Source organism: Wohlfahrtiimonas sp. XWW7 (assembly GCF_056716055.1).
The window spans coordinates 843,357-1,027,500 of record NZ_CP168032.1 but is presented as its reverse complement, the minus strand read 5'-3'; the positions used below and the strand labels follow the sequence as shown (position 1 = coordinate 1,027,500).

185 protein-coding genes, 4 tRNA genes and 1 riboswitch (2 of these 190 only partly in view) are annotated in these 184,144 nt (G+C 37.9%); of the genes, 67 read left to right on the top strand and 122 right to left on the bottom strand.

The window, feature by feature from the left end; genetic code table 11:
- A protein-coding gene (locus ACA100_RS05025) for a hypothetical protein (RefSeq protein WP_077926753.1) crosses the window boundary here: on the bottom strand, positions 1-81 show its start. The gene continues 141 nt to the left of window position 1, outside the view; the window shows 81 of its 222 coding nt (coding positions 1-81); the start codon lies at positions 79-81; the stop codon falls past the left edge of the window.
- A 164-nt stretch (positions 82-245) separates the two neighbouring features.
- Here ACA100_RS05025 and ACA100_RS05020 point away from each other — a divergent pair, with 164 nt between their 5' ends.
- Together ACA100_RS05020 and recD are read left to right on the top strand one after the other, a co-directional pair.
- Positions 246-3,482, top strand: a complete 3,237-nt coding sequence (locus ACA100_RS05020; protein WP_481078886.1) for a UvrD-helicase domain-containing protein — start codon at positions 246-248, stop codon at positions 3,480-3,482.
- Entirely contained in the window at positions 3,475-5,280 is a 1,806-nt protein-coding gene (gene recD / locus ACA100_RS05015; RefSeq protein ID WP_481078885.1) for an exodeoxyribonuclease V subunit alpha, read from the top strand. The genes ACA100_RS05020 and recD overlap by 8 nt, the downstream gene beginning before the upstream one ends.
- Before the next feature lie 64 nt (positions 5,281-5,344).
- Here recD and lpdA read toward each other — a convergent pair whose 3' ends face one another.
- From lpdA to ACA100_RS05000, 3 genes are all read right to left on the bottom strand, one after another.
- Positions 5,345-6,772 carry a dihydrolipoyl dehydrogenase gene (lpdA, locus tag ACA100_RS05010; protein WP_481078883.1) on the bottom strand — a complete coding sequence of 476 codons (1,428 nt, stop codon included), beginning with the start codon at positions 6,770-6,772 and terminating at the stop codon, positions 5,345-5,347.
- Positions 6,773-6,870: 98 nt separating this feature from the next.
- A complete protein-coding gene (odhB, locus tag ACA100_RS05005; RefSeq protein WP_481078882.1) occupies positions 6,871-8,091 on the bottom strand; it encodes a 2-oxoglutarate dehydrogenase complex dihydrolipoyllysine-residue succinyltransferase in 1,221 nt (406 codons plus the stop codon).
- A gap of 30 nt (positions 8,092-8,121) precedes the next feature.
- A complete protein-coding gene (locus ACA100_RS05000) occupies positions 8,122-10,956 on the bottom strand; it encodes a 2-oxoglutarate dehydrogenase E1 component (protein ID WP_481078881.1) in 2,835 nt (944 codons plus the stop codon).
- A gap of 361 nt (positions 10,957-11,317) precedes the next feature.
- Here ACA100_RS05000 and ACA100_RS04995 point away from each other — a divergent pair, with 361 nt between their 5' ends.
- The 3 genes from ACA100_RS04995 to ACA100_RS04985 are packed head-to-tail and all read left to right on the top strand — an operon-like array spanning position 11,318 to position 13,421.
- On the top strand, positions 11,318-12,190 hold the full coding sequence (locus ACA100_RS04995; RefSeq protein WP_481078880.1) for a LysR substrate-binding domain-containing protein: 873 nt from the start codon (positions 11,318-11,320) through the stop codon (positions 12,188-12,190).
- A 17-nt stretch (positions 12,191-12,207) separates the two neighbouring features.
- Complete coding sequence (moaA, locus tag ACA100_RS04990) at positions 12,208-13,185, top strand: GTP 3',8-cyclase MoaA (RefSeq protein WP_481078879.1); 978 nt, start codon at positions 12,208-12,210, stop codon at positions 13,183-13,185.
- Between the two features lie 29 nt (positions 13,186-13,214).
- Positions 13,215-13,421: a hypothetical protein gene (locus ACA100_RS04985; protein ID WP_481078878.1), complete on the top strand. Its 207-nt coding sequence runs from the start codon at positions 13,215-13,217 to the stop codon at positions 13,419-13,421.
- Between the two features lie 38 nt (positions 13,422-13,459).
- On the opposite strand, the gene prmC is transcribed toward ACA100_RS04985, so the two are convergent.
- On the bottom strand, positions 13,460-14,290 hold the full coding sequence (gene prmC / locus ACA100_RS04980; protein WP_481078877.1) for a peptide chain release factor N(5)-glutamine methyltransferase: 831 nt from the start codon (positions 14,288-14,290) through the stop codon (positions 13,460-13,462).
- Positions 14,291-14,423: 133 nt separating this feature from the next.
- On the opposite strand from prmC, the gene ACA100_RS04975 reads away from it, so the two are divergent.
- From ACA100_RS04975 to ACA100_RS04955, 5 genes are all read left to right on the top strand, one after another.
- Positions 14,424-15,233 (top strand): sulfite exporter TauE/SafE family protein, encoded by an 810-nt coding sequence (locus tag ACA100_RS04975; protein ID WP_481078876.1) that lies wholly within the window; start codon positions 14,424-14,426, stop codon positions 15,231-15,233.
- 225 nt (positions 15,234-15,458) lie between these two features.
- A complete protein-coding gene (sdhC, locus tag ACA100_RS04970) occupies positions 15,459-15,848 on the top strand; it encodes a succinate dehydrogenase, cytochrome b556 subunit (protein WP_481078875.1) in 390 nt (129 codons plus the stop codon).
- A gap of 9 nt (positions 15,849-15,857) precedes the next feature.
- Positions 15,858-16,274, top strand: a complete 417-nt coding sequence (sdhD, locus tag ACA100_RS04965) for a succinate dehydrogenase, hydrophobic membrane anchor protein (protein WP_481078874.1) — start codon at positions 15,858-15,860, stop codon at positions 16,272-16,274.
- 32 nt (positions 16,275-16,306) lie between these two features.
- A complete protein-coding gene (gene sdhA, locus ACA100_RS04960; RefSeq protein WP_481078873.1) occupies positions 16,307-18,106 on the top strand; it encodes a succinate dehydrogenase flavoprotein subunit in 1,800 nt (599 codons plus the stop codon).
- 12 nt (positions 18,107-18,118) lie between these two features.
- Positions 18,119-18,898: a succinate dehydrogenase iron-sulfur subunit gene (locus tag ACA100_RS04955; RefSeq protein WP_481078872.1), complete on the top strand. Its 780-nt coding sequence runs from the start codon at positions 18,119-18,121 to the stop codon at positions 18,896-18,898.
- Between the two features lie 170 nt (positions 18,899-19,068).
- Here the strand turns inward: ACA100_RS04955 and ACA100_RS04950 are convergent, their stop codons facing one another.
- Entirely contained in the window at positions 19,069-19,452 is a 384-nt protein-coding gene (locus tag ACA100_RS04950; RefSeq protein WP_481078871.1) for a DUF805 domain-containing protein, read from the bottom strand.
- Between the two features lie 220 nt (positions 19,453-19,672).
- Between ACA100_RS04950 and ACA100_RS04945 the strand changes: the two genes are divergently transcribed.
- A complete protein-coding gene (locus ACA100_RS04945) occupies positions 19,673-20,242 on the top strand; it encodes a DUF1287 domain-containing protein (RefSeq protein WP_481078870.1) in 570 nt (189 codons plus the stop codon).
- Between the two features lie 55 nt (positions 20,243-20,297).
- Here ACA100_RS04945 and ACA100_RS04940 read toward each other — a convergent pair whose 3' ends face one another.
- On the bottom strand, positions 20,298-21,059 hold the full coding sequence (locus ACA100_RS04940) for a hypothetical protein (protein WP_481078869.1): 762 nt from the start codon (positions 21,057-21,059) through the stop codon (positions 20,298-20,300).
- Positions 21,060-21,222: 163 nt separating this feature from the next.
- On the opposite strand from ACA100_RS04940, the gene ACA100_RS04935 reads away from it, so the two are divergent.
- On the top strand, positions 21,223-22,074 hold the full coding sequence (locus tag ACA100_RS04935; protein WP_481078868.1) for a PhzF family phenazine biosynthesis protein: 852 nt from the start codon (positions 21,223-21,225) through the stop codon (positions 22,072-22,074).
- Positions 22,075-22,096: 22 nt separating this feature from the next.
- On the opposite strand, the gene ACA100_RS04930 is transcribed toward ACA100_RS04935, so the two are convergent.
- The 8 genes from ACA100_RS04930 to recG are packed head-to-tail and all read right to left on the bottom strand — an operon-like array spanning position 22,097 to position 30,971.
- Positions 22,097-22,516 (bottom strand): MORN repeat-containing protein, encoded by a 420-nt coding sequence (locus ACA100_RS04930; RefSeq protein WP_481078867.1) that lies wholly within the window; start codon positions 22,514-22,516, stop codon positions 22,097-22,099.
- A 22-nt stretch (positions 22,517-22,538) separates the two neighbouring features.
- Positions 22,539-23,690, bottom strand: a complete 1,152-nt coding sequence (locus ACA100_RS04925; protein WP_481078866.1) for a hypothetical protein — start codon at positions 23,688-23,690, stop codon at positions 22,539-22,541.
- Positions 23,687-24,829, bottom strand: coding sequence for an ATP-grasp domain-containing protein (locus ACA100_RS04920; protein WP_481078865.1), 1,143 nt, complete (start codon positions 24,827-24,829; stop codon positions 23,687-23,689). Before ACA100_RS04920 ends, ACA100_RS04925 begins: the two co-directional genes overlap by 4 nt.
- A gap of 1 nt (position 24,830) precedes the next feature.
- Positions 24,831-26,108, bottom strand: a complete 1,278-nt coding sequence (locus tag ACA100_RS04915) for a F390 synthetase-related protein (RefSeq protein WP_481078864.1) — start codon at positions 26,106-26,108, stop codon at positions 24,831-24,833.
- Position 26,109: 1 nt separating this feature from the next.
- Positions 26,110-26,907 (bottom strand): MBL fold metallo-hydrolase, encoded by a 798-nt coding sequence (locus tag ACA100_RS04910; RefSeq protein WP_481078863.1) that lies wholly within the window; start codon positions 26,905-26,907, stop codon positions 26,110-26,112.
- Position 26,908: 1 nt separating this feature from the next.
- On the bottom strand, positions 26,909-27,937 hold the full coding sequence (locus ACA100_RS04905; protein WP_481078862.1) for an NAD-dependent epimerase/dehydratase family protein: 1,029 nt from the start codon (positions 27,935-27,937) through the stop codon (positions 26,909-26,911).
- Positions 27,907-28,887 carry a 3-oxoacyl-[acyl-carrier-protein] synthase III C-terminal domain-containing protein gene (locus ACA100_RS04900; RefSeq protein WP_481078861.1) on the bottom strand — a complete coding sequence of 327 codons (981 nt, stop codon included), beginning with the start codon at positions 28,885-28,887 and terminating at the stop codon, positions 27,907-27,909. Before ACA100_RS04900 ends, ACA100_RS04905 begins: the two co-directional genes overlap by 31 nt.
- A 47-nt stretch (positions 28,888-28,934) precedes the next feature.
- The gene (gene recG, locus ACA100_RS04895) at positions 28,935-30,971 is read right to left on the bottom strand and encodes an ATP-dependent DNA helicase RecG (protein ID WP_481078860.1); all 2,037 of its coding nucleotides are present in this window, start codon (positions 30,969-30,971) and stop codon (positions 28,935-28,937) included.
- Positions 30,972-31,059: 88 nt separating this feature from the next.
- Here recG and ispB point away from each other — a divergent pair, with 88 nt between their 5' ends.
- The 5 genes from ispB (at position 31,060) to ACA100_RS04870 (ending at position 37,631) form a co-directional block, all read left to right on the top strand.
- Complete coding sequence (gene ispB / locus ACA100_RS04890; RefSeq protein ID WP_481078859.1) at positions 31,060-32,040, top strand: octaprenyl diphosphate synthase; 981 nt, start codon at positions 31,060-31,062, stop codon at positions 32,038-32,040.
- 9 nt (positions 32,041-32,049) lie between these two features.
- Positions 32,050-32,829: a hypothetical protein gene (locus ACA100_RS04885; protein ID WP_481078858.1), complete on the top strand. Its 780-nt coding sequence runs from the start codon at positions 32,050-32,052 to the stop codon at positions 32,827-32,829.
- Positions 32,830-32,847: 18 nt separating this feature from the next.
- Positions 32,848-33,849, top strand: a complete 1,002-nt coding sequence (locus tag ACA100_RS04880; RefSeq protein WP_481078857.1) for an LbetaH domain-containing protein — start codon at positions 32,848-32,850, stop codon at positions 33,847-33,849.
- A gap of 125 nt (positions 33,850-33,974) precedes the next feature.
- Complete coding sequence (glnE, locus tag ACA100_RS04875; protein ID WP_481078856.1) at positions 33,975-36,761, top strand: bifunctional [glutamate--ammonia ligase]-adenylyl-L-tyrosine phosphorylase/[glutamate--ammonia-ligase] adenylyltransferase; 2,787 nt, start codon at positions 33,975-33,977, stop codon at positions 36,759-36,761.
- A gap of 81 nt (positions 36,762-36,842) precedes the next feature.
- The gene (locus ACA100_RS04870; RefSeq protein ID WP_481078855.1) at positions 36,843-37,631 is read left to right on the top strand and encodes a DUF922 domain-containing protein; all 789 of its coding nucleotides are present in this window, start codon (positions 36,843-36,845) and stop codon (positions 37,629-37,631) included.
- A gap of 486 nt (positions 37,632-38,117) precedes the next feature.
- Here the strand turns inward: ACA100_RS04870 and ACA100_RS04865 are convergent, their stop codons facing one another.
- The 3 genes from ACA100_RS04865 to glmM form a co-directional block, all read right to left on the bottom strand.
- On the bottom strand, positions 38,118-39,575 hold the full coding sequence (locus ACA100_RS04865) for a potassium transporter TrkG (RefSeq protein WP_481078854.1): 1,458 nt from the start codon (positions 39,573-39,575) through the stop codon (positions 38,118-38,120).
- Positions 39,576-39,658: 83 nt separating this feature from the next.
- Positions 39,659-39,732 (bottom strand) — tRNA-Arg (locus ACA100_RS04860).
- 10 nt (positions 39,733-39,742) lie between these two features.
- A complete protein-coding gene (glmM, locus tag ACA100_RS04855) occupies positions 39,743-41,050 on the bottom strand; it encodes a phosphoglucosamine mutase (protein ID WP_481078853.1) in 1,308 nt (435 codons plus the stop codon).
- Positions 41,051-41,229: 179 nt separating this feature from the next.
- Between glmM and ACA100_RS04850 the strand changes: the two genes are divergently transcribed.
- The 4 genes from ACA100_RS04850 to asd all read left to right on the top strand — a co-directional run bounded on the left by ACA100_RS04850 (position 41,230) and on the right by asd (position 44,957).
- Entirely contained in the window at positions 41,230-42,183 is a 954-nt protein-coding gene (locus tag ACA100_RS04850) for an NAD-dependent epimerase/dehydratase family protein (protein WP_481078852.1), read from the top strand.
- Positions 42,184-42,193: 10 nt separating this feature from the next.
- Positions 42,194-42,649 carry a dUTP diphosphatase gene (gene dut / locus ACA100_RS04845; RefSeq protein WP_481078851.1) on the top strand — a complete coding sequence of 152 codons (456 nt, stop codon included), beginning with the start codon at positions 42,194-42,196 and terminating at the stop codon, positions 42,647-42,649.
- A 16-nt stretch (positions 42,650-42,665) separates the two neighbouring features.
- The gene (gene leuB, locus ACA100_RS04840) at positions 42,666-43,736 is read left to right on the top strand and encodes a 3-isopropylmalate dehydrogenase (RefSeq protein WP_481078850.1); all 1,071 of its coding nucleotides are present in this window, start codon (positions 42,666-42,668) and stop codon (positions 43,734-43,736) included.
- Between the two features lie 114 nt (positions 43,737-43,850).
- Entirely contained in the window at positions 43,851-44,957 is a 1,107-nt protein-coding gene (gene asd / locus ACA100_RS04835; RefSeq protein ID WP_481078849.1) for an aspartate-semialdehyde dehydrogenase, read from the top strand.
- 79 nt (positions 44,958-45,036) lie between these two features.
- On the opposite strand, the gene ACA100_RS04830 is transcribed toward asd, so the two are convergent.
- Positions 45,037-48,360 carry a PilC/PilY family type IV pilus protein gene (locus ACA100_RS04830; protein WP_481078848.1) on the bottom strand — a complete coding sequence of 1,108 codons (3,324 nt, stop codon included), beginning with the start codon at positions 48,358-48,360 and terminating at the stop codon, positions 45,037-45,039.
- Positions 48,361-48,509: 149 nt separating this feature from the next.
- Here ACA100_RS04830 and ACA100_RS04825 point away from each other — a divergent pair, with 149 nt between their 5' ends.
- From ACA100_RS04825 to ACA100_RS04805, 5 genes are all read left to right on the top strand, one after another.
- Complete coding sequence (locus ACA100_RS04825; protein ID WP_481078847.1) at positions 48,510-50,066, top strand: UvrD-helicase domain-containing protein; 1,557 nt, start codon at positions 48,510-48,512, stop codon at positions 50,064-50,066.
- A 3-nt stretch (positions 50,067-50,069) separates the two neighbouring features.
- Positions 50,070-50,426 (top strand): ArsC/Spx/MgsR family protein, encoded by a 357-nt coding sequence (locus ACA100_RS04820; RefSeq protein WP_481078846.1) that lies wholly within the window; start codon positions 50,070-50,072, stop codon positions 50,424-50,426.
- A 4-nt stretch (positions 50,427-50,430) separates the two neighbouring features.
- Positions 50,431-50,829, top strand: coding sequence for a DUF423 domain-containing protein (locus ACA100_RS04815; RefSeq protein WP_481078845.1), 399 nt, complete (start codon positions 50,431-50,433; stop codon positions 50,827-50,829).
- A 2-nt stretch (positions 50,830-50,831) separates the two neighbouring features.
- Positions 50,832-52,199 (top strand): adenylosuccinate lyase, encoded by a 1,368-nt coding sequence (gene purB / locus ACA100_RS04810; RefSeq protein WP_481078844.1) that lies wholly within the window; start codon positions 50,832-50,834, stop codon positions 52,197-52,199.
- A gap of 103 nt (positions 52,200-52,302) precedes the next feature.
- The gene (locus tag ACA100_RS04805; RefSeq protein WP_481078843.1) at positions 52,303-53,313 is read left to right on the top strand and encodes a glycosyltransferase family 2 protein; all 1,011 of its coding nucleotides are present in this window, start codon (positions 52,303-52,305) and stop codon (positions 53,311-53,313) included.
- Between the two features lie 69 nt (positions 53,314-53,382).
- Here the strand turns inward: ACA100_RS04805 and ispH are convergent, their stop codons facing one another.
- The 40 genes from ispH to ACA100_RS04605 form a co-directional block, all read right to left on the bottom strand.
- Positions 53,383-54,324 carry a 4-hydroxy-3-methylbut-2-enyl diphosphate reductase gene (gene ispH, locus ACA100_RS04800; protein WP_481078842.1) on the bottom strand — a complete coding sequence of 314 codons (942 nt, stop codon included), beginning with the start codon at positions 54,322-54,324 and terminating at the stop codon, positions 53,383-53,385.
- Positions 54,317-54,820, bottom strand: coding sequence for a signal peptidase II (lspA, locus tag ACA100_RS04795; RefSeq protein WP_481078841.1), 504 nt, complete (start codon positions 54,818-54,820; stop codon positions 54,317-54,319). The genes ispH and lspA overlap by 8 nt, the downstream gene beginning before the upstream one ends.
- Positions 54,813-57,659, bottom strand: coding sequence for an isoleucine--tRNA ligase (ileS, locus tag ACA100_RS04790; protein WP_481078840.1), 2,847 nt, complete (start codon positions 57,657-57,659; stop codon positions 54,813-54,815). The genes lspA and ileS overlap by 8 nt, the downstream gene beginning before the upstream one ends.
- A 9-nt stretch (positions 57,660-57,668) precedes the next feature.
- Positions 57,669-58,604, bottom strand: a complete 936-nt coding sequence (ribF, locus tag ACA100_RS04785) for a riboflavin biosynthesis protein RibF (protein WP_481078839.1) — start codon at positions 58,602-58,604, stop codon at positions 57,669-57,671.
- Between the two features lie 59 nt (positions 58,605-58,663).
- Positions 58,664-59,047: a 50S ribosomal protein L17 gene (rplQ, locus tag ACA100_RS04780; RefSeq protein ID WP_481078838.1), complete on the bottom strand. Its 384-nt coding sequence runs from the start codon at positions 59,045-59,047 to the stop codon at positions 58,664-58,666.
- 32 nt (positions 59,048-59,079) lie between these two features.
- On the bottom strand, positions 59,080-60,078 hold the full coding sequence (locus ACA100_RS04775; protein ID WP_481078837.1) for a DNA-directed RNA polymerase subunit alpha: 999 nt from the start codon (positions 60,076-60,078) through the stop codon (positions 59,080-59,082).
- Between the two features lie 39 nt (positions 60,079-60,117).
- Positions 60,118-60,741 carry a 30S ribosomal protein S4 gene (rpsD, locus tag ACA100_RS04770; RefSeq protein ID WP_481078836.1) on the bottom strand — a complete coding sequence of 208 codons (624 nt, stop codon included), beginning with the start codon at positions 60,739-60,741 and terminating at the stop codon, positions 60,118-60,120.
- Positions 60,742-60,754: 13 nt separating this feature from the next.
- Positions 60,755-61,144: a 30S ribosomal protein S11 gene (rpsK, locus tag ACA100_RS04765; RefSeq protein ID WP_077926808.1), complete on the bottom strand. Its 390-nt coding sequence runs from the start codon at positions 61,142-61,144 to the stop codon at positions 60,755-60,757.
- 19 nt (positions 61,145-61,163) lie between these two features.
- Complete coding sequence (gene rpsM / locus ACA100_RS04760) at positions 61,164-61,520, bottom strand: 30S ribosomal protein S13 (RefSeq protein ID WP_481078835.1); 357 nt, start codon at positions 61,518-61,520, stop codon at positions 61,164-61,166.
- A gap of 81 nt (positions 61,521-61,601) precedes the next feature.
- Positions 61,602-61,715, bottom strand: coding sequence for a 50S ribosomal protein L36 (gene rpmJ, locus ACA100_RS04755; RefSeq protein ID WP_081600423.1), 114 nt, complete (start codon positions 61,713-61,715; stop codon positions 61,602-61,604).
- Positions 61,716-61,738: 23 nt separating this feature from the next.
- A complete protein-coding gene (gene secY, locus ACA100_RS04750) occupies positions 61,739-63,160 on the bottom strand; it encodes a preprotein translocase subunit SecY (protein WP_481078834.1) in 1,422 nt (473 codons plus the stop codon).
- A 9-nt stretch (positions 63,161-63,169) separates the two neighbouring features.
- Positions 63,170-63,604 (bottom strand): 50S ribosomal protein L15, encoded by a 435-nt coding sequence (rplO, locus tag ACA100_RS04745; RefSeq protein WP_481078833.1) that lies wholly within the window; start codon positions 63,602-63,604, stop codon positions 63,170-63,172.
- Between the two features lie 8 nt (positions 63,605-63,612).
- Positions 63,613-63,792 (bottom strand): 50S ribosomal protein L30, encoded by a 180-nt coding sequence (gene rpmD, locus ACA100_RS04740; RefSeq protein ID WP_077926813.1) that lies wholly within the window; start codon positions 63,790-63,792, stop codon positions 63,613-63,615.
- 3 nt (positions 63,793-63,795) lie between these two features.
- Entirely contained in the window at positions 63,796-64,314 is a 519-nt protein-coding gene (rpsE, locus tag ACA100_RS04735) for a 30S ribosomal protein S5 (protein ID WP_481078832.1), read from the bottom strand.
- Positions 64,315-64,326: 12 nt separating this feature from the next.
- Positions 64,327-64,683: a 50S ribosomal protein L18 gene (gene rplR, locus ACA100_RS04730; protein WP_481078831.1), complete on the bottom strand. Its 357-nt coding sequence runs from the start codon at positions 64,681-64,683 to the stop codon at positions 64,327-64,329.
- A gap of 7 nt (positions 64,684-64,690) precedes the next feature.
- Positions 64,691-65,227 carry a 50S ribosomal protein L6 gene (rplF, locus tag ACA100_RS04725; protein WP_481078830.1) on the bottom strand — a complete coding sequence of 179 codons (537 nt, stop codon included), beginning with the start codon at positions 65,225-65,227 and terminating at the stop codon, positions 64,691-64,693.
- Positions 65,228-65,237: 10 nt separating this feature from the next.
- A complete protein-coding gene (gene rpsH, locus ACA100_RS04720) occupies positions 65,238-65,633 on the bottom strand; it encodes a 30S ribosomal protein S8 (protein WP_481078829.1) in 396 nt (131 codons plus the stop codon).
- Positions 65,634-65,648: 15 nt separating this feature from the next.
- Positions 65,649-65,954, bottom strand: a complete 306-nt coding sequence (gene rpsN, locus ACA100_RS04715; RefSeq protein WP_077926818.1) for a 30S ribosomal protein S14 — start codon at positions 65,952-65,954, stop codon at positions 65,649-65,651.
- 11 nt (positions 65,955-65,965) lie between these two features.
- A complete protein-coding gene (gene rplE, locus ACA100_RS04710) occupies positions 65,966-66,505 on the bottom strand; it encodes a 50S ribosomal protein L5 (RefSeq protein WP_077926819.1) in 540 nt (179 codons plus the stop codon).
- A gap of 126 nt (positions 66,506-66,631) precedes the next feature.
- Positions 66,632-66,973, bottom strand: coding sequence for a 50S ribosomal protein L24 (rplX, locus tag ACA100_RS04705; protein WP_077926820.1), 342 nt, complete (start codon positions 66,971-66,973; stop codon positions 66,632-66,634).
- A gap of 9 nt (positions 66,974-66,982) precedes the next feature.
- The gene (gene rplN, locus ACA100_RS04700; protein ID WP_077926821.1) at positions 66,983-67,351 is read right to left on the bottom strand and encodes a 50S ribosomal protein L14; all 369 of its coding nucleotides are present in this window, start codon (positions 67,349-67,351) and stop codon (positions 66,983-66,985) included.
- 4 nt (positions 67,352-67,355) lie between these two features.
- Complete coding sequence (gene rpsQ, locus ACA100_RS04695; protein ID WP_481078828.1) at positions 67,356-67,622, bottom strand: 30S ribosomal protein S17; 267 nt, start codon at positions 67,620-67,622, stop codon at positions 67,356-67,358.
- On the bottom strand, positions 67,622-67,807 hold the full coding sequence (rpmC, locus tag ACA100_RS04690) for a 50S ribosomal protein L29 (RefSeq protein WP_171973733.1): 186 nt from the start codon (positions 67,805-67,807) through the stop codon (positions 67,622-67,624). The genes rpsQ and rpmC overlap by 1 nt, the downstream gene beginning before the upstream one ends.
- A gap of 25 nt (positions 67,808-67,832) precedes the next feature.
- Positions 67,833-68,246, bottom strand: coding sequence for a 50S ribosomal protein L16 (gene rplP, locus ACA100_RS04685; protein WP_077926824.1), 414 nt, complete (start codon positions 68,244-68,246; stop codon positions 67,833-67,835).
- Between the two features lie 2 nt (positions 68,247-68,248).
- Positions 68,249-68,935 (bottom strand): 30S ribosomal protein S3, encoded by a 687-nt coding sequence (rpsC, locus tag ACA100_RS04680; protein WP_481078827.1) that lies wholly within the window; start codon positions 68,933-68,935, stop codon positions 68,249-68,251.
- Between the two features lie 11 nt (positions 68,936-68,946).
- Complete coding sequence (rplV, locus tag ACA100_RS04675) at positions 68,947-69,273, bottom strand: 50S ribosomal protein L22 (protein ID WP_077926826.1); 327 nt, start codon at positions 69,271-69,273, stop codon at positions 68,947-68,949.
- Positions 69,274-69,282: 9 nt separating this feature from the next.
- Positions 69,283-69,555, bottom strand: coding sequence for a 30S ribosomal protein S19 (gene rpsS, locus ACA100_RS04670; RefSeq protein ID WP_077926827.1), 273 nt, complete (start codon positions 69,553-69,555; stop codon positions 69,283-69,285).
- A gap of 15 nt (positions 69,556-69,570) precedes the next feature.
- Positions 69,571-70,395, bottom strand: a complete 825-nt coding sequence (gene rplB / locus ACA100_RS04665; RefSeq protein WP_481078826.1) for a 50S ribosomal protein L2 — start codon at positions 70,393-70,395, stop codon at positions 69,571-69,573.
- Positions 70,395-70,697 carry a 50S ribosomal protein L23 gene (rplW, locus tag ACA100_RS04660; protein ID WP_077926829.1) on the bottom strand — a complete coding sequence of 101 codons (303 nt, stop codon included), beginning with the start codon at positions 70,695-70,697 and terminating at the stop codon, positions 70,395-70,397. The genes rplB and rplW overlap by 1 nt, the downstream gene beginning before the upstream one ends.
- Positions 70,694-71,299 (bottom strand): 50S ribosomal protein L4, encoded by a 606-nt coding sequence (gene rplD, locus ACA100_RS04655; protein WP_481078825.1) that lies wholly within the window; start codon positions 71,297-71,299, stop codon positions 70,694-70,696. The genes rplW and rplD overlap by 4 nt, the downstream gene beginning before the upstream one ends.
- 3 nt (positions 71,300-71,302) lie before the next feature.
- Complete coding sequence (rplC, locus tag ACA100_RS04650; RefSeq protein WP_481078824.1) at positions 71,303-71,941, bottom strand: 50S ribosomal protein L3; 639 nt, start codon at positions 71,939-71,941, stop codon at positions 71,303-71,305.
- Positions 71,942-72,014: 73 nt separating this feature from the next.
- Positions 72,015-72,326 (bottom strand): 30S ribosomal protein S10, encoded by a 312-nt coding sequence (gene rpsJ / locus ACA100_RS04645; RefSeq protein WP_077926832.1) that lies wholly within the window; start codon positions 72,324-72,326, stop codon positions 72,015-72,017.
- A 56-nt stretch (positions 72,327-72,382) separates the two neighbouring features.
- Positions 72,383-73,573 (bottom strand): elongation factor Tu, encoded by a 1,191-nt coding sequence (gene tuf, locus ACA100_RS04640; RefSeq protein WP_481078823.1) that lies wholly within the window; start codon positions 73,571-73,573, stop codon positions 72,383-72,385.
- 89 nt (positions 73,574-73,662) lie between these two features.
- The gene (gene fusA, locus ACA100_RS04635) at positions 73,663-75,756 is read right to left on the bottom strand and encodes an elongation factor G (protein ID WP_481078822.1); all 2,094 of its coding nucleotides are present in this window, start codon (positions 75,754-75,756) and stop codon (positions 73,663-73,665) included.
- Positions 75,757-75,855: 99 nt separating this feature from the next.
- A complete protein-coding gene (gene rpsG, locus ACA100_RS04630) occupies positions 75,856-76,326 on the bottom strand; it encodes a 30S ribosomal protein S7 (RefSeq protein WP_481078821.1) in 471 nt (156 codons plus the stop codon).
- Positions 76,327-76,384: 58 nt separating this feature from the next.
- The gene (gene rpsL / locus ACA100_RS04625) at positions 76,385-76,759 is read right to left on the bottom strand and encodes a 30S ribosomal protein S12 (protein WP_077927954.1); all 375 of its coding nucleotides are present in this window, start codon (positions 76,757-76,759) and stop codon (positions 76,385-76,387) included.
- 96 nt (positions 76,760-76,855) lie between these two features.
- The gene (gene fdhD / locus ACA100_RS04620; protein WP_481078820.1) at positions 76,856-77,632 is read right to left on the bottom strand and encodes a formate dehydrogenase accessory sulfurtransferase FdhD; all 777 of its coding nucleotides are present in this window, start codon (positions 77,630-77,632) and stop codon (positions 76,856-76,858) included.
- Between the two features lie 37 nt (positions 77,633-77,669).
- Positions 77,670-78,716 carry a hypothetical protein gene (locus ACA100_RS04615; RefSeq protein ID WP_481078819.1) on the bottom strand — a complete coding sequence of 349 codons (1,047 nt, stop codon included), beginning with the start codon at positions 78,714-78,716 and terminating at the stop codon, positions 77,670-77,672.
- Positions 78,713-79,579, bottom strand: a complete 867-nt coding sequence (locus ACA100_RS04610) for a PilW family protein (RefSeq protein ID WP_481079103.1) — start codon at positions 79,577-79,579, stop codon at positions 78,713-78,715. Before ACA100_RS04610 ends, ACA100_RS04615 begins: the two co-directional genes overlap by 4 nt.
- An 11-nt stretch (positions 79,580-79,590) precedes the next feature.
- Positions 79,591-79,776 carry a prepilin-type N-terminal cleavage/methylation domain-containing protein gene (locus tag ACA100_RS04605; RefSeq protein ID WP_481078818.1) on the bottom strand — a complete coding sequence of 62 codons (186 nt, stop codon included), beginning with the start codon at positions 79,774-79,776 and terminating at the stop codon, positions 79,591-79,593.
- A 54-nt stretch (positions 79,777-79,830) separates the two neighbouring features.
- On the opposite strand from ACA100_RS04605, the gene dinB reads away from it, so the two are divergent.
- On the top strand, positions 79,831-80,886 hold the full coding sequence (gene dinB / locus ACA100_RS04600) for a DNA polymerase IV (RefSeq protein ID WP_481078817.1): 1,056 nt from the start codon (positions 79,831-79,833) through the stop codon (positions 80,884-80,886).
- Here dinB and ACA100_RS04595 read toward each other — a convergent pair whose 3' ends face one another.
- The 3 genes from ACA100_RS04595 to ACA100_RS04585 form a co-directional block, all read right to left on the bottom strand.
- Positions 80,887-81,345 carry a hypothetical protein gene (locus ACA100_RS04595; protein ID WP_481078816.1) on the bottom strand — a complete coding sequence of 153 codons (459 nt, stop codon included), beginning with the start codon at positions 81,343-81,345 and terminating at the stop codon, positions 80,887-80,889. It abuts the gene before it with no gap.
- Between the two features lie 219 nt (positions 81,346-81,564).
- Entirely contained in the window at positions 81,565-82,260 is a 696-nt protein-coding gene (locus ACA100_RS04590) for a tetratricopeptide repeat protein (RefSeq protein WP_481078815.1), read from the bottom strand.
- 51 nt (positions 82,261-82,311) lie between these two features.
- A complete protein-coding gene (locus tag ACA100_RS04585) occupies positions 82,312-82,719 on the bottom strand; it encodes a hypothetical protein (protein ID WP_481078814.1) in 408 nt (135 codons plus the stop codon).
- An 88-nt stretch (positions 82,720-82,807) separates the two neighbouring features.
- Here ACA100_RS04585 and ACA100_RS04580 point away from each other — a divergent pair, with 88 nt between their 5' ends.
- Together ACA100_RS04580 and ACA100_RS04575 are read left to right on the top strand one after the other, a co-directional pair.
- Entirely contained in the window at positions 82,808-83,122 is a 315-nt protein-coding gene (locus ACA100_RS04580; RefSeq protein ID WP_481078813.1) for an Imm51 family immunity protein, read from the top strand.
- An 86-nt stretch (positions 83,123-83,208) separates the two neighbouring features.
- Positions 83,209-84,570, top strand: a complete 1,362-nt coding sequence (locus ACA100_RS04575; protein WP_481078812.1) for a hypothetical protein — start codon at positions 83,209-83,211, stop codon at positions 84,568-84,570.
- Between the two features lie 57 nt (positions 84,571-84,627).
- Here ACA100_RS04575 and ade read toward each other — a convergent pair whose 3' ends face one another.
- The 4 genes from ade to ACA100_RS04555 form a co-directional block, all read right to left on the bottom strand.
- Positions 84,628-86,364: an adenine deaminase gene (gene ade / locus ACA100_RS04570; protein ID WP_481078811.1), complete on the bottom strand. Its 1,737-nt coding sequence runs from the start codon at positions 86,362-86,364 to the stop codon at positions 84,628-84,630.
- Positions 86,365-86,438: 74 nt separating this feature from the next.
- A complete protein-coding gene (locus ACA100_RS04565; protein WP_481078810.1) occupies positions 86,439-88,244 on the bottom strand; it encodes an adenine deaminase C-terminal domain-containing protein in 1,806 nt (601 codons plus the stop codon).
- Positions 88,245-88,307: 63 nt separating this feature from the next.
- A complete protein-coding gene (locus ACA100_RS04560) occupies positions 88,308-89,609 on the bottom strand; it encodes an NCS2 family permease (protein ID WP_481078809.1) in 1,302 nt (433 codons plus the stop codon).
- A 324-nt stretch (positions 89,610-89,933) separates the two neighbouring features.
- Positions 89,934-90,551 carry a LysE family translocator gene (locus ACA100_RS04555; protein ID WP_481078808.1) on the bottom strand — a complete coding sequence of 206 codons (618 nt, stop codon included), beginning with the start codon at positions 90,549-90,551 and terminating at the stop codon, positions 89,934-89,936.
- A gap of 128 nt (positions 90,552-90,679) precedes the next feature.
- Between ACA100_RS04555 and ACA100_RS04550 the strand changes: the two genes are divergently transcribed.
- A complete protein-coding gene (locus ACA100_RS04550) occupies positions 90,680-91,144 on the top strand; it encodes an Lrp/AsnC family transcriptional regulator (protein ID WP_481078807.1) in 465 nt (154 codons plus the stop codon).
- 81 nt (positions 91,145-91,225) lie between these two features.
- On the opposite strand, the gene ACA100_RS04545 is transcribed toward ACA100_RS04550, so the two are convergent.
- The 6 genes from ACA100_RS04545 to ACA100_RS04520 form a co-directional block, all read right to left on the bottom strand.
- Positions 91,226-92,586 (bottom strand): IS3 family transposase gene (locus ACA100_RS04545; RefSeq protein WP_481076906.1). Its coding sequence is split into 2 segments (ribosomal slippage): positions 91,226-92,106 and positions 92,106-92,586, totalling 1,362 coding nucleotides; the frame shifts between segments, so codons are not numbered across the junction.
- Positions 92,587-92,670: 84 nt separating this feature from the next.
- Entirely contained in the window at positions 92,671-93,738 is a 1,068-nt protein-coding gene (gene cgtA / locus ACA100_RS04540; protein WP_481078806.1) for an Obg family GTPase CgtA, read from the bottom strand.
- Positions 93,739-93,811: 73 nt separating this feature from the next.
- A complete protein-coding gene (rpmA, locus tag ACA100_RS04535; RefSeq protein ID WP_077927974.1) occupies positions 93,812-94,072 on the bottom strand; it encodes a 50S ribosomal protein L27 in 261 nt (86 codons plus the stop codon).
- A 35-nt stretch (positions 94,073-94,107) separates the two neighbouring features.
- Positions 94,108-94,422, bottom strand: a complete 315-nt coding sequence (gene rplU / locus ACA100_RS04530) for a 50S ribosomal protein L21 (RefSeq protein WP_077925621.1) — start codon at positions 94,420-94,422, stop codon at positions 94,108-94,110.
- A gap of 220 nt (positions 94,423-94,642) precedes the next feature.
- A complete protein-coding gene (locus ACA100_RS04525) occupies positions 94,643-95,428 on the bottom strand; it encodes a hypothetical protein (RefSeq protein ID WP_481078805.1) in 786 nt (261 codons plus the stop codon).
- Between the two features lie 104 nt (positions 95,429-95,532).
- On the bottom strand, positions 95,533-96,471 hold the full coding sequence (locus ACA100_RS04520) for a bile acid:sodium symporter family protein (protein ID WP_481078804.1): 939 nt from the start codon (positions 96,469-96,471) through the stop codon (positions 95,533-95,535).
- A gap of 218 nt (positions 96,472-96,689) precedes the next feature.
- On the opposite strand from ACA100_RS04520, the gene ACA100_RS04515 reads away from it, so the two are divergent.
- Positions 96,690-97,427: a DUF975 family protein gene (locus ACA100_RS04515; protein WP_481078803.1), complete on the top strand. Its 738-nt coding sequence runs from the start codon at positions 96,690-96,692 to the stop codon at positions 97,425-97,427.
- A 92-nt stretch (positions 97,428-97,519) separates the two neighbouring features.
- On the opposite strand, the gene glyQ is transcribed toward ACA100_RS04515, so the two are convergent.
- Together glyQ and ACA100_RS04505 are read right to left on the bottom strand one after the other, a co-directional pair.
- Positions 97,520-98,416 (bottom strand): glycine--tRNA ligase subunit alpha, encoded by an 897-nt coding sequence (gene glyQ / locus ACA100_RS04510; protein ID WP_481078802.1) that lies wholly within the window; start codon positions 98,414-98,416, stop codon positions 97,520-97,522.
- 52 nt (positions 98,417-98,468) lie between these two features.
- Positions 98,469-100,757 (bottom strand): mechanosensitive ion channel domain-containing protein, encoded by a 2,289-nt coding sequence (locus ACA100_RS04505; RefSeq protein ID WP_481078801.1) that lies wholly within the window; start codon positions 100,755-100,757, stop codon positions 98,469-98,471.
- A gap of 159 nt (positions 100,758-100,916) precedes the next feature.
- Between ACA100_RS04505 and xseB the strand changes: the two genes are divergently transcribed.
- Genes xseB through dxs form a run of 3 tightly spaced genes read left to right on the top strand, consistent with a single transcriptional unit; the run spans position 100,917 to position 103,900 of the window.
- Positions 100,917-101,159 carry an exodeoxyribonuclease VII small subunit gene (xseB, locus tag ACA100_RS04500; RefSeq protein WP_481078800.1) on the top strand — a complete coding sequence of 81 codons (243 nt, stop codon included), beginning with the start codon at positions 100,917-100,919 and terminating at the stop codon, positions 101,157-101,159.
- 21 nt (positions 101,160-101,180) lie between these two features.
- Complete coding sequence (locus tag ACA100_RS04495; protein WP_481078799.1) at positions 101,181-102,044, top strand: polyprenyl synthetase family protein; 864 nt, start codon at positions 101,181-101,183, stop codon at positions 102,042-102,044.
- Between the two features lie 2 nt (positions 102,045-102,046).
- Positions 102,047-103,900 (top strand): 1-deoxy-D-xylulose-5-phosphate synthase, encoded by a 1,854-nt coding sequence (gene dxs / locus ACA100_RS04490; RefSeq protein WP_481078798.1) that lies wholly within the window; start codon positions 102,047-102,049, stop codon positions 103,898-103,900.
- 11 nt (positions 103,901-103,911) lie between these two features.
- Here dxs and ACA100_RS04485 read toward each other — a convergent pair whose 3' ends face one another.
- From ACA100_RS04485 to ACA100_RS04465, 5 genes are all read right to left on the bottom strand, one after another.
- Positions 103,912-105,111, bottom strand: coding sequence for a BaiN/RdsA family NAD(P)/FAD-dependent oxidoreductase (locus ACA100_RS04485; RefSeq protein WP_481078797.1), 1,200 nt, complete (start codon positions 105,109-105,111; stop codon positions 103,912-103,914).
- 92 nt (positions 105,112-105,203) lie between these two features.
- On the bottom strand, positions 105,204-106,580 hold the full coding sequence (locus ACA100_RS04480) for an NAD(P)-binding domain-containing protein (RefSeq protein ID WP_481078796.1): 1,377 nt from the start codon (positions 106,578-106,580) through the stop codon (positions 105,204-105,206).
- A 255-nt stretch (positions 106,581-106,835) separates the two neighbouring features.
- A complete protein-coding gene (locus ACA100_RS04475; protein WP_481078795.1) occupies positions 106,836-108,281 on the bottom strand; it encodes an alanine/glycine:cation symporter family protein in 1,446 nt (481 codons plus the stop codon).
- 10 nt (positions 108,282-108,291) lie between these two features.
- The gene (locus tag ACA100_RS04470; protein WP_481078794.1) at positions 108,292-109,182 is read right to left on the bottom strand and encodes a VOC family protein; all 891 of its coding nucleotides are present in this window, start codon (positions 109,180-109,182) and stop codon (positions 108,292-108,294) included.
- Positions 109,183-109,388: 206 nt separating this feature from the next.
- Positions 109,389-109,745, bottom strand: a complete 357-nt coding sequence (locus ACA100_RS04465; RefSeq protein WP_481078793.1) for a hypothetical protein — start codon at positions 109,743-109,745, stop codon at positions 109,389-109,391.
- A gap of 298 nt (positions 109,746-110,043) precedes the next feature.
- Between ACA100_RS04465 and ACA100_RS04460 the strand changes: the two genes are divergently transcribed.
- From ACA100_RS04460 to ACA100_RS04450, 3 genes are all read left to right on the top strand, one after another.
- The gene (locus ACA100_RS04460) at positions 110,044-110,589 is read left to right on the top strand and encodes a hypothetical protein (protein ID WP_481078792.1); all 546 of its coding nucleotides are present in this window, start codon (positions 110,044-110,046) and stop codon (positions 110,587-110,589) included.
- A 1,244-nt stretch (positions 110,590-111,833) separates the two neighbouring features.
- A complete protein-coding gene (locus ACA100_RS04455) occupies positions 111,834-112,406 on the top strand; it encodes a Panacea domain-containing protein (protein ID WP_481078791.1) in 573 nt (190 codons plus the stop codon).
- Positions 112,406-112,867 carry a terminase gene (locus tag ACA100_RS04450; protein ID WP_481078790.1) on the top strand — a complete coding sequence of 154 codons (462 nt, stop codon included), beginning with the start codon at positions 112,406-112,408 and terminating at the stop codon, positions 112,865-112,867. Before ACA100_RS04455 ends, ACA100_RS04450 begins: the two co-directional genes overlap by 1 nt.
- Positions 112,868-112,920: 53 nt before the next feature.
- Here the strand turns inward: ACA100_RS04450 and ACA100_RS04445 are convergent, their stop codons facing one another.
- The 6 genes from ACA100_RS04445 to ACA100_RS04420 form a co-directional block, all read right to left on the bottom strand.
- A complete protein-coding gene (locus ACA100_RS04445; protein ID WP_481078789.1) occupies positions 112,921-113,436 on the bottom strand; it encodes a hypothetical protein in 516 nt (171 codons plus the stop codon).
- 135 nt (positions 113,437-113,571) lie between these two features.
- Positions 113,572-113,808: a hypothetical protein gene (locus ACA100_RS04440; protein WP_481078788.1), complete on the bottom strand. Its 237-nt coding sequence runs from the start codon at positions 113,806-113,808 to the stop codon at positions 113,572-113,574.
- A gap of 3 nt (positions 113,809-113,811) precedes the next feature.
- A complete protein-coding gene (locus tag ACA100_RS04435) occupies positions 113,812-114,270 on the bottom strand; it encodes a hypothetical protein (protein WP_481078787.1) in 459 nt (152 codons plus the stop codon).
- A 20-nt stretch (positions 114,271-114,290) separates the two neighbouring features.
- Entirely contained in the window at positions 114,291-114,515 is a 225-nt protein-coding gene (locus ACA100_RS04430; protein WP_481078786.1) for a hypothetical protein, read from the bottom strand.
- Positions 114,516-114,548: 33 nt separating this feature from the next.
- Positions 114,549-115,199 (bottom strand): BRO-N domain-containing protein, encoded by a 651-nt coding sequence (locus tag ACA100_RS04425; protein WP_481078785.1) that lies wholly within the window; start codon positions 115,197-115,199, stop codon positions 114,549-114,551.
- A gap of 11 nt (positions 115,200-115,210) precedes the next feature.
- Positions 115,211-115,429 carry a helix-turn-helix transcriptional regulator gene (locus tag ACA100_RS04420; RefSeq protein WP_481078784.1) on the bottom strand — a complete coding sequence of 73 codons (219 nt, stop codon included), beginning with the start codon at positions 115,427-115,429 and terminating at the stop codon, positions 115,211-115,213.
- A 158-nt stretch (positions 115,430-115,587) separates the two neighbouring features.
- Between ACA100_RS04420 and ACA100_RS04415 the strand changes: the two genes are divergently transcribed.
- Together ACA100_RS04415 and ACA100_RS04410 are read left to right on the top strand one after the other, a co-directional pair.
- A complete protein-coding gene (locus ACA100_RS04415) occupies positions 115,588-116,307 on the top strand; it encodes a hypothetical protein (protein WP_481078783.1) in 720 nt (239 codons plus the stop codon).
- Between the two features lie 636 nt (positions 116,308-116,943).
- Positions 116,944-117,846 carry a DUF3800 domain-containing protein gene (locus ACA100_RS04410; RefSeq protein ID WP_481078782.1) on the top strand — a complete coding sequence of 301 codons (903 nt, stop codon included), beginning with the start codon at positions 116,944-116,946 and terminating at the stop codon, positions 117,844-117,846.
- A 497-nt stretch (positions 117,847-118,343) separates the two neighbouring features.
- Here the strand turns inward: ACA100_RS04410 and ACA100_RS04405 are convergent, their stop codons facing one another.
- Complete coding sequence (locus ACA100_RS04405; RefSeq protein WP_481078781.1) at positions 118,344-119,522, bottom strand: tyrosine-type recombinase/integrase; 1,179 nt, start codon at positions 119,520-119,522, stop codon at positions 118,344-118,346.
- Between the two features lie 179 nt (positions 119,523-119,701).
- Positions 119,702-119,791: transfer RNA gene (locus ACA100_RS04400), tRNA-Sec, on the bottom strand.
- Positions 119,792-119,915: 124 nt separating this feature from the next.
- Between ACA100_RS04400 and selA the strand changes: the two genes are divergently transcribed.
- The 3 genes from selA to ACA100_RS04385 are packed head-to-tail and all read left to right on the top strand — an operon-like array spanning position 119,916 to position 123,404.
- On the top strand, positions 119,916-121,259 hold the full coding sequence (gene selA, locus ACA100_RS04395) for an L-seryl-tRNA(Sec) selenium transferase (RefSeq protein WP_481078780.1): 1,344 nt from the start codon (positions 119,916-119,918) through the stop codon (positions 121,257-121,259).
- Positions 121,256-123,043, top strand: coding sequence for a selenocysteine-specific translation elongation factor (gene selB / locus ACA100_RS04390; protein WP_481078779.1), 1,788 nt, complete (start codon positions 121,256-121,258; stop codon positions 123,041-123,043). Before selA ends, selB begins: the two co-directional genes overlap by 4 nt.
- Before the next feature lie 10 nt (positions 123,044-123,053).
- The gene (locus ACA100_RS04385) at positions 123,054-123,404 is read left to right on the top strand and encodes a Spx/MgsR family RNA polymerase-binding regulatory protein (protein WP_481078778.1); all 351 of its coding nucleotides are present in this window, start codon (positions 123,054-123,056) and stop codon (positions 123,402-123,404) included.
- 75 nt (positions 123,405-123,479) lie between these two features.
- Here the strand turns inward: ACA100_RS04385 and ACA100_RS04380 are convergent, their stop codons facing one another.
- From ACA100_RS04380 to ACA100_RS04340, 9 genes are all read right to left on the bottom strand, one after another.
- On the bottom strand, positions 123,480-124,832 hold the full coding sequence (locus ACA100_RS04380) for a uracil-xanthine permease family protein (RefSeq protein WP_481078777.1): 1,353 nt from the start codon (positions 124,830-124,832) through the stop codon (positions 123,480-123,482).
- 123 nt (positions 124,833-124,955) lie between these two features.
- Positions 124,956-125,031, bottom strand: a tRNA-Val gene (locus tag ACA100_RS04375).
- Positions 125,032-125,154: 123 nt separating this feature from the next.
- Positions 125,155-125,230 (bottom strand) — tRNA-Val (locus ACA100_RS04370).
- 68 nt (positions 125,231-125,298) lie between these two features.
- Positions 125,299-127,218 carry a peptidase U32 family protein gene (locus tag ACA100_RS04365; RefSeq protein ID WP_481078776.1) on the bottom strand — a complete coding sequence of 640 codons (1,920 nt, stop codon included), beginning with the start codon at positions 127,216-127,218 and terminating at the stop codon, positions 125,299-125,301.
- Between the two features lie 22 nt (positions 127,219-127,240).
- Positions 127,241-128,641, bottom strand: a complete 1,401-nt coding sequence (locus ACA100_RS04360; protein WP_481078775.1) for an amino acid permease — start codon at positions 128,639-128,641, stop codon at positions 127,241-127,243.
- 124 nt (positions 128,642-128,765) lie between these two features.
- Positions 128,766-130,643, bottom strand: coding sequence for an ATP-dependent zinc metalloprotease FtsH (gene ftsH / locus ACA100_RS04355; protein WP_481078774.1), 1,878 nt, complete (start codon positions 130,641-130,643; stop codon positions 128,766-128,768).
- 142 nt (positions 130,644-130,785) lie between these two features.
- Positions 130,786-131,421 (bottom strand): 23S rRNA (uridine(2552)-2'-O)-methyltransferase RlmE, encoded by a 636-nt coding sequence (gene rlmE, locus ACA100_RS04350; protein ID WP_481078773.1) that lies wholly within the window; start codon positions 131,419-131,421, stop codon positions 130,786-130,788.
- A 14-nt stretch (positions 131,422-131,435) separates the two neighbouring features.
- Positions 131,436-132,149, bottom strand: a complete 714-nt coding sequence (locus ACA100_RS04345) for a 16S rRNA pseudouridine(516) synthase (protein ID WP_481078772.1) — start codon at positions 132,147-132,149, stop codon at positions 131,436-131,438.
- Positions 132,149-132,412 carry a hypothetical protein gene (locus tag ACA100_RS04340; protein ID WP_481078771.1) on the bottom strand — a complete coding sequence of 88 codons (264 nt, stop codon included), beginning with the start codon at positions 132,410-132,412 and terminating at the stop codon, positions 132,149-132,151. Before ACA100_RS04340 ends, ACA100_RS04345 begins: the two co-directional genes overlap by 1 nt.
- 7 nt (positions 132,413-132,419) lie before the next feature.
- Between ACA100_RS04340 and yhbY the strand changes: the two genes are divergently transcribed.
- Positions 132,420-132,719 carry a ribosome assembly RNA-binding protein YhbY gene (gene yhbY / locus ACA100_RS04335; protein WP_481079102.1) on the top strand — a complete coding sequence of 100 codons (300 nt, stop codon included), beginning with the start codon at positions 132,420-132,422 and terminating at the stop codon, positions 132,717-132,719.
- 44 nt (positions 132,720-132,763) lie between these two features.
- Here yhbY and ACA100_RS04330 read toward each other — a convergent pair whose 3' ends face one another.
- The 6 genes from ACA100_RS04330 to aas all read right to left on the bottom strand — a co-directional run bounded on the left by ACA100_RS04330 (position 132,764) and on the right by aas (position 140,139).
- The gene (locus ACA100_RS04330; RefSeq protein ID WP_481078770.1) at positions 132,764-133,318 is read right to left on the bottom strand and encodes a pilus assembly PilX family protein; all 555 of its coding nucleotides are present in this window, start codon (positions 133,316-133,318) and stop codon (positions 132,764-132,766) included.
- A 17-nt stretch (positions 133,319-133,335) separates the two neighbouring features.
- Positions 133,336-133,728 carry a type IV pilus modification PilV family protein gene (locus ACA100_RS04325; RefSeq protein ID WP_481078769.1) on the bottom strand — a complete coding sequence of 131 codons (393 nt, stop codon included), beginning with the start codon at positions 133,726-133,728 and terminating at the stop codon, positions 133,336-133,338.
- 91 nt (positions 133,729-133,819) lie between these two features.
- Entirely contained in the window at positions 133,820-134,401 is a 582-nt protein-coding gene (locus ACA100_RS04320) for a DUF922 domain-containing protein (protein ID WP_481078768.1), read from the bottom strand.
- Between the two features lie 20 nt (positions 134,402-134,421).
- The gene (locus ACA100_RS04315; protein WP_481078767.1) at positions 134,422-136,758 is read right to left on the bottom strand and encodes an AsmA family protein; all 2,337 of its coding nucleotides are present in this window, start codon (positions 136,756-136,758) and stop codon (positions 134,422-134,424) included.
- Positions 136,759-136,806: 48 nt separating this feature from the next.
- A complete protein-coding gene (lplT, locus tag ACA100_RS04310) occupies positions 136,807-138,012 on the bottom strand; it encodes a lysophospholipid transporter LplT (protein WP_481078766.1) in 1,206 nt (401 codons plus the stop codon).
- A 3-nt stretch (positions 138,013-138,015) separates the two neighbouring features.
- Positions 138,016-140,139, bottom strand: a complete 2,124-nt coding sequence (gene aas / locus ACA100_RS04305) for a bifunctional acyl-ACP--phospholipid O-acyltransferase/long-chain-fatty-acid--ACP ligase (protein ID WP_481078765.1) — start codon at positions 140,137-140,139, stop codon at positions 138,016-138,018.
- A gap of 226 nt (positions 140,140-140,365) precedes the next feature.
- Between aas and ACA100_RS04300 the strand changes: the two genes are divergently transcribed.
- The 13 genes from ACA100_RS04300 to ACA100_RS04240 all read left to right on the top strand — a co-directional run bounded on the left by ACA100_RS04300 (position 140,366) and on the right by ACA100_RS04240 (position 152,336).
- The gene (locus tag ACA100_RS04300) at positions 140,366-140,884 is read left to right on the top strand and encodes a dihydrofolate reductase (protein ID WP_481078764.1); all 519 of its coding nucleotides are present in this window, start codon (positions 140,366-140,368) and stop codon (positions 140,882-140,884) included.
- Between the two features lie 98 nt (positions 140,885-140,982).
- Positions 140,983-141,723 carry a heme ABC transporter permease CcmC gene (gene ccmC, locus ACA100_RS04295; protein WP_481078763.1) on the top strand — a complete coding sequence of 247 codons (741 nt, stop codon included), beginning with the start codon at positions 140,983-140,985 and terminating at the stop codon, positions 141,721-141,723.
- Between the two features lie 21 nt (positions 141,724-141,744).
- Positions 141,745-141,915, top strand: a complete 171-nt coding sequence (ccmD, locus tag ACA100_RS04290; RefSeq protein WP_481078762.1) for a heme exporter protein CcmD — start codon at positions 141,745-141,747, stop codon at positions 141,913-141,915.
- Complete coding sequence (gene ccmE / locus ACA100_RS04285; protein WP_481078761.1) at positions 141,915-142,382, top strand: cytochrome c maturation protein CcmE; 468 nt, start codon at positions 141,915-141,917, stop codon at positions 142,380-142,382. Before ccmD ends, ccmE begins: the two co-directional genes overlap by 1 nt.
- A gap of 9 nt (positions 142,383-142,391) precedes the next feature.
- Positions 142,392-144,371, top strand: a complete 1,980-nt coding sequence (locus tag ACA100_RS04280) for a heme lyase CcmF/NrfE family subunit (RefSeq protein ID WP_481078759.1) — start codon at positions 142,392-142,394, stop codon at positions 144,369-144,371.
- 9 nt (positions 144,372-144,380) lie between these two features.
- Positions 144,381-144,932, top strand: coding sequence for a DsbE family thiol:disulfide interchange protein (locus tag ACA100_RS04275; RefSeq protein ID WP_481078758.1), 552 nt, complete (start codon positions 144,381-144,383; stop codon positions 144,930-144,932).
- Complete coding sequence (locus tag ACA100_RS04270; RefSeq protein WP_481078757.1) at positions 144,932-145,390, top strand: cytochrome c-type biogenesis protein; 459 nt, start codon at positions 144,932-144,934, stop codon at positions 145,388-145,390. The genes ACA100_RS04275 and ACA100_RS04270 overlap by 1 nt, the downstream gene beginning before the upstream one ends.
- A complete protein-coding gene (gene ccmI / locus ACA100_RS04265; RefSeq protein WP_481078756.1) occupies positions 145,387-147,126 on the top strand; it encodes a c-type cytochrome biogenesis protein CcmI in 1,740 nt (579 codons plus the stop codon). Before ACA100_RS04270 ends, ccmI begins: the two co-directional genes overlap by 4 nt.
- Entirely contained in the window at positions 147,126-147,767 is a 642-nt protein-coding gene (ccmA, locus tag ACA100_RS04260; protein ID WP_481078755.1) for a cytochrome c biogenesis heme-transporting ATPase CcmA, read from the top strand. Before ccmI ends, ccmA begins: the two co-directional genes overlap by 1 nt.
- Positions 147,764-148,432, top strand: coding sequence for a heme exporter protein CcmB (gene ccmB / locus ACA100_RS04255; RefSeq protein ID WP_481078754.1), 669 nt, complete (start codon positions 147,764-147,766; stop codon positions 148,430-148,432). Before ccmA ends, ccmB begins: the two co-directional genes overlap by 4 nt.
- Before the next feature lie 17 nt (positions 148,433-148,449).
- Complete coding sequence (locus ACA100_RS04250; protein WP_481078753.1) at positions 148,450-150,546, top strand: AAA family ATPase; 2,097 nt, start codon at positions 148,450-148,452, stop codon at positions 150,544-150,546.
- A 138-nt stretch (positions 150,547-150,684) separates the two neighbouring features.
- Entirely contained in the window at positions 150,685-151,176 is a 492-nt protein-coding gene (locus ACA100_RS04245; protein ID WP_481078752.1) for a hypothetical protein, read from the top strand.
- 197 nt (positions 151,177-151,373) lie between these two features.
- Positions 151,374-152,336: a DUF2806 domain-containing protein gene (locus tag ACA100_RS04240; protein ID WP_481078751.1), complete on the top strand. Its 963-nt coding sequence runs from the start codon at positions 151,374-151,376 to the stop codon at positions 152,334-152,336.
- Positions 152,337-152,374: 38 nt separating this feature from the next.
- Here ACA100_RS04240 and ACA100_RS04235 read toward each other — a convergent pair whose 3' ends face one another.
- Both ACA100_RS04235 and ACA100_RS04230 read right to left on the bottom strand, forming a co-directional pair.
- Positions 152,375-153,049: a PIN domain-containing protein gene (locus ACA100_RS04235; RefSeq protein ID WP_481078750.1), complete on the bottom strand. Its 675-nt coding sequence runs from the start codon at positions 153,047-153,049 to the stop codon at positions 152,375-152,377.
- 145 nt (positions 153,050-153,194) lie between these two features.
- Positions 153,195-154,313, bottom strand: a complete 1,119-nt coding sequence (locus ACA100_RS04230) for a YkvI family membrane protein (protein ID WP_481078749.1) — start codon at positions 154,311-154,313, stop codon at positions 153,195-153,197.
- Between the two features lie 352 nt (positions 154,314-154,665).
- On the opposite strand from ACA100_RS04230, the gene amaB reads away from it, so the two are divergent.
- From amaB to amaA, 3 genes are all read left to right on the top strand, one after another.
- Positions 154,666-156,165 (top strand): L-piperidine-6-carboxylate dehydrogenase, encoded by a 1,500-nt coding sequence (gene amaB, locus ACA100_RS04225; protein WP_481078748.1) that lies wholly within the window; start codon positions 154,666-154,668, stop codon positions 156,163-156,165.
- Positions 156,166-156,322: 157 nt separating this feature from the next.
- Positions 156,323-157,333, top strand: coding sequence for an Ldh family oxidoreductase (locus ACA100_RS04220; RefSeq protein ID WP_481078747.1), 1,011 nt, complete (start codon positions 156,323-156,325; stop codon positions 157,331-157,333).
- Between the two features lie 2 nt (positions 157,334-157,335).
- Positions 157,336-158,646 carry an L-pipecolate oxidase gene (amaA, locus tag ACA100_RS04215; RefSeq protein ID WP_481078746.1) on the top strand — a complete coding sequence of 437 codons (1,311 nt, stop codon included), beginning with the start codon at positions 157,336-157,338 and terminating at the stop codon, positions 158,644-158,646.
- Between the two features lie 92 nt (positions 158,647-158,738).
- Here amaA and ACA100_RS04210 read toward each other — a convergent pair whose 3' ends face one another.
- From ACA100_RS04210 to ACA100_RS04195, 4 genes are all read right to left on the bottom strand, one after another.
- Positions 158,739-159,659, bottom strand: coding sequence for a LysR family transcriptional regulator (locus ACA100_RS04210; protein WP_481078745.1), 921 nt, complete (start codon positions 159,657-159,659; stop codon positions 158,739-158,741).
- Between the two features lie 159 nt (positions 159,660-159,818).
- On the bottom strand, positions 159,819-160,775 hold the full coding sequence (locus tag ACA100_RS04205) for a carbamate kinase (RefSeq protein ID WP_481078744.1): 957 nt from the start codon (positions 160,773-160,775) through the stop codon (positions 159,819-159,821).
- Between the two features lie 138 nt (positions 160,776-160,913).
- The gene (locus tag ACA100_RS04200; protein WP_481079101.1) at positions 160,914-162,227 is read right to left on the bottom strand and encodes an MFS transporter; all 1,314 of its coding nucleotides are present in this window, start codon (positions 162,225-162,227) and stop codon (positions 160,914-160,916) included.
- A 188-nt stretch (positions 162,228-162,415) separates the two neighbouring features.
- Positions 162,416-163,318: a DMT family transporter gene (locus ACA100_RS04195; protein ID WP_481078743.1), complete on the bottom strand. Its 903-nt coding sequence runs from the start codon at positions 163,316-163,318 to the stop codon at positions 162,416-162,418.
- A gap of 141 nt (positions 163,319-163,459) precedes the next feature.
- Here ACA100_RS04195 and ACA100_RS04190 point away from each other — a divergent pair, with 141 nt between their 5' ends.
- From ACA100_RS04190 to ACA100_RS04175, 4 genes are all read left to right on the top strand, one after another.
- A complete protein-coding gene (locus tag ACA100_RS04190) occupies positions 163,460-164,254 on the top strand; it encodes a helix-turn-helix domain-containing protein (RefSeq protein ID WP_481078742.1) in 795 nt (264 codons plus the stop codon).
- Positions 164,255-164,460: 206 nt separating this feature from the next.
- Entirely contained in the window at positions 164,461-165,567 is a 1,107-nt protein-coding gene (locus ACA100_RS04185) for a YkvI family membrane protein (RefSeq protein WP_481078741.1), read from the top strand.
- Between the two features lie 187 nt (positions 165,568-165,754).
- Positions 165,755-165,982, top strand: coding sequence for a helix-turn-helix domain-containing protein (locus tag ACA100_RS04180; RefSeq protein ID WP_481078740.1), 228 nt, complete (start codon positions 165,755-165,757; stop codon positions 165,980-165,982).
- Entirely contained in the window at positions 165,975-166,646 is a 672-nt protein-coding gene (locus ACA100_RS04175) for a hypothetical protein (RefSeq protein ID WP_481078739.1), read from the top strand. Before ACA100_RS04180 ends, ACA100_RS04175 begins: the two co-directional genes overlap by 8 nt.
- Here ACA100_RS04175 and ACA100_RS04170 read toward each other — a convergent pair.
- The 8 genes from ACA100_RS04170 to ugpB (ACA100_RS04135) form a co-directional block, all read right to left on the bottom strand.
- A complete protein-coding gene (locus ACA100_RS04170; protein ID WP_481078738.1) occupies positions 166,633-167,331 on the bottom strand; it encodes a DNA adenine methylase in 699 nt (232 codons plus the stop codon). The two genes, ACA100_RS04175 and ACA100_RS04170, sit on opposite strands and share 14 nt — an antisense overlap.
- Positions 167,332-167,564: 233 nt before the next feature.
- The gene (locus ACA100_RS04165) at positions 167,565-168,128 is read right to left on the bottom strand and encodes a hypothetical protein (RefSeq protein WP_481078737.1); all 564 of its coding nucleotides are present in this window, start codon (positions 168,126-168,128) and stop codon (positions 167,565-167,567) included.
- A 145-nt stretch (positions 168,129-168,273) separates the two neighbouring features.
- Entirely contained in the window at positions 168,274-169,029 is a 756-nt protein-coding gene (locus tag ACA100_RS04160) for a glycerophosphodiester phosphodiesterase family protein (protein WP_481078736.1), read from the bottom strand.
- A gap of 26 nt (positions 169,030-169,055) precedes the next feature.
- Positions 169,056-170,153, bottom strand: a complete 1,098-nt coding sequence (locus ACA100_RS04155) for an ABC transporter ATP-binding protein (protein ID WP_481078735.1) — start codon at positions 170,151-170,153, stop codon at positions 169,056-169,058.
- Between the two features lie 19 nt (positions 170,154-170,172).
- Positions 170,173-171,015 (bottom strand): sn-glycerol-3-phosphate ABC transporter permease UgpE, encoded by an 843-nt coding sequence (gene ugpE / locus ACA100_RS04150; RefSeq protein WP_481078734.1) that lies wholly within the window; start codon positions 171,013-171,015, stop codon positions 170,173-170,175.
- Complete coding sequence (gene ugpA, locus ACA100_RS04145; protein ID WP_481078733.1) at positions 171,015-171,893, bottom strand: sn-glycerol-3-phosphate ABC transporter permease UgpA; 879 nt, start codon at positions 171,891-171,893, stop codon at positions 171,015-171,017. Before ugpA ends, ugpE begins: the two co-directional genes overlap by 1 nt.
- A 72-nt stretch (positions 171,894-171,965) precedes the next feature.
- Entirely contained in the window at positions 171,966-173,279 is a 1,314-nt protein-coding gene (ugpB, locus tag ACA100_RS04140; protein WP_481078732.1) for a sn-glycerol-3-phosphate ABC transporter substrate-binding protein UgpB, read from the bottom strand.
- Between the two features lie 358 nt (positions 173,280-173,637).
- Entirely contained in the window at positions 173,638-174,954 is a 1,317-nt protein-coding gene (gene ugpB, locus ACA100_RS04135) for a sn-glycerol-3-phosphate ABC transporter substrate-binding protein UgpB (protein WP_481078731.1), read from the bottom strand.
- 241 nt (positions 174,955-175,195) lie between these two features.
- Here ugpB (ACA100_RS04135) and ACA100_RS04130 point away from each other — a divergent pair, with 241 nt between their 5' ends.
- Complete coding sequence (locus tag ACA100_RS04130; RefSeq protein ID WP_481078730.1) at positions 175,196-175,894, top strand: HAD family hydrolase; 699 nt, start codon at positions 175,196-175,198, stop codon at positions 175,892-175,894.
- On the opposite strand, the gene ACA100_RS04125 is transcribed toward ACA100_RS04130, so the two are convergent.
- The 3 genes from ACA100_RS04125 to ACA100_RS04115 all read right to left on the bottom strand — a co-directional run bounded on the left by ACA100_RS04125 (position 175,860) and on the right by ACA100_RS04115 (position 178,620).
- Positions 175,860-176,627 (bottom strand): lytic transglycosylase domain-containing protein, encoded by a 768-nt coding sequence (locus ACA100_RS04125; RefSeq protein ID WP_481078729.1) that lies wholly within the window; start codon positions 176,625-176,627, stop codon positions 175,860-175,862. The two genes, ACA100_RS04130 and ACA100_RS04125, sit on opposite strands and share 35 nt — an antisense overlap.
- Before the next feature lie 74 nt (positions 176,628-176,701).
- Positions 176,702-177,472: a hypothetical protein gene (locus ACA100_RS04120; protein WP_481078728.1), complete on the bottom strand. Its 771-nt coding sequence runs from the start codon at positions 177,470-177,472 to the stop codon at positions 176,702-176,704.
- Between the two features lie 65 nt (positions 177,473-177,537).
- Complete coding sequence (locus ACA100_RS04115) at positions 177,538-178,620, bottom strand: linear amide C-N hydrolase (protein WP_481078727.1); 1,083 nt, start codon at positions 178,618-178,620, stop codon at positions 177,538-177,540.
- A 148-nt stretch (positions 178,621-178,768) separates the two neighbouring features.
- Between ACA100_RS04115 and rbsK the strand changes: the two genes are divergently transcribed.
- Positions 178,769-179,695 carry a ribokinase gene (rbsK, locus tag ACA100_RS04110; protein ID WP_481078726.1) on the top strand — a complete coding sequence of 309 codons (927 nt, stop codon included), beginning with the start codon at positions 178,769-178,771 and terminating at the stop codon, positions 179,693-179,695.
- A gap of 74 nt (positions 179,696-179,769) precedes the next feature.
- Here rbsK and ACA100_RS04105 read toward each other — a convergent pair whose 3' ends face one another.
- Positions 179,770-180,363 (bottom strand): hypothetical protein, encoded by a 594-nt coding sequence (locus ACA100_RS04105; protein WP_481078725.1) that lies wholly within the window; start codon positions 180,361-180,363, stop codon positions 179,770-179,772.
- Positions 180,364-180,579: 216 nt separating this feature from the next.
- Between ACA100_RS04105 and ACA100_RS04100 the strand changes: the two genes are divergently transcribed.
- Together ACA100_RS04100 and ACA100_RS04095 are read left to right on the top strand one after the other, a co-directional pair.
- On the top strand, positions 180,580-180,948 hold the full coding sequence (locus tag ACA100_RS04100) for a hypothetical protein (protein WP_481078724.1): 369 nt from the start codon (positions 180,580-180,582) through the stop codon (positions 180,946-180,948).
- A gap of 65 nt (positions 180,949-181,013) precedes the next feature.
- Positions 181,014-181,268 carry a hypothetical protein gene (locus tag ACA100_RS04095; protein WP_481078723.1) on the top strand — a complete coding sequence of 85 codons (255 nt, stop codon included), beginning with the start codon at positions 181,014-181,016 and terminating at the stop codon, positions 181,266-181,268.
- Between the two features lie 64 nt (positions 181,269-181,332).
- Here ACA100_RS04095 and thiC read toward each other — a convergent pair whose 3' ends face one another.
- Entirely contained in the window at positions 181,333-183,108 is a 1,776-nt protein-coding gene (thiC, locus tag ACA100_RS04090) for a phosphomethylpyrimidine synthase ThiC (protein WP_481078722.1), read from the bottom strand.
- Between the two features lie 134 nt (positions 183,109-183,242).
- Positions 183,243-183,354, bottom strand: a riboswitch (TPP riboswitch).
- A 52-nt stretch (positions 183,355-183,406) separates the two neighbouring features.
- A protein-coding gene (locus ACA100_RS04085) for a hypothetical protein (protein WP_481078721.1) crosses the window boundary here: on the bottom strand, positions 183,407-184,144 show its 3' portion. Its footprint extends 303 nt past the window's final position; the window shows 738 of its 1,041 coding nt (coding positions 304-1,041); its start codon lies off the right edge, out of view; it ends in the stop codon at positions 183,407-183,409.

Here is a 184,144-nt window from a genome sequence, read left to right as displayed (position 1 = left end):
ACGATGCGCCGCACCGACAATAATCTCACGGCCCGTATCGCGATCTACCGTCCCCAAAATATTTACTGTAACGAATTTCATGTTTTATCCTGACCTTTTTGATTTTTCGTTATTACAATTTATTAGATAATGTAATACACTTACTGTTCAATTCTATGATTATAAACTATTATCTGCCAAATGTGCTACTGAAATAACTCTCACTCGTTAATCTTCTCAACAAAAACATTTGCATTCAATCTACTATGAATATTATCTCTCCTATCAGCTCTACTTTAACTGGCAAAACGCTGATCGAAGCATCTGCTGGCACTGGCAAAACCTATACAATTACATCCCTTGTGATTCGTTATCTTTTAGGCATTAATATACCTGAACCACTTAAATTGAGCGATATATTAATCGTAACATTTACCAAAGCTGCAACAGCAGAATTAAGAGTCAGGATTTATGCTCGCATATTAGAAGTACAGCAAGCGCTTAAAGCAGAATACAGTGACGACGAATTTATCCAAAATGTTCTCTCATTAATTCCACCACAAGAATATATCAAAGCCCGCGCCATTCTCAATGAGGCGGAACGATTAATGAGTGACGCCAACATATTCACAATTCACAGCTTTTGCCAAAGATTTTTGAGTCAAAACCCTTTAGATTCTCAATTACCTTTTGATGCTAAACTAGAAACATCTGATTATGAATTACAAACAGAAACCGCTAAACAGTTTTGGCGTGAGATTTGCTATTACTTCTCTGATCGTTTAGCGCCTGTTGCCTATGATGTATATAAAAACCCTTCGCATGTTCAAACAAAAATCGCCCCATTTTTATCAGTGGCTGATACATTGAATACACCACAATCTATAGAAGATTTAGAAACTGCGATATTCAATTGCCAAGGTGAAGATGGTGAATTAGATCAGAATCAAATCCAATCAATCTTCTGGGCATTTGCCACGCAGCAATCCCACAAAATATTCATTACGTTGAAACAGAAAAACAATGTTCTATTTTTTGATGACTTAATCAAAGAAACAGAAAAACTCATCACTCAAGCAACACCTGAACAATTAGATAATATTCGTGATCGCTATAAAGTCGCAATGATCGATGAATTCCAAGATACAGATAACATTCAGTACAACATATTCTCCCGATTATTTGGCCACTCAGATGATCGCACGCTCCTAATGATTGGTGATCCAAAACAATCTATTTATAAATTCCGTGGCGCTGATATCAATACATATCTTTCCGCTAAACATTCGGCACAAAATCAATATTCCTTAGGCACTAATTATCGTTCTAGCGAAGCTGTTGTTAAGGGCGTGAATGAATTATTCAAACAAAACAGCAATCCATTCTTAGCCGAAGACATTCCTTTTCAACCAGTAGAAACGCCCGAATCAGCGACCCACAACTATTTAACCGTTAACAATATTCAACAAAAAGGCATCGGCATTGCATATTTAGAAGGCGATAATAATAAAGGTAGTTTTCAAAAAGCTTCAGCAGAATACATCACGCAGCGTATTCAACAATTATTGGCACAAGGAAAAATCTACCAAAATAACGAAGCTAGAGCCATTGAACATCAAGATATCACCATATTAGTTCGTGGCAAAGGCGATGCAGATGCGCTGCTTCGAGCTTTACGTGATGCAGAGCTGCCTGCCGTTTATCTCTCGGACAAAAGCAAAGTATTTAAAAGTAAAGCCGCTGGATTGTTACATCTATTCCTGACAAGTTTATTAGATTCCCGCAACCAAGAGCTAATGAAGCAAACGTTCGCTTCCCTACTCTATCAACTCTCTTTAAATGAATTACATCATCTATTGGAAGACCATCAGCAATACGAAGATTTCCTCATTGAGCGAGAACAATGCTTACAAGATTGGGATAAACTCGGAATCATTCCCATGATGGATCAATTTTTACATCGCCATCATCGCATTCATCGCTTTAGAAATCATGATGAATTTGATCGTATCATGACGGATCTACGTCATATCTGTGAATTACTGCAAGCACAAAGTTTATTAGCACCCACGAAAGAAGCATTATTAGAATGGTTCACTCAACAAATTCATTCACCCGATGACAATCCTGATGAATTAGGTGGCGGCAGCAATAGTCTACGATTAGAAAGTGAAATGAATGTGATTACAATTATGACGATTCATGGCTCAAAAGGCTTAGAATTCCCAATCACATTCATTCCATCTAACTTTGAATCCAAAGTGGACAAACCGCCTTTCATTGTGAACCAAGAAAACGGTCAGAAAACTTTAGATTACAGTAAGAATGAAGAGCAGGAATTGCTTTCACTTAGCAATGAACAAGCAGAAAATGCGCGCTTACTCTATGTTGCTTTAACTCGAGCTAAATATTATTGTGAATTTGCGCTCTCTGAAAATTTTCTGGATCGCACAACTAATGTGAATGATAAAGTAATTTTCTCCACATTATTCAACACAGAAAAGAATGAAGCATTCTCTTTAGAGCGTTTGCAAAAATTACAGCATATACAAATTCTACCGATGAATGCACAAATAGAAGTTGAATACAGTGCAAAACCTGAATACAACGAAGATCTAACCGCAGCAACATTCACAGGCAAAATTAATCGCGCCTGGAATATCTCGAGCTTTACGCAGTTAACCAAAGATGCGCCACATTCTTACTTTGTGCAAGAAAATCAAGATGAAACCAATATTGATGAAGTCATTGTGGAATCAACTACCGAGCCAATTCCTTCGATCTTCACCTTCCCAAAAGGCGCGCATACAGGAACATTTATACATGAGCTATTCGAGAAACATAAACCTGAAGATCTTTTGAATCGAGACTATCTCACCAATCTGTTAAGTAGAACTTTCTTCTCTGAAGAGGTTAGCAATCACTTAGAAATTTGGGTGGATGTTGTATTGAATTGGCTGTCAGATATTTTCAAAAATGAGTTATTGCCTAATTTAACATTTGCAGACTGCCTTCAAACGAATGCTTTGCATGAGCTTGAATTTTTGTTTCCCGTGAAACAGCCTTTCACAGCACAAAAATTCAATCAATATTTACAGAATTATCGTGATTCAGAAACTTTGCCACAACTGAATTTCTTCACTCTGCAAGGCATGATGAAAGGTTTCATTGATCTTATATTTATGCACAATGGTAAATTCTACATCGCCGACTATAAAACTAACTATTTAGGTGATCAACTCGAAGATTATGATGAGGCCAATGTTCATCAAGCTATGCTGGATGCTTATTATGATGTTCAATATCTTCTATATTCTGTTGCGCTTGTCCGATATCTTAAATTTAGACTACCAAACTTCAATTACGATGAGCATTTTGGTGGAATATTCTATCTATTTGTTCGCGGAATGAGCCATTCAAGCAATCATGGCATTTACTTTAGAAAGCCCAAAGCAGAAGATATTGTCGCATTGGATCAATTAATGGGAGCTGATCATGAGTAAATTATTGGATTACGCAAAGCAATCAGGTTTTTTCAATAGCATTGATTACCATTTTGCCAAAGTTGTTGCTCCCGAAAATCCTCAACATCAATTGATCGCACTCTTAACAAGCCATGCTTATGGCATGAAACACACGATGATCCCGCGTAGCTTTTTATACCAATCCAATGATTGGATTTCTGATATTAATTATGAAAAAGCCATTGAATGTAGCAATACATTAAAAGCTTTGGCGAATATTGATGGCCAAACAGATTGGGACAAAGCTTTAAATGAGATTCAGCACAAGGAAAATTTTCCCATCAGCGTGACTGAAGCAGGCATTTATCTCGCAAAGAATTTGAATTATGAAAAAATCATTGTAAATTTCCTCAAAACCAATCAACAGAGCACTATTGATCAGCCTTCAGAAAAAACTCTCGCCCTGCTACATGAACTTTTTCCCAAAGAAGAAACTGTGAATAAACAAAAATTAGCTGCTGCCAATGCGCTATTATCACCTGTTTCTATTATCTCTGGTGGACCTGGCACAGGCAAAACCACAACAGTGATTAAAGTTTTATTATTACTATTGAATGAGCATCCTGATTTACATATCTCGCTATCAGCGCCAACTGGGAAAGCCGCGGCTCGCCTGAGTGAATCCATTGAAAAGCAAAAGAGCCAATTCAAAACATCACATCCTGAATTAACAACATTATTGGATAAAATCCCTAATAGCAGTACAACTTTGCATCGCTTATTGAGCTTCAATCCTAGCCAGATCAAGCCAAGATTCCATTCATATCATCCATTGCCCACAGATTTAATCATCATTGATGAAGCATCCATGATTGATTTGTATATCTTCAATCTATTGATTCAAGCTTTACCACAGAATATTCGCGTGATTATTTTAGGCGATAAAGATCAATTGGCATCGGTAGAAGCTGGTGCAATCATGGGAGAAATTTGTCAAGACATTGGTTATGATGAATCTCGTTTGAAGCAATTAGAATCCATCATTGGGCAATCATTAACAGAAGAATTCCCACCCCAAAATGTACTATTGAACAATGTGACATTATTGACAGAAAGTCATCGCTTCTCTGCTGATTCGGGCATTGGGCAATTATCCAAAGCCGTGAATGACCAGAAATACCGTGCATTTTTACCAACCATTGAAAAGCATCCTGAAGAATTAACCTTCATTAATTCACGTGATGAAGATTGGTTACAGCCCATCAATGATTTATTAAAACCTTATATTGATCTATGCAAAATAGAAGCTTTACCTGAAGAGCTATTCAAAGCATTGCATCAAGTGAGAATTCTGTGCGCCACAAACATTTCAGACTTTGGCACGAAGTTCATCAATGAATACATCAGCACTCAACTCTTTAAACCAGAAGATGATCGCCAGCTTTATCATGGCCAAGCCATTATGATTCTACAAAACGATTATGTGAATCATATATTCAATGGTGATGTTGGTATCATTGTACGAGAAGATGATCGTTTAATTGCTTACTTTGAAAGTGATAATGGTGAATTACGCTATATTCCTGTGCAGCTCTTGCCACAATATGAAACAGCCTTTGCCATGACGATTCACAAATCACAAGGCAGTGAATTTGATCATGTGATTATTGTATTGCCCGATTTCTCTAGCCAAATCCTGACTAAAGAGCTGTTGTATACGGGGATTACGCGTGCTAAAAAAAATCTCACAATCATTGGTACGCCTTATAATATTCGCCAAACCATTGAACGAAAAACCGAGAGATTCAGTGGGATTAGTCATCAACTAAAAAAATAACAAAAAAGCCTGCTAATCATTACATTAGCAGGCTTTTCATTGATTGTAATTTAATCAGATTAAATTACTTTTTATTCATCATATGAATTGCTTCTTTATGCACAGACAAAGCAGCTTCTTTCACTGATTCAGCCAATGTTGGGTGAGCATGCATGATGCGAGCTATATCTTCAGATGAAGAACCAAAACTCATTGCTACAACTACTTCATGAATCAATTCAGAAGCATTTGCACCTAAGATATGAACACCTAAAACGCGATCATATTTAGCATCAGCGATGATTTTCACTTGACCTTCAGTTGCATCCATCGCGCGCGCGCGACCTGATGCTGCAAATGGGAATGTACCTACTTTGATATCCAAACCTTCTTGCTTACAAGCTTGCTCAGTTTTACCAACCCAAGCAATTTCAGGGCTTGTATAGATTACGAATGGTACTAAATCGTAGTCAACAAATGCATATTTACCCGCGATACGATCAGCAACTGCAACACCTTCTTCAGAGCCTTTATGCGCAAGCATTGGGCCACGAACCAAGTCACCAATCGCCCAAACACCAGGAACGTTCGTTGCACAGTTACCATCAACATGAACGCGGCTGCCATCCATAACTAGATCAACACTTGGATCGACCAAGTTAGCTGTATATGGTGCACGACCAACAGCAACCAACAAGTAATCAAATGTTTCGTTGTGCTCACCTTCAGTATTTGAATATGTCACTTTCACATCTTTCTTAGATGTTGTTGTCGACAATACGCGCGCACCTAAACGCACATCCAAACCTTGTTTTGTGAAACTGCGCAATGCATCACGAGCGATCGCAGCATCAGCGCCAGCCAAGAATGAATCCATTGCTTCAAAAATAACAACTTCAGCACCTAAACGCGACCAAACACTTGCCATTTCTAAACCAATAACGCCACCACCAATTACACCTAAACGTTTAGGTACTTCAGTCAATGCTAGTGCGCCTGCTGAATCGATGATACGTTTACCATCTAATGGTGCAGCACCGATATCAATTGGTGTAGAACCTGATGCTAAAATTACGTTATCAGCTTGGTATTCAACAACTTTACCATCATGATCTTTAACTTTAACAACACGCTCTGGAAACAAAGTACCTTCGCCTTGCAACCAATCAATCTTGTTTGCCTTGAACAATTGCGCGATACCGCCAGTTAATTGCTTAACAATATCATCTTTACGATTGATCATTTGTGCAACGTCGATACCAACACCACCAACTTTAATACCATGCTGACTAAAGCCTTCTTTCGCATACGCAAAATGATGTGAAGATTCCAACAAAGCTTTTGAAGGAATACAACCAACATTTAAGCATGTACCACCTAATGCTGGTGCGCCTTCTGGAGAAATCCATTTTTCAACACATGCTGTTTTTAAACCCAATTGTGCTGCGCGAATTGCAGCAACATAACCCGCAGGACCACCGCCAATTACGATGACGTCATATTTTTTTGCCATGATGATTTCCTTGTAGATCGATTATGAGCCTCGCCATCAGCGAGGCTTGAATCACTGATAATCAACAGAGTGATTATCATTTAAGAAGATTGTTTCAATTAGATGTCTAACAATAAACGAGTTGGATCTTCAATTGCATCTTTGATTGCAACTAAGAAACCAACGGCTTCTTTACCATCGATGATTCTGTGGTCATAAGAATGCGCTAAGTACATCATTGGTGCGATCACAACTTGGCCATTTTCAGCGATTGGACGATCATAAGTTTTATGCATACCCAAGATACCGCTTTGTGGTGGATTGATGATTGGCGTAGACATCATAGAACCGAATACACCACCGTTAGTTACAGTGAATGTCCCACCTGTCATATCTTCTAAACCTAACTTACCTTCTTTCGCACGGATTGCGAAATCCATGATTGTTTTTTCGATTTCAGCCAATGATTTTTGGTCTGCATCACGGATTACAGGAACCACCAAACCACGAGGCGATGAAACCGCAACACCAATATCAAAATAACCATGATAAATCATATCGTTACCATCGATTGATGCATTAACTGCTGGGTATTTTTTCAATGCTTCAACAGCTGCTTTTACAAAGAAAGACATAAAGCCTAACTTAATGCCATGACGTTTTTCAAATTCATCTTTGTACTTCTTGCGCAATTCAATCACATTTTTCATGTTCACTTCGTTGAACGTAGTCAACATAGCTGTGCTGTTTTTTGCTTCTAACAAACGATCCGCGATAGTTGCACGCAAACGAGTCATAGGAACGCGTTGCTCTGTACGGTTGCCCATTGGAATGTTCAATGGCGCAGCTGCTGGTGCTGCTTTTGGTGCTGCTGGTGCTGCTGGTGCTGCTGCTTTAGGCGCAGTTTTACCGCTTTCCAAGAATTTCAAAATATCTTCTTTAGTGTGACGACCATCTTTCCCTGTTGCAGGAATCACAGATACATCTAATTTATTCTCTTCAACCAATACTTTTACAGCTGGAGATAATTTATGGGCTTCTTCAGATGCAGCCGCAACTGGCGCTTCTTCTTTAGCTGCTGGTTCAGGTGCTGCCGCTTCTTCACCTTCAACTAAAATAGCTAGAATTTCGCCTGCTGTTACGTTTGTACCTTCAGAAATTTTGATAGATTGAATCGTTCCACTTACAGTTGCTGGAACTTCTAACATTACTTTGTCAGTTTCTAAATCAACAAGGTTATCACCTTCATTAACGAAATCGCCTTCTTTAACGTGCCATACAGCCAATAATGCGTCCGCAACTGATTCAGGTAATACCGGAACTTTAATTTCAATACTCATGAGATTCTCCTTAAAAATCTTGGTGGTTCTTTATAAATCAATATTAAATACTTGCTGTAACAATTGGTTTTGCTGATCAACGTGAACACTGTTGTAACCAACTGCTGGAGATGCACTTGCTTCTCTCGCTACATAACGAACTGATACCTTTTTCGATTTATAGATATCAAGATAGTCACGAACAAAGAAAGCGTAACCTTGATTGATTGGCTCATCCTGTACAAATACAATGTCTTTAACATTAGGATAAGTCGCCACAATTTCAGCTAATTTAGCTGCTGGGAATGGATAGATCTCCTCTAAACGCACCAAAGCAAAGTTATTCAAGCCTTTTTCTTCACGCATTTCGTATAAGTCGTAGTAAATTTTACCCACGGATACAACTAATGTTTCAACCTTCTTATTCTCAAGCTCTTTCACTTCAGGAATCATTGGTTGGAATTCACCATGTGTTAAATCTTCCAAAGTATTCACAGCCAATTTATGGCGCAATAAACTCTTCGGAGAGAAACATACTAATGGTTTACGATATTCTTGTAATACTTGACGACGGAACAAATGGAATGTTTGTGCTGGTGTGGTTGGTACAACCACTGACATATTGTTTTCTGCACACATTTGCAAGAAACGTTCAGGACGAGCAGATGAATGTTCAGGACCTTGACCTTCATAACCGTGAGGTAATAACAACACCACGCCGCATAAACGCATCCATTTAGTTTCGCCAGCAGAGATAAACTGATCAATCACAACCTGCGCACCATTTGCGAAGTCACCGAACTGACCTTCCCAAATTACTAATGAATCTGGTTCAGTTGCCGCATAACCATACTCAAAGCCCATAACAGCAGCTTCAGATAAGATTGAGTCGATAACAGTAAAACGAGCACCTTTATTGATGTGCTGTAAAGGAATATAACTTGAGCCATCCACTTGGTTGTGGAACACCGCATGACGATGGAAGAAAGTACCACGACCAGAATCCTGACCAGAAATACGAACACCATGGCCTTCATCTACTAAGGTTGCATATGCCATATTTTCAGCAAAGCCCCAATCGATTGGCAATGCACCTGAAGCCATTTTAATACGATCTTCATAAATTTTTTGAACACGTGCATGCAATGCAAAGCCTTGCGGCAATACGCTCATTTGCTCTGCTAAAGATTTAATTTCATTTGCAGAAACCGCAGTTTTTGGATTCTTCTGAGATTCTGTCCCAAACTTCGGAGAATTTTTTAAGTATTTCGCCCAAGTTTTTGTATAAGTGTCATTGATTGCTGGAATGACAGGATAACCCACTGGTTTACCTTCTTCTAAACGCTCTTTATAAGCTTTTGTCATAGCTTTATATTCAGCATCAGTGATCACGCCTTCAGCCACTAAGCGCGCTGCATAAACAGCTGCTGGCGTTTTGTGCGCTTTGATTTTCTTATACATCATTGGCTGTGTTGCGCTTGGCTCATCTGCTTCGTTGTGGCCTAAACGACGATAAGAAACTAAGTCAATCACAACATCTTTATTAAATTTCTGACGATAGTTGATTGCTAATTCAGCAATGAATTTAACCGCTTCAGGATCATCACCATTCACATGGAAGATTGGTGCTTGGATCAATTTAGCAACATCAGAGCTGTAAGCAGATGAACGAACATCCAAAGGATTTGAAGTCGTAAAACCAATTTGGTTATTCACGATGATATGAACTGTACCACCACAACGATAACCACGAACTTCTGACAATTGTAATGTTTCCATCACAACACCTTGACCCGCAAATGCAGCATCACCATGAATTAATACAGGTAATACTGTATTAAATGGTAATGGGGATAAGTTTTCAGCACGACGCTCTAAACGTGCGCGCACAGAACCTTCCGTCACTGGATTAACAATTTCTAAATGCGATGGGTTAAACATTAAAGCTAAGTGAAGATCACCATGCTTAGTTTGAATACTTGAAGAGAAGCCCATGTGGTATTTAACGTCACCTGCACCGCGTTCTACTGTACGTTTACCTTCGAATTCATCAAATAAATCTTTCGGTGCTTTACCTAAGATGTTAACCAACATATTCAAACGACCACGGTGAGCCATACCGATGATGATTTCTTCAGCACCTTCTTCACTCGATTGATCGATCAATTCATGCATCATTGGAATCAACGCATCACTACCTTCTAAAGAGAAGCGTTTTTGACCAACATAACGCGTGTGCAAATAACGCTCCAAACCTTCAGCAGAAATCAACTCTTTTAAAGTTTCAACTTTACGCTCTTTAGAGAATTTAATGTTTGCTTTAACACTTTCTAATTGATTCTGAATCCATGTGCGCTCTTCTGTTTTTGTTATATGCATGTATTCAGCGCCAATAGATTGTGTATATGTTCTATTGAGAATTTCAATGATCTCTTTCAATTTCATCTGTGCAACATTTGTTAATGTACCAGAGTTGAATTCTGTTTCTAAATCATGCGCGCTCAAACCATGATATTCAGGAGATAATTCAGGAATAATTTGACGTTCTCTAATTTGCACAGGGCATAATTGAGCCGCTTGATGACCACGAATGCGGTAAGCTTCAATCAAACGAAGAACAGCAGCTTGTTTTTCAGATGCAACAGGATCAATAGTATATTGTGCTGCTGAGTTATTTTTAATGCGCGCTAATTCTTCAAATGATCTTTTAACTGCAGAATGAGAAACATTAATTGTTTCATCATTTTTAAAGTCTTTAAAAAAAGACACCCACTCTTCTGATACAGAATGTGGGTCAGCTAAATAAGATTCGTACATTTCCTCAACATAGATCGCATTGGCACCATATAATGCTGACCACTGTTTAAATCTATCAATCTGTTTCATTATTTTCCTCATTTGGTTTGAGCTAAAAAAGCCAGCATAAATTTTATCGTTTTTTACACAATAGTCCAATCGTTTTTATTAAAAAAGATACCCCCCTATCAATTTTTCTGAAAAACTACAAAAAACTACAAAATAAAACTACGTTTTTCAGCACCCTATAGAGGTTCTCGTTTTTATATACTTAAACTACATTTTTATATATAATTGAGAGAAGTGTAAATAACTCAATAAAACAAATATAAAATTAAAGATCTCTGTTGGAATATCATAAACCTGATTTGTCTCAGTAAAAATGATATTATTAAATCGATAAATTTATTTAACCAACAGCTTTTGGTTTATCCTTACAGGAGCATCACACATGAAATTGAATGAACTTAGGTACTTTTTAGCTGTAGCAGAAGAGAAACATTTTGGCCGTGCAGCACAAAAATGCTTTATTTCTCAACCTGCTTTGTCTATTGGTATAAAAAACTTAGAGTACTCTTTAGGTGTAACTTTGTTTGAACGTTCTGCCAGTGAAGTGTTTTTGACACCAGAAGGATTAGAAGCATTACCAAAAGTCAAACAAATATTTTCTATTGTTCAACAGTTAAAAGAACTGAGAGTTTCCATCAACTCTGCTCAAGGTGAATTAAAACTTGGCATTATTTTTACAATCGCACCTTATTTATTACCACGCGTCATTCCTGTTTTAAAATCAACTGCACCTGAGTTAACTTTAAACATCTATGAAAATACCACTGACAATATTATCCCAATGTTAAAAAGTGGTGAAATCGATGCGGCCATTGTTGCTTTACCAATTTATGAGCCATCCTTAGCTGTAGATGAATTATACGATGAAGAGTTCTTTGTCATTACGCCCAAAAATCATCCGTTGGCGACAGAATCTTCAATCGATGCATCAACAATCCATGAATATGATCCTTTATTATTAAATATCGGTCACTGTTTCCGCGATCAAGTTGTCGAGCAATGTCCTGAAATCAGTTCTAATAATGCACACCATTATTCATTAGAAACAATTCGTAATATTGTCGCCTCTGGCCAAGGTATTTCGGTATTGCCAAAATATGCATTAATCCAAGATCATCTTCAAGAACTCATTTCTTGTATTCCATTTAAAGGCCCTGTACCAAAAAGAAAAATTGGTTTGATCTATCGAAAAGAGTATACTCAGTTGAAGAAATTGGAGCTCTTATCAGAGTGTGTTAAATCGCTCCATCTGTAGTTGTTATCGAGGTTTTTATGTTAGTTGATCAGTTTGGAAGAACCATAGATTATGTCCGAATCTCTGTGACGGATAAGTGTGACTTACGTTGTACTTACTGTATCCCAGAAGGATTCCGTGATTTCGAGGTACCAAAAAACTGGTTAACATTTGATGAATTAACCCGAATCGTTCGTAACTTTACAGAATTAGGTGTCAAACGCTTTCGCTTAACTGGCGGCGAACCATTATTAAGAAAAGATTTATATAAGCTAGTAGAATCCATCAAAAGTATTCCTGGCGTCGAAGATCTTTCGATGACAACAAATGCCACTCAATTGAGCAAATACGCATATGCTCTACGCAATGCTGGTTTGGATCGATTGAATATCAGTTTAGATGGTTTAAATACATCCATCATCAAAGAGATTACAGGATTAAACTGCTTTAATCAGGTTTATAATGGCATCATGGCAGCGAAAGATGCAGGCTTTGAGCAAATCAAAATCAATATGGTACCGATGTTGAATCTTAATGATAATCAGATTGAGCCCATGATTGCATTTTGTATCGAAAACGGATTCATTCTTCGCATGATCGAAGTCATGCCAATGGGACATACTGGACAAAGCACAAAAGGCAAAAACCTTTCAGATTTTTTAAAACAAATTTATAAAAAATATGATCTAGTGGAATCATCTGAAGTACGTGGTGGCGGCCCTGCTCGTTATTGGAAATCTCAAGATGGCAAATTCACATTAGGCTTAATTACGCCGATTTCTCAGCATTTTTGTGAAACGTGTAATCGCGTGCGCTTATCTGTGGATGGCACTTTATATATGTGCCTTGGACAAAATGAGAGTTATCATTTACGTGATTTAGTACGTTCACCAGATTGCACTGATGATGCAATTAAATCTGCCATTCATGAAGCAATTGATTTAAAACCACAGAAACATGACTTTGTAGAAGATGATACAAAAATCGCTCGTTTCATGTCTATGACAGGTGGTTAATTATATTATTAGTAACCTTAGGAGTTTTTATGAGTCAAAAATTTGGTGTCAAAATGACGCTTCAAGAGAATAGCCCATTAAGCGCAGAACATCTTTTAGGTGATGAGTTTTCAGCAGAAAGATGGTTCGATACTAAAGAAGAGCGCGCTGAATTTTTAAAATCATATCAAACACCTTTTATCTATTATCGTAGAAGCGACACAGCAACATTAAACTACGAACTATTAGAAAAGTAATATGTCTGAATATCTTAAGCCCATTTTTAATATGGGCTTTATTTTTGCCCGATCGTAATACGGTCGTTATCGCCTAAATCTTTTAAAGTTGCCACATTCCTATAACCTTGCTTTGTAAATTCAACTCGTAACTTTTCGCCTTGTTCAAAGCCATGCTCCATCATCAACCAGCCGCCTTCTTTTAATAGTGGCAAAGATGATTGGATTAAATGAAACAAGTCAGAATACCCATCATCAGCAGCAACTAATGCCGTGATTGGTTCATACTTAACACCATCGCCACCTAAATGTGCATCATGCGCTTCTATGTAAGGTGGATTGGATACGATTAAATCAAAACCTTTTCCTTCAACATTATTAAACCAGTCACTCTGAATAAATTCGACAGCTAAATTGAGAGATTGACCATTTTCTTTAGCCACAATCAAAGCATTGAGCGATTGATCGACTGCCATTACTTCTGCATTCGGTCGATGCTTTTTAATTGTCAAAGCGATCGCTCCACTACCTGTGCCCATATCAATCACTTTATAATGATCTGTATTATTCATTTTAGATAGCGCTGTTTCCACTAACAATTCGGTATCTGCACGAGGAATTAAAGTCGCAGGCGTCACTTTTAACGTTAAGTCATAAAACTCTTTTTCTCCTGTTAAATAGGCAAACGGCACACCAGATTGTCGTTGTTTGACCAAATCCATGTATTGAACATATTGGTCATGTTCTATTTTTCTCTCTGGAAATGCGATAATTCTACTGCGATTACACTGCAAAACAAATGCCAATAACGATTCTGCCTCAAATTTTGGATGATCCAAATGAGAAAATAAAACCACAGATTCATCGATAATATCTTGATAAGTTTTCACAATAAATTAAGCCATCTAGAAAAACTGACACATTACCATTTTTATGCCAAATTTGCAGACAAGATCTCAGCAAGTTTGTTATGCTCAGAAATCAACTATTATTATATTATGCAGTGCCACATTGGAGTTTTTCATGTTAATTTTTTTGTTTGCATTCATCATTGTCGGTGCCTTAATTGGCTTTTTAGCAGGATTACTAGGTATCGGAGGTGGAACCGTTATTGTTCCTGTCATGCATTATATGGCGGAGCAAATGAATGTACCAACTCATCTCATCATGAAAATGGCATTGGGTACATCATTTGCCATCATTATTATGTCGACAGCATCTTCTGCTTGGTCACACAATAAACGAGGCACCATTCTATGGCAATATATTCCTCGCTTAGGTATTGGCAGTGCAGTTGGTGTTGTCAGCGGTAGCATGATTGTTAACTTATTATCCAATACTGTCCTGCAAGTTGTATTTTGTATATTCTTAACTTACACCATTTATTCAATGGTTAAACCAAAAAGAAAATTAGCAATAGAAAATCACAACGAACCCAATCTTCCCAACTATCTCTTTGTGATAGTAGGATTTGTCATCGGATTTCTTGCAAGCTTTATCGGTATAGCTGGAGGTGCAATTGCCGTACCATTGTTAGTTTATTTGGGCTATGAAATGCATAAAGCCATTGCAACATCAGCCATGATCGGTGTTATTTTGTCGACATTTGGCGCAGCCAGTGCCATTGTTAATGGTTGGGGCATTGAAGGCTTACCAGATTATTCTTTGGGCTATGTTTACCTACCTGCATTCATCAGTATCGCATTACTGAGTATTTTAACAGCACCTTTAGGTGTTAAATTGAGTTATAAACTTCCTGTTGCTCGTATTCGTCAAATTTTTGCGATCTTTTTAGCAGCAGTATTAATTCGCATGATGATCAATTTCTTTTGATAGCGCCCATAATTACAGACCTCCCCCCTATTAAAATCTCAAAAAATTGTAATAAAAATGTAATCAATATTTTCAATATTTGACATGGTTGGTCAAGATTCCTTGAAGCAATCAATATTGAAGTTGAGTAAACGTCCGAAGTTATTTAGAATAATGTGTGTTTTTGTTCTCTAACGGAACAATTGTTTAATAATTTTTACCACCAAAGTCTTACCAAGGAGTCGTATGGAAAAGCATCAACGGCCACTATCACCTTTCATGCTAGGTTCAGGCTACAAATTTCAACAAACATCTATCATGAGTTTTCTGCACCGTTTATCTGGTGTGGCTTCACTTTTTGTAATGCTCGCTATTGGCTTATGGATCATTGCGATTCCGTTTAGCAAGCCGCTATCACAAAGCATTCAAGCATTGTTTACACATTATGCTTTCTTCCCTATTTTAGCGCTTGGCGTTACGTCAACTGTTTACCATTTCTGTAATGGTATCCGCCATTTATTTTGGGATGCTGGTATTGGTATTAGTAACGAAGAAGCGGCGAAATCTGGCGTTTGGGTAATCATTGCAACAGCAGTAATTACAGTTGCTTTACTTGGCGTTGGCATTTGTGCATAGGAGAAAACAATGAATTATCGTACACCTTTGGGTAAAGTTAAAGGATTAGGCTCAGCACACGCTGGTTCAAAAGAATGGTTATTGATGAAAGTTTCATCGGTTATCTTAGCTGTACTTTTCCTCTGGTTTGCCTTCTCATTCGCATTCTTAGTTAAAGCTGATTATGCTCGCGTTCTATTATGGATCGATGCACCTTTAAACACAGCATTATTGATTCTATTCATCACTGTAGGCTTACACCATGCTGCAATGGGTATTCAAACGATCATCGAAGATTACGTTCACCAAACAACGAAACGTATTTTCTATATCTACTTGATTAAAACATTTTTAGCAATTATGTGGTTATTAATGATCATCGCTATCGTTCATGTTGCAACTAACCTTGAACTCATGCTTTCAAGCATGGATACGCTTTTTTCATAAAGCTCGATGAACATTATTGAGGACTTAAATTAATGAACTTACAAAAATATAAAGACTACAACATTGTCGAACACGTTTATGACGTTGTAGTAGTGGGCGCTGGCGGTGCAGGTTTGCGAGCAACTTTAGGTATGGCTGAAAAAGGATTCAAAACAGCTTGTGTGACTAAAGTATTCCCAACTCGTTCACATACTGTTGCGGCTCAAGGTGGTGTTTCTGCTGCTTTAGGTAACATGGGTGAAGATGATTGGCGCTGGCACATGTACGATACAGTGAAAGGTTCTGACTGGTTAGGTGACCAAGATGCAATCGAATACATGTGTCGTGAAGCGATTCCTTCAATCTTAGAATTAGAGCATTATGGTTTGCCATTCTCTCGTACGAAAGAAGGGAAAATCTACCAACGTCCTTTCGGTGGTATGACAACGCATTACGGTGAAGCCCAAGCTCAACGTACATGTGCTGCTGCTGACCGTACAGGTCACGCAATGTTACACACTTTGTACCAGCAATCATTGAAGCATCATGCTGAATTCTACATTGAATACTTCGCATTAGACTTAATCATGGAAAATGATGAATGTCGCGGTGTTGTTGCTTGGAACTTGGCAGATGGTACTATTCACGTATTCCGCGCACAAACAGTTGTATTAGCAACAGGCGGTTATGGCCGTGCTTATTTCTCTGCAACATCAGCGCATACATGTACTGGTGATGGCGGTGGTATGGCTGCACGCGCAGGTGTTCCATTACAAGATATGGAATTTGTACAATTCCACCCTACTGGTATTTATGGCGCAGGTTGTTTAATCACTGAAGGTGTTCGTGGTGAAGGTGGTTACTTAACTAACTCCAATGGCGAACGTTTCATGGAGCGTTATGCACCTAATGCAAAAGACTTAGCATCTCGTGACGTTGTATCACGTTCTATCCTATTAGAAATCCGTGAAGGTCGCGGCGTTGGTCCTAAGAAAGATCACATCTACTTGCATCTTGAGCATTTAGGTCCAGAAGTGATCAATGAGCGTCTACCAAGCATCGCAGAAAGTGCAAAAATCTTCGCTAACGTAGATGTAACAAAAGAACCAATCCCAATTATCCCAACTGTTCACTACAACATGGGTGGTATTCCAACGAACTATCATGCTGAAGTTGTAACATTGAAAGATGGCAACCCTGATCATGTTGTACCAGGTTTGATGGCAATTGGTGAAGCTGCTTGTGTATCTGTTCATGGTGCAAACCGTTTAGGTTCTAACTCATTATTAGACTTAGTTGTATTTGGTCGTGCTGCTGCAAATCGTGCTGCAGAAACATTAACACCAGGCGCAACACAGAAAGATTTACCTGAAGATCAAATCTTAGCAATCTTAGATCGTTTCGATAAGATTCGTCATGCAGATGGCTCAATTTCTACAGCTCAATTGCGCAGTAAAATGCAAGATGCAATGCAAGCTGATGTTTCTGTTTTCCGTATGGAAGAAACTTTGAAATCAGGCGTTGATGCAATCACTGAAGCATATCAAGACTTCAAAAATGTTAAAGTTCATGATCGTAGCTTGATTTGGAACTCTGACTTAGTTGAAACATTGGAATTGTCTAACTTATTAGCAAATGCAATGACAACTGTAGCTTCTGCATACAACCGTACGGAATCTCGTGGTGCACATGCTCGCGAAGATTTCCCAAGCCGTGATGATGAAGAGTGGATGAAGCATACTTTAGCGTGGGTTGATGAATCTGGTGATGTAACAATTGATTACCGCCCTGTTCACACTTACACATTGACTGACGATGTGGAATACATTCCACCTAAAGAAAGAACATACTAAAGGATATCGGTTATGGCTGAATTTAAATTGCCTGCAAATTCTATTGTCAAAGAAAATGGACAATATTTCAAAGCAGAAGGCGCTAATAAGCGTGTATTTAAAATCTATCGTTGGAATCCTGATACAGGTGAAAATCCACGTTTTGATCGTTACGAAGTAAACATGGACGAATGTGGTCCAATGGTATTGGATGCATTGTTAAAGATCAAAAATGAAATTGATCCAACTTTAACATTACGCCGCTCGTGCCGTGAAGGTGTTTGTGGCTCATGTGCAATGAACATTGATGGAACAAATACATTGGCTTGTACTAAGTCAATCGAATCCATTGATGGTAATGAAGTACGCATCGCACCATTACCGCACATGCCTGTAATTAAGGACTTAGTACCTGATTTAACGCACTTCTATGCACAGCATGCTTCTGTTCAACCTTGGTTACAATCAGACACGCCAAATCCGCCACGTGAACGCTTACAATCTATTGAAGAGCGCCGCAAGTTGGATGGTTCATATGAATGTATTTTGTGTGCAAGCTGCTCAACATCTTGCCCAAGCTACTGGTGGAACTCTGATAAATACTTAGGTCCTGCGGTTTTATTACAAGCATATCGTTTTATCATGGATTCACGTGATGAATACCAAGGCGAGCGTTTGGCTGAATTGGAAGATCCATTCAAGCTATATCGTTGTCATACGATCATGAACTGTACTAAAACTTGCCCTAAAGGTTTGAACCCAGCTAAAGCAATTGCAGAAATCAAAAAATTGATGGTCGCAAGACATAACTAAGATTAGTCTCTTAGATCAGAACCAAAAGGAAGCTTAGCGCTTCCTTTTTTATTACCTGAATACCATTAAAACGGTAATAATCGACGAAATCCATGTAATAAAATATTATATTTTTCTCATTAAAAAAGGAAGCCTTAGCTTCCTTTCATTCTAACTCAAATCACTCGCAATTAGTAAGCTGGCTCGCCCCATTGGTTGCTTTCTCTTTTTGTATCCAAGCAGAAGAATACGATCAAGATAATTGCACCCACTAAAGGAATCAAACCTAATAATAAGAACCAACCAGATTTACCAATATCATGTAAACGACGTGCACCTACAGCCAAACTAGGTACCAAAAACACCAATGAAAGAATAATATTAATAATACTCATTAAGCTTTCTGGCAAAATAAAACCAAGTACTAAACCAATAACAAATGTGATCAAGAACTGAACTAAAATAAAGAACCAGTATTCTTTACGACGCGCACGACCATTAAAATTCGCATAATTTTGCATACACTTCACGAACCAGTCAATCATATTGTATTCATTTTCTGTTTTCACTGACATAATATCTACCTTAATTACTTATATTTAATATTCAGCCATTATCTGATTTACCGCCCTTGATAATCACCATGTAATAAAATAATACATCGATTATTTTAATAGGCCATAATTATATAGATCCACAAGCAAAAAGAAAGTCTTAGTGACCATTAAAGTATATTTTTTAATCAAAAATCTTTATCATAGTATTTTTAATACTAATATTCTTTAATTCAAATATATGATTAAACAAATTATTACAATTGCAATCTTATCTTCATCTCTATCTTTCGCAAACAATGTTTCTGATGCCGCCAAGTCTATTGTTAATCGCTTAGTGATCTACGATGGTCGCTATGAGAAAATTGATTATCCTAATGGTGATGTTTCACCTAATCGTGGTGTTTGCACTGATGTTATAATTCGTGCTTACCGTCAATTGGATATAGATCTCCAAAAGCTTGTGCATGAAGATATGAAACGAAATTTCAGCCAATATCCAAGCCAAAGGATGTGGGGATTAAAATCAACCGATCGTAATATTGATCATCGCCGTGTGCCTAATTTAGAGAAATTCTTTGAGCGCAATGGTAAATCTCTCACATTATCTAAAAATGCAGAAGATTATAAAGCTGGTGATATTGTTTCGTGGCGCTTAGATAATGGCTTGCCGCATATTGGCATTGTGATTGATCAAAAATCTAAAGATGGCAAACGCCCTTTAGTGGTTCACAATATTGGCTTTGGGCAAGTCCCTGAAGATGTTCTATTTAACTGGAAAATGATTGGGCATTATCGTTATCAACCATAATGTATCAAAATCTTAGAAAAGCCTTTTTAATTCAAAAGGCTCAAAAACAATTACTCTAGAATTTAAAAGTTAAGCCAATCATTGGGCCTTTTTGGACTATGTCGTACACATAGCCATTTTTACGATAATCCACGCCAATCGCACGATAACCTGCCGTTACAGTTAAATCTTTATTAATCGCCCAATTGCCTAATAAGGCTAAATCCCAATCAGATTTAGCTTGTCCGCCGCCTGCTAAGCCCCAATAAGTGACAGATAAATCATCATTGAAGCGATATAAACCACGAAGCCCTGCTGTGACATCCACCCAATTCTTTTTCGTTGTGGCTGAAATGCCATTCAATGGCCCACCTTGTAAGCCTAAATCAACATCAGCATGCCAACCACGCAAGCCAACAACAGTATCTAATCGTGCCGCATCTGATGAATAAACCGTATATCCTGCGCCCACAAAACCTGTAACGACTTTACCTTTTGCCTTTAACTTCGATGCTGGGAATCCCGCTGGCAAACGCTGAGTTACACTGCTATTCACGTACATTACATCCATCAATACGCTATAAGAACCTTTTCGCGCCGATCCCATGATCATCGCAGCGAGGTCAACATCTTTGATGATGTCCGAAAACTCAGATTCCACAAAATGCGTGCCAACTCTAGGATGCCCAACATCACCACGAACACTCGCAGCCCAAATATATGGCGCAACGCTGAACTTCCATTCATCATTAAAGCCTAAATCATCAGAATAAGCGACAGATGTTAAGCCTAAACTCAACAAAGTCACTAAGGATATTTTTGAATGATATTTCAACATATTATTGGTTCCAATCTCTTATCGTTATAGCGTTTCAGCATATCAAAAAATCTATTTTATAGGCACAAGATCTTTGTATTTTTAATTATCATTCGGATATTAAATATTTGCGTAAATTATCCTACAATTAAATTAGTTAAGACTAAAACTTATTGGAATCGTTATGCAATCTTTAACTTACTATTGGATCAATGTTTTCACCACAGAACAAGACAAAGGTAATCCTTTACCTGTTTTTGTATTAAAGAAACCATTATCAAAAGCTGCCATGCAACAGATTGCAACTATGATGAATCAGTCAGAAACTGTATTCATCGAAAATCTCAATGGTGATCTACCCAAATTTCACATTTATACACCAATGCAAGAATTACCATTTGCAGGTCATCCGATTATTGGTGGATTACAAATCATTAAAATGTTGAAAAATTCTGGCTGTATCAAACAGATTGAAACATTGGCAGGCATTGTGGATATACATATCAATCCTAATCAATCAATTTATTGGATTAAAGCACCCATTGAACCTACAAAACGTACAAGCACATTGAATATTCCATTAACAAGCCAAATGCTGAACATTCCTGAAGAGCAAGTTTTAAGTGAGCCAAAATGGTTAAATACAGGCAGCGAACAACTTTTAGTTGAGTTAAGTCATTCATCTGTCGTGGATTCTGTTAAAATCAACCTAGAATTATTTGAACAGCATGCAACCCTTCATGCAGGTAGAACGATGATCTACCTTTGGGCGAGAGATGATAATGATATTTATGTCCGTTACCTATATTTAAAAAATGGTGCATTGAGTGAAGATAGCGGTACAGGATCTGCTTGCTCTAATTTAGGCGGCTTGCAAGTTTTAGAAGGTAACAATGATTTTGAATGGATCATTCACCAAGGCTGTTTATTAGGCCGTGAAAATGTCTTATTCTTAAAAGTCACAGCCAACCAAGAGATCTGGATTGGCGGACAAAACCGTTTCATGGGCAAAGGAGAGTTGCTCTGGGCTGATTGATTCAGCCACAAAGCTTCATCCATTAGATAATTGGCATCGTGCGACCATCGGTAAAATGCATTGTGCCTTTATGAACTTTATTGTGTCGCATTTGTCCGATAAAAAATGAACCATCGCTAAGGGTTAATTTACCACGACCATGAAACTCACCATTCACATGTTCACCATCATAAATTGCACCATCGCTCGTCACAGTTTGACCAAATCCGTGCGGTTTGCCATTTTTAACCGCGCCTGTATAAACAGCATCTTTCGATTTCACAGTGCCAAATCCATTCGCTTGTGAATCTTTAATCTCACCCGAATATATAGATCCATCTGCCAACGTCATTGAACCGTAACCATTGTCAGGTGCAATGTGTGTCACTGGTTTTGCATCACCATAAGTTGAACAACCTGTCACAATGCTTAAAACAACTGCTAATAATACAATCTTCTTCATGATCTTTTCACATCCATGCCATTCATAATTTAAAAACACGCATCACTTTCACACCTAAACCGTTCGCAATTTTAGCTAAACTTTTTATCTGCCATCTTTCTTGCTTGGGCAAATGTTCCACATAACAAAAACTATATTCAATATGTGCATTGGCACCACGATTCAACTTAAAATCAGAAACGCCCGAGCTTGCATGATAAATCAATGATTGATCAATGCTATCCGCAATACATTCTGCAACCAATTGCCGATAATATGCCAACTTTGGTGAACTGTCACAATCATAACCAAAAATCGGAATGGACATCACATTATCCACTTGAAAAATTCCATTTAATCCCACAATACAATCATTTTTATCGTACATCGTGTGAAAACGAATCATATTGATTTTGGCTGACATCGCTAACCATTGTGTGGAATATTGAGGGTTCAAAGGGCAATATTTCTCAATATACAGCTGTTCATACATTTTTTTATACTGCTGAATATTGATGTCATTTGGCTCATGATCCAATTTAAAATAAGATTGAAATTTCTTCTTTAATTTTAAATCTCTCTGCGTATCTCGATGCTTTAAAAGTTGATCTGCTTGCCCATTTCGCCCATCAAATATATAAACTTGGCGGCTTGCTAAAGGAAAAAATTCAGCATCCTGCAATGTTTTCATGAAGGGCTGTTGCAACGCTTCAGTCAATGATCGAAAACAAATTGTATGTTTAGGAAACTGCTGCGTAATAATGTCAACCAACTGTTTGATATCTTCTTTTGTGGGTGCAAAATCTTTTGGGTATACATTCGTGGAAACTAACCAGTTATTCACATAAACCACTCGATCCATCTTCTGCCGATTAAATAAAGCACCAACACCACGAATCATATTTCGCAACAATGACGTTAACCATTTTGGCAAACGAATAATTTCCAACTCTTCCACAGAATATAGAATGTATGTATTAAAAAGCGATGCAACATAACTTTGAGATTGAAGATAATCATTCACTACAACAACAGGAAAAACTCGATCACACCAATGCAAATAATAATAATTTGCCTCAACATTACTGATTAAAGATTGTTTTGCAGAATCTAAATGCGCAACATAAGCTGCCACTTTACATTGATCTATCATAGATTGATCCAATGCTTTCCCAGCGATTAATTGAATACTCATTTGATTGTTTCCCCATTCCATTCAATGTCATGAGTTGTCGCTGACCAAATGGATAAACGATGCTTAACGGCAATGTAGAGCATCTCCAAAGTGGGCAAAGATTGCAACAATGCTGGTTTTAAATCTTGGTCATGATAAACAATATCATCCGAATGACGATAATCTTGCCACCATTTCCCGAGTTCTAATTGCCCCAACTGCTTTGGCAATCCCATTGCACACAATGCAAACTTAAATGCCAAAGCTTTATCTGGCGCAGCAACTAAAACGGAATGATCCAATTGTTTCATACAGTTGAGCAAATCAGATCGTAAATATTCAAATAGATGTAATCCGCTTGTTCCCCTTGGATTACATTCTAAGACCCAAAATTTTCCGCATTCCTCTTGAATAAAATCAAAACCCACTTGTCCTGTGTAACAATATTTTTCACCAAATTCACGGACAAATCGCTCAATGGCTTCATTTTGAAAAGGAATACAGTAATAGCCAGCACCTTTGCCCGCTCGATAAGTTGGCTGATACGCTGTATGTGCTATCAATCGCCCTTCATCAAAAATACTGTAACTACAATATTCAGTACCTTTCACATAAGTTTGCATCACCCATTTTACTGTAGCATCCATAGATGATCGTTGAACCTCATTTGGCGCGATGATTGTGGCATTGGCAAAGCGCGAAAATACAGGTTTAAACACCAATTCAGAAGATGATAACGGTAAAACACGACAATCTTTATCAAATAACCATGTTTGTGGCGCAGTGATGGATAATTGCTGAACCATTTCAGTAAAATCATATTTATGATGCAACGAACGCATTAAAGAGAAATCTGCTGTCCAGACTTTACAATATCGACTCAATTCCTCTTTGATAAAAGAAACATAAAAAGCTTCTTCAGCATTTGGCATCAACCAATCAACACAATGCATTCGTACATATTCCAACAATTGCAATCGCCATTCGGCAAATGCAAAACGTGGCGATGGCAATGATAAATAATGATCCTTAAATTGCGTCCATCGACTAATGGGCCAACGCACAGAATCTGCCACTGTAATTGTGCAATCCATACTTTTTAAGATTCGGCACCATTCCAATGCAACGGGCGATCGCGCACCTAAAATTAAGCAATGCATATCAATGTTCCTCTGTGAATAGACGCTGAATCTTACGGCGTTTGTCACTCAAAACCTGCTCAATGGGTTCAGCAATCAATTGCCATTCTAATTGTGTAAGATCCACATTTTGCATGCGAAACATCTCTTCCAAAGCAGATTGTGCAACCAATAGTTGCGCTTGAGATAATGGCGCGGTCAATGCTAAACTCGTCAAGCTCGATTGGCATAAACGAAAATCACAATCAAAAGGCAAACTGCGTGCCAATGCGCGTAAACAACTATCTGCAAAGATCGTCACTTTTTCACCCTGATGATCCTGTAGCCACAAAGTGTCATTCAATCGCCCTTCGATTGCCTGAATGCGCTGAAATGGACTGCCACAAGGGCAAGGTTCGGGATGTTTAACCAATACGTCATCTAAACGATAGCGAATAATCGGCTGCGTTCTGCGGTTTAAATCCGTCACAATCGGGATGAATCTCATATCATCTATCATCTCTTGTTCGATGATCATCAAATCTTCGTTTAAGTGCAAATGCCCATGAGAACATGTTGATGCAATAAAACCCTCTGTTGCCTGATAAACTTCATGAACTTTTCCCAATGCACGCTCGATTTTCTTGCGTGTCGCATCATCCAAAACTTCAGCTACAGAGATCACTTTAATGGGATGAATATCCAACTGATGTTCCGCAATCAGCTCCAAAACTTGTGCGGGTGCAATCAATATGGTTGGCTGATATTCCTGCAATGCAGATAATTGCGTTGTCATCGATTGAAAAAGATCAAAAAATTTAAAAGAGATAAAACGACTTTGCACGGTTTCATAAAGATTGCTGTTAGCCCTCAAGAAAAATGCAATGCGTTCCCCTTTAAATAATGAACCTGGCAACATTTTTGCCAAAATTGTCCCTGCCCACTGTTTCTCCTCTGATGGACTTAACAAAAATACACCGCGTGTGCCAGATGTGCCTGAGGATAATCCAATCGTATAACCTTCAATGGTTGGTTTAAAATCTCGGCTTGTTTCAGCGCTCATCGCTTCATCATAAGCCTGTGCTAATGTAATACCTGCACCATTCATCCAATGAAAATTCGCCAACATAATCTCTTTATTCATATATGGCCAATCTTTAAAATCACCTTGGCAACGGCTTTTAAAATAAGGATTGTGTGATAGATGTTTTTCCCATAATTTTTCTAAAGCCTTGGCCTGAAATGCTTTTAATTCAGCGCTTGTTTTGATCTTCCGCTGTTTAACGCAGAGATAATGCCATAATATTTGCAATAGTTTCATATCACTCCTCATGGCTTAATAAAATAGGAATCTGCTTAGCATCTAAAGCTTTAAGTACTTCTAGCGTTTGATAAAATGCAGGCACATTATCCATAATTAAATGCGCTGGTTTCATGGGCAATCGATCTTCTCGATAGTTTTTATAAGACCACGCAGCATCACTTGCCAACAGTTGCCAGCCATCATCTGTCAAAATCAAAGCACCATAATGTCCAATTGCATGGCCAGGCAATGGCACAAGTAAAATTTCACCATCGCTATTAGGCAACTCATAAGCATATGTCAAAGGTAATAAACTCGAATCCAATAGAACTTGCTTAAAAGATTCAATGCTCATTAATCTCTGGTCAAAATCATCTGGCATCAAAGCAGGCACAAAGCCTTTCATCAATGCTCGGAAACCTTGTTGCAATCTCACCCCTTCCCAACCTTCATAAGAAGCAATCATTGGAACATTGGGAAAATCTTTTAACCCTGCAATGTGATCCCCATGAAAGTGAGAAATGATTAATCCTGAAAGATCTTTTGGCAAAATGCCTTGTGCTTTCAATTGCTGATAAATGGCTTCTTCTGGCTCAAAATAAACAGGTGTCACTTTTCGATATAATTTAAATACGCCAGATGCTGTTGCATCCATAAAATGATTCGCATAACCTGTATCCCACAACCAAAGCCGCCCTTGGCTTTCTAGTAAAAACACTTGTGCAGGAAATTGGCAGGTTTGCCATCCTGCGCCACGTACAGCAACACATGCAGGATGAGTACAATAACCAGCTTTGAATTTATGAATTTTTGCCATATCAGCAATCCTTTAAAGCTTCTTTAATGCCTGAATCAATTGTATAGATTGGGGCATAACCTAGATCTTGTTTCGCTGCGGTTAAATCTAAACTCACATCGTAATTCAAAACTCCGATACCATAACGTGTAAACTTTGGCGTTTGTTTCAATTGACGGGCTTTCCATTCACTCAATGTTGCAACAAAATTTAATAACCAATAAGGCAATGGTTTAATAGTGCAAGGCAAACCTAAAGTTTCCACGAACACTTTGTTCACTAAGTCCACAACTTTAATGGGCGAGCCATTGCTAATATTGTAAGCTTTCCCATTGATCTGATCTGCATTGCTCAACAGTTTTTCTGTGGCTAAACACATTGCATGACAGACATTTTTCACATATGTGATATCAATGGATGCTTGTCCGCCATTTGGCAAAGGTAATCGACCATTGCGCTCTTTAAATAATTGCTGCATTTTCGGCAATAAAACTTGATCATACTTGCCATAAATTGCTCTCGGTCTTAAAGCAACATATTTAAATTGAGGATGTTGTTCACGAATCTTTGCCAATGCTTGTTCTGCAAGATATTTAGTTTTCGCATAAGCATTCACAAATTGCTGTGGCAAATAAGACTCCTTCACCAAAGATAAAGATTGATAAGCAAAATAGATGGATGGCGTAGAAATATGAACAAAAACTTCAATCCCGCGATCTAAAGCATATTGTGCTAATGTCTCCGTTGCGATGACATTATCTTGATAAAACAGCTCATAATCACCCCAATCCGATGAGCGTGCAGCACAATGCCAAATGACATCAATATTTTCCAATAAATGATCAGCAGATGTTTCATCTAATAGTGATAAGTCTTGTGGAATAAATGTAATGCCTGATTGTGTTAATTGCTGCCCTATTATTTCATTTCTACCAGTTGCCACGACATTAATATCATGTTCATGCAGATATTCCACAGCACTTCGCCCCAAACCTCCTGTTGCGCCCGTCACTAAAACTGTTAAACCTTTAAGATCATTGCGCCCCAACATATCCCTGCTCCTGTGCCAATCAATAAAATGTTCTGCCCTTTTTGAATTTTTTGCTCATCGTAAGCTTTATGCAAAGCTGTTGGTAATGAAGCTGAAACCTGATTACCATAATGCTGATAAATATTAATGATTTTTGATTTCTGAATATTCAGTTTTTTTGCAATATGTTTCAAAGATAGATGGCTCGCCTGATGACAAACCACCCAATCAATATCTGCCATATCCAAAGATAATGGTTCAAATAATTCTGCGATAAACTCATCCACAGTTTCTGATGCCAATTTAAATAGCGGCTTGCCTTGCATCACAAAATAATAATCACTGTGATCAATGCCTGTGACAACATTGCGTGAACTGCCACCTGCTTTAATTTGGCAATAATCATAACCTTCAGGATAAGTTTTCATTAAATATCGTAACATTTGGTGCGAATCATCGCCTTTCTCGACAATGACAGCAGCACAACCATCACCAAAAATTGCAGAGCTTTCTAAATTAGCCCAATCTATACCGCGCGATGCAAATTCTGTACTCACAATGGCAATTCGTTGATAAACATTATTAGCTAGGAAATTGGCTGCTATATGCAGTGCTGTTAAAAACCCCAAACAGCTTGTATTGACATCAAATCCTGGCGTACCTGATTTTAAATTCAATTTCGCTAAAATATTGGCCGCAGAAAATGGCAAGGCTTGCTCTGGCACTGCACTTGCAGAAATGATGAGATCAATGCTATCAGATGAAATATTTTGAGATGTCATTGCCTTTTCAATGGCATTGGCCGCGATTTGGGACAAAGAATCTTTTTCATCAAAAAAATAACGCGCCTGTATGCCAGAATATTTTTCAATGGTCCCAATGGGCAGATCATTTTCTATATCGATCGTTTCTGATTGAACATGATGGGCTGGCTCTATCATGCTTGTTGCTATAATTTTTATAGGCAACATATCTATCCCCTTTAATAATAAACACTGTTTAAATTAGAATAAATATATCACACATGAATGAATTGTGTACGATGATTTAACCATCGTTTAATTAATCCTTGGACAATTTCATCATTATTCAATAATTTTGGCACCATTTTTTGTGCTTTTTCAATGATGTCTTTGTGTTGGAAAATATTTGCCACTTTAAATGTCACTTCACCCGTTTGTTTTGTACCGATGATTTCGCCTGTACCACGTAATTCGAGATCTTTTTCTGCAATCACAAAGCCATCTTCCGTTTGTTGTAATATTTTCAAACGCTCTTGTGCCACTTGCGACAATGGCGTTTCGTACATCAATAAGCAGAATGACGCTTTACTACCGCGCCCAACTCGCCCACGTAATTGATGCAACTGGAATAAACCTAAGCGTTCTGCATTTTCAATGATCATGATGGATGCATTTGGCACATCCACGCCAACCTCGATCACTGTTGTTGCAACTAACACATCCAACTCATGATTTTTAAAGGATTGCATAATAGATTCTTTATCTTTCGGCTTCATCTTGCCATGCAACAAACCAATGCGTAAATCAGGCAGTGATTCTTCCAATAAACGATGACTTTCCTCGGCCGCTTGCGCTGTTAATGTTTCATTCGATTCTATCAACGTACAAACCCAATAAGCTTGCACGCCTTCAGCACATTGCAACGCTAAACGTGCGATTAATTGATCACGCTTTTGATGATTAACTAATGTCGTTGTAATAGGAATTCTGTTCGCAGGCTTTTCGTCAATGATGGAATGTTTCAAATCTGCATAAGCAATCATTGCCAATGTTCGTGGAATCGGCGTTGCTGTCATCATTAAGAAATGAGGTTGTTGGAGTTGATTCTTCTCTTGCAATGCCAAGCGTTGCTCAACACCAAAGCGATGCTGTTCATCCACAATTACCAATGCTAAAGATGAATATTCCACACTTTCTTGGAAAGTTGCGTGCGTGCCAACAATAATTTGAGCTTCACCACTTTTAATCGCTTCACCACGAATGCGCTTCTCTTTCGCTGTTAATCCACCCGATAAAAATGTGACTGAAATACCGAGCGGCGTTAATAATTTACTGATCGTAATGTAATGTTGCTCTGCCAATAATTCTGTTGGCGCAATCATGATCGCTTGCTGATTCATCATCGCAACATGCAATAACGCAACTGTTGCCACAATCGTTTTACCTGAACCAACATCGCCTTGCACCAATCGCATCATAGGTTTATCCAGCATTAAATCTTCTTTGATCTCCGCAATCACACGATTTTGTGCATTTGTTAATTGATACGGCAATGAAGATAGCAGTGATTTTTCTGCATCAAATGAAAGCTCTATCGGAATGCTCACTTTATGTGATTCTTGTTCTCTCGCACGATTCAATGCCAATTGATATGCCAAAATTTCTTCTAATGCTAAAGCCTTTTGCCAAGGATGCAATCCTTCCGATAATAAAAACAGATCAGCATCTGGTGGCGGATTATGTAGATAATGGAGCGCTTCTGATAGTGAATATTTTTGGCTCACAAAGCTCGGGAAAGAATCTGGCGTGATTAACTTCATGGCAGAAGCCACGATTGTGCGAATTTGCTTTTGCGTTAATCCCGCTGTTAATGGATAAATCGGCGTTAAGCGCTCTTCCACAGGAATATTTTCATGCAAAGCCTTAAATTCAGGATGCACCATTTCCAAATACGGATAACCTTTTTTCACTTCACCAAAAGCACGGATCAAACCATCCTCATCAAAAGATTTCAACATCCCGTGATTGAAATTAAAAAATTTCAGCATCATTAAGCCTGTGCCATCTTTAATCCATACAGTTAAATATTTGCGTTTACCTTGTGATAACTCTTTTTTAACAACGCGCGCTTCTACAATGGCAGTATCGCCGATGCGAAGAGCTTCAATCGGCATTAAACGCGTACGATCCTGATAACGATAAGGCAAATGAAAGATCAAATCTTGGATCGTATGAATGTGTAATTTTTCCAAAGTCTTAGCCATTTTTGGCCCAACACCAGGAAGTTGTGTGATGGATTGCTCAAGAATCACAAATTATCTCTTCTATTAGGAATACTTTTTGGTGAACAACCCTTATAATACATGAATTCATTGTAAAAAGAGAAACCGAGGCGACTGGATGTCAATCAAAAATGTTCAAGCGTTAATTGCTGAAGATTTCAATAAAGTTAACGAATCAATCATGGCTGCACTATCTTCGGATGTTGCATTAATTAACGAATTGGGTGCTTATATCATTATGTCGGGCGGCAAACGTTTACGTCCAATGATGACAGTATTATGTGCAAAAGCCGCGCAATATACTGGTGACAAACATATTTCGGCAGCAGCTTTAATCGAATTCATTCACACAGCAACATTGTTGCATGATGATGTTGTGGATCACTCAGATATGCGCCGCGGCAAAGAAACTGCCAATGCCATTTGGGGCAACGAAGCAAGCGTTTTAGTGGGTGACTTCTTATATACACGCGCGTTCCAAATGATGGTGGATTTAGATTCTATGCAAGTGATGCGCGTATTAGCACAAGCAACAAACCGCATTGCAGAAGGCGAGGTTCTACAGTTATTAAATATCAAAGAACCTGATATTACAGAAGCTAACTACTTCAACGTGATCTATTCTAAAACTGCTAAATTATTTGAAGCAGCCGCAGAAGTTGCAGGCATCATGGCTTATGAAGATTCTAACCAACCTGAATATCAAATCGCAGCTTTCCGTGAATACGGAAAATTTGTGGGTACTGCATTCCAATTGATTGATGATATTTTGGATTACACAGCAAGCGCTGAAGAAATGGGCAAAAACACAGGTGATGATTTAGCTGAAGGTAAACCAACATTGCCATTGATTCGCGCAATTCAAGTGGGCACACCTGAAGAAGCTGAATTGGTTCGTACAGCATTATTGAATGCGGATGTGAGCCAATTGGATGAAATCCTAAAAATCATTGAACGTACAGAATCACTTACTTACACATATCAAAAAGCATGCGAGCAAGTGGAAATGGCAATCAAAGCGATTGAACCAATTGCTGATTCACCATATAAAGAAGCATTGGTGGAACTCGCAAAATACTCGATTGCACGTAAGTTTTAAAAATTTGATATGAGTAAAAAATTCGAACTCATAGAAAATTCAGAAATCCATATTTTTGGTCGTACCTTACGACAAATAAGAGCTATCAAAGACTTTGGAACTATTAAGGTTGGAGACTTAGGTGGTTTTCTTGAGTTCGAAAAAAATCTAAGCCATGATAATAATGCTTGGGTTGCCGAAAGAGCAATGATTTTAGGTAATGCAAAGATATATGATAATGCATACATTTCAGAACGTGCCTTGATCACAGATCACGCAGAAATATATGGCAATGCTACAGTTAAAGGCAGTGCTGTTGTTTCTGATCATGCAAGAATATATGATAATGCGGAAATTTTTGGAGAGGCAACTATATCGGGCAATGCAAATATCTATGCAAATGCTGTAATTGCGACTCGAGTTTATGGTAATGCTCACATTTACGGTGATGTTTCTTTGTCAATTTTTCCATTTCAACAAATCTGTGGTGATGCTAATGTTAGCCAACGTACTGACGTTGTTTGTTTTGTTGATGTTGGTGCTCACAAAGGCACATTAACTGTATGTAAAGCTACATCTGGTTTATTTATTTCACAAGGATGTTTTGTGGGCACAGAGCAAGAATTTCTCAGAGCCATTGAGCATACTCACGAGAATAATGCTTTCGCTCAAGAATATAGAAGACTTTTACATTATGCTAAAGCCATCATTAATCATGATGACTTCGTTGATCTCAATGATATTAGCTATAACTACATATCCCCTCTTTTTCCATTAGTATTCCCAAAACAACTTTGGCACTCTAATTAAATTTCAATACATAATAATATGACCAAAAAGTATGAACTAATTAAATCAACTGCCATTCATTTTCAAGGCAAAAATCTTTATAGAATTAAAGCATTAAAAAACTTTGGAAAAATTACAACTGGGCAAATTGGTGGTTATATTGAATCTGAAGATAACTTAAGCCATGAAGGGAATGCTTGGGTTGGTGGACATGCTCATGTTTTAGGACATGCAAAAATCCATGAAAATGCACAAGTACTTCACTATGCAATCATTACAGATGATGCTGAAGTCTTTGGAAATGCAGAAGTAACAGGTCGCGCACTGATTGGCGGACACGCCAAAATTTTTGATCATGCCATAATTCGTGGTAGTGCATTTATTTATGACCAAGTTCAAATATTTGGCAATGCAGAAATTTCTGAAGATACAACATTTAATCAGCATGCTAAAATTTATGGCAATGCAAAAATTTTAGGCAATACTGTGATTTCAGATCAAGCTGAAATTTATGGTCAATCATATATATCAGGAGATATTCACCTATTCGGTACAGCCAAAGTATTTGGTAATGCTTGTTTGAGCAACAAACTCTCTATTCAAGGTAATGTAGAACTGCATGGAAATATTTTCCTAGGCAATGAAGAGCATAAAATTGTATTAAACACTCCCAAAGATTTCATGTTAATCACTTCGATACATCAACAAAATGATGCGTTGTTGATTTACCAAATCAATTCCCAACTACAATTTATATGCAAAAATTTCTCTTATGAGGAAATTTATGATGATGGCGGTAGAGAAGCTGGTAATCTATGTCTTTTTAATGGTTCAGAAAATGCATTTTTAACATTACTAAATAGAGCGTATAGAAATAATGATCATTTATGGCAAAGAGATGAATCCGACATACAAAAATATCTCGTGATCATAGAATTGGCTAAATACTACATCCAAAATACACCCTTAAGTCTAGAAACTATCAATGCATTGCAACATTATCCTGAATTAGCACATTTTTGGCACAGTCAAATATCTTAATCTTTTGCTCTTAAAATATTAAGTTGCAGTACCCACATTCTTATTTAGTATTCAATACAAATAATTTATGTCATCTCATGATATTCTACAATCCATCAGCAAATGAAAAATTATAGGAAATGATCATGTTGAATTATTGGTTACAATTTGAAGAGCGCCATCCTGAACTGTATCAAACACTCAAAGCACATCATCATTTCCTTGCACTCAATCAATTCATCGAAGCTTCACCTTGGGCTGGTCGTTTAATTCTCAATCGCCCTGCTTTGTATCTGAATCATTTTTTGGATGGCATTTGGGATTCGCCATTGGATCTATCCATTTATCCCATCAATACTGAAAATGAAGATAAAGCTTCCATTTGCCTTCGCCAAGTGCGCAATCAATTATTACTCAAAATGGGCTATCGCGACATTAATCATCGTGATGACATTATGATCATCAACCGTGATTTAACATTGATTGCTGATTTTTTCTGTGAGCAAGCACTCAATATCGCTTATGAAATCACAAGCCGAAATAATGAAATTCCTGTGGATGAATCAGGCAAAGCCATTCAGCCTTATATCATTGGAATGGGGAAAATGGGTGGTTATGAGCTCAATTTTTCATCCGACATTGATCTGATTTTTGGCTACGCAGGCGATGATGCGCACTTTTTCCATAAAGTCGCCCGCAGATTCATCCATCTATTGCACAACAGCACAGAAGATGGCTTTGTTTATCGTGTGGATTTACGCTTACGTCCATTTGGTAGCAGCGGCCCGATTGCCCTTTCAACGCATGCAATGGTGAATTATTACTTCCAATATGGCAGAGACTGGGAGCGTTATGCACTCATTAAAGCCCGAGTTGTCGCAGGTAACTTTGAAGAAGGCAATGCATTTTTAACAGAAATCGAGCCATTCATCTATCGTAAATCCATAGATTATGAATTAGTGGATGCACTCAAAAATATCAAAGAGATGATTCAAAAAGAAGTCATCCTTAAAGAAAACTATTACAACATCAAATTAGGCGATGGTGGGATTCGTGAAATTGAATTCATTGCGCAAATCTTCCAATTGATTCATGGTGGCAAACAAACTGATCTACAAACAACTGAGATCATGAAGGCACTAGATATTATCGCCATTCGCTATTTGCCACCTGAAACAGTCGCCGCATTGAAAAATGCTTATCTCTTTTATCGTGTGATCGAAAACCGATTACAAATGGTGCATGATGAACAAACGCACACATTGCCAACAACTCATCACGATCAGCAACGATTGATCAAAATGTTGGACATTGCCACTTGGGAGCATTTTGAGAAATTGCTGATGTTGCATCAAGGCATTGTGCATGAGCAATTTGAAAATATCTTTGGTGCAGTCACTGTTCAGGAAAATGAAAACCACTTCTCTTCCCTCTTAAAACTACTGCGTGAACCGCAAGAAGCTATTGATTTCAAAAAATGGTGCGATCAACAAAATATTCCTGAGAGCGAACAGAAATCCTATTTATTGTGGGCATTTCAAAAAGAGACTTTCTTAAAACTAGATGAAAATGACCAAAAAGAGATCACATTTGTGATGTTACATGCGTTTCATTATTTAGAAACTAAACAACAGCAAAGTTCGCATACATTAAATTTATTTTTGGATATTTTATCCAGCATTGCTTATGAAAAGCGCTTCATTCATTGGTTATATGAATACAATAATGCGCTCATGCGTATTTTGGATCTATGTTGCAACACAACATGGCTCAGCCGTTATTTAGCACGCTATCCTATTTTATTTGAAGATTTAATGGAAAGCTTAGAAGCCACAAAACCCATTAATCATAAAACTCTCAACAAATCACTTAATACATTATTGGAGCAACCGAAAACCACAGAAGAACAACGATTAAATCTACTTCGTGATTTCTTGCATAAAAACATCCTTAAAATTGCAATGGCTGATTTTTCAGGCAAGGTACCACTGATGATCGTCAGTGACTATTTATCAGAATTAGCGGATGCATTACTCAATAAAATTTTGCGTTTAGCTTGGCATGAATTGAGCTTAAAACATGGTCAGCCAACATCTGATCACCATAAAAATGGTCGTCCTGACTTTATCATAGTCGCTTACGGCAAATTAGGTGGATTGGAATTAGGTTATCAATCAGATTTAGATATTATTTTCCTACACGATGCTGTGGAAGAGCAAATGACAGATGGTGCTCATCCAATTTTAAATAGCGATTTCTTCATTAAATTGGCACAAAAAATCATTCATTATTTAACAGCTCAAACAGCTGCTGGCCGATTATATGAGGTTGATATGCGCCTACGTCCAAGTGGCGATTCTGGTTTGTTGGTTTCTAGTTTTGAGCGTTTCAAAAACTATCAAGCCAATGATGCTTGGATTTGGGAGCATCAAGCATTAATCCGAGCTCGCCCTGTCACAGGCAGCCAAACATTAACCAATGCATTCAATCAATTCCGCAAAGAAATTCTAACGCGCCAGCGCAGTATTCCTCATTTAAGACAAGAAATTATCAAAATGCGTCAAAAATTGGACAAGCAGTTTTTGGCTAAACAATCTGATCTTTCTCGCAAATTAAAATATGGCGATGGCGGCATGGTGGATATTGAATTTTTAGTACAATATCTTGTATTGTCGCATGCGCATCATGAGCCTTTACTTGTGCGTTTTACAGATAATATTCGTCAACTCGCTGCACTTGAAGCTTTAGGTCGATTAAATTCTTGGGAAGCAATGATTCTGCGCGATACTTATCGTTCAATCCGAAAAATTCAGCATTATGCAAAATTATCTGATCAAGAAACCTTAGAAAAACCACCAGAGTTAGTGGAATCAATGCAATTGGCCAAAGAGATTCATGACAAAATATTTGGGTACATCACAAATAAAAAATAAAATAATGTTGATCAAAGATTAATTAATCATTTCGATTATAATGTTGAGTTATAAATAAAATGATTAATTGGTTATTGGATAATGAAAACATTACTTTTAATATTGACTGCTGTTATCACAATGTTTGTACCTGCAGTCGCTTTAACATTGAAAACGGCTGAGCATTATTATCTAGTCTCACCTAAAGATGAAAATGACGTACAAAAAGCTATTTATAATGCATCACCTATGTTGATGAACCAACATGATCGCAATAGTCATAAATATGTTGGAATGCATGAGGCTAGATATACAACACCTGGTTATAACTTAAAATATTCACCCGGCAAAATTTGTTTCATTGACTCAGTTAATATTCAATTTCATTCTAAAATTTATCTGCCTAAACTCAATATGGAAAAACATCGTTACACAGATACAACCATGATGAAGTTTGATGCTGAGCTATATGAGATCAGAACGCATGAATTTAAACACAGAAAGATTTATATCAAACGCTTACAAAATTTATTATATGATTTGCGCTCAATCAATCAGAACAACTCACAATTTAAAGATTGTTCTGCACTCAAAAAACATATCGATCAATCTTTTGCGCGCACAAATGCTGCCATTGAACAAGAAAATTTAGACTTAGATTGCTATGAATATGGTAATAAATTGGATTTGGCCATCTGCAATCAAGCCACAACACAACAAGAAAAAGCAGCACAAGGATCCTTCTCTTCATTGGTGCAAGACAGTAATGCAAAAACAAATGTTGTGAGCTACAAAGATGAATCTCAACATGATGAATGCCAAGGAAAATTGATCGAACCTTTTAAAGGTAAATTTTATTGCGTGCCAGAAGAGAGTTACTCAGAGTTATAATCTCAATCAACTGGGCGAGAAATTTAATCAAATACTTTGTAAAACTACGATACAAATGAAGTCAGTCAGGCGCATACTCAAGAAATAGAGGAAAATTATAAACTCGCTCAACATAATCTAGAAAAAATTGTGGAACAATATAATGAAGAGTTAATCGAAACTAAACGTGAGCTCAATAAAATGCATCAAAATGTCGCCATTTACAAAAACAACAAAAAAACTCAGGTGCTGCCATCTCTTCAAAAATATTATTTTGATTCACTTGTCGATTACTCCACATAGCCTGTGGATAATTTTGTGAATAATCTTTGTAAACTTAACCAAATCACCGATATGTTCGGGCTGTCAATGCAGAGATTAAAGATTAATCATTCTATACGGTGCTGATAAGATCAGTTGTTTTCAATACTTATTTATAACTTATGAGTTGTAAAGATGTTATCCACAGTTCATCATGATAGCTCTGTGGATAACTTTGTGAATATCTTAACTTCTCCAAAAACTTGGAGTTAATAATACAAAAATCGTAAAGATTTCCAATCGCCCTAAAAGCATTGTAAAACTTAAAACGGATAAGCCTGTATCCGAGATAGAAGAATAGTTATTCGCAATAGATCCCAATGCTGGCCCTGTAATATTCAAACACCCTGCCACCGCAGAGAACGCATCTAAAGGCGTTAAACCACAGCCAATCATTACTAGTGTTAATACGGCGGTTGATAAACCGTAGAGAACAATGAATGCCCAAACACTCGCTAAAATGGATAATGGAATCACTTTGCCATCCACACGAACAGGCAATTCTGCGCGAGGATGGATCAAATGTTTCACCTCACTATATGCGTGCTTACACACTAAAATAATACGAATCATCTTCATACCACCTGTTGTAGAGCCTGCACAAGCCCCCATAAATGATAAGAAAATCAATAAAAGTGGTAGAAAAATTGGCCAATCACTGAATGGATTGATTAAGAACCCTGTTGTCGTGATCATTGCCATCACAGTAAAAAAACCGTTCACGATAGAATCATACCAACCATTAAAAATAGAAAAATAGTGCAAGGTGATTGCAACAATAATCGACGCACCTACAGAGACAAAGAAAAATGTTCTTAGCTCAAAATTCTGAAAATAACGTTTAACACTTTTTTCCCTAAATACCAAAAAGTGCAAGGTAAAGTTGATACCGCCCATGAACATAAAAAAGATGGCAATCCAATTAATCAACTCGCTTTGAAAGTAACCAATACTGTCATCATAGTTAGCAAAGCCTGCGGTTGCTACAGTCGAAAAACCATGTGTAATAGCGTCAAATAGATCCATACCTGCAATGTAATAACTCACAATACAAGCTAACATTAAGGATATATATACAAACCATAAATTACGTGCTGTTTGTGCAATTCTTGGTGTTAATTTTTCTTCTTTCATTGGCCCAGGCACTTCAGCTTTAAAAAGCGCCATGCCGCCCATACCTAAAATTGGCATGATAGCAACAGCCAAAATGATGATCCCCATACCGCCAAAAAAGTGCAGTTGCGTGCGATACCATAAAATTGATTTAGGCAGTGTTTCCAAATGATTCAGAACAGTTGCACCAGTTGTCGTAAAGCCAGACGTTGCTTCAAAGAAAGCATGCACAAAGGATATATCAAGTTCCTTAGATAAATATAAAGGCACTGCACCTATCAAACTGAGCACACTCCAAAAGAGTGCCACAATGATGAATCCATGCCGTGTTTTTAACTCATATGTTACGTTCCTAAATGGCAACCATAACAATACACCTAAAACTATTGTGCTAATGAATGCACTGATAAAGTAATGTGCTTGGCCATCTGAATAAAGAAATGAAATTCCAACTGGAATTAAAAAAGTAAAGCTAAACCCCACCATCAACATTCCCATTATCTTAAAAATAATGGCAAGCTGTTTATCCATGGAAAATATCCTAAAAGAAAAAGAGATTCATTTTACTCTCTTATTAAATAATTGTGTAGTTTATAAGACTCTATACAATAATGTGCCCCGAACACGAGTCGAACGTGTGACCTTTCCCTTAGGAGGGGAATGCTCTATCCAGCTGAGCTACCGAGGCATTGTTCTTATTATTTCTGATTTTCAATTAATTTAGCAAGTGATTCTGCATGTTGGCGTGATGCTTTTACATCAAAACTTTCCACCATCACACGCACAACTGGCTCAGTACCAGATGGACGAATCAATACGCGACCTTTATCACCAAGCTGTTGCTCAACGATTGCAATGGCATTGGTCACAGCATCAGTTTCCCATCCATCTCGATCTGCAATTTTTACATTGATCAATGTTTGTGTTGATTTAGGAATGTGTTGCAAGGCTTCCTGAATCGTCATATTTTTAGCAAGAATTGCTTGTAAAGCTTGCAAGGCGGCAATAATTCCATCACCTGTCGTATGTTTATCCATACAAATGATATGGCCTGAGTTTTCTCCACCCAATGTTAAACCATGATGTTTTAACTGCTCCAATACATAACGATCGCCAACTTTTGCACGGATTAATTCGATACCTTCTTGTTTCAATGCATGCTCAAAACCAAGATTACTCATAATGGTTGCGACAATCGCTTTTTCTTTACGGTGCGTTGCAATTAAATACAAAATTGCGTCGCCATCATAAACAACACCTTTAGAATCTACGATCACTAAACGATCACCATCGCCATCAAAGCCAATGCCACAATCTGCTTTTTCTTCCAATACTTTCTTTTGAAGTGCTGCTGGTTGCGTTGATCCCACTTGATCATTGATATTAAAACCATTAGGTTGATTACCAATCACAATAACTTTTGCACCTAGCTCAGTAAATACATGAGGCGCAATGTGATAAGTTGCGCCATTCGCACAATCTAATACAATTTTCATACCACGCAGATTAAGATCACGCGCAGAACTTTTACAAAACTCAATGTAACGACCTGCTGCGTCTGTAATGCGACGAACCCGACCAAATTTATCTGGGTCAACAGAGATTAATGGCTCTTCTAATTGACGCTCAATTTCAAACTCAATGCTGTCATCTAATTTCTGACCATCTTCGCCAAAAAATTTTACACCATTATCATAATAAGGATTATGTGAAGCTGAAACCATACAGCCCACAGATGTATCCAATGTTTTAGTTAAATAAGCAATGGCTGGCGTTGGCATCGGTCCTGTTAAAGCAACATCCACGCCTGCGTATGTTAAACCTGCTTCCAAAGCGGATTCAAACATATAACCCGAAATTCGTGTATCTTTACCAATTAGAACACGAGCACCTTCACGTGCCAAAGTTTTACCTGCCGCATAACCCAGTTTTAAAATAAAATCTGGTGTCATTGGAGCCTGACCTGTTAAACCACGAACTCCATCTGTACCAAAATAACGACGCATGTAAACTCCTTATATTTTGTTAATTTTCTTAGTGGCGCTGATTTTATACTGTTTTGCTAAAAATTGATATTCTGATCACTTGTCAAAATATATAGAGATATGTGGATATGCAGTTTACGACACTTCTCCCTTTGGTTAGAATGGATCGGTTATTCTTCCTATTTCAAGAGGATTTGTGTATGTCTAAAATCATCATTCTCGGTGGCAGCGGATATGTCGGCTCTCATATTATCAGTCGCTTAGCGAGAGATAAAAACAATTCAATCATCGCATTCTCACGCAACAAGAACCCTCAAGTTGACACAAGGCAGCATCAATTTGTGAAGTTCAAAAATTATCCACAAACTGATGCAGAAATGCTCTATCACATCCATGATGCTGACATTATTATTAACTTAATTGGCACGATGGACGGCAATCGTAAACGTGCAACTAAAGCACATGTTGAATTAGTCAAACATTATGCTGAATTGGTGAAACAAACGAATATAAAGCACTTTGTACACATGAGCGCTTTAGGTGTTTCTGAAAAAGGTGGCTCTGTTTATTTTGATACAAAATGGCAAGGTGAAGTTGCACTGAAAGAAACATTAAAAGAGAGCAATATCAAAATTTCCATCATTCGCCCTTCATTTATATTTGGTCATCGAGCACCTAGCCTTGATAATTTAGCGCGTTTAATCAATAAATGCCCAATGTTTATGTTGCCAGGTGCATTCACAAAATTCCAGCCTATTTATATTGATGATGTAACACAGGCTGTTGCAAACATCCTAGAAACACAAAAAAATCATGAACAAACTTATGATTTGGTTGGTCCAGAAGTGATGACATTCATTGAAATGATGCGTGATGTTATGCGTTATTCTCACTTGTGCCCTAAAAAAGTTATGGCAATGCCTAATGTCTTTGCATACATGTTGGCATTAACAACTGGCTGGTTCCCAAAAGCACCTTTTACAATGAATCAGTATAACAGCTTGAAAGTCGACAGCATTTCAGATACAAATAATCTACCGCAACTCAATATTGCGCCTCAATCATTCCAATCCGTCATGAGCTTTGAGTACAAATATGGTCTACAAGATCGCTATGAAAATGACAGAATGACCGCGGGCAGAAATATTATTTAAAGGATTTACAGTGTTATTAGTTGATTACAAAATTTTAGACAAACGTTTAGGTGATGAGTTTCCGCTACCAAGTTATGCAACAGCAGGCTCCGCAGGCTTGGATTTACGTGCGATGCTCGATGCACCTTTAACGTTGCAACCAGGCGAAAGTGCTTTTGTGAAAACAGGTTTGGCGATCTACATTAAAGATCCAGCTTATGCAGCTATGGTATTACCGCGCTCTGGTTTAGGCACAAAACACGGGATTGTACTTGGCAATCTTGTGGGCTTAATTGATGCAGATTATCAAGGTGAATTAATGGTTTCAGCTTGGAATCGTAGTGATAAAGCTTTCACAATCGAAGTTGGTGAGCGTTTGGCACAGATGATCATCGTGCCCGTGATCCAAGCGAATTTCCAAGAGGTAGAAGAATTTGAAGCATCGGAACGCGGCGCCGGTGGCTTTGGTCATACAGGCCGCAATTAAACAATAAGGATGAGGAATGAAAGTATTAGTATTACCTGGTGATGGTATTGGTCCAGAAATCACAGAACAAGCAGTTCGTGTATTAAATGTTATGAATGACAAGTATAAACTTGGCATTGAAACAGAAACCGCGCTCATTGGCGGTATTGCTTATGACAAAACGGGCAAGCCTCTACCAGATGAAACCCTCACCAAGGCAAAAGCTGCTGATGCCGTTTTGCTTGGCGCTGTTGGTGATACTAAATACGATACATTGCCTCGTGAAGTTCGCCCAGAACAAGGTTTATTAGCAATCCGTAAAGGTTTAAACTTATTTGCTAATCTTCGTCCTGCTCACGTTTTCAAAGAATTGGCTCACGCTTCTTCTTTGAAAGAAGAGTTAGTTTCTGGGTTAGATATTTTAATCGTGCGTGAATTAACGGGCGATATCTATTTCGGTCATCCTCGTGGGATCGAAATTCGCAACGGTGAAAAAGTTGGCTTCAATACAATGTTGTATTCTGAATCTGAAATTCGCCGCATTGCACATGTTGCATTCCAAGCAGCACAAGCACGCAATAAACAAGTTTGCTCTATCGACAAAATGAATGTGTTAGAAACAACACAATTATGGCGTGATGTTGTGACAGAAGTTGCCAAAGAATATCCTGATGTAAAATTATCACACATGTTAGTGGACAACGCTGCAATGCAGTTAGTTCGCCAACCAAAACAATTTGATGTGATGCTAACAGGCAATATCTTTGGTGATATTTTATCGGATGAAGCATCGATGTTAACGGGCTCAATCGGCATGTTACCTTCGGCATCTTTAGATGAAAACAACAAAGGTTTATATGAACCAAGCCACGGTTCAGCACCTGACATTGCAGGGCAAAATAAAGCCAATCCTTTGGCAACCATTATGTCTGTGAGCATGATGTTTAAATACACTTTGAATCGCCCTGACATTGCCAAAGAAATTGATGATGCCATTGAAACTGTATTAGGCAAAGGCATTCGCACAGGTGATATTGCACAAGCAAACAGCACGGTGGTTGGTTGTAAAGAAATGGGCGATGCAGTGATTGCAGAGCTTCAAGCATAAGAACAATACTCAAATCACTTTATAATTCTCATTAATTATCAATATCCTTCCCTTCGGCAAGGATATTTGAATGGGATATTTTAAGGTGATCACTTTGATAAAAAGGATTGAACAATGAAAAAGGTTGGTTTAGTTGGCTGGCGCGGAATGGTTGGCTCTGTATTAATGGAAAGAATGGTTGAAGAAGGTGATTTTCGCCATATTCATGCAACATTTTTTTCAACCTCTAATGCTGGCGGTGCTGCGCCAATCATGGGCGGTTCACAAGAAAGCACATTAGAAGATGCATACAATATCGATGCGTTAATGGCACAAGATATTATTTTGACATGCCAAGGTGGTGATTATACAAAAGCAGTGTATGACAAGCTCCAATCTGCAAATTGGCAAGGCTATTGGATTGACGCTGCATCGACACTGAGAATGGAAAATAATGCAATCATCGTTTTAGATCCCATCAATCGCAATAACATTGATCAGGGTTTAAACAATGGTATTAAAACATTTGTAGGCGGCAACTGTACCGTAAGCTTAATGTTAATGGCTTTAGGTAGCTTATTCAAAGAAGGATTGGTGGAATGGACAACATCCATGACATATCAATCAGCTTCTGGCGCGGGTGCTCAAAACATGCGTGAATTGCTACAACAAATGCAGTTCATCGGTAATGAAATGGCTGAAGATTTAATTTCACCTGCAAAAGCAATTTTAGAAATTGATCGCCGCGTTTCACATTTATTAAAAGCAGAACAATTCCCTAAAGATAATTTTTCTGTACCTTTAGCAGCCAACTTGATTCCTTGGATTGATAGTGAATTAGCAGATGGCCAAAGCCGTGAAGAATGGAAAGGCATGGTGGAAACTAATAAGATTTTAGGCTCTGCGCATGATGTTCCTGTCGATGGTATTTGTGTTCGCGTCGGTGCAATGCGCTGTCACTCACAAGCATTAACATTGAAATTAACTAAAGATGTTCCTTTGGATGATATCGAAACAATGATCCGTGAATCCAATGATTGGGTTCGCGTGATTCCTAATCATCGTGAAGATACAATGAAATTATTAACACCTGCTGCTGTTTCTGGCACATTGGAAGTTCCAGTTGGCCGTTTACGCAAAATGAAAATGGGCAACGAATATTTGTCCGCTTTCACAGTAGGTGATCAATTGCTTTGGGGTGCAGCTGAGCCTGTTCGTAGAATGTTGACAATTCTTATTTAAAAGTTTTAATAAATTTTTATTTTATATAAAAAGTCCGACCATTTTTAATATGGCCGGACTTTTTTAATCATGCATTCAATTATTTAGCGGAATGCTTCATAATTGACAATCGTCCTGGTGTTAAAACCTGCTTATAAGGTGGACAAACTAATGTCATGCCATTAGTTACGATTGCATTACAAATCCCCTCTTCATTTAAATAATGGCCTTTATTCAACAAATTATTATTTGGCAGAGATTCTAATTCAACTAATTCAAAATCAGGATCATTACCATTTTGCATTTCACCATCTTTACTGGTTGAACTTGATTGATCTGTTCGCACCAATTTCAATGTTGGTAAAATCGTGCCATCAAATTGAATAGCATGTTCTTTACCCATTTCTTCTAGACGAGTATCTTTATCCTCATTCAAGATAGCACCTGTGCGAGCATTGATTTGAAACAACCATGTATCAGGGCTCAAGGCTGGGCGATAACACATCGCATTATCAGGCATTGCTTGCTTATCATGTAAAACATACGTTTGAAAAAATACTGTTCCATTAAAGACAACAGGCTTTTGAGATAATCCTTCTCTCGCTGTGTTACTTAACAATATACGCCATCCAATATGCTCTTTATCGACTTCATGATTTGAGATACTTCTCGTCATTTTGCTCATATCAGAACTTAATGTTTGATCTATAAAGTTACTATGCGCTGTCAATGGCTCATCTTGGAAGGCTGTAAATGTATCATTTTCAAAAATACCGTAAATAGCATTTTGGACAATATGTCCATTAAAATCATCTTTTTTCGCATAACTACCTGTGCCAAAGATCACAACATTTTTGCGGTCATAGCGAGAAACAGATGGCGCCTGTGTAATAGGATACTTATCACTGCCCTCATAAATTAACTTTAAAGTCCATGCATCAGGATTATCACCCCGTAAATCTAAACGGTACAAATGTCCATTCAAATCAACAACATAACCAATGTCTGCGACACCATCAAATGTTAAATCTACCAATGTTGGTGCAGACAAACTATTTCTATATTTTAGAGATATGCCTTTAGGTAATTGCGCACTAACTTTTCTAATTAACTTACCAGCTGTTATGTCTTTTTTATTCTGATTAATTCCTACATTCACTCCTAACGCATCATAAATATACAGTGTTGGCTCTGGATCTTTATTTTGATCACCAAATTCACCTGAAGGTAAAACAGCGACATAACGAACATCTTTTTTCATATTAGGAATGCCATTTGAACGCGACATCGCCACCCGCGCAATCACAGGTCTGCCTAAAATATGCCCAATAGCCTCACTTCCTTCTTGAGCCGCACCAAAGGCACTAGAATTTGTATCCCATAAGAATGAATTTTCACCCCAAGATGGTTTTGGCATACTTTCAACACCTAATTTTTGGCTTTGATCATGATGCGCCCTACCTGCAATATTTAATGCAAAAGCACCAAATCCTCCTTGTCCTAAAGTCCCCACCATAAATGTTTGATTTTTATTCGTAGTACGATACGCAATTTGTCCGCTAATCCCATATTCATGAACAGGATATTTCGATTCATCACCGTATGCTGGATCTGCACGATATTTATAATGTTCCATTAATTTACTGCCATCTGAACGTTTTGCGCCACCTGGCATATAAGCAAACTCATAAACATAAGGAAAAGGTTCATCTAATTCTTCAAGCCCAGGCTTATTAGGTTCAGGTTGCATATTATAAAAAGGATTGGCTCTGTACACTTTCAACATGCCATCATTAGATCCAACCACCAACATTCCTGGTGCATTAATAGAAGATGAATATGTACCTAAAATTTCTACTGTATCATTAGTAATATCACCTAAATATCGTTTACCTGAAAATGCATCATCCGAACGCGAACGATATTGAGGATAGAGACTATCACCAAAATAATCAGAACCACCATCGATAGGATGCTCACCAATTAACCAGCTGATAAAGTCACTCACATTCTCTGTGATTGGCAAGCCAAAATCAGAAGTTTTAAGCACATTTCTATCTTTTGCGATCCCCGATGCTGATCCAAATAAAGATAGATACACCACATCTTTACCAGTATTTAGATAAACATCAGGGTAACCTTGTGCATATCGCATTGTGCTATAAGCTTCTTCTTCAAGAGTTTTATTCACTCGAATATGTCCAAACCATCCATCAGGCTCCGAAACAGATGTAACCCAAACCTGTTCTTCTTCATTAGTGTCTGGATTAATTCCAACATAAACAGCAGGCGCTGAACCTGTGAATAAAGACTTCGGAGACATTTCACGCATAAACTCTTTCAGATGCAAGATAATATCTTCATCATCATTAGCAACCACGCCACGCCCTGCACCTATTGCTGCAAATGCTCTCACATCTTGAGAGTTCAAAACCCATTCTGTACTTGTATGTTTTGTATTTAAAGCTAAGAGTGATGTTTGAACATATTGATCTGGAAAATCCAATTGATTGAATAAATAACCTTCGGCATCCTTTTCATCACTCGATTTAGGATGATTTTTTGCATATTGTCCAATCGCCTTACGATTCACATCATCCATCACTTCTGAGATGTTATTCGTGATCACCAAAATATAACTATCTTGGCAACGATATTTAATATTATTAACAAGGTAATCGACTGTTTGTGGTAAAACATCTCGAATTCTTCCCTCACCAAGACTTATTGTTTTTGTCAGAAGATTTAAATTATCCTGCTGCTGTTGAAATACATAATTACTATTAAATTGCGTTAAAAGTGGGACTAATAACGTCATTCCCATTGTATTCTTTTGTTGTTCAGTCAATCCTAGAACATATGTTTGATAAGTTTGAATGCCGCCAACTAACCGACTATCTTTAAATTTATTAAAGCCATAATTTTGCTTGCCATTTCCTGAACCTACTGAACGTTGCAGAGTTCCATCAGAGGTACTTGGCGCTATATCATATGGATTAAAATTAGGTTCATTACTATAAAAAATATTGTCATTATTAATGCCTGATGCAAATAAATAACCTGATGGCTGGCTCTGATCGACTTTCCAATGCATATCTTTAGCCACATCTGTCAATGTGATTAAAGTTAAATTATGTGTGCCATAAGCGTCAGGATAGGCTTTAATCAAAGCATTTTTCACAACATCGATATATCTTGGATTCTCATCTTTATGTTGCGATGCCATCGACTCATTCATAATATTTGAATTATCAACGATGATGGCGATATTCGGAACCGTTTTATTAATATAACGATGTAATGCTACAGGATTAGCTAAGTATGGGCTTTCTGACTGTTTTGCTTGTATCGCGGATAAGTTTGTAATGAGTAATCCTAGAACAATTACGCTTATTTTTTTCTCTGCATCGCATGTTTGCCTCAATCCAACTGTAATGACAGCATTTTAACATTTATGCATATAATCTACGCAATAACTTTTTCATTTGAAGTGGTGAACTATTCAACATAACTTCCATATCTTTGATAGAATGCTCTTTTAATTTTGCGATCCACTATGCTTTTTCTACTGCAATGAAGCTAACTCCAGAGCAAGATGCCATTCTTGCAATTGATGCTAATTTAAAAGTTAATGCCGTTGCCGGTTCCGGTAAAACGACAACGATCGTCGCATACGCAAAATCTCGTCCCAATGATGCAAAAATTCTCTATTTAGCCTTTAACCAAACGGTTAAACAAGAAGCTATTTTAAGATTCCAACAAGCAGGCTTATACAATGTCACTGTAGAAACAGCTCATTCTTTAGCATTTCGCTACATAGTGCGTCGTGGAGGTTATCAATTAAAGCAAAATGGTTACTCTATTCCAGAAACCGTAAATGTTTTAGAACTGCAATCCTCCATGCCAATTCAGCGTGCTTATTTGTTTGCCCATCACATTGATAAATTGCTCCGTTTTTATTGTAATAGCTCTGTCAAAAGTGCGGAGGAATTAGATTATTTCAGTCTACTCAGTGACGATAAAGCCAAAGCTTTTGTGAAAATGAATTATGCCGAAATTGTGGATTACACACGAACATTCATCCGCAAGATGAACCAAGCAGAGATCGAAATCACGCATGATTTTTATCTCAAAAAGTTCCAGCTCATTCGCCCAAGCCTACCTTACGATTATATTTTCTTCGATGAAGGTCAAGATGCATCATCTGTGATGCTCGATATATTTTTAAAGCAACCTGCCAAAAAAATGATTGTGGGCGATCTTCATCAACAAATTTATAGCTGGCGACATGCAGTCAATGCATTGGAAGAGACTGATTTTACAACTTTTCCATTAACAAAAAGTTTTCGATTCCATGCAGATATTGCGCTGTTGGCGGAATCCATTTTAGAGTGGAAAAGCTATCTCCATATTAAAGATGACTTAAGCATTCAAGGTGTCGGCATTACTGAAAATAAGCACCAAAAAATTGTTTTAGGCAGAACCAATTTGGGCTTATTGAGAGAAGCCATTCGCTATATTCATGATCCATCATTGACTGGCTCCATCTATTTTGAAGGTAGCATTTATGCTTATACACATACAGAAGAAGGCACTTCGTTATACGATGTGGTGAACTTGCACCTCGGTAAAATTGATAAAATTCATAGCCCAATGATTAAATCGTTTGCAAATTTAGAAGCGCTCGAAGAATACGCAGAAGAAACCAACGATACACAACTTAAAATGTTGATCGAATTAGTACGTTTATATGGTGCAAAAATTTTTGGCGTAATGAAAAAACTAAAAGATCGTTTAGTTGCCAAAGAGGATAAAGATCATGCGGACCTTCTCTTCTCTACCGTTCATCGCAGCAAAGGATTAGAATACGATGAAGTTTATTTGGTTGAAGATTTCATTACAGAAGATGATGTGAAGCGCCTAGCAAAAAATTCAGATACAATTCAAAATCTCAAAACCATTGAGGAGATTAATTTATTGTATGTTGCCATTACACGTGCAAAACATACAATTTATATCGCAGAAAGTATGTTACCTAAAGATTTTCCACAACTACCGCACATTAGAATTATGAATCCAAAAGTGCGAGCAAATTACTTACAAGAATTTTATAACATCGGGAGGAAATAAATAATGTGGACGATTTATCATAATGAGAGCTGTTCTAAATCTAATGCTGCTTTTGATCTATTGAAAGAAAAAGGCGTGAATTTTAAAATTGTGAACTATATTGAAATGCCACCAACTGTGGATGAATTGCGTACACTTTGTAAACAACTCGATAATAATATCGAATCCATGATTCGTAAAAAAGAAGGTGGTTTTCTAAAGTTTCGTGATGATTGGGATGGTTGGACTTTAGATGAGAAATTAGAATTTCTAGCGAATAATTCAGAATTAATGGAACGACCTATTTTGGTCAATCCTAACAATCAAGCAAAAATTGGCCGTCCTGATCACACTGTTTTAATTGAGTTATTTGAGGATTAATATCATGCGTAATTTCTTTATTATTGGTGGTTTATTTTGCGCTTTAGCTGTTGGTTTAGGTGCATTTAGTGCACATGCTTTAAAAGCCATGATAGGAGATTACGGATTAGGCTTATGGGAACGAGGCACGTATTATCAAATGGTGCATGGTATTGCCATCATCATTACAACACTTGCTGCATACTTTTTTAAAACATCCCGTTATTTTTTCAGTGCCAATCTATTATTTATGATTGGCATTTTTTGTTTTTCAGGCAGTTTATATACCATCGCACTCACAAATATTAAAATGTTTGGCATGATCGCCCCTATTGGCGGCATATCATTTATGATTGCATGGTTATTGGTTCTTATTGGTTGTTTTAAATTTTCTTCAAACCTTGTTATTCCTAAAGGGGATTAAATATGTTGGATGCAATTACCGCACTCTCTCCACTCGATGGACGTTATTCAAGACAAACATCACCATTGCAAAATATCATGAGTGAATATGGCTTAATCAAAGCGCGTATTACTGTTGAAATTGAATGGTTCATCGCATTATCAGAAAATGCGGGCATTCCTGAAGTGCCATCTTTCTCAAAAGAAGATGTGCAAAAACTTCGTGACATCTATGCCAACTTCTCACCAGAAGATGCAAAAGCTGTTAAAGACATTGAAAAAACAACTAATCATGACGTTAAAGCTGTTGAATATTGGTTAAAGAATGCATTCAAAGCTGTGCCTGAAATTGCTGAATATTCAGAGTTTATCCACTTTGCATGTACATCAGAAGATATCAATAACTTGTCCTATGCTTTGATGTTAAAAGAAAGCATTAACAATGTTGTGAAGCCTGAATTATCAGCGATCATTGCAACATTACGCTCAATGGCACATGAGTTTGCTGAAATCCCATTGTTGTCACGCACACATGGCCAATCGGCAACGCCATCGACTTTAGGTAAGGAAATGGCAAACGTAGTTTACCGTTTAGAGCGTCAATTCAAAGCATTAGAAACATTTGAATTCTTTGGCAAAATCAACGGTGCTGTTGGTAACTACAATGCACACATGGTTGCTTATCCTGCAGTTGATTGGGAAGCTCATGCTCAAAACTTAGTGATCAATCATTTAGGTTTAAGCTTCATGCCTTACTCAACACAAATCGAACCACATGATTACGTTGCTGAGTTATCTCACATCATGAGCCGCTCAAACACAATTATGATCGATTTAGCACGTGACATTTGGGGTTACATCAGCTTGGGTTACTTCAAGCAAAAAGTAATTGAAGGCGAAGTTGGTTCTTCTACAATGCCACACAAAGTTAACCCAATTGACTTTGAAAATGCAGAAGGTAACTTCGGTATTGCTAATGCATTATTCATCCACTTTGCTGAAAAGTTACCTGTTTCAAGATGGCAGCGTGATTTAAGTGATTCAACGGTATTGCGTAGCTTAGGTTCAGCATTTGGCTATACTTTGATTGCTTATAAGAGCTTACAAAAAGGCTTAGGTAAATTGGAAGTGAACGAAGCTTCAATCAGCAATGATTTAGATTTGAACTGGGAAGTATTAGCAGAACCAATTCAAACTGTAATGCGCCGTTACAACATCGAATCTCCGTATGAAAAATTGAAAGCATTAACGCGTGGACAAAAAATCAGTGCAGAGAAATTATCTGTATTCATTGATTCTTTAGAAATGCCTGAAGATGTGAAAGTGGAATTGAAAAAATTAACGCCACACAACTACATTGGTAAAGCTGTTGAGTTAGCGAAAAAGATCTAATCTTTTAATTGAGCATTAAACTTTAACCACATCAACGATCTTGATGTGGTTTTTTATTAGCTTGCTATAATGTTCTCTCATTCAGATTAATTGGGCAATATCCATGAAGAAAATTGGCATCATAGTCGTTTTTTATAATTTAAGCCATTACGTTGAAGAATGTTTAAATTCGATCAAAAATCAGACTTTCCCTGATTTCAAATGCATTTGTGTGGACGATCGCTCAACGGATAATACCTTTGAAAAACTACAACAATTTGCTGCCAATGATGATCGTTTCATCGTGATACAAAATGAGAAAAATTATGGATCACCCTGCCATTCTCGTAATGTTGGTATAGAAAATGTGAGTGATTGTGAATACTTCATGTTCATGGATGGTGATGATTTATTACATCCACAAACAATGGAGCTTTGCTTCAATGCTATTGAACAACAATCTTCATTAGATTTCATTACATTCAATAAATTCACATTTGGCAATATCTCTGAAATTCCAGATCAAAAATATGATGGGCAAAATATTCAAATCTCTACACACAACAATGCACTAGAATTATTCTTAAAGCGAGATCCTCAATCGCCAGATTCACCTGCCTGGAATAAGCTTTATCGTTTTGATCGTTACAAAGAATTTCGCTTTTATGAAGATATCTTCTATGAAGATGATTACATGTATGCATTGCAATTGTACGCAAAAACCAATCAATTCGGAAAGATCGATCTACCACTCTATTTTTATCGCCGCCATGAAGCGAGCGTCACATCAGGTTTGCGTGCAGAACGTTACTTAAATGATGCCACAACACGTTTAAAGCACACTTACGATTACTTCATTACTGGTAACAATATCCCATCACAAGTGGATACTTTGTTTAAGCAACAAATGGCCAATGATGCTTATCGTATGATCGTCAGTAAAATTATCCGTAAAACGAAAGGCAAAGAATTACGAGATCAATTAATTCCAGTTGCTCAACGTAATTTCAAAAAGCTCATCGATGAAAAGATCATTGATCTCAACCATTTGAGCCTTGCTAATCGCTTAGTGATTAAGCTATTTTTATGCAACCAATTGGGTTTGGCAAAATTATTGGCAAAAATATTTGGATAAATATTTTATCTGCACCAACAAAAAAGCATCCTTTCGGATGCTTTCCATATTAATTTGAAGATGTTTCAATTAATCACGTAATTCTTTCGGCAATGGAAACACAATTGTTTCAGGATTTTCAGATACATTCTCTTGCAAAACTGCACCTTCTTTTTCCAATAACTCAATCACTTCTTTCACCAAAATTTCAGGAGCAGAAGCGCCTGCCGTTACACCAATTTCTGTATGATCTTTCAAGATTGCAACATCAATATCATCGGCTCGATCAATCAAGTAAGCAACGGCGCCTTCTTTCTCAGCCAATTCACGTAAGCGATTAGAGTTTGAGCTATTTTTAGAACCCACAACAAAAATTAACGAGCATTTTGCAGAGAGCTCACGCACAGCATCTTGACGATTTTGTGTTGCATAGCAAATATCATCTTTCTTCGGTGCTGAAATCACAGGAAAACGATCACGCAATTTTACGATGATCTCTTTCGTATCATCCAGTGATAAAGTCGTTTGCGTCACATAACTGATGTTATCAGGATTATCAATGGCAATTTTTTCAGCATCTTCAAGATCTTCTACTAAGTAGATTTTTCCACCATAAGCTGGATCAAACTGCCCCATTGTACCTTCAACTTCAGGATGCCCTGCATGACCAATCAAAATGGTATCACGTGCATTACGAGCATCTCGGCTCACTTCCATGTGCACTTTTGTGACTAATGGACAGGTTGCATCAAAAACTTTCAAACCGCGCTCTTTCGCTTCATTTTGAACAGCTTTAGAAACACCATGTGCAGAGAAAATCACAATTGAATCATCTGGTACTTCATGCAGCTCTTTCACAAAAACTGCACCACGTTCACGCAAGCCATCCACAACAAATTTATTGTGAACCACTTCATTGCGAACATAAATCGGCGCACCAAATTGCGCCAAAGCCTTTTCAACAATACCAATGGCACGATCAACCCCCGCACAAAAACCGCGAGGATTGGCTAAATAAATCTTTTTACTCATGATGTGAACGCTCAATAAAAGATGACAAAATGACTAAGCCTGCACCAACTGAGACGCAAATATCTGCGACATTAAAAATTGGAAAATAGTAACTACCAAAATTCACACTGATGAAATCAATCACTTTTTCTATTCTAATGCGATCAATCACATTGCCAATCGCACCTGACATAATCAACGCTAAACCGTAAGGCAAAATGCGCTCATGCGGTTTACGTCGCATGATCCAAATAGAAATACCAATCGTCGCAACAATCGCAAATACAATGAAGAACCATCTCTGCCAGCCTGAATGATCAGCAAATAAGCTAAAAGCTGCACCTGTGTTATAAGCCAACCGCCATGATAAGAAATCAGGAATCACCGTGATTCCTAATCCATAAGGCTCTAAATTTGTGTTAAACCACCATTTAGTCCCTTGATCAATCACAACACCAATCAAAGCCAAAACAAAGAAGATCGCAACCTTCTTTGTCTGTAAGGATGAATTAGGCATATTGACGATTCTCGCCTTCTGGCGTTAAGTTAGTAATACAACGATCACACAACTCTGGATGATCTGCGTGCGTACCAACATCTTCACGATAATGCCAACAGCGAACGCATTTTTTGTGATCATTCACTTCAATTGCCACAGCAAACTGTTGATCATCTAACTCAAATACTGGCAATTCAGCACTCTTTTCAGATAATGGTTTAACTGTTGCATAAGATGTTAACAATACAAAACGTAATTCATCTTCTAACATCGCCAATTGATCCAACATACCTTGCGTACAATAGATCGTTGCATTAGATTGCAATGAAGAACCGATTTCACCGTTTGCACGATGCTTTTCGATCTCTTTAGAAACTTCTGAACGAACATTCAACAACATATTCCAGAAATTACGATCAAACTTAGTATTCTCTAAAGGCACTAAACCTGTATAAAATTCTGCTAAGAAGATAGATTCTAAACGATCACCATCTTTTTCACGCATATTTTGCCAAGTTTCTTCTGCTGTGAATGACAAAATTGGTGCCATCCAACGAACCAATGCTTCCAATACATGATGTAATGCCGTTTGACATGAGCGACGTGCAAGTGAATCTTTCGCGCAAGTATATTGACGATCTTTTGTAATATCTAAGTAGAAACTACCTAAGTCAATCGAACAGAAGCTTTGTAATTTCTGATAAATATTATGGAAAGAGAAATCTACATAATGCTCTGCAATTTCTTGCTGTAACTGATGTGCACGATCGATCACCCAACGATCCAATGGCAATAGCTCATCCATCGGCACAGCGTCTTTTTTGAAATCAAACTCACCTGTATTTGCCAACAAGAAACGCACTGTATTACGAATACGACGATAAGTCTCTGATGTACGTTTTAAGATTTCATCAGAGACAGGAATTTCACCACGATAATCTGTTGAAGAAACCCATAAACGAAGAACATCCGCACCCATTTTATCCATCACATCTTGTGGTTCAACGCCATTGCCTAAAGATTTAGACATTTTGCGGCCTTGAGCATCCACAGTAAAACCATGCGTTAATAACTGCTTATAAGGTGCAATGCCATCCATTGCAACAGACGTACAGATTGAAGAGTTGAACCAACCACGATGCTGATCTGAACCTTCTAAATATAAATCTGCTGGATATGTTAATTCTTCACGTTGACGCAATACTGTGTAATGCGTCGTTCCAGAATCAAACCAAACATCCAAAATATCTTTGTTCTTTTCATAGTTCAGTGCATCTTCAGCACTTAAGAATTCTGTAATGTCAGCTTCAAACCAGCCAGTCAAACCTTTGTCTTCAATTTGATCTGCTACTTTTAACATCAATTCTGTTGTATTTGGGTGCAATTCACCTGTTTCTTTATGCAAGAATAAAGGAATTGGATTACCCCAATAACGCTGGCGAGAAATACACCAATCTCCACGACCTTCGATCATGCCATATAAACGAGCTTGTCCCCAACTTGGAGTAAATTTAACACCATCAATCGCTTTTAAAATATCTTGACGAAGATGTTTATTATCCATACTAATGAACCATTGCGCTGTTGCACGATAGATCGTTGGTGTTTTATGTCTCCAACAATGAGGATAACTATGCTCGATTCTTGAGAAGAAAACTAAAGCATTGTTCTCTTTCAATGCTTCAATGATATTACCTTCCACTTGCGTAATATTTTGGCCCGCAAATAAAGGTACTTCTGATGAATAATCACCATTACCTAAAACATAGTTCACCATTGGTAGGTTATACTGCAAGCCAACTTTATAGTCATCATCACCGTGAGATGGCGCAGTATGAACACAACCTGTTCCGCCATCAAGTGTTACATGCTCACCTAAAATCATTGGTACTTGCTTATCATAGAAGCAGTGCTTCAATTGTAAGCCTTCTAAAACTTTACCTTTAAACGTTGCCTTAACAGTGATATCACCTTTCCAACGTTTTGCTAAACCTTCAACCAATTCAGTCGCAACAACCAATTGTTCACCATTAAATTCAACCACTGAATAATCATATTCAGGATGAACAGATACGGCTTCATTCGCAGGCAATGTCCATGGTGTTGTTGTCCAGATCACTACAGATACTGGTTCAGAAATATTCGCATTTGTTGCGGCATTAAATGCTGCCAAATCAACTACTGAAAATTTAACATCAATGCTTGGTGATTTTTTATCAGCATATTCAACTTCTGCTTCCGCCAAAGATGAGCCACAATCCAAACACCAATTAACAGGGCGAGAACCGCGCTCCATATGGCCATTTTCATAAATTTTAGCCAATGCACGAACTGTGTTTGCTTCTGTCTTTTTATCGTATGTCAAATATGGGCGATCAAAATCACCTAAGATACCGAAGCGTTTAAATTCATCACGTTGTAAATCAACTTGTGTTGCTGCAAAATCAGCACATTTTTGACGAAATTCAGCAGCTGTCATATCAGGACCAACTTTACCGTATTTACGCTCTACAACTAATTCAATCGGCAAACCATGACAATCCCAACCAGGAACATACGGAGAATCATAACCCATTTGACCATGTGACTTAACAATAATATCTTTCAAAGTTTTATTCACAAAATGACCTAAATGCAAAGCACCATTTGCATATGGAGGGCCATCATGTAAAACAAATTTTGGCTTACCTTCAAATTGCTTTCTCTGCTTAGCATACAAATCAATAAATTCCCAAAACTCTACAAACTTTGGCTCTTTAATTGGCAAGTTTGCACGCATATCAAAATTAGTTGTTGGAAGATTCAACGAATCTTTATATTGATGATTACCATTGTTTTGAGATTTATCTTTGCTCACAGTCTGTACCTATTCTGAATAGTCTTTAAAAAACGAATAAGAGTTCGTTATATCATGCTCAATTTGCTTTCGCAAATCATCAAGTGTATCAAACTTAATTTCGTCTCTCATCTTATTAATAAAAGAAATTTTGAAGAACTGACCGTAGAGATCCTCATTAGTATCATGCAGATGAACTTCAAGCACAACATTTGTACCGCCAATCGTTGGACGAAAACCAATACTAGCCGCACCAGTATATTTTTTGCCTGTGCATAAGTTCTCAGCAATAGCGTTATAAATCCCCATTAACGGGAAATCATGTTGTAAATGAATGTTAATCGTTGGCATGCCCCAAGTACGCGCTAATTGATTCCCTGGTACAACTTTACCAATCAAACTATAATCTCTTCCTAAAAATTCCTTAGCCGAAGCCAACTCTCCCTTTGCAAGAAATTCTCGAATTTTTGTGGATGACACGCGCACATCATGACGCATTAAGTCATCAATGGCAGAAAAATGATATCTGCCTTCTAAAGCCTGAGTTAAAAACTCAATATTCCCTTGTGCTTTATGGCCAAATTTAAAATCATTACCCACAAAGAGTGCTTTCATTTGTAAATGATCAATTAAAATATCATTCAAAAAACTATCTGCTGTAATGGTTGCCATTGCTTGAGAAAAGGGAATCAATACAATTTCATCCACTAAATCATTTTTCTTCAAAAACTCAGCTTTATCCCTCAATGACATCAAACGATGTGCCATGCCTTTTTTAAAATATTCTGGTGGCAATGGACTAAAAGTCACTAAAGTACGTTGTAAGTTATGCGCCTTGGCATGTTGATTTAACTCATTTAGAATCTTTTGATGACCTATATGAATACCGTCGAATGAACCAATAGTAATAGCACGACCATCATAATGAGATGGTAATGAAGAGAGATTTAGATGTGTAAAATACATATTTCACCAAATAATAAAAAGGCCGGATGAACCGGCCTATTCTATCAATTTTAAAACAATTACTCAGCTTTATCTGCTGGTACTGTTGCGCGATCAACTAGCTCAACATAAGCCATTGGCGCGTTATCACCTGCACGGTTACCACACTTAAGAATTCTTAAGTAACCGCCTGGACGTTGTTGCATACGTGGTGCAATTTCAGTGAACAATTTTGCAACTGCTGCTTCTGAACGCAAACGAGCAAATGCTAAACGACGGTTAGCAACTGAGTCAACTTTTGCCAAAGTAATTAAAGGCTCAACAACTGATCTTAATTCTTTAGCTTTTGGTAATGTTGTTTTAATTAATTCATGCTCAATCATAGAAACAGCCATGTTCTTGAACATTGCTTTTCTATGCGCTGATGTGCGACTAAAGGCACGACCTGATTTACGATGACGCATTAGAATAATTCCTTAAAAATTTTGTAACTTAATTATGCTGGCGGCTTGCTCACATCTAAATGTGCTGGTGGCCAATTGTCCAATTTAGTACCCAAAGACAAACCGTGTTGTGCAAGCACATCTTTAATTTCTGTTAAAGATTTCTTACCCAAGTTTGGAGTTTTCAATAACTCAACTTCAGTTTTTTGGATTAGCTCACCAATATAGTACAAGCTTTCTGCTTTTAAACAGTTTGCTGAACGTACAGTCAACTCAAGATCATCTACTGAACGCAATAAGATCGGATCGATTTCGCATACTGGCTCTTCTTTCTCTTCAATTACATCAGGTTTTGATTTTAGATCAACAAATACTGCTAATTGTTCATGCAAAATAGTTGCTGCAGCACGAATTGCTTTCTCTGGATCTAAACTACCATTGGTTTCAAGATTAATAACCAAGCGATCTAAGTTTGTTCTTTGTTCAACACGAGCAGTATCTACTTTGTAGCTAACAGTTCTCACTGGGCTAAAAGAAGCATCGATCTTGAAGTTGCCAATTTTTTGTGTCGCATCAGAAGCTGATTCACGAACACCTACTGGTTGATAACCACGACCATTTTCAACTTTTAAACGAAGCTTCAAAGAGCCTTGAGCTGTCAAGTTAGCGATCACATAATCAGGATTGAAAATTTCCACATTATGAGGAACCACTAAATCTTTAGCCGTCACAGGACCTTCACCAGATTTCTCTAGTGTTAAGTATGCTTCATCAGCATCGTGAAGTGATAAAGAAATTCCTTTAAGATTCAAAAGAAGATCTATTACGTCTTCATACATTCCAGGTACTGCTGTGTATTCCTTTTGAACACCTTCAATTTCACATTCAGTAATTGCTGAACCTGGCATTGAAGACAAAAGGATACGACGCAAAGCATTACCCAGCGTATGGCCAAAGCCACGCTCTAAAGGCTCGAGCGAGACTTCAGAACGTGTAGGACTAATTGTTTTTATATCAACAATCTTTGGCGTTAATAATTCATGTACAGCCATAATAAATATTCACCTAGATATTAACGTTAATCAATAATATTACTTAGAATACAATTCAACTACTAGTGATTCATTAATGTCTGCTGGTAAGTCGCTACGATCAGGGATACGCTTGTATGTACCTTCCATTTTAGAAGGCTCGATAGCCAACCAGTCAACAAAACCGTTGCTTTCAGCCAATTGCATAGCGTATTTAACACGTGTTTGCTGTTTTGCTTTTTCAGTTACAGAAATAACATCTTCTGCTTTCAACTGATATGAAGGAATGTTAACTGATTTACCATTCACTAATACTGCTCTATGAGAAACTAATTGTCTAGCTTCTGCACGAGTTACAGCAAAACCCATACGATAAACAACGTTATCCAAACGGCATTCTAAGATTTGCAATAAGTTCTCACCAGTAGAGCCTTTACGACGTGCAGCTTCTGCATAGTAAGATCTAAATTGCTTTTCTAATACACCATAGATACGACGTAACTTTTGCTTCTCACGAAGCTGTTCACCATAAACTGATAACTTCTTAGGACGAGCGCCGTGTTGACCTGGTGCTTTATCATGAAGTTTAGTCTTTGATTCGAAAGGACGAGCTGGTGATTTTAAGAAAAGATCCGTACCTTCTCTTCTTTCTAATTTACATTTAGGACCGATATAACGTGCCATTTAAATACTCCAATTATACTCTACGTTTCTTAGGTGGACGACAACCATTATGAGGAATTGGTGTTACGTCAACGATAGATGTGATTTTGTACCCTAAAGCATTTAATGCACGTACCGCAGATTCACGACCTGGGCCTGGACCATTAACTTCAACGTCAAGATTTTTCAAACCATACTCTTTAGCTGTAGTACCTGCTCTTTCAGCTGCAACCTGTGCTGCAAAAGGAGTAGATTTTCTAGAGCCACGGAAACCAGAACCACCAGATGTAGCCCAAGATAACGCGTTACCTTGACGATCTGTAATAGTTACGATTGTATTATTGAACGATGCATGTATGTGTGCGACACCGTCTACAACAGTTCTTCTAACACGCTTACGTGTTTTTACTGAAGGTTTTGCCATCACTAATTCCTATAAATTTTTATTTCTTAACTAAACGTCTTGGGCCTTTACGAGTGCGTGCATTCGTTTTGGTACGTTGTCCGCGTACAGGTAAACCACGACGATGTCTGATACCACGGTAACAACCAAGATCCATTAGTCTTTTAATACTCATTGACACTTCACGACGAAGGTCACCCTCTACTACGAATTGCGCAACTTGCGCACGTAGTGCTTCAACTTGATCTTCAGTAAGATCACTTACCTTTGTAGTTGGATCAACTTGTGCATTTTGACAAATTGCTTTTGCGCGTGTAGCGCCAACGCCATAAATGGACTGCAAAGCAATAATAACATGTTTTTTGAGCGGTAAGTTTACACCTGCTATACGTGCCATATATTATGAAACTCCGAAAATTTTTGTTTTATGACCAAGGGGTGGAATTCTATACTGTTTTTTAGAATTCCACAAATTTAATTATCCTTGACGTTGCTTATGACGTCCATCTTCACAGATAACTCTAATCACACCATGGCGTTTAATGATTTTGCACTTTCTGCAAATTTTTTTAACTGATGCTCTAACTTTCATAAAAACTCCTAATCGAGAATATTTTAGATTGATGGCGGTTTGCCATTTAAAGCATTGCTAATATTAGCTTTTTTCATCAAAGATGAATACTGTTGGGATACCAACTGAGCTTGAACTTGAGCAATTAAGTCCATGACAACTACAACCGCGATCAGAATAGAAGTACCACCGAAATAACTTGGGAAGTTAAAAATTGCGCCCAACATATCTGGTAATAAACAGATAGCCGTAATATACAACGCACCCCAAAGTGTAATTCTAGTTAATACTTTATCAAAAAACTGAGAAGTTTGAATTCCTGGGCGAATACCTGGAATAAAACCACCAGAACGCTTTAAATTTTCAGCTGTTTCTTTTGAATTAAACTGAATTGCAGTATAAAAGAAGCAGAAGAAAATAATTAAAGCAGCAAATAAAATCATATAAGCTGGTTGACCTGGTGTGAAATACTTAACACCATAGTTACCAATTTTTTGAAAGAATTGACCTGCAAAAAATGAGAACTTTTGTAAACCAGACATAGGACCATCAACAACCTGTACTTCAATCTTAGCCAGTGCTGCTGAAATTGTGTAAACGAAAGACAAGAATGCCGAGCCGAAAATTGCTGGAATAACACCTGCCATATTAAGTTTCAATGGAAGATGTGTCGTTTGCCCACCAATTGACATTTGGCGCCCCTGTTGTTTTCTTGCATAATTGATCGTAATACGGCGTTGGCCACGTTCAATAAATACAACCAACAACACAATCGCCATAACAAATAAAATTACAAAAACAACTTTCAAATATGCAAGTGTTGTACCTTCAGTACGTGCAGTATCAAATAATGCGCTAACTCCTGTCGGCATCCCCATTAAAATGCTAGCAAAGATGATCATAGAGATACCATTACCAACACCTCTCTCAGAGATTTGTTCACCCAACCACATTAGGAAAATTGTACCTGTAATCCAAGTAATTACAGCCAATAAGACAAAGTTAAAGGCAGGGATCACGACAATATTTGCGCTAAAACCTAAAGAACCATTAACAATACCAAATGCATATGCCGTACCTTGCGCTGCAGCAAAAACAATTGTGAGATAACGCGTATATTGCGTTATCTTACGACGCCCTGCTTGGCCTTCTTTTTTAATTTGTTCAAGTGGTGGGTATACCACACTTAGCATCTGAATAACAATAGACGCTGTAATGTATGGCATAACCCCTAGCATAAAAATCGACATCCTTTCAAATGCGCCACCTGAAAACAGGTTCATCATCGCACTTAAACCTTGGCCTTCACCTGGTTGTGTCATTTGATCCATTAACAATGGAACATTGATCCCAGGGACCGTGATATGCACACCTAAACGGTAAACAATCAAAGCCAACATCAAAAATAAAAAACGAGATTTTAATTCTGATAAATTGCCAAGCTGAGGAAGTTGATTATTTTTCATACTATATCTTTATTCGTTGATTGTTCCACCTGCCGCCAAGATTGCTTCCTTAGCACCTTTTGTAACCGCTAAACCATTAATAGTTACTGCACGGTCAATTGTACCTGAAAGAACGATTTTTGCTCTTTCAAATTTACCTGCAATCACATTTGATGATTTCAAAGCGATTAAATCAATCTCTGTACCTTGTACTTTTGCCAATGCAGACAAAGGAACTTCAGCTGTTTTCAAAGAGATTTGAGAAACGAAGCCTACTTTTGGAAGACGACGTTGTAAAGGCATCTGACCGCCTTCGAAACCTACTTTATGATAACCACCTGAGCGTGAATGCTGACCTTTATGACCACGACCAGCAGTTTTACCCAATCCAGAACCAATACCACGTCCTAAACGCTTCTTAGCTTTGCGACTACCATCTGTACAAGTTAAAGTGTTTAAATGCATTATTTCACCTATTTTTCAGAAACTTTCAATAAATAGGACACTTTATTAATCATCCCTCTGTTTTCTGGTGTATCTTGAACTTCAACAGTATGATTAATTTTTCTTAATCCTAAACCACGCACACAATCTTTATGTGACTGTAGGCGACCATTGGTACTTTTAACCAAAGTAACAGTAATAGTACTCATGAATTACTCCTTAATGTCTTCAACTGAAAGACCACGCTTAGCAGCGATATCTTCAGGTGATTTCATAGAGCATAATCCTTCGATTGTTGCACGAACAACATTGATAGGATTACGTGAATTTTGACATTTAGCCAAAACATCCTTAACACCAGCAACTTCAAATACAGCACGCATTGCGCCACCAGCGATAACGCCAGTACCTTCTGAAGCAGGTTGCATATAAACGCGCGCTGCGCCATGAACACCTGTTACTGGATATTGCAATGTACCGTTTGTTAAAGATACTTCTTTAATACTTTTACGTGCTTGCTCTACTGACTTTTGGATAGCCAAAGGAACTTCTTTAGCTTTACCGTATCCAAAACCTACGCGACCATTACCATCACCTACTACTGTCAAAGCAGCAAATGCAAATTGACGTCCACCCTTAACTGTTTTAGATACACGATTTACCGCAACAAGCTTTTCTTGGAAAGCATCTGCTTGTGCAGCAACGTTTGTATTTTCTGATTTCTTTGCCATATCAAATCCCTATTAGAATTGTAAGCCAGCTTCGCGAGCTGAATCTGCCAATGCTTTAATGCGTCCGTGGTATTGGAAACCAGCACGATCAAAAGCAACAGTTGTAATGTCTGCTTTCAATGCACGTTCTGCAACTACTTTACCAACCACCTTAGCTGCATCCACGTTACCACCATTTTGGATTTGAGCACGAACTTCTTTATCTAAAGAAGATGCTGCAGCCAAAATAGTTTTACCGCATGGAGAAATTACTTGAGCATAGATATGACGAGGCGTTCTAAAAATTGTTAAACGAGTCGCACCAATTTCTCTGATTTTTGCTCTAGCTTTACGACTACGACGTAGTCTAGCTTCTTTTTTCAAGTTCATAGATCACCTACTTCTTCTTAACTTCTTTCAATGAAACAACTTCGTCAGCATAACGTACACCTTTACCTTTATATGGCTCTGGTGGTCTGTAAGCGCGAACTTTTGCTGCTACTTCACCAACTGCTTGTTTATCAACACCACGAATGATGATTTCAGTTTGAGAAGGAGTTTCACAAGTTACACCTTCAGGCATAGCGTGAACTACTGGGTGAGAAAAACCTAATGAAAGATTTAAAGCAGTACCTTGAGCTTGCGCACGGTAACCAACACCAACTAAAAGTAATTTCTTTTCGAAGCCTGCTGATACACCGATAACCATATTGTTTACCAATGAACGCATAGTACCTGCTAAAGCATAGCTACCTTTTGTTTGATCCAAATCAGGAACGATAACCAAGTTACCATCTTCCTGTTTAATACCAACTGCTGAATGCAATTGTAATTCGCTAGAGCCTTTAGCGCCCTTAACTTTCACCAAATTACCTGTGATAGATACTTCAACACCAGCAGGAATTGGAATAATTTTCTTTGCTACACGAGACATATCCTACTCCTTACGCTACGAAACAAATAACTTCACCACCTAAGGACATAGCTCGTGCTTTACGATCTGTCATCAAACCTTTAGAGGTAGAGATGATCGCAATACCTAAGCCACCCAAAACTGATGGAAGTTGATCTTTACTTCTGTAGATACGAAGGCTTGGACGGCTTACGCGATCTAAAGTCTCGATTACAGCTTTACCTTGGTAATATTTCAACGTAACTACTAAAGTCTTTTTAACACCTTCAGAAGTTACTTCAAAACCTGAAATATAACCTTCATCTTTTAATACTTTCGCAATTGCTTCTTTTTTTGTAGAAGAAGGCATTGCTACAGTTTCTTTTTGTGCAGATTGTGCGTTACGAATTCTCGTCAACATATCTGCAATTGGATCATGCATACTCATGAATTATCTCCTCAATTACCAACTTGCTTTACGTAAGCCTGGGATGTCACCGCGCATAGTAATTTCGCGCAATTTGTTACGACCCAAACCAAATTTGCTGTACACACCGTGCGGACGACCAGTAATCGAACAACGAGAGTGTTTACGTGAAGCAGAAGAGTCACGAGGCATTTTCTGCAAAGCGATAACAGCTGCTTGCTTTTCTTCAAAACTCACAGTTTCGCTTTTAATAATATCTTTTAAGCGATTACGCTTAGCTTGTAATCTTTCAACCAATTTTGCTCTTTTAAGCTCACGATTGATCATTGATTTTTTTGCCATAATATTACCTATTAATTACGGAATGGGAAGCCAAATGCAGCGATTAATGCTTTTGCTTCAGCATCAGTTTTTGCAGTTGTCGTAAAGTTAATGTCCATACCACGTAATGCATCAACTTTTTCATAATCGATTTCTGGGAAAATGATTTGCTCTTTGATACCGAAGCTATAGTTACCACGACCATCAAAAGAACGACCATTGATACCACGGAAGTCACGTACACGTGGCAACGAGATATTAATCAAACGATCCAAAAATTCATACATATGAGCACGACGTAAAGTTACTTTACAACCTACAGGCCAACCATCACGGATTTTAAAACCAGCAATTGATTTCTTTGACAAAGTCACAACTGGTTTTTGACCTGCGATAGCAGCCATATCAGCTACTGCAGAATCCATTACTTTTTTATCAGCAACAGCTTCACCAACACCCATATTCAAGGTAATTTTAGTGATTTTTGGTACTTCCATTGGATTTTTATATCCAAATTGTTCCATCAATTTAGGAACAACTACATCACTGTAGTATTGATTTAATCTTGTCATAAATTAATCCTAGCCAAACGGATATATTAAAGAAATGCATCCTATTCAGCGACTGTTAAAACAAACACTCTCATAGACATACATCTATGAGAGTAGAGCACAATACAATAACAGAAAAACTAGGGATTAGCCAATTTTTTTGTTAGTTGATTTAAAAAATCTTTCTCTAGTGAAAGTATTTTTACCATTTGCATCAGTAGTAGCAGTTACTTCGATGCGAACGCGATCACCTTTCTTAGTTTCTGGATTGAAGATCATAACGTTAGAAATATGGATTGTTGCTTCCTGTTCTACGCGACCACCTTCGATACCACGTTGTGGGTTTGGCTTAACATGTTTAATTTTCTTGTTAACACCCGCAACTAAAACTCTTGAGCCGTCTTTAGTAATTGAAACGATATGACCAGTTTTACCTTTGTCATTACCAGCAATTACTACAACTTCATCACCTTTACGTAATTTATTCATGCTATCACCTTAAATTACTTCTGGAGCTAAAGAGATGATCTTCATGAAACGATCACCACGAAGCTCGCGAGTTACTGGTCCAAAAATACGAGTACCAATTGGTTCAAATTTTGAGTTCAACAATACTGCTGCATTGCCATCAAATTTTACCAATGAACCGTCATCACGACGAACACCTTTACGTGTTCTAACAACTAATGCGTTGTAGATTTCACCTTTCTTCGCACGACCACGCGGAATAGCATCTTTAACAGATACTTTAATGATGTCACCAACACCAGCATAACGACGATGTGAACCACCCAAAACCTTGATACACATCAAGCGCTTTGCACCAGAGTTATCAGCAACTTCAAGCATAGATTGAGTTTGAATCATTTCACTAACCTCTTGCTTCTTCGATCACTTTAACCAATTCCCAAGATTTCAACTTAGACATTGGACGTGATTGTTTAATTTCGACTAAATCACCCATTTTACAGATGTTATTTTCATCATGCGCATGAAACTTCGTAGAGCGCTTGATGTATTTACCATAAATAGGATGTTTTACTAGACGTTCAACCAACACTGTAATTGTTTTATCCATCTTATCAGATGAAACGCGGCCAACTACTGTACGCTCAACTTTTTGTTTAACTTCAGACATTACTCACCTGCCTTTTGTGCTAAAACTGTGTTGATTTGAGCAATTTGCTTACGAGTTGCTTTGAACTGGTGTGGTTTTTCCAACTGACCAGTTGCTTTTTGCATACGCAAGTTAAATTGTGCTTTACGCAATTCTAAACGCTCAGCTTTTAACTCTTCAACGCTCTTAGCAGATAATGTTTCCATAAAATTATTACTCATAATCATCACCTTATAGTACTGTTCTAGCAACAAACGTTGTCTGAACAGCTAATTTAGCAGCCGCTAAACGGAATGCTTCACGTGCAACATCTTCAGCCACACCTTCGATTTCGTATAACATTCTGCCTGGTTGAACTTTAGCTACCCAATATTCAACATTACCCTTACCACTACCCATACGAACCTCTAAAGGTTTATTAGTAATTGGCACATCTGGGAAAACGCGAATATAAACTTTACCACCACGACGAACATAACGATTGATCGCACGACGTGCAGATTCGATCTGACGCGCTGTAATACGACCACGTGTCGTAGCTTTCAAGCCGAATTCACCAAAGCTAACTTGATTACCAGCAAGTGCGTTACCGCGGTTGCGGCCTTTACGCATTTTTCTAAATTTTGTACGTTTAGGCTGTAACATAATTATTCACCTCTCTTTTTAGAGCGACGACCTTTTTCTGGTTGCTCATCAGCTTTTTGATAGTCGAATACTTCACCCTTATAGATCCAAACTTTGATACCTAGGATACCGTAAGTAGTTAAAGCTTCAGCTGTACCATAGTCGATGTTCGCACGCAATGTATGTAATGGCACACGACCTTCACGATACCATTCCATACGAGCAATTTCTGCACCATTTAAACGACCAGAAACATTCACACGGATACCTTCCGCACCTAGCTTCATAGTGTTTGTTACAGCGCGCTTCATTGCACGACGAAACATTACACGGCGTTCTAATTGCTGTGCAATACCTTCAGCAACCAAATAAGCATCTAATTCAGGCTTTTTGATTTCTTCGATTGCTACATGCACAGGACAACCCATAATTTTAGTTAACTGTGTACGTAATTTCTCGATATCCTCACCTTTCTTACCAATAACAACACCAGGACGAGCTGTGAAGATCGTTACTTGTGCTGACTTGCTTGGACGAGTGATTTGGATTTTAGAAACTGCAGCGCTTGCTAATTCTTTACGAAGAAACTCACGAGCTCTGAAATCTGCTTCGATAAATTCAGGAAATTCCTTACTGCTTGCATACCAACGTGAATTCCAATCTTTAGAGATACCTAAACGAATTCCGGTTGGATTAACTTTTTGACCCATTATAGTCTCCCTTATTCTGCTACTGTGATCGCAACATGGCTAGTACGCTTAAGGATGCGGCTACCGCGACCTTTTGCACGTGCTCTCATGCGCTTAAGAACAGGACCAGCGTCAACCATAACCGCTTGTACTTTCAAGCCGTCGATGTCTAATGCTTGATTGTTTTCTGCATTAGCAATCGCTGAGTTCAATACTTTCTTCATGATGTCAGCTGCTTTCTTATCGCTGAATTCCAAAAGAGCTAATGCACGCTCAACTGGTAAACCGCGAATTTGATCAGCAACTAAGCGCGCTTTCTGAGGAGAGATACGCGCAAATTTTAATGTAGCTGTTTGCATAATAAACTCCTATCGCGCTTTTTTGTCTGCAACGTGACCACGATAAGTACGAGTAAGAGCAAACTCACCCAACTTATGACCAATCATGTTTTCAGTAATTAAAATCGGAACATGCACCTTACCGTTGTGCACTGCAATTGTTAGACCAATCATTTCAGGAAGGATCATTGAGCGACGAGACCAAGTTTTAATTGGCTTGCGGCTTTTAGAAGCAATAGCTTCTTCAACTTTCTTCATTAAGTGATGATCGATAAATGGGCCTTTCTTAATAGAACGTGGCATAAATTATCCTTTATCTTACTTATTACGACGACGAACAATAAACTTATCAGTACGTTTATTAGTTCTTGTTTTGTAACCTTTAGTAGGCACACCCCAAGGAGTAACAGGATGACGACCACCCTTACTACGACCTTCACCACCACCATGAGGGTGATCTACCGGGTTCATACACGCACCACGGACTGTAGGACGAACACCTAACCAACGCTTAGCACCAGCTTTACCCAATACGCGCAAGCTGTGCTCACCATTAGATACTTCACCTAAAGTCGCTTTACAATCAAGATGTACACGACGCATTTCACCTGAACGTAAACGCAAAGTTACAAATTGACCTTCACGAGCTACTAACTGAACGCCAGCACCAGCCGAACGAGCCAACTGAGCACCTTTACCTTCTTTCAACTCAACACAGTGGATTGTAGAACCCACTGGGATATTACGAAGAGGCAAAGCATTACCAGGCTTAATTGGAGCACCAGAACCTGACAATAATACAGCACCTTCAGTTACACCTTTAGGTGCAATGATGTAACGACGCTCACCATCTGCATAACACAACAATGCAATATGCGCAGTACGATTAGGATCATATTCAATACGCTCAACACGCGCAGGAATATTATCTTTATCACGCTTAAAGTCAACGATACGATAGTGTTGCTTATGACCGCCACCGATGTGACGAGTTGTAATACGACCATTATTATTACGACCACCAGTCTTTGACTTACTGCCTAATAATGGAGCGTATGGAGCGCCTTTATGCAAACCAGGCGTCACAATTTTAATCATATTGCGACGGCCAGCTGATGTTGGCTTAGTCTTAACAATTGCCATTATGCACCACCTACAAAATCAATAGTTTGTCCATCAGCTAAAGTAACATATGCTTTTTTCCAATCTTGTCTTTGACCAACAAAACGACCTAAACGTTTTTGCTTGCCATTTTGAATCGCAACAGTTACAGCGCTAACTTTAACATTAAAACTCAACTCTACAGCTTGTTTAATTTCAAGCTTAGTAGCATCTTTCAATACCTTAAAACAGATCTGACCAGCCGTTTCTTCTAAACGAGCCGTTTTTTCTGACGCGTGAGGCGCAAGAATAATCTGCATCAAACGTTCTTCTTTCATACTCATGCTAACCACTCCGCTACAGATGTTAATGCTTCTTGAGTCATAACAACTTTTTCAAATTGGATTAGGCTTACTGGATCAATACCCGCAGCATCAATAACTTGTACATATGGCAAGTTACGAGTTGCTAAGTATAAAGGCAAGTCAATCGCTTGAGTTACCAACAATGCGTTGTTACCTACATTTAAATCCTGAAGCATTTTTAAAGCTGCTTTAGTTTTTGACTCAGCCAATTCAATTTTATCTACAACAACCAAACGATCTTGTCTGATTAATTCAGAGAAAATTGATGCAATAGCTGCACGATACATTTTTTTATTAACTTTTTGTTCCCAGTTTTGTGGCTTAGCAGCAAATGTTACACCACCAGAACGCCAAATTGGACTGCGAGAAGAACCAGCACGCGCACGACCTGTACCTTTTTGTCTCCATGGCTTAATTCCGCCACCTTTAACTTCAGAACGAGTCTTTTGAGCACGAGTACCAGCACGACCTGCCGCTTGATACGCCACAACTACTTGATGAACAAGAGTTTCATTGAATTCACGAGCAAAGATAGAATCTTCTAATGCAACCGTTGAACCATTTTTAATATTTAATTCCATTGATTACCCCTTTGCCTTAACTGAAGGTTTGATAATCACGTTACCGCCTTTAGCTCCAGGCACAGCACCTTTAACTAAAACGATATTTTTATCAGCATCAATACGTACGATTTCTAAGTTCAATGCTGTACGCTTAACGGCACCCATGTGACCTGTCATTTTCTTACCTTTGAAAACACGACCAGGATCTTGACATTGCCCGATAGAACCAGGAACACGATGTGATAATGAGTTACCGTGAGAATTTCTTTGACCAGAGAAGTTCCAACGTTTAATAGTACCTGCGAAACCTTTACCTTGGCTCACACCACTTACGTCAACTTTCTGACCTTCTTCAAACACTGAAGTTGTGATTTCTTGTCCAAGTGCGAATTCTGCCACGTCTTCAACGCGGAATTCCCACAAGCCACGACCTGCTTCCACTTTTGCTTTAGCAAAATGACCAGCTGCAGCCTTATTTACACGACTTGCTCTTCTTACACCTGTTGTTACTTGAACAGAAGTATAACCATCTACTTGACTGTTTTTAACTTGAGTTACTCTGTTAGGAGTTACTTCTAAAACAGTTACAGCGATGGATTCACCACTTTCAGTAAATACGCGAGTCATCCCCGCTTTACGTCCTACTAATCCAATTGCCATTTTAAAACCTCAATATAGATAAATCACGAGAGGAAGGTTGGCCACCTTCTTCGCCCAGTTGATTAAGTTAGGATTAACCTAATTTAATCTGAACATCAACACCTGCCGCCAAGTCTAGCTTCATCAAAGCATCAACTGTTTTTTCAGTAGGATTAATGATATCCATCAAACGCTTATGCGTTTTTAACTCATACTGATCACGCGCATCTTTATTTACGTGCGGAGAGATCAATACTGTGAAACGCTCAGTTTTTACAGGCAATGGGATTGGACCCTTAATTTGCGCACCTGTACGCTTAGCTGTTTCAACAATTTCTTTAGCTGATTGATCGATTAAACGATGATCAAAAGCTTTTAAACGAATACGAATTTTTTGATTGGTCATTTTTATTTCTCAAAACGATGCGCCCCAACAGGGCGCATACTAATTAAATTGATCTATTACGCAATAATTTTAGCTACAACGCCAGCACCAACAGTACGGCCACCTTCACGGATTGCGAAACGCAAACCTTCATCCATTGCGATTGGGTTGATCAACTCAACTACCATCTTGATGTTATCACCAGGCATAACCATTTCCACGCCTTCTGGCAATTCTACAGCACCAGTCACGTCAGTTGTACGGAAGTAGAACTGTGGACGGTAACCTTTAAAGAATGGAGTATGACGACCGCCTTCATCTTTAGACAATACATATACTTCAGCTTCAAATTTTGTATGAGGCTTGATTGAACCTGGTTTTGCCAATACTTGACCACGTTGTACATCTTCACGCTTAGTACCACGCAACAATACACCAACGTTATCACCAGCTTGACCTTGATCCAACAACTTACGGAACATTTCAACACCAGTACAAGTTGTTTTAGCTGTTTCAGTGATACCAACGATTTCTAATTCTTCACCAACTTTAACAATACCTGATTCGATACGACCAGTAATTACTGTACCACGACCAGAGATTGAGAATACATCTTCGATTGGCATCAAGAATGGCTTATCAATTTCACGAGCAGGCTCAGGAATGTAAGAATCTAATGCATCTACTAATTTAATAATTGCTGGAACACCGATTTCTGACTCATCGCCTTCCAATGCTTTCAAAGCAGAACCAACAATAATTGGAGTATCATCACCTGGGAAATCGTAAGTGCTTAACAAGTCACGAACTTCCATTTCAACCAATTCGATCAACTCAGCATCATCAACCATGTCAGCTTTGTTCAAGAATACAACGATGTATGGAACACCTACTTGACGTGACAACAAGATGTGTTCGCGAGTTTGAGGCATAGGACCATCAGCTGCTGAACAAACCAAAATAGCGCCATCCATCTGAGCAGCACCAGTGATCATGTTTTTAACATAGTCCGCATGTCCAGGGCAGTCAACGTGTGCATAATGACGCGTATCTGATTCATATTCTACATGTGATGTAGAGATTGTAATACCACGCGCTCTTTCTTCTGGCGCTTTATCGATTTGATCGTATGCTTGAGAAGCACCACCGAAACGGTCTGCACCAACTTTAGTCAAAGCAGCAGTTAATGTTGTTTTACCATGGTCAACGTGACCAATTGTACCCACGTTTACGTGCGGTTTATTACGACTGAATTTTTCCTTAGACACAATATCACCTCAATTGTTAAAGAATGAATGAAAATAGCGCTATATTATAGCGCTATTTTTTACGTTTGCAATCTAAAATTTAATTTAGATTAACCTTGATTTTTCTTAATTACTTCTTCAGTTACATGAGAAGGCGCTTCTTGATATTTAGCAAATTCCATAGAATATGTTGCACGACCTTGCGTTGCTGAACGAAGAGCAGTCGCATAACCGAACATTTCTGATAAAGGAACTTCTGCACGAATCAACTTAGAGCCATATGCATCATCAATACCTTGCAAGTTACCACGACGACGATTCAAGTCACCCATTACATCACCCAAGTAATCTTCTGGAGTCTCAACTTCAACCTTCATCATTGGTTCTAACAATACAGCACCTGCTTTACGAGCACCTTCTTTGAAGCCCATTGAACCAGCGATTTTAAACGCCATTTCGTTTGAGTCAACTTCATGATAAGAACCATCAAACAATGTTACTTTAACGTCAACAACCGGGAACCCAGCAAGAACACCATTTTCCATCTGTTCTTGAATACCCTTATCAACCGCTGGAATGTATTCTTTAGGAACAACACCACCAACGATCTGGTTAACAAATTCATAACCCTCACCCGGTTCTCTTGGCTCAATACGCAACCAAACATGACCAAACTGACCACGACCACCAGACTGACGTACAAATTTACCTTCTTGCTCAATTGATTTTCTAATCGTTTCACGATAAGCAACCTGAGGTGCACCAACGTTACACTCTACCTTGAACTCGCGCTTCATACGTTCAACAAGTACTTCCAAGTGCAACTCACCCATACCACCGATAATCGTCTGACCTGATTCATGATCAGTAGAAACACGGAATGATGGATCTTCTTGCGCCAAACGAGATAAAGCTAAACCCATTTTCTCTTGATCGCCTTTAGTTTTTGGCTCAATCGCAACAGAGATAACTGGCTCTGGGAATTCCATACGCTCAAGAACAATAACATTTTGCTGATCACACAACGTATCACCAGTTGTTACATCTTTCAAACCCACAAAAGCAACTATATCACCAGCACGCGCTTCAGAAATTTCTTCACGAGAGCTTGAGTGCATGCGATACATACGACCAATACGCTCACGTTTTTCTTTTACTGAGTTATAAACAGAATCACCATTTTTAACAAAACCCGAATAAACACGTACGAATGTTAAATTACCATGTGGATCATTCACAATTTTAAATGCCAAACCTGCAAATGGCTCATCATCTGTTGAATGACGCTCACTCGCTTCGCCATTTGGCAACGTACCATTAATAGCTTCAATATCTGTTGGCGCAGGCAAATAGCGAATAACAGCATCCAACACACACTGAACACCTTTATTCTTAAAGGCTGTACCACACATTGCAGGTACAATCTCAGAGTTCAACGTACGAATACGCAACCCTTTATAAATATCATCGATAGATAAATCACCTTCTTCAAGGTATTTTTCCATCATTTCTTCAGAAGATTCAGCCGCCGCTTCGATCATTGCAGTACGATATTCTGCCGCTTGCTCTTTCAAATGCTCAGGAATATCACCGTACTCAAACTTCAAACCATGACTTGCTTCGTCCCAATAAATTGCTTTATTGACAACCAAATCAACCACACCTTCAAAATTCTCTTCAGCACCAATTGGAATTTGAATTGGCACTACGTTTGCACGTAAACGCTCTCTCATTTGCTCCATTACACGGAAGAAGTCAGCACCAGTACGGTCCATTTTATTAACAAATGCCATACGTGGAACTTTATACTTATTCGCTTGACGCCATACAGTTTCTGACTGAGGCTGAACACCACCCACAGAACAGTAAACCATAACAGCACCATCTAGAACACGCATTGAACGCTCTACTTCAATTGTAAAGTCAACGTGCCCAGGAGTATCAATCAAGTTAATCAAATGCTCAGGAAATTGATTTTCCATCCCTTTCCATGAACAGGTAGTCGCCGCAGACGCAATTGTAATACCACGCTCTTGCTCTTGATCCATACCATCCATTGTTGCCGTACCTTCGTGTGTTTCACCGATTTTATGAGTACGACCTGTATAGAATAGGATACGTTCAGAAGTAGTAGTTTTACCAGCGTCGATGTGAGCACTAATACCGATATTACGATATCGATTAATTGGCATTGTACGAGCCATATTTATTTCCTTCTATTTAGAAAATTATCTTAAAAACGACGATGCGGCACCATCAATACTGATAGCACCGCATTACATTCATACTAAAAACACGCGATATTACCAGCGGAAGTGAGCAAATGCTTTATTTGCTTCTGCCATTCTGTGTGTATCTTCACGTTTTTTAACTGCAGCACCACGACTCTCTGCAGCATCTAATAATTCTGCCGTCATTCTACGTGACATTGATTTTTCTGAACGCTTACGCGCAGCATCAATAATCCAGCGCATAGCCAAAGTATCACGACGAGTTGCGCGTACTTCGATTGGAACTTGATATGTAGCACCACCAACACGGCGAGATTTAACCTCAACCTTAGGGCGCACATTTTCCAATGCTTGATCTAATACAGCCATAGGATCTTCATGACCCTTCTCTTTAATACCATCTAAAGCGCCGTATAAAATGCTTTCAGCAACAGATTTCTTACCAGAAACCATTACCATGTTCATGAATTTCGCCAACGTTTTGCTACCATAAACGGGATCTGGCAAAATATCACGTTTTGGGACTTCTCTTCTTCTTGACATGAGATACTCTCAACAAATACTAAATCCTAACTAAAAGACCTTTTCAAAGAACAACTACTTATTCTTTAGGCTTCTTAGCACCATATTTTGAACGACCTTGACGACGTTTTGCAACGCCCTGCGCATCCAAAGCACCACGAACTGTGTGATAACGAACACCTGGAAGATCCTTAACACGACCACCGCGTACTAATACTACGCTATGCTCTTGCAAGTTATGACCTTCACCACCGATATAGCTCGATACTTCGAAACCATTCGTTAAACGCACACGACAAACTTTACGTAAAGCAGAGTTTGGCTTCTTTGGCGTAGCTGTATAAACCCTAGTACACACACCACGACGCTGAGGACAGCTTTGTAATGCAGGCACGTCAGATTTGTCAGCTTTGATAGAGCGTGGACGACGCACTAACTGATTTACTGTTACCATTAAAATTCAATCCTATGATTATAAAAATTATACATAAGCCAATCTTGGATAAAATTATCCAAAGATGCGAGATTTTATAAGACTGTATAGAAAGTGTCAAGTTGCGTAACAATTAACTCGACCTTTTCTTGCGAAACCCCAAAGGGATAAATGATACTTTTTGGCTAGCTGAACAGCCTTATCCGTCGGGGCAGACATTGTTACCAATATTGGAACTTTAATTGCAATTGTTTTTTGAACAATCTCAAAACTTGCTCTTGAACTCATTAAAATAAATACGTCATTCATATCTACATTTAATTGTGTGATTGCACCGATCAATTTATCTAACGCAACATGACGACCAACATCTTCACGAGTCAGAATTATATCACCATTTCGATGACATAGAAATGCCGCATGAGATGCACCTGTTTGTTGACCAAATTCCTGCGCAGAATAACTTTGCATTAATGCATTCTGAATAGCCTCATAGTTCAATGGTGCTACACTTTCAAGCTTTGACAAAGTTTTCTCTACTAAAGATAAATTTTCAACGCCGCAAACACCACATCCCGTTCTAGCACTCATTTTTCTTTGATTACCTTCTAAACGGCTCATTAAAATGGGGTCAATTTCTATATTAAGTTCAATGCCCACAGCAGTTTCGATAATCTTTACAGATAATATTTGCGACGTAGATTGCACAATACCTTCCGTCAAACTAAAGCCATAAGCAAGATCTTCTAAGTCTGTCGGCGTACACATCATCACCAAATGTGGCACACCATTATAGATAAATTGAATCGGCTCTTCCGAAATCAAATAATCTTCTTTTTCAATCCCGCCATCATTTTGGTAATTGACAACATTACATGTTTTAATCGCGTCCATCAGTCACTTATCAGTTTAATAAATTAGCGCTATTCTATCACTCTGGAAAGTAATAACGTATTTTTTGCTGAATATCACAGCCTATTATCCATTGATCCAACATTAAAGGCTTTCGGTATAAACATGCAATCAATTCAATTTTTCGATCAAGAGCAGAATACTCAAACCCCGCAATATCATCACCAAAAAATGATTGCCCTGATAAATACATTGCGATAATACTTTGATGATGCACTTCTCTATCATGCAATGAGACAAAAATTACATTATTTCTGATCAGTACCGAATCTAATATCTGCTGCGTTAATGTCATCTGCCAATTCTGACTTTGTTCATCATTAATATTAACTATTCGCCAATCATTATGATCATGTGCGCGCTCTTTCAGCAACTGAAATCGATGAGTTCTAGAAGGCTCAAAATATAATTCATTGATAGGAATCCACAAATGATACACATCCACTTGCTGAGAACCTGCATCTTCAAAAAACAGCAGTAACTCATAATACAACTGATTCACTCGCATAAACCTATGCGCAAGCAAAGGCAGATTTTCTTCCTCAATCAGTATAATTTCCTTGTGCAAGACGCCATTATCTAGCACTAATATCCATTGTTCATCCTTTTGTATAACATCCACATGAACATGATTTTCTATAATCAATTCATTTTGCCAATCATCTTGAGATTTTAAATGGTCAATCACCAAATAATCTTCTAAATTATCCAAGCTCGCCAACCAAATTCGATGAGATACATGCCCATCACTACAATATTCTGTCAATGGTAAATACTGTTGAAAAACCTCCAAATCATTCGCTTCACCATACTCTGGCACAACCCATAAATCACACTGCGACCATTGATCACTCATAGTGATCGTTCGCGGATCACTGCGGCCTTGTACTGTAATTAAAGATTTACCTGCATTTAATAATTTCTGCCGATTCATCGCTGAATCTTGCGCCAATCCAATATCCGAAAAATATTGCCGATTCACCATAAACATCATACCCGCCAACAAATATAATGCCGCCATGATGATCAATACTATTGCCAAAATACTACCTTTCGATCGTTTCATAGATTCAATAGCCTTATATAAAGTTCTTTATGAACAGGATCATCCTTGCCATACATCGGCAGTAATAAATCAAACGCCAACAATTGCCAATGATCATCACTCTGCTTAACTTTCATTCCTTGAGTGTTTGGAAAACGCATATGATTCGAACCATCTAAAAAGTTATGAATTAAATAATGTCTATTCTGCTCATAACTCATATATATGAAGGATCGACTCACTTTATAGTATTGAATATATGTATTTTGGCTCAAATGATTCATGATGCCCTGCTGTGTTTTATCTAAAATCCTATATTGATTGAGCCCAGACTTATGGTATCGTCCTAAAACATATTGTCGACAATCTGTTGCGTAGATATAACCTGATGCATTCCCTTTCAACTCATCAGCATTTTGAATAATACCTTCTTCAACGGACAATGGCGTTAATGTCACTAACTCAATTAAATCACTGCCCACCAAAGTTCTTAATTTATAATCATTCAATATTAATTCAGGATATTGCAACGCAGCATCTTGCATCACAATGGTGTGAGCCAATTCTGAATTATCCTTCGACTGGTGGATCATCACTCGCCCATTGCGTGATACAAAGGGAACCATAGGATGCTCATGCTCTATCGCTTTGTATTGCAACCACTCGGGATTCATACAATGAGGCTGAAAAATTGCTCGACCAATTGCAGGACGAAGATAACTCACAATTTCTAAATAATCTTGAGATAATTCAAGCTTCAAGATCTCTTTATGACTATTTTTGGATAACGCTAACCAAAAAGTCATCAAAGCAGTCAATAAAGACAAACCAATCGACATTGCCACCATTAGCTCTATTAATGTAAATCCTTTTAATCGCTTCATCACAATTCCACCTAATATGCCTGATCAAACTGATTTTCATCGGATAATAAGTTTTCTTGAAACTGTAAAAGCTCACCATTACTTATAGTGAGCGCTTCATGATATCGATAGGCAATCATCACAATTCCCACTATAATAGCGAGTGCGATCATCACCTCGACCAAAGTCATTCCTTTATCAACCATTAGCTTTTTCATGTTAATAACTTACATTACTTAACATTAAATAGACAATATATTCTATTAATTGCCATGACTCGAAAAATTCTTCACGTGGATATGGATGCATTCTTCGCCCAAGTTGAGCAGAGGGATTTTCCGCACTACCGAAATAAGCCATTAGTTGTGGGTTCTGCCGATGCACGTGGCGTAGTCGCAGCAGCCAGTTATGAAGCACGTAAATTTGGCATCCACTCCGCAATGCCTTCCTCTACTGCCAAAAAGAAATGCGCTCACCTGATTTTCGCACCGCACAGATTCGATGTGTATCAATCAGTTTCCCGTCAAATTCATGATATTTTTAAAAGATATACAAAATTAATCGAACCATTATCATTAGATGAAGCATATTTAGATGTCACAACAATGACTCAAACTGGCATTTATGCAACAGAGATCGCCAAAAGTATTCAGCAAGATATTTATCAAGAGCTTAACTTAACCTCTTCAGTTGGCGTTTCTTACAATAAGTTCCTCGCAAAAATTGCATCCAACATGCATAAACCCTATGGCATTACAGTGATTTCACATCGATCAGCAATCTCCATTCTAGAACAATTACCCATCGAAAAATTTTATGGCATCGGACAACAAACCGCGAAAAAGATGCATTCGCTGGGTATCAAAAATGGTCTAGATTTGAAACTTAAATCTAGAGAAGAATTAAAGCATCATTTTGGTAAAACTGGAGAATTTTATTATTTATATGCGCGCGGTGAAGATAATAGCCCTGTTGATCCTTTTCATGAAACACGCTCCGTCGGCGCTGAAAATACCTTTCCAAAAGACATTAATACACATGAAGAGATCAAAGCAGAAGTGGATATTATCATTAAAACTCTGCTGCAACGATTAATTGGGCATGATTTTTATGGCAAAGGCATCTCTATCAAAATACGGTTTGCTAACTTTACATCCGTCACACGCAGTAAAACATTCAGCTCCGTATTACCTTATGAACACGAATTTATCGAAAACTGTTTTTGGGAGCTGTTTGAAACCTTGCCCAAACAGCCCATTCGATTGATTGGTATGACCATCCAATCACCCGATCCTTATCATACGGCACAAATCAGATTGCCATTTTAATTAAAGCGCAGCACAGCGCCCAACGCGTGTGAATGTCGTAGTTTCTACATAATTGACCGCTGGTGTATAAGGGATCGTCGAAACAGAGCGCTCTAGCACATATTTGTTATAAGCCTCTTTCGTTAAACGATACATTTCTGTCGTCGTCAACTTTTTCTCATCACACTTCAGCATATACGTTTGGCTATTGCGTGTATTACTTGCCGTCATACGGCAACTACGTTTATTTGCCTGTGCCTGTTCTAATAACAATTGCGCAGAATATAATGGCAATAATTCAATGTTTGTAAAGCATTTATCAGTCGTTGTACCGCCTAGCGCACTATGATCGACTTCAACCTTCCATTGACCATCCAACATTGGTAAAAATGTTGGGCTCAAAGCATCCGCAGAACTTACACTTAACATCACAGAAGATAAACAAAGAGACATCAAACCTTTCAAGAGTTTTCTTTCCATATTCACGACCTTTCTTATTTAATTTATTTGGCAGTCTTTGCTATGTTCTTTATTTTCAGCAATATAGACAATTAATTGCTTTAATTTTACCCATTAAATACAAATAGTAAACTAAATTTACATTTGTTTTATCAATCAAGCTGATTGTACCTTTAAATGGCCCGTCACTATTTATATCTATATTCAAAAAAACCGAGCCTTGGCTCGGTTTCTCGTTGATTATTTTGTCACTTTCTTTAAAAACTGTTGCGTCCAATCATAGATATTTTCATCCCAATCTTTCTCTATGATTACCCAGTGGGCTTTTGCTTGTTCAACTTTTCCTCGGCTGTACTCCAATTTACCCAATTGATATTGCGCCTGCGCATAGCACCATAAATCAAGATCTTTAGAGATATTCTGCCAATGCTGTTCTGCTAATGCTTCATCACCTTGTGCCATTGCTGCATCTGCCAGATAAAGTTGCGCCCAAGCATAAGATTCTTCATCCCAATCTTTCTCGATCACTTGCCAATGATGAATGGCTTGATCAACATTCCCACCTTCATTTTCCAATTCACCCAAATTTAATTGTGCTTGTGTATAACAACTCAATTCCCAATCTTTCTGAATGTTTTGCCAATGCTGAATTGCGGCTTCAAACTCATTATTCTCTTCTGCCAAATCCCCCAAATATAATTGAGCTAGCGCATAAATTGGCAAACCACCGCTTTGATCAATCGTCAACCAAGTGCTTTTGGCACCTTCAACATCGCCCAAATCTGACAAAGCTGTGCCCAATAAAATGTTTCGCCTTGCGATATAGAAGGGATAATCCGTTTCAATACTATTCAACAACTCAATCGCCGCAGCGGGATTTTCCGCATCAATTAGATCTTCTGCATCTCTCAACTGCTGCTCGATAATCACATCCATGTTAATTCTCCTTAATCAATCATGCCGCCATTTTACATTTTGCTAATAGGTTTACCAAAAAAGATCAGAAGTTTTATAGATCGCTAATGATGCGAGTAAAACAAAGCAAACAATATGTATTATCCAAATCCATCTATGATGTTTCATATAATCTTGTGTTGATAAAAAACGATGGCTTGCCCAAAGATAAATCTGGCTCAAACCAAACAATAATAACCATGTTGATGCACCAATAATCCATACAAGAATTACTCCATGAAACACAGAATTTACGAACCAAACAATGGCAAGCCCATAAGCTATAAATAACAATACCACTTCAAAAATAATTCTAGAAAGATAAATGGCTTGTGAATACGATCGAATTTTATCAATCTTTTCTGCTTTGGATTCACGTTGTGTTGGTGAAAACAGATCAATCCACTCAAGTACCCCTAAGAACAATTCAATTATTTTCATATTATGAGCCTTAATGATTTTAGTTTTGATATAAATATAATTGCTTATAATTGTACCCATTATTTTTACAGTAATATCTTAGGCTTTTATGACTGAATCTATTAAACCTTTTCACTTTTTAATTCATGATGATGGCAAAGCATCATTCTTCTTTATGTCGGATGCTTTTTACAATGATCCAATCATGGATCTTTTAGAAGCGCAAACAGGCACAAATCGTGATTATTTCAATGGTTATGCTTGGCAAAAAGTTGTGGCTAAATTCATTGAAGAGAATTTCAACGAATCCGCTCACTTAATCGAATTCGATCCTGAAGCTGATATGTTCTCGGCTTATTCTACAGATGTAGAATTATTGAAAGCTGTGGTAGTTAGATTTCACAAAACAATTACAAATAAATAATAAAGGAATGGTATTTCCTGATTATTTGTATATTGAGAGTATCATAATCAAAATTTGATCAATCATTCTATTTCCCACAAAAAAACATGAAAAAATACAAAAAAATTATAAAGCGTGCATTATTAACACTAGTCTGTATTTATAGCGCAATTTACATATTTTATTTTATAGAATCTTCTATCAAACCATATCTGATATATGGTGTTGGTGCTAATAGCAACCAGCTTTTATATGCTTACACTCAGACTAATAAGCTATTAAAATCTCCTCATACCAAATTACAGCAATATGCTGATGATCAAAATAGACAGAAACAATTTTTTGAAAAAGTAGCACAAAAAGATCCTACTACTATTAAACGTGCAGCTGATGATATTTTAATATCTTATCTACCTCATGCTCAAGGTTTCACAGCAAATCAGCTACTAGAACTTATTCAAACAGCAGAAGATCAAAAAATTATCACTCCTCTCTATTATTATTTATTTTATACAACACCTTATCTAAATAGCACTAATTCTCCCGTTAAAAATCCATTATATCAATTAGATCATGCTTGGAATGCACTAGAAGATGCAGCTTTTAAAGGTAGTCAAAATGCACAACTTCTGTTGAGTCATTATTATGAATATGGAGAATTGTTTGGCTATAAAACAGAGATCGACCCTATAGAAGCTTTAGCATGGAAAGTTAATGCTAGATTTCAAAATAATGAAGATATAATCTTTAACTTACAATCAATTAATAAAACTCAATTTATTAGCTCAGAAATTGCTAGATTAAATATTTTAGATACGGTGAAGGCTACTAATCGTATAAATGAAATACTACAAAAATACCCTATCAAATATTTTACAGAAAATAATGGTGCTCAATTATCAGAAAGTACTACCGTTAATCAAAAAAAATTAATTGAACAATCATACAATGGAGATAGAACAGCAATTAGAGATTATGCAAGAAAACTATATCAAGGATATCTAGGTTTTTGTGATTACGAAAATAGCTACCAATGGTACCAAAGCATTTTTGACTTAAATGATCCTAAATTACTACTAGAATTATCGACGTTTTATACAACAAAAGGCAACGAAAAACATGGATTGAATCCTTACTATGATCAAAAAAAATCTATCAATTATTTAACAAAATCGGGAATGCTCGGAAATCTAGAAGCCATAGATGCTCTATATAAATTATATGATAGAGGGCATTACACTGTAAGCGCTACTGATCGAGACATTCCTGATTTGGAAACTACTATTGATAAACCTATTGGAAACTTCTGGTTTATTATCAAATATATGGATAAAAATGGGGTTATTAATATTAGTGGTACCGAATATTCCGTTGACTTCCTTTTACAAAATTACTCAAAAGAAGATAAAGCTCGCACTATGAAGTTAATTGATAAATATAGAGATTTGCACAGTATTCCAAAATTATGATTTAAAAAAACCGAGCGTAGCTCGGTTTTACTTTTTCAATCTAGGTTAACTCAGCAATTAAACCGAAACATCCACCAATTTGAATTGTTTCACATCAAATAAACCATTCGATGTTAATTTCAATGCAGGGATTACTGGCAATGTCATAAACACCAATGTCATCAATGGATGGAACTCATGCGACAAATTAAATTTATCACGCGCTGTGATGATCAAATGCTCGATGATTTCCGCAACTTCTTCTGCTGTTTGATTCGTCATCAAACCGCCAATTGGCAATGGTAAATGCGCTAATACTTCGCCATTTTGCACCAATGAGAAACCGCCTTTGATTGCTTCAATATCTTTCACTGCTGCCAACATATCCGCATCATTATCACCCACCACAACGATGTTATGGGAATCGTGTGCAACTGAAACAGCGATCGCACCATTTTGAATGCCGTAGCCTTCCAAAATGCCAATGCCCATTTTACCTGAAGCATGATGGCGCTCGATCACAGCCATTTTATTCAATGCACCATTTGCTTTGGCATTGAATTGACCGTTTTCATCACGCACAACATCAACTTCCAAGTTTTTCGTCACAACGCTTTTTGGAATCACACCAATCGCGCGCGCTTTATCACTTGTTAAGTTCAATGCAAAATCTTCAACTGAAATTGGTGCAATGTTGATTGTATTCAATACATCTTCACAATGATATTCAGGCAATTCAATCAACATTTTGCCATCGCGCGCAACTTCTGTACCCATTGAGAATACGTGCATTGGCTCGAAATCTTTTAGATCTTTAACGATCAACAAGTCTGCATCTTTACCCGGTGCAATCTCGCCTTTATCATGCAAACGGAAGCATTCTGCGCCATTCAATGTTGCCATTGTGATTGCGATCATTGGATCAACACCATATTCAACCGCTAAACGTAAGCTCTTATTGATATGGCCTGTTGTTAAGATATCATCTGGTTCACGATCATCCGTACAGAATACGCAACGGCGTGAGTTTGCTGGCGTAACTGCTGGCAACAAGTTCAATAAATCCTTACATGTTGAACCTTCACGGAGCAAAATGTATTGCCCCATTTGTAAGCGCGCCAACATACCTTCTGTATCGCTACATTCATGATCTGTCATCACGCCTGATGCAACATAAGCATTCAAAGCCAAGCCTTTAACGCCTGGGCTATGACCATCGATCACACGATTGTGGCGTTTTGCCATCAACAATTTATTGATCATTGGTTCATCGTGATTGATCACACTTGGGTAATCCATCACTTCGCCCAAACCTAAAACGCCTTCATCTGCAAACAATGGCTCTAAATCTTCAGCTTCTAAAACTGCACCTGCTGATTCAAATGGCGTTGCAGGTACGCAAGATGGCAACTGAATTTTCACATGCAAAGGTAAATTACGGCTTGCATCCAACATATATTGAATGCCTTTCACACCGCAAACGTTACCAATTTCATGGGGATCAGCGATGATTGTCGTTGTACCAAAAGGTAAAATCGTGCGCGCAAACTGTGCTGGCGTTAATGATGATGATTCAATATGAACGTGACCATCAATCAAGCCCGGCATGACGATTCCGCCTTTGGCATCTAATGTTTCTTTCGCTTCATAAACGTAACCCACGCCAACAACTTTACCACCGCCAATAGCCAATGGGCCTTCGATTAATACTTGGTTGTAAACATCCACAACTTTACAATTTGTGATGAGCAGATCAACAGGCATTTTACCTGCCGCCATATCAATCAAATGATTTAATTTTGCTTTCTCTGACATATTTGTTCCTTAATGCATTATTGGATATCTTTTAAGATGATCTCGCAAAGGGCGAGATCATTGCGACTGAACAATTATTTCCCTGCAATTCTACCATGGCTACAGCTACATTTTAGTACAGGTTCTGCAACTGCTTGTGCTGCGAAATCAATCACACCCAAATCTGTAATGGCAAAATCAGGAATCGCCGTGATTTGTAAACAGCACATATAGAACATTGGATCAGGTAAATCACAGCCCAATTCACGCGCTAAGTTAAATAATTTCTCTTCTTCGATCGCCATTGCTTCAGGCTCTAAATCAGAAACAATACCTGCGATTGGCAATGGCAAGAAACCTAAGATTTCACCATCTTTCACGATCACTTGTCCGCCACCTTGTGCAGCTAAATGATTCACAGCAATTGTCATGTCTTTGCTATTTGTGCCAATACAAACAACGTTATTGTCATCAGGCGCACATGAACTTGCCATTGCACCACCTTTCAATTTCCAACCTGTTACGAAACCAACAACAGGTTTAACATCTGTAATACCAAAGCGCTCGATCACTGTTGCGTATAGAACATCTTCAACTAAATCAGGCTGAACAACGCCATCAACTACTTTCAACTCTACATTACGAGCTTTACGCACAAATGGTACATCGAAATCTACAGCCAATGATAGAGCGTGAACTGAATCTGCATCCAATTCTGTTTTTACATTCATGTCATGCTCGAGAACTGGCTTCATTTTCATTGTATTCAACAACAATTCGCTACGTTTTGGTGGCGTTAATGTTTTGCTCATTTTGCCAGCTTCAACAACTGTTTCACCTTTTGCGATCACTGTATCGATTTCAAACTTCACCAAGTCTTCAACCATCAAGATATCCGCATAACGGCCTGGAGAAATTGAACCCACTAAATGATCTACACGATAAGCTTCCGCTGAGTTAATCGAACCCATTTGGATTGCTGTTAAAGGATCAACACCGTTTGCAATCGCCATGCGAATCAATTTATCCATGTGACCATTTGCCAAAATTTCTGATGCAACAACGTCATCCGTACAGAAGCTCACACGGCGCGCAACGCGAGGATTCAAATGCGTCACGATCTTCATATTCTCTTCCAAGAAATGAGAAATCGAAGATTCACGAATGATGACAAACATGCCTTTACGCACTTTTTCCATCATCTCTTCATGGTTATAGCTTTCGTGATCCAAGCGAACACCAGCACATAATACTGAGTTCAATTTTTCACCACGATTCATCGGTGCACAACCAAATACTGGCAAACGGTTTTCACGCGCCAATTCTAAAGCACGCATTACATCAGGATGTTTGTTTTCTACGAATTCAGAAACAGTTTCCCAAACACCGAAAACTTCAGGCCATTTTTGAACTTCTTCATGCACTTCAGCTGTTACGTTAAATGCAACGTTACTTTGTGGCAATGTATACGGCGTGAAAAATGGCAAACCCCAGAATACATGCAATGGCAAATCATCAATTTCAGCTAAAACTTCTTTGATGCCTTCCAAGCCAGTTGTGACAACGTATTGATCCAAGCCCGAAACGATACTTGTTGTACCATGAGGAACTACAGCTTTTGCAAAGCTTGTCATGGATAATTTACTGCATTCAATGTGCAAATGACCATCGATCAAACCTGGTACTAAATATTTACCTTTTGCATCGATGATTTCTGTTTTCTCACCGATATAAGCATCCACATTGCCTGTTGCTACGATCTGTGTTTTGTAGATCGCAACATCCGCAGGATAAATCTCGCTAGATGTAACATTTACCAACATTCCATTTTTAATCACACGATCCGCTGGAATTTTAGCTGCACCTGCATCAATCATTTCACGAATGGATTCTTTTTTCATAATAAACTCCTAATAAAACTCAATAAACTTTAATCAAAATAATTTTTTAGTATGTTTAGTCTTTTACAAAAAGATGTAGCGTAATAAAAATAGAAGCGCCATGATGCCTGTGCACCATGTAATGTCTTTGAATTTACCTGCGGCAATTTTCAATACCACGTAAGTAATGAAACCAAGCGCAATACCTTCTGTAATTGTGAAGGTAAATGGCATGGCAACCGCTGCAACGAATGATGGCGTTGCTTCTGTTAAATCTTCCCAGTCAACTTTAGCGAGCTCTGAAATCATCAAAACACCGATATACAAAAGCGCGCCCGTTGTTGCATATAACGGGATCATTTTTTCGAGTGGCGAGAAGAATAGTAATACCAAGAACAATAAGCCAACGCCCACAGACATCAAGCCTGAACGACCGCCCACAGCAACGCCTGAAGCACTTTCGATATAAGCTGTAACTGCTGATGTTCCCATAAAAGAACCTGCTGCAGATGCACCACTGTCGATCAATAATGATTTTTGCTGATTAGGATAGTTACCTTGCTCGTTGGTTAAGCCAGCTTTTGAAGTCACCGCAATAAATGTGCCTGATGATTCAAATAAGTTAATCAACATGACTGAAACAACGATGCCAACCATAGATGCGCTGAATACGTCTTTAAAATCTAAATGCCCTGCAACAGGTGCAATGGATGGTGGCATACTCACTAAACCGTGATAAGAAACTTCAGGATCAATCAATAAAGCAATTGCGGTTACGACAACAAATGAAATCAATACAGAAGCATAAACATTGCGCTGTGCCAATACGATGACAATTAAAAATCCTAAAGCACCCAAAGCAAATGAAATGCTTTTAGGGTCGCCCAATGCAACCATTGTGTCTGGATTAGCAACGATGATGTGCGCATTATGCAAGCCAATCAATGTGATTAACAAGCCGCAACCGACACTGATCCCAATTCTTAACGAATAAGGAATATTGGAAACCATCCAATAACGAATTTTGAATAAAGACAATAAGAACAGAGAAACAGCACTGAGGAAGATCAATGTCATCCCTGTTTCCCATGTGAGGCCGTTCGCCCCAACTAAAACATAAGCAAAGTAAGCATTAATGCCCATTCCTGGTGCTAATGCGATTGGCAGTTTTGCAATTGCACCCATTAAAACTGATGCGATGGCTGTGATTAAGACAGTTGTGACAAACACAGCTTGTGTGTCCATACCCGCTGCACCCAAAATTTTTGGGTTAACAAACGCGATATAAACCATTGTGATAAAGGTTGTGAAAGCAGCAATTAATTCCTGCTTAATCGTTGTATTGTGGCGCTTTAGTTCGAAATATCGTTCTATAAAGGCTAACACTTGTGGCTCCTAGATAATGTAGATGAAGTGCATCAATGATGATGCTGATTTGAAAAGGTAACTTAAACATTTGTTGATATTTCTTTGGGTATGTCTTTAAGTCACCTCCTTCACCTATTTAATCTAGCGTCGCCTAGCGAATGTTAGAAAGGAAGGAGATACAGCTATGCTGATCCCGCGGCAGCGGTATCTTTGGGGGTATTAAAATGCGATAAAACATTTAAAAGTCCTTAGCTGTATTCAACATGAAAAATTAAGGCTCGCATTTTATGCCGATTTTTTGAAAAGTCAAATACATAAAACACTCATTGCCCAATCAAAGCATTAATTACCTGCGATAAAACCAGCAGCCATCAATAACAAACTGCCTGAAAAACCTTCGACAATTCTACGGCGTTTATCGCTGGGGGAACTTTTAGCGCTTAAACGGGCCAAACTTAATCCAATGATTGTATAAACAATGGCACAACTGATGATAAAAATCCCTGCCAAAGTCAGTGCTTGCAAACCATAATTGCCAGATTTATCAATAAAGTTCGGTAAAATCGCTAGATAAATCAATAAACCTTTAGGATTCAAAAAACTTGTGAGAAACCCTTTTCTGAATAAATTTTTATGAACTTTGGCATCTTTTTGTATTTCTAATAAGCCTTTTTTCATTGCAGAACGAATCATGCAAAATGCTAAATATAATAAATATACAACGCCAACCCAACGAATCACATTAAACAACACGGGCGAAGCTGCAACTAATGCTGCAACACCCAACGCACTCAAAACAGCATGAACACAATAGCCCGTTAAAATCCCAGCATTGGCTTTCATCACAGCTTTTTTACCTGCTGTCAAACCTTGTGATGCAATGAACAAAACATCTGGCCCTGGTGTACAAACCAGTGGAAATACCGCCAAGCCAAACAACAATATGTTATCTAAATTCATGATTCAAAATTCCTCTCAAAAGCGGAGGCTATTGTATTCCTTCATCATTAAAATTTTGGCTTGTTGTTGTCAAAAATAACTGATATTTTGAAATATAATTTCAATTATTTATAGTTTATTAAATTTATATGTCAATAAAATTGGATAACATAGATCGCCGTATTTTACGTGCCTTACAAAAAGATGCGAGCTTACAAAATACTGAATTAGCAAAGCTTGTAGGTTTGTCACCATCGCCGTGTTTGCGCAGAGTGAAATTATTGCAAGAAGCTGGCGTAATTAAACGATACATTGCCATTATAGATGGTGCAAAAGTGGATGCGGGCTTAACACTTTTCTCTCGCATTTGGTTTAAAGCACAAGATGCCAAAACAATTGATAGTTTCATTGAAGCAATTCAAGACATGCCAGAAATTATCGAATGCCATCTAATGGCAGGTGAATGTGATGCGTGGCTAAGAATTGTGACAAAGGATCTCGACAGTTATCGTAAATTCCATGCAAACAAACTCACAACCATTACAGCCATTCAAAGTGTTAAAACCGATGTGCCAATGGATACAGTAAAGCTCACATATAGCTTGCCGATTTAAATTATTATTTAATTTTCAATTAAATAATAAAAAGCCTTTAGAAAAAATGAACTGACCCCATAAACTTGGACAGTTTATAAATTATAAAGACAAGGACTGATTTCGATATTCTATCGGACTCAGTCCTTTTAGTTTGAGCTTAATTCGATCATTATTGTAATAATCGATGTACTCATGAATCTCTTTCTCTAATTGATCGATAGATTCAAATTTTTTCACATGAAATAGCTCTGATTTCAAAACACCAAAGAAGTTCTCAATCACAGCATTATCATAGCAATTGCCTTTGCGTGACATGCTTTGTCTAACTTTGTGATCTTTTAAAGATTGTTGGTACTGTTTCATTTGATATTGCCAACCTTGATCAGAATGTAAAATCAGTTTCTTGCGTCCTTTCTTATGTAACTTTAAATGCTTCAATGCCTTATTCAGCATTTTACCCACCAACTCATATTTGGAGTTTTTAGCAACTTCATAGCTAATAATTTCCTGATTATATAGATCTAAAATCGGAGATAAATACAGCTTTTCACCGTTCACTTTAAACTCTGTGACATCTGTTACCCATTTTTGGTTGGGCCTTTGAGCCTTAAAATTACGCTTCAAAATATTCTTCGCTATTTTTCCAACTTTTCCTTTATAAGATTGGTATTTCTTCGGTCTTACTAAAGATTTAAGATTCAGTAATCGCATGATTCTTTGAACTTTTTTATGGTTAATGGGGAAATCTTTTTGTAATATCGCAGTGATGCGACGATAACCATATCGACCTTTATGCTCATGAAAAAGGGCTGTTATCCTTGCTTTAAGGCTTTCATCTGAATCAGGCTTAGCCAATACTGCCTTATGATAGTAATAAGTGCTTTTGGCTAGATTCATGATTTTCAGTAACGATGACAATGAATGCTTTACTTTGAGTTCTTCTGCGATGATTGTTTGCGCCTGAGCGCTTCTTCCTTCTCGTCCAATTCCTGAAACTTTTTTAACACATCATTCTCCGCACGAAGATAGGCTAATTCAGCTTGAAGTTGATCTATCAACTTTTCTTGTTCAGTGCGATTATCAGGTTTTTTGGGCAATCTCATCTTTTTAGGTCTTCCTTTTTGACGTGGTTCAAGTGCACTCAAACCACCTTCTTTAAACAGTGATTGCCATTCTAATATAGAAGTAAATGCTGGAATATTAAAATATGAAGCCGCTTCGCGGGCAGAGTAATAATGATCTGACATAAACTTCAATACATAATATTTGAATTCAGCAGAATATAATCGTTTTGTTGTTCTTGGCTGAATCCCTGATTGACCATGATACTGATAAGCTTTGACCCACTTTTTAACGGTGGAGTGATCAATATTAAAATGATCAGCTGTAGAGCTATATCCATTTCCTTTTTGATAAAACTTAACAACTTTTAATTTGAAATCAAAAGAATACTTCGCCATATAAAAACACCCCAAAGTTGTGTCCAACTTTTGGGGTGCAGTTCAAAATTCTAAAGGCTTTTTGAAATAATATATTTTCAGTGATTATTGAGTGATTAACTGCTCAATTGGCACTGGCGTTTCTTCTGCTTTCAACGCTGCTTTTTCAGCATTGATGTAATCCATAATTGCGCTTGTTAATGGTTTTGTATTATCACCAGAAATCGCAGAGATTTGGAAACATGGACCTTCCCACTGAATCTCTTTCAAGAAATCAGCGATGCGCTCTTCGCGTTCATCTTCAGGGATTAAATCCAATTTATTCAATACTAACCAACGATCTTTCTTCGCCATCTCTTCATCATACTGCTCCAATTCCTTCGTGATCACACGGAAATCTTCAACAGGATCTTGTGAATCGCTGTATGGAGACATATCAACCAAGTGCAACATAATGGATGTACGAGATAAGTGACGCAAGAATTTATGGCCTAAGCCAGCACCTTCTGCCGCACCTTCGATTAATCCTGGAATATCTGCCATTACAAAGCTATCCAATGGGCCAACACTCACAACACCTAAGTTAGGATGCAAGGTTGTAAATGGATAATCTGCAACTTTTGGACGCGCTGCTGATACAGCTCGAATCAATGTTGATTTACCTGCATTTGGTAAACCTAACAAACCAACATCTGCCAATACTTTCAATTCCAAACGCAAACGGCGTTCTTCACCTGGCGTACCTGGCTTAGTTTGTCTTGGTGCACGGTTAGTGGACGATTTAAAGCGCGTATTACCCAAACCGTGGAAACCACCTTGAGCAACTTTAGCCACTTGACCATCTTCTGTTAAGTCGCAAATGAATTCATTTGTATCAGCATCGTGTACTTGCGTACCTAATGGAACAACCAAAACTAAATCTTCACCTGCCGCACCTGTACAGTTTGCACCACGACCATTTTCGCCGCGCTTTGCTTTGAATGTTTTAGCAAAACGGAAATCTACTAACGTATTTACAGCATCTGATGCTTGTAGAAAAATACTACCGCCATCACCGCCATCACCGCCATCAGGTCCTCCGAAAGGGATGAACTTCTCGCGACGAAAACTTAAACATCCATCACCACCATTACCTGCTTCAACCGTAATGATCACCTCATCAACGAATTTCATCTGCCCTCCTTGAACTGACAGCATAAATAATAAAAGCCCCAATAAAAGGGGCTTTTAAAAAAACTAAAATTTATTAAGCAACTGGTTGGATGCTTACAAACTTACGGTTTTTTTGTCCTTTTACTTCAAAAACAACGTGACCATCAGCTTTAGCAAATAAAGTGTGATCTTTACCCAAACCTACGTTGTCACCAGCGTGGAAACGAGTACCACGTTGACGAACGATGATAGAACCCGCAGGAACCAATTCACCGCCAAAACGCTTAACACCTAAGCGTTTACTTTCGGAATCGCGACCGTTACGGCTGGAGCCGACGCCTTTCTTCTGTGCCATGTTTAAATCCTCTTATACGTCTAGGAATCTTGCAATTATGCAGAGATGCTAGAAATTTTAACTTCAGTAAAGTGTTGACGATGTCCAGCGTGCTTGCGAGAATGCTTACGACGACGGAACTTGATGATTTCGATCTTACGTCCACGACCTTGCTTCAATACTTCTGCAACTACTTTAGCATTTGCAACAAGTGGTGTACCAACAGTTGTAGAACCGTCTTTACCTACTAACAATACTTCTGCAAATTCTACGTTAGAACCTTCAGCAGCGCCTTCTAATTTTTCAATGCGAAGGATTTGACCTTCAGCTACACGGTATTGTTTACCGCCTGTTTTGATTACAGCATACATGTGTAATGCTCCAAATAGTTAAGTGAATCTGAATTCTTTTGCTATCATGTTGAACAAGTCAACAAGAAATAACAGTCCATAAAAAGGACGTGATTGTATAAAAAAAAATGGTTTGCGTCAAGATTAAGCACCTTATTCTTGACATCTTTTTTTCCAAATTAATATGTTAATCTTGTCAATTGTAGCAAAAATCAGACAATTTTCTAAGCAAAAATTTCATTTATTCACATTCACCTAACAATCGGCCCATTTTAAATTCAGAGACCACTTTTTTATTCCCATCTTCTATTTTTGTGATTTCCAGCAATGTCGACAAAGATCTCTCTTTTGACATTGTGCTAAAATGAATGCTTTCACCTTCTGCCAATTCCTTACAATGCTTTAATGTCACCGCAAAATAATTTTGACTTTGGCTATCGATTCTAACCTGACAATCCTGCTGACTTTTTAACAATATCCCACCAATCACCGATTGCCCCGAACGAATACACCTTTTCTCTTCTGTATTACGAACAATTACATCATCCACTTTTGTTGTGACAGTAAAATCATAATAACCTGGCGTTACACTATAAACCTCTTGTTTCATTTGTTTTGGCGTGTCTGCATCACATGCACCTTTATATCGTCCTTTTAATACAACCTGAGATTGATTAGATACATCCATAACCAATAAAAATTGCTGATTATTTATCGTTTCATTCACCGAGATTTCCATCGGTTGATTATTTTTATCCAAACATTGAATAATGTAACGTCCAATTTCTTTGCCAGCAATCTTTTGACAACGCTGATAAGTTTTTGACATAAAATCAAATGCCATTGATTTTGCATCTTTATCATTAAAGCATGCAATATAATCTGTTCGTTTAGAGGCAATCTTACCTTCCATTGTCATTGTTGAGCGCACATCATAACCGCCTTCAAGCAATGTCTCTGCCATCGTAGCATTCAGCCCAGCACATAACAGCAATCCAACTAAGGAGATCCATTTTTGACCATGCATACTTTTTATCCTTATAATTATTTTCTATGCATTATATCAAGCTTATAAACATTACCAACATCACTCTCCTAACTAAAGGAGAATGATATGACATGAATGATGATTTACTCTTGTGACTTTCGATCCATTTTCGCAAAGATATTCGCCAAAATCGCACCACTAATATTGTGCCAAACACTGAATAAGGCGCTTGGTACTGCCACAATAGGATCAAAATGTTTATTGGCTAATGCAGCACCCAATCCACTATTTTGCATACCGACTTCAATGGCAATCGCTTTACGTTGTGCCAATCCTAATCCCATAATTCTCGCTAAAACATAACCAACGATATAGCCCAATGTATTATGGATCATCACAATAGCAATAATGATCAAGCCTGTTTCTTGTAATCGCACCTGATTCAATGCCACCACAATTGCAACAATCATCACAATACCAAATACAGAAACAATGGGTAAAACTGGCATAACATACTTAACATTTGATCGTAATGCCATACGAACAATTAAACCGAGCACAATCGGCACAATGACAAATTGTATAATCGACATCATCATTGCATAGAAAGAAACATTGATGCTTTCAGCAGCTAATAATTTTAATAATAATGGCGTCATAAATGGCGCTAGTAATGTCGTAATACTTGTAATTGTCACACTCAACGCAACATCACCACGAGATAAGTAAGTAATCACATTACTGGATGTACCGCCTGGACAAGAACCCACTAAAACAACACCCAAAGCTAACATAGGATCGATATTAAACAGCTTCACTAATCCTAAGGCTAAAAGCGGCATAATAATGAATTGTGAACCAACACCTAATAATACTTGCCATGGCTTCTTCACAACTTGAGAAAAATCCGCTAATGTCAGCGTTAATCCCATTCCAAACATAATAATGCCAAGAAAATAAGTAATCAGCCAAGCCAAGGAATTAAACAATGACGGAATAAAAAATCCTAATAATGCGAACAATAATGTCCAAATGGCAAAAGTTTTACCAATAAATTCTGAAAATAAATTTAACAAACGCATAGAGCAGCCTTCAATTAATATTGAATCAATAAACTAGATTTTGTGTATAAAAATTTGGGTAACGTGCTGATGAGTGCGATTTTGTCGCGAAGGATGCACTCATTTGAGTATACATAGGCTATGAATACTGTAAAGACAATTTTCAGGAAATAGTTCACAAATTATTTATAATAATCACTTATTTTTAACCCTTTTAATCAAAATAATACGGACCAATTATGAATAATGATAAAGAGTACGAAGTAGTCATCATTAAAGATGAACCCGAGATCATTCAACCTTCCAACGATAATGATAAATATCGTTCACTCAGCGAAGCCATTAACTTTGATTATGACTTTTCTATTTCTGACATCATCGCTGAAGCTTGGAAAATGGTTCACGGCAATAAATTACCCATTTTCATCGCCATACTTTTAGCAAGTATTTTTAGCTCTATCGTCTCTTATACTGGTGAGTTTTTTGCAATACTCTTTGAGCAAATCCCAGCGCTAAGCATTGTAATCAGCGTGTTATTTGATAGCGCCAGTGCTGTATTTATCGTGGGCGTCATCATCGTCGTACTAAAGCTATCCAATCGAGAAACTGTTGATGCGGCAGGAGATTTTTGTAAATTCACCAAATTTTGGTTACCGATGTTAATTCTATCTGTCATGATGACATTGATCATCGCATTAGGATTCGTACTATTAATCATTCCTGGAATCTATCTTGTCATCGCTTATTCTCTTGCTTATTGGATCCTAGTGATTCATCCCAATGAATCCTTTTGGGATATCCTAGAAGCATCGCGTAAAATTGTGTCTCGCCATTGGTTCAAATTTCTTGGTTTAAATTTAATATTGGGCATTATTTTACTGATTTCTCTCATCCCACTTGGCATTGGATTAATCTGGACATTACCACTTTATAACTTCACTTATGCACTCATCTTCAAAAAGATTTTTGAAAAATAAGCGCTCAGCATATAACTCAAAACATAAAAAGCCGATTCCATTATGAAATCGGCTTTTTGCCATCTAATCTTCAACTATCAATCTGATCGAAATTATTTCTCTCTCAACATTGGGAAACCCAATGCTTCACGGCTTGCATAATATGCTTGTGCAACTGATTTAGCCAATTCGCGTACGCGCAAAATGTAAGATTGGCGTTCAGTAACAGAGATCGCTTTACGCGCATCCAATAAATTAAATGTGTGAGATGCTTTTAACACCATCTCATACGCTGGCAATGCTAATTTTTCTTCGATTAAATGCTTCGCTTCTTTTTCAAAGAAGTTGAACTGAGTTAATAAGAAATCCACATCCGCATGCTCAAAGTTAAAGGTTGATTGTTCCACTTCATTTTGATGGAAAACATCACCGTAAGTGACAGTGCCAAATGGTGTTTCTGACCAAACTAAATCATAAACGCTTTCAACATTTTGCAAATACATTGCTAAACGCTCTAAACCATAAGTGATTTCGCCCATCACTGGTTTACATTCCAAGCCGCCCACTTGTTGGAAATACGTGAACTGTGTAACTTCCATACCATTCAACCAAACTTCCCAGCCTAAACCCCAAGCACCTAAAGTTGGTGATTCCCAGTTATCTTCCACAAAGCGAACATCGTGTACTTTTGTATTGATGCCCAATACATTCAAAGATTCCAAATACAATTCTTGGAAGTTTTCTGGTGATGGCTTCACAACAACTTGGAATTGATAATAATGTTGCAAACGATTTGGATTTTCACCATAACGACCATCTGTTGGACGACGAGATGGTTGAACATAAGCAGAAGCCCAAGGCTCTGGCCCTAATGAACGCAAGAAAGTTGCTGAATGGAATGTTCCCGCACCCACTTCCATATCGTATGGCTGTAACAACACACATCCTTGTTCTGCCCAGAATGTTTGCAGTTTTAGAATCATTTCCTGAAATGTTAATACTTTTGACATAATTTCGTTTTACCTTAAAAAATTGGCGATATTATAGCGAGTTCACAGTTATTTAATCACTTTTTTTAAATAATGATAACTGTGCATCACGAATATCATCTTTAAAACTCTTCTCAAACTCATCATCTTCAAATGGCTTAATGGCCATTGCACTATTATCTCTAAAGCGCAATTCACTTTGCGGCACAGGAATTTCAATATTATTAGAACGAAGTGCTGTATCAATCGCCCACATATAAGCAGCATGCACAGCATTTGGACGCTTAACTGCGCGCGCTGTCAACCAAACCACCAATTCAAACTCATAATAATAATCCCCAAAGCGATTCAACCAAACCGCAGGATTTCTACCTGGAATCCCTTTTAAAGTATGTGGCACTTCTTCCGCTGCCTTCAAAACGGCTTCTCTCACAAATTCTTTATCCACGCCATAAGCCACTTTAAATGGATAACGAATACGACGATGCGGCTCCGTTAACGTCCAGTTCAGCATCTTTGTATTAATCAATTCGGAGTTTGGAATGACGATCTCAATATTATCGTTATCCGCAATAATCGTTGCACGGACATTAATGGCACGAACTTCACCACGTAAATTACGCTCTTGTAACTCAATGAAATCACCCACTTTTAATGAGCGTTCAAATAAAATAATCAGACCAGACACAAAATTACTTAAAATCGACTGTAAACCAAAACCCAAACCGATTGCCAGAGCACCTGCGACGAGTGCGAAGTTTGTAAAATCAATCCCGATAATGGTTAAGCCACCTAAAAAACCAATGGAAATCACAGAGTAATAAGTTAATCGTCCTGTTAAATAATAGGCAGGTAATTTTTCACCACCATTACGATTTCCCACTCGAACCAATAATTTATTGATCCAAAATGCAGCCCACCATGCAACAAATAGAACCAGTACAAATCGTACTAATCCGCTCGCCGTTACAGGCGTATCGCCCACTTTAAATAAAGCCGTGGATGTAGAATTTTTCACAAAACGCCAAGAATCACTCAAAAAGAGTCGCACTTTATAATAAGTATTTCGCCAACCGCCGCTCAGCGCAAGAATCTTCTCTTTGGATAAATTAGAGATATATTCGCTATCATCCAATAACACATTTAAACGCTGCAAGTTAATGGCTGTATCTTGAATCAAATTAGAGCGATCTTGAATAATATTACGCAAAAACAGCGATTGTTCGCCTTCTATGGGCGTTTCAGCTAAAAGCTCTGTTGAACGAATGCGTTCAATTTCATTCTGCTCCGTTCGTCCTGCTGCTTTGGCATTTAACTCTTCTAACTCAACATCATAACGGCGGACATTTTTTAATGCTTGTTCGTTATCAGTATCAGGATTATGAAGCAATTGCAGTAAATTCAACTGCATCTTATAAAATACGATTTGTGCTTGTGCGGCGGCCAAATGAACTTGGGTATTCAATACACGAAGTTCACGATATCTAGCAACTGCTGCATCTTCCTTTGTGCCTGTCGACTCTAACGATGCGACAAATTGCTGCTCTCTCGATAATTTCGTTGTGATCTCTTGCACTCTTTGTTCAGATTGCCCAATGGCATCTCGTAATTGTTTAATCTCTTCATCGGATGTTGAAATCAAACCCACTGCAATACCCAGCACAGCTTTAATATCATCTAAACGTAAATTAATATTAGCCAATTCTGCTTTCATCGTTTTATTGCGCTCATCAATTAACACAGCTTCTGTTTGTGTCAAAATGATGTTTAAACCTTCACCAAAACGATTGCTATCTGTGTTTGTCATATCTAAATAACGCGCAAGATTAGTATTCAGCTGACGATCCAATGTTCTTAACTGTTTTTCATATTCGCTGATCTCTAAACGAATGCGTTGTGCACTACCTTTTAACTCTCGCTCTTGATGAGTTAAATCTATGACTTGCTTAATCGTATAAGTTTCTGCAATGGCCAACTTTGCCGCATTAGGCTTAGATACTTTTTTACTCACCAACGTTTCATAAGCTGTCAGATTAGCTGATATTTGACTCAAAATTGGCTGATATTTTTTCTGTTCATCCAGTGGCAAATGGCTGATCTGTTCATTGACTTGACCAACGAACTCACCAATTGCTAACTTTAATTCATCGCCTGTTTTGGTGGAAAAATAGCTCCACCATGTCGTCACGAGCTTAAGTGGATCAGGTAAATTATGAACTTTTTTATCGTTATTTTTGTTTCCTAAACCATCGGATAAAATGGTGTTAATCGGCAATGCTTGGCTGAACGCGATATTCGTGCTAATCGGCAGCACCAACAACCACATCATTAATGTTGCCAAAGCTATGTTTCTTTTTTTCACCTAACCACCTTAGTCCAAAAATTTAATCTTACTTGATTATTATTGCATTAGTCGCTTTTTATGACAGAAAAAGACAAAGAGCTAGTATTATATACTTCATTTGAGTAAAATTGCAGAGTTTAACTCACTCATTAAAGATTAAAAACATCGGGGATTATTGTGGCAAAAAGCAAAAATACGGATGAAACAATTGAAGGCAAATTGAATTCAATTGATACAATCATAGAACAGCTCGAATCGGGCGAGTTGACGCTTGAGCAATCATTAAAACTATTTACTGATGGCACAAAACTCATTCATGATTGCCGTAACATTTTAGACAGCACCGCCAAAAAAATTGACAAAATCTCACAATCCAAAACCATGGACAGTGATGATTTCAATGATGATATTCCTTTTTAAAGCCTCAATCAGGTATCCATTATGTTTCAATTTAGAGAAGAATTTGAGTGCTATTTAGCCAAATATTTAGATAAACTTCCCACCGTTCCATTATTAAAAGAAGCGATGTCTTACAGCGCATTGGATGGCGGCAAACGCATTCGTCCACTATTGGTATTTGCAGGCGGCCAATTAAGTGGTGCCAATCATCAAGCCTTATTACCGATTGCAGCAGCCATCGAAATGATTCATTGCTACTCATTAGTCCATGATGATCTACCTGCAATGGATGATGATGATTTTCGCCGTGGTAAACCCAGCAATCACAAAGCCTATGATGAAGCAACAGCGATTTTAGTAGGCGATGCACTATTAACTGAAGCATTTGCATTACTATCTCATGATGAAAATTTCACTGCTGAAACGAAAGTAGAGCTCCTTAAAATGCTCAGCACAGCTTCTGGCGCACTTGGCATGATTAAAGGCCAATTCTTAGATATGCAAGCTGAACAAAAACCTGTGACGCTAGAAGAATTACAAGAGATACACAACAACAAGACTGGTGCATTGATCAAAGCGAGTATTTTAATGGGCTATATAGCGGGCAAAGCACAATCCGCAGAATCACTACAATCGTTAGCAACTTTCTCTCAAAAAGTTGGGCTAATGTTCCAAATTCAAGATGATATTTTAGATGCCACCAGTTCTTCTGAAGTATTAGGCAAAAGCGCAGGCAAAGATGCTGAACAAGAAAAAGCCACCTATGTTAATTTGCTAGGCATTGAAACTGCACAAGATTACATGCAAAAACTCAATACCGAAGCTTTAGCACTATTAACACCGTTTCAAACCAATGCAGATCCTTTAAAAGCCTTAACGCTTTATGTGATCGAAAGGCAGAATTAACAATGTCACTCTTAACCCAAATTCAAACCCCACAAGACTTAAAACGTCTCTCACCACAAGAGTTGCAACAACTTGTGAATGAATTACGCCAGTTTTTAATTAACAGCGTATTGGAAAGCGGTGGGCATTTTGCATCTGGTTTAGGTGTGATTGAATTAACAGTTGCATTGCATTATGTATTTGATGCACCAGAAGATTCGATTGTGTGGGATGTTGGGCATCAAGCTTATCCGCATAAAATTTTGACTGAACGTCGTGATCAACTTAAATCCATTCGTCAAAAAGATGGTTTAAAACCATTTCCTTGCCCAAAAGAGAGCAAATACGATGCATTTACCGTTGGGCACTCTTCAACATCGGTCAGCGCTGCTTTAGGTATGAGCATTGCTAATGAATTATTACATGCACATCATCATGCCGTTGCTGTGATTGGCGATGGTGCTTTGACAGCTGGTATGGCTTTTGAAGCATTGAATCATGCAGGTGCAATCAAAGCAGATATGTTGGTTATTTTGAATGATAACAACATGTCAATTTCACCAAATGTTGGCGCACTCAGCAACATGGTGACAAAAACATTATCCAACCCGATCATGCAATCACTCCGTTCGGAAGGTAAACGCTTCATCCAAAGCTTGCCATTGCCACATGCTGTAGAATTGGCAAAGCGCACAGAAGAACAAATCAAAAACATGGTTGCAGGCGATGGCGGATTATTTGAATCCCTAGATTTCCAATATTTTGGTCCTGTGGATGGTCATGATTTACCATCGTTGATCAAAATATTACAAAATTTAAAACAAAAGCGTGGCCCAAAACTTTTGCATTTGATCACACAAAAAGGCAAAGGCTATTCTCAAGCAGAATCTGCACCTGTGAAATTTCACGCAGTTTCAGCACCCAAACCTGTCGACAAAGTTGAAACAAAACCTGCTGCAAAAACTTATACACAGATTTTTTCACAGTGGATTTGTGATGTTGCAGAAAAAGATCATAAAATTGTCGCAGTAACACCTGCAATGCGCGAAGGCTCTGGCTTAGTTGAATTTGATCAACGTTTTCCTAAACGTTTCTTTGACGTTGCGATCGCAGAACAGCACGCAGTAACAATCGCCGCTGGTATGGCAATGAAAGGCTTAAAACCTGTGGTTGCGATCTACTCAACATTCTTACAGCGCGCTTATGATCAATTGATTCATGATGTTGCATTGCAAGATTTGCCAATCGTATTCGCTATTGATCGCGCTGGCGTTGTAGGTCCTGATGGCCCAACGCACATTGGTGCATTTGATTTAGCTTATTTGCGCATTGTGCCAAATATGGTGATCATGGCGCCATCTGATGAAAATGAACAATATCACATGCTAAATTTGGCATTAACTGTGCCACATCCAACTGCTGTGCGTTATCCTCGCGGTTCAGGCGAAGGCATGGAAGTGACAGAAACATTAGACATTCAATTTGGTAAAGCCAATATTATCCGTAAAGGTGTGGATACTGTCATTTTCGCAGTAGGAACTATGCTTCATGTTGCAGAAAAAACAGCGAATGCACTCAATGCAACCTTAGTGGATTTACGATTTGTGAAACCATTAGATGCAGAGTTAATTATTGCTGAAGCTAAAAAACATAGCATCATCATTACGATTGAAGATGGCGTTGTGACTGGCGGTGTTGGTACTGCGATCCAAGAATTATTAGCGAAAAACTATATCTTTAAGCCTATCAAAACTTTTGGTTTACCAGATACATTCTTAGAGCATGGCGAGCGCCATGAAGTTCTAGCAATGGCAGGCTTAGAAGAAAATCAATTCCTAAAAGATGTGACAGAATTCAGAACAAAAATTCTAGCCTAAGCCTAAGTTCATCAAACATATTCTGATGCGGCATGTGCAGAAGCCCATGCCCATTGGAAGTTAAATCCGCCCAATTGCCCCGAAACATCCAAAACTTCACCCACAAAAAACAAGCCTTTTTGCTTTTGGCTCTCCATCGTTTTGGATGAAATTTCTGTTGTATCTACTCCACCTAAAGTGACTTCTGCTGTGCGATAACCTTCTGTGCCTGCGGGTTTCACTTCAAACTGATGCAAGGATGATGCAACTTGCAAAAGCCTTTCATCGCTCCATTGACCAATCATAATTTCAGCATTATCTTTCCACAATAACTCTTGAAGCTCTAACACTAAATTTTTCGGTAAATATTCTGTTAATAATGTGCGCAATAGAATTTTAGGTTGGCTATTTTTCTTAGCTTTAAACAGCTGTGATAAATCTTCTTGCGGTAAGAAATCAATATTAAAACTCTGCCCTGCTTGCCAATAATTAGATAACTGTAATGAGCTTGGTCCACTTAAGCCACGATGTGTGAATAATAAGGCTTCTGTAAAACTCTGCTGATCATTCGATAACGTTGCATCAATCGCATTACCACTCAAGCGCACCGTGATCTCTTTCATGGCATCTGAAAATGTAAATGGCACTAATCCTGCACGCGTTGGAAATACTTTGTGCCCAAATTGCTTGGCGATTTCATAACCAATGCCAGATCCACCCAATGTTGGAATGGATAATCCACCTGTTGCCACAACCACAGATTCAGCTTCAAAATTTCCTGCTACTGTTTGAACTTTGAATCGTCCATTTTGTAGAACATTCACGGACTGCACTTCGCTATGTGTGCGAATCTCTACATTTTTTGTATGTTCACACTCTTCAACCAACATTGCTAAAATCTGCTTAGCACCATTCAATGTGAACAGTCGACCATGTGCACGCTCTTCATATTCAATGCCATGTTCACACACTAAACTGATGAAGTCCCAGTTGGTGTAACGTTTCAAAGCTGAAATCGTAAAAGGATGATTATGCGTAATGTAGTTATTGGATTCCACATCTAGATTGGTGAAATTACATTTGCCACCGCCAGACATTAAGATTTTTTTGCCAATCTTATTGGCTTTTTCTAGCACAAGAACTTTGCGACCACGTTGCCCTGCCATAAATGCCAGCATTAAGCCTGATGCGCCTGCACCAATAATAATCACATCATATTGTTTATTCGACATAGTTCCACAGCTGATTGGCTAAAACGCGCCATTATATGTGATTTTATCAGCTTGTGCGACACCAAGGCGATGCTGCCTTGGTGCTTACCCTGTTAAGCCTCTTTTTTGAGAGGTTCAAAACTCAGAGATAAGAAGTACTCCAAAGTATCATCTTTAATCTCTAACCATGGCATGGGTAATTCTGGTGCCAAAGTATTGGTTTGTGTGGAACGATAAGATCTCTCACGGAAACCCATGATGTCGTTTTTCTTATCTTCTTGCCACTCTTTTAAAATTTCTGCTTGCGTTTCAATCGCAAAGTCAGGGTAATCAGTTAAATCAATAAGATCACGAACATAAGATGCTTGGAAATCAATAGAATCATAACAAGTTTCTGCTTGATCTCTACGTGTTAGCCATTGATCCATATCGACTTGTCGCTCTGATTCATCGGGCAGCTCAAAACGACCAATCATATAATCACGTGCCAACCATGCTTGTGCATCAAACATGTTGAAGGTGAAATATTGATCCTGCATACCCAAATAGATTAACTGAGGATGCTCCTGCCAAAAGATCCCTTTGTAAAGGTTCTCAGGATAGAGACAATTGTGCGTTTGTAAACGCAAACGATCTTCCAAAAATGGGAAGTGAAATTGATAGCCCGTGCATAGAATAATGGCATCAAATGCTTGACTACTACCATCTTTAAAATGCGCCACATTGCCATCAAAATGTGTCAACAATGGTACTTCTGCAATACCATCAGGCCAATCAAAACCTAATGGATTTGAACGATAACTAATCGTAATCGAGTTTGCACCATATTTGTAGCATTGTGTTGCAATGTCTTCTGCGGAATAACTACTGCCGACTAAAAGAATATCTCGGCCTTCAAACTCTAATGCATCACGGAAATCATGTGCATGTAAAATTCTGCCAGGGAATTGATCTAGTCCTTCAAAATACGGCATATTTGGTGTTGAAAAATGTCCTGTTGCCACAACAACATAATCGAATTCTTCTGTTTCTTGTTGCTCTGTTTTATGGTTCATCACTGTGACTGTGAATTTTTCTGTTGCATCATCAAATGTAACCCAACGAACAGGACATTCAAATTTAATATATTTACGAATGTCCTGCTTATTAATGCGCCCCATAATGTAATCTTTTAAAACTGCGCGCGGTGGATATGATGGGATTGGCTGACCAAAATGCTCTTCAAATGAGTAATCCGCAAACTCTAAACACTCTTTTGGTCCATTTGACCATAAATAACGATACATACTGCCATGAACAGGCTCGCCATGCTTATCTAGCCCTGTTCTCCATGTGTAATTCCACATTCCTCCTATATCATTTTGTTTTTCATAACACACGATTTCTGGTAGATCTTCTACACCTTGTAATCGTGCCGCTTCAAAAGCACGTAGCTGTGCTAACCCACTGGGCCCTGCGCCCAAAATTGCAATACGTTTCTTCTCGATCAAAACATACTCCTTTTTAGTTGAGGACCTTTTACCTTATAAAATCATTTGATCCAAGTCAAACTATAATGTTTGGATAATTCAATAATAATATCTATTTGAAAATATTTTTGTTCTTTTATGAAAATAATTAAACTATTGATTATTGAAATAACAGATCGATACAAATAACAGCGAATATTTACATTACTCAGCCGATAAAAATCTATGAAAGCCACTTAAGTTATGGGCTCAAGTGGCATTTTCATTAAACTTTCTTTACTCTACATTTTTCTGTAGCGCTGCTTTTTCTTCTTTCATGTAATGAAATTCATACTCAATCTCTTTACCCGATTTCATTTGCATTTCATAATCCTTCAAAGCATTGATGGCGGGTTTATGGAGCAGAATGATCGCCACAATATTCAACCAAGCCATAATACCGCAGCCTAAATCACCCATTGCCCAAGCAAGATCAGCAGTTCTAACCGCACCATAGCCAACCATAACTACCATTACCACTTTTAGAATAGGGGCTGCCCACGTTAATTTTCGGTACTTTTTCAAATAGATCAGATTGGTTTCTGCAATATAATAAAAAGCCACCAACGATGTGAATGCAAAAAATAGCAGTGCAATGGCAATGAATGCAGATCCAAAGCCAGGAAATGCTGTTTCAACTGCCAGTTGAGAATAGCCAGACCCCATACCAATGCCAGGAATGCCTTCATATAAAAAACTATTTTCAGCGGCTGGATTCAATGTATTGTATTTGCCCGTCATAATTAACATCACGCCCGTTGCACTACAAACCAATAATGTATCAATGAATACCGAAAATGATTGAACTAAGCCTTGCTTTGCAGGATGACTCACGCTTGCCGCAGCAGCCGCATGTGCACCTGTTCCCATTCCTGCTTCATTAGAATAAACGCCTCGCTTAATGCCCCATTCAACCGCTAAACCAAGTAATGCACCAAATGTTGCTTCTGCACCAAAAGCAGAATTCATCACTAAAGAGATTACTTCTGGTACTTGACTAATATTCATAGCAATCACCACAATCGCCATTAAGATATAACCAATCGCCATCACAGGTACAATCACTTCCGTAAACTTAGCAATTCTATAAACACCGCCCATGACAATAAAACCTAATAATGCCGCCATGATAATGCCAGAAATATAAGCATCGAGCCCAAAAGCAACATTTAAACTTTCTGCCACAGCATTGGCTTGAATTCCAGGAATTAAAAAACCACATGCGACCATCGCAGCAATCGCAAATGCTATGGCCAACGGTTTATTTTTCAAGCCCTTTTCTATATAAAAAGCAGGTCCACCACGAAACTCATCATTATATTTCTCTTTATAAATCTGAGCCAAAGTGGATTCTATAAAGGATGTCCCTGCACCAAAAAATGCGACAACCCACATCCAAAATAGTGCCCCAGGCCCACCATAAGTAATCGCCGCAGCAACACCTGCGATATTACCAACACCCACGCGTCCTGCCACTGAAATCGCCAATGCTTGAAATGATGACAACCCTGTTTTTGAACTTTTCTTATCCAAAACTAATTGAAAAAATTTAGGTAAATGCCTAACTTGTGCAAATCGAATCCGACAAGAAAAATAAATCCCTAACGATAAACATGTGATGATGAGCGCTTTACTCCAAATCCAACCATTCAACCAATTAACAACTGTTGATAAATCCATCATTCACCTCCAGCTAAACATTCGGTAATTCAACAAATTCGAGAATCACATTACCTGCAAATTCAGGGCTAATCAGCACACTTTGATCGCTGATGGCACTCTTGATATTGGAATCTGCCACAATATTTTTAACAGCATCTAAAGATGTTGTATTCACTTGAATCAACACCGCATGAATACTGTCACCATGCCATATTGGCAAATCAACATCAGGGTATTTGTGAATAAAGTTTTGCTCTGTCATACCTATCAATTGACCTGCACCTGTATCCACACGAACTTCACCATTAACGTGCTGTACTTTGTCTCCATACAATGCTTCCCAGCGGGCGGATAGAATGGATAAATCACCAATGTATATGATTCGAGTAATGCCATTAGCTTGATTGGGATGCACTTGCCATTCTGGTACCCAGATTAATTCTGGCTTATGTTGCTGACAGATAAAATTGGACAACTCAGGATGATTAGGATCAATGAATAAACCTAGTGATACAACAGCTTCATCCATGCCCTGCGGGGTTTTGATGGCTCGTCTAAAATCTACTCGCCCTTGGCTTTGTAATCCTTTATCTAGCAATCTTTGATGATCAGAATCCGCATCATTGCTATAAAGTGCAAGCAAAGCAACACCTTCTTCTTTCTGTAGAAAATTATTCAAATTTTCCCCAAAGCAGAAAGCTTCTGCACCATTGGCATGAAATTTACTTGAATCGTGAACAGAAATCAGTTCAATAAAGTTTTTTGCAAACATCACTAAACTTGTCACAGTTCCCCAAGGATGATAGCTAATGGGCGATAAGTTAAAGCCAAGTTTCTTGTAATTCTCTAGTACTGCTGTATGATCTCTCACCGTAACCAAAGGGTGATCAATCCCAAATGTTTCCTTAACTATTTGACGCATATACTCCTCCATTCTTATATTCAATAGCCCATATATTTGGTGCTTAAATCGAGTATATGTGAATAAAAAAGCAAACAACAATAAAACAGATTTGAATTATTGTTGCTATTTAGGCAACAAAACAACCATTCAAACCATCAAAAAAACCGATAATACTGAATCGTTATCGGCTTTATGAATATCGTTAAATTAGCGTAAAAACATTTTTAAGAACATTGTGTTGAATATGACTTTTTAATCTTATGGGCACGACCCATTTCATCTTTCGTTAACACATCAACAGGCATTAATTCTGAATCAAAAGCAATATCAAACACGCTGTATTTACCTTCTGGCCACTCTGTTACCACATAATTAATGTGTGGATCATAACTTTGTGATCGTGTACCTTCGTTAATATAATCACCTGACATCACAACATATCGCAATCGATAGGCCGCATTGTATGTACCGTCTGTTTTTAATGGCATAACACATGCAATGCCATCATCCAAAATTTCACCAAATGATACGTTAGAAAATGACACTGCTAAAATCAATAAACTTAATATTCTCAAAATCATTATCTCATTTAATTATAAAAATCTAAATAATACGCTATTTTAATAAAAATTTTTTAAATAATAAAAAGCCCTTGCTATACAAGGGCTTCAAGAATTCATTGGCGGAAGCAGCATCATAAGAACAAAAAATATAAGGATATGATTTATATTATACTAATTTCGTTAAAATCATAAAATTACCAACAAGGATACCAACATACAAAAATCATAGAGGCATTTTATAAATAAATCGTTCTGAATATTTTTACCTCTTGAAGATTCATTTTATATTTAATTACTCAATTGTTAAAGGCTAATCATGGATAACCATAAACAAAATATTGAAACAGATTACACCGATAAAGCATCTGTGAGTTTTGGACTAGTACTTAAGAATGGCAAATTAATTGGTTTTAAAATGCCTGAGCATAACACCCACAAAGAGCAAGAAAAGCAACAGATCATTACAGCCAAAGACAAAAAGCTAATGATTGCTGAGGGTCGCAGGTGCTTAGAAGCATGGCAAAAATGGCTTTTTACAAATAATGGCTATGGTAATTCATATCTCGAGAGCTTAGGCAAAAGTAAAAGCACTAGAGTAGATAACACCCCCAACCTATCTACAAGCAAATCAGTTAGTTATGTCATTGAAGCGCTTTCTATTATGGAATGTGGGAATATTTATCAAAAGAAATACGCAAAACTAATAAAAGCGGTCATGCTAAACCAGCAACAAAAAGAAACGCCCCGTAAAACATTAGAGCGCTTAGGAATTGCCTCCAGTGCTAGACAATATTCAAATGCTGAACATTCAATAGCTAGGGTTATCGCAGACATTCAAAGAAAGAAAACCAACAAAAGATAGCTTTTAATTGAATTTTCGGGCACGTTAGAACCTGACAAAACATGACATTTATAAATAATATCTTTTAAGTATCGGAACACTATAAAAAGAGAATTACAACAATGTTATTAATTGTTATGGCTAGATTAGGTGAGCATAATTCGTGCTTACCTTTTAACGAGTCCAAATTTGGACTGGCTGCGTTTTTAGAGTCCATAAAAAAAGAAGTTTTCGGGCACGCTGAGAGGATTAGTTTAGGGTGAGAGTTGTTACTCAAAAATGTTGACATTTGTTAACATTAAAACCTTACTAAACCTGACATTAAAATCATAGTTTTGTAGATCATAAGAGCCGTGTCTTTGTTTTCCGTACACGCATTTTGAGCGCACGCAAAACGACTGGACGGATATTTTCAGAATAATTTAATTATCCGACACGTTAAACAATGGTAAATATAATCATATTCCTTTCAGACTCATACCAAATTTAAACGATATGATCTTTCTATTGTAATGACAGCCAAAACTAATAGGGGCGATTTAATAGCGAATTTAAAGCCTTAAGCAACTATGTGGAATTTCCGCCACATTCAGAATCAAGTCTAATAATTTGCAATTGCTCAAAATGACACTTCCATTAGGTCAGATTGGCTCTATCGTAATAACAGCATTAAACAGAAATAACACCTGACAACCTAATAAAACCTGATATCAAAAATCATTAAGCAGATATACAAATGAGAATAATTCCAATAAATTTACAGAATATTGACATTCTAACTATCCCTACGATAGTTACTATTTACTGACAGCTATCCCTACGATAGTCACTAAACGATCATAAAACGCCAATAGCTATCCCTACGATAGTTGTCAGCCACTTTTGATTACTTTTTAGCCACCCAATAGCTATCCCTACGATAGTCCTTCTAATATATTAGCCATATTATGTATATTCTTTATTGTTTCTTTCTCTAAATATTAACCAATATTGATGATGTATAGCACGTGGGTCATAAGTGGTAAAAAAATAACATCTTAAAACCTGAAATAACCTGAAACAAAAAAGGTACTCCCTAGCTATTTTACGGCTTGCGGGTGCGTAGACTCGCAATTTTCAAACATTCCCAAATCTCTATGAGGTTTGTTTTAATTAATATAGTCAAATATGGACATATAAGAAACGGTGGATAAAAATATCCATTACTATATACTATACATGTATGGAAATTCACGCCAACAACCTAATAAATCAAGGAGATAGCAATGTTTGATGAATTAAAAACAGCACAAGCAGCCGCCTACCTTGTCGCCAAAGAAGGCGGAAAAATGCCCCATCTCAAGCTAATGAAGTTATTGTATTTAGCTGATAGAGAAAGTTATAAGCACTTTAATACTCCTATTACTGGGGATAGTTATTGTTCTATGCCATATGGTCCAGTACTATCAACCACATTAAATCTAATTAATGGTGTTGTTAGGTTTGATAATACTTGGAATAAATGGATTACAGACAAAGAAAATCATCATGTGGGAAGCGATTACAATTTTGATAATGATTTGGATTTAGATGAATTGGGCGAATTATCCAAAAATGATATAAATATTCTTTCTGCAATTTATGAAAAGTTTGGGAACTATGACCAATGGAGCTTAGTAGACTATACGCATAATCCACTAAATATCCCTGAATGGAAAGACCCTCAAGGCTCTAGTATGCCAATTCATTTGGATACCCTCCTAACTTATCTAGGCAAGGATATAGACACCATTAAGGCGATAATGGATGAAAATAATCTACGCCTAGAATTTGATAGCATTATCGAAAGAAATCAATAATGATTAATGCTAAAGCTTCTTTATTGATGTATACAAGATCGCAATCAAACGATGATACTAAGCATTTATTCGTAGTATTAAATGACCCTTGTAATGATGTTTTAAACGGGCGATCTGATGTGGTTTTATTGGTGAATTTTTCATCTATCAAGCCTGACATTATTTACGATCAATCCTGTGTTCTTAGAGCTGGCTGCCATGATTTTATCACTAGAGATAGCTATATAGTCTATAAAGAGGCTAGGATTGAACCCGCATTATTTTTACAAAATGCTATTAATTCAGGTGATTTTATTGCTAAAAGCCCCGTTTCTATGGACGTATATAATCAGATCATTTCGGGATTATTCCAATCAGGCTATACCGCAAGAAAATATACAAGATTTTTCAAGCAAGCAATGAACCAAGAAGCCTGCCCCGAGTTATACCTAGAAACAATCGAAACAATAAACGCCACTTAATTTTAAATTATTATTTGGCCTATCAAAAAAGCCCATCGGCTAAATGGGCTAATTTAAAACTGATTATCATTGATCGGGAGGTATTGCTTATTCTGTATTGCTATCATTCTCCAGTCATTGCTGGGCAATTCAGTCGGTGGATGGTCAATTTTTCTCTTTCCGTTTGCGTCCCTAATATCGCCTATTTTCATAAATGTAAGAGCATATAAAGAGCATAGATTTTTACCGCCCTGCCTCGTCTTGATAATAAAGCCTTTGTCTATCATTTCCTTAATTGAATTATAGAAGCTATTTGGGGATATTCCAATGCTGTATTTTTCTGTTAGCTCTTTATGAGTAATGCTCAGATCGCCATTATTAGTAATATACTGCCCTCTCTTCTGCTCCCCTCTCAGTTTAGATATTAATAGGTTTAATATCCTGACGGAATTAGATGAAAGGACAATAGAAGCATGACGGCAATAGTCCTGGGGATACATGGAATAAGCCTCCCGACCAATAGACATAAAACCGCTTTCTTTCTTGCCCTTATATGCTTGGGCTTCTAATTGCTTTTTAGAATAGCTCATAACAAGCCACCACAAGGCAAGAAATATGCTTTATTTGTTGCGAATGTCATTACAATTGATATACTCATGATCATAAACTTTAGATTGATAAAAGCGTATTAGCTGCGAACTAGTACGCTTTATTTTATGGGTTTATTACTGTGTTTTGCTTACTAGGTAGTAGCGTTTAACATGAGTGTCCTTACCCCAACGGGTAGGGACTTTCTCAAATTCATCACGAATATTAACGCCCTTTTTTCTCAAAATGCTGATCGTTGTGTTTAAACACCAATCGCCCACCTTAGTAGCTTCAAAACGATTAATCCCGTCATTAGCTACCATATACTCACATACAGCAAGCTCCTTACCTTGTAGGTTTTTACATTCATTCATAGCCTAAATATCCTCGTCTAATTGGTTTAAAATTGACAATCTAGCCATGTCAGCAATCCTTTTGTTTATCTCAGCTTTAGCGGCATATTGTAGGGATAAGAGTGTTATTACTTCTTGCTTCATATCTCTGATTTGATGCTTATAAAATGACTCTTCACTTTCACAATAGAACGGCATTGGCTCGCCCTTTTCGATCAATGATAAATCTAGGCTTGAGTCCATCGCTTTGATAACTTCATCTATCAGCCAATAGTTTTCTATGAACCCCTCGCCATTAATAATGGTTTCCTCGATTTCCTTTAATCGCCCATTGAGAATAAAGCTAATATTTTCAGCGCTATATACTTCGCTCTGCAAATATTCCACCGTATCCGCTACCTCGATAATTCGGGCATTTTTTGCATCGTAGCCCTTTTTATTTACAGCCATAAACGTATCAAAATCCATTTCTTTTACTTCCATAATATTTCCCTCTGTTTAAATTAGTGATTGGCTTTGGCTTCTTTGTATATATCCTGAATATTGTTACTACTGGCAATATGTGCCGCTATATCGCTCAATTTCTCAATAGTGTAAGCGTTTGGATTTTCCTTTCTGATCTCATGGCTAATCATTTCATTTAAGAAATTAACCCACCCAAAGTACTCAACGGATAAAGACAAGTTGTCGTAGTTTTCTAATTGCGCGCTCTTTGCTGCTTGTGACATATTTAAAATATTCCTTGTTGTTAAATGTTGTTGTTAATTAGCTGTTAAAGTGACTTTATGGCTCGAATTTTCAAACATTGCTAGAACTGTAGCCCTGACGCTAATATCTGATTTATTCTTAGTTTTAAGCTCTGTGACTGACGTTATAATATCCATGACAGCCTTACGGCTCTCCAATTGCTTGAGGTTAAAATCGCCTTTTTTAACGCCCTTGTCTAAGCCATATATTTTTTGGACTACCTCATTAGCTAGTTTATTGGCGTTGATATAGTCAAAGTTCTTAGCATTGGGCTTTAAATCCTTGATCTTATCCATTGCGTCCTTTTGGTACTGCTTATCCGTCATGGTGAAGATTTGATAGCCCTCAAGCCCTGCTTGCTCTCTTAGTGATTTGATTAGATCAAATACCCATTTTTTAAATGTTTTAGCCTCGGGTAATTCACTATTAAAAATGAGGTTGTAAATATCTAGCTCAGTTATGACGCGAGTTTTTCTATCTCGGTTCATTCGATCTTTTATTGGGTGGTGTTTTGCCACCCCATCGCAATGTTGCTTAATTGCGTTCACGCTATCTTTATAACCAAGCGCCTTAGTAATATCCTTACCAACTGCTAACCATTCGCCATCTATAAATAGAAAGCGAATATTTTTACCGTTCCATTCCTCAGCTTTGATCTGCTCCATAATCGCCCCCCTTAGTTGGCTAATTCTTGCTGACAGTTATCAATAAACGCCAATACATCGGATTTTCTCCAGCGTGAAACGCCCCCGATTTTGATTGGTTTAGGGAATTGGCTTTTATTCATCGCGCTGTATAAGCCTGACACGCTAATTCCCAATAAGCCCGTTACTTGCTCTTTGCTCCACAAAACGTGGCGATCTGATACGTTTAATTCTTCTTTTTTAATTTCCATTTTACCTCCTAAGTAAAAATAATGAATTTCAATGCAAATACAAAGCAAATACATTATAAATACATAAAAAAGAAAAACGCAAACAAAATAAACTAAAACACTTAATTGGATTACAATGAGTGTAAAAGAAAAGTGATTTTTCAATAGGAACTAACAAGATGACAGAACAAGTAAAGCCACTAGCTAAAAAAAAAGAGACAACTACCTTTAGGCTTGATCCTAAAATTAAATTTTTAGCTGAGTTAGCAGGACGACAAGAGAGAAGAAGCCTGACCAATTATATTGAAGTTTCATTAGAGAACTCCTTTAAAAGCATAATAGTAGATCATGAAAGTGGAATATCATTGGCGGATATTTCAGATAATATTTGGTCACCAAATCAAACAAATAGATTTATTAATATTGCTAAAAGTTTTCCTCATCTTCTTAATGATGAAGAACATGAGATAAATAGCTTAATCTTAGAAAGATACCCAAATACTTTCTTATTTAATGGAAGCCTGAAAGATGGTTACCACTTTCTTAGAATAGAAGATTATTGGCGCTTATTAGTATTAGCAGCACAAGATAATGATATTTTGATTTATTTAGACGGGGTAGAACAGTACTATAAACTACAAAACACCGTCAAAGATAGAGAGGAATTGAAGCGATTAACTATCGTTATTATTAAACATTTTATACATACAATCATTATAACTTTCAAAGCATACAAAGAAGTAACCAAGTATGAGGAAGCATTATTTTATTACATAGATAAAAATGACGCTTTTAAGATTGATCCAACGAAAGAGAATAGCACTGATAACTATAATTACGATCTGCTTTATGATTGCTGGGGCGCTGCTCTATCTAAAAGTTATCATTCTAAGATTTAAGGGTGATTGAACTAGTGCAATTTTTGCCTTAGTTGGATTATACAAAACTCAATTTTGAGGCTTGCTTTAAATTCAACAAGTTAGATAGTCCAAATTTGGACACACCTCAGCCAAGTAATATTTGACTTCACCTAACCAAGTCTTATCCGTCCTCATGGTCGGAATCCCAACATCGAATAACCACCATTGGTGGGAATTAGATTTATCAATGCTTACAGAGGACAGCAAAAAATTATGCCCTCCTATTTGATTAGCTCTATTAATACTTAATCGAGGTCGGCACAAAATTATGCTGACCTATTTGTACTAGGTCTATCGCTATTCCGATATACATTAGAACGGCAAGATTACGGCAAGGCAAGATGGTAAGATTACGAAAGTATTTTATAACTGAGGGTAATATCAATACTCGTTTTATTGAGTTTTCCGACACGTACGCGCGCGAGGTTTTATTGTTTAACTCTCTAAATTAGAGTGTTTCTTGCCGTTTTTAAGTGTTTTGATATATTATCTTCTTTTACGTTACACCTATACAAAATAAATTAATTCCCCTATACTTATAACTAAGACTCTTGTCCCCAAGCTTCTGGTTGTATGATTAGCGGCGTTATTAGGGGGCAAAGGGTCTTTTTTTATATGTCTAAGAAAATAGTTGTTTATGAATTATATGCGGATGAAGCATGGACGCACCAAGGTAACCCCTTATATAGATATCATACTTTTTTTGGTGGAGCATTTGCTTATGAAGGCTTGATGCAGCGCTTAGACAATGAAATTTTAAAGCTAAAAATAGCCTCTTCTGATAAGCGAGAAATAAAATGGCAATCCATTGAGCCTAATAATTTAGAATATTATAAAAACTTGATTGATTGTTTTAAAAACCATGTTTTATTTCATGGAATAAAATATAGACAAATGTTTTGCGATCGATTTTATGAATACCCTAATTCTGTGCCTGATATTGACTCTCAATTTAAACTGTATTATCAGTTTTTAAAACATCATATTGAATGGAGTGGAATATCTGAAAAAAACACTAACGATCAAATTCAGGTGAATGTTAGGCTAGATAACTATTCAAGCCAAAAGCACAAAGATAAATTAAAAGAGCTAGGAGAAAGAATCCCTTCAATGCTTGGACTAAAAAATTTACACATAAATATTAACTTTGTTAATAGTCGCCATCATTTAATTTTACAAGTGTGTGATTTGATAATGGGAGCAGCTGGATTTTATGGCAATGGGAAGCAATTAGAAAGAAATACTAATATCAGAGGAATGACCCCTAAGCAAAAGGCGCGCTACCAACTTGCAAAGCATATCTATAATGCTTTAAGGGAAATAGATGAAAAAACGAGAGGAAGCAAAGTTTTTCATTGGTTTGAAAATACGCGTTGGGGAGAAAACAATAAATTCCACCAAGCTATAGCTATATGGAAGTTTAAGCCGAAAGAGCATATTGAAAATGCCAAATGGCAAAAGAAGAACTTTAATAAAGGAAAATCTTTTTCAGAAGTAAATATGATTGATAGCTTATAGGTCGGTGCTATTTTGCGCTGTCAAATATGACATTAAATCACCCTTGTGATTTAGTTTTACGAGTCCATAAAAAAGGACTGCACAATTTTGTGCTGTCCTCTATCCAGCAATAGGACTGGTCAAATTTGACTTCACGTCTATGGTTATCCCCATAGACCTATTTAGCCAAGCCATTAATAACCTCGTTACAATAATTTTGTACTGCCCCGACTTTTCAGGTGAATGAACCCCGTAGTTGATAGGTTGCGAAAATTTCACAGCGGAAAATATTTCTTTCCTTACTCTGTGCTTAATCGCCTCCATTTTTTTGTGGAGCTTTAAAAAATCTACATTAATTGGACGCATTAATCTGACGGCGAAAAATTGCGCCAACCTATTATTTGAATTTACTCAGTTTGAGGGAATTAAAGACAATTTACATCTCAGTCCAAAATTGGCTTGAGTCAACCAACCCAAATTTGGGGGCGTTAATCTGACAGTCCAAAATTGGGCGCTCCTCAAAACTCAATTTTTAATAATTCAGCAATTTTATTGCCTAAATAATTCATGGGGCTTTTTCTTTCCTCAAATAATGACGATCTCATATAAGCCGCTGTAGTTTGGTCGCCTCCATCTTTGGCATGTGATAACACCGCATGAATTAACTCACCACTATAGCCGCCCTCTTCTAGCATCGTCCCTGCTAATGATCTCAATCCATGCGCTGTGGTGGGTAGGTTTGCTCTTCTCAACATAATACGCGGCGTTTCTCTGTTTAAATGGCTTTTATAGTCATTGCTCTCAAATAAATACACACCTTTTTTATTTTCCTGTTTGATTTGTCCTAATAGATGAATGGCCATATCAGATAGCGGGATAATGTGCGGGCGCGTTTTCTTCATTACTTCCGCAGGGATTGACCATGTGCGGGCTTCTAGGTCAATATCTTCCCACTTAGCAGATACCGCCTCTATAGGTCGTGTGGCAGTCAATAGTTGCCAATAGATAGCAAAACGGGTCGTATCAGTAATAACGCCATTCTCCAACGCTTGTATAAGCTGTGGAAGCTGATCAGGTGCTAACGCCTCATGATGCGCTTTTTTATGCCTCTTAAATGCTTGCGTTCCTACTGCTGTGACGGGATTAACTTCTATTAACCCACTACTGGTGGCAAAGCTAAAGATTAGGTTTAGGCTAGATTTAATTTTAACGAGGTACTCAAGCGCCCCTCTTTCCTCAAATGGTCGTAATGATTCAACAATATGAATAGCTTTTATTTCTCTAATATCCATATTGGCCAACACTGGGAATATATTAGTTTTGATCGCACTATCTACTTGAGCTACATATTTTTTATTCTTTCGTTCTAGGGACCATCGTTTAAACCACTCCTCGTAAACATGGCTAAAAACATATTGAGCCTTATTAGTTTCGTTGTGAATTGATAGACCTCGATCAAGCTTGGCTCTTATCTCTTCTCGCCATTCTCTAGCCTCAGTTAATGAATAAGCAGGGTAATTGCCCAAATATATGGTTTGCTGCTTTCCGTTCAATCTATAAGATAAGGCCCATTTCATAGCGGCACTTGGATACACCCAAAGAGATAAGCCGCCACCGTCAGAAACTTTATATAGTTTGTTTCTAGGTTTAAGCCCTTTAATTTTGGCAAAGGTTAAAGGCGTGGATAATTTAGGCATAATCTAATCTCTAGGCGTAGAAAAATTACCAACAAGATTACCAACAAAACAAAAGAAAGAAAAGAATAAACTTAGAAGAGCATGGAAAAATATAATACTCGCAAGCCCGTTAAATACTGGGATTATTAGTTTATTTTGGACAATAAAAAACCCCTTTGAAAAGGGGCGTTTTAGGCATATGGCGGAAGCAGCAGGAATCGAACCTACCTCAGCCGATAGGCTGACAACGGTGTTGAAGACCGCGGAGCCCCCAGGACCCATTTACTTCCGCATGTACTATAACATTCAGCGACGCAATTCACAAATTTAGACTGTAGATTGATTCAGCAATACTTTATCCTTATTTTTCAACTATAATTACAAGATATTTTATTAAAAAGCTAGGCAAAGATCGTGCAATTATCAAATATTATACAAGTAGGTAAATTACTCAATCGCCCCGAATTATCTCACTATATTTCTGAATTGGGCCGACCAATTGTCAGCGATGTTGTTCGTACAACCATCGATCAATACAAAACCTATATCATCGACAATGATGCAACCGTTGATCTTGATGAATTAATGACGCACATCATCCATGAACTCACCTTGATCTCACGCGAAAAAACCCAACCTGTTATCAATGGTACAGGGATTTTAGTACATACCAATCTTGGGCGCTCACCCATTAATCAAACCATTTGGGATGAGGCAGGCAAAACTGTTTGCCGTTACTCTAATCTTGAATTTAGCCTAATTGATGGGAAACGTGGCAATAGAATGGGCATGTTAAACCGCGTCATTCGTTCATATTTTGGTGGCGATGATAATGTTGTTGTCAATAATAATGCTGCGGCTATTCACTTGATTTTAAAAGCTTTTGCCATTGATAAAGAAGTGATCATCTCCCGAAGCGAGCAAGTTCAGATTGGTGGCGGCTTTCGTATTCCTGAGATCTTAGCCGAATCAGGCGCGATTATGAAAGAGGTTGGTACAACCAATATCACAACGCTAGATGATTATTTAAATGCCATCACAGAAAATACCGCGATGGTTTTACTGGTTCATCAATCTAACTACTATCTTGAAGGATTCACCGAACAAGTAGATCCCAAAGAGCTCAGAAAACATTTACCTGAACATGTCATGCTCGTGGTAGATCAAGGCTCTGGGAACCAATCTCCATTACTGCGTGATGAAACAACTGTCAGTTACTATGAAAAACTAGATGCGGACATCATTTCATTCTCTGGAGATAAAATGGTGGGCGGACCACAAGCTGGCATCATTATCGGTAAACAACAATATATTCAAAAAATTAAAAAACATCCCATGATGCGAGTATTTCGCCCTGGTAAAGAAACTTATGCATTATTGGAAAATCTGCTAATCACACAACTCAATGACAAACACAGTGATGCCAATCGCACAGAATGGGCACTGAAACAATCCTTAAGCTGGCATAAATCATTGGCTGATGATTTAGCAGAAAAAATTGGTGGTTTTGTTAAAGTAATTAAAGCTGAGTTTTTAGTGGGCGGTGGAACAACTCCAAAAGCAAAATATCCTACCTATGCATTAGAGATACAAGCCAAACAATCCGCCGATGATCTTTTAACACTACTTCGCCAACAATCGACTGCGATTATTGGCGTCATTAACCAAGGAAAAGTTTTGATCTATCCTATTTCTCTACTGCCGTCTGAATATGATTATGTTGTTCAAGTGATGACTGAACTAAAGGATGAACAATGAATGCAGTTATCGGAACAGCTGGCCATGTCGATCATGGTAAATCATCACTCATTCATGCGTTAACAGGTATTCATCCATCTCGATTACCGCAAGAAAAAGAACGTGCAATGACCATTGATCTAGGTTTTGCGCATTTCACATCGCCGCGCGGTGATAAAATCGGCATCATCGATGTGCCAGGCCATGAAAGATTTATCCGTAATATGGTCAGCGCTGTTTGGGGATTAGATCTTGTGCTGTTTGTCGTTTCAGCTGATGAAGGTTGGGCGCCATTATCTATGGAGCATTTACGCATCATCACAGCAATGGGCAAGCGTGAATGTATCCTAGTATTAACTAAATGTGATTTAGTGGATAAAGCACAATTGCAATTAGTAGAAGATGAAGCTTTAGAACATTTCCTAGATACAATGGGCACATTACCTGATGTTGTACATGTGAGCGCACATACTGGGCAAGGCATAGAACAACTCAAACAAATCATCATCGATAAAACACAGAACTTACCTGAACGCGATGAGTTAGATTATGGTGCACACATTTATGTGGATCGTGTATTTTCTGTCAATGGTATTGGCACGACAATCACAGGAACATTGCGTGGTGCAGAAGTTAAAGACAATGATACCTTAACACTATTTCCTGGCAATCAATCAGTTAAAGTCAGATCGCTGCAAAGCTATCACAACCAAGTGGAAGTTGCAGAACCTTATTCAAGAACTGCCATCGGATTGAAACAAGTGAATAAAAAATCTGTAAGTCGCGGTAGTTGTTTAGTGGCTTATCCTGATTCAATCACAATGGGCACCGACTGGGTTGTACAACTGGATCCACAGTTTAGCGGGAAGCTCAAAAAGCAAGGCGTTGTAGAAGTTGCACTGGGAACATCTCATACACAAGCAAAATGCTATGTCTATGCCGATGGACAATTAGCAAGATTGCAACTACAAGAAGCCATTCCTGCATTTTGGGGACAACCAATGCTGATCATCCAACATGGTGGCAGTCAAATTATCGGCGCGGGGAAAATAGCATGGCTGCATCCTTTGAATCCTAAACTGCGCAATCTATTACAAGAAGCACTCACAAGTATCCATATTAAAAGTGCAGATTTAGAATCCAAAATTGCGTTAGAAATTCAGTTAAATGGCTATACATTGCGCCACAAAGATATTAAGCAACCCGCTGATTCTGAAATTTTAGGCACTTGGTGGATCTTGCCAAAAGCGAAGAAAAAGCTACATGATGCATGCGCAAATTTATTGAACAATGCTATCAGCGCAATGGCAATCGAAGACATTGCTAAATCCATTCAACATCCCTTAACATTAACTGAAGCGATGATTGATCAAGGCTGTGCAAATAATGAATGGCAAAAAATCAAAGGTGGCATTGTTAATTCTTTCAATCTTGCGAGCGATTCTTTACCCGATAATCTACAAAATTTATACGATGAAATTAAAAAATGTAGCATTTCTGGTTTTGAAGCAGGAAAATCACGCATTGTAGGCATCAAGCGTTTGCTCCGTGCATTGACAGAAAAAGACCTCATTGTGCCCACTGAAGATGATATTTTCTTCACTTTGGACGTTTATAATGACATCGTCAAACAAATCATGATCAATCGTACTATTGGTGAACGATTCACGATTGCAGATGCAAGGGAACGCATTGAACTTTCTCGCAAACAATTCATCCCATTATTGAATCGTATGGAAAAAGATGGCTGGGTTAAACGCATCGAGAATGATCGAGAAGTTTGCAAAGAATATGTAGAGAATTAAAGGAGTTAAAATGATTGAAGTTTATGGTATTCCCAATTGTGATACAGTGAAAAAATCGCGTGCTTGGCTCACTGACAACAATATTGAATATACATTTCAAGATTTCAAAAAAATTACTGTAGAAGCAGCAACCATTCAAAATTGGCTGGATATTTTTGGTTTGGATGTTGTGATCAATAAACGCGGCACAACATGGCGCAAGCTATCGGATGATGAAAAATCATTATGTGAATCAGCAGATACAGCCATTCCTCTAATTTTAAGCAATCTCAGCATGGTTAAGCGCCCTATTTTGGTTCAAGATGGCAAGGCTGTTTTAATTGGCTTTAAAGCGGAAGATTGGGCTAAGCACTTTCAGTAATCTATAAAAGTTCATACAAAATAAAGCTTCTCACCTACGGTGAGAAGCTTTATTTAATTAAATCTCATGAATTAATTATTTATCTTCTCTAGGAAAGATTAAATTCAAAATGATCGCAGTAAATCCACCTGCTGCAATCCCTGATGAGAACAATGTTTTAATCATATCAGGTGCAAACTGTAAAATCATCGGTTGCTGAGAAACGCCCATGCCAACTGCCAAAGACAATGCCATGATCATAATTGCTCGGCGATTCAACGCTTCACGAGAGACAATGCGAACACCAGAAGCTGCAATTGTGCCAAACATCACCAATGTTGCACCACCTAAAACAGGCTCAGGAATGCGCTGAACAAATTGTGCAACCGCGGGGAATAAGCCTAATAAAATTAACATACCAGCAACCACATAACCCACATAGCGACTGGCAACACCAGTTAATTGAATCACACCATTATTTTGGCCGAAACATGAATTTGGGAATGTATTAAATACTGCTGAAACCATCGAATTTAAGCCATTAGCTAAAACACCACCTTTCAGACGCTTCATATACACAGGACCTTCCACTGGTTGTGCTGATACATCCGATGTCGCAGTAATATCTCCAATCGTCTCTAATGATGTCACCATAAAAATCAAAATTAACGGTAATAACAAGTTCCAGTCGAATGATAAACCATAATAAAAAGGTTCGGGCACAGAAACCAAAGGCACTTCTTCCATGACTTTGTTTGGCAACATATCCGTTGCCCATGCAACAATATAACCAACAGCCATTGCAATCACCAATGATGCAATACGAAGATAGGGATTCTTTTGACGATTCAACAAAATGATCACAACCAACACGGAAGCTGCAAGCAATAAATATTTTGGTGAACCAAAAGTGCCATCAGATAAAGCACCGTGACCGCCACCAATAGATGTTAAACCTACTTGGATCAACGATAAACCAATGATCATCACCACAATCCCTGAAACTAATGGTGTAATAATGCGACGCGCTAAATGCAATGTACGAGACAAAATAACTTCAGTCATTGCTGCAACCAATAATGTGCCAAATAAAGCCGCCATCATGGCATTATCATCTAATCCGCCCGTTTTTAATGCTGTACCGCCCATGATCAGTGGTGCAACAAAGTTAAAACTTGTACCTTGAATGGATAGCAAGCCAGAACCTACAGGGCCCCAAGTACGGATCTGGATCAATGATGCAACGCCCGATGCAAATAAAGACATGCTGATAATGCGCTGTGTATCGTGAGCTGATAATGCTAAAGCCTGACAAATAAGCATTGCTGGTGTGATGACCGCAACAAACATCGCTAAAAGATGCTGAAAAGCAGCAAAGATGGTTTGAGGCAATGGTGGTCTATCTTCTAGACCATAAATTAAATCACTTTTGACAGCCTGCTCTGACATTCTGGGATTCTCCTGATCGCAAAATGCGCATTGTAGTCCTGCTAAAAAAAAAGGCAAGCAGATATTTATTTTTATAATTAAAACAAATAAAAAAGGCTAGATTTTCATCTAGCCTTTCTATTATGGTGGGTAGTGAGGGGATCGAACCCCCGACCCTCGCCTTGTAAGGGCGATGCTCTACCAGCTGAGCTAACTACCCGAGTAGGTGCGTATAATACTGAATGGCTTTGATCATGTCAATCTCTTTCAATGATCAATTTTTTGCCAATCAACTTGCTAACGACTTAAGCAATTAACACTAGATTTCTCTAGTCTTTCGATATGGTGGGTAGTGAGGGGATCGAACCCCCGACCCTCGCCTTGTAAGGGCGATGCTCTACCAGCTGAGCTAACTACCCGAAAGAGGAACGTATAATAACGAAAGAACTATACGCTGTCAATTTTATATTTGCTCAAATATTAACCACTACGCTTCACTGCCCACTAAAGCAGATTTTAAGATATGTGGTTTGATCTTGCCCATTACATGCATTTCACATGGTCGGCATTTGAATTCTAAGCGAATTTCCTCATCTTGATGCATTAAAACCATCGGCTCAGCACGTACTTGTCCTTGAACACCTTTCACCCCTTTCGCTTGTTTTGGGCATAAATTATACGCAAAACGTAAGCAATGTTTTGTGATCATCACAGGTACTTCACCTTTTTCTTGGTGAGCTTCATACGCTGGCTCAATCAATTTTACGCCATGCTCTTCATAAAATTCACGCGCTTTCTGATTATAAACGTTCTCTAAGTAAGTAATGTGCTCTGAAGGATATGCTGCTTTCTCTTCACTTTCATACAAACGAACGCCACGTTCATTACTTGTAATATAAGCAACACGCAATTGCTCAACAGCATCACGACGAATTTGATTCAATAAGCTCTTTGGCATGAATGGCGCGGTTTTAACATTCACTGTCACGCTTTTGGCTTCAAAGATTGTTTCACCCAACTTCTGTAAACCATCTTCTAAACCTTGCAATGTTTTTTCAACATTATTCGCAGCTTCAAATTCACCTTCAATTGGATAAGTCACAGCCAAGCCATCTTCACCGATCATCACCAAATCATATTTGCCGTCAGTTTCTTGGAAAATGATATCAATACCAATCTTACGGCTAGATGATTCACGCGTTAATAACTTCTGCCAAGCTGTATCTGCATTGCGATATAGCATCTGCCCTGCTTTAACTTTATCAATATTCTCTGGCGCTTCTTCATGCCAATAAACTAAATAATGTTTATCACCAATCTCTTTCACTTCACTTGCGCGGAAACCGACAACTTCACGTTTAATCAATACGTTTAAACCATCGCCATTTGCTAAAGGTTCAGCCGTTTTAACTTCCAGGTGATTACCACCAAATTTTAAAACTTCACCCACTTCAACGCCACGGAATTTTGGTGAGTCAAATGCACCAATATCATCCTTACGCGCATTCACAAAATAATCTGTCGAACCACGATTGAAGGTTTTATCAGGATTAGGAATAAAGTGATGAACCGTTGTCCCCAATGAGCTACGAGAATAATCAGGATTCACATCCAAGAACTGATCCAGCATTTGACGATAATGCGCTGTGATATTTTTTGAATACGCCATATCTTTATAGCGCCCTTCGATCTTGAAGGATTGTACGCCAGCCTCAACTAAAGCACCCAAATTTTCCGTTTGGTTATTATCCTTCATGGACAATAAATGCTTATCAAAGGCAACCACGCGCCCTTCTTTATCCTTCAATGTATAAGGCAAACGGCAAGCTTGCGAACAATCACCACGATTCGCACTTCTACCTGTATCTGCATGGGAAATATAACATTGCCCAGAGAATGCCACACACAACGCTCCATGAATGAAGAATTCTAACGGCGTATCCACAGTGTCATTGATGGCTTTAATCTCTTTCAATGACAATTCACGCGCCAATACCAACTGAGAGAAACCGACTGTTGATAGAAATTTTGCACGATCTAAAGTGCGGATATCCGTTTGTGTGGAAGCATGTAATTCAATCGGTGGAATGTCCATTTTTAGAACGCCCATATCCTGCACGATCAAAGCATCCACACCTGCATCGTACAATTCATGAATGAGCTTACGGCCTTTTTCCAATTCATCATCATGCAAGATTGTATTGAATGTTACAAAGATTTTCGCATGATACTGCGATGCAAAATCCACTAACTTTGCAATATCCGAAACGCTATTATCCGCATTGTAACGCGCACCAAAACTAGGGCCGCCCAAATAAACTGCATCTGCACCATGCAAAATTGCCTCGCGCCCGATCTCGATATCGCGCGCAGGACTTAAAAGTTCTAATTGATTATGTTTTAACATTTCTACAAATCTATAAAGTTACTTAAGCGTTCTTGTCCATTTTCTTTTTAATCTGAAAGCCCACAAATGTAATGGCTAACCATGCAGGAATCACAAACACAGCAGGTTTAAAACTGCCTAATTGCGTCATTGCGCCCACAACAATCAATAAGAAGATTAAACAAAAATAGTTCACATAAGGAAAAAATGGTGTTTTAAATTTAAATTTTTCACCCGCATGAGCTTTTCTAAAGCGTAAATGCATGATGATGATTAATCCCCAAGTAATGACAGCTGCTGCAATTGCCACTGACATCACAATCATAAATGCACCGTTTGGCACTAACAGATTAATCACAACCGCGATCAATGTCATCGCAGATGAAAATAAGATCGCAGCATAAGGCACACTATTTTTACTCAATTTCAAAAATACTTTAGGCGCATGCTTTTGTTCAGCCAAACCATACAACATACGGCCATTACTGTAAATACCACTGTTATAAACTGAAATCGCTGCGGTTAATATGATGAAATTCAAAATATCCGCAACACTCGGTAAATTCCAATCTTCTATAAAAGAAATCTTTGGCAAATCTAACTGTTCAAATACTAAAACAAATGGGCTAATGCCTGCTTTGATATCTGTCCAAGGCACTAAAACCATCATGATCACAATTGAGCCAATGTAAAAAATCAAAATGCGCCACATCACTTGCTTAATCGCTTTCGGAATTGTTTTTTCAGGATCTTCAGCTTCAGCTGCTGCAATCGCGATCATCTCTGTACCACCAAATGAGAACATCACAATCACTAATGAAACCCAAATCCCCCAAGCACCATTGGCAAAAATATTACTGAATCCACCATCGCCATGCATCCATAAATTCGAGACTTTCACTGTAGATGTTTCAACAAATAAACCTTTACCCACAAGATAAATACCAAACACAATCATACCGACAACAGCTAATACTTTAATCAAAGCTAACCAAAATTCTGTTTCACCAAAGAATTTCACGCTCGCAAGATTGATAGATGTGATGATAATAATGGTCGCAAGCACCGATGCCCACATTGGAAAATCTGGATACCACTTCGTAATATAAACGCCAATTGCGGATAATTCAGCCATGCTCACTAAAATATACAAAAGCCAATAGTTCCAACCCGCAAGGAAGCCTGCATATTCACCACAATATTTATTCGCAAAATAACTGAAAGCACCTGAAACTGGTTCTTCTGTTGCCATTTCACCGATCATTCTCATGATCATATAGATGACAAAACCACCGAGCAAATAGCCCAAAATCAAACCTGGACCCGCTAATGGAATAGATTCTGCTGTACCATAAAATAAACCTGTTCCAATACAACCACCAAGTGCGATCATTTGGATGTGTCTATTCTTCAAATTGCGCTTGAGCGCTTGTTTATTTTCCATGATTCATTTTTTATGAGTAATAAAGTAGCCATGATAAGTCATCTAAAAAAAATTACAAAGAGGCTAACAATATTAAATAAAAAAGCCTCTGTGAATACAGAGGCTTTCATGCGTATAATTTAAACTATACAAAGTCTAGAGTTGGTGGCGTTGCTTCTGCTTTAGGCGCACTATTATCATCATCTTTAGATTTCGTATTCAATGAAGAATCACTCAACTCACGATCATTCATAATGTCATCCACTTGTTGTGCATCAATTGTTTCAACATCCAACAAGATATCCGCCATTCGATGCAAGCGAGTAATATCATCTTCCAATACTTTTTTCGCTCTTGCATAGTTAGCTTCAACAATGCGACGAGTTTCTTCATCAATCAATTGTGCTGTCTCGTTAGAGATGATTTCTTGACGTGATCCACGACCACCAATGCCACCATCACCTTCACCGAAGAACAAGAAACCAACTTTGTCAGATAAACCCCATTTTGTAACCATCTTACGAGCCATATCTGTTGAATGTTGAATATCACTCATTGCGCCAGTTGTCACTTTGTCATAACCGAAGATAATTTCTTCCGCAATGCGGCCACCAAACACCATCGCCATCTTGTTATTCAACCATTCGCGAGAGTTACTGACTTTATCATTCTCTGGCAATGTCCAAGTCACACCCAAAGCACGGCCACGTGGAATGATTGTCACTTTATACACAGGATCTGATTTCAAACGATAAGCCACAATTGCATGGCCAGCTTCATGATAAGCAGTTAACTTCATTTCATCAGCTGTCATCATCAATGAACGGCGCTCTGCCCCCATATAGATCTTATCTTTGGCATTTTCCATATCGTCCATGCCAACTTCATTTTTGTTTTCACGCGCTGCAAATAATGCACCTTCATTCACAAGGTTTGCTAAATCAGCACCTGAGAAACCTGGTGTACCTTTTGCTAAGCTCAAAATATCTACATCGGCAGCAATTGGTACTTTACGCAAATGCACTTTTAGAATTGCTTCACGACCTTTGATATCTGGTAATGGTACTGTTACTTGACGGTCAAAACGACCAGGACGTAACAACGCAGGATCCAATACATCTACACGGTTTGTCGCAGCAATAATAATAATGCCCGAGTTATCACCGAAACCATCCATTTCCACCAACATTTGATTCAATGTTTGCTCACGCTCATCGTGACCACCGCCTAAACCTGAACCACGATGACGACCAACCGCATCGATTTCATCGATGAAGATGATGCAAGGCGCATGTTTTTTAGCTTGTTCAAACATATCACGAACACGCGCAGCACCGACGCCCACAAACATTTCCATGAAATCAGAACCTGAAATCGTGAAAAATGGTACGCCCGCCTCGCCAGCAATTGCTTTTGCTAATAATGTTTTACCTGTTCCTGGTGGACCAACCATCAAAATACCTTTTGGCATTTTTCCGCCCAATCGTTGGAACTTCGTAGGATCTCTTAAAAAATCAACCACTTCACCCACTTCTTGCTTAGCTTCATCCGCACCTGCAACATCAGAAAAACGAGTTTTCACTTCATCCGCTGATAACATACGTGCTTTAGATTTACCAAAGCTCATGGGATTTTTACCACCGCCACCAGATTGGCGCATCATAAACATGATCAAACCAAACAAGATCAAGATCGGTAATAAATTTAAGATGATTGATAATAAAATGCCGCGACCGCGCATCTCTTTACCAACGATTGTTACGTTTTTATCACGCAACACATCGATCAACATACCATTACTTGTTTCAGGATTATATGTTGTGAAACGTGATCCAGAGGTATATGTACCACTAATTTCTGGTCCAGCGATTGTCACTTCCTTAACGCGCCCATCATTAATGGCATTTAAGAATTCTGAGTAGGCAAGCCCTTGTCCAGGGGAACTGCCAAAGTTTTGAAACACAAGCAATACACCAAGAATTGCTACGATCAAAACGATGATATCTCTACCGTTATATTTCAAAAGATTAACCTCTATACTAAGTTAAAAAATTGTCGTTCATGAGAATAAATGTCAAACTGCAACTATACCGAATATCTTTGATTTAGTCATCATTCACACATGAATGGGGCTAAAATTATCTAATTCAATAGGCACAATTAATTTATTCTGCTCTACCTTTAAAACCACGTGCCAATAAATAAATTTCTGAACTTCTTGCACGTGATGCTTTAGGCTTTCTTGTCACGACTTTATCAAAATTGGTACGCAATAACTTCAAATACTCCTCAAATCCTTCACCTTGGAAGATTTTCATTAGAAAATCCCCCCCTGGCTTTAAATGATTCATAGAGAAATCAAATGCAAGTTCTAATAAATACATCATTCTCGGTTGATCTACACCCTTTACACCGCTTGTATTCGGAGCCATATCCGAAATAACAATGTCAATTTTGCGACCATCCAACAATGTTTCTAATTCATTTAAAACAGAATCTTCGCGGAAATCACCTGTGATGATATCAACACCTGCAATCGCACTCATTGGTAAAATATCCAATGCAAAGACTTTACCGTTATGGCCAACTTTATGCATCGCATATTGCGACCAACTACCTGGCGCTGCACCTAAATCTACCACTGTCATACCAGATTTGAACAATAAATCTTTTTCATCCATCTCAGATATTTTATAAATCGCGCGTGAACGCCAACCTTCTTTACGTGCACGTAACACATATTCATCATCATGATGCTCTTTTAACCAGCGAGAACTACTCGGCGTACGTTTTTTTCCCATACTTTAAATCACTTTTAATATTGCAATTGAACGCAATCCCATAACATTTTCACCTCATCAATGGTTAATGCTCGGAATTCGCTCGGTTGTAAATTATGATCCAACTTCAATGGACCATACTGAATTCTTTGAAGATAAGTCACATACAAATCCACCGCTAAAAACATTTTTTTAACTTGGTGAAACTTTCCTTCTGTAATTGTTACCCATGCTTCACTTTCATTTTGATTCGCATAGATAATCTCTAGTTTAGCAGGTGCGCAAAAAATTCCACCATAAAACTCTATACCGCGTGCAAATTGTTCAACTTCTTTGGAAGTTATTAAACCATTCACTTTGACACGATAGACTTTTTCCACTTTATATTTTGGCAAAGGTAAACGAAAACTCAATTGCCCGTTATCTGTCAACAACAATAGCCCTTCAGTATTACGATCCAAGCGTCCAATCGGCCAAACTTCTTCGGAGAATTGATCACAAACTGTTGGTAAATGCTTATCTTGTGTTGCCGAAATATCGCCAATACTTTTATTCAACATATAATAAGTATGTTGCGGGAGCTGAACAATTTCATTTCGGATTTTAAGCTGATGTAAACATCCGTCCACTTCAATTTTTTCATCATCCACAATGACATCATTCAACAGAACAACTTTGGATTTGATCAATTGACTCATGGACTTTTTAGAAAGCGCCTGCTCTCTTAATAAAAACTGATAAAGATGCATTAATGATCTTTTTTCTTCTCTGTTGCTACAACAAAGGAACGAGCTCTTGCCATCAAAAAACCACCGCTCACCAACCCATAAAAGATTAATATGATAAATTCATCTCGTTTGGATAATGAAAAGAATGGTAAAATGGCCACAAGGATTATACCCGCAACCACAAACATTAACGCCAACATTCTTAAACTTAAGAAAAGCTGGTGAATTCTTCGTGGTTGCGCTAAGCTTGCCTCCACTTTTTTTTGACTAGGATCGTTATTCATGACTCAAATGAAATTAACAAAAGAACATATACATGCTTTAAAAGGCCTCGCTCATTCGATGAAACCTGTATTAATTATGGGTGAAAAAGGCGTTACTGAATCATTTTTAGCAGAAGCAGAACGCGCCATAGAATATCACGAATTGATCAAAATCCGTATTTCTGGTGATGATCGCGAGACAAAAAAAGAGATCGCAGCTGAAATTACTGCAGCGTTAAATGCAAATATGATTCAGCACATTGGTAATGTGATCACGCTATTTAAGCGTAATCATGAAGCGCCAAAGATTTTCTTTTCTAACAAGTAAAAAACAATAAAAAACCCTAAAAATCATTTTAGGGTTTTTGCACTTTAAGTTCCATCATCTTCTGGCACCGCCGTCACAGCACTGATAACGCTATATGTATCTAAAACTCGAGCAATGATGGTAATGCGATACAATAAATAACCTACACCCTTAGAATCTTGACCTAACTGCTGGATAATGTAATACACATCACCATCATCAGAAAAACTACCTTTAAAATCCTCTTTATTTAGATATTTCCAAGCGTTAAGATTGTTTGAGCCACCTGATAAGCCAGCGCCATTACGCAAATCTGTTAATGCTTGATTAATCACAGCATCTGTAATTGGATCACAATTCCTTTCTTTGATATCTTCAGCATCTCCCTGTTTACATACCTCTCTTTTCGTATAAGTATCACCTTTGACATTTTCTTCTAACTCATTCAAAGCAAGCATTGCTAAATCTTCAGCCTCTTGTTTAAACGTAACGTATTGCACATTTTGGGTCGACATTGTCGTTTGTTGGTATAAACTAATACCCAAAATTGCAAATATAATCAACATCATCAAGGTAATGAATAAAATAAAACCTTTGTCTATTTTTTTAATTATTTTCATATTTATTCTCTCTTAACCTATGATCCCGCTGGCAGCGCTGGAATAACATTACTATCATCCAACACAACCGTGTAATCTTTGGTTTTATTTGCATCGATCATATCTGTAATGGTGATTGTTGCACCATTTACGCTCACGGTTTTTAATAATGCCTTGCCTGTTGCGATTAATTCTGTTTGTTCAGTTGTCGATAACGAAGGTACAGTAGAAGTATCTGCACGCTGAATAAGATTAATGCGCGCCGTAAAATCATCAATCAAAATTGGAATCGCCATATCAGAACCTAAATCACTTAAGTCTGCAATAGAACGATTTTGCAACTTAACCAATCCAACGATTGCGATAGAGAAAATACCTAAAGCTATCAGAAACTCTAGTAGGAATGAGCCTTTTTGTTGTTTTATTATCATTTTATCCTCTAATTTACGTCAGCATATTTATACATTCTAACAAAAATTCGTGCGTTAGTAATCATTGTACCTGCTTATCAGTCATACAGATTTAATCCACCAAGACTTGACATTGCGCTAATTGCAAATAGTCCCCATAACTCGCGCAATCAAATTCCATATTTTTAACCATAATTTCATCCAAAACTTTAGACATTTTTTGATTAATCTCAGTAATTAAATCATCACAATATTCATTATCAGGCAGGATTAATCCCCGAATATCCAGTTCAAACTGCTTTAATGCTGTTTGCCAAATTTGCTCATGAACTCTTTCATGTTGTTCCAAATCCTCGTAGGCTTCCTCAAAAGCTTGGCGAATCTTTAAAGAATAATTCCCCATTGTTAATCTTGGTAAAATCATTGTGCCATTGAGTTGCATCTCAAAAACTTTTGCCTGACATTTGCCTTCATGATGTACAAGATTCATTCGCCGAATAGTTGTCGAAGCTTCATATTCTGCAGTACTTTGGTGCTCAAACTCTGTTTCATGTAATGGTGAAGCGGTTCTGATCTCTTGCTTGAGCTGAGTTTCACTTGTTGGCGCGACATCATAATATTGCTTTTCTAGATGTGTCTCTAAAGCAGATGCTGGCACCAATCCTAATAATAAAATCAACCAGCTATTCTTCATTAATGATCTCTTTCAATGGTTTATAGTAAATCATTTAATAATCCTTTGATCGCAGGATTTTTTCGAATCTGCTTTTCGAGCTCGCTATCTAATTTTTCTTGTAATTTACCTTTTTGCTTATCTAACTCTTTTCGCGCTTTATCTTTAATCGCTTTTTCAGCCAAGCCCGCAATCACCTGCCCTAATTGGTCGGAATCTAAACGACATAAACCCTCTGTTTTTTCTAATGAACCTTCACAAATCAATGGAATTGGAATGCCTTTAAAACGTTCATTGATTTGGCAAGCAGGATCAGGGTTAATCGAATGATCACCTGTTAACACGCCGTTCACTCGATAATCAATCATCATGCGATTTAAGTTAACATCACCTTTACCATTGACAGTCAATCCAGGAATCAACATTTGAAACGGATCATTCATAACAACCCCATTTTTTATCCGCATTTTTCCAGACAGTTTTTGGAAGTCGGTATAAGTGCGATCAAAATTTCCTGTGAGCGGCTTTTGGTTCAACAATGCAATACCTTGGCACATTAGTCGTTCGTAATTAAGATTATTCACACGACCTTTAACCAAATCAAAATCCATATTGCCATTTAAATTCGCAATCACTTGATTCTGTAATTTTCCTGATGTTGAAATTCCAAATTGAGCATTCAAAATACCTTCAACACTGATATTTTTATGATTCTGATTCAAATTAGCCAGTAAAAAATCACTATCAATGTAATCTTTCAGAGAAACCTGCGGAATAATCTTCGCAAGATCAATCCTCTGAATTTTACCATTTAAGATAGTTTTAGGAGATTTTTGCCCTTTCAAAGACCCATTAAATGACAAACTGCCACCATAAATATTGGTCGATAATTGGTTCAATACAGCATCACCATTTTTTAACGAAGCTTTCAGTCTATTCTTCGTCAACTGTAATTGATCCAAAGTTAAACGATCCCACTGAATATCCGCAATGACATTAATATCTTGGGGCAATACTGGAATCACTTCAGGATTTGCAGGTGCTTTTGTCTTAGCGTGAGCATTGACAGATTGCTTGCTAGAATCTTTGGATTGTTTTTTAGGTGGCAAATAATGATTCAAGATTAACTGATCACCATGCAAAGCCACTGCTATAGTCGGTACTTTTTCTAAGGCAATCGCTCCCGAGCCTTTCACTTTCGTCTCATCCAATGTCAACTCAATCGGGTTTACATCAATATTTTTCAGATTACCATTGACAGACATGACAACAGAAGCTTTCTGCAATGCTGTTTTAGATTCAAATTGTGGTAATTCAATCTTCAATTGATTCAACAACGCTTTTAAATTAAATGTATTGGTTGTGATATTACTGCTAAATTTCAATTGATCACTAGAGTATTTTTCAGCAATCACATCGCCCGTTAAAGTTAAATCATTCATTGATAGTTTCAATTGATCAATATTGATGAGTTCTTTTTTGAGATCTGCCTTGATTAAGCTACTCATGCGAACATTGTCCAGTGTAATATCTTTGACTTTCCCCTGCGTTTGAAGGGATAAATTGGATAATTGCAATAATTGCTCATTTAAATCAAAATCCACAACCGCCAATAATTCAGTATTCATTTGAAGATCATTCATCTTCACACTATTTTTGAGTTTTAATACTTTCACCTGCAAGAGCTTCTGCTCTGCTTTAAAAGCAACAATTGCAGAAGCCTCTAAATTGCCTTCTACTTTAGGATTAAACAATAAATATCCACCATTCATTGCAAAAGTAATCGGTTGATTCAACGTGACTTCGCCAGTTACGACATTTAATCCCTTCAACGCAACAGCTTGATTATTTTGGGCATCTTTATAAATTACATTGGCATCTTTAATGTTAATGCTTTTGACATATAACGCAGGTGCAGATCGCGCATTATTGTCTGTATTGTGTGTAGCTCCACTTGCACCAGCTGGAGTTTGTTGTGATTTCTTTGGGAACTGCCAATTAGTATTACCAGTTGCATCCTTTAATAAAGCAACTGACAAGCCTTCCACAACAATATCGCTGACATTAAGCTCTTTATTGAACAAACTTTTTAATAAAATTGACGCTTGTGCCAACTTTATATTGGCAATGGGCACCGTTGGTGTATTTGGGCTAGCAAGCGTTATATTTTGTACTTTAATGCCAAGCCAAGGATAAAAAGTCCATTCGATATCGCCATCAATGGTTAAAATAACATTGGCATTCTTTTGCACCAATTCTGTAATTTGAGGCTTAAATTGATTGGGGTTGACAAACATCACAATCCCACCAATGGCTAAAGCAATAACGACAACAACCGTGAGAACCAAATAAACAAAAATTTTAAGCAATTTTTTCATGGTAGTACCCAATGGATTCAATCATTAGGATTTAGCATACAACAGTTTTTAATCTTGTGCTGTTTCTAATACATTTCGTTTCCCAATGTGATAAAACAAGCCAATAATTCCTACAGAGAACAGAACACCAAAGCAGACCATCAATACAATCACAGAAACTTGGTAATACGCCAAAGCACCAAAAATTACCATCATCAAAATCATCACAAAGTTTTCAGAAAAATTCTGCACAGCGACCGCAGTACCTGCACTTTCAAAGAGTTTTCCTCGTTCTTGCAACAAAGCATTCATAGGAATCACAAAAGTACCACCACAAGCGCCTATCAAAATCAAAAAGATATACACGCTATAAATATTTGTTTGGAAAGCAAAAATAGTGGCAATCACGCCCATTGCTAAACCTGCCCACAAACACCATTTGATGTTTTTCACACTGATGAACAAAGATGCAATCAAAGCACCAAATACAATGCCAATGCTCACAATTGCACTTAACATCGCAACCATTTCTGTACCGCCACCTAAAACAACTCGCACCCAATCATTCAATAACAAACGTAATGTTGTCGCAGCGCCCCAAAATAGACTTGTGCCTAAAATGGCAAAACGTGCCTGTTTGTCACAGGCCAATCTCACTAAAATACGACCGAAACTTTTCAATAGTGCTTTAGGTGCAAAGCTATCTTTGCGCACAGCCTGAATTTTAGGTATGAATATATTGAACAAGACCGCAACTGCATACATTCCACCTGCAAAGACAAATGCCATCACGATATTACGTTCAGCTAATAGCCCACCTAAATAAGCACCCAGTAAAATTGCTAGAATCGTTGAACCTTCAACCAAACCATTAACTTTAACTAATAAGCGAGTCGTCACTAATTCGCCTAAAATCCCAAATTTAGCTGGAGAATAAATGGCAGCACCAATACCAACAATTGCATAACATAAGAATGGGCTAGCATCGAAGAATAGCAAAGCAACGCCCAACAATTTCATGCCATTACCAATCATCAATACACGAGATTTCGGCTGATTATCAGCAAATAACCCCACAACAGGTGCTAACAAAATGTATGAGATTAAGAAACATGCTTGCAGTAAATATGTGCTTTCCTTCAGTGCACCTAACTTATCCAACAACTCAAGCAGTGCAAAAAAAAGCGCATTATCAGCCAATGCCGAGAAAAACTGAGCATTAACAACGCTGATAACACCTTTATTGAATAGTTTATCCGATGGCTTTTGCTTCATGATCTACACTTCCTGTGCCATTTTAGTTAAAGTCACATAATCGATCTTACCTGATCCCAACAACGGAATCTCTTTCACAACACGGACATCCCTTGCAACTGCCAGCTCAGGCATTCCTAAAGATTTCGCCATTGCTGCAACATCTACACGTACAACATCTTTTTGTGTTGTGAACAGCACGATAGCTTCGCCTTTACTAGGATCTTTACGCACAACTGCTGCATGATCATCTTCTTTATAAACTGATTTAAATAAACGCTCTGTGGTTTCCAATGTCACCATTTCACCTGCAATTTTTGCAAAGCGTTTTACGCGGCCTTTGATAGCCATATAGCCATCATCATCCATTGCAACGACATCGCCTGTATCGTACCAACCTTGTTCGCCATTGTATTCTGAAGGCACTAATTGACCAGGATTATCGTAAAATAAATAACCTTTCATCACATTTTGACCTTTAACAATCAATTTACCGCCTTCTGCAATACCATCAATCATTTCCAACTCATAATCCATGCCTGGTAAAATTCGACCAATGCTATGATCACGGTAGCTCATTGGCACATTGATTGAAACCACAGGCGAACATTCTGTCGCACCGTAACCTTCTAAAATACGGATGCCAAACTTATCCATCCAACTATCACGAACAGATTCTGATAAACGCTCTGCACCCGCGACAACATAACGCAATGTTACAAAATCATAAGGATTCGCATACTTCGCATAATTTTGTAAAAACGTAGATGTACCAAATAATACTGTTGCTTGGATATCGTAAACAATTTCTGGAATCACTCGATAATGCAATGGTGATGGATATAAAAATGTTTTACAACCTGCACGCAATGGCAATAAAACGCCTGCGGTCAAACCAAATGCATGGAAAATTGGCAAAGGACTCATGAATACATCTTTCGTTGTAAAGTCTGCAACAGTACACAATTGTTCAACATTCGTTAAAAGTGAACGGTTTGTATGAACAACGCCCTTTGGTTTCCCTTCAGAACCTGATGTGAACAACACAACAGCTTCATCATCAGGATTAGCTTTAGGCAAATATTTATTAGGCATGAACTTCGCTTTCAATACCCACAATTTATCTTCTGTTGTGATCTGTTTACGCAAATCTTCCGCATACACCCAATTAATTTCTGGGAAAGCTTCCACTAAATAAGTTAACTTACCTTTTTCCAAAAAAATGCGGGATGTAATGATCGTTTTCACTTCCGATGCTGTGATTGCAGCGCCCATTCCATCAACGCCCGCTGTATAATTTAATAATGCAGAAACACGTTGAGTTAAGTTTAATGCCAAAACTGTCGCCATAGAGCCAATCGCATTCGGTAATAATACGCCAACACGTTCATTTTTATCTGTAAAGCGTGTAACAATTCTGCTGACGCCTAGAATTTTTGTAATGAACTGATCATATGTTTCAGGCTTACGTTGGATGTCTTCCATACAATGAGCATCACCACCAAAGCGTTGCTTAGATGCTAAAACTGTTTCAAACAATGATGTTGGTTCAAATAATTTTACGCGCATATCCATCATTAAATCATGAGTGTATTTGGCTAAATATTGACGACGTTTTTTACCAAATAATCCTTCTGGAACTGTAATGTCTAATGGCGCACCCATAGTAATTTTAATCGGTGTGAATAAGCGCTGCTTCACTAAACCTTTTAAACGACTGAAATATGTATATTCAGCGCCTTCTAAAACGACAGGAATCAAAGGTACTTTTGCTTTATTAGCAACAAAAGCTGCACCTTCGTAAATCTTCATAAAACTACCAGTTAAAGTAATGCGCCCTTCAGGGAAAATGACAATCGTACGACCTTTTGCAACTTCTTTCGTCAGCATTTTAATGGCCATTGGATGCAATGGATCAACCGTCACATGATCAATCAATTTCAAAAACGGTTTAAAATACCAGCGATTTGCAATATCTGTATTCACCACAAATACAGGCTTTTGCGGTAAGAAAACACCGAGCAAAATCCCATCCAAAAAAGATTGGTGATTACACACAATCACACCATGTGTTTTAGCAGCTTGCGCATCTAACTTCGTTTCAACATTGAAGAAGAAATTCAACAAAACTTTAAATATCGTTCTCATAATTTTATACCACAACATTTCTATTAATGAACATCGTTTATTTTATAGTCTAATTTCGAATTAATCAATGTTTATTTCAAATAACCAGAACAAATAAACTCATCTGCGCATACTCTAAATCATTTTGTTTATCATGGACATTAGAATATTTAATGGTTAAGCAAGACTTTATAAAGATGAGTTCAGTATAATTACCTCATTATTGACTGTTTACAAGGGTTATTTTATGTCATCTTCCAATATCTCATTCATTGTTGCCATCGCTGAAAATGGTACGATCGGCATAGATAATACTCTGCCTTGGCACCTTCCTGATGACTTAGCTTTCTTTAAAAAACACACAGTGAATAAACCAATCATTATGGGTAGAAAAACTTATGAATCCTTAGGTCGACCTTTACCAAAGCGCGACAATATCGTTATCAGTCGTCATCCTGCGCCTGAAAATTTACCTGACAATGTCTTTTACTTTGACTCATTAGATAAAGCGATGGATGCTTATCAACATGCACCAGAATTAATGATCATTGGTGGTGCACAATTATATTGCTCTGCACTGCCTTATATGAACAAACTTTACCTCACAATTGTGGAAAGTGAAGTTTCTGGCGATACTGCCCTACCTGAGGTTTTAGCTTTGCCATTTCACGAAGCAAAACTGATTTACACAGAAAATCACCCCGAAGATGAAAAACATAGCTACCCTTTTAGATTTGAGATTTGGGAATTTCCATCAAAAAACTAACGAAAAAAATGACATTTACAAACGTTTACCTGCCTTGAATACTGCAAAATTTGGTAATTTCGTTATAATTATGCATTCTATTTTATCTTGAGTGAATTATGGCTGTTTCAACAAAAAAAGTGAGCTGGTATAAAAAATACGCAAGCTATAAATATTACATTCCGTTAGCCAATGCGATTGTTCCTTACTGTTTATGGGGCAGCTTAATTTTAGCAATGGTTGGTTTAACATTAGGACTAGGCTTTGCGCCTGCGGATTATCAACAAGGTAATAGTTTTAGAATCATCTATATCCATGTACCAGCAGCCATGCTTTCCACTTCTTTATATATGGCAATGGCTATCACAAGCCTATGCTTCTTGATTTGGAAGGTAAAATTACTACCATTAGTTGCGCGCAGCATGGCAACTGTTGGTGCAATTTTAACGCTCATCTCTCTTGTCACAGGGGCAATTTGGGGCGCACCAACTTGGGGAACTTGGTGGGTTTGGGACATTCGCCTGACATCTCAACTTTTATTACTATTTTTCTATATTGGCTACATTGCTTTCGATCACGCAATTGAAGATCGTCAAACCGCTGATATTTTTACTTCGATTCTCGCAATGGTTGGTATTGCTGTTGCATTACTCGTTAAATTCTCTGTGTACTTTTTCAATTCACTCCATCAGAAAAGCACACTTTTTGCATCCGGCGGGCCCAAAATTCCAATGGATATGTTATTACCTTTGATTTTAATGATTCTTGCTTATTCACTCTTCACAACTGGTTATATTCTCAAAAAGAGCGTGATCTTAATCAATCGTGACAGAGTTATGAAACATTATTTGAATCAATAAATTAGATTAGCGGGGGGCGCTATGACGTTTGCATTTGGGAGCTTTGCAGAATTTCTGCAAATGGGAAAACATGGTCTCTATGTTTGGCTGAGTTACGGATTTTTCTTTATCTGCCTGCTTGGCTTAATTATTCCGTTATTTAGCGAGGATAAAAAATTAAAACAAATTTTGAAGCAGGAAGGAATTGAATAATGACACCAAAACAGAAACAACGCGCCATAATAGTTGTAGCCTTAGTTGTAATTACGCTCTCAGCGATTGGTTTATTGATTTATGCATCAAGAAGTGAACTAAACTATTACTATTCACCAATCGAAGTTAAAGAAGGGAAAGCACCTTTAGAAAAGTCTATTAGAATTGGTGGCTTAGTAGCACCAGGATCAATTGTTAAAAGCACTGAAACCATTGACGTTACCTTTGACATTATGGATGGTAAAGATCGCGTACGTGTTACCTACGATAAAATGTTACCTGACTTGTTCCGTGAAGGACAAGGCGTCATTGCAACAGGTGTGTTATCTGACAAAAACAATTTTACTGCGACAGAAATCCTTGCCAAGCATGATGAAACTTATATGCCGCCTGAAGTCAAAGAGTCTTTAGAAAAATCTGGCATCGTGATTGATGAAAATTCCAGACATCCTGGCTCACAGCCATAAGGAGAGATCATGCTACCGATTGGTGAATTAGCCCTTTATATCGCACTGGCAACCTCGCTATTGCTTCTATTCCTACCTTTGGTGGGTTTATACACTCATAACATTAAGTTAATGCAAACGGCAAAACCTTTAACTGCATGGCTATTTGGCATGCTGTTAGTATCATTCTTATGCTTAGGTTATGCTTTTTATATCAATGATTTCAGTTACGCTTATGTTTTCCGTAACTCCAATACTCAACTACCCGCAATTTTTCGCTTCACTGCAATTTGGGGCAGCCATGAAGGCTCTATGCTCCTTTGGGTATTAACATTGAGTCTCTGGATGTATGTTGCAATTTTCTTCATGAGAAAAATCCCCATTGAGTTAACTGCAACAACTTTAGCAATTTTAGGTGCAATCATGGCATCTTTCCTTGCTTTCGTAATTTTCACATCCAACCCATTCGATCGCATGATTGATAACATCATTTTTGATGGCCGCGATCTGAATCCTTTACTGCAAGATGTTGGCTTAATCATCCATCCACCATTACTTTATATGGGCTATGTTGGTTTTGCGATCCCTTATGCATTCGTGTGTGCCATTTTAATCAATGGTTATATTGATCGCACAACTGTCCGTTGGTTGCGCCCTTGGGTATTAGCAGCGTGGGGCTTTTTAACGCTTGGCATTACTGTTGGTAGTTGGTGGGCTTACTATGAATTAGGCTGGGGCGGTTGGTGGTTCTGGGATCCTGTAGAAAATGCATCCCTCATTCCTTGGATTTTATCCACAGCACTGCTTCACTCTTTAATCACAACAGAAAAGCGCCAAGTATTCTCTGTTTGGTCTGTTTTAATGGCGATCTTGTGTTTCTGTTTAAGCGTATTGGGCACATTCTTGGTGCGTTCAGGTGTTTTAACCTCTGTTCACTCATTTGCTGCTGACCCTCGCCGTGGTGCCATCATCCTCATGATTTTGGCAATGGTTGTAATCTTTGGTATTGGTTTATTATTGTTACGCTCTGGCAGAATTCGTCAACAAGCAACAGTGACATTAGTATCTAAAGAAACAGGCATTTTATTGAACAACATCTTCTTATCTGTTGTGTGCTTCATCGTTGTTTTGGGAACCTTGTATCCTTTAATCATCGACATGCTTGCCATTGGTAAAATCTCAGTTGGCCCTAACTTCTTTAATAAAACAGTGAATCCTTTAGCATTGATCTTATTAGTAATCATGGGCGTTACACCAATGATTCGCTTCAAGAAAGATCAGTTGAGTCGCATCAAAAAGCCGTTGATTTTTATGGCAATTGCTGCGCTCATCATGGGGCCATTATCTAATGCCGCATATGCAATGTACGTCAATGGATTGAATCATAATAATGAACCGCCATTGGCATTGATTAATCCTATGGTGACGCTCACTTTGATTTTATGTTATTGGGTATTCTTTGGAATTTTTGCTGAAATTGCAATGCACAAACCACGTAATGCAAGCTTTATTAGAGGATTCTTTACACAATCAATGTCTCGTGTTGCGATGAATCTTGGGCACTTTGGTACAGTCATTTTAATTATTGGTATCACAATGACAAGTTATTACAGCGTTGAAGCAGATCGTCTATTGCGCGTTGGACAAACAGAAGCTGTTCAAGGTTATGATTTCAAACTTGAAAATTTACAAGACATAAAAGGCCCGAACTATACAGCAACTAAAGGTACGTTCTCCGTAAGCTTCCAAGGTGAATTCCTTCGCATGATGTATCCTGAAAAACGTATTTATGCAGCAAGTGGCATGCCAATTAGTGAAATTGCATTGCGCGCTTCTTTATTAGACGATCTATACATCGCATTATCTGAAGAACGTCCTGGTGAAAGTTGGGCCATCCGCTTATATGTCAAACCTTTCATTCGTTGGATTTGGTTGGGCGGCATCATCATGGCCATTGCTGCAGTTGTTGCGATTTTCAGCTTGCGCCGTCCTGAACGTGCTGAGAAATAAGGAGTTAATATGAAAAAACCTGCAATCGTCGGTATTACTGTTGCTGCTTTAATGGGGATTTTTGGATTCTTCTTCATCACTTTAGGCAACGATCCAAGTAAACTGCCATCACAATTAGAAGGCAAGCCTTTACCTGAATTCAGCACCAACAAACTCGTAGCGCCAGGGAGTATCACAACCATTTTGACAAATGAGGATATTAAAGGCCCTGCATTGGTGAATATATGGGCAACATGGTGCCCAACTTGCCGCGATGAACATGAAACATTAAATGTACTCAAAGGACAAGGTGTGACCATTTATGGTGTGAACTATAAAGATGATCCTAAATTGGCTTATGATTGGTTACAGGCATTAGGCGATCCTTATGTCTTTAATTTCTTGGATGAAAGTGGTGCTGCGGGCATTGAACTTGGCGTGTATGGCGCACCAGAAACTTTCTTCGTAGATAAAAATAATGTGATCAAATATCGTCATGTGGGTGCAATTTTACCTGATGTTTGGAACAGCAAGTTAAAAGCGATTTATGAATCACTTGATACACAAGGAGAGCAGCAATAATGAAAAAACTATTAATGTTAGCGCTATTCTTGGGTGCAGTTGCAACAGCTAATGTGAATGTTTACCCATTTGAAGATCAAGTGAGTGAAAAACGCTTCAACTCTCTCATTACAGATTTACGTTGCCCAAAATGTCAAAATCAAAACTTAGCGGATTCTGATGCACCTTTAGCCAAAGACTTAAAAGATCGTGTTTATACAATGATCAACGATGGTAGAAGTGATGGCGAAATTTTAACCTTCATGGTGGACCGTTACGGCGATTTCGTATTGTATACGCCACCAGTTAAGCCAATCACTTGGTTTTTATGGTTTGGCCCTGCGATTATTTTAATCGGCGTCTTGATCATTGTCTTTGCTCGCCGCCGTAAACCTGTTGTTGAAACCGTGCAGCCTTTATCACAATCAGAAGCAGAGCAATTGGCTGAGCTGTTAAATAAAAAGGATACTCATCAATGATTTTCTTCTCTTTCCTCCTTTTCGCATTGACAATGTTGGTAATTTTTTACCCGCTAACCCGTTCAAAATCAGCACAGCAAGAAACAACGCTTCAATCCATTTATCAAAAAAACTACGTTGCAACAGAAGAACGATTATCAAAGAACTTGAGTAATGGCGTAATCACTCAAGCAGAATATGACATTCAAAATGCTGAAGCCGCTCGTGATCTTTTGAAAATGAATAAAAAGAATAGTGCCGTATTGTCCAAACCTGCTCGTTTGTTGGTTGTATTGATCGCTCTACTTTTCCCTGTTGTGGCTATTGGTGGTTTTTGGGCATTTTCATATAAACCTGATACTCGCTTATTTGACTCTGAGCGTTCTCGCTTAATCAAAGAATTCACAGAATGGCGCGAGGTCATTCCTAGATCTGAATTAGACTCTTTAAATAGTGTATTGAGCATTGATCCACAACCACGTAATCCTGAGATTTTTAATCAGTTAAAATATGGTTTCCCTGCACTGTTCTTTATGAGCGCAAAAGAGACTCATGACGATATTCCTACCTTAAAATTGCTAGGAAAATTATTGTACGATGTTAAATGGTTTCCTGCTGCTCACGAAACTTATTCACGCGTTTTAGAATTAGCACCCACTGATTTCGTTGCCAATGCAATGGTGATCGACATTGAGCTTCAAGGTTCTAACAATAAATTAACGCCCGTAATCATTGCGAAAATGGATCGTTTCTTTGCATTATATCCACAAGAAACATCTATGCGCGTAATGTATGCTCAAGCATTGTATGATAACCAAATGATCGATAAATCCATCGAACAATGGAAAATTCTACGTGGCTTATTTGCACAGAACCAAGATCCAGCAAGACAAGCACAAGTTCAACAGACATTACAAGCGATTGATATGATTCTCTCTTCAATCTCTCAACGCACCATGGAAACATCACAAGTGCGTAATTTTGTCATTGATATTGCGACATTTGAAGATTTAGATTGGGAGAAACTTTCTCAGCCTGCAATTTTAACCCTTTATATGATCGACCAAGAAGATAACACTTCTATCGCATATAAAGAAACGCTCATCACACCAAAATCAAAGTTGCCAACGCAATTATCGTTGAATGATTTTGATCGCTTTGATGATGTGAAAAACCCTATCCGCAACTTTGAACATTTAGCGGTATTTGGTGAAATCACCAATGCTGATACAGGCGAAGCTATCTACGTCACAGATATTGCACAATTAGCAAAAGGGGCATATGAAAGTGCTGTGATGTTTGAGCTAAAATCAGATCATCATGCTTTTTCAGATTCGATGCAAAAAACTGTGGATTTAGTCAAAGCAAAGAAAGATCAACGTTTCTTAGTTCAAGTGAATGCACCAGATGTTGACATCAGCGCATGGCCAGATGATGCAACTTTGAGCCTATTCATTTCTCCCGCGGGTTCTCGCATGCCATTGGCAGCAAAGAAAATTCCTTCTGCAAAAAGCTTAACATTCCCATTGACTGTTGAAATCACGGATGACAACAAATTAATGCAAGGTACACCAAGCTTATTCACCATGGAGAACTTAGAAGTGGGCGGTCGTTTAAGCCAAGGCTCTGATGTTATTGGAAAAGCTGGCGATATTGAAAGCGTAAAACAAGCAGTTTCACCCAATAAAGCAAACGTGATTATTTTAGATCAAGTACGTGAAGAATCTAAAGCTTCACCGATCATGGCTCCAAGATAATGATATTCGTTGATTTTACTTTAACCATTGAAGATGTCAGTGCAACGCGTAATTACCGCAAGGTTTTTATGCCTGTTTCACTGTCATTAACCAATGGCATGAGCCTTTATATCGAAGGTGAAAATGGCGCAGGAAAGACAACTTTTTTGCGCGTTTTAGCTGGTTTAAATAATATTTACTTGGGCAATATTCTCTATAACGATCTCGATCGTAAGGAACTTGCCCACACTTATAACCAAAATATTCTATATATTGGCCATGCATTGGGCTTGAAAGAAGATCTCACTGCCTTTGAAAATATTAACGCCATGCTTAAAATTCAAGGTGTAAAGTGTACAGAAGCAGAAATTTACAAAGCTTTTGAAAAACTTTCTATCCCAACACAAAATCGCGCCATTCGCTTTTTATCCGCGGGACAAAGGCGCAGAGTTGCATTGTCTCGTTTATGGTTAGAACCCAAAACCATTTGGATTCTCGACGAGCCATTTACAGCGCTAGATAAACGCTCCATTGAGATTTTAGAAACTGCCATCACAGAACATTATCAAAAAGGTGGCACAGTTATTTTCACTTCTCATCAAACGCCGTCCGAAGGTGTGTATAATCATCATCATAATATTGAAAGCTATAGGAAAGAATGAGTGTATTCACTGCGATCATTCAACGTGATCTACAATTAGGCATGCGCCAACGCACAGAGCTATTAACGCCCATGATCTTTTTCTTGATCGTTGTCAGCTTGTTTCCATTGGGTTTAGGATTGGACAATGAAAAAGTCATGCGCGATGTTTCACCTGCCATTTTATGGATTGGTGCTCTATTGTCGAATTTGTTGATTATGGATCGCCTATTCAAAAGTGATTATGATGATGGTTCTTTAGAACAATTAATGATTTCAGGCTCGCCATTGGTTGTGGTTGTCTTTGCAAAAATCGTTGCCCATTGGTGTTTAACAGCCATTCCACTCATTATTGTTTCTCCTATTTTAGGCTTAATGCTCTATTTTTCAGTCCCACAAGCATTGGAAACAACCTTTCTTCTGCTCATTGGCACACCAGTTTTAAGCTGCATCGGTGCGATCTGTACCGCATTAACACTACAATTAAAACGCGCGGGCGTATTGCTCAGTGTGATCGCATTACCGCTATTCTTACCCGTTCTCATTTTCGGCGTACAAGCAACGCTTCGCATCGTAGAGGGACATTCTGTGATCGGTTTCTATGCCGTATTCGCAGCCCTTGATCTCATTGCACTTGCTGTCGCACCATTAATTACTGCTTTTGCTCTTCGCATTAGCCTTCATTAAATTTTCTTGAGTTTTACATGACAAAAAAATCAACTCCTTCCACGACTATGGATTACTCCGAACAATTACCACCATTAGTGCATTCGTGGATTCTAACCATTATTTTAGATTTAGGCGGACATCGTGAGTTTATCCATAAGGATTTTTTCAGCGATGATCAACTAGCCACAGCACTTGCATTGGAAAAATGGATCAATCATAAGCCACCATTGAACCGCGCGGATATTTTAAATACCTTGCGTGAACAGCAAGAAAAGCTTTTGGCAAATGCCGAACTATTTGCAGCACCTTACAATGCTGATCTACGCCATAACTTAGACAATCTCAAAACCCTGATTGATCTTACAGACGTGGAATGTGATCTACTTGAGTTTACATTGATCACTTATAATGAAACGTTATTAAATAATGCATTAGATCTTTTAGGCGCCATCAGCTCAGATCAAATGTACCGAATTTTAGCAATCCTTTTACAAAAAACACCGCAAGAGATTCGTACAGCATTTGCATCCGATGGCACATTGGCACGCACAGGATTAGTTCGTGTTCATCATGGCCCTTCTCTCTTCTTCCGTGGCAAAGTGGATTTATTATCACGCAACTTCATCGAGGCAATGTTTTCACATGAAACAACGCCTTACAATATCTTGAAAGATGTTGTTTCCAAAAGTAAGCCAACAGATTTAACTTTACACAATTTTGGTTACTTAAAAACTGAATTATCTGTGTTAGTGCCATATTTACAACATGCTTTAGATAACAACGAAAAAGGTGTCAATATTCTTGTGTACGGCGAACCTGGCACAGGGAAAACTGAATTGGCGCGTGTTTTAGTTGAACACTTTAAAGTGACAGCTTATGAAGTGGTTTCAGAATCGATTCAAGGTGAAGGTGTAGAAAAAGGCGAACAGCGTTTATATGCTTATTTGGCTGCGCAGAACTTTTTCTGCAACCAAAAATCTCTACTCATTTTTGATGAAATCGAAGATGTATTTTTTGATGCTTCCTCAGAAGGTTTGCCAAACTTCTCGAAAGCGTGGTTCAACCATATTTTGGAAACCAATAAAATTCCAACCATTTGGATTTGTAACGATACTTATGAAATTGATCCTGCCATTATTCGCCGTTTCGATTTCACATTCCATTTGGCGCCACCACCAAAGTCAGAACGTAAAGCCATGCTTGAATCTTCTCTAAAAGGTTCACTTAGCCCAAATACATTGAATGCTTTGGCATTATCGAAAGATTTAGTGCCTGCTATCATTGATCGCACAGCAAAAGTTTTGAATACCATCGAGAAATCATTGGATGTAAGCTACGATGAAGCTGCTGCTGCCATCATCAATGGCACATTGAAAGCGCAAGGCAATGATGAGATTCGCATCGCAAAAATTGGTGGTTTAAGCGAAATTTACAATCCTGCATTCACAAATACTGACAACAATTTAGCGTTATTAGCAGAGCGCTTAAAAGTATTCAATGAAGCACGCATCTGTTTATATGGTGCTTCTGGTACTGGTAAATCAGCGTTTGCACATTACTTATCGGATTATCTCAACAAGCCTTTGCTCATCAAAAAAGTATCGGATTTGATGGATAAATATGTGGGTGAAACTGAGAAACAGATCGCTGAAGCATTCCATGAAGCCAATACAACAGGCGCAATCTTGTTAATGGATGAAGTGGATAGTTTCTTACGTGATCGTCGCCATGCTCAGCAGAATTATGAAGTCACAATGGTGAACGAAATGCTGACACAAATGGAAGAATTTTCAGGCATTTTCATCGCAACCACAAACTTAATGGATCATTTGGATCAAGCAATGCTCCGCCGTTTCGACTTTAAAGTGAAGTTTAATTACTTAACAGCTGATCAATCTTGGTTACTCTTCAATGAGCAATGCCGTTATTTGGGCTTTAAAGAGATTGATCCTGCATTGGAAGAGAGCTTTAAGAAACTCACGAGCCTAGCACCTGGCGACTTTGCAATTTCTGCCCGCCAAGCAAAATTGGGCGTGATCACAAAACCTGAAGAGATCATCGCACAGCTTGTTAAGGAAAATGATTTGAAACAAGCCAAAGGCACGACGATTGGGTTTGTGGCAAGTAAATAAAACCATCAACACCAAGAATAAATAGCCTATGAGTCTTTACCCATAGGCTTTTTTCATAATTCCACTTGACCAAAAATATAAATCAACATATATTTTATACATACAACATACATATAAAATACATAGGAGTTTAGAATTATGAATTATGTTAATCCCGCTGAAGTATTGTCACCTAAAGGTAAAATCAGCCAATTAAAAGTATTATACGATGGACAGGCTCATTCATTTTCTTTAGCAAGTTTCTTATGGAATGGTAGTTTAGCCCTAGGAATGCGTTGGAATGGTTTTGATGACAATAAAGGCAATCCTACATCAAGAGGACATGCAACATGGTTTGTTATCCCTCATGAATTAGAACGTACTATTTTAGAAGAATGCTTAACTTTATTAGATGATCCTGTAGAAGAAGTATTTATTGGGATAATCATGGCAGTACGAAAAAATTTAAATAAAAATAATGAAATTCATTATCAAAAAGAAATTCACTTGAATCAGGCACAAGTTTCCGCTATACAAACCAAGCTGCAAAATAGTGGAATACAATTAGACTTGACAAAAGAAAACATCATAAAAAATGGTTATATCAATCTCAACCTAATTACTAATCAATCTTCTACTTATGAGATTTAAGTATTTTTCATGAAAATCCTCCATGTAACAGATAGACATTTTGTTTTTGATTGAATTCAAGATCAACAAAATCTCTATGATGCTATCTGTTTAACGAGGGATTTTTTAGATGAAACTTGTGATACAGATATCATTCATCAAATCACTTGGACAAAAATTGGCTACTATTTAAAAATATTTTTACAGGAGCAGAATAAATGGTCGATATTAATTTAAACTTATTAGGCAAGCCTTTAGGAGATGAGTGGTTATCAAAAGGAACAAGTAAAATATTCAATTTGATATTTAACAAACAACTCAGCAAACTCGAAAGATCTAAGCTCTTAACCAATGCTCAAAATGAATATGATGCTAATTTGATAAAATCAGGAATAGCTAAATTTGAAAATAACATCTTTAGTGCAATCAAAACCGAACAAGAAAGTAATTTAGCTAATAGCCTCCAAAATTCTATTGAGTATCTAAATGAATTATCAGATGATCAAATTTCTGATGAACCAGTATCTCAAACTTTCTTTAATAAGTGGGCTAATTATGCTAAAGAAGCATCTGAAGAAGAATTACAGAATCTTTGGGGTAATATTTTAGCCAAAGAAATTTCAACACCTAATACAATTAACTATATGGCATTAAATGCATTATCATTGATGTCAACAGAGCATTTAAAGTATTTTATTAACTTATTAAAATATAATATCTTTATAAAATACATTGTGTATAGCCAAAGCAATACTCACCAAAATTTCCCAGATATTCCTCAATATATTATCGATGATTTTTTATCTCTAAATTTAATTAAAGCACCTATGGGGATTCAGCTCACTAACTCTCTTCCACAAATGAACGTATACAATAAGGAAAATAGCTTTATATGTCTTGGCTCTGAACAAAACCACATACTGTATTGTGTATCTGATTATGAAAATACTATTTCATTACCAACATTTGAGATCACAAGCATTGGCAAAAAATTAGCAGAAATTTCAGAAAGTAACATCGATATATCTCAAAATAGTGTTCAGCTAGCTGAATTTCTCATAAATTTAGATGAATTTAAACAAGTAAAAAATATAGAAGTTAGCCACCGTTATGCCATTTCTGAGAATGGTCAAAATTTATATAACAACATAAAAGTAGTTCACAGAGACACCCCTAAATAACAAGATCAAAAGCCCTCATTGAGGGCTTTGAATTGATTTTATGCAGCCATCTTCACTAAAAATTCCTGCATACGATTCGCATTATATTTCACGATATTGCCTTGATTTTTGATGTGTACAACATCCAAAAACTCCATTCGACTGATCACATGCGTTACTAAATGTTCGCGCGCTCTATCCGTCATATCACGGGCTTTAAGCTGAGCACGAATCGAATTTCGTAAGCCTTCCAATTTCACAGGACGTGAACAATCCTCGATTTTATGGAGCATTTTACACATTTTAATGAGCAATGAATCAAACTGTAGTTCTTTATCGCTGCGCGTTGTACCTACGCGCTTTGCTTTCTTATCAGGTGCCCGATTCACCAAGTTAATAATCGCATCGAAATCTTTATCATTGGAATAAATTTCAAAACGATCATATTGCTCAAAGTAACAGCCAAGCATGAAAGTGATGCCAAAATCTGCGGAGTTATTAGCAATATCACTCATTTTAACGAGTTCCAATCGCCCTTGGATAACAAATTCACTTAAAACAGTGAGCCAATCTAGCGGAATTTTAACGCCTGTATTGGCGTAGCAGATCACAACCTTATGATATTCTTTAAATTCTAAAATGAGTTCCGTGATCTTTGAGGGGCAGTTTTCAATGTCTATGAACAAAATTGAGCGTTGAGGTATATCAGGTAAACTAATAGTTTTCTCTTTCATATAGTTGTCACTCCTTTGAAATGAAACTCATTTGATCGTATCAGGCTTTTTTGACAGATTTTTGACAATCACAATTTTATTTTGCACAAAAAAAAGCGGTTTTCACCGCTTAAAAGGAACAGCCAAAGATCTTTATTGTTATGTGTTAGCCATACACAACTTTGGCAAGGGAGCCTTGATCCTCCAATTTTTTGATCTTGAAAGGACCATAAAAGATCATAGCAATCAATACAATGCCAACATAACCCGCAATAGGATAGAAATAACCCATCAATTGGATAAAGCCAACAAAACTAATGCCATAACCTAAAATCAATGTCACCAATACAACAACGCGGGATTTAGATGTTTCCATTGGAATGTAACGAGAGATGAATACATAGAACATGCTCACAGCTGTACTGTAAATCATTGCCAATGCGACTAAAGTTAGGATTGGACTTAAGTTTGGTGCATATGTATTCATGATCTGTAATGATGGCATTTGTGCCAATGTTTCAACGGTTGGTGCGATTGTTTTGATTTGTGCAAACAATGCAAAATGCCCCATTGTTAAAACGCCTCCGATGATTAATCCGCCTAAAGCACCGCCTAATCGTGCCACTTTTGGATCTTTCTCTTCACCGCCGATGACCAATGACATACCAACACCCGCAACTGTCATCATCGTGACGTGATTCAATGCTGCCATCCACCAATTGGGCAATGTATCAGGTAATGTATCGCCAACTGCGACAACATAACTATTTAACTCTGCAAATGATTCTGTTTGATTGGATAGCCCTTGATAAATCACGATGGATAACAAGCCAATTAATACAGGCGTAATCATACCAATCACTAAAATAATTTTACGCAAACGCAACATTAATGTACCAATCACAAGCAAAGTCATGATCAATGAACCTTGCCAAAGTGGCATACCATATTGTTGATGAAATAATGCACCACTACCAGATAGCATGATAATACCTGTGCCCAACATCATGATAATGATTAGAATATCTACAAAGCGCCCCACAACTTTGCCACCGACTAAATATGCTGCTTCTTTATAATTTTTGGACTGTAATCGTTGCCCTAAACCTGTCACAAAATAACCGACAATACCATATAACATCGTTGCTAACAGAACGCCTGCTGTACCATCTATCCCGAAAGATGTGTAATAAAAAAATGGTTCCATTCCAGATGCATTACCTGCACCAACAACGACACTTGCATACGCAAAGCCGACAATTAATATCTCTAAAAGCTTCTTCATTCCTATCCTCCTCAACAGTGATTGACTGCTGATATTTTTTGAGTTCACGTCATTAATCAGAATTGCTAAATATAAAAAATCAACTCTAATTATTTGTTTTAGATGAATTTTATAAATCTTTTGACCTACATCAGGTTGTTCGATCATCACTTTTCTTCACCAAAAGTGTCAAAAGATATGAATTCAGAAGTTTATGAATTATTTTCCTAGCACAATAAAATCAAATATATACATTTAAAACACTCTCATTATTCCTCAAAGGAATAACTCTGTGCATTTAGTTCGTTTGCGGAAATAAGTAGCCACAATGTAGGATCAAGCCATCTTCTACGCAACAAAGGAAAATTTGAAAATGGAAATTTCAACAAAAGTATTAAACAAGTTAGGCATTTCAGATGCCGTATTAAACGGTGGCACACATGAAGTTCACAGTCCATTAGATGGCTCTGTTATCGCAAAACTTCAATTCATTGATGAAGCAGCAACAAACAAAATCGTCGATGATGCACATGATGCCTTTTTGGAATGGCGCACAATGCCAGCGCCAATTCGCGGAGAATTAGTCCGTGTGTTAGGTGAAGTCTTGCGTGAACACAAGGAAGATCTCGCTGCTGTGATTACTTTAGAAGCAGGTAAAATCCAATCGGAAGCATTGGGTGAAGTTCAAGAGATGATCGACATCTGTGACTTTGCAGTCGGTTTATCTCGCCAATTATATGGTTTGACAATCGCATCAGAGCGCCCTGGCCATCACATGCGTGAAACATGGCATCCTTTAGGTGTTGTTGGCGTCATCACAGCATTTAACTTCCCGATGGCTGTTTGGTCATGGAATACAGCATTAGCATTGATCTGTGGCAACTCTGTGGTTTGGAAACCATCAGAAAAAACACCTTTAACAGCATTAGCTTGCCAAGCAGTGTTTGAAAAGGCGGCTGCTCGTTTTGGCTCAGCACCGAAAAATTTGTCTCAATTAGTCATGGGCGCGCGTGACTGTGGTAATGCAATTGTTGAAAATCATAAAGTTCCATTAGTCAGTGCAACAGGCAGTACAAGAATGGGGCGTGAAATTGGCCCTAAAGTTGCAGCACGTTTTGGTCGCTCTATCCTTGAATTGGGCGGTAACAATGCAATGATCCTAACAGAATCAGCGGACCTAGAATTGGCAGTTCGCGCGATCCTATTCAGCGCTGTTGGTACAGCAGGTCAACGTTGTACAACACTTCGTCGCTTGATCATTCATAAATCAGTCAAAGCACAAGTATTAGAACGCTTAAAAGCATCTTACAACACTGTTCCTGTAGGCTCCCCAAGAGATACTAACAATTTAGTAGGCCCATTAATCGACAAAGATTCATTTGATGCAATGCAATCAGCATTGGCAAGAGCAAAAGCTTCTGGTGGCGTTGTTCATGGTGGCGAGCGTGTATTAGCAGATGAAATGCCCAATGCATACTATGTAAAACCTGCAATCGTTGAAATGAAAGAACAAAATGAAGTGGTGGAAACAGAAACATTCGCACCAATCCTTTATGTCATGGAATATGAAAACTTTGCAGATGCAATGGCAATGAACAATGATGTGCCACAAGGATTATCATCGTGTATCTTCACAAATGATGTGAGAGAAGCTGAATTCTTCCAATCTGCGGCGGGCAGTGATTGCGGTATTGCAAACGTGAACATCGGCACAAGTGGCGCTGAAATTGGTGGTGCATTTGGCGGTGAAAAAGAAACGGGCGGCGGCCGTGAATCGGGCTCAGATTCTTGGAAAGGCTATATGCGCCGCCAAACTAATACTATCAACTATTCACGTGAATTACCGCTGGCACAAGGCGTTAAATTCGATTAATGTAAATCTTCAACCACAACAGGAAAGAGAGTTTATCCCCTAAAAACATCTCTCTTTCCTGTTGAACTCAATATTAAAGAGCTATCAAAATAGCCAAAAAGATTATGAACTACCGAGGAAACAATAGGATGATGACATCATCCTCTAGGAGGAGAGAATGCAAATCTCTATTAATCAACTACAGACGCTGGTCGAAAAAATTTTAGATAGTAGAGGCTTTTCACAACCACAACGCAATGCTATTACTCAAAATCTCATCACAGCACAAATATCAGAATGTCATTCACATGGCGTTTGGCGCTTGCTTGAACTGATCAAAAATCTCGATAAAGGGATGCTCAATCCCACTGCGATTCCTAATATCACCAAAAATAAAGGCGCCATCATTCGCATTGACTGCCAAATGGCGGCCGCACAATACGGTCATCAGATTGGGATTCCATTGTTGATTGAACGCGCTAAAGATTTCGGCATTGCACTACTTGCCATCAATCGTTGCATTCACTTCTCTGCCCTGTGGGTGGAATTGGAAGCCCTCACAAAACATAATCTTGTCGGCTTAGCCATGACGACAAGCCATGCTTGGGTTGCACCACATGGTGGATCAGTACCTTTATTAGGCACAAATCCTTTTGCATTTGCTTGGCCACGACAAAATGCTGAGCGACCATACTTATTTGATTTTGCAACCAGTGCAACAGCACGCGGTGAAATTCAATTGCACGCGCGCAATAATACACCTTTACCAGATCATGTAGCGATCGATGCCAATGGCAAACCCACCAATGATCCACAAGCAGCATTGCAAGGCGCAATGCTCGCATTCGGTGGTCATAAAGGTACTGCAATCTCCACCATGATCGAATTAATGGCAGGACCTTTAATCAATGATCTGACAAGCCAAGAATCACAAAATGCGGCTAAAGATGGTGCGGCATTACCTTATGGCGGTGAGTTAATCATTGCAATTGATCCAGAAATGATTCTCGATACAGATTTAGACAGCGCACAACAACGCGCGGAAGATTATCTCAATCAATTTAAACATGCAGGTGTTCGTCTACCGTCAGAACGTAGATTTGATGCACGAGCACATAATCAGCAGGCTGGCGTTCTCACCATTGATGATGCTTTGATTGAAAATCTTCAAACATTGATTAGGAATTAACTATGGCAACCGCTCACAACACATTTAAATATGAAAACTTATGGCATACACTAGTTGAGGATAAAGTCTCTTTTCCTGTGCTACAAAATAATGAAACAGCAGATGTTTGCATCATTGGTGCTGGTTTTACAGGATTATCCGCAGCGATTCACTTGGCGGAACAAGGCAAATCCGTCATCATTTTAGAAGCTCAACATGTAGCTTATGGCGGCAGTGGTCGTAACGTTGGCTTGGTGAATGCAGGCACTTGGAACAAGCCTGATTTCATGGTGGATATTTTAGGTAAAGAGATGGGTGAAAACTTAGTCACTGCATTGGGCGATGCACCAAAACTGGTATTTTCCATCATCAATAAATATGGCATCGATGCACAACAGCAAGAAGTCGGAACATTGCATATGGCACACAGCGAAAAAGGCGTGCCTGAACTACAAGATCGTTATGAGCAATTGACTCGCCGTGGCGCTCCTGTTGAATTATTAACAGGCACTCGCATGGAGGAATATTCAGGCAGTAAAAAAATTCCTGCAGCATTATTAGATCATCGTGCTGGCACTGTGAATCCTTTTGCTTATGCAACAGGCTTAGCGAAAACTGCAGCTAAATTGGGCGTAAAGATCTTTGAACATTCACCTGTTGATTCTGTGAATTGTGAAAAACCTGGTGAATGGGTTGCGACAGCCTTGGATCATACTGTACGCGCTGAGAAAGTGATCATCGCGACCAATGCATATGCAGAAGGAGAATTATCAGAATATCGTCAAGCGGTTTACAGCGGTTACTATTATCAAGTTGCTTCGGAACCAATGGGCGAAGCTGGCACCACTGTTTTACCTTATAAACAAGGCTCATGGGATACACGCTTAGTATTGAGTAGTATTCGTTTAGATAAAGATGGACGATTGATTTTAGGCAGTATGGGTAAAGGTATCAACAAGCCTGTTTGGTATTTAAAAGCCTGGGCAGATCGCATTCAACAGCATTACTTTCCACAATTGGGCACCCAAATGAATTGGGAATACAGTTGGTGTGGCCGCATTGGTTTCACGGATAATCATACGCCAAAAATCTTTGAACCCGCACCAGGATTAATTGCTGCAATTGGTTACAATGGTCGCGGTATTACAACAGGCACATTGATTGGGAAATTATTTGCTGACCATTTAACTGATCAAGAAGTGGCGCCAATTCCATTGCCATTCTTCTCTTCTGTCGATCAATCAAAATGCAACTATTCACAAATGAAATCCCTCTTCATGGAATCGGGATTTACAATGTACCATTTAGGCCAATGCTTAAAAGTGATTCGTTAAATCAGCTTATAAGCACTTGCTGAATATCGATCTTCTCGCTCGTGGTGAGAAGATCATAAAAAATTAGAATAGATCATATTAAAAGATAAACATTATGATTCTTCAGGTAAATACTTCAGATCTTTACCTAGATAATTCAAAATCCATTCACGAATGATCTTAACTTTCGGCTCCAATGAATGGCTTTTTAAATACGCCATATAATATGAGCCAACGCCTGTTAAACGATGAGAAGATGCTGGCACTAAACAGCCATTTTGCAAATCTGCTTCCACAAGAATTTTTGGCACCAATGCCAAACCACAGCCCGTTTTTGCTGCGCTAATACATGATGACCAACGCTCAAATAATAAAGAACGATAACCATCAGGATAAATTTGATGGAAACGCTCAAAAAACTGATCCCAAGTATTTAAACGAGAACGACATTCAATCAATCTCGTATTGAAATAGATATCAATCTCAGGATTACCAGCATTCTTAGCTAAAATTTCAGGATGACATACAGGAATCATCTCCTCATTGAAAAGCTCTACGGCTTCCATTCCATGCCAACCGCCATAACCATAAACAAATGCCACATCTACATCCACTTCAACGGGATCATAAGGTAACATTTGTTCATAGAAAGAGAGCTGCACATCACCATAATGCGCCGTAAAACCCTTCAATGCTTTCACAAGCCACGCTGAACATAATGAAGGGTGCGATGCAATACGAATCACATCTTCAAACACACCGTAAGATAACATCTCTTTTGATGTCTCTTCGATCTTGCGCAAAATTGTATTCACATGACCAAGGTACGTGCTGCCAGCTGGTGATAATTCTAGTTTCTGTCGGTTGCGTACAAATAACTGCACTTGTAGGCTACTTTCTAATAAAGCGACTTGCTTACTGATGGCGCTCTGTGTCAGATTCAATTCCGCAGCAGCCAAAGTAAAACTTAAGTGCTTAGCGGATACTTGAAAACACCGCATTGTATGCGTTGTTGGTAAATATAAACGACTCATTTTCTCCATTCCTCTTCACCCATTGACTGGATATTTTTATCTATTTTTGTTAAATAAATCTAACAAATAAATGCTTTTGCATGCAACATGTATATCATACGCACACCCATAAAAAAAGGCGGTTAACCGCCTTTTTATCACACATATTTTGTATTGACTTTACTGGTGAATTCTCGTGCCTTTTGTACCTTTCAATGCATCTGCCATCGATTCAAGCTTTGTCACAATACCAACACCATTCGGGCAAGCTTCGATATAATCCAACAATGATTCAACCTTTGGCAACATACTGCCTGCTGGGAATTGCCCTTCAGCTTTGTATTTTTCAGCATCAGCTACTGATAATTCAGATAGCCATTCTTGATTCGGCTTACCAAAGTTCACAGCAATTTGTTCAACGCCTGTTGGAATTAAATAAACGTCTGCTTGTAAATCTGCCGCCAATAAAGAAGAGACTCGATCCTTATCAATCACTGATTCAATGCCGCTCACAGTATTATCTGCATTACGCTGCACAGGAATGCCACCACCACCACAAGCGATGACTAAAGCATCCGCTGCCACTAAACTTTTAATCACATCCAATTCAACGATAGACTTTGGCGATGGTGAAGCCACAACGCGACGCCAACCACGACCTGAATCTTCTACAACAATCCAACCTTCGTTATCTGCACGATCTTTTGCTGTTGCTTCATCCATAAATACGCCCACTGGCTTATCTGGCGTTGCAAATGCAGGATCTTTCGGATCCACTTCCACTTGAGTGATCACAGAAACAACAGGCTTATTAATGCCACGACGCTTAAACTCATTACCAATGGCTGATTGTAGTAAATAGCCAATTTCACCTTGTGTGCTAGAAACATGATGATCCATAGGATATTGTGGCAAATCTGTTGCGGCTGCATCTTGAATTAAGTGAATCCCAACATGCGGACCATTACCATGAGTTAATACAACACGCCAACCAGTTTCAATTAAATTCACAACATCAACCGCTAGTTTCTCTGCAACTGCTCGTTGAGATTGCATATCAATGTGATTATTGTCTTCAATCAACGCATTGCCACCAATTGCCAATACCATTACAGGCACTTTCTTTTGATCACTCATGATACTTTTCCTCTCAGTTTAAGTATGTCAATAACGTCAGTTTAAATGAGAAATAGCAAATAATGTGGCTATTAAAATAATTAAGTTAATCCTTATAAATTAATAAAAACAATTATTTGCCATCCTAACAAAACTTGATTATGACTCTTGACATCCTTTGTATGAGAGTGGAATCCAAGCAACAATAACGGCTAAAATTGCAACGCCACCAATGTACCAAGCCGCACCCAATGGCGTTTTCTCCAATAACCAAATGGTCAATGCTGGCGTAATTGCACTGAATGCAGCATATGCCAAGTTATAAGAGAATGATAAACCTGAGTAACGGATTTTAGCTGGGAATGCGCGTGTACCAATGATTGGCGTAATCGCAATTGCACCTGTAAATAAACCCATCACACCAGCCATAACATAGATTGTATTAAGCTCTGGGTTTTGCATTAACATGCCATAGAACAAGAATGATGTAACGGCCAAACCGCCCCAAGCAATCAATGCGGTTAAGCGTGTTTTAATCACATCTTCTAACCAACCAAACAAGATACAACCTAGCGTCAACATCAACGCCATGATGCAACCCGCTATACGGAAATCTAACTCAGATAATTTATACATGCCACCCAAAATTTTCACAGGTGTGATCAAAATGCCCACCATAACAGTTGTGGACAATGACCATGTCATCAATGTCACAATCGTACAAGCCCATTTGTGTTTTTTCATGACTGTTACAACAGGGATTTCTTTCGATAACTCTTTACGTTCTGCCATCTCCTGGAAAATTGGCGTTTCCGACAAATAACGACGTAAATAAACAGAGATGACACCAAATAAACCACCTGCAATGAATGGAATTCTCCAAGCGTAGCTCAAAATTTCTTCTTTAGTAAAAGTCAGATCGATCAAGATAGAGACTAGGAAACCTAATAAAATACCGCCTGTGATACCACTTGTTAATACGCCAATACCCAAACCATAACGATTTTTTGGTGTATGTTCTGCAATAAACACCCAAGCACCTGGCATTTCGCCACCAATTGCTGCACCTTGGAACATACGCATGACAATCAATAATACTGGTGCTAATAAACCAATGCTTTCGTAAGTTGGCATCACACCAATCACAAATGTTGGCAGCGCCATCATCGCAACGCTCAATGTAAACATTTTTTTGCGCCCAAGAATATCACCAAAGTGCGCCATAATAATGCCGCCAATTGGACGTGCAATATAACCCGCGGCAAAACCGCCCCAAGCATAAACATCGCCCCAAACTGTACCCAATAGATCTGCTGGTAAAAACAGCTTTTTCACCACAGTTTCAATGTACAGTGCGTAAATGACGAAATCGTAAAATTCTAGTGTTCCGCCTAATGATGATAAACCTAAGGTTTTATAATCTTCTTTATTCAAAGGGCGAGCCGAAGGCGCCCCAGATGCTTCTTGACTCATGGTTGTCGACATATAATATTTTCCTAAACTTTTTTTGATCGAACCCTCATCATAGCGACATATCTTTCAAAAACTCAATCCCTAATGGGAAATATATTTTTAAATTAACAAAAATATAAAGCCATCAATGAATTAACAGAGATGACTTTATTGGCACTTCTATAACTTTTAAAAACTTAACCGTTATTTCATCGAGCTTTCATTTTATGTTTGAACTGTATCTTGGTATTCACACGTTGTGCGATGATCACGCCTGTTAGCGAAACAATTCCCCCAACAATGTGATAGGTTTCTAACGATTCGTTTAAAAACAGAATCGAAATAATGGCTGTAAATAGTGGCGATAAGTTCATAAACAGAGATGTTTTACTTGCACCTAAACGCGCCACGCCTTGCAACCACAAAAAGGGTGCAATAATGGAGGCTGGTATCCCGGCAAAAAGAATCAGCCCCACATTATTGCTGGTAATCGTTGCATCTTTAGTGATCATAAACAATGGAATTAAAATGATCACACCAAAGATGGCTTGCCAGTACAACGATTGCCAAATAGAAACTTGAATTTTCCACTTCATGGTTAACACGCCATAAAGTGCATAAGCAGAAGCTGCAATGATCATCATTAATTCACCTTTGCCAATGCCGCTTTCTAGAATCACTAAAGGATTACCCGCGCTGATGAGCCAAGTGATCCCAGAAAAAGACAAAATACTGCCCACAACCAATCCGACCGTTAATGGTGAACGTAAAATGATAAAACTTAATAAAATCGTCAATAATGGCGTTAAAGATAGAAAAATCCCGATCATTGTCGCGGAAATTGTATAAGCAGCGTAATACGCCAAACACTGATATAGCGCCATTCCAAGAAAACCTAAAAATGCGAATTTAGGTAACAAAGGACGAATCTCTGCCCAATTTTTAATGGATTGACGCAGACAAAACGGCGTCAAAATAATAAAAGCCAACAACCAACGATAAAACGAAATAGCTTCAGGCTCTATCACGCCCGCAGACAATTTATTCACAACCGCATTCATAGCCCAAATCAAAACGGCCATCAATGGATACAACATCGCCATAAAATTCATACAACCCACCTTTACAAAACTCATTGATATGAGAACTTGTTCAATGGTGCGCTAGTATAAATTGTCCTATATTAAATATATAATGATAATCGGACATTTAAATTCGTTATTCTGACATTTTGCAATAAAGGCAACTCATTCATGATAAAAAAGCGATCTTATCAAGATCTAACCTTTAATCCTGATCAAATCATACTGCTATCTCACGAGAGCGTGAATGAAGCGACAGAATTCCAGCCACATCGCCATGATTGGGGGCAAATCATTCTGGTGAAATATGGCGTTGTTGCTTTAGATATTGAGCATGAACGATTCATTGCTCCCTTAGGTTTTGCCATCTGGATTCCGCCCAATTATCTGCATTCTTGCATTAATCATCTCCCTGCTCGTTTCCGTTCTATTAACATCTGTGCTGAAGCAGCAGCGAAACTCTCTCAAACACCTTCTTTATTGCAATTGAGCAATATCGCTATTAGCATCATTGATAATTTCTTTGAAAAATCACCTTTAGCACTCTCAACAGAGCAAGATTACCGAAAAGCGTTAGTTTTGATCGATGAACTACAAAATTCAATGGTGGCACATACTTATCTTCCAACCTCCCAGCATCGTTTACTTCAGCCCATCTTGCAAACTTTAGAAAAAGATCCCGCCAATCGATTAACGTTAAAAGCATGGGCAGACAAAGTATTCACCACAGAACGAACTTTGGCACGCTATTTTCGCAAAGAACTCGGCATGAGCTTCAATGAATGGTGCCAACGCTTGCGATTCATTCATGGCATTGCACTATTAGAGCAAGGCGAAACCATTGAAGAGATTGCATTTAAAGTAGGATATCGCTCTGCCTCTAGCTTTATTGCAATGTTTCAAGCATTATCTGGAACAACACCAGATCGCTATCGACAAATCCACAATTTAGATGAGAAAAAATGATCTATCTATTTTTAAAACTTTTCTCATAACAGAGTATTTTATAAAAACAATAATTTATCATTTTCAATAAGTTAATTAGAACTCTAATTTTATTCATTAGATTTTAATCTCATAAATTTGTTTTTTCTTCCGAAATATGATTTATATAGTAACTACAAAATTACTACAATTCCCAAAAAATGGGAAAATCAGCAAGGAGAGGAATCGTGTATAAAGTTATACAAATGGCATTTGCCTTTATTGGCGTAATTGTGGGTGCAGGCTTTGCATCTGGTAATGAAATATTACAATATTTCACAAGCTTTGGAACTTGGGGAACGATTGGCGTTGTTGTCTCCACAGGACTGTTTGCATATTTAGGTATGATGCTCATGCAAATGGGCAGCCGTTTAAAAGCACAATCACATGATGAAGCGATCTATAAATTAAGCGGTAAATTCATGGGCGTTGCCGTTGATTACATCATTATCTTCACTTTGTTTGGTGTTGGCGTTGTCATGGTTGCAGGCGCAGGTAGCATGTTGAATCAACAATATGGCTTACCAAATTGGATCGGCAGCTTAATCATGACGGTATTAGTCGTTTCAACAGTATTATTGCCGATTCAACGTGTAATCGCCCTGATCGCAGCAATCACACCATTCTTAATCATCGCTTTAGCAATCATCTGCACTTATAGCTTATTCACAACACATGCGACAATCACTGAATTGGAACCAATCGCAACATCAGTACAAAGCTCATTACCTAACTGGTTCATTTCAGCGATTAACTATGTATCCTTTAACGTGGCCGTTGGCGCTGGCATGTCCTTAGTCATGGGCGGCAGCGAAAAAAATGAAAACATTGCAAAATGGGGTGGATTATTGGGTGGTTTAGGCATTGGCGTGTTAATTATGATCGCGCACTTTGCAATCTTCTTAAACATCAAAGATGTTAAAGATGTAGGCTTGCCATTATTGAAAATCATCCAAGACATTTCTCCAGTTTTAGGCATTATGATGACTGTTGTATTATTCGGCATGATCTATAACACAGGCGTTGCGATGTACTATGCTTTCGTTGCTCGTTTCACTGTAATGCAAACTAAGCGTTCATTCATATTCGCAATCGGTACAGGCGCAGTTGGCTTCATTGCAAGCTTCGTAGGTTTCACAGGCTTAGTTGCTTACTTCTATCCATTGATCGGCTACTTAGGTTTGTTATTGATCGCAATCTTAGTTGTGGCACCTTTCAGAATTAAGAAAACTGAAGAAGTTGCCGAACACAATACAAATGATGAAGCTGAAGCATTGGGCGTACCAACTGTATAAAACTGCTTAATCAACACATAACAAAAAAGCTTTGGTGAATTTCACCAAAGCTTTTTTTACAATCCAAAAACAGACCCAATGTAACCAATAAATATAATGAAAACACCATAATGAATACTATAGTATGTAGATAAATAGTATTCATTACATATACCATTTACAAAGAAAATCTAGGTATATTAATTCAATGAATATAAAACTTGCTACTGCAAAAACATTAATTTTTTATAGAGAACTATCAGGAATATCTCAAGAAGAATTGGCATTTCGAGCTGGTTTACATCGAACTTTTATCAGCCAAATAGAGAGAGGATTGAAGATCCCTACATTATTAAGCATATTCAAAATTACTAAAGCTCTAGAAATTTCACTTACTCAGTTTATTTCCACTTTAGAAGAAAATATGAATGTATAGATATAATGATCAGTTTTTCATAAATAAAGGTTTTGTTGTTAATGGAAAAGATGTACTAAATGCTGTAATAAATACTAACAATTTATTACAACAGTTACCTCATAATATATTTATGAATATTGATTATAAAACAACTAGTGCGATTATAGGAGGCTTTTTCTGTAATGAACTATCAAAATTATGTACAGGCTCCATTGTCAATCCAATAGAAAAAGGGCATCCTGACATTGTTCCTAAAAAAGCTTTAACTGCCAAGGAATCTGAGCTTAGAAACTATCCAGAAGGCTTAGAAATAAAGTGCACTATTGGTAATATAACACAAGGTCAAAATTTAAGAGCTGGTAGTACTAGAATCTCAGTCTTAGAACACATTGTTTGGCAAGCACATCATAGAGATGTTGCTGAACTAATGGGTATAGTATGGGATTTTTATAATAGAAATAATGCGTTTAATTACCCTCTAATTACGGGCGTATTTTACTCTGACAATTTGATCGAAAATGATTGGGGTGCAATCAGTGGAACAACAGGTAGAAATACAAAAGTTTCAGGAATGAAAAGCTCAGGCAAAATGAAAATGGGACAAGGCTGGATAGTTCTATTAGAAGATCCGATTTTCATTGAAAAATATCAAAAAATTCTAAAATTTTCTATAAAAGATTAAGCTGAACCTCTTGAAAAAGTATATTTTTTTTCTCACTTCGATAATATATTTTTTCAAGACTCGTTTTTCCTGCTACTCCACTCAGCTCAGTTAATGAAACAAAAGGTAAATAGTCTCCATTAATTCCTTCACAGCATATTATTTCACCTCGACGAGTTAAAGCCCATTCTGCCAATGCACCATAATCTATATCTTTACTACTGTGACCATAACCTAATCCTGGCTCTCCCTTATATGGAGGATCAATAAACCAAGTGGCTTCTATGTTTTCAAAATCCTTATAGTCTCGATTATAGATTTGCCAATGTTTAATTTTATATAAATTTTCTTTCATTACTCTGAGACTAATTTCCCAGTTTCTTGCAAGAACTGCCGTTGTTTTAATGGTTTTATATTTAAATGCCATTTTTGTAGCCGCATGAATAATATGTAAAAATTCAGAACTTTTTTCTCCCACTTTCAATAAAGGCATTTTAGATATTTCAGCTACCGTAGCTTCATTGATTAACCAGTCCCATATGTCAAATATACGCTGATCTTTTTCAATTAAAATTATATTCTTTTTCCAGTTATCACCAAATAGCGAATATGCTGCTGATCCAGCAAATGGTTCAATAATTGTTTGATAATTTGGTTTTGGATAGTAGCGAGCTAACTGCTTTTTTCTTCCGTAGTAATAAAACATAAATCAACATTAATACTATAGTATACACAGCAGAGATATTACCAAATTCATATTGTATTAAATAGGTTTATTTGACAAATCAATACAATAATCCGTCACTCTCTTCGACATATCATAAATTTTTAATGCCTTAATCAAAAATCTATCAATATAGCAAGGCTTAAAACTTAATAAGCATCAGTAAAAAACTTTGGCGAATTTCACCAAAGCTTTTTGTTGCATCATAATTACGCTTAATCTTCTATTCTATTTTGTTCAGCATATTGTCGATGTAGTTCATTCACTTCCTTAACAAAAACATCACCATTTTTTATATCTTTAAGAATAATCTCAGCATCCTTAGTAAAACGATGAGAAAGTATGATTCGATATGATCGTAGCGCCCAACTTGTAAAGCCTGTTGTATAGAGCGCAGTATCTAAGTCACGCCACTTAATACCATTACTCCCTTTATTCCATGGAAAAATACCTGAGTAAAGCCAAACGCCATCTTCATCGTAATAAAGCTTAATACTAAGATTATTTAAAAAAGTTAAACTCCCAAAAAACAATATAACCCCTCCCCATATCGTGAGGGCAATATAACCAAGTAACTGCCAATCAGTCACCCCCAATTTAGAAGGTACAGCATCTAGCATCTCTTTTGTTTCTAAAGATGCAAAGCTAGAGAAAATTTCCATACCGATACCAAAGACAATCATTAAAATCAATGAAATAAAAAATGTTCCTACAGGCAAAAATAGTAAAGTTTTTACATATGAAACCCATGAAAGGCGCCAAACTTTTTGATTTTCCATTATAATCCTATTGTTTTATATAAAATATTAACGCAAATAATTATATAATCTTTTAAAATTAAAAATAAAATTAATTGATGCAAAAAGCATCTAACTACAATAGATAGATGCTCTTTTGATTAGAAGTTGTTTTGAGCCTGTAAGACTATCTTGTATAATCCTTCAAAACCTTCATATTATCTGTAATCACAGAATCCACGCCGATTTCAAATAGATGTTTGATATCTTCAGGTTCATTGGCTGTATAGATCATCACAAAGCGCCCTGATTGATGGCAACGCTCTACAATCTCTTCCGTTAAGATTTTGTAATTCGTGATAATACCAATGCAATCTACATCATCCATAATTTGGAAAAACTTTTCGATGTCATTTTCCCAATCATCCACCAATAAAGCGCGCGGAATGGCAGGCACTGCATCCATTGCACCTTTCAACGATTCAGGTTGAAATGATGATAATAAAAATGGATAAGCACCTGTACCAAAATGCTGCTTTGCTTCTAAAAACTTAGCAACGGCAACGCCTGTTTCATAAGCTTCATCTGGATTTGGCTTAATTTCCACATCCAACTGAAATTTATTGGCGATCACAAAATCCACCAATTGCTCAAACCGTGCCAATGATTCACCCGCATAATGAGCAGAATGCCAACTGCCAGCATCTAATTTAGACAATGCAGCCCAATTTTGATGCTTAGCTAATCCTTCCCCATTCGTCGTTCGCACTAAATCATCATCATGATGCAAGAACAATTCTTTATCTTTTGATAATTTCACATCGCACTCAAACATCGTATAACCATTCGCTGCGCCCAATCTAAAGGCTGCTAATGAATTTTCAGGTGCATCTTTACCTGCACCACGATGCGCGATCAAGTTGGGATAAGGATAAATTGACATGTTAGCTCCTTTCGCTGAACGATTGCCTAAATACGTTTTTGTGTCGTTGGATCGAACCATAATAACTCTTCCAATTTTGGCTCTATATGGAAGGTTTGATCTCTGTGATATTTGTTCTCAGAATAACGCGAATCCTCTGTGCGAATCGTCAAAGAAATTTTGCCCAAATTCGTATATAACAATTGTTCTGAGCCTAATGTTTCTGCCAATGACAAAGTGACATCCCAGCTATTATCTGTACTTTCAGGCACAATCACAATGTGTTCAGGGCGAATCCCTAAAATCCACTCTTGTTGTGCGCTGTTATGAATAGATTCTGGCAGTGGTATACCTTTCAACTCTGTTTCACCTAGCCAAACTTTACCGTCACGAACCACAACATCCAATAAGTTCATCGCTGGTGAACCCATGAAGTTCGCAACGAATGTGGATGCTGGCGAATGGAAAATTTCACTTGGCGTTGCAAACTGTTCAACCACACCGCCATTCATGATAATAATACGATCTGCCAATGTCATTGCTTCTGTTTGATCATGCGTCACATATAAAGATGTGATACCAATTTCATTATGACGACGGCGAATTTCTAAACGTGTAGATGTTCTTAATTTTGCATCCAAGTTAGATAAAGGCTCATCGAATAAGAATAGTTTTGGCTTACGCACGATTGCGCGCCCCATTGCAACGCGCTGTCTTTGTCCGCCTGATAATTGATTCGGTTTTTTATCCAAATGTTGTGCGATATCGAGCATTTTTGCAGTATCTTGAATGCGGCGCTCAATTTCATCTTTTGGCATTTTAGCTAATTTCACACCATAAGCCATATTTTCACGAACTGACATATGCGGATACAATGCATAATTTTGGAAAACCATCGCAATATCACGTTGCGCAGGCTCAAGCTTTGTTACATCTTTATCACCGATGTGAATCTCTCCGCCTGAGCTTGTTTCTAAGCCCGCAATCACACGAAGCAAAGTAGATTTACCGCAACCTGATGGCCCAACCACAACGATGAACTCGCCATCTTTAATATCAATATCAATCCCTTTTAGGATCAAAGGCCCAGGCCTTCTTGCTGTACCATAATGTTTTGTAATGTTTTTTAACTGAACTGTTGCCATAATTTTGTGTTTCCTTTGTCTATTTCTCGCTGTCAATCAAGCCTTTCACCAACCATTTTTGCATCAATAAGATGACTAACATTGGTGGGATCAACATCAATACAACTGTTGCCATCACGATGTTCCAATCCACTGCAACATCGCCGTTGCCCATCATTTGGCGTAAACCAACTGCAAGCGGGAACATATTCTCTTTTGTCGCCATCAATAACGGCCATAAATATTGGTTCCAACCGTAGATGAATTGAATCACAAACAATGAGGCAACTGTTGGGATCGACAACGGTAATAAAATATCTTTGAAGAATCGTAATGCACCAGCGCCATCGATGCGCGCAGCTTCCAATAATTCATCTGGCACAGTTTTAAAAAACTGCCTAAATAAGAATGTTGCGGTTGCAGATGCAATGAGCGGAATCGTCAAACCTGCATAGCTATTTAACATTTTTAAATTCGCTACAACATCAAATGTTGGAATAATACGAACTTCCACAGGCAACATTAATGTGATGAAGATGATCCAAAATAGCAATGTACGAAATGGAAATCTAAAATACACAATCGCAAATGCCGATAACAATGAGATCGCAATCTTGCCAATCGCAATGATCAATGTCATCACAATTGTGACCCACAACATGCGCGCTGCGGAAATAGATGTACCTTCTCCGCCTGACAATGCTTTGGAGTAATTTGCCCAAAATTGATCACCTGGCACCAACGACAATGGCACATTCACAACTTCTTGCGCCGTTTGTGTGGATGCTACAAACGCCAAATAGATCGGAAAACACACAAGTAATACAGCCACGATTAAACAAAAATGGGATAAAAATTTTAACCCAGGACGATTCTCTATCATTATTGATTCCCCTTACGATCAATGAAACGGAACTGAACGATCGTCAGCAATAATACAAAGCCCATCAATACAACTGATTGTGCAGCAGAACCACCATAATCCATCGCTTTAAATCCATCGAAGTAAATACGATAGACCAATGTCGATGTTGATTTTCCTGGCCCGCCTTGCGTTAAGGCATCAATGATTGCAAATGTATCGAAGAATACATACACAACATTAATTACACATAAGAAGAATGTTGTTGGCCACAATAATGGAAATTGAATCGAAAAGAATCTACGCCAAGGGCCAGCGCCATCAATTGCCGCGGCTTCCATTAATGATTTTGGAATCGCTTGCAAGCCCGCGAAGAAGAATAAGAAGTTGTAGGAAATTTGCTTCCAAATGGATGCAATGATCACAAGCCACATTGCTTGATCAGAATTCAACTGGTGATTCCATGTAATCCCCATTTGCCCTAACCAATAAGAGACAATCCCGAAAGATGGCGCGAACATGAATGTCCACAATACGCCCACAATGATTGGTGAAACAGCATACGGTAAAATTAATGCTGTGCGGTAAAAAAGAGATGCTCGCACCACTTTTTGCATAAAGAATGCTAAAAACAGTGATAAACCCAAACCCAATAATGTCACCCAAAATGAGAAATACATTGTGGTATAAATGGATTCTTTATAAGTTTTATCTGCAAAGAGAACCTTAAAGTTCTCTAAACCAACCCATTCGCGGGCTGTACCAAAAATATCTTCCATTTGGAAGCTTTGCACCAGCGCTTGTCCTGCTGGCCAGTAGAAAAATATTGCGATGATTGCTAACTGCGGCAGAATAAGCAGCCACGGCAATACTCGATAATGTTTAAAGTATAATTTCATAAAACAGCCTTTGATTTAAAAACAGATAAAAAAGAAGTGAAGAGTTTTAAACTCCTCACTTCTCAATCAATGCTATTTATTGTTGACACGTTCAAAACGCTTCAGTAACGCATTACCGCGCTCTACTGCGCTATCTAATGCATCTTTTGGCGTTTTTTGCCCTGTCCAAACTTGCTCTGTCTCTTCATCTACGATTGTACGAATTTGTAACATATTCCCTAAACGTAAACCGCGCGTATTATCTGTTGTATCACGAATCATCTGTTGTACTGGAACATCCGCACCTGGATTTTCGTTGTAGTAACCAGATTTTTCTGTGATCTCAAAAGCTTCCTTAGTGATTGGCAAATAACCTGTTCTCATGTGGCTATTGGCTGCTCTTTGTGGTTCTGAAATGAATTCAAAGAATTTTGCCACGCCTTTATAGTTTTCAGCTGGCTTGCCGTTTAATACCCACAAGCTAGCACCGCCGATCACTGTATTTTGTGGTGCACCTTCAACATCATCATAATAAGGCAGTGTTGTTTCTGCAAAATCAAACTTAGCATCACGTTTCAAACCTGAATAAAAGCCTGAAGAACCCATGAAGATTGCACATTCACCTGATAAGAATGCAGGCTGCGAAGCCACTGAACGACCTTTATAGACGAATAAACCATTTTTCGCCATATCGCTCAAGTTTTCAAAATGTTTAACATGCAATGGCGAGTTGAATTGTAACTCAACATCCATACCGCCAAAACCGTTGTTCTTCGTTGCAAATGGTACATTGTGCCATGCTGAGAAACTTTCTAATTGCGTCCAACCCATCCAAGAAATTGTCATCGGGCATTTGCTACCCGCAGCTTTCAATGCTTCTGTTGCTTCACGCACTTCTTTCCAAGTTTTTGGTGCTTTGTCAGGATCTAAACCTGCTTTCTTGAATTCATCTTTGTTGTAGTACATCACAGTTGTTGAACTGTTAAACGGTAATGACAACAAATCACCTTCTGGCGAAGCATAATAGCCTGCAACCGCTGGAATGTAAGTATTAATGTCAAAAGGAATTTTATTCTCTTTCATGATGTCAGACACTGACTTCGTCACACCTTTTGAGTAAATCATAGATGCTGTGCCCACTTCAAAAACCTGAAGAATGTCTGGTGCGTTACCTGAACGAATCGCAGCAATACCTGCTGTCATAGATTGCTCATAGTCACCTTTAAATACTGGTACAACTTTGTAGTCTGATTGGCTTTCATTGAACTCTTTGGCTAAATCATTCACCCAATCGTTCAAAGCACCGTTCATTGAGTGCCACCATTGAATTTCTGTTTGCGCATACGATGCAGACATTAATGTACCCGCACCTAAAATTGTTGCCAATGCAATTTTCTTCAGTTTCATAGTCATCAAACTCCTCTTCATTTTCACTTTAATTAACGGACATATAATATAACTTTCCTACCCTATTTTCCTGATTATAAATAACCCAAATAGTGAAAGCATATCATTGTCTGTACTTTGTACCATCACAAATTATCACAATCTGATATAAGCAACTGTTTACATATAATTTTTATAGATATTTCCTATGTTTTTACAATTTCTAAATACCTACATATTCAATTTTAATTTTTGATAATCGCTGTAAAATTTTTACTCAAAATGAAAAATCATCGACAATATGTAGCAACAAAGTAATCCATAAAAAAATGCTCAATGTCACCATTGAGCATTACAACATTGACCACCAAAAAAATCGTTATTGATTGACGCGCTCAAAGCGTTTCAATAAAGCATTACCACGTTCAACAACATTATCTAAAGCTTGTTTTGGCGTTTGCTTGCCTGTCCAAACTTGTTCTGTCTCTTCATCCATAATGGCACGAATCTGCAACATGTTACCTAAACGAATACCGCGTGTATTATCTGTTGCTTTACGGATCATCTGTTCTACAGGCACATCTGCACCTGGATTTTCGTCATAGAAACCCGTTTTCTCTGTGATTTCAAATGCCTCTTTCGTCACAGGCAAATAACCTGTTCTCATATGGCTTTGTGCCTGTACTTTTGGCTGAGAAATGTATTCAAAGAATTTTGCCACACCTTTATAGCTTTCCGCAGGCTTCCCATTCAAAACCCATAAGCTCGCACCACCAATCACTGTATTTTGTGGCGCACCTTGTACATCTGCATAATATGGCAACTGTGCTTCACCAAAAGCAAATTTCGCATCACGCTTGATGGAGGAATAAGCCCCCGAAGAACCAAATGTAATTGCACATTCACCTGAGATAAATGCAGGCTCTGAAGCATCACCACGACCTTTGTAAACAAATAAACCATTTTTTGCCATATCATCTAAATTTTCTAAATGGCGAACTTGTAATGGGCTATTCAATAATAATTCAACATCTAAACCATCAAAGCCATTGTTCTTAGTTGCAACAGGCGCATTGTGCCATGAAGAAAAGCTCTCTAACTGCGTCCAACCAAACCATGTTGTTGTCATTGGGCATTTACTACCAGATGCTTTCAATGCTTCTGTCGCTTTGCGTACTTCTGCCCATGTTTTAGGCGGTGCATCAGGATTCAAACCCGCCTTTTTAAACTCATCTTTATTGTAATACATCACAGTTGTGGAGCTATTGAATGGCAGTGATAATAGCTTACCATTCGGTGCTGTGTAATAACTTGCCACTGCTGGAATATAAGCATCTAAATCAAAAGGTACATCATTTTCTTCCATAATGTCAGATACAGATTTTACAACGCCATCTGCATAAATCATGGAAGCTGTACCCACTTCAAAAACCTGAAGAATATCTGGCGCATTACCAGAACGAACAGCTGCAACGCCCGCTGTCATGGACTGATCATAGCCACCTTTATAAACTGGTACCACTTTATAATCTTTCTGGCTGGCATTAAAACCATCTGCCAAATCTTTCACCCAATCATTCAAAGCACCATCCATAGAATGCCACCATTGGATTTCTGTTTGCGCCAACGCAGCTGTGGATAATAAATTCATACCGAGAAATGCTGCCACTGTTAGTTTCTTCATTTTCGTTGCCATGAGATTTCCTTAGATTAGTTTTAATGATGACTCATGGGCTGATTATAAAAACTAATTGTGACAGAAAGATTACAGCAACCATTTTTTATTAAGTTCATAGATCTGTCATAAAGTTATCCTATACTTCACCAAAATATTAACGAAAATATTATATATATGGGCTCAATGATTCTGTTGCAGAGCATTCGATATTTAAAAATAAATTAATTGATTAAGATAATGATGAACGAAAGGAGCCTGCATGATTGCAATTTTTGACTTAGATGAAACTTTGATCCAAGGTGATTGCGTCACTCTTTGGTGCCAATGGTTATGTGAACATAACTTGATTCAAAATATGGATCAATTCATGCAAGAAGAAGCTAAATTAATGGCAAATTACAAAGCCAAAACATTGAATCAACAAGATTGTATGGATCATATTTTTGCGCCCGTTGCCCATTTAACCATCTTTGAAGTACAAACAATGATCACAGAATTTGTTGTCAAAAAAATCGTGCCCATTGTTTATCAAGCTGGCGGTAAGCTGATTCAAGAACATTTAGATAATGGCGATGAAGTGATGATCATTTCTGCTTCGCCACGTATTTTTGTACAAAAAGTGGCGGAAATTTGCTTCAATATTGAGACAGTTTTTGGCATCGAAATTACGGAACAAAACAATCATTACTCTAGTAAAATTCTAGGTTTAATACCTTATCAATCTGGGAAAGTGGATGTTTTTAAAGCCCATTTGGCCCGCAGCAATATTGCTCTACCTGAAGCGTTTGAGCGCAGCTATTTCTATAGTGATTCCAGCAATGATCTACCATTACTGGAATTAGTGGCTTATCCCAATGTTGTTAACCCTGATGAGCATCTAAAAATCACAGCAGAAAGCAACAACTGGCCAATCTTGCAATTCACTAAGCTGATGCCGGTGAAACAATGTCAAAACTGAAATTTAGCTTGGCATCTTCCACATAATTACTCGCTTTGAGTTCATTATATTTTTTCAAAACACGATTGGAATATTTCAATGTTTTATCATCTTTACTACCATTGTAACGATGAAGTGCTTGGCGAATATTCCCTTCTTTCTCGAGATATTCCATCAATATCGCTGTACCAATGGCGATATTGGTGCGGATGTCATACAAAACATCCACATCGCCGTATTCTTTGATTTTATCCAGATGCCATTTCGGCACAACTTGCATTAAACCAATGGCGCCTTGGCTGCTTTGCGCCTTAGCTTTATATGTGGATTCAACAAAAATAATCGCCATCAATAGCTCTAAATCAATTTTATATTTATGTGCATTACTGTCTGCACTGCGCACCAAAATTCGTGCTTCACGTTCATTGAGTTCATATTCATTCACTAAATAGCGAATCATTTTTTGGCGTTTATTTCTTCGGATATCATTGTGATATTGAATGCTTTCGATCACACCGCGCCATTGTTCTAATTCAGACTCTGTAAAGAGCGTTAACTGCCCTGATAATCCCCAAATTTTCGCCATATTTGGCATTAATTCCACATTTTCATCTCTAGGATGCAAAATATCAAAGCGCCCACTTTCTGGCTGATCATCATCTCGACAATGAATACCGTAAAATGCAACGCTCACAAATGTGAGAATAATCGTACCAATGGTTCTTATGTATTTTTTAAAAAAATCTATCTTCATGCAACCTGCACTTTTAGAGAACAAGCCACAATTATAACCATAAAAACAAATAGTTCAGGCAAAATTAATCTTTTTTACAAATATGTGTCAATCCTATTTTTCCAACCTGGCAACCAACGCTGTTCGTTGCGCTCTTTTGGCGCATTGTTCACGCGATTGGTTAAAATTTCTTTGGCGGAATTTCTAAAGCTGAGCATCAAATCTGTTTTTGCTGTTTGATCATCCATATTTTCGATCACTTGCAACAATCCCCAGCCTTGCCCTTGATAACGTTCATTAGGATTAATGCCTTCACCTTTAAAGTTAATATAATCAATCAGAGCATATAAACCCACTGGATGATTCAAAAGCGCATTAAAATTACGCTCAACTTTCTTTGCTTGTTGCGTATTGGCTAAAATTTTGGGTAAAGATGCGTGCAAACGATTAGCAATGAATTCAATCTGCACAGATTGCGTGTTATACAAAAAACTCTCCAAATCTTTAAACGCTTGATCATTTTGTTTAGCGGTTAGAAATTCAGACTGAGTTTTCCAAGGCGCATAACGATACATCCGCAAAATCCAAGGTAATTCAATATTTTTCGACTGATAAAATTGTACTAATAATGGAAAACTTTCTTCAAAGCGCTCTGGTTCGTTGTACTTATACCAAATAAAATGCCCAATCCCCAAGGATGGGAAGTTTTCACCATTATTCCACACGATGAGATTTTCTCGCTTTCCGCCTGTTTCATTGCGATAAATTTTACCTGCAATGTCGTTCAATGTTGCATCAGGAATCGTAATATTTGCCAAGCCAATATTCAAAGATAACAACAAAACAGTAGCTAAACGTCCAATCATGAAAACCTCTATCGTATTAAAAAAGCGCCCTAAGGCGCTTTATTGTCTGTGATTTTAGTAAAAAATCAATCGAAAAGATTCGCTTCTTGGTTGATGCCTTCAAACTTAAAGAGTTTCGCTTCTTTAAAGTTTGCCGTTGCATCACCTGAGAAGATATTTTTTTGATCTGCACCCAAATCCAACTTCATCACCTTGCCTGTTTTTGGACTAAAGTCGATCTTTTTCAAATCCACCCAAAATGTATTTGGCGTCAATGCAGATTCAAAGAAATACAATAATTCTTTATGATCTACAACTGTACGCCAGCGTGTTGAAGAGATGTTTGGCTCTGACTCTGTTACGATACCAAATGGCACAGATACATTACGAATCACACTAAAAACACTCGCAACTGATGTGCGCATATCTTTATCTTTAGGAATGGCATTAATATAGAAAGATGCACGTGCAAAACGATCCGCTGCACGATTAGTCCCTGGTAACATCACAGTGCCACCAATTTGTTGCCAATAAGTGTTCAATGCCAATTGTTCATCAAATGTTGGGGAGTTCGTCATCACCTGATATTGACGATTGTGATGAATCACTTGCTTACCTTTGATGTATTCGATAATTGCGCTATCCCCTGTTGCATCGGAAATGGATAAATGCAATGTGGCATTACGTGTTTCACCTGGTACTTTGTCAGTCACCACAATGAACTCTTCTTTAGATAATGCTTCCACTGCTTCTTCTACAGTTGCGAAGTTATCCAATACATATTGTGCCCATGCAGAAATGGATAACATTTTTTTATCTTTCGTTGGCTGCGGATACTCTGATTCAACCAACCATAATAAATTGGCCGCTAAACCTTTTTCATTCACACCATCCGTACTTGAAATATCATAACCTGATGCAATCACGCTACCATATTTGGAAACCCATTCAACTGAATTAGGGCCAGCGCCCCCATGCTGTTTCAACCCTTGTGGCATCACCCATAAATTTGTACCAACATCCACTTTCCAATCCATTGAACGGCCAGTAATGACACGATCATTATCGCCTAAGAAAACTGCGCGAGTACAAGCCAAGCTCACAGGAATGGCAGCAATACTCATTGCGATGACAGCGGTTGATAATAAGCGGCGTGTATATTTCTTCATGTAATCACCCTTTTATATTCAATGAACTTTTGATCGTAAAGACTTTATTCTATAGAAATAATCCATTTTGTAACGAATTTATTAATATAATCTCCACACTAAGGTATATTATTAGCTATTCATCATCATAATAAATTATGGATTAATCATGACTCAACAGAAAAAACTTGTCGTGCTTGGCAGTACAAATATTGATCACATATTAAATGTCCCATATTTTTTAGCACCTGGTGAAACCTTGAGTGCGCGCCAATACCAAGTCGCAATGGGCGGTAAAGGTGCAAACCAAGCTGTTGCAGCAGGGCGAGCGGGCGCAAACATACAATTCATCACTGCCATAGGCGATGATCCTTTTGGTAAAGAAGCTCTAGAACAGTTTAAAAATGATGGCATCGATTGCTCATTGATTAAGATTGTCGCCCATGAAAAAACGGGTGTTGCGCTGATTTTCGTAAATGATGAAGGCGAAAACATGATTGGTATTCATGCAGGTGCAAATGCTTATGTCATTCCTGAAATGATTACAGAATGTGAAGATGCCATTCGATCTGCTGATGCACTATTAATGCAGTTAGAAATTCCATTAGAAACGATCCAAGTCGCAACGGATTACGCAAAAGCCAATAATATTCTAGTGGCTTTAAATCCTGCACCTGCAAAGCCATTGTCTGATGATTTACTCTCTAAAATTGATATCATCACACCCAATGAAACAGAAGCTGAGATCCTTACAGGCATTAAAGTCGACTCTACTGACAATGCAGAAAAAGCGTCCAGAATTCTCCATGATAAAGGCATTAAAATTGTGATCATTACAATGGGAAAAATGGGAGCTTGGGTCAGTGAAAATTATCAAGGCTCTTTATTATCAGGCTATAAAGTGCAAGCCATCGATACCATTGCAGCAGGCGATACATTTAATGGCGTATTAATGACAGCATTGATAGAAGGTTTATCCTTACATGCTGCTGTTAAAAAAGGACATGCAGCTGCTGCGATTGCAGTCACAAGGAAAGGCGCACAACCTTCGATTCCTTGGAAAGATGAAATTGAAAATTTTTTAGTGCTTAATTAATACAATTCAAGCACCAATAAAATCAATCCTCCTCAGCAATAGCAAGGAGGATTGATTCAGTATTAAATATACCATTACGCATATTTCTTCAAAATGAAAGTCACAGCTTTATCAATTTCTGCAATCAAAGCCTTAGCTTCGTGACAATGCTCCTCTTCATTGATCTTAAAAAATGCAGTCTCTTTTTCCTCTTGAACCAATGCCTTAATATCTGAAGCGGGCTTAAACTCATAATCGCCTTGGCTATTCGTAATTTCCGCTATCTCATAAAAACTGTCGGCTAAACCTACAGAATGAAAGCGCACATCTGGCAATAAATTTTTCCAAACATATAATGCGAAAAATCCTTTAATGTATTCGCCTTTCTGCGGTGCTGAAATGACAGATAATAATAAATTGATGGCGCTCTTTTGGCTTGGATTAAACTCACAGGCATAATCAAAGTTACGAGCTTCTTGATTAACATTCATTAACCCGACAAAATCATTCATATTCACAGTGAATGACATATTTTCTACACGATGAATAATTTTTTGTGCTGTAGGATTATTTTGGCCGCTGGCTAGGAGCTTCTCATAATGCTCACGGATGTGACTTAGTAGTTCGCAATATTCTAGGTCTTTAACTTCTGATGTTCTCACTTCTAAAAATAGTTCATGAAACTGCATATAAACCCCTTACCAAGTCATGATGATAAAATAATGAACAATGTTAATATATACTTAGTATTTACATTTCGTCTATAGGCTTGGGATTTTATTGCAAAAAATATAATAAAATGAATTAATAATTTATTATCCATTAATTCATTTTAATTTTTAGAATCAATAAATTAATTATTTTAAAAATAATTATCTATACTGCATAAACCATAAGGAAACAACATGAAAAAACTATTATTAGCTGCTGGGATCATTGCTTCAATGCAATTCACACTTGCAGAAGATTTAGCATTAGAAACTGATTACTATGCAACACCATTGCAAATTGTGATTCAGGATAAATCATTATTCGAGCAAGAAGAATTATCCACCATCAACTTAACGCAAACGTTAAGCTCTGCTGAAAATCCTAATCAAGTAATCATCACTTTAATTGAATCGGGGTTCTTGGATGATTCAGTGCAAGCGCTACAAACCACTTATGAGATCAAGAAAGATGAGCATGGCTGGTATTTGAAAGATAAGGCAATCGCATATCAATGTGTTCGTGGTGAGAATACAAAAGATTTTATTACAGATCTTTGCCCATAGATATTCCCAAAATATAACTTTAAGTATAGAATGTAAAACATAAAGTTATATAAAGAGGATCTTCTATGAAAACTGCATATATCGTTCAAACATTTACAAGACAAGGCAATGGACAATCATCGAAGCTATTCAATGATCCCGCTGTGCAATGTAACACTGCCGAGGAAGCCATGAACCGTGCAGAGCGTTTCTCTGAAATGCGTGCTGGTGTATTAGCTATCTCGCAAGCTTACGATGAAACAACAGGCGATTATGGTGAAATGAAAGTTCTAGCACATTATGGTGAAATTCCAGAAGGTGCTTTAGGCTACGATGATTAATCACATGAACGACAAAAAGGCGCATCAAGCGCCCTTTTTGTTAGGTTTATTTCTAAGGATTATTTTAGCTATAAATCTGACTATTATTATCCAAGAACTCTTTGGATTTTTCCTTCATGCCATCTGCAATTTTTTGCTCTAAAAATTCGCCTGTTTGATCTTTTAAGCGAATGTCTTGAGAGATTTTCATACTACAGAATTTAGGGCCACACATTGAACAGAAATGCGCAACTTTCGCACCTGCTGCTGGCAATGTTTCATCGTGATATTCACGTGCTCTTTCAGGATCTAAGCCTAAGTTAAATTGATCTTCCCAACGGAATTCAAAACGTGCTTTAGATAAAGCATCATCACGTTGTTGTGCATTTGGATGGCCTTTTGCTAAATCTGCTGCATGCGCTGCCAATTTATACGTAATCACGCCAACGCGCACATCTTCACGGTTTGGTAAGCCCAAATGCTCTTTTGGCGTCACATAGCACAACATCGCTGTGCCGTACCAACCGATCATTGCGGCACCAATTGCAGATGTAATGTGATCATAACCCGGTGCGATGTCCGTTGTTAGTGGCCCCAATGTATAGAATGGCGCATCATCACAATGCTTTTCCTGCATGATCATGTTCTCTTTGATCTTGTGCATTGGAATATGTCCTGGCCCTTCGATCATCGTTTGTACATCATGTTTCCAAGCGATCTTCGTTAATTCACCCAATGTTTCCAATTCAGCAAATTGTGCTGCATCGTTTGCATCCGCAATTGAACCTGGACGCAAGCCATCACCCAATGAGAATGAGATATCATATGCTTTCATGATGTGGCAGATTTCTTCAAAGTTTTCATAAATGAAGTTCTCTTTATGATGCGCCAAGCACCATTGCGCCATAATAGAACCACCGCGAGAAACAATGCCTGTCACACGTTTTGCCGTCAATGGAATATAACGCAATAAAACGCCTGCATGAATCGTGAAGTAATCCACACCTTGCTCTGCTTGCTCGATCAACGTATCGCGGAATACTTCCCACGTTAAATCTTCCGCAATGCCGTTTACTTTCTCCAAAGCTTGATAGATCGGCACTGTACCAATTGGTACAGCAGAGTTACGAATGATCCATTCACGGGTTTTATGAATGTCTTTACCTGTCGATAAATCCATCACGTTATCCGCGCCCCAGCGCGTTGCCCATGTCATTTTTTCCACTTCTTCTTCGATAGAAGAAGTCACTGCGGAGTTACCAATGTTTGCATTGATTTTTACATGGAAATTTTTACCAATGATCATTGGCTCAGATTCAGGATGGTTAATATTGTTAGGAATAATCCCACGACCCGCTGCAACTTCATCACGTACAAATTCAGGCGACATACCTTCACGAATGGCAATGAACTCCATTTCAGGCGTGATGATGCCTTGACGAGCATAATGCATTTGCGTCACATTCTGCCCTGCTTTGGCTTTGAGTGGTTTACGCTTCAAACCAGGGAAAGAGCCTTCAAAGTTACGAGGATCGTTCAAATCCTTATAGCCATTATCCACAGCTTTAATTTCACGGCCTTCGTACTCTTCCACATCGCCACGCTCCATGATCCAATCACGGCGAAGCGCAGGCAAGCCTTGCGTTAAATCTACAGTGTAATTTTTATCTGTGTAAGGGCCACTCGTATCATAAACGCGGAAAGGTTCATTCTGCTCGATGATTTGGCCTTTGCTATCCAAAGTTGGATCTAATGTGATTTCGCGCATTGGCACGCGAATGTCAGGGCGAGAGCCGATCACATAAACTTTTTGGCTACGAGGAAAACTAGATTTAATCTCAATTTTGGTGGTTGTTGTCATTAAAACTCTCCATATCATTATGGTGTCAATAAAAAACGAGAGTCTGGCAACGTAATGAATGTATGAACGATGCAATGGCAAATTAAACCCATAAAAAAACCTCGCCCTCACAATCGTGAAGACAAGGCTCATCTATTCGTTCGGATATACTTCCCTACGCTGGTATGAGCCAGATCAGGTCCAAAGGGTTTAAAAGCACATTCGCCTTAATCTCAGCCCACAGCGTGGACACCCCCAGTGAAATCTGCACTAGTTATAGCTTTTATTTATCGTAAATGCAAATAATGAATAAATTAATCTAAATAAACGCTAACTCTATTTTGCCATTTACGAGTGTAAATGTAGGAGTATAATTACCGACTGATTTACTATCTTTGTATATAATCGGTGAATAAGGATAAAGCCTTTCTTCATATTTCTTTTTATTAACAAATCTAAACAACTTGCCTTTGTTATAAATTTCCAACACATAATCTTCTTTTTTATAGCTTACAAGTCTAGCTTGATTTCTTTTTTTAAAAAAATCAAGATTCAATTGTTTTGAAATAGTGTTGAAATAACTGTCAATATCAAGATCGGGACGAACCACCTTGGTAATATCAAGAGCTGGCTTAAATAACACTTTTAAACCTTCCATATCGCCTGCTTCTATCAATTTTCGGTATTTATCATACTCTTGCCATAACAACTCTCTATTCTCTGGAGTATCTTTGAAAGGTGATGATGCCGTCATCCAACGATAAGGTGGAAGAGCATGATTAATAACAAGACTTCTTTCTAAAATCACATCATTATTTTTTACAGCATCAAATACTTTATGATCTAATATAGTTAAACTAGGTTCAGATGTAACGTTCCTATCAGAGTAAACAGCACTTTCTTTGCTTGTAAAATTACCATCTTTATCCAATGTTAAACGTAAATTGGATATTTCTTTACTTTGTTCTTCTCCTGTTGCAGGATCAGTAACAAAAGCAATTAAAGAAACATTGCAATAAGGTTCACCTGTATTAGGATTTTGATCCTTTTGAGGCAT

Bases quoted from the DNA above. Each gene is read 5' to 3' on its own strand.
- ACA100_RS05020 (WP_481078886.1), top strand. From the start codon at position 246: ATGAATATTATCTCTCCTATCAGCTCTACTTTAACTGGCAAAACGCTG.
- recD (WP_481078885.1), top strand. From the start codon at position 3,475: ATGAGTAAATTATTGGATTACGCAAAGCAATCAGGTTTTTTCAATAGC.
- lpdA (WP_481078883.1), bottom strand. From the start codon at position 6,772: ATGGCAAAAAAATATGACGTCATCGTAATTGGCGGTGGTCCTGCGGGT.
- odhB (WP_481078882.1), bottom strand. From the start codon at position 8,091: ATGAGTATTGAAATTAAAGTTCCGGTATTACCTGAATCAGTTGCGGAC.
- ACA100_RS05000 (WP_481078881.1), bottom strand. From the start codon at position 10,956: ATGAAACAGATTGATAGATTTAAACAGTGGTCAGCATTATATGGTGCC.
- ACA100_RS04995 (WP_481078880.1), top strand. From the start codon at position 11,318: ATGAAATTGAATGAACTTAGGTACTTTTTAGCTGTAGCAGAAGAGAAA.
- moaA (WP_481078879.1), top strand. From the start codon at position 12,208: ATGTTAGTTGATCAGTTTGGAAGAACCATAGATTATGTCCGAATCTCT.
- ACA100_RS04985 (WP_481078878.1), top strand. From the start codon at position 13,215: ATGAGTCAAAAATTTGGTGTCAAAATGACGCTTCAAGAGAATAGCCCA.
- ACA100_RS04975 (WP_481078876.1), top strand. From the start codon at position 14,424: ATGTTAATTTTTTTGTTTGCATTCATCATTGTCGGTGCCTTAATTGGC.
- sdhC (WP_481078875.1), top strand. From the start codon at position 15,459: ATGGAAAAGCATCAACGGCCACTATCACCTTTCATGCTAGGTTCAGGC.
- sdhD (WP_481078874.1), top strand. From the start codon at position 15,858: ATGAATTATCGTACACCTTTGGGTAAAGTTAAAGGATTAGGCTCAGCA.
- sdhA (WP_481078873.1), top strand. From the start codon at position 16,307: ATGAACTTACAAAAATATAAAGACTACAACATTGTCGAACACGTTTAT.
- ACA100_RS04955 (WP_481078872.1), top strand. From the start codon at position 18,119: ATGGCTGAATTTAAATTGCCTGCAAATTCTATTGTCAAAGAAAATGGA.
- ACA100_RS04950 (WP_481078871.1), bottom strand. From the start codon at position 19,452: ATGTCAGTGAAAACAGAAAATGAATACAATATGATTGACTGGTTCGTG.
- ACA100_RS04945 (WP_481078870.1), top strand. From the start codon at position 19,673: ATGATTAAACAAATTATTACAATTGCAATCTTATCTTCATCTCTATCT.
- ACA100_RS04940 (WP_481078869.1), bottom strand. From the start codon at position 21,059: ATGTTGAAATATCATTCAAAAATATCCTTAGTGACTTTGTTGAGTTTA.
- ACA100_RS04935 (WP_481078868.1), top strand. From the start codon at position 21,223: ATGCAATCTTTAACTTACTATTGGATCAATGTTTTCACCACAGAACAA.
- ACA100_RS04930 (WP_481078867.1), bottom strand. From the start codon at position 22,516: ATGAAGAAGATTGTATTATTAGCAGTTGTTTTAAGCATTGTGACAGGT.
- ACA100_RS04925 (WP_481078866.1), bottom strand. From the start codon at position 23,690: ATGAGTATTCAATTAATCGCTGGGAAAGCATTGGATCAATCTATGATA.
- ACA100_RS04920 (WP_481078865.1), bottom strand. From the start codon at position 24,829: ATGCATTGCTTAATTTTAGGTGCGCGATCGCCCGTTGCATTGGAATGG.
- ACA100_RS04915 (WP_481078864.1), bottom strand. From the start codon at position 26,108: ATGAAACTATTGCAAATATTATGGCATTATCTCTGCGTTAAACAGCGG.
- ACA100_RS04910 (WP_481078863.1), bottom strand. From the start codon at position 26,907: ATGGCAAAAATTCATAAATTCAAAGCTGGTTATTGTACTCATCCTGCA.
- ACA100_RS04905 (WP_481078862.1), bottom strand. From the start codon at position 27,937: ATGTTGGGGCGCAATGATCTTAAAGGTTTAACAGTTTTAGTGACGGGC.
- ACA100_RS04900 (WP_481078861.1), bottom strand. From the start codon at position 28,887: ATGTTGCCTATAAAAATTATAGCAACAAGCATGATAGAGCCAGCCCAT.
- ispB (WP_481078859.1), top strand. From the start codon at position 31,060: ATGTCAATCAAAAATGTTCAAGCGTTAATTGCTGAAGATTTCAATAAA.
- ACA100_RS04885 (WP_481078858.1), top strand. From the start codon at position 32,050: ATGAGTAAAAAATTCGAACTCATAGAAAATTCAGAAATCCATATTTTT.
- ACA100_RS04880 (WP_481078857.1), top strand. From the start codon at position 32,848: ATGACCAAAAAGTATGAACTAATTAAATCAACTGCCATTCATTTTCAA.
- glnE (WP_481078856.1), top strand. From the start codon at position 33,975: ATGTTGAATTATTGGTTACAATTTGAAGAGCGCCATCCTGAACTGTAT.
- ACA100_RS04870 (WP_481078855.1), top strand. From the start codon at position 36,843: ATGAAAACATTACTTTTAATATTGACTGCTGTTATCACAATGTTTGTA.
- ACA100_RS04865 (WP_481078854.1), bottom strand. From the start codon at position 39,575: ATGGATAAACAGCTTGCCATTATTTTTAAGATAATGGGAATGTTGATG.
- glmM (WP_481078853.1), bottom strand. From the start codon at position 41,050: ATGCGTCGTTATTTTGGTACAGATGGAGTTCGTGGTTTAACAGGTCAG.
- ACA100_RS04850 (WP_481078852.1), top strand. From the start codon at position 41,230: ATGTCTAAAATCATCATTCTCGGTGGCAGCGGATATGTCGGCTCTCAT.
- leuB (WP_481078850.1), top strand. From the start codon at position 42,666: ATGAAAGTATTAGTATTACCTGGTGATGGTATTGGTCCAGAAATCACA.
- asd (WP_481078849.1), top strand. From the start codon at position 43,851: ATGAAAAAGGTTGGTTTAGTTGGCTGGCGCGGAATGGTTGGCTCTGTA.
- ACA100_RS04825 (WP_481078847.1), top strand. From the start codon at position 48,510: ATGAAGCTAACTCCAGAGCAAGATGCCATTCTTGCAATTGATGCTAAT.
- ACA100_RS04820 (WP_481078846.1), top strand. From the start codon at position 50,070: ATGTGGACGATTTATCATAATGAGAGCTGTTCTAAATCTAATGCTGCT.
- ACA100_RS04815 (WP_481078845.1), top strand. From the start codon at position 50,431: ATGCGTAATTTCTTTATTATTGGTGGTTTATTTTGCGCTTTAGCTGTT.
- purB (WP_481078844.1), top strand. From the start codon at position 50,832: ATGTTGGATGCAATTACCGCACTCTCTCCACTCGATGGACGTTATTCA.
- ACA100_RS04805 (WP_481078843.1), top strand. From the start codon at position 52,303: ATGAAGAAAATTGGCATCATAGTCGTTTTTTATAATTTAAGCCATTAC.
- ispH (WP_481078842.1), bottom strand. From the start codon at position 54,324: ATGAGTAAAAAGATTTATTTAGCCAATCCTCGCGGTTTTTGTGCGGGG.
- lspA (WP_481078841.1), bottom strand. From the start codon at position 54,820: ATGCCTAATTCATCCTTACAGACAAAGAAGGTTGCGATCTTCTTTGTT.
- ribF (WP_481078839.1), bottom strand. From the start codon at position 58,604: ATGTATTTTACACATCTAAATCTCTCTTCATTACCATCTCATTATGAT.
- rplQ (WP_481078838.1), bottom strand. From the start codon at position 59,047: ATGCGTCATCGTAAATCAGGTCGTGCCTTTAGTCGCACATCAGCGCAT.
- ACA100_RS04775 (WP_481078837.1), bottom strand. From the start codon at position 60,078: ATGGCTGTACATGAATTATTAACGCCAAAGATTGTTGATATAAAAACA.
- rpsD (WP_481078836.1), bottom strand. From the start codon at position 60,741: ATGGCACGTTATATCGGTCCTAAATGTAAATTAGAAAGAAGAGAAGGT.
- rpsK (WP_077926808.1), bottom strand. From the start codon at position 61,144: ATGGCAAAACCTTCAGTAAAAACACGTAAGCGTGTTAGAAGAACTGTT.
- rpsM (WP_481078835.1), bottom strand. From the start codon at position 61,520: ATGGCACGTATAGCAGGTGTAAACTTACCGCTCAAAAAACATGTTATT.
- rpmJ (WP_081600423.1), bottom strand. From the start codon at position 61,715: ATGAAAGTTAGAGCATCAGTTAAAAAAATTTGCAGAAAGTGCAAAATC.
- secY (WP_481078834.1), bottom strand. From the start codon at position 63,160: ATGAAAAATAATCAACTTCCTCAGCTTGGCAATTTATCAGAATTAAAA.
- rplO (WP_481078833.1), bottom strand. From the start codon at position 63,604: ATGCATTTAAACACTTTAACTTGTACAGATGGTAGTCGCAAAGCTAAG.
- rpmD (WP_077926813.1), bottom strand. From the start codon at position 63,792: ATGAGTACTATTACTGTTACTTTGGTTAAAAGTACCAATGGTCGCCTA.
- rpsE (WP_481078832.1), bottom strand. From the start codon at position 64,314: ATGGCAAAGAAATCAGAAAATACAAACGTTGCTGCACAAGCAGATGCT.
- rplR (WP_481078831.1), bottom strand. From the start codon at position 64,683: ATGAACTTGAAAAAAGAAGCTAGACTACGTCGTAGTCGTAAAGCTAGA.
- rplF (WP_481078830.1), bottom strand. From the start codon at position 65,227: ATGTCTCGTGTAGCAAAGAAAATTATTCCAATTCCTGCTGGTGTTGAA.
- rpsH (WP_481078829.1), bottom strand. From the start codon at position 65,633: ATGAGTATGCATGATCCAATTGCAGATATGTTGACGAGAATTCGTAAC.
- rpsN (WP_077926818.1), bottom strand. From the start codon at position 65,954: ATGGCAAAAAAATCAATGATCAATCGTGAGCTTAAAAGAGCAAAATTG.
- rplE (WP_077926819.1), bottom strand. From the start codon at position 66,505: ATGACAAGATTAAATCAATACTACAGTGATGTAGTTGTTCCTAAATTG.
- rplX (WP_077926820.1), bottom strand. From the start codon at position 66,973: ATGAATAAATTACGTAAAGGTGATGAAGTTGTAGTAATTGCTGGTAAT.
- rplN (WP_077926821.1), bottom strand. From the start codon at position 67,351: ATGATTCAAACTCAATCTATGCTTGAAGTTGCTGATAACTCTGGTGCA.
- rpsQ (WP_481078828.1), bottom strand. From the start codon at position 67,622: ATGTCTGAAGTTAAACAAAAAGTTGAGCGTACAGTAGTTGGCCGCGTT.
- rpmC (WP_171973733.1), bottom strand. From the start codon at position 67,807: ATGGAAACATTATCTGCTAAGAGCGTTGAAGAGTTAAAAGCTGAGCGT.
- rplP (WP_077926824.1), bottom strand. From the start codon at position 68,246: ATGTTACAGCCTAAACGTACAAAATTTAGAAAAATGCGTAAAGGCCGC.
- rpsC (WP_481078827.1), bottom strand. From the start codon at position 68,935: ATGGGTCAAAAAGTTAATCCAACCGGAATTCGTTTAGGTATCTCTAAA.
- rplV (WP_077926826.1), bottom strand. From the start codon at position 69,273: ATGCAAACAGCTACATTAAAATTTGCGCGTATCTCTCCTCAGAAAGCG.
- rpsS (WP_077926827.1), bottom strand. From the start codon at position 69,555: ATGCCACGTTCTATTAAGAAAGGCCCATTTATCGATCATCACTTAATG.
- rplB (WP_481078826.1), bottom strand. From the start codon at position 70,395: ATGGCAATTGTTAAGACTAAGCCAACATCAGCTGGCCGTCGCAATATG.
- rplW (WP_077926829.1), bottom strand. From the start codon at position 70,697: ATGAGTATGAAAGAAGAACGTTTGATGCAGATTATTCTTGCGCCTCAC.
- rplD (WP_481078825.1), bottom strand. From the start codon at position 71,299: ATGGAATTAAATATTAAAAATGGTTCAACGGTTGCATTAGAAGATTCT.
- rplC (WP_481078824.1), bottom strand. From the start codon at position 71,941: ATGGCAATTGGATTAGTAGGACGTAAAGCGGGGATGACTCGCGTATTT.
- rpsJ (WP_077926832.1), bottom strand. From the start codon at position 72,326: ATGACCAATCAAAAAATTCGTATTCGTTTAAAAGCTTTTGATCATCGT.
- fusA (WP_481078822.1), bottom strand. From the start codon at position 75,756: ATGGCTCGTACAATGCCAATTAATCGATATCGTAATATCGGTATTAGT.
- rpsG (WP_481078821.1), bottom strand. From the start codon at position 76,326: ATGTCAAGAAGAAGAGAAGTCCCAAAACGTGATATTTTGCCAGATCCC.
- rpsL (WP_077927954.1), bottom strand. From the start codon at position 76,759: ATGGTAACAGTAAATCAGTTAGTGCGTCGTCCACGCTCTATCAAAGCT.
- fdhD (WP_481078820.1), bottom strand. From the start codon at position 77,632: ATGGACGCGATTAAAACATGTAATGTTGTCAATTACCAAAATGATGGC.
- ACA100_RS04615 (WP_481078819.1), bottom strand. From the start codon at position 78,716: ATGAAACGATCGAAAGGTAGTATTTTGGCAATAGTATTGATCATCATG.
- ACA100_RS04610 (WP_481079103.1), bottom strand. From the start codon at position 79,579: ATGAAGCGATTAAAAGGATTTACATTAATAGAGCTAATGGTGGCAATG.
- ACA100_RS04605 (WP_481078818.1), bottom strand. From the start codon at position 79,776: ATGAAAAAGCTAATGGTTGATAAAGGAATGACTTTGGTCGAGGTGATG.
- dinB (WP_481078817.1), top strand. From the start codon at position 79,831: ATGACTCGAAAAATTCTTCACGTGGATATGGATGCATTCTTCGCCCAA.
- ACA100_RS04595 (WP_481078816.1), bottom strand. From the start codon at position 81,345: ATGGAAAGAAAACTCTTGAAAGGTTTGATGTCTCTTTGTTTATCTTCT.
- ACA100_RS04590 (WP_481078815.1), bottom strand. From the start codon at position 82,260: ATGGATGTGATTATCGAGCAGCAGTTGAGAGATGCAGAAGATCTAATT.
- ACA100_RS04585 (WP_481078814.1), bottom strand. From the start codon at position 82,719: ATGAAAATAATTGAATTGTTCTTAGGGGTACTTGAGTGGATTGATCTG.
- ACA100_RS04580 (WP_481078813.1), top strand. From the start codon at position 82,808: ATGACTGAATCTATTAAACCTTTTCACTTTTTAATTCATGATGATGGC.
- ACA100_RS04575 (WP_481078812.1), top strand. From the start codon at position 83,209: ATGAAAAAATACAAAAAAATTATAAAGCGTGCATTATTAACACTAGTC.
- ade (WP_481078811.1), bottom strand. From the start codon at position 86,364: ATGTCAGAGAAAGCAAAATTAAATCATTTGATTGATATGGCGGCAGGT.
- ACA100_RS04565 (WP_481078810.1), bottom strand. From the start codon at position 88,244: ATGAAAAAAGAATCCATTCGTGAAATGATTGATGCAGGTGCAGCTAAA.
- ACA100_RS04555 (WP_481078808.1), bottom strand. From the start codon at position 90,551: ATGAATTTAGATAACATATTGTTGTTTGGCTTGGCGGTATTTCCACTG.
- ACA100_RS04550 (WP_481078807.1), top strand. From the start codon at position 90,680: ATGTCAATAAAATTGGATAACATAGATCGCCGTATTTTACGTGCCTTA.
- cgtA (WP_481078806.1), bottom strand. From the start codon at position 93,738: ATGAAATTCGTTGATGAGGTGATCATTACGGTTGAAGCAGGTAATGGT.
- rpmA (WP_077927974.1), bottom strand. From the start codon at position 94,072: ATGGCACAGAAGAAAGGCGTCGGCTCCAGCCGTAACGGTCGCGATTCC.
- rplU (WP_077925621.1), bottom strand. From the start codon at position 94,422: ATGTATGCTGTAATCAAAACAGGCGGTAAACAATACCGTGTAGCTGAA.
- ACA100_RS04525 (WP_481078805.1), bottom strand. From the start codon at position 95,428: ATGCATGGTCAAAAATGGATCTCCTTAGTTGGATTGCTGTTATGTGCT.
- ACA100_RS04520 (WP_481078804.1), bottom strand. From the start codon at position 96,471: ATGCGTTTGTTAAATTTATTTTCAGAATTTATTGGTAAAACTTTTGCC.
- ACA100_RS04515 (WP_481078803.1), top strand. From the start codon at position 96,690: ATGAATAATGATAAAGAGTACGAAGTAGTCATCATTAAAGATGAACCC.
- glyQ (WP_481078802.1), bottom strand. From the start codon at position 98,416: ATGTCAAAAGTATTAACATTTCAGGAAATGATTCTAAAACTGCAAACA.
- ACA100_RS04495 (WP_481078799.1), top strand. From the start codon at position 101,181: ATGTTTCAATTTAGAGAAGAATTTGAGTGCTATTTAGCCAAATATTTA.
- dxs (WP_481078798.1), top strand. From the start codon at position 102,047: ATGTCACTCTTAACCCAAATTCAAACCCCACAAGACTTAAAACGTCTC.
- ACA100_RS04485 (WP_481078797.1), bottom strand. From the start codon at position 105,111: ATGTCGAATAAACAATATGATGTGATTATTATTGGTGCAGGCGCATCA.
- ACA100_RS04475 (WP_481078795.1), bottom strand. From the start codon at position 108,281: ATGATGGATTTATCAACAGTTGTTAATTGGTTGAATGGTTGGATTTGG.
- ACA100_RS04470 (WP_481078794.1), bottom strand. From the start codon at position 109,182: ATGCGTCAAATAGTTAAGGAAACATTTGGGATTGATCACCCTTTGGTT.
- ACA100_RS04465 (WP_481078793.1), bottom strand. From the start codon at position 109,745: ATGATTTTGAGAATATTAAGTTTATTGATTTTAGCAGTGTCATTTTCT.
- ACA100_RS04460 (WP_481078792.1), top strand. From the start codon at position 110,044: ATGGATAACCATAAACAAAATATTGAAACAGATTACACCGATAAAGCA.
- ACA100_RS04455 (WP_481078791.1), top strand. From the start codon at position 111,834: ATGTTTGATGAATTAAAAACAGCACAAGCAGCCGCCTACCTTGTCGCC.
- ACA100_RS04450 (WP_481078790.1), top strand. From the start codon at position 112,406: ATGATTAATGCTAAAGCTTCTTTATTGATGTATACAAGATCGCAATCA.
- ACA100_RS04445 (WP_481078789.1), bottom strand. From the start codon at position 113,436: ATGAGCTATTCTAAAAAGCAATTAGAAGCCCAAGCATATAAGGGCAAG.
- ACA100_RS04440 (WP_481078788.1), bottom strand. From the start codon at position 113,808: ATGAATGAATGTAAAAACCTACAAGGTAAGGAGCTTGCTGTATGTGAG.
- ACA100_RS04435 (WP_481078787.1), bottom strand. From the start codon at position 114,270: ATGGAAGTAAAAGAAATGGATTTTGATACGTTTATGGCTGTAAATAAA.
- ACA100_RS04430 (WP_481078786.1), bottom strand. From the start codon at position 114,515: ATGTCACAAGCAGCAAAGAGCGCGCAATTAGAAAACTACGACAACTTG.
- ACA100_RS04425 (WP_481078785.1), bottom strand. From the start codon at position 115,199: ATGGAGCAGATCAAAGCTGAGGAATGGAACGGTAAAAATATTCGCTTT.
- ACA100_RS04420 (WP_481078784.1), bottom strand. From the start codon at position 115,429: ATGGAAATTAAAAAAGAAGAATTAAACGTATCAGATCGCCACGTTTTG.
- ACA100_RS04415 (WP_481078783.1), top strand. From the start codon at position 115,588: ATGACAGAACAAGTAAAGCCACTAGCTAAAAAAAAAGAGACAACTACC.
- ACA100_RS04410 (WP_481078782.1), top strand. From the start codon at position 116,944: ATGTCTAAGAAAATAGTTGTTTATGAATTATATGCGGATGAAGCATGG.
- ACA100_RS04405 (WP_481078781.1), bottom strand. From the start codon at position 119,522: ATGCCTAAATTATCCACGCCTTTAACCTTTGCCAAAATTAAAGGGCTT.
- selB (WP_481078779.1), top strand. From the start codon at position 121,256: ATGAATGCAGTTATCGGAACAGCTGGCCATGTCGATCATGGTAAATCA.
- ACA100_RS04385 (WP_481078778.1), top strand. From the start codon at position 123,054: ATGATTGAAGTTTATGGTATTCCCAATTGTGATACAGTGAAAAAATCG.
- ACA100_RS04380 (WP_481078777.1), bottom strand. From the start codon at position 124,832: ATGTCAGAGCAGGCTGTCAAAAGTGATTTAATTTATGGTCTAGAAGAT.
- ACA100_RS04365 (WP_481078776.1), bottom strand. From the start codon at position 127,218: ATGTTAAAACATAATCAATTAGAACTTTTAAGTCCTGCGCGCGATATC.
- ACA100_RS04360 (WP_481078775.1), bottom strand. From the start codon at position 128,641: ATGGAAAATAAACAAGCGCTCAAGCGCAATTTGAAGAATAGACACATC.
- rlmE (WP_481078773.1), bottom strand. From the start codon at position 131,421: ATGGGAAAAAAACGTACGCCGAGTAGTTCTCGCTGGTTAAAAGAGCAT.
- ACA100_RS04345 (WP_481078772.1), bottom strand. From the start codon at position 132,149: ATGCATCTTTATCAGTTTTTATTAAGAGAGCAGGCGCTTTCTAAAAAG.
- ACA100_RS04340 (WP_481078771.1), bottom strand. From the start codon at position 132,412: ATGAATAACGATCCTAGTCAAAAAAAAGTGGAGGCAAGCTTAGCGCAA.
- yhbY (WP_481079102.1), top strand. From the start codon at position 132,420: ATGAAATTAACAAAAGAACATATACATGCTTTAAAAGGCCTCGCTCAT.
- ACA100_RS04330 (WP_481078770.1), bottom strand. From the start codon at position 133,318: ATGAAAATAATTAAAAAAATAGACAAAGGTTTTATTTTATTCATTACC.
- ACA100_RS04325 (WP_481078769.1), bottom strand. From the start codon at position 133,728: ATGATAATAAAACAACAAAAAGGCTCATTCCTACTAGAGTTTCTGATA.
- ACA100_RS04320 (WP_481078768.1), bottom strand. From the start codon at position 134,401: ATGAAGAATAGCTGGTTGATTTTATTATTAGGATTGGTGCCAGCATCT.
- ACA100_RS04315 (WP_481078767.1), bottom strand. From the start codon at position 136,758: ATGAAAAAATTGCTTAAAATTTTTGTTTATTTGGTTCTCACGGTTGTT.
- lplT (WP_481078766.1), bottom strand. From the start codon at position 138,012: ATGAAGCAAAAGCCATCGGATAAACTATTCAATAAAGGTGTTATCAGC.
- aas (WP_481078765.1), bottom strand. From the start codon at position 140,139: ATGAGAACGATATTTAAAGTTTTGTTGAATTTCTTCTTCAATGTTGAA.
- ACA100_RS04300 (WP_481078764.1), top strand. From the start codon at position 140,366: ATGTCATCTTCCAATATCTCATTCATTGTTGCCATCGCTGAAAATGGT.
- ccmC (WP_481078763.1), top strand. From the start codon at position 140,983: ATGGCTGTTTCAACAAAAAAAGTGAGCTGGTATAAAAAATACGCAAGC.
- ccmD (WP_481078762.1), top strand. From the start codon at position 141,745: ATGACGTTTGCATTTGGGAGCTTTGCAGAATTTCTGCAAATGGGAAAA.
- ccmE (WP_481078761.1), top strand. From the start codon at position 141,915: ATGACACCAAAACAGAAACAACGCGCCATAATAGTTGTAGCCTTAGTT.
- ACA100_RS04280 (WP_481078759.1), top strand. From the start codon at position 142,392: ATGCTACCGATTGGTGAATTAGCCCTTTATATCGCACTGGCAACCTCG.
- ACA100_RS04275 (WP_481078758.1), top strand. From the start codon at position 144,381: ATGAAAAAACCTGCAATCGTCGGTATTACTGTTGCTGCTTTAATGGGG.
- ACA100_RS04270 (WP_481078757.1), top strand. From the start codon at position 144,932: ATGAAAAAACTATTAATGTTAGCGCTATTCTTGGGTGCAGTTGCAACA.
- ccmI (WP_481078756.1), top strand. From the start codon at position 145,387: ATGATTTTCTTCTCTTTCCTCCTTTTCGCATTGACAATGTTGGTAATT.
- ccmA (WP_481078755.1), top strand. From the start codon at position 147,126: ATGATATTCGTTGATTTTACTTTAACCATTGAAGATGTCAGTGCAACG.
- ccmB (WP_481078754.1), top strand. From the start codon at position 147,764: ATGAGTGTATTCACTGCGATCATTCAACGTGATCTACAATTAGGCATG.
- ACA100_RS04250 (WP_481078753.1), top strand. From the start codon at position 148,450: ATGACAAAAAAATCAACTCCTTCCACGACTATGGATTACTCCGAACAA.
- ACA100_RS04245 (WP_481078752.1), top strand. From the start codon at position 150,685: ATGAATTATGTTAATCCCGCTGAAGTATTGTCACCTAAAGGTAAAATC.
- ACA100_RS04240 (WP_481078751.1), top strand. From the start codon at position 151,374: ATGGTCGATATTAATTTAAACTTATTAGGCAAGCCTTTAGGAGATGAG.
- ACA100_RS04235 (WP_481078750.1), bottom strand. From the start codon at position 153,049: ATGAAAGAGAAAACTATTAGTTTACCTGATATACCTCAACGCTCAATT.
- ACA100_RS04230 (WP_481078749.1), bottom strand. From the start codon at position 154,313: ATGAAGAAGCTTTTAGAGATATTAATTGTCGGCTTTGCGTATGCAAGT.
- amaB (WP_481078748.1), top strand. From the start codon at position 154,666: ATGGAAATTTCAACAAAAGTATTAAACAAGTTAGGCATTTCAGATGCC.
- ACA100_RS04220 (WP_481078747.1), top strand. From the start codon at position 156,323: ATGCAAATCTCTATTAATCAACTACAGACGCTGGTCGAAAAAATTTTA.
- amaA (WP_481078746.1), top strand. From the start codon at position 157,336: ATGGCAACCGCTCACAACACATTTAAATATGAAAACTTATGGCATACA.
- ACA100_RS04210 (WP_481078745.1), bottom strand. From the start codon at position 159,659: ATGAGTCGTTTATATTTACCAACAACGCATACAATGCGGTGTTTTCAA.
- ACA100_RS04205 (WP_481078744.1), bottom strand. From the start codon at position 160,775: ATGAGTGATCAAAAGAAAGTGCCTGTAATGGTATTGGCAATTGGTGGC.
- ACA100_RS04200 (WP_481079101.1), bottom strand. From the start codon at position 162,227: ATGAGTCAAGAAGCATCTGGGGCGCCTTCGGCTCGCCCTTTGAATAAA.
- ACA100_RS04195 (WP_481078743.1), bottom strand. From the start codon at position 163,318: ATGAATTTTATGGCGATGTTGTATCCATTGATGGCCGTTTTGATTTGG.
- ACA100_RS04190 (WP_481078742.1), top strand. From the start codon at position 163,460: ATGATAAAAAAGCGATCTTATCAAGATCTAACCTTTAATCCTGATCAA.
- ACA100_RS04180 (WP_481078740.1), top strand. From the start codon at position 165,755: ATGAATATAAAACTTGCTACTGCAAAAACATTAATTTTTTATAGAGAA.
- ACA100_RS04175 (WP_481078739.1), top strand. From the start codon at position 165,975: ATGTATAGATATAATGATCAGTTTTTCATAAATAAAGGTTTTGTTGTT.
- ACA100_RS04170 (WP_481078738.1), bottom strand. From the start codon at position 167,331: ATGTTTTATTACTACGGAAGAAAAAAGCAGTTAGCTCGCTACTATCCA.
- ACA100_RS04165 (WP_481078737.1), bottom strand. From the start codon at position 168,128: ATGGAAAATCAAAAAGTTTGGCGCCTTTCATGGGTTTCATATGTAAAA.
- ACA100_RS04160 (WP_481078736.1), bottom strand. From the start codon at position 169,029: ATGTCAATTTATCCTTATCCCAACTTGATCGCGCATCGTGGTGCAGGT.
- ACA100_RS04155 (WP_481078735.1), bottom strand. From the start codon at position 170,153: ATGGCAACAGTTCAGTTAAAAAACATTACAAAACATTATGGTACAGCA.
- ugpE (WP_481078734.1), bottom strand. From the start codon at position 171,015: ATGATAGAGAATCGTCCTGGGTTAAAATTTTTATCCCATTTTTGTTTA.
- ugpA (WP_481078733.1), bottom strand. From the start codon at position 171,893: ATGAAATTATACTTTAAACATTATCGAGTATTGCCGTGGCTGCTTATT.
- ugpB (WP_481078732.1), bottom strand. From the start codon at position 173,279: ATGAAACTGAAGAAAATTGCATTGGCAACAATTTTAGGTGCGGGTACA.
- ugpB (WP_481078731.1), bottom strand. From the start codon at position 174,954: ATGGCAACGAAAATGAAGAAACTAACAGTGGCAGCATTTCTCGGTATG.
- ACA100_RS04130 (WP_481078730.1), top strand. From the start codon at position 175,196: ATGATTGCAATTTTTGACTTAGATGAAACTTTGATCCAAGGTGATTGC.
- ACA100_RS04125 (WP_481078729.1), bottom strand. From the start codon at position 176,627: ATGAAGATAGATTTTTTTAAAAAATACATAAGAACCATTGGTACGATT.
- ACA100_RS04120 (WP_481078728.1), bottom strand. From the start codon at position 177,472: ATGATTGGACGTTTAGCTACTGTTTTGTTGTTATCTTTGAATATTGGC.
- ACA100_RS04115 (WP_481078727.1), bottom strand. From the start codon at position 178,620: ATGAAGAAATATACACGCCGCTTATTATCAACCGCTGTCATCGCAATG.
- rbsK (WP_481078726.1), top strand. From the start codon at position 178,769: ATGACTCAACAGAAAAAACTTGTCGTGCTTGGCAGTACAAATATTGAT.
- ACA100_RS04105 (WP_481078725.1), bottom strand. From the start codon at position 180,363: ATGCAGTTTCATGAACTATTTTTAGAAGTGAGAACATCAGAAGTTAAA.
- ACA100_RS04100 (WP_481078724.1), top strand. From the start codon at position 180,580: ATGAAAAAACTATTATTAGCTGCTGGGATCATTGCTTCAATGCAATTC.
- ACA100_RS04095 (WP_481078723.1), top strand. From the start codon at position 181,014: ATGAAAACTGCATATATCGTTCAAACATTTACAAGACAAGGCAATGGA.
- thiC (WP_481078722.1), bottom strand. From the start codon at position 183,108: ATGACAACAACCACCAAAATTGAGATTAAATCTAGTTTTCCTCGTAGC.